Here is a 230,686-nt window from a genome sequence, read left to right on the forward strand (position 1 = left end):
GGCGAGCTGATCGCCTTCAAGGATTTCCGCCTGCTGGACGGAGTTTGGGGCAGCCCCTGGGTGGGGCTTAAGCATTTTCATACCTTGTTTGGAAGCTCAGACTTCTGGAATGTGCTGCGCAACACCCTGCTGCTGAATTTATACAATCTTGTTTTTGCCTTCCCGGCTCCGATCCTGCTGGCCCTGCTGCTGAATGAGCTGCGGGTGAACTGGTTCAAGCGGGCTGTGCAGAACATGCTGTATTTGCCTTTTTTCATCTCATGGGTAGTTCTGGCGGGGATCATTGTCTCCTTGCTGTCACCTTCCACCGGAGTAGTGAACGCGGCCCTGCGCCTGTTCGGGATTGATCCGGTTTACTTCATGACCAGCACCTTTTGGTGGCCTGTGGTGTTCATTGTCTCCACCATCTGGCAAAGCGCGGGCTGGGGTACGATTATCTATATGGCCGCCATCTCATCTATTGACCCCGGCTTATACGAAGCGGCCAAAATCGACGGAGCCACCAAGCTGCGCCAGATCTGGCATATTACGCTGCCGGGTATCCGCGGGACCATTGGTGTCCTGCTGGTTCTGCAGATGGGGAAGATGATGGATGTGGGCTTCGAGCATATCTTTAATCTGCAGAATGCCGCTGTCTTCAGTGTATCCGATGTCATCAGCACGTTCGTGTACCGCACAGGGCTGCAGAACGCGCAATACAGTCTGGCAACGGCTGTGGGATTATTTCAGGCGCTGATCGGGCTGATTCTGGTGCTGACGGTCAACAAAATTGTGAAAAAGCTGGGAGAAGGCGGATTATGGTAAACCGACTGAAAAGTATGCCGCTGTATTTGTTTCTGGCCCTGTGTGCGTTCATAACGGTATTTCCGATTCTGAATATTCTGGCGATGTCGCTGAGCAGCAGCCGGGCGATCATCTCGGGCGAAGTGGTATTGTGGCCGGTAGAAATTACCGTTCAGGCCTATAAACAGCTGTTCATCGACGGGCAGCTGCTCATCGCTCTCAAGAATACAGTGATCATCACAGCCGTAGGTACTGTACTCCAGATGATTGCAACTACGCTGGCCGCATACACGCTTTCGAAGCGGAGATTGAAAGGACGGCAGATCTTTACGTTTATGGTGATGTTCAGCATGCTGTTCGGTACCGGGCTGATCCCGCTGTTCCTGCTGGTTAAGCAGCTGCACCTGATCAATACCTTCTGGGCGATCTGGCTGCCCGGGCTGGTAAGTGCTTACAATCTGTTTGTGATGAAATCATTTTTTGAAGGCCTGCCGGCCGAGCTGGAAGAATCAGCGACGATTGACGGCGCAACGGATCTGACGGTGTTCTTCAAGCTGACGCTGCCTTTATCCAAGCCCATCTTGGCTGCGATTTCGCTGTTCTATGCGGTTGCTCTGTGGAACACCTATTCCAATGCCTTGTATTTCATCAGCAAATCGCAGCTGCTGCCTGTAACAGTCAAGCTGTACCAGATGCTGCAGACGCCGATTGATTCCCTGCTTGCAGGCGGGGATTCCTCCCAATACATCCAGCCGGAGGGGCTGAAGGCCGCGGCGATCATCATCACGGTGCTGCCAATCCTCTGCGTTTATCCTTTTTTGCAAAAGCATTTTATCAAAGGGGTTCTGCTGGGCTCGGTGAAGGGCTGAAGTGCAGAATTCCATTTCCGGAGGGAACACATGAAGGTGACTACAAACTATACACTCGGTTCATTTGCGTTTGATTTACGGAAAAGTCTGGCCCCCCCGGAACATCTATGGGTGTGCAGCGGCTATAGTACAGTTGCGCCTTCCGCGCGAACGGTCTGCGGCGTTCAAGGCTGCTATTCACCGCCTTTTGCCGCCAAGGATCTGGGCGTAAAACTTCATATAACAGCGGACGGACATCCTGTCCGGGATAACGGAGACTTAGGCAAGGGGGACTGTGGCGTACTGTATGCGAAGGGCGTATGGCAGCCCGATCAGATCAAAAGACAAGGAACATACCATCATCTGGTGGACGGAAACCTGTTATCACTGGCGGTGTCCAGTGAATTGACGCCTCTGACGGATACCCATGGCTTCCTCCTGACTCAGCGGATCAAGAACCGCAGTCTTAGAACGGTAACGGTTGCTGTTCTACCGGAGCTGGTGCCGGGAAGCCCGGCCATGGTTCCGCTGGACGATTGGGACTATGGAGCACCGCTGACCTCTGCCGGTCCTGCGCTGCAGATTGAGGAAGGAATCTGGGAGAACGAACAGGTCCGTATTACCCTGCTTCGGGAAGGGGATCGGGAGCTGAGCCTTGGAGAAGGGGAGGAGGTCGTGTTCCGGATGGCTGCGGTTCTGACTCCTGCCGGACAAGAGTTCCGTTGGGAAGAAGGGCAGACCCTGAAAGAGCTGGGGGGGCGGACAACCGTAGTCTGGGAACGCCGGCTTGAGGAAGCCTGCCGTGAATTGCCGGTGCTGCAATCGGATATTCCGGGTCTGGAAGACTATTACCGCCGCTCATTGATCAGCGGGATGGTCTGTCTGTGGGAGAACCCGGAATTCGCCATTCAGCCTTTTCCCGCCGTCTCCGGCCTGGAAGGTGCAGGGATCTGCTGTTATCCATGGGATGCGGGGGGATACGGTGCAAGAACGCTGGCGCTGATGCTGGGGAAGGACAAAGCGGCAGAGCTGGCTAGTCTGATGGCAGCCAGCGGCATTGAACGGCACTCCCGGTTTGCCCCCAGCGGACAAGGCGCCCATGTGCCCTACTCATATAGCTTATGGTCGTTTCTGAACTTTGCCTGGTCGATCTTTGTGCTGCATGGGGGAGAGGCAGAGCTGTTCCCGACCATGCGGACGCTGGCCTTATATGACGATAGCCGGTTGCCGGAGTGGAATGAGCTGCTGGATTACGGCCTTCAACCGAACCTGCTGGAAATGCGGGGTGCAGGCTATGAACATATCGTAGCCAGTCCGAATGCCGAGCGGGCATGGAGTTATGACCGCTTAGCCGATCTGGCGCAGCATCTGGATCTGGCGGCGGATCAGCCCGCACAGGAATGGCGGGACAAGGCGGAGCGTATCCGCCAGTCGATCCGCACCCATCTGTGGGATGAGGACAAAGCCTGGTTCAAGGCCATTTATCCCGAAGGCCATGCGGAATGGATCTATTCGATTCAATATTATGACGCGCTGCGCTTCGGTGCCTGCACCGAGGAGATGAAGCAGGGAATGTTCGCACAGGTTAGGGATGGGGCATTTCTCGGCAAATACGGCGTGAGCAGTATCTCGGCCGAAGATGAGCTCCATTATGAGCAGAATGATCCGGACTGGTCGGGAGGCGGGGCTTATACCGGGGATGGGCCGATGCTGGCGCTGACATTGTGGGAATCCGGACGCGATGAGCTGGCGTGGGATACACTGAAGCGCCACTTCTGGATGGGGCAGCATCTGCCGTATTATCCGCAGGAGCATTACTGTGACCGCCCGGCTGTACCCGTGCATAAGCGGGCGAATGTGGTCGCAGGCTTGGCTGGCGCGGAAGCAATACTGTTTGGCCTGGCCGGTCTCGATCCCCGCCTGGACGGCAGCTTATGGATTCATCCCCGCCCGCCCGCTGAAGGAAGGGTCTCTCTTTCCGGTTTCGTTTTCCGGGGGCATATCATTGATGTGCGGATGAGCCCGGAATGGTGCGAGATCATCTGCGATGACAAGGTAATCTACAGCGGTTTCCCCAGCCTCCGTGAGGTTGTTCAGTCCACCGGGAGCCGGAGGAATTGAAGAGAGAGAAGGGAGCGGACGCTATGAAGGGAAACTGGAATTTCGAGCTTGTGGTGGTAGGAGCAGGAGTCGGCGGGATCAGCGCAGCCCTGGCTGCTGCGAGGTTGTTCCGGCGGGTGCTGCTGATTGAGGCGGGGCCTGAAGTCGGCGGCACCGGCGTCTTCTCCAGCGTCTCGCTGATCTGCAATTTCCGCGACAGTATGGGACGACCGGTTACAAGCGGCATTCACCGCGAGCTGTTCCCGGCGGCGTATACCCATTACAACGAACAGCGGGTGCCTACCTATGATGAGCAGTCTCTGAAGTCCACCTATCAGCAGCTCCTGGAAGCTGAGCCAACGCTAACCGTGTGGACCGGGTGCTCGGTGAATGAGGTTGATGTGGAGAAGGGTCGGATTCAGCGACTTCACCTTCAGGGCAATCAGGCTGGAACGGTTGGCGCAGAGGTGTTTCTGGATGCCACAGCGGACGGTAATCTGTCCGCAATGGCAGGGATGCAGTACGAAATCGGCCGTGAAGGTGACGGCAAGCTGCAATCAGCCACCGCCACCTTTCGTGTGAGCGGCTTCGATCCCATGAAGCTGAAGAATCCGGATATCCAGACCTGGCAGGCGATCCATTCCCTGCGGCTTGAGCTGCTGCCGTATTATCAGGAGCTTAAGGACAAGGGGGAGACCGCCAATTCAAGGCAGAGCATCACCTGCTTTCCTTATCCGGACGGCAAGTCGCTGCTCTTCAACTCCACCTCTGTGCTGGGAGTGGACCCAACCCGTCCCGAATCAGTAAGCCGGGGTATGGAGGAGGGTACCCGGCAAGCCAATGAATTGTTCGGGGCCATCTGCGGGCATCCGGCATTCCGGCAGGCCAAGCTGGATTATATTGCACCGCGTCTCGGTGTCAGGGAAGGCCGGCGGATCACTGGTGAGTATGTCCTGACAGCCGAAGATTGCCTGAACAACCGGCATTTCGGGGATATGATTGCAGCATGCGCCTACTCACTGGACATTCACAGCCCGGATGGAGGAGCGACCCGGCTGGAGCGCATTCCCGGGGACGGATATTATCATATTCCTTATCGTTCACTGATCCCCTTGGGCTGCTCCAATCTCCTGCTCGCCTCCCGCTGCATCAGCGGAACCCATGAGGCGCACAGCTCTTACCGGATCATGGCGTCGGTCAGCGCCATCGGTGAAGCGGCGGGGGTTGCTGCCTCGCTGGCCGTGATTCAGGGGAAGGCGGATGTAAGGGAGGTGATGCCTGCACATATCCGTTATGTGCTGCAGCTGCGGGGGCAATTCACAGAAGGTGAAGTGGAGCGGATTCCGCTTCCGGCCAGTCCGCAGCAGGAACAGCCTGGATCATTGGAACCGAACTTCAAGTCAAGTCATGACTGACCATTCAGAAGGGAGGAATACGCAACGATGAATAGGAGAAGCAGCAAGCAAGCCGTATGGGCGTTGATCATCGTGCTGGTATTCTCCATGGCGGCAGAGGGGTTCCCCTCTGCTGTCTACGGAGAACCATTGAGAGCGATTGCATCACCTGGGGGGATCATACCGCCGGATGCTCCGGGCACTCCCGCCAGCGTAACTGAGTCCGTCTATGAAGAACCGGCTTCACCGGTCATTACAGACTGGGAAGATGATTTCCGCAGTAGCTTCGGTAAGCATACGCACGCTTTGGCTCTGGAAGCGGAGGACATCGTCATTGACGGGGTAGTGGACGAATGGGATCGCTACGCAGAGATCCGGCTTCCGGAGGCTGCCGGGCAGGTGCTGGTCGAAGGCTGGGGAGGACCTGCGGATGTATCCGCCAGCGTCTATCTCGCTTATGACCAGAGCTACTTCTACTGGACGGCGAAGGTGACGGATAATGTGCATGCTCCTGTCTCCGACAGCACCATGTGGAGAGGGGACAGCATCCAGTTCGCCTTCAGTCCCGGCGGCAGCTACGGGCCGGAATACGCCATCAATTATATGGACGGGCAAGCGCATGTCTGGCAGTTCAGCGAAGGCGGAGCCGCAGCAGGAGCGGAAGTGATCACGGCTGCAGCCAGCCGGACCGGACAGGAGACCTTCTATGAGGTACGGATGCCGTGGTCTGCTATCTCCACGGGTATGCCGGAGAACGGGGAGCTTCCGTTCACGCTGCTGTTCAACGACAATGACGGCGCGGGCCGCCGGGGCTGGCTGGAATGGACACCGGGCATCGGCAAAGCCAAAAGTCCGGCCGATCATGCAGTGATTCATCTGGTCCCTTCCGCCGACCCTTGGAGCTTCTGGGTGGAAGGTCCCCGGGAGATCAATGTGAATACGACTGTCTCTTATTCGGTGTACGCTGTGAACACGACCAGTGAACCGCATAACCTCCATCTGTCATCCAGCCTGCCGGGTGTTGAAGCGGATTTCACGCTGCCTGCCGGCTCGGCCGCCGGATGGAGCCTGCCGTTCACCACGGCGGACCCCGGAGAGCAGCTGCTTGAATTCACGCTTGCGCAGCAAGGGAGTACTGCCGGCAAACGGCAGGAGCTGAAGGTGACTGCGGTGCTCGATCCCGCAGAGATTGAGGCCATGCTGGATAGTGTGAATGCACAACTGCCCGGTCTGGAGCAGTTGCTGCTGCAATGTGAGGCACAAGGACTGTCCACAGATTATGAGCGGATTGATTATACCGTAATCAAGGACTTCATTGGTTACGGCAAGGAGGATATCGTGCAGGGGCGGCTCGGCAGAGCGCAGTATGTGGCGGCTGAGCTGGAGACGATGCTTGCAGGCAGCAAGCAGCAGCTGGAAGGGTATCTGGATGGCAGCCTGACCCCGCAGTCCGCCCCCCGGTATGTCTCCGGACGCCCGGAGATTTCCGGATATTCCTTCGTGGGTGACACCATCGTGAGGAGTACGGGCGTCACCGAAGAACGGCCAATCTTCTTCACGGGCTACGGTCACTTCAACCAGGTGAAGCGGGATATTCCGAAGCTTCAGGATCTCGGAGCGAACGTAATCCAGATTGAGCTGGGGCCAAGGGATGTCATTCTGGACAAACAAGATTTCGTAAACCGCTACACCGTCAACCGCTCCGGTGCGGTGTCTGCTACAGCAGCAATTACAGAAGGGATAAGCCATTCCGGCAATCATTCCCTGAAGATTGCCAATGCATCGCCGCGGCAGCCGAATGTATTCATCAATGTCGCCCAGACCTTAGCAGTAGAGCCGGAGACTACCTATGAATTCAAGGTATGGGTGAAGGGTGACAATGCCAGGAACGTCTGGTTCCCGGGCGGAACGGGTTGGAAGCAGCGTCAGCCGTTGCCCGGCGGAACCTATGACTGGACGGAGGTGACGTTCGAATATACCACAGCGAAGGGGGAGGTATCCTACCCGCTGGTTATTTTATCCGAGAATACAGGTACGGTCTGGGTGGATGACTTAAGTGTTGTCAAGGCCGGGAGCACGGTGAATCTGATTCAGAATCCCGGCTTTGAGGAGCTGGGCGGTTATTCCCCAGACAAGGAATACGTTGTCTCCACCCGCAAAATCCAATCGGATCTGTTACCGGCGCTGCAGCGGGCTGAGGATTATGATGTTGCGGTCAATCTCCTGATTTCCCCGCATTATTTTCCGGACTGGGTGCTCGCAAAGTGGCCGGAGCTGAAGGTGGAGAATAACGGCTCTATCAAATTCTCCCTGTTTCAGCCGATGGCCCAATCCATTATAGAGGATTATCTGCGGTCCTTGATTCCTGCCATCAAGGATTATGATTCGCTGCAGAGTCTTACGCTCACCAACGAATCGGTCTATATGGCCAATAAGGATGCCTATGCGCTGCCTGCCTGGCAGGAGTATCTTGAAGGCATCTATGACGGCGATATCGGGCAGCTGAACGGCGTCTATCAAACAGCCTATAGCTCATTTAGCGAAGTGCCTATGCCTGAGAATATTACAGCTTCTCCGGCGTCTTATGACTATGTGCTGTTCAACCAGGATTACTTCGCCAGCTGGCATGAATGGATGGCCGGAATTATCCATGAGCTTGCTCCTGAGCTGCCTGTGCAGGCGAAAATCATGGGTGATCCCCGGGGCAGCCTGTCCTGGGGCGTGGATATCGAGCGCTTCTCGGAGTTCAGCCAGATCAACGGCAATGACAACTGGAATTATATCAACGAAGGCCCGAAGGGCTTCATGGAAGAACTCAGCTTCTATGATTTGCAAGCCTCCTTCAAAGAAGCCCCGGTCTTTAATTCTGAGCATCATCTGATCGCAGATGGGGACAAAATGTATACGCCGGAACAGGCAAAGCATGTCCGCTCCGTACTGTGGCAGAGTGCGATTCACGGCAGGGGCGGCTCGGCCATCTGGGTCTGGGAGCGGACATACAATGAAACGGCAAGTACCGAGGGCAGCATTCTGCACCGGCCGGATGTTGTAGCTCAGGCGGGACGAACCAATCTGGACCTGAACCGGCTGGCCGGCCAGGTTACCGCCTTCCAGAATGAACAACCGCAGGCGGCGATTCTGTATTCTACCGCTTCTGGTGTCTTCTCGGGTGAATACTCGGCAGTCTCGCTCCGAGCTTATGAAGCATTGTCTTACAGCGGCTACAAGGCCGGATATGTATCTGAAAAGCAGGTGGATAATGGCGGGCTGGACGATTATAAGCTGCTGATTGTGCCAAACGCTTCAAGAGTCAATCCGGAGACGCTGAGCGGGATTAGACAATTTATGGAGCAGGGCGGACGGGTGCTGCTGATCGGCTCCCACGCTTTGGAGCTTACGCCGCACGGCGCGGCGCTCTCTGCCGCAGACAGAAGTTATGTGTTCGCCCATGCGGACAAAATATCCGCAACGGACTGGACCGCAGGCCAAATCAGAGATTACTTGTTACCTGTCCTGCAGACTGTAAATCCGGGACAGCTGCTGCTGCTTGATCCGGCAGACAATGCTCCCGTATACAATGTCGAGTGGAGAACCGTTGAATACGGGGGACATACACTCATGAATGTGGTTAACTATGGCCCGGAACCCGTGGCGGTCAAAGCAGTCCGCAACGGATTAACGGCAAACGGCTTCATGGATCTGATTACAGATCAAAGCACTGCGGGCCAGACTATAGAGCTTCAGCCGCTGACCCCCTATTTGTTCAGTCTGGACTTTCCGGCTGAGACGGATAACTAAGGGTAGTGAACGGCTGCGATGCAAAAACTGAAACTCAATATAAGAGCTAACTTTAGGAGGCACACGTAATTGGACAAGAAGCGTTATGTACAGGTAGGCATTGGCGGCAGGGCGCAATTTTTCTATGAAGCTATCGCGAAGGAGTACAGGGATTCTGCGGAGCTTACCGCTTTTTGCGATGTGAATCAGACACGTATGGATTACGCCAACAAGCTGTTGTCGGAGACACACGGGTATCCGCAGGTGAACACCTACCTGGCTGAGCAGTTTGACACCATGATCGAGACAGAGAAACCGGATATTGTCATTGTCACCAGTGTCGACCGGACCCATCACAGATATATTATCCGCGCGCTTGAGCTTGGCTGTGATGTGATCACAGAGAAGCCCATGACCGTTGATGTGGAGAAATGCAAGGAGATTTACGAAGCGGTGGAGCGTACCAGACGCAAGGTCAGGGTTACCTTCAATTACCGCTATGCCCCCCATCATACGAAAGCCCGCGAGCTGATTGCCTCCGGGGTAATCGGGGAAGTGCATTCCATTCATTTCGAATGGCTGCTGAATACGGAGCATGGGGCGGATTATTTCCGCCGCTGGCACCGGGACAAGCGCAACAGCGGGGGACTGCTCGTTCACAAATCCACTCATCACTTCGATCTGGTCAACTTCTGGATCGGTGCGGAGCCGGAAACGGTGTTTGCCTTCGGCGACCTGCGATTCTATGGCCGGGAGAATGCCGAGAACCGCGGCGTTACTTCATTCTATCAGCGTGCCACCGGAAATCCGGCTGCCAAGGACGATCCCTTTGCCCTGCAGCTGGATGAGAATCCCGTTCTGAAGGAGATGTACCTGGATGCGGAAGCAGAGGACGGTTATCAGCGGGATCAAAGCGTGTTCGGCGACGGAATCAGCATTGAGGACACCATGGGGGTAATGGTCCGGTACAGCAATAAGGCGATTCTTACGTATTCATTGAACGCCTACATGCCTTGGGAGGGGTACCGGATAGCTTTTAACGGCTCCAAGGGCCGAATCGAAATGAGCATCGTGGAAAAATCCTATGTCAATGCCGGCGGGGACCGTGCCCTGGAGGGAGCTGTGGAGGGTAAGCATATTGTGGTGCATCCCATGTTTGGAGCGCCTTATGAAGTCCAGGTGGATGAAGGAACGGGAGGCCACGGCGGCGGCGATCCTGTGCTGCTGAACGATCTGTTCGGAACCCCGGACGAGGATATTTACCATCGTGCGGCCGACCACCGGGACGGAGCCCGCTCCATCATGACCGGAATCGCCGCTAATCAGGCCATGCGGACCGGACTACCGGTCCGGATCAAGGATCTGATTACCATCTAATTTGTTGAAGAAGGCTGGCGTAGGCTGCTACGTTGGGAAGAGCAGGTTTTAAATACAGTTGTGTGTTTACAAGAGGCATCCCCATCAGTTAATGATGTATGGGGATGCCTCTACTTATGACAGCAGCTTCCCTAGGCAGAATATAAATTACCTTTTCCATAAAATCCTGCACATAATACAACATTCCCCTCATCCTATCGGCACAAATTCAAAATTGTTGTATAAAATGCAGGATTTCACCTTTTTCAAGCGGCTTAGCAGGTTTATTCTTGTATTTCATGCAACAATCTTCCCGAATACCAGGCTATTAATAAATCAAAGTTGCAAAACGTACAACAATGATGCCTAAAGGGCTTACTACCGATGGGGACTGCTATTCATTCTGGAAAAAGAAGCAGAAACAGTCTATCATAAAAACATAGACTTCAGAAATGACAGCCAATTAAGGAAATACAAGGAGATACGATGAATAATTCGATACATATTCTTGTAGCCGAGGATGATAGCGATATCAGCCGGCTGCTGTGCAGTATTATACGAAAAAGCGGTTATGTACCCCAGCCTGCCTTCTCCGGAACCGAAGCGTTACTCTATCTGCAACAACGGGAATGGAGTATGGTATTGCTGGATTTAATGCTGCCTGGAATGACCGGGGAGGAGCTGCTGGATTGGATCCGTTCACGGGGGGATGTGCCGGTCCTTATCATTTCGGCTAAAGGTGAACAGCATACCAAAGTATCCGCGCTGCGCGGAGGTGCAGACGACTTCATTACGAAGCCCTTTGATCTCGAGGAGGTGTCCGCACGAATCGATTTGCATCTGCGCAGGTATGCACAAATTGCGGCTCCGCCTGTATCGCGCATCATGCAGCATAAAGGACTCCTGCTTGAATCCGACTCTAGAACGGTGACTGCAGAAGGGATGAAGGTTGCACTGACCGCCAGGGAATACAACATTCTAAGCTTGCTCCTGTCGGCACCCCAAAAAGTATTCACCAAAGCAAATCTATACGAAAGCGTATGGGATGAGCCCTACCATGGTGATGACAATACGGTCAACGTACATATGAGCAATTTGCGGAACAAACTTGTGAAGGCTGCACCGGGAAGCGAATATATCGAGACCGTATGGGGCATGGGCTATCGGCTAAAGCCTTAAGACATTCTTAAGATTCGGCTTTAGACTCTCTTAAGTTATTGTTTCTATACTTGGTCTAAGACAGAAGGAGGCCAAGAGACTATGAATGAAGTTATTTTGCAAACGAATCAATTGTCCAAGAAGTTCCAAGGCGGTGTAGCACTGGATAAAGTAAATTTAACGATCCGCAAAGGTGCTATCTATGGCTTTATCGGGCAGAATGGAGCAGGAAAATCAACACTGATGCGCATCATAACCGGACTTGCTTTTCCAACCGGAGGATCAATTGAATTATTTGGCGCCGGCGACGAGAAGTCGTTAACCCGGGCACGCAAGCGAATGGGGTTGATTATTGAGAGCCCCGCATTGTTCCCGCACATGACTGCCGGAGAGAATCTGGAGGTGAACCGGCTCCTCCGGGGCATTCCCGGTAAAGATAGCGTCGTACGTATGCTGGAGCTGGTCGGGCTACAGGATACAGGCAGGAAGAAAGTAAAGAATTTCTCGCTTGGCATGAAGCAGCGGCTGGGCCTGGCAATCGCCATGCTGAGCGATCCCGAATTTCTGATTCTGGATGAGCCGACTAACGGGCTGGATCCGATGAGCGTCATCGAAATGCGCGAGCTGCTCAAGCGGCTTAACCATGAACGGGGATTAACGATTCTGATCTCCAGCCACATTCTGAGCGAACTGCATCTGCTCGCCAGCCACTATGGCATCATTCATCAGGGAAAGCTGCTGGAACAGCTCACCGCCCGGGAATTAAATGATAAATGCCAGCAATATTTGTTCATTAAATCGGATAATCCGGACAAAGCGGTAACGGTCATTCAGAACGAGCTAAATACCCATGATTTCGAAGTGATGCCGGATGGGGCCATTAAGCTGTTCGGCCGTTTCGGGCAACCCGCGGAAATATCTTCGGCGTTATTCTCTGCAGGTGTACAGATTGAGCAGTTCATGCCCATGGGAGAAGATCTGGAGAGCTATTTCATGAAGCGGATCGGAGGTGCCGGCTATGTATAATCTGATTAGATCCGAGTTGTTCAAGCTGCGCAAGGACCGATCCTTCCGCGTGCTGCTGCTTATAACCGCCGCTCTTTCACTGGCCTACCCGCTGCTCTACTATTTTGATAACAAGTCCAGTGGAGCGCCGCAGTTCACGGGAGCAGAATTCCTGATTACTTTTATTGCAAGCAATGCTTATGTGATCAAATTGGGCGTAGCAGCCCTGGCAGGATTCTTCATCGCCAATGAATATTCAACAGGTGTAATGAAGTCGATCGCATCATCAGGCCACACCAGAGGCAGGCTATTCGCTGCCAAGCTGATTGGATTCTCTATCGGAACCATGGCTATTTCTCTGGTATTCCCGGTCATAAGCACAGCAGAGGTCTCGCTGCTTGCAGGTTTCGGCCACCTGCCGGAGGGTGTAGATTCGTCCTTCATATTACGGGTTCTTGGACTAACGCTGCTGTATACTTCAGGCTACGCGGCAATCGGAGCCCTGTTCACTGCCCTATTCACCGACAGCGGCAAATCAATTGGCTTCTCGATTATTTTCTTTCTATTGATTGATTCCGTTCTGGGCGGCTTGGTTGAATACATTCCTTCCTTAACCAAGGTATATGAATATTCGATCTTCAAGCTTATGGGGGATATCGGCAAGCCCAGAATGGATAGCCATGATCTGCCGGCGCTCCTGCTTGTGCCCATACTGACGATCGCCGTATCCGGGCTGCTCGGTATTCTTGTGTACCGCAGAAAGGAAATCAAATAGATATGAAAGGGGCGGAAGAGTCTTGCTTATCCTGACGCTTATACTGGCTGCGGCGGCAGCTCTTCTGCTTGCCTATCTGCTGCTGCTCAGGCGGGAGCTAAAGCGTATGACACAGCAATTGTACCTTTACAACAAGGGAACTACCGGTAAAAAAATTGAAGTCACCTTATTCGACAACCGGCTGGAAGCGCTAGCGAGTCAAATTAACCGCCAGTCCGGACTTGTCGTCGAGGCAGAAGCACGCAGAAGACGGAGCGAGCAGGAGCTGCGGCAGGCAGTTGCGAACATTTCCCATGACATCCGTACTCCGCTGACCTCCATATCAGGTTATGTTCAACTGCTTGGAGCGGAGCCGGTTACGGATGAGGAGAAGCAGGAATACCTCTCGATCATTCATAACCGGACGAAGCGTCTGCAGGCGTTGTTGAATGATTTCTTCGAGCTGTCCCTCATTGAGTCCCCCGATTATCAGCTCAAGACGGAGCGAATCGGAATGACTGTACTCCTTTCAGAAATACTGGTTGGTTTCTACGACCGTTTCAATGAACAGAACATTATACCGGATATCCGGCTGCCAGAGGAAGACGTGGTTATCTATGCCGATGAATCAGCTATACGCAGAGTGGTTGAGAATTTGCTCATCAATACTGTCAAACATGCGAGCGGAGAGGTGAACATTTGCCTCCAAAAGAGGGACGGGTTTGCCGAGTTGAGAATCGTTAACGAGGCGAAGGCATTATCAAGTGACGAGGTAAGGTTGATATTCGACCGTTTCTACACAGTCGACCGCACACGTTCTGCCCAAGGATCCGGACTAGGACTCTCGATTGCCAAAAGTCTTATGGACAAGATGGACGGAACGCTGACAGCCGAGATGCACCAGGATTATTTGATGATGACTTGCCGTTGGAAGATCAAATAGCTCTCATGCAGTGCTTGATATACGAAGCCCCGAACCCTGTCAGTTATCTGCGGCAATGGAATTCCTTGCCTGAATGTTAACTGTAACTTTTACAGCGCTCTGATATTAAGCGAATAAAAGCTCTGTAACATAGGGGGTAGGACCAGCAGGAAGACAAGCTGGCAGCTGCAAGCTATAAGTGAAGGGAGGATGCTTACTTGAAGCATAACCCCATTATTGCTTCGATCACCGAGGAGTCACAGATTGATCAGGCGGTTGTCTGCGGTGTGAAGCGTGTGAATCTGATGACCGGGAACATCAACAACCTGGGGCAGATTGTGAAGCCGCTGCAGCATGCAGGCAAGCAGGTATTCGTCCATGTAGAGATGGTCGGCGGAATTGGCAGAGATGCGGCGGCGATTCAGTATTTGGCCGAAGCCTTCCGGATCGACGGGATCATTACCACCAAGAGCAATGCCATCGCCACAGCCAGAGCGCACGGGCTCGCCAGTATCCAGCGGTTCTTCGCCATTGATACGGCAGCGATAGAAACCGCGCTTCGGATGATCAAGACCTGTAATCCCGATGAGGTCGAGCTCATGCCCGGACTGATGCCGAGAATCATCAAAGATATGAAGCAGCGCATTAAGCAGCCGCTGATCGTAGGCGGACTGATCCGGGAAAAGCAGGAAATCAGCAGTGCGCTGGACAGCGGTGCCGATTATGTCTCCATTGGGGACGCGGCCCTGTGGCAGTGGAAGCGTGAAATAAGTGAATAACGTACCCCGGGGTGGAGACGATGAGAAAACCCAGCGGTCAGTTATTAGCATTCGATGGAGCCTTACGAGGCTGTAATCGGAGGCTTAATTTCTGGAGCTGGTTTTTTTGTGCGGAAATTCCGGCGCGGAGAACCAGTGAACCTGAATGAAAAGGAGCAAGCGCTGATGGACATCGCTTCATATGAAGCCTACTGCTTTGATTTGGATGGGACCGTGCTGATTGGCGATCAGCTGCTTGCGGGTGTGGTGGACACGGTTGCGGAGCTGCGGCGAAGAGGCCGGAAAGTTCTTTTTCTGACCAACAGCTCGGTCCATACTCCCCGGGATTGCCAGCGCAGACTGGAGCACATGGGGCTGGCCTGCGGGGAAGAGGAAATCTTGACGGCACTCTATGTCAGCGGCAGCTACTTCGCACGGGAAGAGCCGGAAGCCAGGTTGTATCTGGTTGGAGAAGCGGTAATGCGGAAGCAAATGGAGGAGTTCGGAGTGGCCGTAACCGGGAACCCTGAGGCAGCAACCCATGTGCTGGTAGGCATGGACCGCGAATTCAATTATGAGAAGCTGGTGCTCGGAATGAGAGCGGCAAGAGGGGGCGCCAGGCTGGTGGCGGTCAATCCCGATCCGGCCTGCCCGGTGCCCGGAGGTTATATCCCGGATACCTGGGCGATTGTCAAAGCGCTGGAAACTGCGGCCGGGACAGAGGCTGATGTGATTATTGGCAAGCCTTCTTCCTATTATGCGCAGGAGGCGCTTCGCCTGCTGGCCTGTCCCCCTGAGCAATGCCTGATGGTAGGCGACCGGCTGGAGACAGACATTCTAATGGGTAACGGCAGCGGCATGCAGACAGCCCTTGTCCTTACCGGAGTGAGCACAAGAGCGGATATAGCGCGGCAGCAGATTCTTCCGGGTTATGTTCTGAACTCCCTGGCCGATCTATTCAACAATCAAGCCGAACCCTAATAACAGGAGGATGAGAAACTATGCAGGATTGTAAAATACTGGCCCACCGCGGCGCAAGCGCCTATGCACCGGAGAATACACTGGAAGCCTTCAGGCTCGCGGTGCAGCAGCATGCCGACGGTCTGGAAATCGATATTCATCTGACCAAAGACGGAGAGATCGTGGTGATTCATGATGATACGATTGACCGCACCTCTAACGGCAAAGGGGATATTATGTCCTACACGCTGGCTGAGCTTAAGACCTTCCGCTTCAATACAGGCTTCGAGGAGCAATACCCGGAAGCGCAGATTCCTACCCTCCGTGAAGTGCTGGAACTGGTGAAGGGACATGACTTATACCTGAATATCGAAGTGAAGGATATCCTCTCTAAGTCGGAGCTGTACTCCGGGCTCGGGAAAGAGGCGGCGAAGCTGGTCGGGGAGTATGGGCTCAGCGGACAAGTGATCTTTTCTTCCTTCAATCATACCTCTATGGTAAGGCTCAAGGAATCTTGCCCGGAGATGCGGACAGCGCTGCTCTATATCGCGGGGCTATACGAGGGCGGGAAATATGCGCAAATGACCGGAGCCGATGCTCTGCATCCCTTGTACATCGGGGTTAACCGCGAACTGATAGAAGAAGCGCACGCAGCAGGAGTTCAGGTCAATGCTTGGACAGTGAATGATCCGGAGCATATCCGCATGATGCTGGAGGCCGGTATAGACGCGATCATCACTGACCGTCCGGATGTCTGCTATCAGCTTAGAGAGGTACGCGCATGAAGCAGACCCAGATACTGGCTCACCGTGGAGCAAGCGCCTATGCGCCGGAGAATACGATGGCCGCATTCGGGCTAGCCCTGGACATGGGGGCGCACGGCATTGAACTGGATGTGCAGCTGACCCGGGACGGGAAGCTGGTGGTGATCCACGATCTGTCCATGGACCGGACTTCGAACGGGACAGGTCTGGTCGGAGAGCTGACGCTGGAGGAGCTGCGGCAGTATGATTTCTCGTATACTTTTGCCGGGAAATACGGAACGGACGGAAGCCGCCTGCCCGAGCTTGGCGAGGTGATGGAGTTCGCCATGAAGCACGGGCTGTACATCAACATCGAGACGAAGGATTATTCCCGGCCTTACGGTGAAGTGAATATGCGGACAGCGGAGCTGGTACGCCGTTATGGCTATACAGAGAATACGCTGATCTCTTCGATCAATCACAATGCCGTGGCCCGGCTGAAGCGAGATTACCCGGAGCTCAAGACGGCGATTGCGTTCATGGAGAGCTTCTACCGGCTGGAGGCATATGCGGCGAATTGCCGGGCGGATGTTCTGCATCCGTATTATCTGGGGGTAGATAAAGCCTTCATGGAGCTGGCGGACCGCAGCCGGTTCGAGGTTAATCCCTGGACAGTGGACGATGAGGCAGAGATGATCCGCTTGCGGAATCTGGGGGTTACGCGGATTATGACCAATAAACCAGACCTTGCACGGGAGTGCCTGAAGAACTGAGAGACGAAAGGAAGCAGGCGGAAGACCACTGCTGGAGGAGGAGAATATGAGCGGCATCGTTCTGGAAAAGGTAACCAAGAAATACGGCGACAAGCTGATTATTGAGGATTTGAATCTGACGATTGAGAGCGGCAGCTTCACGGTGCTGGTCGGCCCTTCCGGGTGCGGCAAGTCTACAACGCTAAGAATGATTGCCGGACTGGAGCATTCCACGGAAGGCTCGATTCACATCGGCGGGATAAGCATGAATCAGGTAGAGCCGGGCAAACGGAATCTGGCGATGGTATTTCAGAATTATGCCTTGTACCCGACCATGACGGTCGAGAAGAACATCGAATACGGGCTGAAGAATAACAAAGTGCCGAAGGAGGAACGCAAGCGGCTGATTGCTGAAATTGCGGAGACCGTCGGACTGACCAGGCATTTGCATAAAAAGCCGGAGTTTCTCTCCGGCGGTGAACGCCAGCGGGTCGCCTTGGCGCGGGCCATGGTGAAGAAGCCTGCCGTGTTCCTGATGGACGAGCCGCTGTCCAATCTGGATGCCAAGCTGAGGCAGCAGATGCGGGCGGAGCTGATCGAGCTGCATAAGAAGCTGGGTGCGACCTTTGTCTACGTAACCCATGACCAGGTGGAGGCGATGAGCATGGGCACCCGGATCGTGCTGATGGATAGCGGGAAGGTCATGCAGGAGGATAACCCGCACAACCTGTATTACGATCCGGCCAACCTGTTCTCCAGCCGTTTCATCGGCACCCCGCCGATGAATATTCTCGCCCTTGACCGCTGCGGGGAAGACATCCATAAGCTGGCTCCGCAGCAGGCCCGGTATCTCGGCTTCCGGCCGGAGAAAGCGAAGTTTACCCTGGAGCCGGGAATGGAGCCGGACAATACCGTTAGCCTGACGGGTACGCTCAGCGGCCGGGAGCTGCTCGGGTCGGAGATTATCTACAAAGTGCAGCTGGAGAACGGGCTGATCATTTCGGTGAAATGCTTCGACCGTCCGGAACGCGAGCTGGAAGCAGTGAGACTCTATGTGAAGAAAGAGCATCTGGCATTCTTCGACGCACAGGAGCAGCGGGTCCGTGTAGCTGCACAGTCCGGAATCAGCACTGCCGGAAGCACCGGTGATTCGGCATGAAGCGGCTGCGCCCGTCCGTGAAGGTGCTTCCCTATCTGCTGGTTGCTCCGGCAGTGATCATCCTGACGGTATTTTACCTCTATCCGATTCTGTACAACATCTATTTGAGCTTCTTCACCTGGAATATGCGCGGGCCGATGAAGTTCGCCGGACTCAGCAACTATGCAGAGCTGTTCAGCGGCCGGGATTTCCTCCATACCCTGCTCAATACGCTGCTGTACATGGGGATGGACGTTGGGCTGGTGATGGTGCTGGCGATGGGGCTGGCGCTCTTTTTACAGAAAAACACACCGCTGAACCGGTTCATCCAGACACTGAGCTTCACGCCCAATATCATCTCGCTGGTATCCGTATCGCTGATTTGGATGTGGCTGATGAACACGGATACGGGGCTGTTCAATTACCTGCTGTCTGTGCTGGGAGCAGCGCCGGTGGGCTGGCTGACCGATAAGGATGTGGCGCTGTTCTCGCTGGTGCTGGTCTCGGTCTGGAAATCCGTCGGATTCAATGCGCTGATCATTTGCTCCGCCTTGGGCTCTATTCCGGGTTACCTCTATGAGGCTGCGGCTCTGGACAATGCGTCCAAGCGTTCCGTTTTCTTTCAAATTACGCTCAAGATGATCTCACCGACCTTGTTCTTCCTGATCCTGATGAATATCATCGGCTCCTTCCAGGTGTTCGAGACGATCAATATCATGACGCAGGGCGGTCCGTCCAATGCCACGAACACGCTGATCTTCAGCATTTATAAGCAGAGCTTCGAATATTACCGGGTCGGCTACGCCTCCGCAATGGCGGTCGTGCTGATAGGTATCGTGGGGCTGATTACGATTTTCTACTTCAAAGCACTGAATAAACGGGTTCATTACCGCTAAAGGGGTGAGGAAATGAAGGTTTGGGTCCGGCTGCCGGGCGCAGGACTACGGATCATTGTATCTGTTCTGCTGATCGTGATCTTCCTGATGCCATTCTATTGGATGATCCTCACCGCGTTCAAGACGCTGGGCGAGGTGCTTCGGATGCCGCCGAAATTCTGGGTGGATTCGCTGCAGTGGCAGAACTTCCGGGATGCTTTTACGAGGATTAACTTTCTGCATTATACCCGCAATTCCCTGATCATTACGCTCGGGACGATGCTCGGTCAGCTGGTCGTTGTTGTTCCGGCAGCCTATGCATTCGCAAGGTATCAATTCAAGGGTAAAAACGCGCTGTTCGGCATCGTGCTCGCCACCATGATGATTCCGGGACAGCTGATCTTCCTGCCGATCTTCGTCATGTTTGCGAAGTCCGGACTGCTGAACACTTATGTATCGCTCATCGTGCCCTTCATTGCCAGCGGTACGGCCATCTTCATGCTGCGGCAGACCTTCATGCAGGTGCCGGATTCCCAGCTGGAGGCAGCCCGTCTGGATAATGCCAGTGAGTTCAAAATCATCTGCACGATCATGATGCCTGCCGCTGTGCCCACCTTGTCCACACTCGCGCTGCTGACGTTCATCGGGACGTGGAACAGTTACTTTTTCCCGCTCGTATGGACCACAACGGATGCTGTCCGAACCTTGCCGCTTGGAATTCAGAAGCTTCAGGATGTGGAGGGGCTCAGCCCGCAGATCGTGATGGCCGGGAATATGATGCTGATCGTGCCGATTCTGCTGGTCTTCCTGATTGCACGCAAGCAGATTATCAAAGCGTTCACCTACATGGGAGTGAAGTAGCGGGAATACCCTGCGGCCTTGCATGTTGAATACCAAATACAGCAGTTCATGGAGGAGAAACGAATAATGAAGGTATGGGGAAAAAGAGTAACTCCGCTGCTCGCCACTGTTGCACTGACCACCGTTCTTGCAGGCTGTGCCACCACCGAAGCCGAATCCAGTATAGCGGCCTATGAGAAAGGGGATTCCGTTACCGAGCTGAACTTCTGGACCTCCGCCGTGGAGGATGTAAATCAGAATCTGGTGGACCAGTTCAACGAGACCAAAGGAGCCGAGCTGAATATCCATGTGAATGCTGAATATCAAGGCGATTACTGGGAAATGCAGCAGAAGATTAACGCTGCAGCCATAGCGGGTACGCTGCCGAATGTTTTTATTGATGAAGTGGCGATGACTAAGGGCTTTGCCGACAGTGACATTATTGCCAATCTCGAACCGTTCATGGAAACGGACAAGTTCGACACCTCGGATTTCAAAATCGGCGACCTCGGCAACCTGTATCTGGGCGAGGATCTGTATGCCTTTCCCCATATGCGGAGTGTTCCCGTGATGTATGTAAACAAGACGCTCGCCGCTAAAGAAGGGCTGGATCCGAACGGACCGGCGACCTTTGCCGAACTGGAGGCCTATCTGCAGACCGCATATGATGCTACCGGCCAGCCGCCGATGTACCTGTTCAACTATGACTTCTGGGTGATGGAGGCGCTGTTGCATTCGTACTCGGATACTAATGTGGTCAATGAGGATGAGACGAAATCCAATATCAACAGTGAAGGCGCAGTGAAGCTGATCTCCTTCATTGAGGATCTGGAATCCAAGGGACTAATCAAAGTACTCGGGGTCACGGACAAGGATGCCTACTATGCCTCCATTGCCAATCCGGGCACAGCGCTGATCTTCTCCAGTGTCGGCGGCTACAAAACGTTTGCCGGCATGGCCGCGGAGAGTGGAATTGATCTCGGCGTATCCATGATTCCTGCCGGAGAAGACGGCAAACGGGGCGTTCCGGTCGGCGGATCGAATACGTATCTGGCGAATACGGGAACGGATAATGAGAAAGCAGCCGCTTTTGAATTCATGAAATGGCTGTCGGATACCGAACAGGCGGCGTATGCTTCTGCCAATACGGGATATCTTCCGACCCGTCTAACCTCCCTGGACACAGACCTGATGAAAGAGACCATTGCCGCCTTCCCAGGCTACAAGGTCGCTTCCGATGAGCTGGAATTCAGCAAAATGCGTCCGATGACCGGTACGTACCATGAGATTGAAGATCTGATGGGCACACGCATCAACGATATCTGGCTGGAGAACCTGCCAATTCAGGACAGCCTGGACACGCTCGCCAAAGAGGTGGATGACATCCTGAACCGCTGATTATAGATGATGTTTAAAGCAAGCAGAGCAGTGAGTCTCCGGTAACGGGAGAATCGCTGCTCTGCTTTTTGGGTTCACTGCGGCTGGTTTCTGCGCGTGTTGGGCAAATTCACCTAAGCTATTCATTCATAGACGAATATGGGCTATACTGAAGTTTCTGTTAATCTATATCCGCAAAAATATATGTAATCGCTGAGTTCCGTAATGGAAGCGGGGAAACCAAGTTTTCTGGGGTGAATCTCGAGGAATCGAGTAGGGCTACTCTTCAAGCCCGAATCCGGCAGCTAACTCCGTAAGCGACATGAGAGGATGCACAGGTAATGCCGTATATTGACGTCAATGGAACTACCCTCTATTACGAGGTGTCGGGCAGTGGTCTGCCCATTGTTTTTATTCATGATTATTCGACTTCACATCATCTGTTCGAGCCTCAGGCGGAGTATTTCAGCAAGCGGGCGAAAGTGATCTTGTTTGACCTAAGAGGGAATGGGCAATCCGGTAAAATGGATGTGGAGATCAGCCGGATTGTAGACACGCAGTGTGAAGATCTGAAGGGATTATTGGATGGACTGTCCGTAGAACGGGCCGTCATCGTAGCTTGTTCCAGCGGTGCTGTGCTTGCCCAGAAATTCGCCTATCTGAATCCTGAACGGGTAATTAATCTGGTGTTGGTGGACAATTACATCCTAGGAGATTGTACGTCCAAAGGCAGCAAAGTGCTGGAGCTCTTTCAAATCTGCGCATGGGCCGCCCATTATCTTCCGGCTGAAATGTTCATCCGTTCTTTGCGCATTACATATAACAAATGGCTGTCTGCGTATCATATTCTGAGAAGAGAGCTTGTCCATGAACGGACAACAGAATTGATTAAACAGCGTCTGGCACTAAGACATACGGACAGCTACGGGTTTGCACTAAGGCTGCAGGTTCCCGTTCTTTGTGTATCAGGCAATCAGAATGAGCGGGTTCTGGAGCAGGTGAGACAAACAGCGGCCAAATATCCGCTCGCCACGCTGGCAATACTGGAAGATGCCATGTATCCCAGCCATTTATGTCAGCCGCAGCACTTCAACCGGCTACTGCTTGATTACCTGAAAGACCAGCAATGCTTCCAGCGGAAAATTTATTAACGGCACCTGTAGAAAATCTTTGACAAGTATAACAGGTACCGTTATAATAAATTCAACAGGTACCGTTACATTGATTGACAGGTACCGTAAATATATCCCTGGGAGGATTCATAATGAATATGAATGCTGAATTGTACGACAAGCTCGCCAAGCTGCAATGGCTGTTGCAGAGACAGCATCTGAAGAACCACGCCGCTGTTGGCCCTATGGCAGATACGTCACGGGGACAAGGCAGGATCATGGCGTTTCTCCGGATGAAGGACGGAATCAGCACGAAGGATTTATCCTATATGCTGGACATTCGTGTATCCTCGCTCAATGAATTGCTGGCCAAACTGGAGAAGGCCGAATATATTACCCGTCAGCCTTCCGAGACAGATAAACGCATCATGCTGATTTATCTGACGCCGAAAGGGCGGGAGGAAGAGGGCCAGGAGGTTGAGGGCGGCAGCATATTTTCAGTCCTGTCTCCAGAAGAACAGGCAGCCTTCGGTGAATACCTGGTCCGCGTCATTACAGCCTTAGAAGAAGAACTAGGAACAGATGCAGACCGTGATGTAATGGCTATGTGGATGGAGGCCGCTAAGGAGCGCATAGGATCAGAGGAATTCGACAAGCTGATGGCCATGCGCGGACAAATGAGCAGAATGTGGGGAAATATGGATGACGGACGCTTTAGCGGAAGATTCCCCGGATTTGGCCGGGAAGGTCAAGGCGGCGGCATGAACGGCTTCGGCTGGCCTTCCAGAGATGGTAGAGACGGCTCGAAGGACAACTCCAGTGATTCGGATGACAAGTAAGTAAAGCATTTCCTATTAGCAGCAGCGGCGCTGTCTTTCCCGAAGAACTGAAGGCAAAGGCAGCGCAATAAAGATTTTACCAAATACAGTCTGAAACTGACGATTAGTCAACACCCGCTTACGAGACCCGTATTGTCATTTGTTACGGGTTTGTTTGGTGCGGCGCAAAGTTCGCAATCAATTTATAGTTAGAATTCTAACTAATATAGAGACTAACATACAGGAAGAAAGTGGTGAACCGCATGGATACAGAAAACCTCCATTACTTTGAAAAAGCACCGGTTGCAAAAGCCGTAGCGCACTTCGCAATACCAATGATGCTTGGAACGTCAATGAGTGTCATCTATTCCATCCTGAATGCATTTTTCATTGGAACGTTAAATAACACTGCCATGTTAACCGCACTTGCCTTAACCTTACCGTTATTCGCGGTCATTATGGCGCTGGGTAACCTGATTGGTGTCGGCAGCAGTGCCTTCATTTCCCGTTTGCTGGGAGAGAAAAATACGGCTGATGTTAAGCATGTGTCTGCATTCGCCTTTTACAGCAGCCTGGTTCTCGGTCTTATCGCGATGGCCGTCGGCCTGCCGCTCATTAATTCTATCGTACATGGCCTCGGGGCAACGCCTGACTCCTTCGGATTTACCAAGGACTACGTCACCATTATGCTTATTGGCTCACCCTTCGTTGTATTATTCTTCACATTGGAGAGTATTGTCCGCTCGGAGGGAGCCGCGATAACATCTATGATTGGTATGCTGCTTAGTGTGGCCGTGAATATAATTCTCGATGCGCTGGTCATCTTCGTCTTCCACTGGGATGTAATCGGTGTTGCGTCTGCCACGGTCATTTCTAACATGGTTGCGAGTGCTTATTACGCCTATCATATAGGATTTAAGAGTCGATTCTTAACAGTCTCACTGAAACAATTCAAGGCCACTAAGGTCATTCTAAGAAATGTATTCAAAATCGGAGTTCCCGTCTTTGTGATGAGTCTCTTCATGGGTGTCATGTCGCTTATTTTTAACCGATTTCTGGTTGAGTATGGGGAGCAGGCTATAGCGGGCTTTGGAATATCCTCACGATTGCTGCAATTTCCCGAGTTAATCCTGATGGGCTTAAGTGAGGGCGTCGTGCCGCTTATTGCGTTCTCTTTTGCAGCGAACCGATTGCGCATGAAGCATACCATTCAATTCACCATTAAAACAATTCTGGCGTTAGCCATCTTGTTCGGCGTTATCGTCTACCTGGTCTCTGACCACTTAATTGGTCTATTCACCAATGATCCGCAATTAATTGAAATGGGCAGCTACATTCTGCATGTCACGTTCTTGTCCTTGTTCATTACAGGTATGACGACGTTATTCACGGGGATCTTCCAGGCAACAGCACAAGGGACCGCCGCCTTCATTATGTCAGTTATTCAAGGAATTACTCTGATTCCTGTGCTCTACATTGCCAACCGCATGAACGGATTCCATGGGGTGGTCTGGTCGCTGGTCATTTCCGATGTCGTGGCGTTCCTGGTCGGGGCCATCATGCTGTATGTTCTGCGGAACAAATTGCAGCCGGACTTGGTGAGTTTAGCACAGTAGGATCTGGATTCCGCGCTTGATAAGACAGCCAAGGATAGATACTCTAGAGGGAGCCGCAATAATACCGAAGTCTTCAATGAAGGAGTGAGATTCATGAATATGGTGGAACGTGTGCCTCCCATAGCAGCTGGTTACCGTCAAACGGTCCTGCTTAGGCCGGATGGGGCGGTAATGGCTGTGGGCGACAATAAATATGGTCAATGTGACGTAAGCGGCTGGCAGGATATGGTGGCAATTGCTGCAGCTAATGCCCATACAGGGAATTCACATACTCTCGGACTCAGATCGGACGGTACGGTGGCCGCTGTGGGCTGGAATATGCATAATCAATGTGAGGTAAGCGGCTGGCACGGTATCGTGGCGGTTGCTGCGGGTTGGCGCCGTTCGGTTGGCATTCAATCGGATGGCACGGTGGTGGCCGTTGGCCGGAATAATGAAGGTCAATGCGATGTACATAGCTGGCGTGATATTATAGCGGTTGCAGCTGGCGACTGGCATACCGCCGGACTGAAACGGGACGGCACGGTGACAATTACGGGGAATAACCGGTATGGCCAATCCAATGTTAGCAGCTGGTGCGATATCGTGGCGATAGGGGCAGGTTATCTTCATACCGCCGGTCTTAGAGCAGATGGCTTGGTGGTGGCTGCAGGCCGTAATCATGAAGGTCAATGCGAGGTAAGCGGCTGGCACGATATCGTTGCGATAGCGGCTGGCAGTCATCACACCATCGGTCTTAAAGCAGACGGTACAGTGGAAGCTCAAGGCTGGAATAAACACGGCGAATGCAATATAAGTGACTGGCGCGATATCGTGGCGGTTGCGGCAGGCTGCGCTCATAGCGTTGGCCTTAAGTCAGATGGCACGGTGATAGCTGCGGGTGATGATACATATGGTCAATGCGAGGTGAGCAGTTGGCCTTTCGGACAGCTGGAGGACTATTGAGAGCAGGATGAATACGAATAAATCATACGAATAAGGGCATTGTAATCAATGGAAAAGTTGATAAAAGATGATCGTAAATCGCGGCATTTTGAATTTCCCGGGAGGTTAAGACAATGACAAATCAGGATCCGAAGGAGCTTCTTCGTCTAAAGCACGAGCAAGATGAGCACAAAAAGCAGTTCACCAATTTTGCCCGGAGTGTCAGCGCCCATGGCGAGGCAGAAGCCGGCCAGGAATTTAGTGTTGACCGTGTGCCTGACGATCAGAACCGTATGAAATCTGTAGAGAACAAACGGGATTAACTTAAAAAGTTAAATGAAGCCGGTCCCTTTCGGGACCGGCTTACTCATTATTTGCTTTGCAGATAATAATCAATGATCACCCTGGCGGTTTCCCGGGCATGCTCCGCAGGCTTGGGATCGGTCTGCAGCATGGCTGCAGTAATCGCGCCTTCCACTAACAGAGACAGACCGCTGGATAAGGCTTCGCGATTCACAGACGGACATTCATTAAGAACAGAATCGATGTATTTTTTCATAAAAGCTTTGTAATTACGGGCTGCTTCATAGTAAGGATGGGAGTGATCCATGAATTCCGCTGCCGTCTTAATGTACACGCAGCCATTAAATTCCGGCTCCCCGAACCATTCTCCGAGCATATCGAATACAGCCAATAATTTGTCTCTGGGCGTTTTTGCGCTCTTGTTGACTGAGTCTTCGAACCGTTTTCTCCACTCGTCATCGTACTTCATGAGATAAGCAAGGACAAGCTCATCCTTGGAACGGAAATGATTGTAGAGCGTCATTTTGGCTATGTTCGATTCAGAGACAACCTGGTCTACACCGGTAGCCCGGATTCCCTGTTTATTAAATAAGTCGGAGGCGACAGTTAGGATATGTTCTTTTTTACTTTTATTAGCCACAGGATTCCCTCCGGTTCACAGTATTTCAAAAGTATACAGATCAGTCTATCTATTATAAATGGCTCACGGTTACTACGCAAATGATAAATCTAAAAAAAATAACTTGAATCAATACAGACCTGTATGTATACTATTGAGTATCGGAACAGGTAAGCTGGTTACCGGTAACAATGGGGAGGTTGGTTCAATGACTATACAATACAGCTATGCACAAGTTGAAGGTTTGAATATTTTTTACCGCGAGGCAGGGAGCAGGGAGAAGCCAACACTTCTTCTGCTGCATGGATTTCCTTCTTCATCGCATATGTACAGAAACCTTATTCGTGAACTCGAAGGCGATTACCATATCGTAGCTCCGGACTATCCCGGTTTCGGGAACAGCGACCAGCCGTCAACTTCAGAATTCACGTATACCTTCGACAATCTTGCCGTGCTGATCAATGCATTCGTTGAACAATTGAACCTGAACCAATATATCCTGTATGTTCATGATTACGGTGCTCCGGTAGGCTTCCGTTTGGCCCGTATGCATCCGGAACGCGTTCAAGCCATTATTTCACAGAACGGAAATGCTTATGAAGAAGGAATCGGAGAGTCCTGGGCACCGATGCGTGCCTTTTGGAATGATCCAGGGAATCCGGCCAGTCTTGAAGGTATGCTCAATCTGTTGACACCGGAACTGACGAAGTTTCAGTATGTGAATGGAACCCGTAATCCTGAGGCCATAAGCCCTGATAACTGGAATATGGACCAAATTGCCCTGGATCGTCCGGGGAATCAAGACATTCAACTGGCTCTCTCTTACGATTATCAGAATAATTTGAAACAATATCCGGTCTGGCAGGAATACTTCCGGAACTCTCAGCCGCCTTTACTCGCTGCGTGGGGTAAAAACGACTTTTTCTTTGGACCGGAGGGAGCCTTAGCCTTTCAAAAGGATTTAAAAGATGTGGAGGTTCATTTGTTAGATACGGGGCATTTCCCGCTCGAAGAAGATCTGGAACTCAGTGTGAGCCTCATCCGCAGTTTTCTTAAAAAAGAGTTAAAATAGCATATCGCCATACTATTTCTTGTTTTTAGCGTGGAAATTAATCCGAGTGCCTACGCTTTGGAGCTGTCTTCTTCCAAAACTACGAGGAGATTGGTAAGGAATTTCTGAAGTGTCCAAATATATTAAGGACGAAAATGTGCTCCAATATGTCGATTTGAAGCATGATATTATCAAAAACAGAAATGTTCGTTTCGATATTGATGTATCCAGCTTTTCGTTGGAGGTAAGTGTCTATGACTATCAGGTATTAGATAATAACGTAGTCATAACTTATAATACCAGCTTGATTACAGTAAAAAACCAAATGAAATCTTAGAAACTAAATTAAGCAATGAAAATAATTTTTTTGATAAGCTGGATTCTGAAGTTTCGCTCTACAAGACGGATGCAATGAATCCTAATGCTGCAACCCCTAATTCCGCCAGTCTTGCAAGTGTAAGCAGTACTGCCAGAAGCAATATTGTTACATATGCAATTGTTAACAGCAGCAAAACGGAGCCAAGCTCAGGAAATTCAAGCTACGCACCTTATTATGATTTCAGCGCCATTTCAAATGATTGTACAAATTTTATTTCCCATAGTTTGTTAGCAGGAGGAGCCAAAGAAAACCGCACTAGCTGGTATTATGATTCATTATCCGCACGTACCCCGTCATGGGCAGGTGTGAATGAATTTCACGATCCGAATCCAAACCGTTGGCCTACGCCTGCCCGCCTCAATATGTTAACTGGGAGAATGGGGATATTATTCAGATTAAGTATTCAGTTTACGGATACCCAGGGTTTGGTCATTCTACCATCGTTACTGGTTCCTATGCTCCTAGCTATAACACTCAATATCCAATAATCACATCCAGAACAGGTGATTATTCGTATAACACAAATGAAATTCTTACTAACGTATACCCAATTGATGGAGCAGACGTACTGGCTTACAGACTAATCCATCTAACTGCTGTACAATAAGTTCACTAATTGTTATATAAGCATGTTTAGCCTGGAGGCCAAATGAATAGAAAAACAGGATTACTCTCCTGTATTACTGTTGTTGCTTGCGTTGTGGTTATCATGCTTTTCTTGCATTATTATGATCGGGATAAAGCCGCTTCAACCCAGGCTGCCGCAAATCAAAATGAAGTTATTATTCCAGAGATTGACTTACAGAAAATTGATGATTTCTTTATTGGCTCTGAGCCTCCGCACCTTATTTATGCAGATAGAGATAAGGTAATATTTGAAACCACGGGCGGAGTGTATGTTTATGATATGAAGGGTAAGTCTCTTCTCAGATCCTTCGATACCGCCTCATTCGCATCAGAAAGATACTCGAACGTACTACGGAGTGCTTTTGCTACGCAAGACGGGAAGCAGCTTATTTTTAACTTTAGTAAAGGACCCGGATATGTTGCTGCCTACCGTTATTCCTTGGAAGATAAGTTTATGAGTGAATTAACCGGGAAGGAATACGCAGAGTATCTTAAAAAAAGATTTGAATACAGCTATCTCGATCCCAGTGATGAACTGTATCAAAAATCCTCAGGCCTCATAATCACAATTTCCGTCTCAGAATATGTTTATTTAACGTTTCAGGACTGGAAAGTGAGTACAATCAACGTGGTTTATGTGCAGAATGATAAGGAAACAGTCTACAGCGTGTTTACCAGCAAATAATAAGCACCATTCCTGACAAGCGAGTCCTCCGTGACTCGCTTTTTTGATGTGAAATAGATTCAGAAAAACGGTTGAATTCGTCTTAATTAGCAGGTGTGCATGAATTATCCAGCTTCGGCCAAAATAAGGGTTACGATCAGAGGGGGTGTTTGTGTTGTGGAAGAGCATTACGGGTTACATTCCCGGCTGGAGTGTGTGCATGCAGGCACTTATTATTTTTATTGTTCCGGTCATTTTGACAAGATGCATGCTGTGGCTTCGCGCTAAGGAAGGCAAGGCAAGTACCCGGGGAAGACGGGCTGAAGGGCAGAAGGGCGGAGGCGTGCCAAGCTCCGAGGATACCGGTGAAGCAGAGCAAACCAGTGAAGCTGTGAAAAATAATAAGATTGTTCCTTCAACTACTTCGCAGAATAATCAGCAGCCAACGTTAACCTATACCGGACAATTTCAGCAGGATCTACAGACCTTTAGGGAGATCAGTGCGGATATGTCGGATGTTAATGTACGGGAGCTACGTGTAGGGACCCTGAAATTGAAGGCAGCGCTGTTCTTTCTGGACGGCCTCACCGACAAGGATGGAATGGACCGCAATATCCTAAGGCCGCTGATGAATGCAGCACGTCCATTTGAAGGGCTGGACACTCCGCCTGATCCGGCGAGCCTGAAAGAAATCATTGTTCATCAGGTGGTGCTGGTCTCGGAAGTTGAATTCACCAATCAGCTGGACATGTCGCTCAAAAAGGTGTTATTCGGCTCTGCGGTGCTGCTGATCGAAGGAATGAGCGAGGTCTTCATCCTGGGGACGTCTAAAGGGAATACAAGAAGTGTAGAGGAACCGATCTCGGAAGCGCTGCTGCGCGGCCCGCGAATCGGCTTCACGGAAGCGCTGAGCGACAATACGGCCATGCTGCGCAGGCACGGACAGAACACCGATCTTGCGATGATTTCTTTTACGGTCGGAGAAAGAGTCGAGAAAGAGCTGATACTAACCTACATTAAAGGGATAGCTAATGATGAACTGATTGCAGAAGTCACCCGGAGAATTCATACGATTAATATCGATGATGTGCAGGAATCCGGTTATATCGAACAGCTGGTAGAGGACAATTATCTCAGCCCTTTCCAGCAGATTCAGAATACGGAACGGCCGGACCGGGTGATGGCCGCACTGCTGGAGGGAAGGGCTGCCATTTTGCTTGACGGCACGCCGTTTGCGTTGATCATGCCGGTGACGTTCGGGATGCTGCTGCAATCCCCCGAGGATTATTATGACCGCTGGTTCTCCGGCTCCCTGCTGCGGATGCTGCGCTTCTTCGCCGCCTCCGTATCACTGTTTGCTCCGGCGCTCTATATTTCCTTCCTCTCCTTCCATCCCGGTCTGGTTCCGACCAAGCTGGCGATTTCGATCATGAGCTCACGCCAGGGAGTTCCATTCCCGACCTTAATCGAAGCGCTCATTATGGAGATTTCGATCGAAATCCTGCGTGAGGCGGGTCTGCGTCTGCCTAAGCCGATTGGCCCGGCCATGGGTATCGTCGGCGGTCTGATCATCGGCCAAGCGGCGGTAGAAGCGGGGATTGTCAGCCCGATTCTGGTCATTGTCGTTGCCGTTACGGCGATTTCTTCCTTCTCGGTGCCGATGTACAGTGCAGGGATCACCCTGCGGTTTCTCCGCTTCTTCGCGATGTTCTTCGCCGCTACCTTCGGGCTGTACGGTGTAGTACTGTTCTTCCTCCTGCTGAGCAGTCATCTGATTAAGCTGAAGAGCTTCGGTGTGCCTTATCTGAGCATGATCACCCCTAACCGGATGAGTGACCTTCGCGACTTTATTGTCCGGGTACCGCTGCAGTTGATGAAGCGCCGTCCTTCACTTTTGGAGCCAAAGGATAAGCTGCGTAAAAGATAAGCTTAAGTGAAAGGGAGGTGAGCCAATGATCACTAAAGCCCATGACAAAATTACAACGAGTCAGGCGACCATTATTATGGTAAATTACATTCTCGTAGCCGGGATATTCAGCCTTCCCCGGACAACCGTACAGGCTGCAGGCACGCCCGATGTGTGGATTTCAGTAATACTGGGGTCGCTCTGTTCAATGGCAGCAGGTGTAATTATCGTCAGACTCAGCCAGAGGTTTCCGGGCCAGACCTTTTTTCAATACAGTACCCAAATTACCGGTAAACCGGTCGCCGTATTGCTCGGGCTGGTGATCATCGGGTATTTCCTCGCGGTGTCCGGCTACGAGCTGCGTACTATGCAGGAGGTAACTATGTTTTTCCTCCTGGAAGGTACCCCTCCATGGGCAGTAGCCGGCATGTTCCTGTGGGTCGCCCTTTATCTGTGCAGAGGGGGAATCAATGCCTTATCACGGCTAAGCAGACTCGTTGCTCCTATGGCCGGTGCCATATTCTTCGGCGTCTGCCTGCTCAGCCTGAAGGTGTTCGATCTGGACAATCTGCGGCCTGTACTTGGAGAAGGCCTCGCTCCGGTCTGGAGAGGAATTAAGCCAACGGCCCTAACCTATACAGCGGGCGAAGCACTGCTGTTTCTTGTTGCTTTTATGGACAAGCCCAAACGGGCCGGCAGAGTTCTCGTAATCGGAACCCTGATCTCAATGGTTTTTTATTTGCTGGCGGTTATACTGACGATCGGGGCATTTTCTGTAGAAGGAGTGGTTACCCGGACTTGGCCATTCATTGACCTGATCCGCAGCTTTGAAGTGAATCTTCTGTTCGAACGGTTTGAGTCGCTGCTGCTGGTAATCTGGATTATGCAGATTTTCTGTACATTCTGTATCTCTTTTTACGGCGCTGCACTGGGAGTCTCGCATATCTTCAACCTCAAACTGGATCATTGTTTATTCCTGCTGCTGCCGGTTGCTTATCTCATCACGGAAGCGCCGCACAACATTAATAATTTATTTGCCTTTGGCACAGGGCTTGGCAATGGGGCGATTGTGCTCTTCGGTCTGATCCCGCTGCCGCTGCTGCTCATTGCTTATTTCCGGAGAGCCGGTTCATGAAGCGCTGCATTCTGCTGATTGTGTCGTTTGCTCAAATAATGCTGTTAACGGCCTGCTGGAGCAGTGCACCGATTGAGAATTTGAATATGGAAGTAGCGGTAGCGCTGGACGCGGCTGATGAGACTGCCATTGAAAAGAAGTTCGAAGGTGAAGGAGGAGACTATCCTAAACGCGAACGGATATCAGCGACCTATCAATTTATTGTGCCGCAAGGCGCTGTAGGCTCCAAAAAAGAAGGGGCTGCTTCAAGAAATTTCTACAATATGACCGAGACCGGCGATTCTATCTTTGAGGCCATCCGTGAGCTCTCGCTGCGCACAAACCGCCAGCCGATCGGGCACCACTTAAAGGTAATTGTTATTGGCGAGAAGCTGGCCCGTTCCACGAAGCTGTCGGAGCTGATTGATTTCTTCAGCCGGGATAATGATATCCGCCCGAGCGTGCTGGTCCTGGTCAGCAAGGGGAAAGCCAAGGATGTACTGAACAATGTGCTGCCCGGCCAGACACCGGCCTTTGTGCTCGAAGGCATCTTCGGCAACCGTGACCGGAGCCTGCGCATCTGGGACCCGGTAACCATTACCAAGATTGTTGGACCTTTGCACAGCAAGAAGAGCTTTCTGCTGCAGAATGTTATTGCTGCGGAGAATGAAATGAAGTTTGCCGGAGCCGGAATCATTGACGGTGAGTCAGGCAAGCTCAGCGGTTTTTTGAGCGAGAAGGAGCTGGAGGGTGTAGTCTGGCTGACAGGCAAGGGTAAAGGCGGTGTACTCAAAACCCACAAGGATGACACCGGCCGGCTGATCACCTATGAGGTGAAAGCGATGAGCAGCAAGATCAAGGCGGTTGTGGAGGAGGGGCAGATTTCGTTCCATGTAAAGATCGAATCGAAAGGCCGGTACGCCGAAACCTTCTCAACAGACGGGGACCGATTGGATGCGGCTTTTATGAGACGGGATGCCATGGAGCTGGAGAAGGAGGTAAAGGAGCTGGTAAAGACCGTAATTGATAAAATGCAGCATGAGCTGCATGCCGACGTCGGCGGATTCGGTAAAACCCTGAGAATTCAGCATCCTGAGGTATGGAGGAAAGTGAAAGAGCATTGGGATCAGACGTTCACCAGTCTTCCGGTACACCTTGAGGTTAAGCTTCAAATCGAAGAGTATGGTGCTTCCGGTACAGCGACGGACTGACCTAAATACATTGGAGGATTCGGAGGCCGGGAATCTCCCAAGTCCGGAACTCAGGCAAGCCATGACACAGTATAATGAGGAATTAGTTAAGGCAGGTGTACGGGTTGCAGCAAAAGGACTTCATCCAAGCTCAAACGGGATTCGCCTTTCGTATCCGGCAGCAGGGGGAGACCCGGTAATTACAGACGGCCCCTTCACGGAATCGGAAGACTTGATTGCCGGGTTCATTCTGATTGATGTGAAATCGAGGGAAGAAGCCTCGCGTGGGCTATGCGCATGCCGGACCCGCAAGGGCATGGTGAAGGCCAGGTTGAATTACGCCAGGTATTTGATTAACAGGACAATGACCAGCTAAATAGGCTGAACTTTAGAACTTAAGATTTCAACATACAACCAAATCCTTCAACCGTGAATAATGTGGCATCCGGGCTCCGGGCGGCTGCAGTTGCCGCAGGAATTTCCCGGTTCATCTTTTTTCTGGGGCTTAAGACGAAGTTCTGTAGCTTTTCATAAAATCCTGCACATAATACAACATTCCCCTCTCCATATCGGCTCAAATCCAAAATTGTTGTAAAAAATGCAGCATTTCATCTGTTTCAAGCGGCGTAGACGGATTATTCTTGTATTTCATACAACAATCCTTACGAATACCCTGCTGTTTACGAATCAAAGTTGTAAAACGTACAACATTTATGTCTACCTCTACAGCGATTTATGCAGATGTCTCTCGAATTGTACGCACACAGATCCTATCCGGGTCTGTTTTTTGCTATATAGCCCTTTTATTGCCTTTTATATAGAATACGCTTCTCTTGGTTTGTCTTGATTAGGGTTATCAATTATGATAATCAATGGAATGAATTTCCGCAATTATATAGAAGTGTAGTTGAGAGGACGGCGAATATGCTTAGAAACTTCCGGCGATCCGCCATTTTACTTTGTTTGCTTATGATCTGGGGATGTTCCGGCAGCCAGTATCCACCGCTGCCGGATACAACCTCACCAATCTCTTCCATTCCGCCCATCTCACCAGCTTCGCCAACTGTAAATACAGATCCGGAGGATGCCGCTAATATCTACTACGTATCTATAGCTGGAGATAACACTAACCCGGGGACGATAGATTCACCCTGGAAGACACTCCAGTATGCTGCCGATCATGCCGGTCCGGGTAGTTACGTCTATATTCGCGGAGGCGTGTATCATCAGAAGCTGCGCATCTCAAGAGGAGGCTCAGCGGCGGCGGGACCTATCGTGTTCGCCGGTTATCCCAATGAGACAGCAGTCCTTGACGGGGAAGGTCTGCCAGTTAACGGGCTGGAAGGACTTATCGAGATCGGTCAGGCGGACTATGTAACCATAAGGGAACTGGAAATTCGCAATTATAAGACGTCAACCAGAGGTGAAGTGCCTGCAGGCATCTATATTCACGGCTCAGGGAAGAACATCTCGTTACTGAATAACCGCATTCATTCCATCGCCAATACCGCCATTCCTGAGGGGGACGAGCTTTCCGGCAGAGATGCCCACGGGATAGCGGTGTACGGTACTGAAACAGACGCAGCCCTGGTTGGCCTGACCATTGACGGCAATGAAGTGTATGATTTGGTCCTCGGTTCCAGTGAAGCGCTGGCTGTGAATGGCAATGTGGATGCTTTTGCGATTACGAACAATATCATTCATGACAATGACAACATCGGGATTGACCTGATCGGCTATGAAGGTACGGCCGGAGACATGGCGGTAGACCAGGCAAGGAACGGAACGGTTCGGGGCAATGTAGTCTACGGGATTTCATCCAATACTAATCCGTCATACGGCGCTTCTGTGCCGAACGGCAGCAATGCAGCGGGCGGAATATACATCGACGGGGGCAGGTCAATCCTTGTCGCGGAGAATCGCGTATACGACAATGACATTGGGATTGAGCTTGCTTCCGAGCATAAGGGACGGCTAACCAGCGGCATCACGGTACAAGACAACCTGATCTACCGCAATCGACAGACCGGCATTGCAATGGGCGGTTATGACGGAGGACGCGGCGGCACTAGCGATAGTACGGTTGTATCCAATACGCTGTACAAGAATGACCTCTTGGGCGACGGCAACGGACAATTGTATCTGCAAGCGAACTTAAGCGGCAATACGATTAGTAAGAATATTATTGTAGCTGGGGATTCCAGCGTCTTCATCAGCAACGAATACAAGAGCAACCGGAATAACACGGTGGATGGTAATCTTTATTACGCTGAGGCTGGAGCGGATGAGGCGTTCTGGGTCTGGAAAAAGAAACCTTACACCGGCTTCGCCGCTTACCAGCGCGGCTCAGGCAACGATTCCGGCTCACGATTTGCCGAGCCGCAGTTCAAAGATGCCGCCCGTGATGACTTCCGGCTGGAGCCGGGGTCTCCGGGAGCCGATGGCGGAGCTACAGAGGAAGGAGCACAGCCATGATTTATTTGCGGAGCTTTAAGCGGTCTGATGAAATCGAGCGTAATCCCAACATCTACCCTGACCATGTATTTAAACATATCGCCGGGGAGGTGCTGTTGTTTGACCGGATCACAGTGCTCTATGGCAATAATGGCAGCGGTAAATCCACGTTACTTAATGTAATTTCGGGCAAGCTGGGGATTCCGGGAGCCGAAAGAATGACCAGCTATGGGCATAGTATTTATGCTCAGCGGTTTGTGGAGAGGAGCAGCTATCAGCTCGGGCAGGATGAGCAAGAGCGTACAATCAGGCGGCTTCCAGAAGGAAGCCGGTATCTGAAATCAGAGGATATTCTATATGAGGTCAAGAAGATCCAACAAGCCTCCGTCCTGCGTGAGGGACTGTTATATGAGCAGATGAACAAAGGAATGAGCAAAGAACAGGCAGCAGAATATGAAGCAACCTATGCGTTCAAAAAAAAGCTGGACGACATTCAGTTCTCACAAGAGAAATACTCGAATGGCGAAACATCCATGCAGTTTTTCGAGGAATATCTGCTGCCCGGGCAATTGTACTTACTGGACGAGCCGGAAACATCACTGTCTCCAGCCAATCAGATAAAAATGGCCGAGCAAATCAATGAGCTGGCGCGTTATTTGGACAGCCAATTCATCATTGCTACTCATTCACCCTATGTTCTAGGCACACTGCAGGCAAAAATATACAACCTCGATGCAAAACCGCTTCAGACAGCAGAATGGTTTGAGCTGGACAATGTCCAATTCTTTTATCAGTTTTTCAATAAGCATAAGCAGTTGTTTGAATGAGAGTGGAATGTAATGACGGTCTGCTTCACCTGAACGGCTGCTCATGCGCCTTGCATCTTCAGTCCGGCCATAACAAGTGTTTGCTCCAGCCGGTCCAAATTCACCGTGAAGTCTGCAAGTCCCGGAAACCGGTCCTGTGCTGTACCGTCATCTTGTCCGTACATCATGTAGTAGTCAAGTTTGTTGTGGTTGCTGATCATCCAGTAAGTAGGCACTACATGCCGGATATGAAAAATTTCGATAACAACGGTTCCCTTCATGCAGAAAGCAAGATTGGCCAGTCCCGCACCATGCGGAGAAACTATCGCTTTGGCACAAGCAAAGAGCTGAACCTGCTGGGCCACGGTCCAATCCTCCAGACAAACGGGAACGAATCCGTACGCCTCCAAATGCCGGATGACTTCGTTCTCGTTAGTGAACCGGCGGGCAGATGCTTGGCCCCGGGAAATCAAAATACGGCTTGGTGAATGGTGGAGTGTGACGTGTCCGGGCAGCATAAACCTCCGGAGGGTAGCAGTGGTCCAAGGCGGATAATGGGAATTCATCATCAGGGAAGGAACCACCAGCCGCTCGGCCTGAATTTCCCGGTCATTGGCGGCGTGAATTACGGACGATTCCGGTACGTCAAACATGGCTAACGTCTCTTCCACGAAAGCCCCATAAGGATTCGGGTTCATAATGAGGGTATGAAACGAGAGATTTAGAGTCCTAAGCATCCCCAGCCGCGGCAGCACATCATATAACCAGTGAAAATAGTTATGGCTCCCGCAAAAAGTTAATACAGCAGCCGTTCCAGGGACCTCCTGATGCTCCAAGGCCTCCCGCCGCTGCAACGCCGGGTGTTCTTCCAGTGTCAGCATTCTGTGCAGTTGTCCATCGTATTCGGGGGATAGGTCATAGATCAGTTTGTTGTCTGATGTCAGGACCGCCCCAGATCGTCCCCATACACGCCCGCTCGGAATACATGCCACATTTCCGACTCCGGGGTGAAGAGTATAGGGTTGCAGGTACGGGTGAACTTCCGGTTCAAGTGTGTTGGGGGCCTTATATTCAGCGGCTCCACCAAAGTCAAAAGGTACAACTCTTTCCCCGGCTCCAGAGGGAACGGAAGCCTCCCATTCCCACACATCACGGTAGAACCCGGACTCTCTCAGGCTTGTGCCACCCGGCTTATCGTTTCCGCAGATTTCATCCACTGATCATCCCGCCATTCCGTTTAATCTCATGAAGTTATTTTATGCGGGCCTAGCTTAACGGGCACGAAGACAGAAAAAAAAGGCGGACATTCCCAAAGAAAAGTGTAGGGATATTTGCGTAAACGTTTTTACAAGTTCACAGCCCTGAATGCCTCCCGCTTGAATTTTATATTTCACAAAATCCGTTCAAACCCATTCATCAAAATTGAACGCTCTAAAAATATCAAATGTTATGTTATCTAACATATAAAACAGATTTTTTCCATTATAAAGAAATTAAAAACCGAATACATAACGCAATCATGTCATAAATAACAGTTGTAAGCGTTTTTATTTTTAAATTTTAAGTATTTCCTATTGTAATTCATGAATTCCTATACTAAAATAAACCTAGAAATTGCGAAAACGTTTTTGCAAATAAATCCAAACTCACTGATTATAACGTTGATATAGAAGTCTAATTCTTGCGTAAACGTTATGACAGAAAGGAAAATTATGGCGGATAAAGAGCTTACCATCAAAGATGTGGCCAGACTTGCGGGCGTCTCGGTGGCAACTGTCTCAAGAGTAATGAATGGCCGGGATCGTGTAAGTGATGCAACCCGCAAAAAAATCCTGAAGATGATCGAGGAGCTTAATTTCGTTCCGAATACGATGGCTGCGTCTATGGTCAACAAGAAAACCCATATGATTGCAGTCGTTGTTCCGGAGATTCAGAATCCATTCTATACCGCCGTCATTGGCGGAACCGTGGAAGCGGCTAAGAAAGAGGGATTCTCCACACTCGTTGTCTCTACATATAACGATGAGGCGGAGGAGGAAGAGTTCTTCGAAGGTTTTCTGGGACGCAATGTTGACGGAATTATTCTTATCGGTACGCACAAAGAGGCCGTATTCTACCGCAACATCCGCAAGCCTACAATCCTGGTGGACCGGTTTATCAACGATTGCGGGCATGACGGTGTTCTGATTGATAACTTCCGGGGGGCCTACGAGGCGGTCAGACATTTTGTGGACTATGGCCATGAACGTATCGCAATTATCGACGGAGCACATGACTTCAATGACGGCAAAGACAGATATTGGGGTTATCATCAGGCTCTGCATGAGAATGGTATTACGCCGGATTCCAATTATCATAAGCAGGGCCGGTGGCTTGAGGAAGACGGATACAGGTTTACGATAGAGCTTATGCAGGCTGAACAGCCGCCCACAGCAATTTTTGCTACCAATAATGTGATCTGTACAGGGGCTATTAAAGCCATCCGGGACTTGAATCTGCGGATAGGTGAAGATATATCTTTAATTGGTTTTGACGAGAACGAACTCGCCCAGTTTGTCCAGCCCCAAGTGACTGTTGTGGGCAGACCGATGAGAGAGATGGGGCTGCACGCGACGGAAATGCTTATTCAGAAGATCAAGGTGCCCACAAACGGGTCTTCACCAAAGCTAAAAAAAGTGATACTGGATGTGGAGCTGATCAAGCGGGGTTCCGTTAAAAAGCTAAAGTAGAGTAGCACGGGAGGAAGAGGTATGGCTAACATTCTTGTCGTAGGCAGCATGAATATGGATATTGTGACCCGGGTAGACCGGCTTCCTGTTCCCGGTGAAACGTTACATGGTCTGGGTACTGGCTTTCATGCAGGAGGGAAAGGAGGCAATCAGGCCTGTGCCGCAGCGCGATCCGGGGCCAAGGTAGCGATGGCGGGAGGAGTAGGCACCGACGCTTTTGGCATAGAGATATGCCGGAAGCTTGAAGATGAGGGGATCGATACCACAGCCATTGCCCGCAAGCCGGAAACGACCGGGATCGCACTCATTACCACTGATTCCTCAGGGGAGAACAATATTATCCTGTCGCCGGGAGCCAACTATAGTTATGGCGGAGACGATCTGGAAGCGCTGGTGCTGTCCCCGTACGATGTCATCCTCCTGCAGAATGAAATTCCAGGCTCAGTGAATCGCAGGATAATTGATAGGGCCGTAGCTGCAGGCGTCCCCGTATGCATGAACCCGGCTCCGGTGACCGGATTTGACCGTGACCAGCTCAGAGGAATACGCTTACTGATCATGAACGAAACCGAAGCGGAGGCACTGAGCGGGATGCGGATTGTAAGCTTCAAGGAGGCGTGCAGCGCGGGCCGGTTGTTATTGGAGGATGGAATTCCGCAATTGATTATTACACTGGGCAGCCAAGGGGCTGTATACATGGATGGTGACGGGAAGATCATCGAGATTCCCGCCTATCCTGTGGAAGCCGTGGACACTACAGCTGCAGGGGATACATTTATCGGAGCCTTCGCTTCAGCCTACTATGCAGGCAAGGAACTGGCAGACAGTCTGCAATATGCTTCCGCTGCAGCCGCGATAACCGTCTCCGCTCCTGGAGCTCAAAGCTCTATACCCGTGATAGAGCAGGTTAATGCTTTTCTTGAACAGGCTGGTTCCTAGCCGTAGAAATTCATAACTTACCATAGAAATATCAGTTTCCTTCGTGAAAAAGAGGTTTCTTCATCCAAACACTTTCGCAAATTAACGCTTTTAATTATTAAAGTAACTATAAAACCATGTTTCAATAGCGAATGAAAAAGGGGGTCACAGAATGACTCAACCAGTATTGACCATGGAGGGTATCCGCAAAGAATTCCCGGGTGTAAAAGCTTTGACCGATGTCGGTTTCGAGCTGTATCCGGGTGAGGTCCACGCACTAATGGGCGAGAACGGTGCCGGCAAATCAACGCTGATGAAGATCCTTTCCGGTGTGTATCCGCCAACAGGGGGAACCGTCAGGTTAAAAGGCAAGGAAGCGGTCTTCCGCAGTCCGCTGGATGCCCAGCGCCAAGGTGTGTCGATTATCCATCAGGAGTTCAACCTGTTTACGAATCTGTCCGCAGCGGAGAATATCTTCATCGACCGTCCGGAAATGGCTGGCGGGTTCGGCCGGATCAAGTGGTCCAGAATGGTTGCAGAGGCCCAAGCGCTGGTCGACTCCATCGGAGGGGGTGACATCGATGTCCGTGAAGAGGTGCGGCACCTCGGTGTGCATAGCCAGCAGGTGGTCGAGATTGCCAAGGCGCTGTCCTTCAAGGCCGATGTGCTGATTATGGACGAGCCGTCAGCGGCATTGCCCGAGAATGAAGTCAAGAAGATGTTTGAAGTCATCCGCCGGCTGCGGTCACAGGGTGTAGCCATCGTGTATGTCTCTCACCGGATGAAGGAAATCTTCGAGATTGCTGACAAGGTCACCGTTCTAAGAGACGGCCACAAGGTTGCTACTCAGCCTATTGGCGAAGTCACCGAGCAGAGCCTAATTCAGATGATGGTAGGTAAAGAGGTTCAGCAGTTGTATCCGGTCCGCAAGCAGCCGCATGGGAAAGAGGTAGTGCTTAAGGTAAGGGACCTGTCACTGGATGCCAGCCACAAGATCTCATTTGAGCTGAGAAAAGGAGAAATTGCCGGGCTGTTCGGTATTCCGGGCTCCGGATCGCATACGGTTGCCGAGCGTCTGTTCGGCCTGAAGCGGGGAAGCGGGGAGATCGAGATTAATGGACAGCCTGTCAAGATTACAAATCCCAGTGAGGCCAAAGCTAAAAAGCTGGCCTATGTCCCCCCTGACCGGCACCGCCAGGGCATCATTAAGCCGATGTCCATCAGGCAAAATATCACCTTCGCCATGCTGCCCGAGCTGTCCAAAGGACTAGTGCTGGACCGGAATGCCATTCAGCATGTGAGCGCGGAATATATGAAGAAGCTGCGGATCAAGGCGCCGGATGATGGCCAGACCGTGGATTTCTTAAGCGGAGGCAATCAGCAGAAGGTGGTCATCGGCAAATGGCTTGCAGCCCAACCCGATATTCTCATACTTGAAGAACCCACGCGTGGCGTGGATGTGGGTGCCAAAGCGGAAATTTACAGCATTATTCACGAGCTCGCCCGGGAGGGATTAAGCATACTGCTTATTTCTTCGGAAATGCCGGAGGTTATAGGACTCAGTGACCGGGTGCTGGTGATGTACCAGGGTGACATTGTACATGAATTTGCCCATGGCGAAGCTGATCAGGAGCAGCTGCTGCAGCGGGCCTCACATCCGCGCGGGAAGGGAGGCACCTTATGAAACGCATTTCAAATATACATGAAGCACCTATCATGATATTCACGATCCTAGTCATCGTACTTTTCTCCATCATCACACCGGACTTCTTCGCCCTTACTAATTTCAAGCTTATTCTGGATCAGAATACGACCATGTTTATTGTGGCAATCGGGATGACCATGGTCATTCTGCTGGGCGGCATGGATTTATCCGTAGGCTCTGTCCTGGCAGTGACGGCAACTTCAGTCGGGCTGTTTCTCAGTAAAGGAGTTTCCCCCGTCATAGCGGCTTTGCTCGGAGTCGTTATCGGTGTCCTTTGCGGAGTGGTGAACGGATATTTTATCGCTGTAAGGAAAATCCCGGATATCATCGTCACTTTAGCTACCATGTATATCTTCCGGGGGGTTGCCGTCGGGATAAGCGGCGGAACATGGATGAACAATTTCCCGGACAGCTTCCGCTTTTTCGGTCAAGGGATGGTGCTGGGGATTTCGTTTCCGCTGATCATAGCCCTGCTCCTGATTGCCGTCTTCATCTATTTGCTGAAATACACCCGGGGAGGCAGAAGAATATACTCCGTCGGAGGCAACAGCTCTGCAGCCAAGCTGGCGGGCATCAATGTGGCCAGAACCAAGTTCCTGGTATATGTGTTAACCGGAATGCTGGTAGGAATCGCCTCCGTTATCTTTGCAGCCAAGGTAGGCAGTGTTCAGGCATCGACCGCAGGCAACAGCCTGTCCTTTGAAGTCATGGCTGCGGTTCTGATCGGTGGAGGCAGCATCTTTGGCGGCGTAGGCACCATCGGCGGAACGATGCTCGGCGTACTCTTTATGGGCATCGTCAAGAACGGCCTGATTATTGCGAAGGTCTCCCCGTTCTGGGTTGATGCAACCACCGGGTTTCTGATTATCCTGGCTATCGTCATCAATACGCTCCAGCGGGCACGCCAAAATAAAGGGAAAGAAGGGGATCTGGTATGAAAGCCTGGACAAGCCGTCTGCCGCTCAAATCGAATACGCTGCTCGTTCAGCTGTCACTGCTGCTGTTCATCCTAATCCTGTTCAGCTTCCTCTCCCCCTATTTCTTATCCGTTACGAACTTTATGAATGTACTGAACCAGATGGTTGAAGTCGGGCTTATCGCAATACCCATGACGCTGATCATCATTTCCGGTGCGATGGACCTGTCAGTCGGATCAATCCTAGCTTTCTCCGCTGTATCTATGGGGGTCGCCTTTGAACGGGGCTTCAACATCTGGATTTGCGTCATTTTCGGCCTTGTGGCGGGTCTGATGTGCGGGGCCGTTAACGGTTATCTTATTGCAAGGCATAGGATGCAGGCGATTGTCGTCACCATCGGAATGCTGGTTATGCTCCGGGGCCTGGTCTATGTCATCAATGAAGGCAGACCGATCAGCGGCTACCCGGATTCCTTCTACTTCCTTGGACAGCATTACATTGCAGGAATTCCATTTAATGCAATCGTACTGGTCGTGTTGTTCCTGATTGCCAGCTTCGTCATGAAGAAAACGAAATTCGGCACCTATATTTACGGGATCGGCAATAACGAAGAGGTCGTACGTTATTCCGGCATTTCGGTAGTCCGTATTCGTTTCGCACTCTTTATGCTTAGCGGTTTGTTCTCTGCACTGGCAGGTGTATTCCTGGTGTCACGGCTGGCAAGCGCCGAAGCGACATCGGGTACCAATATAGAGCTGGATGTCATCACAGCTACTCTGATAGGCGGCACTCATATTTTTGGAGGGAGGGGAAGCCTTACCGGCACCTTTGTCGGTCTGCTGATTATTGTGTTCTTGCGTAATGGTCTGAATTTGCTGGGCGTTTCGGTGCTGTATCAGGCAGTCATTTTAGGAGCCCTGCTGCTGCTTGCGGTAGGAAATAAAAAAATTAGTGGAGAGTGAACCCTATGAAAAAAATGACATTAGCGTTACTGACTGGCGTACTTGCTTTGAGCTTGACTGCTTGTGGAAATGCGGGGAATTCTCAGGCGGACACCGGCTCCCAGACTAATAACGGGGCTGCCGCTTCCGGCACTAGAACCTACTTCATCAACCCGAAATCGATCGGGCCTGCTTACTGGGCTGCTGCGGAGAAGGGAGCCAAGCAGGCGGCCGGGGATATGGGTGTTGAGGTTGTATTCAATGCACCAACCGAGGCGGATTCATCCAAACAGATCAACATGATTCAGGACATGCTGACCCGCAAGGTAAGCGGAATCGGTGTATCTCCGAACGATGCCAAGGCGGTAGGACCTGTCTTCAAAAAAGCTGCCGACCAGGATGTGAAGATCGTCACCTGGGACAGCGATGCACCGGATACCGACCGTCAATATTATGTAGCCCCGGCCACTGACGAAGAAGTCGGAGAATTGCTGGCTAAGACAATCGGTGAAGAGATGGGCGGCAAGGGGCAGGTTGCCTTCATGGTGGCAGGTCTCGGCTCCCAGAATCAGATTGCCAAGTCTGATGCGGCCAAAGCCTATTTTGCAGCTAACTATCCTGACATCGAGCTGGTAACGACCGTATCGAGCGACGATGACCAGCAGAAGGCTTATGCCAATGCCCAGAACTTAATCCAGACTTATCCGGATCTCAAAGGGATTATCGGGTTTGCGGGCGGTGAGCCGCCGGCAGCGGCTGAGGTCGTTGAACAGGCGGTGAAGGCGGGCACGATTGAGCAGGGGCAGATCGCCATTACAGGGATTGCCGTTCCAAGCGTTGTGAAGAACTATATCGCCAACGGCACGATCAAAACGGATATTATCTGGGACCCGGGCAAGCTTGCATATACTACAGTTTACATTCTGGACCAGCTGGCCCAGGGGAATGAAATTAAAGACGGGATGGAAATTCCGACCGTGGGCGCTGTCAAGGTTGACGGACAGAACGTATTCATCGGCACTCTTGAAGTCACCAGTGAGAATGTGGACAGCTTTGACTTCTAGTCAAAGCTGGAAAGGAGGCAGCTTATATGGAACATAGAGTCATCATAGAAGATTTGACGGGAACCGCATTTGCCCCGTATGGCAAAGTCATTGATCTGCCGGCAACCGAGCCATCCAAGACAGGTGACGGCTGGGACTGCTGGAGCTATATTCAGATGCTGGATGTGTCGGAGCCCATCGGCTTCGGCTTGGTGGAAACACAGCAGCGCGCGTTCGTGGTTACTGCGATGGAACGGCATGTAAGCCGCGAGGAGCTGCTGCTCACCTTCGACCGGGAGATCATTCAGCCCGTTGCCTGCTGCAACGACATCGAAGACCCGGAGGAGCAGCCTGATCCCCTGACTGTGAAATGCTTCCGCATCAAGCCGGGACAAGCCATTGTCATCGGCCGCGGAGTCTGGCACAGCCCGTCTTATCCGGCGTCCGAAGATGCCCGGTATCTCTTTGCCATTGAGAAGAAGAAGGACAAGTTCGGAGATGAGATGATTAATCCGTGGGTGGATTTCATTGGTGGAGACACCATCCGGTTTGATTAAAGGTTAGACTACAGCGGGCGCCGTTACACCGGGATGCAAGCCCGGTGCAGACGGCCGAGAAGGAGCAGAGATGATGAATCAGGAACAGCAAGTCATGGAATGGATTGAAGATCATCAGGAGGAAATCCTGGAATTTTTGCAGCAGCTGATCCAGATTCCCAGCGTCAACCCGTGGTTCTTCGATGAACCGGGTCCTTCCAAGGAGAAGGAGGTTCAGGAATTTATCTCCCGTAAGCTTGAGGGCCTCGGCGCTGAGATCGAGATGTGGGAGCCGAATGCGGATGACCTGAAGCCGTATGAAGGAATGGCGGGTTATTACCCGGGACGAGATTTCACCGGCAGACCCAATCTGGCAGCAACCTTCGGAAAAGACGCTCCCGGTAAGTCCTTATTATTGTTCGGTCATATCGATGTTGTCATGGCGGGCTCGAAATGGACGGTTGATCCGTTCGAAGGCACGATCATGGACGGCAAAATGTACGGCCGCGGCACTGTAGATATGAAGGGCGGCGTTGCCGCAATGATTATGGCTGTGGAGGCGGTTCTGGGCAGTGGACTTAAGCTGAAGGGGCCCGTTGTAGTGGGAACCGTGGTGGATGAGGAAGCCGGAGGCATGGGGGCACTCGATTTCATTCACCACGGATACCGGGCCGATGCCTGTATATTGACCGAACCAACCTCGCTGACGATTGCTCCGCTGTGCAGAGGGATTCTGTGGGGCAAAATCAAGATTCAGGGCCGGAGCGGCCATATCGAAATGCCGCAGGCGGACTGGAAAGACGGCGGCGCAGTAGACTCCATCAAGAAAGCACGCTATATCCTGGATGCGTTCGACCGGTTGAATGAGCAGTGGGCCGTAAGCAAGACTCACCCTTATTTATCGATTCCCTGCCAGGTGCATGTGGCCCAGCTTAACGCCGGTGAATACCCGACCTCATTTGCGAATGAGGCAGAGATTGTCTTTAATGCGCAGTACCTGCCGTCCGAGCGTGATGAGAAGCTGGTCGGAGGGAACGTGAAGAAGGAATTGACAGACTTCCTGCGCCAGGCTGCTCTGCAAGATCCATGGCTAAGTGAGCATCTGCCGGAAATCGAGTGGATGGTCGACGCGGATTGTGCAGAAACCGATGTGGACCATCCATTTGTGCAGACCTGTGTCCAGTCCCTGCAGGCGATTGGCGAGGCAGGCACCATCGAAGGGCTTGGCTTCCACACGGACATGGGCTGGCCGGTTAATGTAGGCATTCCGACGATTAACTTCGGTCCCGGTGACCCGAGCCTGGCTCATCACAGCGATGAATTCACACCCGTAAATGAAGTGATCCAGGCTGTGAAAATGATCGCCAAGACGATTATCGACTGGTGCGGGACAGAGAAGGCTTAAGCTAGCGATCAACCGGCCGTGCAGGCCTTAATGACCATATATGGAATACGGAATACGGAGGGCTATGATAATATGAAAATTTTGTTTATTGGAGAATCCTGGGTAGTGCATATGATTCATACCAAGGGGTATGACAGCTTTACATCCACAAAGTATGAGGAAGGGGCCACTTACCTGCTGTCCTGTCTGCGCAAAGAGGGGATTGAGGTAACCTATATGCCTGCCCATGAGGTCCAGGTCCGGTTTCCCCAGTCGCTTGAAGAGCTTAAAGCGTATGATGCCATAGTCATCAGTGATGTAGGAGCGAATACGTTCCTGCTGCAGAACCCGACTTTCTACCAGATGCAAATCATACCCAACGCTCTGGACAATATTAAGCAGTATGTAGAGGAAGGCGGCGGTCTGCTGATGGTCGGCGGCTACCTGACGTTTATGGGAATTGAGGGTAAGGCGAATTACACGAATACGGTACTGGCCGAGGTGCTGCCGGTTATTATGCAGAACGGAGATGACCGGGTGGAGATGCCTTCAGGGTTCTCTCCTGCAATCGCCAAAGAACATCCGCTTGCAGGCTACGGCGAGTGGCCGAAGCTGCTTGGATACAACAAGCTGGCGGCCAAGACGGAGGCCGAGGAGCTGCTGAGCCATAACGGTGATGCCATTCTTACCGTTGGCACTTACGGCAAAGGCAGAACCGCAGCCTTTGCCAGCGACTGCTCACCGCACTGGGGCTCCACGGAATTCATGGAATGGGAGCACTATTCAGCATTCTGGGCTAACCTCGTCAAGTCGTTGAAGCAGGGTTGACATCAGATTTTGACGAGAGAATTCAATGTACAGCAAGAACAGCGTCTTCCGTAACCGGAGGATGCTGTTCTTTTTATATAACTTTTAGCCTTTTAAGTTATTACCAAATTCATTTAAGGGATTACATTTTCTTATTTTCCCCGGAAGCTATAATGAAGGACATGAGAGCTCCTTAATACAGCCGGAGGGATGAGAGAAATGAAAGCGGTTTTATACAATCAGCGAAATCGTGTCGGAATAAATAAGAGAAATACTTTTTGGTTCAGAATAAAAAGAGATGCCATCCTCTATGCCCTTTTGCTGGTGCCTCTGTCGTACATTGCCATTTTTAAATATGCTCCCATCTATGGCTTGATTATGGCATTCCAGGATTACAACATCTTCGCAGGAATAAGGGGGAGCGAGTGGGTTGGACTCGATGTGTTCCGGTTTATTTTCCAGCAGGACAGCTTCTATCGTGCACTGAAGAATACCCTGGTGCTGAATGTTCTGGATCTGATCGCGGGATTTCCGGCACCGATTCTGCTGGCCATTCTTCTGAATGAAGTAAGGCAGGCCAGATTCAAGAAATTAACCCAGACGGTCCTGTATCTGCCGCACTTTATGTCCTGGGTGATCATTGGGGGGATTGTATACCTGATGTTCTCGAACAGCGGGATGGTCAATCATTTCATCGCTGCCCTCGGGCTAGAGAAGATTGAGTTCCTGTCGCAGAAAGTCCCCTGGCTGATCACCTACATCTTCGTTGGCGTCTGGCAGAATATCGGCTGGGGGACGATCATTTATCTGGCGGCGATCACCGGAATCAATAAGGAATTGTATGAGGCCTCCGATATGGACGGGTGCAGCAGGCTCCGCAAAATGTGGCATATTACTCTGCCCGGCATTAAGCCGACCATCAATATTCTGCTGATCCTTCAGATTGGCCGGATGGTGTCCATCGGGTTCGACCGCCCCTTCGTGATGGGGAATTCACTGGTCAGTGAATATTCCGATGTAATCAGTACGTTCGTGTACAGAGTGGGGATTAGTTCGGGAGATTTCTCCCAGGCTACAGCAGTAGGCTTGTTCCAATCCGTGGTCGGTCTGACCCTGCTCATAGGCGCCAACTACATCGCGAAGAAATTAGGGGAGGATGGAATATGGTGAAGCTGATGAAGAACGTGCGTCCAGGGAAAAAAATGAGTGTAGCCGATATTGCGATTATTGTATTTATCGTGGCCTTATCCTTCACATGTATTGTTCCATTCCTTTATATGATAGCGCTTTCCCTCAGCTCCAATGAAGCGATCGTTTCCCAAAAAGTAGGACTGTGGCCGGTAGGCTTCACAATAGAGACTTACAAAACCATTCTGAGCGATATGGATATGCTGTACACGCTGGGATATAGTATTGTGCTTACCATTTTCTTCACCGTCGTGTGCATGTTCCTGACCATTTGCGCGGCATATCCGTTAACGAAGAAGCGGCTGTGGGGAAGAAATTTCATTCTGTCAGCCCTCGTCTTCACGATGTATTTCAGCGGCGGACTGATTCCTTCCTATATTCTGGTTAAAAACCTCGGTATGATGAACACGGTATGGAGTCTAATTCTGCCGGGCGCCATGAGTGTCTTCAACCTGATCATCCTGAAAACGTTCTTCACCTCGCTTCCTGAGAGTCTGGAGGAATCAGCGTCCATTGACGGGTGTTCGGATCTGGGCATTCTCATCCGGATTGTGCTTCCGCTCTCGCTGCCTTCCATTGCCACATTAAGCCTTTTCTATGCTGTGGACCGGTGGAATGGCTTCCAGGATGCCTTGTTCTATATTACGAAGAAGGAGCTGTACCCTATGCAGCTCAAGCTGTACCAGATCATTTCGGCCAATCAGCAGTTGGATAGCCAGCAGGGGGGAGAAGGAAGTATAGGCTCCTTCATTGTGCCTGAATCCCTGAAAGCAGCCAGTGTCATGTTTACAACGATCCCGATTCTACTGATCTATCCCAAACTGCAGAAGTATTTCGTAGACGGTGTGATGACCGGGGCGATCAAGGGCTGATAGAACAACATATTAGATCAAAGGAGGGGATTCCAGGACAGTTGAATGATAAATGTAAAGCTAAGGGTTTACAGCATGAACGATTTCAATAAACAGGGGCATGAAAGGGTGGTTTATAGTGAAGACGGACATGAAGAAAATAGCAGCAGTTCTGTGTAGTACAGCTCTTCTGGCCAGTGTTGCCGCAGGCTGTGGAGGCAATGGCAACAAGAGCGGGGAGACATCATCGTCAGAGGCATCAACGACTTCATCTGGCGCCCCTTCCGGTGCTCCGGCAACCTTGACGGTAGAAGTGTTCGACCGCGGGGTTCAGGGACAGCCGGATTTGAACAACAACAAATGGACCCAATACGTTAATGAGAAATTCGGCAAGCCCAATAACGCCATTGTAGAATTTGTTCCTGTCCCCCGCTCCCAGGAAGTCGACAAGCTGAATGTGTTAATGGCCGCGAACCAGGCTCCTGATATTTCCTTCACCTACGACGGGACCCTGGTCACCCGCTTCGCCAAAAGCAAGGGACTCTATACGCTGGACGAATTGCTTGAACAGCACGGCCAGCAATTGAAATCGTACCTGGGTGAGAAGGTGCTCTCCTACGGAAAATATGACGGCAAACAGGTCTCCATCCCGGGCAAGCGGACCCTGCTGGCCTGGAACGGAATGTTCATCCGCAAGGATTGGCTGGATAAGCTGGGCCTGCCGGTTCCGACGAACCGGGACGAATTGTATGAGACGCTGGTAGCCTTCCGTGACAAGAACCCCGGTAATGTTGACGGCGTCATCCCTTGGGCTACAGCGGCTGCCGGGATGAACTACACCTTCGGCAACCTGGTGCAATCGTTCTGGAAGTCCATGCCGGAGGAGGAATTCATCACCACGTCGAACTGGCTGAAGCCCGGTAACAAGGAGGCTTACCAATGGCTGAACAAGCTGTACAATGAGAAGCTGATCAGCCCCGATTTTGCCCTGGACAAAACAACCAAGCAGGCGGATGCTGATGTAACGAACGGCAAGGTAGGCTTCTATGCCGCCAACTGGGATTATCCGATGACACAAAAAATCCGTGTTCCGCTGAAGCAAAATTCGCCGGAGGCCAACTATGTTCCGATTGATACCTTCAAGAATGACGAAGGCAAATACCTCAAAGAGGTATATAATGAGAATGGTATATTCTCCTTCATTCCCAAGAGCAGCAAGAACGCGGAGCTGGCGATTAAATATCTGAACTGGATGGCTGATCCGGAAGTGATGTTCTTCCTGCAGTTCGGTGATGAAGGCGTTAACCACAAGATGGTAGACGGCATCCCTCACGGGATTGCACAGACCGGCGAGAAAATGCAAATGAGCAATTTGAATATGGATTATACGATGATTGTTAACGGCGCTGAGCTGGGCGATACCGAAAAGAATGTCAGAACCTATGCGGCAGCGCTGGCAGCCGGGGACAAGAGTTATGAGAAGCTGGCGATTGACTCCTATGCAATCAATACAACGGACGGCTATAGCAGCTACAACTATGGCATACCGAACGAAGCCAATATCAAGTACGGCAAAACGCTGGGCGACATGAACAAGCAAATGATTGACAGGCTGATCGTTGCCAAGCCGGCAGAGTTCGACGCCCTGTACGAGAAGCTGGTGAAAGAATATATGGACGCCGGCGGTAAAGCTGTTCAAGAGGAGAATGTGAAGAATTACAGAGAGAGCCAAGCCGCCAAAAAATAATCTCATCATATTCGGATAAGCCATTGAGAGTTCATCATCATGGTTTATCCGAATTTCGGTTGCTATTCCCGGACAATTTCACTATTATTCAGAGGAATCCAAAGGTTCAGGAGGCTACCCATGTACAAGGTCATGATTGTAGATGATGAGTCGTGGGCGATAAGAGGAATACAGAACGCCTTCGACTGGGAGAAGTATGGCTTTGAAATTGCAGGACAATATACAAGCGCTTACAAAGCGTGGGAGGCCATACGCACACAGCAGCCGGATTTGGTGTTTACGGATATCCGGATGCCGGATATCTCAGGGCTGGAACTGATGAAGCGGGCCAAAGCTCAAGGGCTGAACACCGAGTTTGTCATCGTAAGCGGATATGGGGAATTTGAATACGCCCAGGAAGCGATACGCCACGGAGCGCTCGATTATTTCCTGAAGCCTCTGGATGTCGATATGGCAGATACATTCATTGCGAAGCTGGCCGCTCACTTTTCCCGGAGAAGCGCAACGCGCAATCACCTTCTTCTGGATGCGCTGACCTCGGGGGATGAGACCGAGATCAGGCGCTTCCTGCCGCTTCCGGCCAGCACGGCTGTATGCTATTACCAAGTGTTTGCGGTCTATTTGCGGAGTGATATTAAGGGTATCAGGAAGCTGTTGTCTCCGGAGGGCAGGAACATAACTGCCGTGGAGGTTGAAGCCGGGTCCCGGAAGCTGCTGGTCGTGCGGATGGCTGAGCATCTGAGCAGCTTGGAGTGGACCCCGGATGAAGGGGTGCTGACAGAGACGGGAATCCAAAGTGTGGGCATCAGCAGCATCAGCAGCCAGCTTCAGCAGGTGAGCAAACTGATCAAAGAAGCTGACCTGTCCGCCTCGCATATTTTTCTGGAGCAGACTTCAGCAGCCGTTCACTATGAGCCGAAGCTTCATCTCATGAAACCTTGTATTGATGGACTCTATACGATCATTCACGGGAATTCGCTTGACGATATGGATGTGTACATTACAGGACTGCAGAAATACTTCAGGAACCATCATCTGGGCATGGGTGAGGTGGTCTACTTATGGAATCAGGCTGTCGGGATGCTTATAAACACGTATGCTGAGGAACTGAGGGACATGGAGCTGGAATTCCTCAATTATTCCGAGATCAAGGAACGGTTCGAAGACTTTGCGTCTCTGTGCAGCTTCTTGCATGACGTCCTTACGGTCATCCGGCAAGGCAGCAGCCGTTCCTTGCAGGAAGGGGATATCCTATCCTGCTTCAACCGGATGGTCGCCTATATCGACCGGAACTTTGAGCAGAAGTTGTATCTGAAGGATTTGTCTGTCCAGTTCTTCATTAATCAGGTGTATTGCTGCCAGTTGTTCAAGAACAATCTGGGCAGAACCTTCTCCGAATATGTGGCAGAGCTGAGGATCAGGAAAGCCCGGGAGCTGCTGAAGCATACGGACCTGTCCATTGAGCAAATTGCCGTTAAGTCGGGGTATGTGGATTATTATTATTTCAATAAAGTGTTCAAGAAGCATTGCGGGATGACGCCCACCAAATTCAGAAAAAGCTAATCGGATCGGAGCGGTAAGCCATGAAGACCAGTAAAGTGAAATTAAAACATCAGATATGGCTTATCTTTTTTTTCTCGATCGTTATATTTACCGTCATGGAGATCTATTTCTTCCATAGCTTCTCTAATTTAACCCAGAAGCGGGCTGCCACTTACGGCAACCAGATGATTGAACAGACCCGCCACAAGATTGATACGGTGTTCAATGATATCCGGGTCAGCACCGGAATTGCAGTCAACAGCAAGCTAATTCAGGAGTTCTCCGTGGAGGTTGATGACTACAAAAGAGCGTTCGACAGCGGTCCGTATGCACTGGATCTTATGGAATACATGAGATCCTTCAATTCCTATGTGAACGGCATCATCATTAACGACATCAAGGGAAGGCGGCTGCACAGTCTGGACTCGGCAAGCGGCGATATTTTTTTCATCAACCCCTATGATACTTTTATTCAGAAATATAAGGATGACCCTATGCTGCGGGAGCAGGGGATGTTCACCACGATTCTGAAAGACGAACGGACAGGTACGGAACAGTTCTTCTATATCGCGCCGATTGTGGAGAATATTGGGGGAGTCTATTTCTCCCAGATTACAGGTTACTGCACCGTGATGGTCAATATGGACAAGCTGCAGGGGCTGGTGGAAAATACAGAATTAACAGCCAATTCCACCTTGTACATACTGAATAACCGGGACGAAGTAATCGCCTCCACGAATTCTAATGCCCGCGGTACCTTGTTCAGGGATGTGCTGTCTATGGATAAGGATATCTTGCTAAATGGTGTAAAAGAAACCATCGACGGGGAGGAGATTCTCGTTCAGGTCAAGGGTCTGGAGGAGGCTGACGGATGGCGGGTTGTTAGTATGATTCCGGTGCGTGAACTGACTGCGGACATGGCCCCGATGCGGAAGGTCAGTATTATCGTCGGCATTGGCATTATTCTAACCATGCTCTTAACCGGCAGCTTCTTCATGAACAATCTGATGCGTCCGTTAATGGGACTTGTTATGGATATGAAGAGGGTCGGGCGGCGGGACATGGGCTTCCGCATTAAAGTCCGGTTCACCAATGAGGTGGGCTTGCTGGCCCGCGACATTAACCGGATGATGGATGAAATGGAGGAAATGGCCAGAGACATGTTTGGTACCCAGGCCAGACTCTATGAATCCGAGCTGAGCCAGAAGCAGGCGGAATTCTCTGCCCTGCAGAGCCAGATTAATCCTCACTTCCTCTATAATACGCTTAATTGTATCAGCAGCATCGGATTGGAATACGGAAGCAGGGAGATTGCGCAAATTACCTACTGTATGTCCAAGATTTTCCGGTACAGCATCAAGAAGGATAATCTTGTACAGATCCGGGAAGAAGTGGACTGTATTCAGGCCTATATGAAGATTATCTTAATCCGCTACGAGAATAAATTCTCCATGGAGCTTGATGTGGAGGAGAGGCTGCTATCTATGAAGACGCCCAAGATGATCCTCCAGCCTATTGTGGAGAATTCTGTCTACCACGGGCTGGAGCGGATGGACGAAGGCGGCCGGCTTCTGGTTACCGGAAGGATGGATGAGCATGGAGATGTGTGCTTCTGTATTACAGATACAGGGAAAGGAATGGAACCGGAAGTACTAGCCGCCCTCCAGGCCAAGCTGGGTATGGAGTACCCGGCGCGGGCATCAGACGGACAACCGGTACAAGGTATTGGGATCACAAATATCCATAACAGGCTCCGGCTGCTGTTCGGAGAAGGTTACGGGATCACTATAGAAAGCCGGTTCGGGCATGGAACAACAGTGACCGTGAAGATTCCGCAGCTGGCGTACGACCGCGATACGATTGAAGAGTTTAGACAATCTGAGGGAATGTGAGCTATGACGACGCCGATCCTGCGGACAGAAGAATCCTGTCCGTAATTCGTAAGATCCGGCTGGATTCCCAAGGTTCCACTGGAGCTCATCAGACAGATCTTTACCGGGAAGGGCAGATAGGCTAATCGAATGTGCAACCAGGACACTTCCTTTAATCGGGAGGTGTCTTTTTGGATTGCATAGCTTCAGAAGCTGGCAACAGTATGGACAAGGATGTGGTAGCGCCTGTCGCCGGAAATAGCAGTTGGATTAACTACACTTGCTCATGAACAGAGGTGTCCTTCACAGGGAACAGTTGGAAAAATAGCACTTAATAGGCGGCAAATCGAGCAGAGTAGAGGAAATCCATGAAATTAAATGACGTTTTTCCAACTAATTCTCTCAGACGCTGCAAAGCATTCAAATTAAGATACGTTTATCCAACTAATCATTTATTCCATATAAGAGGCACTAAAGAGATAAACAAAAAGCAAAAGAAACGGAGGGGAAATTTGGAACTGTAGGAGCGGTAGCGACCGCCTGAAAGCTTTCCGCAGGAAAGCTAGCATCGGAAGCAGCAGCAGTCACCGGATTTCCACCGCGAAGAGCCGTATTAATCAAGAAATCTGGTGACAACAGCGGCGGAAGTCCAAATGTTCACCGCAGTGACGACGAAGCTTCAAGTTCAATACTTAAGTGCCTCTTATATAACCTCAGATTCACCCTCCGGTTGATTTTATGGTTTCCTGCCACAGTGAAGGCACTTTTTCTAAAACGGTTACAAAAACCATTTAAGATAGTACATTTTTTAAAAGTTCTCCAGAAGGTAGAATGAGGACGCTAACCTGAAAAATCTAAACAAGAGGGAGATGAAAAAATGAAAGCGTTTTTATCTATCGAAGAAGGGCTACACATGCCTGGCAAAAAATCCAGAGTGCTGCTGCTGTGTCTCGCACTGCTGCTGATGCTGCCACAATGGGGCGGGGTGGCTGCTGCGGAAGAGTCAACGCCGGCTTCACCGGGGCCGGCCGCTGTACAAGGAGGGAATAACGTGTCCGATTTCTACAATGTTATTATGCAGACGGGAGCCGATCCTTGGGTATACCAGCATACGGACGGCTATTATTACAACGTATTCGTCAATGCCAGCGGGATCATGATCCGCAGGGCGAAGACCATCACCGGCATTGAAGCGGGTGAGCGGAGCCTGGCCTGGACACCGGTTAAGGGGACGCAGTATAGCTCCAATGTGTGGGCGCCGGAAATGCACTATCTCAAAGATACGGACGGAGCGTACAAATGGTACATCTACTTCGCAGCCGACAACGGAACCAACGCCAACCACCGTATGTACGTGCTGGAGAACGCCAGTGCAGATCCGCTAAGCGGAACCTGGGAGTTCAAAGGTAAAATCACCGATCCCACCGACCGCTGGGCGATCGACGGAACGGTGCTGACGGTGGGTGAGCAACACTATTTCATCTGGTCCGGCTGGGAAGATACGGACGGAAGCTTCCAGAATCTATACATCGCCCGGATGAGCGATCCGCGGACCATAAGCTCGCAGCGGGTACTGATATCTACGCCTGAACATGATTGGGAGACGTCCCCGGGCAGAATCAATGAAGGTCCGCAGATCACTATAAAGGGGGACACTATTAATCTGATCTATTCTGCCAATGGAAGCTGGACAGACAGCTACTGCCTCGGGCTGATTACCGCCAAGCTCAGTGATGATCCGCTGAATCCGGGCTCCTGGATTAAGCGCGATCAGCCGGTCTTTTCCAGTGCGAATGGCGTGTACGGCCCGGGCCACCACAGTATCGTCACCTCTCCAGACGGTACAGAGGACTGGATTATCTACCATACCGCCCGCTGGCCGGGCTCAGGCTGGACCCGCAATGTCCATGCGCAGAGGTTCACCTGGAATGCAGACCATACGCCGAACCTGGGAGAACCCGCCGATCCGAACAGTCCGCTTGCAGTGCCTTCGGGTGAGCCGGTGCGGACGCGTTATGAAGCAGAAGCGGCGATACTGGTGAAAGATCCGGCTGGTGAATCTTTCCCGGCTGTCCGGCGGGAAGCCTCCGCTTCCGGCGGGATGAAAGTCGCCAACGTCAGGAACGCCAATGATTATGCCCGGTTTACAGTTAACGTGCCGGAGGCGGGCTTTTATATGCTGTCTGTACGTAATGCCAATGGCTCACCGGATGCGGGAGAGGCCTCCCATATCTTGTCGGTCAACGGCGGTTCCGGTGCCAATCTGAACATTGTCTATTCGGGCTTGAACCGCTGGGGGGCTTCCACGGCGAAGGTCTATCTTGAACAAGGCAGCAACACCATCAGCTTCTACAAGGGGAAAAATGTTGCCGAAATCGACAGTATGGATGTGTTCCGGCTGAATACGTCAGAGCTTCTATTTGAAGCTCCAGGGTTCACGCTGGGCTTGGGGGAAACCCGCAGTTTGCCCCTGTATTCGGTAACAGGCACTACTTATTCCACTGTTAATACAGGAGTGGTCTTCAGTTCTTCTGATACGAAGGTGGCCGTTATTACAGGGAATCAGATTGAGGCTCTAAAGGCAGGCAGTGCCACCATCACCGCTGTCTACAACGGGAAAACAACTACGGCCGCGATTACCGTAACTGCGGAGCCTAAATCGGTGCAGTCTGTTGTAATGAAGGGGTTGTCCCCTATCCTGATCAGCGGGCAGACCAGCTTGCCCCTTCAGCTAACAGCACATTATAACAATTATGAAGTTCAGAAGGTGACAGGCAGTGCCCAGTATACCAGCAGTGATCCCGAGGTAGCCAGGTTGGAGTCCGGTTCGGGTGGCCATTCGGTGTATGCGGTGAAACCGGGCACAGCTCGTATAACAGCCACATATAGCGGTAAACAGGCGGAATACAACCTGACCGTCATCCCAGCTTCTGAGGTGGTTCAAGTGGTAACTGCGGTGAGGACTCCTTCTGGTGTAAGCCCCAAGCTGCCCGGCATTGTGGATGTCGTTTACAATAATAAGCCGAAGCAGGCCGCTGTCGTCAGCCGGGAGCTGACAGGACTTGATTTCAGTTCGATTGGCACAGTTCAGGTGCCTGTTACCCTGAAGCTGGCCGGACGTGAGTTCTTCTCCACCGTTTCCGTAGAAGTTGTTCCGGGTTATGGTCTGGATGAGATTGTGAACCAGCTCCGCGGCAAGCTGGTCAATTTCTCCTATCCTTTGGGAGACGGGCTAGGTAACTATAGTCAATCGAAGTATAACGCCTTCGTGGCAGAAGTGGATCACGCGGAGGAACTGGCCGGGAACGCGAATTTGACCAAAGAGCAGTTTGACAGGGAGCTTAATAAGCTTGCTGAAGCAGAGGCCGCCCTGTTAGCTTCGCTTAACACTACACAGGATGGCGTGTTCTATAACGCTTACCGGGATTTCTCCGGCGACACGGAAGGCAAATACCCTTACGGTATTGTCAGCGAAGCTCTCACTGGCGGCGCTACCACCACTGTGCAGGAGGAAGGCGGGAATAAATTCCTCCGGCTGACGACTACCGCTACAGCGGGCAAGGCCAATCTGTTCCTGCCATATACAGGTGAGGTCAAAGCTGAGGCGGATCAGCGTGTCGTCATCGAATACCGCGTCAGATTAAACAGTAGCTTCCCGTACGCCAATGGAGCCATGGTGAGAAACGACAGCGGTACCGGCAATTATTCCATGGTCACGGCGTTTGATACAGGTAAAATCATCGTGCAGAATGGAGCCTCCAATAAGGTTAAGGTTAAAGACTTCAGTCTGAGCACATGGTACAAAATCAAAATGGTCGCTAACTGGGACGCCAAGACTTATACCGTCTATATTAACGATGCTCCTGCTCCGGTGGCCACGGACTTCAGCTTCCGCCATACCGGCGGCAGCAAGCTGACCGGCCAGCTGTTCGGCATCGACGGCTACGCCAACGCCTCCATCGACTACGACGACTTTAAGGTTAGCATGATTAATATTAATACTGATGCCGATACTGCCCACCAGGAATCGAAGGATCAATCTGCAGAAGCAGAGGGGGCTATGGAGGAATAGATATGGCTACTCCCGCATACGAGAAATTTGAGCCTTTACGAAATGCGCAGCTTGTTCTGGGGTATCTGACATCCATGGTGGATGAGAAAGCGGATAACCTTCCGTATTGGCTTGTGCTCCCTCATAAGAAGCCTGCGGAAGCTGCTCATTGCCGGGTAGACGACGCGGAGCTGGTCGGCTCCTGGTACGAAGCCATTGACGCCGTCCGGAAAATGCTGAAGACCGAAGAGGGAGCTGAGGTTCAGTTATCCTTTTACCGCCATCTTATGAAGTCTTGGGGAGAGCACGGGCTGCGCTTTCATGAGCCATACTCCTGGACACATACGAATCACAGCTCCTTTCACGAAATGGGCTATATTCTTCCGGCACTGAACAGGATGGTGGAGAATAACCCTTTGGACCCGGAACCGGAAAAGAAGGCTTCCGAGCTTGTAAGAGGGCTACGCTCCCTTGTCATCGAAAGGAAGGTAAGAACCTTCTGGTCAGGTGATTATGAGGAAAAAGAGCCGGTGTATGAATTCCCCAATGACGTATATTTGAAAGACGGCGGATTCGATCTGTCCAGGCACACCGGACGGGGGGAGCAGGGAATTCGCAATGCGATTATGCTTCACTCCCTGGTGCGCAGATATGAGATCACCGGAGACGGGGTGGCGCTTGATCTGGCTGTTGGCATTGCCAACCACCTCCTGGGACCCTCGCGTTATTTTAATTACAAAATGGAGTTTTTCGGCCATATCCATTCGGCAGGCTGGGTTGCCTCCGGACTCGTCCGTCTTGGACGCATCACAGGCGCCGGGAAGTATATTACCGCGGGTAAAGGGATCTATGATTATATCCGTTCCTTGTCCTCCTCCTTCGGCTGGGTACCGGAATATGCCCAGTGGCATCCGCAGCATGAGGAGCACTGTGAAACCTGCTGCATTAAGGATATGATCGAATGCGCGAATGAGTTAATTCTGGCCGGGTACGAGGAATATTGGAACGATATGACCCTGTTTGCACGGAACCAGCTGGTGGAGAATCAGCTCAAGGTGGCATCTTATGTAGTGACAGACAATACCTTACCTGATGGGCAGGGGGTCACCTACAGGGAGATTGACAAGAGAATGATTGGCGGCTTCACCGGCGGCTCCCTCGTCAACTCCATCTCATTGTCCAAGTTCCGCTCCATTGCGGGCTGCTGCGTCGGCATGGCTCCGGTGGCCCTGGAGATCATATGGAACCGGGCGGTGGAATACCGCGGTGGAATGGTTCTCGTTAATATCCCTGTCGATAAAGAAACAGAGGAAGCCACGGTGAGCATGAATTACCCCGATACAGGCTATATTTCCATCAAGCCCAAGCAGACATATGATGTTGCAGTACGGGTGTACGACTGGATGGGGCAGAATCTCGAAGGGAGGATTAATGGAATAGCCTGTGCACCCTCAAGAGAGGGAAATCTGGTGGTATTCCGCAATGTTAAGGCAGGGGATATAGTGGAGCTGGAGCATCCTGTGGAGACGGCGGTGGTACAAGAAACGGTGCGCGGCGAACAATATTCGGTATCCTGGAGAGGTTGTGATGTCGTCGATATTGTTCCGCGCGGAGAGCACTTAAGACTGTACCAGCGGGATTTACAGGTCCCGAAATACTATCCGTCGGCGGATGATGTTCACTTCACCGGAGCCGCCAATTATGGTCCTACCCAGCAGGCACAGGGGAAAAAGTAACGGCAGATACGGATACAGACCCTTCAAATACAGACCCAAACAGAAACCATAACCTGCAAAAGTAACTTTGCGGGTTATGGTTTTTCAGCTCCTGTACATTGTTATAATAGAAGATACAGGATTGAAGCGCTCTCAGTAGCAGGGTGGCTTTTTCTTTTATATAAGATGGTTAAGATTGAGGAATCTGAAGAGATGAGGAGCGATAGAGCTTGAACAGAACAGCCATACTGGAGCGCCTTCAATCACAACTGCATGAGGGTAATCATGTCATTGGTGTCTCGACAGGTACGGGGATTACAGCCAAGGTTGCCGCCCAGAGCGGAGCGGACTTTATATTAATGCTGAACTCCGGCAAGTTCCGCCAGATGGGGAGAAGCTCTCTGGCAGGCTTTTTACCGTTCTGCAACAGCAATGATATGGTGATGGACTTCGGGTCAAGGGAAATTGTGCCGCTGGTGAGGCATACTCCCGTGCTCTTCGGGCTGAATGCGAATGATCCCACCAGAGAAATAGCCGGTTATATAATGGATATCAAGGAAAAAGGCTTTGCGGGAGTCAATAATTATCCGACAGTCGGCCTGATAGACGGATTATTCAGAGAGGCTCTGGAGGAAGACGGAATCAGCTATGACAAAGAGGTTGAGGCCATACGACTGGCCCACCGGCAGGAGCTGTTTACGGTGGCCTTCGTATTTGACGAGTCCCAGGCGGTCCAGATGCTCGAGGCGGGGGCAGATGTAATCTGTGCTCATCTCGGCCTGACCGAAGGCGGATTAGTAGGGGCGCGGAAGGTTGTCTCCTTAGAGGCAGCCAAAGCAAGGGCACTGCGCATTTTTGCTGCCTGCGGGCAACTTAAGCCAGATGTGATTAAGATGATTTACGGCGGTCCGGTGAAGACACCCGTCGACGTCCAGTACATGTACAGTAATAACACAGATATTATGGGCTACATTGGCGGCTCTGCCTTTGAACGGATTCCATCCGAGCAGTCGATTACGGCAATTACCCGCGATTTCAAGCGACTGGGCAAGCTGAATGAGGATGATTTCATGGTCAAAATGCTCAGCGGCATCACAAGGCATTATGATTATGTTGAGTTTGTTAAAGAGTATGTCGCACATAACTACAGCGATGAAGTTGTTTTTGCGGATCTGGCCAAGGTAGCTCATGTATCGCGCAGTTATTTGAGCAGCTTGTTTAAAAAAGAGGTGGGCTGCAGCTTTCAGACCTATCTGGTGAGCTTCCGCATCAATAAAGCTGCGACGCTGCTCCAGGCACCGCAGCTTCAATTATCCGAGGTGGCCGCGATGGCAGGGTATCCGGATTATGCCCAATTCAGCAAAATGTTTAAAAAGCTGAAGGGCTGCTCTCCCAAGCAGTACAGATCTAACCTAAACACAAAAACATAGTACATAAAAGCGTTTTCACTCTTAATTAAGCCCCGTATGATTAGTCTATAGCGCTCGGCTACCGGGATTGAGCACTGTTCCAGATGATCCATATGAGGAGGCAGCAGAATGAAGACCATCGCAATAGCTGGAACGTTTGATACGAAAGGTGAGGAGTATCTATACATTAAGAGGATTGCAGAGGAGCTTGGGCTGGGGACCCTGATGATCCATACAGGCGTGTTCGAGCCGGCCTTTGTTCCGGATGTGTCTAACCGGGAGGTGGCGTACGCCGCAGGCATGGACATAGAGGAGCTTGCAGCAAGGAAGGACCGGGCTTTGGCTACAGAGCTCTTATCCCAAGGATTGGAGAAGCTGGTCCCCCAGTTGTACAAGCAGGGGAAATTTGACGGTATCATATCTTTTGGGGGTACCGGCGGAACCTCACTGGTCGCGCCGGCTATGAGAGCCCTGCCAATTGGCGTTCCGAAGGTATTGGTATCAACGGTTGCATCCGGAAATACAGCTCCATACGTAGGCACAAGCGATATCATCATGATTCCCTCTGTGGTGGATGTCGCAGGCTTGAATTCGATTTCCACAGCAATATTTACAAACGCAATATTTGCGATGGCGGGAATGCTTAAATTTGAGCATACGCATATACCGGAGAAGAAGCCGCTAGTGGCAGCCACGATGTTCGGAGTAACAACGCCCTGTGTGACAGCGGCAAGAAAATATCTGGAGGAACGGGGCTACGAGGTGCTTGTGTTCCACGCCACAGGCATCGGGGGACAATCAATGGAGGCGCTGATCGAGGCAGGTTTCATTGAAGGGGTACTCGACTTGACGACGACCGAGTGGGCGGATGAGATCATCGGCGGAGTCTTGAATGCGGGGCCGCACCGCCTGGAGGCTGCAGGACGCAAGCGCATTCCGCAGGTAGTCTCCGTGGGCGCTTTGGATATGTGCAATTTTGGACCGGCAGATACCGTGCCGGAGAAATTCAAGGATCATACCTTTTATCAGCATAATCCGACCGTTACCCTGATGAGAACGACAGTGGCGGAGAATGAACAGATCGGAAGGAAACTGGCAGAGAAGCTGAACATGGCCGAAGAGAGCACCGTGCTGATGCTGCCGCTTAGGGGCATTTCCGCGATTGATGTGGAGGGGCAGCCCTTCTACGGACCGGAGAAGGACCGGATGTTATTCGATACCCTGCGCCAGCATGTTGACCGCACAAGGGTTGAAGTCATTGAGATGGATTGCGCCATCAACGATCCGGCCTTTGCAGAGGCTGCAGCACTCAAGCTGATCGAACTCATGCATGCACATCGATTTCCTGAATAACAATAAGGAGGATATACGAATGAACAAGCTAAGCAGAACAGAAATTATGGCCAAATTCAAGAATGAGGTGGATCTGGGCAAGATTCTCCTCGGTGTCGGGGCCGGCACAGGGATTACGGCCAAGAGCAGTGAAGCAGGCGGAGCGGATATGCTGATTATATATAATTCCGGCCGTTACAGAATGGCAGGCCGTGGTTCACTGGCGGGCTTGCTGTCCTATGGGGATGCCAATCAGATCGTCGTTGAGATGGGCGCAGAGGTGCTGCCCGTTGTCAAGCATACTCCTGTTCTGGCAGGGGTATGCGGCACCGACCCGTTCCGGGTCATGGAGGTATATCTGAAGCAATTGAAGGAGCAGGGCTTCAGCGGTGTCCAGAACTTCCCTACAGTAGGCTTGATTGATGGGGTATTTAGACAAAATCTGGAGGAAACCGGTATGGGGTACGACCTGGAAGTTGAAATGATCCGTATTGCCCATGACCTGGATTTACTAACCACCCCGTATGTCTTTGATCCTGTGCAGGCCAAAGCCATGGCGGAGGCGGGTGCTGATATTCTGGTTGCCCACATGGGCTTGACGACGAAGGGCACGATCGGTGCCAGAACAGCACTGACCCTGGACGACTGTGTAGAACGAATTGAAGCGATTATTGAAGCGGGGCGGGCTGTGAACCCGGACATCATGATTATTTGCCACGGCGGACCGATTGCAGAGCCGGAGGATGCCGCTTATGTCATTCAGAGAACGAAGGGCATCGATGGGTTCTTCGGCGCGTCAAGCATTGAGCGCTTTGCGGCAGAGAAGGGCATTACACAGCAGACCGAGTCTTTCAAATCGATTTCGAAATAACTACGGGAAACAGGTCATTGCCTTAAGGGGCTGTCCCAAAAACTACAAAAAGTGAGCAGAGCAGCGATTCTCCCGTTATTGGAGGAGGATCGCTGCTCTGCGTTTTTGGTCATTGGTGGCTTGCTTCAGCAGATTATGAGTAAGCGAAAGCAAACCGATCTCAAGCGTCACTTTTTCCATGCCGCAAAGCAGAAAGCGCCGGAAGCCCCAGTTATTCTTCAGTTGTCCAAATACACTTTCCGGTTCCGTCATGATGTTTCCGAATTGTCTGAATCTTATCCTTTTTCAGGTAGGCGTAGTTTTCTTAACTGCCGTAGCCTGCATCCGCAATCACCGTTCTGGGAAATTCCCCACGATCGGCCGCGCCTTTTCCATGATGGTATCGTCAAGCCGATTAACGGCTGCGTTAATGAGCGCGATCGAGGAGGTTTTCTGGAATGTCTTCTTCCAAGTCCATTGGCAAGCAAAGTTGGTCCATGGACTATTGAATGTACAAAGAAATCGCTCCTTTTGGTAAAGCGGAAGCGTTCGCCTTGGTCTCCGGATTTTCACCGCTAAGGGAAATGAAAAAAATCTGGAGAGCACAGCGATTGGAACAACGGTCCGTTCTCGGAGCATCGCACGTTGAACCTACTCAAAAAAACCAAGGCTGCCTTTTGGGACAGCCCCTTATTGAGGTGAGAAACTGCTCCTATTTATTTACTTAAGCCTTTATAGATCCGGGTCTGGTCCGTATAATAAGGATGGGAAAGGAGACCCTTGCCTATCATTAAGGGAAGTATATTTATGGATCAATAGGAGGTATAAAGACTGATGAGGCCTGAAACAAGCGCAAACCCGCCGAGCCTGTTCCGTAACCGGTTCCTGCAGACAATTCTTTTATCAAGCGTGCTGCTGCAGATTGGCATCTGGGTGCGTAATTTTGCTATTCTTCTCTATGTTGCAGACAGAACCAACAATGATCCCTACGCTATTTCCCTGATTAGCGTAGCTGAATTCGCGCCTATTTTTGTGTTTTCATTCATCGGAGGTACGTTTGCCGACCGGTGGCGGCCGAAGCGGACTATGATCTGGTGCGATTCACTATCCGCAGTATCGGTGTTCGCCGTTCTGATGAGCATTCACTTCGGTTCTTGGGAATCCGTGTACCTGGTCGCCTTCATCTCGGCTATTCTTTCCCAGTTCTCACAGCCTTCCAGCATGCGGTTATTTAAATACCATGTGCCTGAAGAACAGCTTCAGCAGGGCATGGCGCTCTTCCAATCGCTGATGGCCATCTTCATGGTGCTTGGGCCCATGCTGGGCACTTTCGTTTATAGCACCTTTGGCCTGGAAACCTCAATCGCTGTAATGGGTGTGGTTTTTCTGCTGTCTGCGCTCGTCCTTGTTCGTCTGCCCGAGGATCAGATGCAATCCCAAACGGTCAAGGTAAAAGGGCAATTCCGTAAAGATTTCATCGAAGGCTTTCGTTATGTCTGGCAGAGCCAGGTGCTGCGTATGCTCGGACTCGCATTTATTCTGGCTGGACTTTCGGTTGGAGTAGCCCAAGCGCTCAATCTGTTTATCGTAACAGAGCGGCTGGGCCGAAGTGAGGAGTTCCTGCAATATATGCTGATGGTGAATGGAGCAGCCATGCTGATCGGGGGAGGGATTGTAGCCGTCTTTGCCAAAAGAGTACCGCCCCAGCTTCTCCTGGCTATAGGCATGCTGACAGGCGCCGTTTGTACCACGATTGTCGGGTTTTCGACAAGCATTCCGCTCACTCTGACCATCCAGTTTCTGAATGGGCTTGTTTTCCCTTGCATTCATATCGGGATCAGTACGATGATTCTGAAATGGTCACATACATCCATTGTCGGCCGGGTCAACGGAGTGCTGAATCCGATGTTTGTCGGGATGATGGTCGTTTCCATGTCCTTTGCCGGCGCGCTTAAGAACGCTTTTTCACTGAGTACGATCTTTAGCGGAGCAGGGATATTATTCCTCCTCGGCGCAATGGTGATGTTGCCGATCATGAATCAAAAAGCGCCGGATCATACCTCTGCTGCACAAGAAATATAATCTCACGGATAAAGATGGTGTACTTACTTTATTCCCTTCTGATATTGTGTGCAAGATGCGAAGCAGCATTCCCCGTTATCGGAGAATCGCTGCTTCATTGACGTTTTACGGGTGCTGCATAAACAGTTCTTAATGGGCTGTAATGCCTGTCAGGGTTCAACCTACTCCTTAACGGCACCAAGCACGATACCCTTGACGAAAAAGCGCTGGAGAAAAGGATAGACCAGCAGGATGGGCAGCATGGCGATGAAAATCTGCGCGGATTTGACGCTCCGGTTGGAGAGCGTTTGCAGATCCTCGAAGCGGATACCGGTCTTGCTGAAGTCCTGCACAACGACGATGGTCTGCAGCAGCGTGGCGAGGGGCCAGCGGTCGGGCGAGGTCATGTAGAGCATGCCGTCAAACCAGGCATTCCAATGGCCCACAAGGGTGAACAGGGACAGGGTGGCGATGGCCGGGAGCGATACGGGCAGATAAATTCTGGACATAATCTGGAAGGAGGTTGCACCGTCCATAATCGCGGCTTCATCCAAGTCTCGCGGCAATGCCCGGAAGAAATTCATCATCAGGATGATATTCCAGACATTGACCAGACCCGGGAGGATGAAGATCCAGAAGGAATTGATCAGGTTGATCTTCTCCATCAGGATATAATGCGGGACCAGCCCGGCGTCAAAGATCATAATAATTAGAAAGAACCATACATAGAAGCTGCGTCCGCGGAATTCCTTGGAATTCCGCGAGAGGGGGAAGGCGGCCAGCACCGTTACGCACATGGCCAGTACCGTGCCGACAGCGCTTCGCAGCACCGAGATTCGAAGTGCCGACAGGAAATTACTATTCTCGAAGGTACGCAGATATCCATCCAAAGAGAAATCCACGGGGATCAGTCCGACTAGGTTGGAATCTGCTGCCGATTTGCCGCTGAGGGACACCGCAAAGATATGAAGCAGCGGCAGCACACAGACCATGGAAATCAAAACAAGGAAAGCGATATTGAACAGATAGAATACGCGGTAGGTGGGGTTTTTATGGTACATGAGGCCTTTCCTCCTTCAAATTGACAAGCATCTCAGAAAATCCGGTAATTTGCCCACTTGTAGGCTGAATAGTAGCCTCCTCCAATCATGATGAAGCCGATCACCGACTTGAACAGGCCGACGGCGGTGGACAGGCTGTATTGGCCTTCCTGGAAAGAACGGTAGACATACGTATCGATAATATCGCCCTTGTCCAGCACCAGGGAATTGATCAGATTATAGATCTGGTCGAAGTTGGCGTTCAGCATATTACCCAGCGACAGGGTGAAGACCACAACGATAATCGGCAGCATCGAGGGGAGCGTAATGTAGAGAGTCTGCTTCATACGGCCCGCCCCGTCAATCTCTGCCGCTTCGTAGAGCGCGGGATTGATGCCGGACAGTGAAGCCAGGAAGACGATGGCGCTGAAGCCGAATTCCTTCCACAGGTCGCTTAGAATAACGGTGAAGCGGAACCAGTTCCCTTCACTGAGGAACATCACGGGCTGCATGTGGAAGAAGCTGAGCAGCTGGTTCACAATTCCTTCCAGGGACAAGAGATCAAGAAGAATGCCGCCCAGAATCACCCATGACATGAAATGGGGCAGATAGACCAGGGTTTGAACCGAACGCTTAAGCCCCGTCTGGCGGATTTCGTTGAGCAGAAGGGCGAATATCACCGGAACTACGAGCCCGAAGGCGATTTTGAGACAGGAGATAATCAGTGTGTTGAGAATGATCTGCCGGGAATCATGCATCGAGAAAATCAGCTCGAAATTGCTCCAGCCCACCCACGAAGAGCCGGAAATGCCCTCCCAGGGCTTGAAGTCCTGAAAAGCGATGATGATGCCCGGCATAGGGGCATATTTGAATATCAGCGCGATGATGACGGCTGGCACCAGCATAAGATGCAGCCTCCATGTGGCGGCAAACTGCCTGGCTATCGTGCCGGTTCCGGGATTGGCCTTGGGAGCGGCATTGGCCGCCATATCTGTGCCTGGCTTCATACGGGTCTCCTCCTAAATGTCCGCCGCTTGCGGATTCTACCACCATATTAGGCTTGACAATCCTGAACTGTACAGATATAGATATTTAAGGTAACTGTCAATTTGTTAAGGGGGTGCTGCCATGCGGGGATACCGGCCGGTATTTGTCAAAATCACTGCCGTTATTTTTATGCTGATTTTGCCAATGGCTCTGCTCTATACGTATTTCAGTGAGAAGAGTCTTGAAGTCATCGATGGACAGATTACAGATAACAACGAAAGCCGCTTGTTTTTCCTGAAGAATCAGATTGAGTCGAACATCGACCGCTTGTCCTTATCCTCCAGTGTGCTGACGAGAGATTCCTCCATTACGGATTTGCAGCTCAATCTGCTTACCGAGGATTATTATCAGACACTATACTACCAGACACAGGTCAAGGAAAAGCTGCAGCTGCAGAGCCTTTCCAGCAACTGGCGCAACGATCTGTCCGTCTATTTGCCGGAGAGCCGGCGACGTATATCCACAAATCCGGGTGACACGTTCGACATGAAGGAGATGAAGCTGTCTCCCGCGGGTGTATGGAGGCTGCATCCGGGCACCGGTGCGGTGAATCCGTATTATCAGATGTTCGTCTGGGACCCTTATCTTTCGCAGGAGCAGAACCAGGAGCCCGTTGCTGTATTCGAGGTACGGTTCACGGTCGACAATATCCGGCGGATGCTGGGTGACTACAAGCAGGATAATCCCGGCAAAGCTTTTCTGCTCACGGCTTACGGTACAGCTTACGGCGCGGCATCCGCAGACGATGCCGCCGCAAGGGAAACCGGGCGCCGGCTGCTCAAAGACCCGATGGAGGAATCCGGACACCGGAGCCTTGAAATCGGCGGGGAGGATACTTTTATCAGCTATGCGTATCTCTCCTCCCTGGATGCCTATCTGGTGGATTATGTCCCGCTTGATGTTATTCACGCACCGATTGTGCAGAGCCGCAGAATGTTCTATCTCAGCTTTGTTGTTTTGGCCCTGCTGGCGCTTATTGCCTCTTATCTGCTGTACCAGCATGTGCAGAAGCCGGTGTCAGAGGTGGTTAAGGGCTTGCGGAGCTTTGAGCGGGGCAATTATTCCTTTCGCATAAGAAAGCGATTTAATAACGAATTTGACTACATGCGCCTGCGGTTCAATGAGATGGCCGAGCAGACCCAGCATTTGATCAATGACGTCTATGAGGAGCAGAACCGTTCAAGGCTCGCAACACTGAAGCAGCTGCAGTCCCAGATTCATCCCCACTTTCTGTACAATTGCCTCTCCTTCATCGCCGCCTGCGCCAAGGCAGGGGAAACGGAAACGATCCGGGAGATGGTCTATCATCTGGGTGATTATTACCGCTATACGACACGGGTGGAGAACCAGCGTCCGCTCCTGGAGGAAGAGGTACAACAGGCCAGGAACTATCTGCATATCTACGCCTTCAGACTGGAGCGTCTGGATTTCGGGCTGAATATTCCGATGGAAATGCTGGCTGAGCCAGTCCCCCGGTTGTTTCTGCAGCCTGTAGTGGAGAATGCCATTATCCATGGTGTGGAGCCGCAGCCGGGAGCGGGAACGATACAGGTCACAGGTGTACAAGAAGGGGAGTATAATCTGCTGCAGGTTGAGGACAGCGGGGCGGGCATGACGGAGGAGAAGATCGCCGGCTATATGAAAGAGCTGGAGCTGCCCATGAATGAGCAGACAGGCTGCGGCCTGTGGAATGTCAATCAGCGTCTGAAGCAGCAGTACGGTCCGGGGTCCGGCATCAGGCTGGACGCCTCGCCGGGTCTCGGCGGTTTACGGGTCAGCCTGCGCTGGAAAAGGGAACATGAAGGAGGACAGCCAAGTGAAAATGCAGCTGATGCTCGTCGATGACGAGCCGATGATTCTTAAGAGCATGGTCCAGAATGACTGGGCTTCCGCCGGTGTGGAGCATGTGTATCAGGCAGCATCCGGTCTGGAGGCGGCAGAGCTGCTGAAGCATCATCCGGTCGATATTGTGGTCACGGATATCCGCATGCCCGGGATGGATGGTTTGGCCTTATGCAAGCATGTGCATGAGCATTATCCAAGAACCCGCTGTGTGCTGCTGTCAGGCTTCGGCGAATTTGAATACGCCCGGCAGGCGATTGAGCACCGGACGGTAGGCTATCTGCTGAAGCCGGTCAAGGATGAAGAGCTGCTTGCTGAGGTGAAGCGGGTTGCCGCCGGCCTCCGCACGGAATGGGAGCAGATTGCTTCCCAGGAACGGGCGCGGCGGACCTTGCACCAGCATATGCCGATGCTGCGGTCGGGATTTCTGAATGATCTGCTGTCAGGCCAGCTGCCGGAGAATGGAGCGTTAGCCGAGCGGTTGAAGGAGTACCAGCTCCCCTTCCATGCGGAGGATTCGCTGCTGCTGGTGATGGTGCGGCCCGAGAAGGTATTCGGCAGCGGAGAAGAACCGGATGCCCTGCTGTTTGAATATGCGGTGCGGAATATTGCCGCAGAGATTCTGGAGCCGCACTGTAATGTCTGGCATTGCCGCGATGCCTATGGCTATCTCATCTTTGCGCTGCGCAGCCGGGAGCAACCGCATGAGATGGGTGAAATGGAGGTGAAAACTCTGCATACACAGGCACATGAACTGCAGCTGAAGGTGTCCGGCCTGCTCAAGGGGCAGGTCTCGCTTTTGCTGAGTGAACCGCTGCGATTCCCCATGGAGCTGGCGCAGGTCTACCGCAAGTCGCTGAACGAATTCCGGAAAATCCCGCGCAGTGAGCAGGAATTCCTGGCTATAGCGGGCAGCAACCGGACGGTTGAACGCACCTTGACCTCACTCTATGCGCCGCCGGCATTCCTGCGGCTGATGGAGGGAGGCCGTTGGGATGAAGTACGCAGCAAGCTGGCCGCCATTGTCCGCGAAATGGAGGAGAAGCTGCTCGATTCCGAAGAGCATCTGGCCGAGCTGTACCATACGCTGGTGAGCGCTTTCCTGGCCATTGCCCACCAGCAGGGAAAGACCCTCATGGAGGCGACATCCGGGAAGGGAGAGATTGGTGAATCAGCCCGGATTATGCGCAGTGCCGGCACCATTGCGGACTGGGCGGAAGAGATATTGTCCTGTCTTGCGCAGTCGGAGAATGCGGAATACAACGATCACAAGCGCCAGCTGCTGGCGAGAATCCACCGCTTCATTGAGGAGAATCTTGCCCGGGATGTCTCCCTGCAGAGCATTGCCGACCACGTGAAGCTCCATGCGGTATATCTGTCCTCCATGTATAAGCAGGAGACGGGCGAGAATCTGAGTGATTACATTATGCGTTACCGGATGGAGCAGGCGGCGGTGCTGCTGCGCTCTACGGAGATCCGGATTTATGAGCTGGCCGCCCGGCTGGGCTTCCAGAATCCTCCGTACTTCAGCAAGCTGTTCAAGAACTATTACGGGATCACACCGCAGGAATACCGGGAACGCCTGCTGTAACAATGCTTAAGAATTTAGCATATCACCTTAAATCTTTCTCTCTTACTCCCGTGAAAGCGTTGTAATAAGATGAATGCGTCAGAGATTACAGGAACACAGGGAGGCACTTGCATGAAGAGGACAAAAAAAAGGTTCGCGCTGCTATTGTCGGCAACGCTGCTGCTGTCGCTGCCCACAGCTTGTTCACCGAGCAGCAGCAACGGGGCTGCCGGCACAGCACCGCCGGTATCCGCCCAGCCGTCTGCGCCTGCGGAGGCGGAGGGAGACGCTGCCCGGATTGAAGGGATCAGGGATGGAACATACCGCTTCGAAACTCCGGTCACCATCACTACCGTTACAGCCACGGATTCCAGCTTCAAGTACAAAAACGGGGAGACACTGAGCGACAATGTGCATACCCGTTGGGCGAAGGAGCAGCTGGGGATTGATATCCAGCATCTGTGGGAGGTGCCCGGCGAGCAGTTCGCCACCAAGATGCGGCTGATGCTGACAGCCAAGCAGGAGCTGCCGGATGTCGTCACAACGATGGATATCGGACTGATGAATGAGCTGATCGAATCCGGAGCCTACAAGGATGTTTCAGCGGATTTCGACAAGTATGCCTCGGACCGTGTGAAGGAGATCTTCAGCTCCCACCCGCTGATCTGGAGCCAGGTTACCTTCGAGGGTAAGCATATGGGCCTGCCTTACTTCGCCAATGCCGGTAACGATAATGCTGTCATGTGGGTCCGCCAGGATTGGCTGGACGAACTGGGGATGCAGGCTCCATCAACCTTTGAGGAGCTGGAGGCCTTCATGCAGGCGCTGCTTGATAAGAAGCCGGGCAATACGGATTCCATCATTCCGCTGGGCGTGAGTCTCGGCTCGGGCGGCGGCCACCCGAATCCGCTGGCAGGCTGGCTCGGGGAGAGCACCTGGATCTTCGGGCCGTTCGGAACCGTTCCTTACCAGTGGAACCAGGGCGCGGACGGTAAGCTGGTACACGGTTCGACCGTACCGGAGATGAAGAAAGGCCTTGAGGTAATGCGGAACTGGTACCAGAAGGGCTATATCTCCAAGGAGGCCGGGCTGCACGATGAGAACAAGCTCGCCGAGCTGATTGGCCAGGGACGGGTAGGGGTTGTGGTGGCTCCATATTGGCTGGGCAGCTGGCCGGTTCCGGACCTGCAGAAGAACGTGCCGGGAGCGACAATGAAGCCGTACCCCATTCCCGTTGAGAATGGCAAGGCGGGAGCGCGGGATACCACGTTCCTGAAGGGAGGGATGCTCGTAAGGGAAGGCTTTGAGCATACCGATGCTCTGTTCCTGTATCTTAACCGTCTGTTCGCCGGAGTGGACAAAGAACCAGGCAGCGAATTCGAGCACGGCTGGGCCGAAGACTATGACTATACCCTCAAGGCGGACGGAACAGTCTCCACAGTTAGCGAGGATATCCCCGGAGGCTCGGTAGGGGTCTACAAATACTTCCTGTATGAGCCAAAGGACCCGTTCAGTGTGCTGCAGCAATCCGCAGACAAAGGGGATTTGCTGGAACAGGGAAATCTTACAGACGCTGAAGCTGCGGCTCTTGGCAATCCCGATATTCTGAAGGCGGCGCAGATCGTCGTCGATGGATGGGCCAAGGACAGCTACTGGGCGCCCAAGTTCCTGGGTGCCAGTACACCGGCGATGCAGTCCAAGGGAGGCATCACGACGAAGCTTGAAGGAGAGGCGATCATGGCGATCATCTACGGCCGCAAGCCGCTGGAGGATTTCGATACATTCGTCAAGGAATGGTACAGCATTGGCGGAGAGCAGATGACGAAGGAAGCCAATGAATGGTTTGACAGCACGAAGTGACGGCGAACCCAGCAGGAGTTATCCGGGCTAAAGCTGCCTGCTGCAGGAGTCTAGCCGGAAGGAGGAGGAGAAACGGACGGGAAGCCGGGATCATCTCCTCCTTTTTGCTTGTTTGGACAATAGGCAACTTATCTATACCTGCAAAGGAAGAAGGAAAGAGGCTATGAAGTGGACAAAAAGCAGAGCCGCCGCAGCTTCGGGTGTCCCGCTGTGTCTGGCCGTTATCCTGCTGTTAAGCGGAGGCGGAGTCCCGGAAAGGCTCGTTGGGCCTGAGGGAAAGGAGAATGCTTCCGCCAAGGCCCAGGGCATAACGGAGCGGATGGCAACGGACCCCGAGGTGGCACGGATCAACGGGTATGCAGTGACCGCGGCGGAACTGAAGTATGCGATGGGACTCCAGCGCACGCAGGTGATTGAGTACTTCCGGGATACTTACAACCAGGCTTATGAAGGGAACTTCTGGGAGCTGGAGATTGGCGGGGAGAATCCGCTGGAGATGCTCAAGCGTGAGGCGCTTACCTCCTGGACTCGAAGCCGGATTCTGCTGGAGATGGGTCATGAAGAAGGGCTTGTTGACAGCACGGACTTTGGCGGGCTGCTCTCTGAGATGGAACGCGAGAACAAACGGCGGGCTCAGGCTGCTGTTGCCGGGATAGCGGTGTTTGGTCCGGCCGAGCTGGATGAAGGCAGCTTCATTCCCTACTATTTGAGCAATCTGGAGGTTGCGCTTCGGGAGAGGATGACAGTGCCTGGGGAACACGGACGGGATGATGAACCGGCACGGGAGGATCAGGTTAGCAGCATTCCTGAGGAACAGGAGCTTACGTTTACCCGCATTTCCATAGCATACCGGAGCAAAGGGCAAGGTGTAGCGGATAACAAGCCGGGAACACAACAGCTTCTGTCTGAGGTGCGTCAGTTGCTTCTTGAGGGCAGAAGCCCGGAAGAGGCGATTTCAGAACTGAGAAATGATAACGCTTCCTTTCCTGACTTGACTCTAAGCAGTGAAAGTCTGGACAGCGCAAACGCCAGAGTGTATTTCCGCGAGCAGGGCCAGCTGTACGCCTGGCTGACCGGTGAGCGGGAGTCCGGCGAGATCAGCCCGGTCATGGATGAAGGCTTCACAGGGGAATGGGTAATGGCGGTGCTTGGCGATGTAAAACCGCAGAAGCCAGAAACAGCAGCGGAGGAGCGGAACAAGAAAGCGGCGACGGAGACAGGCTTCGGGCGGGAACTGGAGCAGCGAATCCGTTCCGCCCGGATTGAGCTAACGGAGCCGGGATATTCCGGCCTGCAAATGCAGTAGCATACCATTCATATCGGGAGGTTTAAGACAAGATGACAAGAAGACCATGGCATCAGATGAACAAGCTGATTTTGACGGCAATCCTGATTCTCGCATCTGTTCTGTCCGTATTAGTCCCGTCAGCGGTCCGCGCAGACGGTACGTCCTATTATGTCGATTCGGCTGGGGGCAGCGACAGCAACACAGGCAGCTCCGAAACCCAGGCCTGGAAGACGCTGGACAAAGTGAACACCACAGTGTTTCAGCCTGGAGACCGCATTCTGTTCAAGGCGGGCGGGGTCTGGACGGGGACACTGTCACCCCAGGGCTCGGGCAGCGAAGGCAGTCCGATTCAGATTGACCGCTACAGCGAAGGGGCTAAGCCGTTGATTGCGGGGGGAGGGGCCGCCGCTGCCGTATATTTCTACAATCAGGAGCAGTGGGAGGTCCGCAATCTCGAGATTACCAATAATGCAGCCAGTCCGGGCGAGCGCAGAGGCATTCATGTCAGCGGCAGCAGCGGAAGCTGGACCAATCCCAAGGTCTATAAACATTTCGTATTCGAGAATCTCGATATCCATCAGGTCAAAGGGACGACGGCCACCGATTATGTGCATAATGGCGGAATCATCGTCTGGGGTCCGGACTGGGATCTGCATGTGTCGGACGTGGTCATCAAGAATAACCGCATCTATTCGCTCGACAGTGTAGGAATCTATCTGAATGGAGCACAGCGCACTTACTCCACGGGGCTTAAGTTGCAGAATAATGTAATTAACGATGTTGCTGCCGATGGTGCGGTTGTACTCAATACAACGGGCGGCCTCATCGAGCATAATGTAGTGTACGATACCCATGTCCGCGCGTCCGGGTATCATGTGCCGCTGTGGGTATGGGGCACGAAGGATGCGGTCATCCAGTACAATGAAGTGTACAACACTGCCCCCGGCGGCGACGCGATGGCCTACGATGCGGATTATAACAGTGACGGCACTATTATCCAGTACAACTACAGTCACCATAACGCAGGAGGTATGGTACTGGTCGTCAATGACGGGACAGCTGCCTCCAATTACAATACCAATGCGGTCGTCCGCTATAATATCAGCGAGAATGACGGCGGGGCGGTGTTCAATCTGAACGGCCCGGTCAGCGGCGCGAAGTTCTATAATAATACGGTCTATCTGCCGCTCACTTCCAGCACTAAGGTGGTCAATTACGGCTTTTGGGATGGCTATGCTTCAAATACGGCCTTTTACAACAACCTGATCTATAATCTGGGCACCGGGGGATATCTGTTCGGCTCCAGCACCGGAAACATATTCGATAATAATCTGTTCTATGGCAACCATCCATCCAGCGAACCGGCTGACCCGCACAAAATCACCGCTGATCCGAAGCTCGCTTCTCCAGGCTCAGGCGGCATTGGACGCGGCACGCTGGCGGGCTATCAGCTGCTGAATACCTCTCCGGCCATTGGCAGCGGCAGAATCATCAGCGGCAACGGCGGAAGTGATTATTTCGGCAACCCTGTTCCGGCAGGCACTGCTCCCAATATTGGGGCATACCAGGGAGCGGGGCTGGATCCGAACAATCTGCCTCCACTGCCGCAGCCGCCTTCCCAGAATAATCTGCTGCTTAATCCGGGGTTTGAGACAGGTGATTTCAGCAACTGGCCGCTCCATTACAATGGAGCTTCTATCGTGAATACCGGAGCGCACAACGGTGCCTACGCTGCGGCACTTACCGGCAACTATGCCGGAATGGAGCAGAACATTGGCGGACTGCATCCGAACACCATGTATAAGCTGTACGCTTATGGCGCAGCCAGCGGCGGCGGCTCAGCCGTATTCGGAGTGAAGAACCACGGCAACGCCGAACAGAGTGTCTATATGACTGCAGCTGCTTATACCCGCAAGGAAATTACATTTACGACAGGGGCCTCCAGCACCAGCGCTACAATTTTTCTGTACAAAGCCGGAGGGGCGGGACAAGTGACGTTCGACGATCTGGAATTGATTCAATTCAGCGCATCTCCTGCCGGTCCCGCCGAACCGGTGTTCACCGAAGGCGGAAGTGACGAATTCGCCGGGCCGGATCTGGACGGTCAGTGGACTTGGGTACGTGAGAACAGCGCAGCCTGGTCGCTGACGGCTAATCCCGGCTCTATGCGGATTACTGCCGAGAACGGAGAAATCGCAGAGGGGTCTGCAACGGCCAAGAATCTTCTGCTCACCGGAGCGCCTGAAGGGGACTGGACCTTAGAGACTAAGCTGACGGGATTACCGGCGTCCCCATGGGCCCAGGGCGGACTGATTGTCTATGAGAGCGATGCGACCTTCGTCCGGATTACCCGGATGTACGGCACCGGCAACGAATTCCAGTTCACTGCGCAAAAAGACACCGTGCGGCAGCATGTCGAAACTGCCGATACCCTGGGATCGGCGGTATACCTTAGACTCGTAAAGACGGGCAATACGTACAGTGGCTTCTATTCCGCTGACGGTGTGAGCTACCAGCAGGCCGGAGCGGATCAGACAGTGGAAATTGCGGAGCCTAAGATCGGCCTGTTCACGGGAGGCGGTACAGGATTTACGGCGAACTATGATTATTTCCGGTTCATTCCCGTGGAGACCGAACCGGAACCGGAGCCGGTCAACCTGCTGCAGAATCCCGGATTCGAGAGCGGTGATTTCACCGGCTGGTCAGTCCATTATAATGGTGCTTCGATCTCAGACACTGCCCCGCATACAGGAGACTACGCCGCATTGCTAAGCGGGTCGGCTTCGGGCATAGAGCAGACGGTCTCCGGCCTTCTTCCGGACACGACCTACAGGCTGTCCGGCTTAGGACAAAGTGCAGACGGTGGTGTAGCGGTATTTGGGGTCAAGAATTACGGCGGCACATTCACGGATGCCTGGGGCTTCGAGCAGGGCACAGGATATGTGCACAAAGAAATTGAATTCACAACAGGAAGCGCCAACACCAGCGCCACGATTTATCTGTATAAAGGCAGCGCCGCCGGTGAAGTCCATTTCGACGATCTGGTGCTGTCGGCGGTGCAGCAGTAGAAGCCAAGGTTACACAATAGATCAATAACCGTATTGAAGCGGTGAAGTGGATTTCGATAATTCCGGTATAACCGGCAATCAAAAGGGACGGTTCTTCAAGTCACTTCAGTGACTTAAAGGACCGCTCTTTTTTTAAAAAACGAGGCTAACAAACCGAAAGTGGAGACAATCTATCATAATTTTATTTAACACCGGCTTTCAGTTTATTACTCAGTATGGATCAACTTTATATTAGGATTAATCATTGGATTGATGGAAGCGCTGCTATATACTTTCATTGTAAAATCAATGTCAGTATATTAAGGGGCTGCAGCAATGAGAGAACTGAAGGGCAAGCATGTCGTTCTTCATGATAATGATCTGAAACGCAGGGAGGAAGCAAACCGGCGGTATTTAATGAAACTGACAAATGATAATCTCCTGTTTAACTATAAAGTAGAAGCGGGAAGATACCATGGCAGAGATATTCCAGAGGATGCACATGGGGGATGGGAGACGCCAGTCTGTCAGATCCGGGGACATTTTCTTGGACATTGGCTGTCTGCGGCAGCTATGCGGTTTCATGAGACTGGCGATCTGGAACTCAAGCTCAAAGCGGATCTCATCCTGGACGAGCTTGCCGAATGCCAGAAGGACAACGGTGGACAATGGGCAGCGCCTATTCCGGAGAAATATTTACACTGGGTTGCTCAAGGTAAAGCGATATGGGCTCCGCAGTATAATATCCATAAGTTATTTATGGGACTGGTGGATATGTACCAATTCACCGGCAGTCAACAAGCGCTCGAGGTGGCCGATCGTTTTGCAGACTGGTTCGTCACATGGAGCACTACCTTCACCAGAGAGAAATTCGATGACATTCTGGACATGGAGACAGGCGGGATGCTTGAGGCTTGGGCGGACCTGCTCCATATTACAGGGAATGCTAAATACAAGACCTTGCTGGAGCGTTATTACCGCAGCAGACTTTTCCGCCCGTTACTGGAGAACAAAGACCCTTTGACCAACATGCATGCCAACACCACCATTCCTGAAGTACTCGGCTGTGCCAGAGCTTACGAGGTCACCGGCGAACAACGCTGGATGGACATTGTCACTGCCTACTGGAAATGTGCGGTTACGGAGAGAGGCACTCTGGCAACTGGCGGAAATACGGCAGGCGAAGTGTGGATGCCCAAAATGAAGATCAAAGCACGCCTCGGGGATAAGAATCAGGAGCACTGTACGGTTTATAATATGATTCGTCTGGCAGAGTTTCTTTTCCGGCATACATCAGATCCGGCATATGCGCAGTATATTGAATATAATCTGTACAACGGTATTATGGCTCAAGCCTACTACCAGGAATATCATCTGACCGGCAACCGGCACGACAATCCCGGAACAGGGCTGCTTACCTATTTTCTGCCGATGAAGGCAGGCTTACGGAAGGATTGGAGTTCGGAGACCGATAGCTTCTTCTGCTGCCACGGAACGATGGTACAAGCCAATGCAGCATTGAACAGAGGCATTTATTATCAGAATCACAACGATGTCTATGTATGCCAGTATTTCCATTCAGAGCTGACCACAGAGATCAATGGAGAGAATGTCCGCATTCATCAATCTCAGGATCATATGAGCGGAAGCATGCTGAACTCTTCGAATACCGCAGGACAGCAGGAATTGAATGAGGTTACAGCGCTTCACGAGAATCTGCCGAATTATAAAAAGTATGATTTCGTTGTCCATACCGGCTCTGCCCAAGCGTTTGCCCTCCATTTGCGCATACCGGACTGGATCATGTCTGAAGCCGTCATCTATGTGAACGATCAGCTTCACGGGAAATCTGCGGATTATTGTGCATTCTATACCCTGCTGCGGAATTGGAAGGACGGCGATCGAGTCAGTATCATTCTGCCTGTCGGGATCCGCTTCATTCCTCTGCCGGACGACGAACAGACAGGTGCGTTTCGTTTTGGTCCTGAAGTGCTGGCTGGGATTTGTGAGAATGAGAGGATTCTCTTTACACAGCTAGATGATGTTACCTCTGAGTTGATCATGGAAAATGAACGGGAGTGGGGCAGCTGGCGCTATTTCTTCAAGACGGCCAATCAGGACCCGGGAATTCAGCTGAGAAGAATTCGCGATATCGGTTATGAACCCTATCAAGTGTACTTCACGGTAAAAAAAGCTTAGTCGCTTATTGTTGGAACAACCACCTGCGTGAGTTATAGTGAATAACTACCATTATAGGTTGTATGAAAGGATGACATGATTAGTGGCATCCTTTTGTGCTGCAGATTGGCCATATGAGTAAGCATCAGCCCGTTCGTACCGCAGAATTTTGAAATCACCCTGCCCTCAAACCGCATAGAATTCTATATTTTGGAATGTTAGACTTCTTGGTAAGCACTGTAGATATAAATGGTGATCGGGAGGATTGTTGTCTGAAATACAAGAATAATCCTGCTGAGCTGCTTGAAAGGGGTGAAATACTGTTTTTGTACATAAAAAATATTTGTAGAATAGGAGAGAATAAAATGATTGATTTATTACAGTTACAAAAAAGAGTTTATCAGAATAAAGTTGCGAAAGGATTTAATGTTACAGATATTTTCCAGGAATTCTGTTTCATATATGGCGAATTATCAGAGGCTTGTGAAGCTTATCTGAAAAAGAAAGACGATTTGGGGGAAGAACTGGCTGATGTTGCACTCTACTTAATAGGACTTTCGGAGCTTCTGGGAATTAACCTGGAAGAAGAGATCATACATAAAATGGAGAAAAACGAAAAAAGAATATACGAAAATAAAGATGGTGTGCTTACAAAAGTAAAAGAATAATATATAGATTTCATGCAATATGGTTTTAAGCAGTTGATCGATCCCTTTTACACCAAACAGGCCAATGATCTTGAGGATCATTGGCCTGTTATTCTGTTCTTAGTAGACGCCTACCGCATTGTAAGCTTTGGTTACGGCAGTTACTTGAGCCGAGCCTGCTCCAAACAATTCCGTAGCCGATTGAATGATTGCTGTGCGTGCAGCAGAGAAGTTGGATGAGGTCGTAAGGTAATATACAAGTGCATTGTAATAGATTTGAACGGCATCCTCACGGCCGATACCTGTGACCGTTACACCGCTAAACGTACCGCCTTGGGCAGCCAGATAGAAAGCTTTGTTATTAATCCCGCTGTTCGTATGCACACCGCCTTCATCACCGGTACCGGTATAGCGGTCGCTGTATTTGTCAGGCTGTCCGTACAATGGGGGATTAGCCAGTGAGCGGAGTGCGTCACCCGCTACACCCGGTGTATATACTTTATCGCCGATCAGCCAGTTCGCACCTTCAATTGAATTTCCGATAATGTCGGAGAAGGACTCATTCAGTGCCCCTGGTTCTCCATAGTATTCAAGATTGGATGTTTTCTCAGTTACACCATGCGTCAGCTCGTGGCCCACAACATCCAAGTCACCGGACAGCAGTGTAAAGGTAGATCCATCTCCATCACCGAAAACAATTTGCGCACCGTTCCAAAAAGCGTTGTTATAGGAAGTATAGTAATGGACGGTGGAACGGATCTGCAGTCCGTTGTTGTCCAGGCTGTTGCGGCCGAAATGCTGGAGATAATAATCATAGGTTCTTTCAGCATACGTGTGGGCATCAACCGCGGCTTTGTCTGTCCAGACATTGTTGGTGCTGGTTAAGAGCGTCCCCGGAAGAGAGGTCTTGTTTTTAGCGGTATACGTCACAATGCCCTTGCCGCGGGTACTGTCATAGAGCTGATAGGTAGAACCCGAGAGGCGTGTCTCGAACGTTTTGGTATCTCCAAACACTCCAGTACCCGTACCCGTCAGGTTCTCTAAAATATTATATTTGAACAGTACGCTGCCATTCTCCGCAGAAATGAAGTACCGTATCCGCAAAGGCTCGGGCTCCAGAACATTCACTTCCGTTTTATAGGCTAATTTAGGTTCTCCGTCAACAATGAAATAATATAAATCCGCTGTAGGAGTAACTTGCGGCTCACCAAGCGGTCCATGTTCCAGCGTGGCATCCTGCTCGGCTGCCAGAATAGCATCTGCTCCGGAAATGGTTTGGAGCTGAATCAGCGGCTGCGGAATCGTCTGGTAAACATCTTCAACTACGCTTCCCAGCAGGGAGGTAACGTTGCCGGATTTGTCGATATGCAGAGTTTGATCAGCTCCATATACCGGTATCCCCGAGATATACTGGCTTAACCGGTAGTGCTGGCTGCCGGTCTTGCTGTTTGTATTTTGCTCTGAAATTTTGAATTTTCCCCGAATATCCTCTTTAGCCGAAAGATGCAGGTTACCTTTAACACTTTCAAGATATCCCCATACTTTGTCCTCAGAAGCGGAGCCAGCAGGAGCTTTCCAGGATTGGTCCGTAATCGAAATAGGGGACGAGCCTGAGAAGAGTTCTACAGGATTATTGCGTTCATTGTTTTCAGCAGCAGTGCCCACCGAGGCAAAGGATCCAAGTGCTACAACACCTGCAAGAAGTGAAGCCACAGTCTTTTTCATAATTAATACTCCTCCGATCAAAATGGTTGGTTTTAAGTTATGCCGGGTTCTTGTAGACAACCTTTATCTAGCCTGTGTACTCAAGCTGCGATCTGGGGTGCAAGGACTTAGGCGGCGAACAACCTTAAATGTACGGAGGGAGAGAGTGTGGAGACGGCAAAACCCCTTTCACGAAAATTTACAACTACACCCTTGTTCACAGACCTCCAAAATGGATATAAATGAAAATAATGTAATTATAGTGGTTTTATTATATTTTGGAAATTGAATATCAACTGTGATAAGAATCACAATCAATGCAATAAATTTGATAAATGATAATTATGCAATAGCGAAGTTTAATACCCATACAGGAACAGGAATCTCTACAATATGTAATCAAATTTACTAATTCAATTAAAGGGAGCTTTGGATTAATAATTTTTTAAGTTTGTTGCAGAGGTATTACTTATAGTTGATCTGCTCCATCCACACCTGATCTTTAATTCTTTACAATAAGGATGTTAAAGGCTGGAAACTGCAGTTATTAAATAAATAATGGAGGTTAAGCTATGAGAATCAGCAAAAAGGTTGTTGTAATCATTCTTACATGGGCGATGATTCTGTCGGCAGCATCAATTGGTTTGCCCGCTAATGTAAACGCTTCATCGGTTTCCGGAGGCTTTTCCAAAGGTGCAGATATCAGCTGGCTGCCGCAAATGGAGGCTTTAGGCTATAAATTCTATAATGATAATGGCCAAGAGGAGGATCTTTTACAAATACTTAAGGAGCACGGCATCGATTCCATCAGAATCAGGGCCTGGGTTAACCCGTCAGATGATCCGGCCAGTGGTCATAACAGCACACAAGAGGTTGTTGCACTGGCTTCCCGGGTAAGCGCCTACGGGTTCCGTGTGATGATCGATTTGCACTACAGCGACAGCTGGGCTGACCCTGGTCAACAGGTTACTCCTGAAGCCTGGAAGGAAGATAATATAGAACAGCTGAAGGCGCATGTCTCGCAGTACACTACGGAAGTGATGCAGGCGCTCAAAGATGCAAAAGTAACACCGGAATGGGTGCAGATCGGAAATGAGATTAATAATGGAATGCTGCATCCTTTAGGAAGCTACAGTAATACAACCAACCTCGTTCAGTTGATTCAGGCCGGTTCACATGCTGCCAAGGCGGTGTTCCCGGATATTAAGGTCATCATCCATCGGGCCAGCGGAGCTGAAGCAGGGGTTGGGCCATTTTTTGCCGGTCTGACAGCGGCCGGTCTTAAGGATACGGATTACGATATCATCGGCTTATCTTATTATCCTGATGCCATTTTCACCTCTACCATTAACGATCTCAGCAACAATATGAATGCGCTGGAAGCTAAATATGGCAAAGAAGTTATGATCGTTGAGGTTGGAGGTAATGTTTCAGAGGATGTTGATAGCGTATACAATATGCTCGTGGCCGTTCAGAATAAACTAAAGGCTGTTCCGGACAATAGGGGAACCGGAATCTTTTATTGGGAGCCTACCGGTGTATTGTTTGGCTATCCGTTATCGGCATGGAATATTGACGGCACACCGACACTCGCTATGGATGCCTTCATCGACGGTGCAGCCGAAATCAACCGCCATCCGGTTACCGCGGTGTCCTTAGATAAGCCTGTAACCGCTATTGAAGTAGGCGGGACGGATAAATTAATTGCCATTTTCGATCCGTTAAATGCAACCTATAAAGGAGTGAGCTTTACAAGCTCTAAGCCGGAGGTTGTTAAAGTAGATCCTTATAGTGGAATACTTTCCGGGGTTTCTGTCGGAAGTGCCACCGTGACCGCAGTTACCTATGACGGGGGATTCTCTGCATTCAGTGAGGTCACGGTAACTCCAAGTTCAAATTTGATACAGAATCCCGGGTTTGAAGATGAGTTGAACGCATGGGAGCTTTCAGGAGATACAAGTGCAGTCAATATTGAAAAAGATGCACATTCGGGGTCGTCCGCCCTGCATTACTATAGTACGACTCCTGCTGAATTCAGGACTTCGCAGACGATCACCGGTCTGGAGAATGGAACGTACACTTTGTCGGCCTGGGTATCCGGCGGGGGCGGTGAAGAGATTTCAGAAATTTTTGCCGGCAGCAGAACACAGCAGTTTACAAATACGGGATGGCAGAAATGGAGCAAGCCGGTTCTGGATCTTATTGAAGTTACGGATGGAACCCTCACCCTGGGCGCTCATCTTAAGCTTGCTGATGGACAGTGGGGGAATATCGACGATTTCGAGCTGATTAAGAAGGATACCAGCAAGCTGCTGGATTTGAGGGTGAACGGCGCTACGGTTAGCGGATTTGATCCAGCCGTTCAGGACTACAGTGTAGTTCTGCCGTATGGCACGACTGCATTGCCAGCGGTTGAGGCGGTTGCAGAACAAGGCATATCGGCAGAAATTACACAAACAGCTGCGCTGCCTGGAAGTGCAACCGTTGTTGTCAAAGGAGAGGTAGTGAGAACCTACACCCTCCACTTCACGGTGGATTCGAACCCTGTGGTTAACTCCGGCTTTGAGCAGGTGAATGAAGCGGGTCTGCCTGATGGCTGGACCATTCCTGACCCTGCTGCCCTGACCGCGAGTTCGGATGGCCGTACCGGTGCAAGATCACTGGGATTCTGGAAGGATTCCGCCTTTACACTGGACGCCTATCAGACGCTTACCGCCCTGGAGAATGGAATCTACACGCTGACGGCCTGGTCGCAGGGCGCCGGGGATGAGACGAAGAATCAGCTGTATGCCTTGAATGGCGAGAAGACCCTACTGAGCTCAAGCTTCGCGAACAAAGGCTGGAATGTATGGAACCAAGCGGTTGTTGGGAATATCAAGGTTACGGATGGAACACTGAAGATCGGGATTTCCCTTGAGGGGAATGCGAAGGACTGGGGCTCTTATGATGATATTGTGCTGGTTATGACTGGTGACATTCCAGTAGAACCAACACCTACGCCAACGCCTACACCTACACCTACACCTACACCTACATCATCACCAACGGCGTTACCAACGGTGACACCAATACCAACACCAAGTCCAACAGCTGCCAGTGAAGATAACGGGTTGGCGTCAACAGGGGGCGTCAGTACTGCAACCAGTACTCCGGCGGCAATTCCGGTGGCCGTGACCTCGGGCACCGCTGCTGACGGCACCACTACTTATAGTGTGAAGATCCAAGCAACGGCAGGCAAGGAGGAAGGAGCTGCCATCGTCAAGCTGGATTCCACTATAATCAGCGATCTGGTCGGCAAGGTCAAGCAAGCCGTAGCGGCCGGTCAAAAGGTTGTCATGGAGATTCAGATGGATCAGGAGGCAGGCCAATCATCTGTTGATGTAGTTATAGCTAAGGATGCTCTCAAGCAGTTAATGGAAGCCGCCGGGGCAGAGCTGAAGCTGAATACAGGCATTGCTGATATTACCTTTACGTCTAAAGCAGTAGCTGCAATTGGAAGTGCAGCAGCAGATAGCACAATCAGCATTAAGAAGCTTGCTTCATCAAGCTTGCCGGACAAAGCCCGGAGCAAGCTTGGAGACAGACCGGTTGTAGACTTCTCTGTAACAGCCGGAAATGCTGAAATTACTGCATTCAACGGTGAAATAGTTAAGATCAGTGTACCTTATACGCCAAAAGCAACTGAAAAGTCAAATGCCATTGTAGTGTATTATATCGATCAGACAGGAAACCTTCAGCTGGTTAATGGCGGCTACGATGCAGCAGCCGGAAAGGTTAATTTCCAGACCGCCCATTTTTCAAATTATGCTGTAGGGTATAACGAAATCAAATTCAATGATGTTGCACCGGGCAACTGGTATTCCAGCGCTGTCGATTACTTGGCAGCGAGAGAGGTGGTTAAGGGCGTAAGCAGCTCTGTGTTTGCACCCGAGGCCCAGGTGAAGCGGGCTGACTTTCTGATGATGGTCATGAATGCTTTCGGCATTAAGCCTGATGCAGATAGCGCCGATAACTTTTCAGATGCAGGGAACAAATACTACACAAGCTATCTCGGTACAGCCAAGAAACTGGGCTTGATTTCCGGTGTGGGCGGCAACTCCTTTATGCCGGAGGCCGTCATCAGCAGACAAGAGGCATCGGTAATTCTGTACAATATCATGAAGCAGCTGAACCGTCTGCCGGAAGGTAGCAACAATCAGAGCTACGACAGCTTTACTGATGTCAGTGCGGTAGCCGGATATGCCCAGACAGCCATGAAGCAGTTTGTGGAAGCGGGAATACTCACGGGCATGGGCAAAGAGCTGAGTCCAGGGGCTGTCGCGACCCGGGCAGAGGCAGCACAGATTATATATAATTGCATTAAATAACAAGCTGAATAACCGGCTGCCAGCAGATTTCTGGCGGCCGGTTATTTATGTCAGCGGATTAGAATGGACCCGAACGGAAAACCGATCCTTTATGAGGATGACAATTAAGAACCTTAATGGGGCAGCAATAAAAAAACAGGACAATTTTACCTGCTAAGTTATATAATATCAGAGGAAAGCACTTTGCTGTTTGCTGCCTGCAACCTATTCATGAAATGTTCTAGCAAAATTGGTAGATGCTTTACTATTAATAATTAAGCGGGGATAAGGTTATATGAAACGAAAGAGTTTGATTTATTCGTTAATGCTAGCAATTATAGTATCGGTTGTATCCGGGAGTGGTAGTATTCATGCGGCTGCACGGAACATCACCGACATTGTTAAAGTGACCAAACCTGCTGAGATTAAAGTTGGGGAGTGGAAGTCATACGAGATAGCCATAACTGACTGGACCGATGCAGACGTTACGGAACATGACTTCACTCCAATCTCTTCAGATGAGAATGTTGTCAAGGTCGTACGGAAAACGAATTGGGTTTCTGAACTCCATGCAATAAATAAAGGGATTGCCACCTTAACTGTCAATATTGGAGAAAAGTTTGAACCTTATGTATTCACTGTTCAAGTGGTGGATGAGTATACAGTCATTCCTGAACCAACTTCTGAGCCAACAAAGCCGGTAGTGATAAAGGAACCTACCCGCGAAGAAATCATGTTACAGGATTTGGAAGATTATTATGAACAGTTGCAGCCAATAGCAAGCTATGAAAATAAAGCCATAGATACGTTTATTCAAAATAGACACCTGAACGATTCAACAAGAAAGTCACTCTTTCTTACTTTAAACAATACTGTATTGCCCAATTATACTAAGTTTGTATCCGGGTTGAAAAACCTCAAAGCCAATAATGCAGAGTTGAAAGAAATACATAACTACTATCTGGCAGGAGCAAAACTCCAGCTGGAAGGGTTCACTATAATGCGGGATAGCCTGAAGACGACCAAAATAAATTATTCCAAATTCGAAACGGGTAACAAGAAGGTTATTGAAGGTGCTAAGCAATTGGACAAAGCCGGAATCCTTGTTGATAAGTATAAAAGTAAATATATCAAATAAATAATTCACTATACAGGTTGTTTTTGAAATACTGATATTGTGTGGACGGGACCGAGTAAACAAGGTCTCGTCTTTTTGTGTTATCTACACCTTTGGTAGCAGGGACAAAAAAGGCCGCCATTTCGGTAATGGTAAGTACGACCAAACCAAACCAAAATGAGGCGACCTCATAAATAAATATACCCCATTTTTAGTCGTTTTCAAACAAGTATTAACACCGGAAGAAGTCAAAATGGTGACTGGACAAACCAAGGACTACGTGGATTGAGAAACAAAATGACCGTCGGGTTGCTACTCGATTACTTTGTCCAAACCTGCTACCACAAATGACACCTGCTTTTATCTGAAAAAGAAGGACGATTTGGGTGAAGAATTGGCTGACTACTCCTGAAGCGATTCGATTCCCAGCGCCAGAGCCCCGCATAATCCCGCATTGTCGCCGAGACCGGGTGGAACAATATAGCTATCCATGGTCCCCAGAATTTCCTGTGCCGACACATAACCGTTCAGGGCCTTACGGACTTCACTGCGGATCATTGGAAACAGGTGCTCCTGGTGCATAACACCTCCGCCCAGGATTACACGCTTCGGTGATAACAGAAGGATCACGCCCGCAATGGCTTGGCCCAAATAATAGGCCTCCATTTCCCATGCGGTATGATCTGCTGGCAGCGCGGAGCCTTTCACGCCCCAACGCTTCTCGATGGCTGGTCCTGCCGCCAACCCCTCAAGACAGTCACCGTGGTATGGACACAGGCCTGCGAAATGATCCTCTGCATGCCGCCGGGTCAGCACGTGTCCGCCTTCAGGATGAACAAGCCCGTGAACCAGTTTACCCTCTGTATACACGCCCACTCCGACACCTGTTCCAATTGTATAATAGACACAGCTATCCAGTCCTTGAGCCGCGCCCCACTTCACCTCACCAAAAGCAGCAGCATTCACATCCGTATCGAATCCAATCGGCACAGGGAAATGCCGTTTCATATAACCCACAAAGTCAAAACCTGCCCAGCCCCGCTTCGGTGTAGTGGTTACATGTCCATACAAGGGGCTGGAATGATCCATATTCAACGGCCCGAACGAACCAATCCCGATTGCCAGAGCCCCCGCGTCCTCAAAATAGGCAACCGCCTGTTGTAGCGTCTTCTCCGGAGTCTCGGTCGGAAAGCTGATCCGGTCCAGGATTTCACCTGCCTCATTGCCCAAACCGCAGATGAATTTGGTGCCGCCTGCTTCAATCGCCCCAATGATCATATGATGTTCTCCTCCTGTCAGGAAAGGGTGGCCTTTCCCGTTAAATTTTTGGTAAACGTTTTACCTTAATATTATTTTCTAATTGAAACTCGAACCAATAAACTCACTATACAAACAAATGAAACCGTTGACAAGGAAAAATATTATGATAATATATGTTTGTAAAACGTTTTACTAATGGAGATGATGACAATGAAAAAGGTATTCTACAGACCTGCGAATGGCTGGGTAGGAGACGTAATTCCGTTTTATGACCAAGGGGAGTACAAGCTTTATTATCTTCACGATGAGAGAGTGGGGGGGGATTATGGCAACCATACCTCATGGAATTTGGCGGCCACTGGAAACGGGCTTGATTTTGAGGATTACGGAGAAGTTTTGCCAAATGGCAATGAGACTGAGTTAGACCGGAACGCCTATACCGGATCTGTGATCCGGGACAAGGAAGGCCTGTATCATCTATTCTACACGGGACATAATCCCAACCCTGCGTTCTGCAAGGATGGTAAGCCCTTACAAGTTGTACTGCGGGCCACTGGCACCGACGGAATTCATTGGACGAAGGATAGTGAATTCAAGCTTTACGGGGATGAAGTGATCTATGAGGCATTTGATTGGCGTGATCCCTTTGTGTTCTTCAACGAAGAGAAGCAGGAGTATTGGATGCTGGTCACTACCAGGGAAATGAACTCCTCTGAGAAAAGAGGCGGGTGCATCGCCCTTCTGACATCGGATGACCTCCTGAGCTGGGAATTCCGCGAGCCCTTTTACAGCCCGGACAAATACATTACGATGGAATGTCCCGATTATTTCCAGATGGGAGAATGGCATTACCTCGTCTACTCCACATTCAGTGAGAAGTTTGTCACCCATTATAAAAAGAGCAAAACCATCGATGGCTTATATACCTCACCGGTATTGGACACCTTCGACGGCAGAGGATTCTACGCAGCGAAGACAGCCTCCGACGGCGAGAAGCGGTACGCCTTTGGCTGGGTCCCCTCGAAGAAGGGCAGTAATGATTATGGAGATTGGGAGTGGGCAGGCACGCTGGTTGTCCATGAAGTGTACCAGAACGAACTGGGAGAACTGCTTGTGAGAATGCCGTCTTCCATCTATGGACATTTTAATAGGAACGAACAAATTATTCTGCAAGAGGCGGACAATTGCATGAAGCAGGGGGACAGGCTGCAGCTGTCTTCGCCGGATGGGCTGGCGTATAGCGTGCTTAACCCCTTGCCTTCTCAGGTCATGCTTGAGGCTTCCTTTACGGATTGGCAGCATGTCAAGGACTTTGGGATCGCGGTTCGCACGGACCAGACGCTGGACAATGGTTATTTCATCAAGTTTGATCCTTTTCACAACCGGATCACCTTTGATATGTGGCCGAGAAGGGAACCGGGATTTTTCCAATGGCAAATTGCCGGGGACAAGCCGCAGATGATTGAGCTGGAACGTCCATTGAATTTTGCCGGCCATAGCCGGATTCGTATTAAGCTAATTCTGGAAGACGATATCCTGTGTCTGTATGTCAACGATGAAGTCGCCATGACAACACGGATTTATAATTTCAAAGACGGACATTTTGGTTTTTTTGCCAATGAGGGTGCTGTGAATGTTGAGGACATTAGCATGAAGACAGCCGCTGAGCTTTAACCGGCAAGGATGGATTCACAGAATTTATACCGATTAATCTAATGGAGGGGTTATTACAATGACAAAGAAAGCATCAAAAGTGTTCACCGGACTTGCCATTTTCTCCTTGGCAGCAACAGCTCTGGCCGGCTGCGGCAGTTCCGCAGGCAACACAAGCTCAGGCCAAGCCGGCGCCTCGGATGCACCTAAGGAGCAGACGGTGACATGGCTCTCTGCCAGACCGGAGAATGGAGCGATTGTCCAGACAGTCCGTGAGCTTGCCGACCGGTTCGCCGCCGACCATCCGGGCTTTAAGCTGGACCTTCAGGTGACGGCGGACAGACCCTCTTATCTGACTAAGCTCAGAACGCTGGTTGCTTCAGGACAGATGCCGGATTTCATTGACAGCGATGCCGACCCGTTTGCCCAGGAGCTTGTAAATGCAGGCTTACTGGTGGACATGGAGAAATTTCTGAAGGACGAGGGGCTGTACGATAAATTCTATGAGCCCGCGCTGAAATACCAGGAGCTGCCGGATGGAAGCCTGTATCTTCTGCCGATGGAATATCACATGGAAATGACCTGGTATAACAAAAAAATATTTGCAGACAACAACCTTGCTGTGCCCAAAACCCTTGACGATCTGCTTGCAGTCAGCCAAGCGCTCAAAGACAAAGGGATTACGCCTATCGCTGTAGACGGCGTTGATGTATGGCCGGTATTGCGTTATGCGGCTATGTATCCGTTCCGGACCACAGGTAATCAGTTCATCCGTGATTTGAGCCAGGGCAAAGCCAAAATGTCGGATGAGGCAGGCATGCAGGCGGCTACCTTCGCTGCTAAAATCGGGAAATACTTTCAAGAGGGATTCGCAACCACAGATTATACAACAGCCAAAAATCTGTTCCTGAACGGAGAAGCTGCCATGTACAACATGGGCACTTGGGAAATCCCATCCTTCGTGGAAGAAAGCCTGCCGGAAGGACTTAAGGGCAATGTGGATTATTTCTATCTGCCAACCACCAGCAATGCGGTTACACCAGATAATGAATTCTTCGGCAATAGCGGCATTGGACTCGGGGCCTCTGCCAAAACGTTCGATGGGCTGCCGAAGGAATTCCTGAGCTATGTGCTGAAAAATTATAGCGATGTCTATGTGGCCAAACAACAAATGTCACCGCTGAAATTCACGATTGATGATGAATCCAAATTCTCCGGGCTGTTCCTGCGGATCAAAAAGGATATGGACAATTATGGTTCAGAGTTTGCCAAGCCTTGGGATACTCTGCTGGATCCGAACACCAACTCGGTGATGAGTGATCTGATTACCAAACTGACCATGGGCTTTATGACTCCAGAGGAGTTTGCCAAACAGATTGATGATGCCATTGCCAAGAACACAGCCAGCAAATAAGTAACCTTGATATTTCTTCGCCCGGGCCTCCAGTGCCGGGTGGAGCCTTTTATCAATAATAACGTAATTACAACAGCGGGGTGACCCTATAATGAATGTGCTTAAGGACAAAAAGGCATGGCTGGTTTTCATCTTGCCTGCTTTGATATTTTATCTGGGTACGGTTTTTGTTCCCATTATCCAGTCACTGAATTACAGCTTTCAGCAATGGAATGGCATTCAGGAGCCGCGTTACACCGGCTTTGATAATTATATTGCGATGTTTAGCGATAGTTACTTCTGGAATTCAGTGCAAAACAATCTGGTGTACGTAGTGATTGTGGTATTTATGCAGGTGTTCATCGGCTTGTTCTTTGCCCTGCTCCTATCCTATGTCACCAAAGGTGCAGGGATCTTCAGAACCCTGTACTATTTGCCGGCGGTTGTTGTAACTGTAGCTATTGCGCAGATGTTCCGTAATTTCTACTCGCTTCAACCTCTGGGTCTCATGAATATGTTCCTGGACTGGGTGGGAATGGGGCATCTGCAATCGGCCTGGCTCTCCAATCCCCATACGGCATTAATCGCTGTGTCCATTCCCGAGGGATGGCGGTTTATCGGGATGTATATGGTGATCTTTTATGCCGCTCTGATTGCGATCCCCAAAGAAATCGAAGAAGCGGCCAGAATTGACGGTGTAAACGGCTGGCAATTGATTCGTTATATTAAGCTTCCGAGCATCATGCATGTGCTGAGCCTGGCTTTGATTATGTGTACAACCGGGGCGCTGCGTGGCTTCGATATTCCTTACATTATTGGTGTTCCCGGATCTGCTACCGAGCTTGTCACCACCTATATGTACAAGCAGGCATTCTCCACCATCCAGTATGGATATGGAAGCTCAATTGCCGTGTTCATCGTTATCGAAAGTCTGCTTGCCGTATTAATAATCCGGGCTATTTTTAATTCGAGGAAAGGAGATGCCTGACATGTTTGCGAGAAAAAAGCTCTCCTCTTCACTGTTGTATCTTCTGGTGATTGTGATTCTTTTGATTCAAATCTACCCGGTAGTGTGGCTGATGCTGTCCAGCTTCAAGTCGAGCATCGAGCTGACGACACGGCCGTTTGCCATGCCTTCGTCCTGGTCGTTTGAGAACTATGCCAGTGTATTCCGGGAGAGCAGTCTGCTCCTGTATATCAAGAATACCGCCATTGTAACCTTTACCTGTCTGGCTCTAATTATTGTACTCAGCGCGACGGCAGGATTTGCCCTTGTCAAAATGATTAACCGGCTGAATTCGAAGCTGCTGCTGTTCTTTACAGTCGGCATCATGATTCCGATTCAGGTTACGCTGATCCCTCTGTTTATTATGTACAAGGATTACGGGCTGCTGAATTCGTATCCGGCACTGATCCTGCCGCAGGTCGGTTTTGCTCTGCCTTTGTCCATCCTGATCTTTACCAGCTTCTACAGGTATGTTCCCAATGAGCTTATCGAGGCTGCAGTCATCGACGGCTGCAACATCTATCAGGTGTTTATCCGGATTATTTCACCGCTTACGGTCAATACAACCATTACAGTAGCCTCGATAAACTTTATTTTCATCTGGAATGATTTCGTATTCTCCAACACGTTCACGAATGACAAGGCATACAAGACGATTGCTGTCGGGCTTCAGGAATTTATCGGAGCTTTTGGGGCAACGGATTGGGGCCAGACTTTTGCGGCAATCAGTATCAGCATTATTCCCATTATTATTACGTACTTGTTCCTGAACAAATATGTAATGGCCGGGGCGTCGGACGGCGCAGTCAAAGGATAAAGGATAAGGAGACGATTAACGATGCAATCGATGGACCAGCTGTTTGGCAGAATGAAGGGCAAGAGCAGAGCGATTACGGCGGAGAATCCGCAGGGCCTCAAGGGACAAGGGGGCCAGGCGGAGGGGCCTCTGGGCGTTGCCCGCAAAGGCAAGGCGTTCATCTCACTCGCTCAGGGAGAAACCGCAACGCTTGTAGATATTGAAGGTCCCGGGATCATTCAGCATATCTGGATGACCGTTACCGATAAGACCGAATCTGGCTGGTTTGTCCTGCGCGATCTGGTACTCCGGATGTATTGGGATCATGAAGAACAGCCCTCTGTTGAAGTCCCGCTGGGGGATTTCTTCTGCAATGGCTTTGGTGCACGGGCAGTTGTCAATTCACAGCCGGTAGTGGTGAATCCGGTCGGCGGCATGAACAGCTACTTTGCTATGCCGTTCCGCCAGGCTGCCAGAATAACCATTACGAATGAGCATCCGCAGGGCATAGAGGCATTCTTCTATCAATTCGACTACAGGCTGGTTGATGAGCTGGATGAGGATACCGAGTATTTTCATGCTCAGTACCGCAGAGAGAATCCCACTGTGCTGAGGCAGGATTACACTTTAATTGATGGAATTAAAGGGAGAGGCAAATTTATCGGCACATATATGTCCTGGACTTCCCTATCCCGTTATTGGTATGGTGAAGGAGAAGTGAAATTCTATATCGACGGCGACCGGGAGTGGCCGACGATCTGTGGAACCGGGGCAGAGGATTATTTCGGAGGCGCCTGGGGATTTGTGAAATATGACAACGGAAACCCGGTACAGGAGCAGACCTACTCGACCCCATATATGGGTTTCCCCTATTTTGCGACGAAGGATGACACCCGCTCCCATATTTATGACGGGGCGGCGTGCCCGATGCGGGGCTTCTACCGCTGGCATATCCTCGATCCGATTCTGTTCGAAGAGGACCTGAAGGTGACTGTACAGCAAATAGGGCATGACGGCCAAGCCTTATTTGAACGCAGTGACGATATCAGCTCAATTAGTTACTGGTATCAGACAGAGCCGCATCAGGCGTTCCCTGAATTTCCGGACGTAATGGAAAGGCGTCCACGTTAAGCGTGGGCGTAAAGTTGTGCAAGTAAATCCGCAGAGGTGCAGCAAATGGCAAAACAAAGAGTTACACTAGTACAGGTCGCCAAAGATGCAGGCGTGTCGCCAGCAACGGTCTCCCATTTCATGAACGGTAATTTCCACCGGATGGGCCCCGAGACCCGGGAGAAAATAAGCGACTCGATTACCAAACTAGGGTACCAGGTGAATCCTGTTGCCAAAAGTCTGATTACCGGCAAAATGCATACCATCGGACTCGTTCTGTCGAACAGCACTTATGACGGTTATTTCGAAGATTTATATTTCCTGCACTTCGCCAAGGTGCTGAAGCAGCATCTGAAGACCATGGGATACAAGCTGATTCTCCTGGACTTTGATGAAATCTTCATGAATATCCAGATGGTGGATGGGATTATTGTAAAGGCGACCCTGGAGACAGAGAAGTTCATGCCGAGGCTTATGGATCTCAATGTTCCGGTCATCACCATCGGGCGGCATAATTTATCGTATGGTGCTCATATCGTACGGGTGAACGACTATCAATGCGGCCAGACAGGGGTAGACCATTTAATGTCACGGGGGTATCACAAAATCATTATTCTGACCTATCCGCACGGACAGGTCCCCGGATTTGACGACCGGTTGAACGGTGCCTCCCAATCTATGCAGGAGAAGGGTAATCTTACAACGGTTATTACGGGAGATATGACGGAGAGCTTCGGGTATGAGACGGTCACGCAGCTAGCAGGGAATGGACAGCTGCCGCAGGCGTTATTCTGCCTGAACGACATTTCAGCCATAGGTGTGCTGAAGGCTTGCAAGGATCTGAAATTATCCGTACCTGAGGATCTTGCGGTACTGGGTGTGGATGACATGCCGACCGTGTCGGAACTGCTTAGTCTCTCCACCATCCGGCATCCGATTAACGAGCTGGCAATGAATGCCTCAGAGCTTATGATTCAATCCATTGAATGGAAAGGGGAGCCTGCCGAGCCTGTCGACCGGATGTTCCCCATTGAACTGATGGCAAGGCATACCAGTTGAGCAGGCAAGAAGGTACAGGCTGTCGAGAACTTTTCGGCAGCCTTTTTCTAAAGATAGACTGAAGATGAAGATTGACAGGTGCAACCGCCTACCTTACTATCTTATTGAAATTAGGCTATTCTGCGAGAGGAGAGAGAGCAATGTATAACGTGCTTGTCGCCGATGATGAACCTCGTCACCGCCGCGGCGTATCCGACATGGTTAAGCAGCTCCGCCCGGAATACCGGATTTTCATGGTGAAGGATGGATTGGAGGCTCTGCGGATTATCGAGGATAACCGGATCGATATTATCCTCACAGATATCCGGATGCCCAATATGGATGGACTGACTCTGATTGAACATATGGAGAGCCGCCGAGAACGGGTCAAAATTGTAATTCTCAGCGTGTACGGAAATTTCGAGTATGCAAGGCAGGCGGTAAAGCTCGGAGCCTTCGATTACCTGCTGAAGCCATTGGCATTAGGAGAGCTCTCCGAGATCCTTGACAAGCTTGACACGGCACTGGAGAAGGAACGGCTGAGTCTTCAGAACGGGGCAGTTCTTCAGCAGAGGCTCCATTCGGCAGCCCCGGTCTATGAGCAGCACTTGCTCAGCCGGTGGATGCGCTCCGCTGCAAGCGAGAAGGAGCTTCAGGAAATCCGCAATTTCTTCCCCGATTTAAACGGAGGTTTCGTGATGCTGGCAAGGTTTCAGCAGAAAGAAATTACCGGGTCTTATATGCTTGAAGAATTCGAGGAACTTAAGGCCACTGTGAAGAACTGGATGCGGGAAATCTATCAGACGGTCGGTCCTTCGCTGTCCTTCAACCTGGAAGGAGAGTACCCGATGATTGCTTCCGTTGTGACCCCGGGCCATTCCCTGGAGTGGCTGATGAAGCGGGATCTGGAGCAGTTCCGGCAATTCATCCGCCAGATCCGGGAGGAATATGGCCTGACTCTGACTTTGGGGGCAGGGAACTGGGTGGCCGATCTGTATAGCGGGGCTCCGGGATCCTTTGAGCAGGCGCGGAAAGCGCTCGAATACTCCTTTTATACTGGCGAAGGCCAGCTTGTCCTTTACGATGTAATCGCTTACAACCCTGACAAGCCCAGCTTGAAGATGATTCCTGCGGATACGGGCATGACGGATGCCTTGGCGCGGATGGACAGGGCTGCGGCTGCTGAGGCCTTGAAGACGCTTATTCAGAGACTGCTTGAAGGGGATTATCCGTCCCCGGCTCATCTGAAAGACTCTGTTCTGTACGCTCTGGTTAACGAGGTTAAAGGAAACGAAGTCTTGCTGCGTCAGGATGAAGCGAGCAATTTCATTTCAGAGATGGAGTTTCAAATCCCGGCCTGTGAGAGTCTGCAGGAAGTCGAGGCACGGGCGGTCTCTGTTCTAAACCGGATCATAGAGAGCATTCAGGAACGCAAAAATAACAAAAGCGGGCGGACCATCGGCCTGTGTAAGGCATTTCTGGAGGAGCATTATATGGAAGATCTGTCGCTGGAGTCTGTCGCCAGGCATTTCTTTTTCAGCTCCGCCTATTTCAGCAGTTTTTTTAAACAGCACACCTCCATGACCTTCACCGAATATTTGCTGCGCCTGCGGCTGGACAAAGCCAAAGAGCTGCTCCAGGACGGGGACCGGAAAATCGCTACCATCGCCTTAAGCGTGGGATTTCGTGATGCGGGTTACTTCACCAGGGTATTCAAAAGGGAGACTGGACTGGCACCGGAGGAGTTCCGGAAGAAAGATGTATTGTAGGTGGACTATGAGACTGAAGAATAAGCTGGTCTTATCTTATATAGTGCTGATTACGCTACCGCTCACCATCCTCGGCTTTGGTTACTATTATGCAAGCAAGGACATTATGCTGAAGCTGGCCCGAGACAACGTCAGTGAGATTGTACTTAAGAACAATCAGATCATCAACGATCGGCTGAAGATCATTCAGGACAACAGCTTATCCCTGATGGTGGAGTGTGAGCTGTACCAGATTTTTGATGAGCCAAGTCCGGCCGGGGGAGTGCAGCTGCTGGAGAACAATAAGAAGGTGACGGGGATTCTTGGCAGATACTTCTCGCAGTCGGCCGATCTGTATTCCACTGAACTGGTCACGCAAGGGTTCGTGTATGGCAGCAAAAGCAAGAATACCTATCCCCCGGACTACTTCTACACCTCCGAGCTGTACCGGCGCGCCGCTGAGGGGAAAGGGCGTATCGCCTGGGTGCCGACTTATGATTATACCCGGATGCATAATCTGCCTGAGCTCGCGGGAACAGATATTGATTACCGTTATATGTTCTCGGCAGTCCGGCAGATCAATCCCTCCTGTGTACGGAATGACGTCATTGTCCGGGCCGAAGGGGCGTCCGAGAAACCGGTGCTGGTGATGAATTTCAAGGAAGATGTGTATGCAGGTATCTTTAGGGACAGTATCCCCATTAAAGGTTCCGTATTCATGGTGGCCAGTGAGGACGGTACAATCATCTCCCATCAGGACAAGTCGCGCCTGGGGACCGTGGAATCCGCCGCCTGGCTGAAGGAGGTGCGCCGCGAGGGCAGCGGGACGGCATATGTAACTACCGGCGGGCAGCGGATGATCGCTTGCTTCGCTGTGTCCCCGGTGACTAACTGGCTGTCGGTTGTGCTGATTCCGCCCGGCGCATTGACCCATGATATTGCGGATACCATTCTGTTCTTTATTATTACACTGGGGGCTCCGCTGCTGGCTCTCTCGCTATTGTTCGCTTATCTGATCTCCGCACGTATCTCTTCTCCGGTAAGCAAGCTGCTGCTGGCCATCAAGCGGGTAGGCGGCGGTGATTTCAATGCGCAGATCAAGGTGGAGAGCAGAGATGAGCTGGGCCATGTATTGATGAAGTTCAACAGCATGAATGAGCGGGTCAGATCATTGATTGATGAGAATTATGTGGTCAAGCTGCGGGAGCGGGAGACGGAGATCCTCGCGCTGAATATTCAGCTCAATCCCCATTTTCTGTATAATACGCTGAATATTATAAATTGGATGGCTGTACACGGAGAGAAGGAGCAGGTTAGCCATATGCTGATCAGCCTGTCCCGTATGCTGCACTATACTACGGACAACCGGAGAGACCAAATGCTGCTTAGAGAGGATCTCGCCTGGCTGCAGGACTATATAGTAATTATGGCTAACCGTTTCGAACACCGGTTTCGTGTGGATTTCGATATTCAGCCTGAGCTGCTGGAGGTGAATGTACCGAAGCTGTTCCTTCAGCCCCTGCTGGAGAATGCCATCATTCACGGCTTCCGGAATATGGAGAGCGGCGGGCTGATCACCATCTACGGACAGCAACAGGGGAATACCATCCGGTTCTGTGTAGAAGATAACGGCAGCGGGATTGAGCCGGAGCGTATGGAACAGCTGCTGAAGGAGGAGAATGCCAATATAGGTCTGAAAAATGTGGATAAGCGGATTAAGCTGCTGTATGGCAATGAATATGGAATAGAGATTGAATCGGTCCCTGAATTCGGGACCCGCGTGAAGCTGGTCATACCGTATCCCGGCCCGCGTGAATAATGGCTGATATTCCAACCTTTCCCGCTGGCCAATGGCCTGCGGGGTTGTTTTTTATCATTGACCGTAAAATCGTACAGGAAACGAAAGATCGTACAATAGGCAACGGCAACAGCTACATTTACACTGTAATCAGCGACTGCAGCGCTTACATCCGAATTAAGGGGGATAAACAAAATGAGCAGGCACACTGGCAGAACCAAGCTGATGTTACTCTTCCTAATGATTGTTGCATTAATTGTAACCGCTTGCGGTAATGGCGGAAACCAAACAGATACGGCCAATTCAGGTTCAGGCAATACTCCCGCTACCGGAGAAGCAGGCACGGCCACCGGAGAGAAGGTGAAGCTGAAATTCACATTCTGGGGCAGTCCCCAGGAGAAGAAGGCGGTGGAGGACGCGATTAAGGCTTTTGAAGCCAAGAACCCTAACGTCACCATCGATTCCATCCATATCCCGGGCACAGACTTCTTACAGAAGCTGAATGCCATGATCGCCGGGAATGAAGCACCGGATCTAAGCTACTCGGCCGCCTGGAAGCTGAAGATGGGGGAAGAAGGATTGATCTATAATTTCTTCGATCTCATGAAGGATGACCCCAGCATTAAGAAGGAGGATTACCTTCAGTACGCCTGGTGGAACTGGGATACCGATAAAAGTGCGGGACCTTATCAAGCTTCGGTAGTCCCATCTCTGATGTACAATGCAGATCTGTTCAAAGAGGCGGGGGTTGAACTGCCGCCAACCAAAGCGGAAGAAGCCTGGCAATGGGATGAATTCGTGGAAACAGCCAAGAAGCTCACCCTTGACCGGAACGGCAAGCATCCGGATGATCCGGGATTTGATCCCAAGAACATCAAGCAATACGGTGTGAAGTACAGCCTCAGCTGGTTATCCTACATGCCGCTGGTTCTGTCTAACGGCGGCGACTATTTGACTGAGGACGGTGCGGAATTTGGGCTATCCAAGCCTGAAGCGACCGAAGCGATCCAGAAGATTGCTGACCTAATCAATATCCATCATGTTGCTCCTTCCCCGGTACAAGCCAGCAGCATTCCGGCACCGGCAACGGCGCTCCAATCCAGAAAGGTGGCAATGGTCATAGACGGAAGCTGGAACCATCTGGACCTGAGCAAGGCCAAGATCAACTGGGGCGTAGGTGTCCTGCCGGTGCTGAAGGACTATAAGACTTTCTTCCTTGGAGGCTCCCTGATTATATTCAAGAGTTCCAAGCATCCGAAGGAAGCCTGGGAGTTCTCCAAATTCCTGACGGATCCGCAGAATGTACTGGAGCTTCATCAGGGACTCTGGATGCCGCAGCTGAAGCAATGGTATGAAGATCCGAAGCTGGTGGACAGCTGGGCAAATGAAGAGCTTCCGGGCCGTCCGGCCGGTTTTCAGGATGCCGTTATGCGTTCCACCTACGAACATGCAGAGCCTTCAGCTGAGAATAATGTCCGAAACTTTGTAGAAATCGATGCTGCGGTAACAGCGGGGCTGGATCAGGTATGGCTCGGCACCAAAACGGCCGCAGAAGCGATGAACGAAGTGGAAGCCAAAATCAAGCCGCTTATACAAGGAACCTATTTGAAATAACGGACCTTGCCGGAAGGCGGATCTGCCGGATTCTTGGGGCACATCCGCTGCCGGCAATGCCCGAAGAGAGGAAACATGTGTATGGAACCCGTCTCTTCCCTGAGTGTAAACCGTGCAAAGACCAAGCGCAGTTCCTATAGGAATGAGCTGTATGGCATCTTGTTTGCCTTGCCGGCCATTCTTGGGCTGGTGATATTTACGCTGGGTCCCATGATCTACAGCCTGTATATGAGCTTCACCGACTATTCCGGGTCCAATTCCCCCTCCTTTATCGGACTGGATAATTACACCAGAATGTTTAGCGGGGAAGACCAGTATTTCTACAAGGCGCTCGGAGTTACCCTATATTTTGTCGTACTTAGTGTGCCCACCGGTATTATTTATTCCTTTCTCCTGGCCATTCTGCTGAACAGGAATATCAAAGGCAAAGCCATCTTCCGGACCGTCTTCTATCTGCCGTCGATCGTGCCGATCATCGCGATTTCGTTCATTTGGCTATGGCTCCTGAATCCCGATTTGGGGCTGGCCAACGAGCTGCTCCGCGCCATCGGCCTTCCCGGCAGCCAGTGGATTTTTGGAGAGAAATCTGTGGTCCCCTCACTGGCGCTAATGAACCTGTGGACAACGGGAGGGACAATGATTATTTTCCTGGCCGGATTGCAGGATATTCCCCGCTCGCTGTATGAAGCCATTGAGATAGACGGGGGCTCCAAGCTGAACAAGCTGCGGAATATTACCATCCCCATGATGACGCCGACGATCTTTTTCAACCTGATCATGGGGATCATTAACGGATTCCAGGTGTTCTCGCAAGCCTATGTCATGACTAACGGCGGACCCAACAATGCCAGCTTGTTCTATGTCTTCTATCTGTACCGGGAAGCCTTTCAGTTCTCGCGGATGGGAAGCGCAAGCGCCATTGCCTGGGTGCTGTTCATCATTATTATGCTGTTGACTTATACGGTCTTCAAGACATCAAGAAAATGGGTGTATTACGAGGGGGATGAAGCCCGATGAGGACAAAAGCATGGATGGAGAAGGGATTCGTGTATTTGGTGCTTTCAGCCGGGGGCCTCTTCAGTCTGCTGCCGCTGATCTGGCTCATCCGCAGCTCCCTGATGGATATGGGGCAAATTTTTGAGCTGCCGCCCATATGGATACCTAACCCCTTCCGGTTTAGCAATTTCAGTGAGGCGCTGACCATTCTGCCATTTGGACGTTATTTTATCAATACAACGATTATTGTCATATTCAGTATGCTGGGTGTCCTCGTGACATGCTCCATAAGCGCGTACAGCTTTGCACGGATGTCCTGGAGAGGACGCGATCTTATCTTTGGCCTGCTGTTATCCAGTATGATGCTGCCCTATGCGGTTACGCTGATTCCGACCTTCATCGGCTGGAGCAAGCTTGGATTAACCAATTCGTTCATTCCGCTGATTGCACCGGCCTGGTTCGGTGGAGGGGCGTTCAATATTTTCCTGCTGCGCCAGTTCTATCTGAGTATTCCCCGTGATCTGGACGAGGCGGCTTATGTGGACGGTGCCAGCCACGGGCGGATTTTCATCTCCATCATCATTCCTCTGACACGGCCCGCCCTGGTCGTTGTAGGACTGTTTACCTTTCTGGCTTCATGGAATGACTTTCTGGGGCCGCTGGTCTATTTGAACGATGAGTCCAAATATACACTGGCGCTTGGCCTGCAGCAATTCAAGGGCATGTACGCTGCGGAATGGCATTTGATGATGGCGGCAGCTACTGTAGTGCTGGCTCCGGCGATTATCGTCTTTTTTATCGGACAGAGGTACTTTATCGAAGGTATTACACTTACAGGCATCAAAGCCTAAACCTGCAGAAGGAGTGAGACAATAGGATGAATTCATTATATCAGCGCAAGGAAGGGCAGTCCCGCAGACTATCCAGTTGGGATCAGACCGGGGGCAACCGGGATTTCATCGTGATTGGAGCCGGCCAGACGGCAGCGATCGCAGAGATTGAAGGATCGGGCATCATTCAGCATATCTGGATGACGATCGCAGCCCGGAATAAATATGCTTTCCGCAAAGTGCTGGTGCGTATGTTTTGGGATGGAGAAGAAGAGCCTAGTGTAGATTCGCCGGTAGGCGATTTCTTCGGCGTAGGTCATGGGGTTGCCAGCCACTATGTCTCCATGCCGCTCAATATGATAACAACACAGGATGTCATTGAGGATAAGGCGGCGATGAACTGTTTTTTTGAGATGCCGTTCCGCAGCAGCGCACGCATTGAGATTATCAATGAATGCGAGGATGAGCTGGTATTGTACTTCTACGTTGACTATGTGGAGAAGCAGATTCCAGAGGACAGCTTCTACTTCCATGCTTCCTGGCGGAGGGAGAATCCTACACAGGGGACGGTCGATCTTGCGGCGTTGAAGCTGGAGCATGACGCGCAGGATAAGGCCAATTATGCCGACCAGAAAGTATATGAGCTAAAGAATCTGACGGGTGACGACAACTATGTGCTTATGGATGCGGTGGGAGAGGGGCATTATGTCGGCTGCAATCTCAGCATTGATCACCTGAATCCGATGCCGGGCTTCAGCTGGCCTGGAGAAGGGGATGACATGTTCTTCATCGACGGCGAGCCGTGGCCGCCCCGTCTGCATGGCACTGGTACGGAGGATTATTTCTGTGCAGCCTGGGGCTACCCGTCCGGTAAATACGACAGCCCGTATCACGGGATATCCCTGTATGCGCCCATCCGCGGCAACGGGGACGCATGGAGGGAGAGCAATACGATCCTGTTCAATGACTACTCCGGCAAAATTACGCAATACCGTTTCCATATTGTCGATCCGGTCATCTTCCGGGAGTCCCTTCGCTTCAGTATCGAACATGGTCACGGAAACTCCCAGTCCAATGATTATTCTTCGGTGGCCTACTGGTATCAGCGTGAGCCTCACAAAGCTTATCCGGAGATGCTGCCCGTAGCCCTTCGGCTGCCGCTGCCTGAGAAGGACAGCGCGAAGCAGTTCTTCCAGACTTTCTGATCCGGGGGATTGGCGCAGGACTGATCCGTGGTTCTCATATTCATAAAATAAGAGCATGTTTCCAGATGATGGAGATGTGCTCTTGTTTTATGTGCCCGGCGTGGCCTCGTTCTATAACACAAAAAGCCCGTACAGGCAGGATTTAAGATTCTCCTGCCTGTACGAGCACCTACATAAATCGCACTAATGCGGTTAAACCATGTAATCGAAATCCTTGCTTAGCGTAATGCGAAGGTGATTGAACATCCCGGATCAAGGAGCTGCTTGAAGAGACGTGAGTCCGGACGGGCCGGCAATTCTTCATGCACATTAAGCTCATCTTGTCCATTGCTTGCTGAAGCCATGAGTTTACCGGCATTGTCATGCCGAAGCTCGGTAATTACGGTAATCGTCACTGGGCAAAGATTCAGGATCGTTGCCTGCACGGAATCATCAGTTTTCCGGTAGGCTACACTGAAATATCCGCTGCCCAGCTTGACCTTATCCCAGGTGAAAGAGCTGCTTGGACTGAAGGGCCGGAAGGACAGCTGCCGGGAAGGGGCATCATAAGCGAGACCCAGAATGTCGGAGACAAAGAGCCCGGCATAAACGCCGGAGGCCCAGCCGCACTTCCCGCAGTTATTGTGACGGACTACATCCCCATAAGCGGCTCCGTTGTTGTAAGGCCACCACCAAAGCGAGCCGTCGGCATCGGTCAATTGGCGTATCCGGGTCAAATACCCGTCTTCACCAGACAGTGAGGCGGAGTCTGTAATCATGCCCATGCCGTTCATATACCCGGGGAAGGTACAGGCAGAATGGTCTCCCCACTGTATCCCCCTGGATTCAGGGTTATATGTTGGATTATGCGGGCTTAATGAGAACTGCATGTAATGCTTGTAGGTCTCATTGTCATATGAAGTGTACCCGTACAGCGGCATCAGAATGGTATCTGATTCCTCACCATCGTGATGCAGCAGGTTGACTTGCCCCTCTTCAACCAGATTCCAAATAAACTGCATGCCGAAATCCTTATATTTACCGTTGTATTTCTCTATGCTGTTTGTAAGCTTGTTGCCGTACCTGCTGATTCCCTCTGTATATTGACGGCCGAAGGGGCCTTGGGCAGTAGCCAGCTGTTCCAAATCTTCCCGGATTCTTCCGGCAATGGTCCGGTAGCGTTCTGCTCCCGCCGTGTCACTGAAGACCTCATCCACAATCCGGGAATAATGATAAAGAGCGGTCCAGGCAATCACATTGGAGCCTGTATGATAATCTCCCAGTGAATAGGCATCGGAGAGCCATACTGAAGGGTAGAGCCAGGGTTCATCTTCCTTACGGGTCAGCAGCAGTTCCTCCAGGAGATTACAGATCGACTCGTGAATCTCGGGATGGTCCAGAAACAGCTGTTTGTCACCTGTACTCCGGTAGTAGAGACCCGCCATGACAACAGAAGATAAGGAATTACTGAGAGAGTGGGTAATTCCCCCTTCATAACGGTTACCGGGCGGGCGAACTCCATGCTTCAGGAACCATAACATTCCCTGCCGGAATAACTCTGGCTCTGCTGTGTGAAAGGGAAGCAGGGAGTAGTACATATCCTTGTTCCAGGTGAACTGTGTTGTGGGTGACGTGCCCCAATTGGCACCAGCAAGAGTGTCCTGGCTGTCCATGGCAAGGGAGCCCATGCACTGGAGAAGGGCTCGTTCATAGAACTCCGCCGCGAACGGATCCTCGTCCATTTTCAGCTGACCGGTGATGCCCCGTAAATAGGCCCAGGTTTCATTAAGCCAGTAGAGTGTGCCTTTCTCATCGACAAGCCGTGGACAGGGATCACCAGCCGGATAGATGATAGCGGGCACCCAGCAGGTCTGACCCGGGGCCAGTACAACAGACACGATGCCATCACTGTCTGCCTGATGGCCGAGCACCTGTACACAGAAATCCGGACCGGAGAATAACTGGTCCGGCAGGGTGTCGGCGGAAGGCAGCGTAACTTCACCTGTTAGGGTCTGGCTGGATTGATTCTCCAGCAACAGCCCGTAGACCAGTCCGCGCAGCCGTTTCGAGCCGTCCGCCGACGTTGGAGCATAGACGAGAAGAGTGGCTTTGGCGGCTTCCAGCTGATATTCAGTGACCGGAAACAGATTATCGAGCAGAGAAGTGACATAAGGCAGATCATCGCTGCCCAAATTATAGTATTTCCCGCCGAGCTCCACCTTGTAGGCGTAAGGTCCGGCTTCCCTGAAATCCTTGCACATCCAAACGCCGGGAATATTATCACTGTAATAGCTGCCGCTATACACCGTGACATTTTTTATGGAGCCGTTCATGTGAACGTTCACCAGTGTTTTATTGTTCCCGGTATCAAAAGTTAACTCTGGGTCAGGCAGCTTGCGGCCGAAGAAGCTCACCGGATCATTAGCCGTATACTTGCCGTCCTGATAGACAACGCCGAAATAGAGGCTTCTGGGCTGAGAAAGGGCCTCACTGAAAGTGGTGAAGGGATGCGGCATGGGTATTCTCCTTTGCATTAGTGAAGTAGCGGCCTGCAGTGCCTTTCTTTATTATTCAAGAAGCTTGGGAAGAAAACTATAGGAGAAGCTTTGGATTTCAGGAGAATTTATAGCGCTTTCAACAGGATGAGGATTTGATAAATATGACCTCGAAATAAATACGGAAGAGATAAATCCAACAGAATGTGCCGAGTCCGGCTCATTTATGTTGACGGCAACATATTTAAATGTTACTGTAGGTGTACAGATATGTTGACGACCACATAAAAGGAGATGACTTTATTGAAGCCTAGTGACAACAGCGAAACCATTGAGGATGAAATCGGCGCAGTCACGCATTTCCCCGTGAATTTCTCGATCTTCAGTCTGGCTCGTTCCCATCACCGGATTGCGGGACAACTGCTTCGGGAAGCAGGCTTATACCCGGGCCAGGAACTGGTGCTGATGCAATTATGGCACCGGGACAGTCAATCTCAGAATGATCTCACAAAATCGTTGCGGCTTGATCACTCTACCATAGCGAAGTCCGTCCGCCGTTTGGAAGCTGCGGGTCTCGTCAGCTGCAGCCGTTCCGAAGTGGATAAACGGGTAACCATAGTATCACTCACCCAAGAAGGGCGTGATATAGAAACCAGAGTCGATCAGGCTTGGCGCAAGCTGGAGGAGATTACAACGGAACATCTGAATGCTGAAGAAAAAGTACAGTTTGCAGCTTTGGCCAAAAAAATAGCTGCAAATCTGGAAAAATAAATGAAAGTAAACCAAACCATGGATTATATAGGAGGAGAGATAAATATGTCGAAAAAATCTATGCAAGCTGTTCTGGTCAACGAATACGGGGATCCAAATGTTTTGAAGGCAGTCACCATTGATCGCCCTCAACCGCAAGCGGATGAAGTCCTGGTTCGCATCGTGTATGCTACGGTCATTCCGCTTGATTTTAAAATTCGTAAGGGTTGGCTTCAAAATGTATTTCCTGTAACCTTTCCCTACATCCCTGGTTTCTACGCTTCAGGAGTTGTCGAAGAGGTGGGGCATATGATAACGGAATTTAAGCCCGGTGACCGCGTTTTTGGCGGCATCAAAGGCGCTTATGCAGAATATGGAGTTGCGAAGGAACAAGAATTAATGGCGATGCCGGAAAGTCTCACTTTTGAGGATGCTGCAACGATCAAAGCAGGAGCAGAAAGCGCCTGGAAGGCCTTGTTCACTGAAGGTGAGCTCCAGTCAGGGCAAACCCTTCTCCTCCATGCGGCAGCAGGGGGTGTTGGACAGTTTGCAGTTCAGTTGGCTAAATGGAAAGGGGCAACCGTGATCGCTACGGCTTCTTCCTCTAACGTGGACTTCGTAAAATCGTTGGGGGCTGATCAGGTCATCGATTATACCACAACAAAATTCGAAGATATCGCAAAGGACGTAGATCTGGTGGTTGATTCCGTTGGCGGCGAGACAGAATCGAGATCCTGGACGGTTCTAAAAAAAGACGGAATCCTGGTTTCTTTAACTCAAGATCCCTCCCAAGAAAACGCTGAAAAATATGGCGTTACAGCTAAGTTCAATACCAAATTCCCTAACCGGGAAGACTTGCAGCATCTAACGAGATTAATTGCCGAAGGTATGATTAAAGCGGAGATTGATTCCATATTCCCGTTAAGCCAAGCGGATCAAGCACTGGAGAAGAGCGAAGCCAGACATGGACGTGGAAGAATTTTGCTGAAAATCAGCTCCATCTAACAAACCCCGGCCGATCCTAATTATGATGCAGATCAACACACCTTCAAGAGAATGGAACCCTGTCCAGTCGTAAGAAAGGGAGATAATCTTGGAGGTTTTTGGTTTGGATTGCGCGATTTTATGTGCTGGCTGAATAGGGGGGAGCCTTTACCTTTACCCTTATCCTTCATCTAATTCAGGCTTCTCCCCATATTCTTTACCGAATTCCTCCATCTTCTTTAGGACAGGCAACAGCTTGTTTCCTTTCTCTGTCAGCGAATATTCGACCCGTGGCGGAACTTCAGGATACACATCGCGCAGAATAATTCCGTCGTCCTCGAGCTCCTTGAGCTGCTTGGTGAGCGAGCCTTGCGACAAGCCTCCCAGGAATTTTTTGATCTCGGTAAACCGGCGTCTTTCCCCTTCCAGATACCAGATAATGAAATATTTCCATCGCCCCGAAAGTACATTTTGCGTAAAGGCTATTGCATACATATCTCTTTTTTCATCAATAAACTCTTTTTCAAATCCTTCATTACATACCCGCATGATATCGCTCCCAGTCTAAAAGTACAAAAATATGTACTACGTTCATTTAAATTGCCTTCTTCGCAAATGAAACATATGGACGTATGATATTGCCAAGGCTGCTAACGGATACAAATATTATTAGCAAGCTAATGATTATTGTAACATAACCCGTAGAGGAGACCAATTAAGCTGTACAGTATTGCGACTATAGGGTGCTAAAGAGAGGACAATATTAATGAACAATCGTGTAGCAGAGATTCTTGGAATTGAAAAACCCATCTTACAAGGACCAATGAGTTGGATTACGAATGCTGAATTTGTTGCTGCCGTGAGTAATGCGGGAGGGTTAGGGATTCTTGGTCCTAATGCCGGCCAAACGACAATAACAACCTCACCGGAGGAAACCGCGGAACGTATGCGCCGTGAGATCCGGAAGACAAAGGAACTGACGGATAAACCATTTGGTACAACTTTAATTACTGATGCTGATATGAAGTTCACTTGGCCCATTTTGGAAGTTGTCATTGAAGAAGGTGTGCAAGTTATTCTTCTTAATGGTGTTGAAGGAACGTTAACTGAAAAGATCATTACCCCATTGAAGGAAGCGGGCATTAAGATTGTTTACCGTCCTTTAACTCCAACGATCGAAGATGCAAAGACTGCTCAAGCTATGGGTGTTGATGTTTATGTTGCTACCGGTTTTGATGAGGGTGGAACATTGCCGACAAGTATTATCGGTACGTTTACAATAACGCCTATAATCGTTGATGTGCTTGATATTCCAGTAATCGCTGCTGGTGGAATTGGTGATGCTCGCGGTGTTGCAAGTGCCTTTGAATTAGGGGCAGAAGGTGTCTTTTTAGGAAGCCGTTTTATTCCTACTGTTGAAAACCCCGCAGCACAATCAGTAAAGCAAAGGATAGTGGATTCATCTGCAGCAGATTTGTTGTTGTACCGTACTTTACCTGCTTACTACCGTTCGTTGCCTACACCGTTTGCTGAAAAATTGGTGGCTATGGATAACCAGGGCGCATCTCGTGAAGAAATTGCTAAGGTAGGGGGTAGCTCTAGTGTAATCCGTATCGGTATGCTTGAAGGTATTGGCGAAGGTGGTATTATCACTGTGGGTACTGGAATTACGCCAATCACAAAGATCCAAACGGTACAAGAAGTGGTTGATGAGCTGGCAGCTGGTATCAAGTAAAATATAGGCCATCCAGGTAAAGCTCCGTTCACCGGTGGACACCTCAATTTCATCATGTTATAGTTAGTTCGCTAAAAATACTTTACAAGTTGAGGGTAAACTATGAATGATACAGTAGATTGTGATATCCGTCAGTCGCTAGACCGGATTTCTTCCCAAATGCGCCGGGATTACAGTGAATCTCTAAGAGAACTTAACCTTTATGTTGGCCAGGATAATTTGCTGTATCGCTTGTGGTTAGGCGATGGGATTACACAAATGCAAATAAGCGAACATCTGAAATGTGAGCCGCCTACGGTTACCAATATGGTTAAGTCACTGGAGCAAAACGGATTCATATACCGCAAGCGTGATGAACAAGATGCAAGGGTTATGCGCATTTTTTTAACAGATAAGGGAAAAGAGTTAGAACAACCGATTGAAGTCAAGTGGAAGCAGCAGCAAGAGAAATTACTGAAATCAATTTTACCCGAAGAGCGCTTACTGTTAAGGCGGCTTTTGAAGGAGATGGAGAGTAACTTATTCTAAGTTCTCTCTTGCTCATATTTAGCATGCTAACTAATATATAGGGAGAAATGAAAATGAGATTTGGAATTATAGGTGCAGGACCCATCGCGTCGAATATCTCCAAAAAATTAATTGAGAATGGACATGATGTCAAAATTGCAGATGCTCGCGGGATAGAACGGCTAGAAGGAAAAGAACTTGCGGGTACACCAGTGAGTGTAGATGAAGTAATAACAAACATTGCTGTTCTAGTCATATCGATCCCTTTCCACGCACTGCCAAGCATTCGCAGCATTGTAGATAAAGTTGGGGAGGAAGTAGTCGTTATTGACACTTCAAATTATTATCCGGGTAGAGACAATAAAATTGCAGAAATTGAGAATGGGTTGGTTGAAAGTGTTTGGGTATCCAATCAGTTAGGGAGACCTATCACTAAAGCTTTTAACAATTTATTAGCATATACGTTGGAATATAAAGGAGCTCCCGAAGGTACCAGTGGACGACTTGCCATAGCGATTGCCGGTGATAACCAGTCGCATAAACAAATAACCATGAACGTAGTCAATGAGCTCGGCTTCGACTCTGTAGATAGCGGATCCTTAAGTGATTCGTGGCGACAACAGCCAGGAACCCCTGCGTACTGCACAGAACTTACCAAAGAGGAACTAACCGAAGCATTAAAAAAAGCAAATAAAGAAAAAGCCCCATTCCTTCGCGATAAAGTGATAGAGAAGTTAACGGCAGCTACTGGAGGATATTCGCACCAAGAAATTGTGAACTTGAATAGAGAGATATATAACTCCTAAGTTAAATTTCGAGTATCTAATGAATATAAAAAAACAACTCCTGGTGAGTTGTTTTTTTTATGGAAGAGCAGGGGCTTTGTCGATCAATAAATTTCTTTGAACTATCTGTGGTGGTGTCGATGGACAAGAACATGGTACTATTGCCGATTAGATAATCATCTTAAACTAAGCCAAACGCGTAGAAGAGTTGATCAAAGGAGTTAGTGAGCTAGGGTAGAAGTCGAATATCTTTAGAGGAGAGATACTTTTCAGTCACTGAGTAACGGAAATCGAAAAGGGGCGGTTTCTTATGAACAGAGCATTGCCGGAAGTCCAATTTTACCGCCGTGACTGCTCTGATACTTTCAAATCCGTTAATCCAGGCAGTTATTTACAAGCATTGGGTCTATTCGGATTCAGAACGAGGAAATCACCGGGAAGCTCGGACAGCTTGGCAACCAGTTCATCCATACCTGACTCCAGTTTGAATTCCATTTCCTCCCGGTATAGCGGAACCAGGAAATAAACCTGAACCTGATTGCCATCTTTCGTATGGACTGTGCTAACCTCTTCCGGCAGAGCAAACAGGATCGCGCCGGACAGCTCAGTGTTAGGCGTATATGGCTCGTAATCCTCCGTATTGGGGATGGTATGGCCGTATCCAAGCCACGTCTGATACATATGCGGGAACCGGGCAAGCATCTTCATCAGCCGGATCGGCCAGTAGTTCTCCTCCTCTTCAAAATCCTTCTGCGTAAGCGGCCAGTCCGCCGGCAAAAACATCATCAGCTCCGCGCGTTCAAGATGCTTGTACTCTATACGGATCTCCTGTGGGAGTGTCATCGGCAGATCGCTCATCCCATTGGTGTACAGCACTCGGTATGGCTCATCAGGTGTAGCTTCCATAATGTTCACATCAATATGTACGATGTCTGAAATCAGTTCATGGAACACGCCGGTTTCTCGGTTTGGAAAGACTTTATTAAAATGTTCGTTTAATTCTTCCATGTACAAAATTTCGGAGGGAGGCGTAACCTGCCGCTCATCCGGAGCGTCATAGCCATAAATTGTGGTACCGTCTTCCGATTTGCTCATTTCATTGCCGCCAAACAGTTTTTTGAAAAAGTTCATGTCTTTGTGCTCCTCTGTGCGGGTTTTGTATTAAATGCGAAATGAAGGATGCTGCGATTAAATTCCTGATTCTAGATGGTTTGAAACCTCACTTGGAAGTATAACAAAAGGATAGCCCCGGAGCGATGGGTCTATCGATTCGAATAACCAGGGATATACATGCAAAAATGGGATATTTGCACTTGAGCAGGAGGCCGTAAATCTCGATTGCGCGTGAACGGGAGGTCTTTAGGTCCACAACTGCAGGCTTATGCGGCCGATGAATCTCCTTTGCTTGCCGGTTAGTGAAAATCTTTTTCTACTGCTTTTTGCAATAGCTTAAATTCGTTTCTATAAAAGTCAATCAAGCCGTCCCGCTTCATCCATGCAAGTTCTCTGGATAAAGCACTTCTATCTACATCTAAATACTCGGCCATCGCTTCTCTATCAAAAGGAATAGTAAAAGTTTCTGTTCCAGTTTCACGCATAACTCTTGTTAAATAAGTTAAGACCTTATCCCGAATAGTAGGCATAATCAGACAATCATTTCGGTCATGCAGTTCTAACGCTCGTTCTGCGATACTATCAAAAAGATTGCCAAGTAATTGTTCGTGTGCCATACACAACTTCGTACAACGGCTCAATATGCTTTGGATAGGAATAAACAGAACTTCAAGTGGTTCTATTGCCTGTACTGACATAGGGCATCTTCTTCCACGGCTAGCTGCTGTTAAAACTGCGGTATACCCACCCGGATAATGGAGGGATACAATAATTTTTTTTCCCGTGACGCTCAATTTCGTACTTTGAGCGCTACCCTGCAATATGATGCCGACATCATCCACTAAATCGCCCTCACAGACAACCATCTCATCTTTTGCATATTCTTTCCGTGTGGCTGAAAGACATTTAAGCATTTGGGGAATATCATTTGTGGAAATCCCTGAAAATAAACGTGATTGACATAGTGAATCTAAGTTGTTCATGAGAGGCTCCTCGTTGCATGTGCAACATATTTTTTCTTTTTACTATACTATATTAATCATAAATACAATAGAAGTTAGTCACCTTTTCTAACGTCAGAATGGAGAAAAAACAATGCAAGTGAAAGAAAATTCAATAAAAGCGAGAAATCGGCTTTTAGCCTCAAAGGTTATTAAAAATCTGCAAAGCAGAAAGTTTGAGGCTTATTACTGTGATAACGCCATAGAAGCTGTAGAAAAGGCACTATCATTTATTCCAGAACATACTTCGGTATCATGGGGTGGGTCAGTCACGCTTGAGGAAATCGGGCTTCTTAATCGAGTACGTCAAGGCAGCTATATGATTACTGATCGTGATACAGCGCAAACCATGGAGGAACGTTATGACCTCATGCGCCAAGCTCTTTTGTGCGACACCTATTTAACGAGCTTTAACGCTGTTAGCGAGGATGGCATATTGGTCAATATAGATAGTGTTGGCAATCGAACAGCGGCAATTACCTTTGGACCGAAAAGTGTTATTGCTATCGTTGGGATGAATAAGGTCTGCAAGACCGCTGAAGACGCAGTTATAAGAGCCAGAACATATGCGGCCCCCATTAATGTATACCGCTGTTCGTGTTCGTCCAGCCCATTTTTAAATTCGCCGCAAAAAACGCCCTGCCTGGTCAATGGTGCTTGCGGAGATTGTAAAACAGATGATTGTATCTGTTCTTATATCGTCCAAACAAGAATGTGTAAACCGGCGGGGAGAATAAAGGTTATCCTCGTTGGTGAATCTTTGGGATTTTGAATAAGGATTATAGTTTAATAGCTGCCAAACGGCATATAAAACCACTCCGCGCTTGATGGCTTCCTCCGCGATTTCGCTTGGGGTCCAGTGGGAGTAAGAATAGCTTCTTCAAGTTGATCGGAATGCTGGGATTCCACTGTGAGTAATTGAGATATGCAAAAGGAAGCAGACACCGTTTGGTGTCTGTTATTTTTTTGAGGTTACTAAATAGAAGACGCCTAAAATTGGCTTCCTGATATCAATGTTATAAATTACCTTCCATTATCAGTCTATACTTTCGAAGATAATTCTTATATGTTAATTCATACCGGCCGGTAAAAACTAATACAGAATTGTTGTAATGACAAACAAATCGGACAATCAATTAGAATTTCTGCGGGAATTTGCCAACTTTTCAACATCAGTCTTATAAAAATGCCGTTGCGAAAAGCACGGTGAACTTTAATGGGAGGGATCGGTTTGAGGACGGATATAAGTAATTGGATGCCATTAACTGTGTCGGAAATAAATAAACTTTTTTCTGTCATTCCGATACATTGGTGTATTGCCGGGGGCTGGGCATTAGACTTGCATCTACATAAACAAACCAGGGAACATAGTGATATTGATGTTATTATTACTCGTGAAGAGCAATTAATCGCTTATCAGTATTTAATGCGTGATTGGATGTTGTACAGGGCTGAAGATGGTAAGCTTAGTCTTTGGGAAGATGGAGAATATTTGAACTCGACAAATGATGTATGGGTTAGTAAGAGCGACGATTCGCCTTGGGCTTTTCAACTTATGATCATTGATACCGAAGAAAATTCATGGACTTATAAGAGAGATAAATCAATTAGAAGGCCAATGGCTGAAATTATTTTGAAAACTGTTGAAGGAATACCTTATTTGAGACCCGAAATCCAACTTCTCTATAAAGCAGGCGGTTCGAAAGTACGGGAGAAGGATATTAATGATTTCCAAACAATGCTGCCGACACTTCTGCCACAAGAAAAAGCATGGCTGAAATCTTCTTTAACCCGACAATTTCCGGAGGGCCATGACTGGGACAAATTTTTGTAAATTAAAATATTCATGCTTTGTTGCTCTCACGAATCGGAGGGTTGCATTAATATTAATTTCTGTTTACATGAAGCTATTGATATTTTAGAGCGCACACCAGAAACTCTGGAGCGTTTCTTATCTGGTCTGTCAGAAGCATGGGTGCAAAATAATGAAGGGGAAGGAACCTTGAATGCACACGAAGTGGTTGAACATTTCATTGAAGCAGAGAAGCATAACTGGATTCCGCGAGTGGAATCCATTGTAATGCAAGGGGAACATCATCTGTTTTCTGCATTCGATCGATTCTCACACTTGAAGGAGAAATCGAAACGAACTTTGGAAGAGGCACTTCTAGAGTTCAAAATCATTCAAAAAAATGCATACAGTGGTACTTAAAACATTCAAAATGTTCATGTTAGCATAAATCTAACAGCATGCCCTCAATAAGGACGCCGGGAAGAAGCCCGGCGTCCTTATTCTGAAATCAAGAGGGCTACCGAATTCTCATTATCAGGAAACTCAGGGTTGAATCTACTGCTTAAGCGTTGTCAGCATACTCTGAATATGGCTTTCCATTAGCTGCCGTGCTGTTTCGCTTTGCCGTTCCTCGATGGCAATGGCGATTTTCTTGTTTGAAAGCGCTATCCTGTGCTTTCAGCTACTTCATTTGAGGAGGTTTTTATTTGAAGAAGAAACGATCGTTTTCTGTTTGTATGGCAGCAATCTTACTTCTTGGCTTTTCCAGTATATCTCTTGGCACTGTCCGTTTGGCAGCTGCTGAGTCAGCCAGTGAAGAGATCACTGCCGCCGCAGCCTTTATACATCCCGGGATTTTGCAGAATGCTGCTGGCATCCAAACTATGAAGGATAAGGTAGCCAGCCATGCCGAGCCATGGTACTCAACCTATACGGCACTTCAGAGTACGGTTGCCTCCTACGGCACTATATCGGCCGGGGATTATACCCTTACGGCTATAACACACAACAACAGCGGCGGATGGAATGAAATGCGCCTAGCTGCTACCAAGGTCTATAATCTGGCCTTGATGTATACCATCACCGGTGATGCCACTTATGCCGCAGGATCACGGACGATCATGATGAAATATGCGTCGATCTTTACAGGAGTTGGCACCAGCGGTGATACCGGCTCCGTGTATGATACTAATCTTGACGTAGGGGTTGTTGCTTTTAAGTTCAGCGCTGCTGCAGAGCTGCTCAGATATGGCTATAGCGGATGGTCCGCAGCAGACACAGCTTCGTTGATCGCAATGTTTAACAAGAATACGGGCGGCACAGCCATAAGTATGTATCAGCTGTTATCCAATGCGGCGGTGCTTGCAACCTATGATATGGATAACATTACCCATGGTCACGCAGCCATTCTGCGGGAGGGTTCTATGGCTTACGCCGTATTTGCCGAGGATACGACGCTGTATAATCTGGTGAAGAGCGATTTCAAAGCAAACAGCACAGCCTACTACACCAATCAGGGAGCTGAGTCTTGGCAGAAAAAACCGGATAAGAGCCAGGGGGCGAACGGGTATAGCCTATTGTACAATTACAATGCCACTACGGGGCAGAGCAAGGAGAGCGACCGGGATCAGGCACATGCGCTGGTAAATCTGTCCGCCTTCATTAACGTGGCACAAATTGCATGGAATCAGGGCGATAACAGCCTGTATGAATTTAATAACCGTCTCTTATTAAAGGCAACAAATTTCAGCGCTCAATATAATCTGGGCTATGAAGTAGATGCTTACGTAACCGCCTATCCATGGAATCATCACAGCGATAGCGGGATAACCACCTATGACAGAGGAAAAGCTGCGGAGAATATGTATGCGTCAGCTTATAATTATTACAAATTCTCCTCTGCTGCCGCAGCCAGTGAATATACGTATTTATCCAAGTATGTGAATAACCCGGTGTATGCGGCCGACAAGAACGGTTACGACGGGGGACATTACTGGCCACGATCCCTGTCACTAATACCGGAAGCTTGACCACATACACGACTACAGCGATCTCCGGTAACATTCTCACCACTTCAGGGTCGGCAGGAGGCAATGTGACCGGAAACTATATGATCTATGTTGTTTTTAAAGGGGCCAGCTCCAGCACAAGCGTGAATCTTCTGTATTTGACTTTGCAATAAATTTGGGAAGCTTATATCTGAAACAACGGTGAGGCCATCAGCTACCATTAAGTCTGGTGGTCTCTTTTTTATGAGTTCCCGTGCTGACGCACCGGCTGCCGGTCAGCTAAAGTGTATGACAAAATATAAACATTTCAGGTGAATTTGCAGAAACTTTTAATACACGCTCGGGAATACAATTAAGCGATATAAAGAGCATCATTTAGCACAATGGGAACGGAGGTAGAACTTGATGCAGATTCTTTCAACGGAGACAACTATCCGAACGGCTTCTCGCAGGGACGAACGATGCGTGGTGCGGAAACAACATCTCTGTTCCATTATGACGGCCAGGTAGTGGAAGTGAAGTTTTCACGATCACATCCATGTACGCAGCGGCCCCCTTAAACACGGAACTCTCAGATGGCTTGCTGAAGGTGCAAATGACCGGTCCGTTCCAAGCATCCGCATTCTTCTTGAAGAAATAGCGGTCAATAGCAATATCCATTCCAATTATTGAAAGCGGGAATAACCATGACGTGGAGAGCAGATTCGTTATTGAAGCAGTTATATATCAGTAGCCTGAAGAGGATTGAGCAAGAGCGCCTACAGATGTTGCCTTCAGAACGGAAGATTTATCTGAAGGAGACCCTGGAACGGTTAATCGGAAGCTTTGAGCCTAGCGGTAAATGCGAAGCTATATTATTGAACGTGTTGTGTGTGACGGTTATGTGCGGGAGCGGGTGGAGCTGTCTGCTGTCTCTGGGTTGTCCTTTACCGCTTATGTCCTAATTCCAGATGGCTATGAACAGACTACAATTCCTGCTGTGTTAGCGGTCCATGGGCATGGTTATGGAAGCAGAGAGATTGTCGGTTTGAACTTCGATGGAACTGTCGATGAGAATCCTCCGGGAATTCATCAGCATTTCGCCTTGCAATTAGTGAAACGGGGACTGCTTGTGATTGCCCCGGATATCGTTGGTTTCGGAGAACGCTTGCTTGAAGCTGACTTGACGGAAGATGGCCTGGCTCCAAGCTCATGTTATAAGATGTCCACACAATTACTGATGTTAGGCAAAACATTGACCGGATTACGTGTAATGGAAACGAGGCTGGTATTGGACTATTTAGCCTCGCGGCCGGAGGTTGACGCGGAACGGTTGGGAATCATGGGCTTTTCCGGCGGCGGATTAATCTCCTATATCACTGCCGCGTTGGATGAGCGGTTAAAGGCTGTCGTGCTTACCGGCTTCACGAGCACGTTCAAGGAGAGCATCATTGCCGTCGATCATTGTATCTGTAACCATATTCCGGACATATTGCTCTATGCAGAATTGCCGGAATGGATCGGTCTAATTGCTCCAAGAGCCTTATTCCTGGAGTCCGGCGAACATGATCCTATTTTTCCGAAGCAAGGTTTTTTGCAAAGTGTGGAAGACATCCGGAAGATTTATGAAGCGGAGAATGCTGCCAATCAATTGTCCTCAGACCTATTCCCTGGCGTACATGAGATTAGCGGCAGATATTCCTATGATTGGCTGGCGGAGACCATGATCTGATGGTATCGCTTGTGCCAAGCACCTTCAATGCTTATGGTCCGCACCGGTATTTTGAGAGAGACCGCCATTTAACAAGTCCTTTCGATCACAACTGCCCGCAGCAAGCTGTGATAGGATCGGGAATTGGCGAATACAGCGGGGAGAAGAAGGAAGAGCTAGGCCGGTCCATGGCCAAATTGAAGGCCGAACTGAGAGGCTTCAATCAGACAAAGGACGGAGAAGCACTTATCACGAAGCTTGATTAATGATCGTTTTCATCGAGATAATTGGAGGAGCTAATAATGAAGGATAGTTTTGATCCGAAAGAATATGGCGCTGTGGCCGACGGCATTGCCGTGGATACGGCAGCAATCCAGAAAGCGATTGATGTTTGCTTTGAGGCGGGCGGCGGAACCGTGGTGCTTGCGGGCGGTACATTTGTCTCGGGAACCATTTTTCTGAAATCCAATGTGTATTTACAGGTGAACCCGTCTGCTGTGCTGCTGGCCAATCCGGATATCAGTGACTACCCGGACGGAACGCATTATAACCGTTACATCAATGAACAGGACATGGATAAATGCTTTATTTATGCCGAGAATGCGGTGAATATTGGGGTAATCGGCCAAGGTGAAATAAACGGCAATGCGGAGAGCTTCCCGAATGAGGGCAGCATTTATCGTCCGATGATGATGAGGTTTCTGCGCTGTATGAACATTCAGGTCAAGGGACTGCGGCTCTATAATTCGACGGCATGGACAACGGCTTTTTTGGACAGTGAGAATATATGGTGCGAGGATTTGGACATTCGTAATGAAAGAAGATATAACGGGGACGGCCTCGATTATGATGGTTGTAAAAATGTGTTTATCTCCAATTGCAAAATACTAGGTACCGACGACAATCTTTGTTTACAAGCCAGCAGCAAAGAGTATCCGATGAAGAATGTGCATATTGTCAATTGTCATTTCACTTCTATCTGCGCCGGAATCCGCATCGGCCTGAAATCTGTAGGCGATATCTATGGTGTCACCATCCACAACTGTACATTTGAGAATGTATGGCGTGAAGGAATCAAGCTGGAGTGCACAGAGGGCGGCAGCATTACCGACATTGTAGCCCAGGGCCTGGTCATGCGGAATGTAACCCGTCCGGTCTTTATGATCCTGAACAACCGGCTGGAAGTAATCGGTTCTTCGCTCGGTCTTGAGGTTATGCCGGAAATCGGGACCATGGAGCGGATTACGCTGGCGGATATTACGGCGACGGACGACGAGGAGATGCAGCATACCCATTACCGTTTCACTGACGATGTAATGGGCTCTCCATCCTTCAACGGAATCCGGATTGATGCCTGCGACAGTTATCCCATCCGCGATGTAACCTTAAGGAATATTACGTATACCTTTATCGGAGGCGTTGATAAAGAAGACATCCCCCCGGCTTATCCCAAGGTATGGGACATGCGGTATAACCATCCGGAACAAGTATCCGAGAACTATTATCCAACCTGGAGCCGGGCGGCGTTTATGGATATCCGCAATGTGGAGCGGCTGACACTGGAAGGGATAAAGCTTCACGCTATTAATAAAGATACAAGAGCGCCGTATATTATCGAGAACTGCACGGTCTTTAAGCAAGAAATTGTGGAGTACTAATGTTTCTGATCATTAACTACAACATCGACATGGAGGAAAAATGAATAAGACGATTGTTTATAGTGCACCGGGTGGGGCCATTAACACAGATGACTTTGCGGTGTATGTCAGGAATCCAGGACAAGCTTGGGAGCAGCTGTTTGTGTACGAGGCTAAAGTAGATATGCACCATGTGCGGCAGGCTTCTATGGCCTATTTTGATATGAGCGGAAGGGTAGAAGTACGGATCGAGAGCCTGAAGCAGAGCATTCAGGAAGCGGTTATTCGTCCGCTGTCGGCTAACCTCTCTTTTGAACATACTGAGAAGACACTTTCCTTCACCCTAGACCGGCCTCTGAAGTTATCGGTAGAGATCAACGGGGAGCGGTTCAGCAATCTTCATCTGTTCGCAAATCCAATTGAGACGGATACGCCGGACCCGGTGCAAGATCATGTTCTCCTGCTTAAGCCGGCCATCCACCGTACGGAGGATATTTACCGCCTGCTGGCAACACCTAAGGTGGACGGTGGCAACCTGCCGGATACAATCTATTTCGCTCCGGGGATGCATTATTTGGAGCAGACGCTGCTTCAGATTCCTTCGGACACGACCGTCTATATTGCCGGCGGGGCAATTGTTGTCGGTTCAATGGTCTGTGACCATGTGAAGAATGTCTCGATACGCGGCAGAGGCATTCTCTACTTGTCTGACTTTCACCGCTTCTCGGCATTCCGCGGAATCCGCATCGTCTTCTCGGAGAATATCTCGGTTGAAGGGATTATTACGCTGGATCCTCCGCATTACAGTATTTATTTGGGACAATCCCAGCATGTGCATATCCAGAATTTCAAATCATTCAGTACCCGGGGCTGGTCCGACGGCATTGATATGATGTCTTGCTCGCATATTGATATCGACGATGTGTTTCTGCGTACTTCAGATGATTGTATAGCCATATACGGCTCACGGTGGGATTACTATGGTGATACCAGCCATATTAGCGTGCGGAACTCTGTATTCTGGGCAGATGTCGCTCATCCCCTGATGATCGGAACCCACGGGAACCATCGGGAGAATGGAGACACTATTGAAGATATTCTATTTGAGAACATCGACATTCTGGAGCACCATGAACCGCAGCCGAATTATATGGGAGCGCTGGCTATCAACGCAGGTGATAATAATTCGGTCCGGAATGTGGTCTACCGCAACATCCGTGTCGAGAATATTGAGCTGGGCCGTCTCATCGACCTAAGAGTAATATGGAACAAAGACTATAATCCCGTACCAGGCTTCCGGATCGAGAATATCAGCTTTGAGGATATCACTTACAATGGCGACACCAGTCATCCAAGCCAAATCTTTGGCTATGATGAAGAACGGACGATCAACAATATCAGCTTCACCCGCCTTTCAGTCAACGGCAGACTAATCCTTCAGCCAGAGTCAGGATTTATGGAGATTAATGAGTTTACCCGCGGGGTCTCATTTGACGCTTAGGATACAACTAAAGATGCGGGAGTTGAGAATTTACAGCGTTATATTGAATCTTCCAAATTCAACGATACCGTTCAAATTTATAGTGGTTATTGCGTTCACAATCAGGGGAATCAGCCCAATCTGCCGAGACCGCAATCAGCGGCAGAACGCCGGGCAGCTACACTTATGTGGCCGAGCTTGTGAACACAGCGGAATTACCCGCAGCGCTGAAATGCTAGTCATCGTCACGAAATAGAATGTCCCAATGACAAATTATAAATATTGCAGGTCGTGGTATTATAACTCTTAATGTGCCGCTTGGCAGATCTTATACGAACGAAAGCGGCCTTTAATAGGTGCTGCCATCGAACAACTACTACGTAAACAAACCGTGGGTCCTCCGTTGCTTGTAATAATAACACTAAAAACTCCCTCACCAAGTACACGGTTAAGGAGTTTTCATTTTATAGTAAAACCGCATACTCCATCATTTAAGATAACTTCATTTTTCTTATGATTAAGTAGCTTATTTAATACTGTTAAGCCAATCCCAAGCATCACCGATCGTCTGATCCTGAGACGAATCAGCGGAGGGAGAAGCTGGGGAGAGTGTGTCCGGAGTAGCAGATCCGCTATCTGAAACAGCTTGTCCGTTAGCAGGTAATACACGGCGTGCTGTTTTATAATGTGAATCCCACCAGCCTGTATCCAGAGCAGTAATGGTCACTCCATCTTCTCCGTACGTATGAAGTATTTTACCGTTGCCCATATATACAGCTACATGGTGAATCGGAGAATAGAAAAATACAAGATCGCCAGGCTGAAGCTCATTTCTTGGCACAAATGTTCCAGTTGTAGACTGGTCTTTGGAAGAACGGGGGAGTGTGATTCCATTTTGTTCGAAAATAAACTGCGTGAATGAAGAGCAGTCAAAAGAACTCGAATCCCCTGACTCTGCACCGTATTCATAGCGGACGCCCTGATATTTCAATCCTGTTGCAATGACCTGATCGGCAACGCTCGTAGATGCGGAGTCTAAGGCAGATGTACTTGTTGCCGCATATGCTGTACTGCTGCTGCCGGTCAAGCCGGTTGCGCCAGTAAGCAAGACCACGCCTAAGCTGACTACGATACTTAAGTTGCGTAAACGTCTTGTGCCGTGAGTGGTATTCATATGTTACCTCCTGTTGTTGCAGTCTGGTTAATTGTCTGATTCAACTCTAACACAGAATTTATTAACATTAATTGTTAATGACTGCGATTTCACTTCTCCTTCAAGGCTTACAAGCCGTTTATTAAAAAAAGATTACGATTTTGTCATTATTTTTTATTGACATGCCTGGTACAGGGACCGCTTGTTGGAGATTGGGCATTCTCTCATGGAGATGAAGGACACCACCGGATACACCATTTCCTGCAGTGCTGGACAGACACGTCGTTGAGAGAGTGAGGGCTGCAGTGATCCAAGCAGCTGTTTCTTCCGGGCAAGCGAGAGTTAGCTGTTGACTTGATGGATGGAGTGTCGTAATCAACCCAACAACGGGAAAGGCTGTGTATTTCATTGTCCATTAACTGCAAAATTGTAGGTGAAGGATTCCCGGTAGTTATTTTGCATGGCTGGTCTTTGGATCGCAGCGTAATGTCTGTATGCCTTGAGCCAAGTATGATGGAAGGGGAATTAGGTAAATAAAGATACATTGGAGTGGATTCAAGAACAATGGTCATATCGATTTAGTCTGATGTTTTTTCTATTTCAAAAATGAAATCATATGTGCCGGCAAGGATATCCATGGATTATCCAAAAAATTATCAACTGATTAATTACGTAAGTTCTTATATTAAGAAGCATGATTATTAAAAACAACTCCAATTGAGTTGTTTTTTTATTGCTAGAATAGGGGCTTTCGGCAATGGGACTAAGTTCTTTCACAAGGGACTATGTTCTTGTTCACAAACATGTTGTTGTGTCGTTAATGTCGGTGGACAAGAACATAGTCCCATTGCCGATTTGATAATTATCAAATAACACATGTTCCAAAAGACAATAAAGTTCTAGACTGAGAAAATAACGTATTAGACTGACGATGCATCATTAAGCTCCCTCGAAATGATTTGGTTTTCTCACGCAGGCTCATGAATTCGCAGGATTTCACCTTTAGCTATGTGAGTGATAAGAAGGAACTAGAGGAGGTGGTGGCCTGGAACGACCGTAAGGGTACCGATGGCGGAGGCAGGTTATTATGACCAAAGCCATTTTACAAAGGCTTTCTCGAAAATTGTAGGATCAACGCCTAGGCAATATGCGATGTCGATTTAGATGAGCAATTTTTTACAAGATTGCGTCCTTCTGTGCAAGTACACTTGAAGTACTTGTAGAAGGGGGAAACGTAATATGCACTAACAATGATTGGGAACAACAAGCGGCAGACGCATTAAAGTCGGTCGCCAGACGAATGGATATCAAGGCTTATGTGGAGCAATCACCATTCCTATATGTGCTCTTGAAAAAGGCCGCTTTACAGTATGTAACAGGCGAATCCCGTATTGACGGGCTCGAAGCGGGTCAGAGGCTTTACTGCCAAGGCTATGCCATTTCGCTAGAGTACATTGGCGAGAATACGGTAAATGCCGAGGAATGCGAGGCGGCCGTTGAGGAAATAATAGCGCTAATCGATGATCTCGGTCAATAGGGGGCATCCGCCCGCGTATCCTTCGATTTGTCGCATATCGGACTGATGCTGGATACCGAGCTTGCTTATACGAACTTAGCCAAACGCTGGAAACAGAATTGGAGCTGTTCATCAGCATGGAAGAGTCCGCTAAGACAGAGCAGATCCTCGAGGTTTACAATCGGGCCGCGTCCAGGTATCAGAATATCGGCATTACGCTTCAGGAGCATTTACATCGGACGCCGAATGATTTTGCCGCGCTATCAGCTTCGCCAGGTCGGATACGTATCGTGAAAGGTGCCTATCAGGAGTTGGGTAAGGTCGCGATATCCCGATCCGAATCCGCTGAATGAGCGATATTTGCAGCTAGTGGGAAAGGCGCTCGGAGACGGACACCGGGTTTCAGTTGCTACGCATGATGAGCGCATCATAGAGGAAGCGATACAGCGAGGTCTATTGACGGTGCGTGGCGCGAAGCTGGAGATGCTGTACGGCATCCGACCGGAGCTTGGCAGCAGGCTGAAATCAGCAGGTTATCCGGTTCAGATTTATTTGACCTATGGCCATGAGTGGTACTTGTACTTATGCCAACGAATCGCCGAATATCCGCCAAATCTGTACCGGGCAGTTGCGAATATGGCCGATTCGCAGCGCGTTGATCCTGTGGAGGCATACGATTGAAAGTTCGCACGCAGCATGAAGTGATAAGAAGTGATTAAATCAAGAACAACGCTCAATCGAATCTGCAAATAATAAAAGTCGCATATTATGTAAGCGTGTTTATTTCCCAAAAAAAGGGACAAAAAAGGCCGCCATTTCGGGTAATGGTAAGTACGACCAAACCAAACCGAAATGAGGCGACCTCATGAATAATAATACCCCATTCTTGGCCGTGTTCAAACAAGTATTAACTCCGGAAGAAGTCGAAATGGTGACCGGGCAAACCGAGGACTACGAGGATACCGGCACCAAAATGACCGTCGGTGTGTTGTTCGACTACTTTGTCCAAGCCTGCTACCACCAATGGGATGGCTTTCGTCAAAGTGCCCGTGTGGGCTCGAACTACGATTTACCCAAGGTTCATTACTCCACCCTTTCTGGCAAAGCCGGTGAAGTTCCTTACGATATTTTCAAACGTTTGTTTCAAATGCTCGTCCAGAAATGTAACCGGCAAACCCGGAGGCACCTGAATCTGCCTAAAGATCTTCTGCTCATTGACTCTACGACGATTACGGCGGCAAACTCCCGCATGTCTTGGGCTCCGTATAAAAAATTCAGAGGAGGCATTAAGCTGCATGTCGCTTTTTCGCATGGACAGCATTCACCCGTGAATGTGGTCGAATCGATTGCCCGGCGCAATGACGCTCCATTTGGAGAAGTCTTGGCCGATAAGGACTACCTTTTAGTCCAGGATCGAGCGTATGGAAAAATCGGTCGATTGGATCAATATGTGCAGCAAGGTCAGTCCTTTGTGATTCGTCTGAAAGATAATCTCCATTTGGTGATGCCGCGAAAGCTTCAGCGATCGGCGGAGGGAGACACCAAAATTGTACGCGATATTACCTGTTATATCGGTCAAGGGAAACACCAATCCATCCAACGCCACCGCGTCGTTGAATTTGAAAATGACCGGGGTGAAGTCGTACGGGTCGTGACCGATTTGAGGAAAGAGTCCGCTCATGTGATTGCTGAAATTTACAAAGCACGCTGGGAGATTGAAGTCTTTTTCCGCTGGGTGAAACAGCATTTGAATGTCCCTTGTCTCTTTGGAACCACCGAAAATGCAGTATATAACCAATTGTTTGTGGCCCTTGCCGCGTATGTGCTTTTGAAGTACATTTTTGATGAAATTCATCCGAAGGTACCAGTCTTTGCTGGGCTGACTCTTTGGGAATTTATGCAGTACTGGCGTATATTTAATCTTCCGCTGGAGTGGCAAGTTCAGTTTAGTCTGCTCAGGCGTAAAGGTCATCTAGGTGTTTTTGTCATCCCATAATATGGGTAATCAACACGCCTGCATATTATGCGACTTTTATTAAAGACCTAGACTGTCGCTGTTTCATTGACTAACGCGCTTCCATTCTGCGAATCGTACGGATACATCTACGCTTTTTCGAAAATACGATATGTTACACTTGTACCCTCCACTCAGATAGTTAACTCAATCCAATTCCTACTGAAAATTATAAATGAATCGGAACTACAAGGAATAACAATAATATATAAATAATGGGTATGGTTTTCTCTTACGGACGAACGATAGTTGACGGCTGAACTACACCTGTGATATATTTAGCCTGCTAAACATTTTAATAATAAAGGTTGGGAGAGCAACATGGAGAAAGAAATTGACTGTGAGATCCGTGAGCTGTTCGATAAACTTTCGGCAAGAATGAGAAGAGATTACGGCGAAAGTCTTAGGGAGCTAAACCTGCATGTCGGACAAGATAATCTGCTCTACCGTTTATTCTTAGATGATGGAGTAACACAAATGCAGCTAAGCGAACATTTGAATTGTGAACCTCCTACCATAACTAATATGGTTAAGTCACTTGAACAAAATGGATTCATTTACCGTAAGCGTGATGAGAAAGATGCACGAGCTATGCGTATCTTTCTAACCGACAAAGGAAAGGCACTTAAGGATCCCGTTCGTATTATATGGGAAAAGCATCAAGAAAAGTTGCTAAAATCGATTTCAATGGATGAACGACTCCTCTTACGACGGCTTATGAAGCAAATGGAGAGTAATTTGTTTTAAGGACTCTCCATTTCCCGAATATTAGTTAGTAGGCTAAATATTTATTTAGCACACTAACTAAATTATCATTTAAAATTTTATATAATTAGTTAGTGGGCTAATGATCTTTGTGTTTTTCATACAAACGGATAAAGGAGATATATATTCATGACGACTTGAGCGGTCCATTAGAACTCATGTGGGCAAGGATAGCTACTGGATCGGTTGATATTTCTTTCCCCACCTTAGAAGAAGCAGCATCCCATGTGCATTCAATTCACATGCAGAAGAATGAGCCAGGGAATACAACCGTGAACGATTTGTAATCGGAAGTATTGAAAATGTGGCCAAAAGGCTAATAGATAAAGCAAATGAAGCTTGGGCGGACGAAATTATGATCGCCGATTTTCACCCCGAACAGGCTACGCGATTAAATGCCATTGAGTTATTGGCTAGTGAGTTTGATCTTTACAGAAAAGAGGAGCAAAAATGAAAAGTGAAAAACAGCTTAAGATCGGCGTTATAGTTGAAGGTGTTGGTTGGAGTTACTCGGCATGGCGCCACCCTAACATGCCTGCCAATGCAAGCGAAAGTGCAGATTTTTATGTCAAGACGGCGAAACGGGCAGAAGAAGGCAAGTTCGATATGGTTTTTTTAGCAGATGTAAGCCATATAGGGCCTGGAAATATCCCGCATTTTCTAAGTATGTTTGAAGGTGTAACGATACTATCTGCACTAAGCATGGCCACTAGCCACATCGGGCTTGCTGCGACTATAGCCACGTCTTACGCTGATCCATTTACAGTGGCTAGACAGATGGCATCTCTCGATAAAATTAGTAACGGGCGAGCGGCATGGAATGCTGTTACTTCTAATCCTGGGGGGTTGGCTAACTACAGCAGAAGGCATTTGTCTAAAGATGATTTATACCCTTTGAATAAAGAGTTTATCGAAATTGTAGAAGGCCTGTGGGATTCCTATGAAGATGATGCATTTATTCGTGATAAAGAGAGTGGCATCTTCCTCAATCCAAGAAAGATGCACCAACTGAATTACAGGGGCAAGTACTTTTCTGTTGACGGTCCGCTAAATATTAGTCGTTCCCCACAAGGAAGACCCGTCATCTTTCAAGCGGGTACGTCTGAAGCGTTTATGAATATCGCATCTAAACATGCTGAAGGTGTGTTCATAAATGGGGATGATTACAACTACGCCAAGCAATTTAGTGAGGAACTGAGAAGAAGAGCAGTCCTTGCAGGACGAGCTCCGGAAGACCTGTTGATTATGCCATCACAACACATCATCGTTGGAAGAACAGAAACTGAGGCGAATGAAAAGTTTTTGGGGTTACAAAGGTTATCGCCCCCAGGATACCGTACTCCTAAACCCACATTTTTCGGATCAGCACAGTCCGTAGCCGATAGGATTGAACATTGGCATCAAACGGGTGCAATGGACGTATTGCTTCTAAGACAAGAACTTCCTTCGGGAATTGATGATTTTATTGATTTGGTCGTACCGATCCTGCAGGAAAAAGGAATATTCCGAAGAGAATATGAATCCCGCACGTTGAGAGGTAATTTAGGTCTTCCTTTCCCGGAAAATAGGTATACAAAAGATAAAGCCTGACGACCATCATTATGCTGCAGGTAGGGCAAAAAAATAAACGATTATATTGATTTTGAAGGAGATAGTGAAATGAAGAAGCAATACAATACACGTGCCATCTTGGCATCGCTGCTTATCTGCGGTTTTGTTGGCATGTTTAGCGAGACCGCTCTTAACATAGCAATAACTAATTTAATGGAAGTGTTCCAAATTAATGCCGCTACAGCGCAATGGTTGACAACAGGTTACTTACTAACACTTGGTATTCTAATGCCGTTCACTGGTCTATTATTGCAAATGTATACAACAAGACAACTTTTTATCGTGTCAACAGCTGGTTTAACGGCAGGTACATTCTTAGCGGCTGTATCCTTAAACTTTGAAATGCTCATGTTTGCACGTGTTATACAGGCAATTGGTATGGGGTTATTATTACCGCTCATGTTTAACACATTGCTTGTGATTTTCCCTCCAGAAAAGCGAGGCGCAGCGATGGGCTATATGGGGTTAGTTTTATCGTTTGCACCAGCACTGGGGCCAGCGATTAGTGGGATGATAATCCAGTATTTATCTTGGCACTTTATTTTCTGGATCTTACTACCATTAATAGTGATTGGTATGTTGTTTGGGATGAAGTATTTAGAAAATGTAACAGAAGTAAGTAAGCAACGTATTGATGTTCTTTCAGCAGTTTTATCAACGATTGGTTTCGGAGGTATCGTATTTGGTTTTGGTCAAGCTGGTGAAGGAGGCCATGGGGGGGGGAGTTCCGTCGCTCTTACGTTGATTATTGTTGGTGTGATTGCACTTATCTTGTTTGTATTGCGACAAAATAAGGATCAGCCGTTACTAAATTTACGTGTATTCAAATATCCGATGTTCGTTATCGGGGTTTTCCTTGTGATGATGTGTATAGTAATTTTTATGACGACAATGATTGTGTTGCCAATGTTCTTGCAAACAGGGGCAGGGCTATCTGTATTTGTTACAGGCTTGATATTATTGCCGGGTAGTGCACTAAATGGTATTTTCCAGATGGTTGCAGGGCGCTTATCCGATAAGTATGGACCGAAATGGGTTATAATGCCAGGTTTAGTCATTATAATGTTGGTTTTATGGTTCTTCACAACATTAACGCCAGCTTCATCAGTTGGATTAATTATTGCATTGCATATGGTTCTAGCGGGAGGGATTGGACTCATTTGGCCAGCCTCACAAACAAATGCCTTAAACTCACTGCCACCTGAATTATATCCACACGGTTCAGCTGCCCTGAACACGTTGATGCAAGTCGTTGGGGCTATGGGAACAGCTGTAGCGATTAGTATTTTAACAGGTGGAAAGAATAAGTATTTAGCTACCTCATCTACACCAACAATGCCGAATGAAATCGCAAATGCGATAACTGCGGGGGTGCAAAACGTGTTTTGGATTTTGCTTTTAATTGCTGTTATTGGCTTTATTATTGGTTTTTTCGTGCGCCGCTCCGTTATCAACCGCGGAACAGTAGAGAGCATGAATATGCATTAAATATGAAAGTTCATTTACACGTATTCACCATGCTTTTATGACTATCTATAAAAAAGAAGAGGCACATAATAACGGATGTAGCGGACAGTTACATGCTGATTGCAAAGCGAGTATGATTGTCATGCTATAAAATGCCCAATATTAAGGAGGATATACAGAATGAAGTATAAGCAGCTTGGAAATACAGGACTTTTAGTTTCACAACTTGCATTAGGCACAATGACGTTCACGAGTGGAAAGGATAACCATAAAATTCTCGGTTTAGTTGGGCAGGAAGAAGCCGACAAGATGATAAAAAAGAGTGTCGATATCGGGATTAATTTCTTTGATACTGCTGATAATTATGCAGAAGGTGAAAGTGAAATTATTCTTGGACAATCCTTCCGCAATCTTGGTATTGCGCGGGAGGAAGTTGTAATTGCTAGCAAAGCCGCCGGACGAACAGGTATGGGACGTAACGATGTCGGTGCTTCAAGAGGACATATTATGAATGCAGTGGAAGCAAGTTTAAAGAGATTGAAGATGGATTATATCGATTTGTATCAGATTCACGCCGATGATTTCTTGACACCTGTAGAAGAAACTTTAGGTGCTTTAAATGATCTGGTAACACAGGGTAAGGTACGATATATTGGCGTATCGAACTGGCATGCTTGGAAAATTGCTGATGCTCTTGGTATTTCTGAACGCAAAAATCTGGCTCGCTTTGAAACGGTTCAGGGGTATTATTCTCTTGCCAGCCGCGATGTTGAACGAGAGTTGGCGCCTTTGATGGAAGCAAAGAAGATGGGACTTCTGGTGTGGGGTCCGCTTGCTGGCGGTCTGCTGTCAGGGCGTTACGATCGACACAATCAAAAGGCAGAGGATTCGCGCCGCTCTGCGGTTGATTTCCCGATTGTAGATAAAGAGCGAGCTTGGAATATCATTGATAAGATAAAACCGATCGCTGAAGCACATGGGACAAGTATAGCAAGTGTAGCGCTCGCTTGGCTGATGACAAGACCAGTTGTAACCTCTGTTCTTGTTGGCGCGAAACGATTGGAACAGTTGGAAGAAAATCTGGAAGCCGCAAATTTAGAACTGACGGATGATGAAATTCAGCACCTTGACGAAGTGAGTACACTGCCTCCTGAATACCCAGGTTGGATGGTTGACTATCAGAAAAGAGATCGCCTGGAACCGCTTTTTTGACAGAATATTCAGTCCAGAGTATCGTGAGCATAGGTTATAACGAAGGAATGTAAAGGCAATGAACCGTTGAGATATGGGATGGTGAACCCCAAGGGAATTAGTGGAGTATGTGCAGAAGAAGTAAACGGGGGAAATTTTTCTAGCTATTCCAGATGCCCAGCCCAGTCTTGATCGGTAATATCTGTACCTTTTCCTATGATTGATCTGATCCAAGTCGATGAAATCCTACGAATTAGTAAGTATATGTGAGATAAAACATCAGCATTATAGTTAACAAGCTAATAATCATTGTAACATAACTAGCAAAGGGGACCAATCCAATGAATTCTACGCTTAAATTGCTTCAAAGCCATACCTCCGTTCGTTCTTATACGAATCAACACCTGACAGAGGAGCAACTTGAGGCAATCTTTAAGGCAGCTAATCAAACCTCTTCCTTCAGTCATTTTCAGGCCGTTTCAATCATTAGAATCACAAATTCGGAACTTCGTAAAAAAGTGATGCAGCTCTGTGTCAATCAGCCTTATATAGAAGAAGCAGCAGAGTTTTGGATCTTCTGTTCGGATTTCAACAGAAACCATCAAATTGCCCCGGATGTTGATCTCGAATATATTGATTTTCTTCTGATCGGTTCACTTGATGCCGGGCTCATGGCGCAAAATGCATTAACTGCAGCAGAATCCATGGGACTTGGCGGTGTATTTATTGGAGGGGTGAAAGCAAATATTAACGAATTATCTGAATTATTGCATTTACCTAAATATGTAATTCCATTGGTGGGACTATGTATCGGTGTTCCGTCTGGAGAAAAGCCTGCACTGAAGCCGCGGTTGCCTCAATCCATGGTATTATTTGAAAACCAGTATCAGCCATTCGATATAGAGCAATTAGCAGTCTATGATGAAACCATGCTGAATTATTATGGAGGCCGTCCAGTTAAAGCTCCATTTACCGTGAAAAAAGTAAAAGGATGGAGTGAGCACATTCAGGAGCATCTTCCAATAACTTTTCTGCCAGAAATAGTGAAGTATTTGAACAAGCAAGGATATGCCAACAAATAAATACCCTTAAGAGATGTGGACACCTCAACTTCACAATGTTATAGTTAGTCCACTAAATATACTTTACATATTGTGGTAAATTATGAACGATAAGGTTGATTGCGATATTCGTCAGTCTTTAGATCGAATTTCTTCCCAAATGCGCCGGGATTACAGTGATTCTCTAAGGGAACTTAACCTGTATGTTGGCCAGGAGAATTCGCTTAACCGGTTGTGGTCAGGTGATGGTATTACACAAGTGCAAATATGCGAACATCTGAACTGTGAACCACCTACGGTAACAAACATGGTTAAGTCACTAGAGAAAAACGGATTTTTATCCCGTAAGCGTGATGAACAGGATGCAAGGGTTATGCGGATTTTTTTAACAGATAAGGGCAAAGAATTAGAGGAGCCAGTTGGTTTCAAATGGAGACAGGAGCAAGATAAATTACTACATTCCATTTTACCGGCAGAACGCCTGCTTTTAAGAACACTTTGAAGCAACTAGAGAGGAACTTAATATAAGTTTCTCTTGTGATAATACTTAGCAGGCTAAGCATTGAATCAATTAACAAAGTTGATAAATAGTCAGAGGAGCGGGCCAAAATAGCTGAAAAAGGAAAATTTCAAATGATATTCATCGCTGATACTCCAGCTTGATGGTTCTTAGGACCACAGTCTTCTATGTTCCCTATGGATCCTATGTTGGCACTATTGGCTGTGCAAGAGAAACGAAACATAATGGGCTTGTTGCTGCTTTCTCAAGCAGCTGTTACCTAACTACGGCTCACTTTTTCGATTAGTCCAGGTGTATCATTTGAACAATATGCTCTGCGATACTTTGTTCTGTTAGTTTAGTTTGTTCAGCAGTATGCAGAGTAACTGCTTCATTAATTATGTTGGCATAGATTTGTACGAAAAAAGTACGTTCATCAGAGGATATTTCCTGCATACAAAGATTCAAATAATGCTTAAGTGCAATGACTAATTTTGAAGAGAGTAGAGGAATGATTTTGTTATAGTTACGGCGACATTTCTTTTTGACTTGTTGATGATATTCAAATGCTGCGAATACTAATTGCATCATATTATCTTTTGTAAATGCACACACACCATTAGTATGTTGTTGAATAAGTTCTTCCGCTGATTTTTTAATTATCTCATCCAACAATTCATATTTATCTTGGAAATGAGCATAGAAAGTTGCCCGATTGATTTGGGCCCGTTCCGTTAAATTTTGTATTGTGATTTTATCAAAATCTTTTTCTTCCATCAGTTCAAAAAGTGACTCAAAAATGGATTCTCTTGTTCGAGTTGTACGAATATTTCTTACTTTAAGTCCCATGGATCTAACTCCTTTTTTTTAAACCAACAAATGGCCCGCATTGTTGGTTGTTCCTCAATGATGTTCCGGATACAATTGAACTACTAAAGCAACTATTGTTGTAATAGTATACTGCTTAGAAGGTGGTTAGTCCATTTTGAAACCTAAAAGTGCAAGATTAATAGTTAATACCGATTTCATCGAACAATGTAATACAATTTCAAAATAATTATAAACCAAATATTGGAGGAATTTAAAATGAAACTTACAGGAAACACGATCTTCATTACAGGTGGCGGTTCAGGAATTGGACGTGCATTGGCAGAAGCTCTACACAACCTTGGAAACAAAGTAATCATCTCGGGTAGAAGAAAAGAGCGTCTGGAGGAAGTGATTAGTGCTAATCCCGGAATGTCTGCAGTTGAACTGGACATACAGGATCTTTCCAGTATTGAGGCAACCGCTAAGCAACTTATTCAGGACTTTCCTGATTTGAATGTCTTATTTAATAACGCTGGCATCATGCTTTTCGATGAGGCTGCGGGTGTGATTGACGAAGAGGTTCTGGTTTCAACGGTCTCAACAAACTTGCTTGGACCAATTCGAATGACGTCTTCATTAATTGAACATTTGAAGTCTAAAGAAGAAGCTGTGATCATTAATACGACTTCTTCAATCGGGTTTATTCCGTACGCAGCGACTGCGGTGTATTCGGCGACCAAAGCAGCGCTCCATTCCTATACCTTATCACAACGTTATTTGTTTAAAGATACAACAGTAAAAGTATTAGAAATCATACCACCTGGGGTTCAAACGGAACTCATGGGAGATATTAGTAACAATCCGCATGCGATGCCACTTGAAGCATTCATTGAAGAAACAATAAGATTACTCGGTACGGATGCTGAAGAGGTTCTAGTGGAACAAGCGAAAATGATTCGTGATAATCAAGGCCCGAATGAAGGCGCTTTTGTAACCCAACTTAACGATATGTCGAGCCAAGCGCCAACAGACCATTAATTACAGCAGAATAGTTTTGAAGCTTAACTTCGTATAACACGAAGGCGGTAGGCTTAGTATAATGCAAATCGGACGTAAGTGGAGTCTCTGCTTCAGTGCCCCATTCCCGGGATATGTGCCGTTTGCTTTATACATTTGAACACTGGGAGGAATTACAATGCAAACCGTAACATTGAACAATGGTGTGAAAATGCCAATCATCGGCTTTGGTGTCTTTCAAGTGCCAGATGCTGAAGAATGCGAGAACGCCGTATATGACGCGCTGATGGCTGGTTATCGCCTGATCGACACCGCGGCCGGTTACCTCAACGAGGAAGCGGTTGGACGCGCGATCAAGCGTAGCGGCGTGCCGCGTGAGGAGCTGTTCATCACGACCAAGCTTTGGGTTCAGGATGCAGGTTACGAGAGTGCCAAGCTGGCGTTTGCTAAATCTTTGAAAAAGCTGCAGCTCGACTATCTCGATCTATACCTTATTCACCTGCCGTTCGGCGATTACTACGGCGCTTGGCGTGCGATGGAAGACCTGTACCGCGAAGGCAAGATCAAGGCGATCGGTGTCAGCAACTTCCTGCCCGACCGTCTGATGGACCTCATCGTGCATAACGAAATCGTGCCCGCAGTCAACCAGATCGAAACGCACCCGTTCTACCAGCAGACTGAGAACGCCGCTTTTATGAAAGAGCAGAGAGTGCAGCACCAGTCGTGGGCGCCGTTCGCTGAAGGACTGGGCAACATGTTCGGCAACGAAGTGCTGACCTCGATCGCAGAAAAACACAACAAGTCCGTCGCCCAGGTCGTGCTGCGCTGGCTTGTTCAGCGTGAAGTCGTTGTAATTCCAAAATCGGTGAGAAAAGAGCGGATCATCGAAAACATCGACATTTTCGATTTCGAATTGAGTGCAGACGATATCGAACAAATCTCCACCCTCGATACGCGGGAGAGTTTATTCTTATCCTTCCACGATCCGAAATCTGCCAAGATGCTGGGCACCTCGAGAGTCGAACTGTAATCTCCTTGATCGAACAGTAAACTCATCACGCGTTTATCCTCATCTATTAGAAAGGACAGGGTGCCCCTGTCCTTTCTTTACTTGAACATCGAATTCTATGCATAGCAAAACTGCTGCTATCTGCAGGTAACACATGGAACCACCGGACCTCTATCCTGCTCGTTCGTATTATGAGATCAACCAGTTCTTTTAGGTTGATCCTTTTTTTATTTGGGCGTGCCCAGAGGCACGCATTATCTAGTTGGTGCAAGTCCAACCAAGAGAGGGGCCAAGCCACTCTTGTAGCTAGGATGCTTGCACATGGCGAAATCTGTGTGTAAAAGCGGCATCGACAAAAGTACCGGTCAGAGACCGGGAGAGCGACAACCCAGGCCGTAACTTCAAGTGAATCCTGCTGCGTCGTCCAATAGGCTCTGCGAAGGGGAGAAGAGGATGCCGAGTCTCGCGTATAATGGATGAAGGCCATGAAGCTGTACAGAACTTGGAACAACGGTGAAGAATCCTCCGGCGTAGAGGGAACGGCATGGGTCAAAAGATAATGCAGTGTTACTTACGAGACCCTCCCCCGCACGGATTTTTTTTAGGAACCCCTAAAGAGGTGCTCAATAAGTCCAGAAGATGAAATGAACCGTCTGTGGGAAGGGAGTCCGAGGGGCTCATAGTGCGTGCGTGGCAGCACGATCATCAGTTGGGTTAAAGTCCCGCTGAGCACCGGACTAGGGAGCTCATATCCAAACTTGGGGGTAACGCCTCGGGGTCCGGTATTTTTTTTACTGGAGGGCAGAGCGTCTATCGCGAGGCAGAGTCTAAAGGGCTTGAGGAGAAGTACCAGGCCGTAGTGAATCGGGGCTACCCGAACTCGCGAACCGGTCGGCCAAAGATGGGGCAAGGTCGAGTCTGCACTATGGAGACGAAGGCGTTCTAGTCCACCCATCGCACCTAGGTGTGTGCGGGCGGCATGGTACGGAAGATGACGTTGTGACCCACGGAGATCTCGTCGTGTCTGAAACGAGTGCACTTCCAGGACGAGTGGATAAACAAAGTCGAAGCGGTCGGGCCGCGTCTACCGCTTCAAAGAATACGCGGCAGCTTCAGTAACGGATGCTATAAGGAAATCCCGAAGTGCATACCGGACGCACGGCGAGAAGTCGGAGTGCTGCATACTACTTACGAACGGACGAAAAAGTCACCTTGGTGTGACTGCCTTCTGTTCACCCAAAAGGTAAATCAGAAGGGGAAGGCGGCTCGCTTTATGGAGACCGGAGCTGGCATGAGTTTCGCGAGTAAGCGGCAAGGGAGGAATATTCCCTAAGTGAAAGACCCAAAACTTGCAGGCGGAGGATACGAAGCGCATGTAAGCAGAAGGCACAGGACGAAAGGTTCATTCATTAGTCAACAAGGTGTATCACCGAACAAACCTGGAAATGGCATGGGAAACGGTGAGGGCAAACGGAGGTAGTGGTGGAACTGACAAGGTCACCATCCAGGCCTTCCAAGCTGTAGCCGAAGTGGAGCTAAAGAAGCTGCACGAAGAATTGAAACAAGGGACGTACCGACCGATGCCGGTCAGACGAATTCACATTCCCAAGAAAGGGAAGCCAAACGAGAAGCGTCCGCTCGGCATCCAGGCGATAAGGGACAGAGTCTGCCAGCAAGTGTTGAAAAACAGGCTGGAACCTATCTTCTAACCCTTGTTCAGTGAATGCAGTTTCGGATACCGATCGGGTAGGTCAACGCACCAAGCCATGCGGAAGATTTACCGCGAGATGATGGACGGGTGCGAATGGATTGTGGACGCAGACCTGCGAGATTTCTTTGGAACGGTTCATCACGAACCGCTGGTCGACAGGATTGCGGAGCAAGTAACGATGGTAGAATTCTCGAATTGGTCAGACAAATGCTCGAAGCCGGGTACATGGAAGGTGGGAAGAAATACGCGACAGCGAGCGGCACGCCGCAAGGTAGCGTAGTAAGTCCGCTGTTTAGTAACATTTACCTGAATCGGTTCGACCATGAAATGACGGACAGAGGGTACCGACTGACGCGCTTCGCTGACGATTGTGCGCTACGAATGCAAGGCGCGTAAGAGCCAAACAATGCTGAACAGAAGATGAAGGCGGGCCCTTCCGAGCCGCTGTGCAGGCGGAGGCTTCAAACCACCTTAAGCTGTTGTGGTCAAAAGCCGTGGTGGTGAGCGTTAAGGAAAAGGCAGGGCAAAACTCTGTCAGGTGAGTGTATGGAGACGAACACAAGTCAATGGCTGATAAAGTGTCGAAAGCGTAGGGATGTCATCAAAACCAGGAGGGAGTCGTTGGCCTGGGAGGAGTCTGGAGGAAACCTGTTTACTGTCCAGATGATGACCGGCATGAAGGCGGGGTGAACGTAACACAGGCTTTTGTTCGGAACGTGGGAACCTAAAACTCCGATGCGAATGGAAAAATCCAAGCGGTAATCCCGCAAGGATGAAAGTACAAATGCGGAGTATAGGGGCGGAATAGCCCGTAGTAGCGATGACCCCATTGAAAAGGTGGCGGAGCCAAGGGACTGTGTTATCCCGTTTTGGAAATACGTCAACCGCGAAAGTGGGAGGAACCAATGGACAAAACAAAGTCGTATGAAATCTCAAAGCACACCGTATGGGAAGCGTATGAACGAGTCAAAGCGAATAAGGGAGCAACCGGAGTCGATGAGGAGTCGATTCAAAAGTTTGAGGAAAACCTGAAAGACAACCTCTTTAAAATTTGGAATAGAATGTCCTCAGGAAGTTACTTTCCTCCGCCAGTTAAGGCGGTAGAGATACCGAAGAAGAATGGCGGAGTAAGAATATTGGGGATTCCAACGGTCTCCGATCGAATCGCGCAAATGACAGTGAAGTTGTCTTTGAGCCGATCGTGGAACCTATATTTCACACCGACTCCTATGGATAAAGACCGGGGAAATCTGCGATTGATGCCGTTCGAGTCACAAGAACCAGATGTTGGCGATATGATTGGGTGTTGGAATTTGACATTAAAGGTCTGTTCGACAACATCAATCATGGGCTGCTTATGAAAGCAGTGAAGAAACATACGGACTGTGCGTGGATCATTCTCTACATCGAAAGATGGCCGTTATGCGTTACCACACCGAGAAAGCCGGAAATGGAAAGAACTCTACAACAAACGAACAAGTGTAGAACGATGTAACTCTCGAATGAAGTCGTACCTAACCGCAGACCAATTGCATGTTTGGGGCATTCAGAAAGTCACGACTCACCAATATTTGAATGCCATTGTTTTGCTTGCTTCTGCGCTAAGTGTAACCTTATTTTTTTCTGGAAAATGAATTATGTAAAATGCTCATATTTATAACGGAGGCTTTTTCAATTCAACGAATAAAAAGCCGGATCACCAGTGTGATCTCGGCCTCTACAGTCCGATTACACATTTTTTTCATACAACCCATTAAGGACGAGCACCGCTGATCTTAATTAGAGTATAAGTCAAGGGAATAGCCCGGAAACTTTTGAGGAATCAATATTTCTTACTGCAGCTTCATGACATACCACAAGACAAAAAAATAAATATGACATTTTAATTACGTAAAATACCATTTTGACGAATAAATATATTAAGATTATAATTTTAATATAACTTGATCTCGATCTGAGGTGTAAAATGGATAAACACGTGAAGCTTAATTATATGAAACGGATAGACGAAAAACTGTTGGAGTTACCTTGGTACGTCACTGAATACATAGACAGTCGAAAACGGAAATTATCTCACACTACACTTTTAAATTATTGTCACGATTTTATTATATTTTTTGACTGGATGGTTAGTGAAAATCTATCTGCAGATATGCGAATTAATGTAAGCCTTACTCAACTTGAAACTTTGACTGTGCGCGAAGTAGAAAATTTCTTGTCTTTTCTAGAATACAAGTTAGGTAATACCAAAATAACAATAAATCGAAAGCTCTCCTCTTTAAAATCGTTGTTTGATTATCTCCAGAACAAAGCAGAGACTTCTGATTTGAAGCCATATTTGCAGCGAAATGTGATGGCAAAAATGGAATTGAATGCTGTTAAAGAAAGTCAGGAAACGATCGCCAACCGAATCGAAGGTAAGATATTACGGGACGACGATTTCGAATCTTTCAGAAAATTCATTGCACATGATTATGGAGAAATATTCAAGTCAAATAAACGTATTTATAATTTCCACCACTTTAATCGTGAACGGGATACAGCAATTGTATCCTTAATTCTGGGTTCTGGGCTTCGGTTATCTGAAGTTGTAGGATGCAATTTAGAGGATCTTGATATTCATAAGGGTCTGGTGAGAGTAATACGGAAGGGCAACAAAGAGCAGTATGTGTATTTTAGTGAGCAGGCATTAATGGATTTAAATAATTATCTTGAAGTTAGAGATTCAAGGTATAAACCAGATAAAACAGCAGCATATTTATTTTTGGCTGCACCGGTTGGGCGTAAAGGAACTAATCGCCGCTTAAACCAAAGATCCATTGAGAAGCTCGTTGAAAAATACGCAATTGCTTTTGGCAAGCCGGCGCTAACCGTACATGCGTTAAGACACTCATTTGCAACCCGCTATCATAAAGAGAACAATGATGTACCTAAGTTAAGAATTCAAATGGGGCACTCATCGATACAGACTACGATGATATATACTCATTTAACTGACGAAGAAATGCGAATTGCAGTTAATAAAATGGATTTATAGTATTTAATATTATGATATTGAATAGGGAAACAAAAAAATGACACAAAGATGCATACTTGCTTAGAGAAGTGACACAAAGTTGCATACTTGCTAGGAGGAGTGACACAAAGATGCATACCCACTTGGAGAAATGACACAAAGTTGCATACCTGCTTGGAGGAATGACTACTTAGCTGAAATAAATTATTCTGAATTTATGAATACTACTAAGTATTTTCGCTTAAAGAGCGTAAAGTAGGGAACTTTGTGTCAAAAAGGTATGCTACTTTGTGTCAATTTACACGACAACCGACAACTGTCAGCGAAGGGCTTAATCAAACTCAAAGACATATGTACAAAATACGGGTTTTGTGAAGTAGTACTAGGTAAATAAATAAGACCAGCCTAATTCAAGCTGTTTCGATCCGTTTTTGCATCTGATTTGGCTTATTGTACTTGTGTACTTTTAATGCTGATTTAATCCTCTTATCTTTACATAGATCGTTTTCTAAATTGTTTTTGTTTTTTCTTTTATCGGCACAACACTTTTCATTTAGTTAGTATCGTCATCAAAATATTGTTAAAGTTTATGACACTCTTAATTAGGCTGTGCTTGATGATTATGTAACTCGATCGTCTGAATTATCCCGTGAAGCTTAGGTTATTCCTAATTCAGTCTTAATTATAATCCTGAAACTCAGTATCATAATTCGACCTGATTTATTTGACTCTTGTCAGACTCTTGTCATATAGTTCTAAGTTAGTCCTCTTAAATGATTAGATATTAATTTCATTTAGACAATTGCTAACAATTATCCGTTATAAGTTCTACCCTTAGTTCTATTAACTGATTACGAACAAGTTACATCTTCAATAAAATTCCCACCCCCTCTTTCATACTAATTTATTTACACATATTGTAATTAATATATCAATGCTATTTCAAAATTATTTATGGAATTCATAAGTCCACCCACAATACAAGATCCCTAACCCATTGGAGATGGCGTTGCCGTCTGATTTTCCAGAAAAATATTGTCAAATCCTTAATGATCATGTCATTATAAGTAGGTTCGTATTATAAATAACATTAAAGGGAGTGTGTATTTGAGTCGGTTTAATCTAGTTCTCATCTTTGTTTTATCCATCATGATAGCTTTTCTCCTGGGGATTTATGTGGCCCCTAGCATTGACCCGCGTCTGAGCGGGCAGACTGTGGCAAATAGTCCCATTGCGGCAGAAATCCCGCCGAGCCCTACTGAGATCCCCTCTGCTGCTGCAGTAGACGTCGCACCTGCACCTTCTCCATCCCTGGAACCCGTTGTCTTGGAAGATATGCCATCGGACAATGATACGGGTACCATCAGTGATGACTCTGCCGGCTATGACGCTGAGGAGCTACCGGCAGACGTCCCATCCGGAGAAGGCATTGGAGAGCCCATTGATTTCAAGTACAGCATGAACTCAGCCGATGCTGTTAAGCTTACCTGGGAAGCCTACAACCTAACCGGAAAGACAATCAATTATTATACAGCTCATATCAGCACGTATAATCCGGTGGGCGATCCTTCTTATGATCAGCTAAGTGGCGAAAGCAACTTTCTCGTTAAATACGTGGGGCCGGTTGAGCCTGATGAGACTTTATTTATTTACAGTGACTTTACATACCAGAATACCCTGGACCGGATTATCATTGACCAGCTTACTCTTCAATATGATGACGGTACTATAGAAACCTTCGACTATGGTTACGAAACTACCGAAGAACGCGGCTTCTAATCGGAAGACTCAATTGGCGCGCAACTTCAATGGGTTCTATCCGATTTCTCTTAGGCTCGTCCAGAAGCCTGGAGCGATTTTGATTCGATCTGTAAAATGAGCGTTCATGGTTGGCTATCTCCTAAAACAATATTCAATTGCAAATGGTCCACGGAGCCCGTGGACCATTGCTTTTTCTGATTCTAGTCTAGCCGTCGAGCAGCGTCATCTGTTCTTTCATATAACGCGTGCCGTGAACGACATTCTTGGGGCTGACCTGATCGATTCGTTCGAGGTCCTCCTTCATGAGAAGGATATCAGCCGCGGCCGCATTTTCCTCCAGGTACTTGATACGCTTCGTACCCGGGATAGGCAGCGCCCCGTTGGCAATCGTCCAAGCAATGGCCAATTGGGATGGTGTACAGTTCTTCACCATCGCGATTTCCTTAATCTTGTCGACAACCTCAATGTTCTTCCGGAAGTTGTCTCCTTGGAACCGCGGCATCCATCTGCGAAGATCGCCTGCGGCAAGATCCTCGAAAGTGCGAAGCTCTCCGGAGATAAAGCCCCTGCTCAGTGGACTGTAGGCCACATGGGTAATCCCCAGTTCTCTTACGGTAGGGAGTATCTCCTCTTCGATGTCACGGCTCCAGAGCGAATACTCACTCTCTAGCACAGAGATCGGATAGACGGCATGAGCGCGGCGAATGGTTGAAGCGGAAGCCTCAGACAGGCCGAGCGCCCGAACTTTGCCTGCCTTGACCAAATCTGCCATTGCTCCGACCGTCTCCTCTATCGGGATTTGCGGATCGACGCGGTGTTGGTAGTATAGATCGATGTAATCCGTATTCAAACGGCGAAGACTATCCTCCACTACCTTCTTAACGTAATCAGGATGGCCACTGATGCTCTCGTAATTTGGGGTGTACGAGAACTTGGTGGCGATAATGGCTTGCTCGCGGCGCCCTTGAAGAGCACGGCCGAGCAGCTTTTCGTTATGCCCGTTCCCGTACACGTCCGCGGTATCGAACATCGTGACGCCAATGTCCAAAGCGCGATGGATCGTTTGGATCGACTGTTCGTCGTTAGTCTCCCCGTATATGCCTGGAGACATTCCCATAATTCCCAGTCCGATCGAAGAGACGGGGATATTGCTATTGCCCAGAATTCTTTGCTGCATTTGTTAATCCCTCCTTCTATGTTTGTTGTCGCTCTGACTCTTCCATCTTGATTAACAGTTGGCTCTCGGAAGGGATTCTCCCTTTCTCGATGTCTTCGTATATCGACAGTTTGTTATTGACGGCGTCGAGCGCTTCGGCCAATTCGTTCTGGCGGCGAAATAAATCTTCCTTGTAATGGTTCAAGATCGCTTTGCGCTGTGGAATCGTGGAATCACCACCCAGTGCAAGATTCACCATCTCCTTCAGCAACGACAGCTTCATCCCAGTCGCCCGGAAACATGTCATCAACCGGATCCAATCTAGGTGATCTTGTTCGAACAGTCGATTCCCGTTCTTATCTCTCTTAATGTAAGGGAGCAATCCCTCCTTCTCATAAAAACGAATCGTATGAGCCGGGCAACCAAGCCGCTCTGAAGCTTCTTTGATCGTGAATGCCATGGGCCGGATCGCTCCTTATCGGTTATTTTCATACGGAATCGGCTGGTGCTTTCTCATCCTAAACCTTAAAGTACACTTTAAGGCAAGCGTTATTTTGGGAGAATAAACTGCCGATTGGTTGTTAGATTCTTAAGTTGCCGTATCATACCTTCACAGGATTAACAATCCCGTAATATACAATATCCTCATATGAATCGTTCTTGTAAATATGATCTTTCAGTGTCCCTTCATAGCTCATTCCGCACTTTTGCATGATTTTACCGGATGCCGGATTAGATGCGAAATGACGTGCGTATACCCGGTGGTAATTCTTTTCGGTGAAAACAAATTCAATAACTGCCCGGGCTGCTTCGGTTCCATAACCTTGACCCCAATGGGCTTCCCCGATCCAATAAGCGATCTCACCGTTATGATATGGCTGATGGTTGGAAATGCCGACTGCTCCATACAATTTGCCTGTGTTCCTATCTGTGATTGCGAATTCATACATCCGGTCCAGGTCAAAGTTCTGCTCATGATTGGCCATCCAGGACACAGCGCATTCTAGTGGATACGGATACGGCAAGGTCAATGTACTCCGGTAGATATTGTAATTGTTACAATAGTCTCTAACTTCCTCCGCATCCGCTGGCTTAAATAGGCGCAGAAGTAATCTGTCCGTTTCAAGGGTCCGGTCTGTACGGTTATATTTCATCTGACTTCTCCTACTCTCTATATCATATAATGAACAACTATGAAATTCTTGTATATTGAAACCCCTCAATCAACATAACTATTCTCAAAAATATCCATAAAAGCGGTCACCAGTTGCGATTGCGTTACTGTATCCGCATCTTCCGTCTCCGTCAGTTGCCATCCGTATGTACCATACTGCTGATAGTTCTCCATAGACAAAGGACGCAGCTCAAACTCTTTGCGGATAGCTTCAATACCTGCAGCATAATCAATCTTCACCCGGGCGAACGCCTGTTCCGGGTCCTTGAAAACTGCATAACCTTTGCGGTCTGCCCCAATATGATATGCCGGATCATCTCCCCACTGCGTAATGTCTACAGAACCTTTGATTCCCGGAGCACCAATCACATACTCTCTAACATACTTATTCTTGTTACCGGACTGAGAATGGTTCGAATACACCCACAGTGCGGCCAATATCACGAATGACAGCAAAGCCAAACAACCCATAACCTTAGATTTATTCATAGATTTCATGAGGCTTATCCTTTCCTTAGATGGATGCAACAAAAAAGCGGATGCACCAGGACCGTGAATCCAGCCTTTGACTGCCGCTTTTTGGAGAAACAAATCAAAAGATCCACACCATTTAAACAGGCCAAGAATCAGAGACGATTCCCAGCCTGCCTTGTTGCCAGCTATACTAAACCTTATGCCGCACGGGTCAGCTTCCGGACAACCTCCTGGCTGTACTTGCGCTTGGTGATGAAGTAAAAGCTGAGCTGGAATACGAAATAGATCGCGACCACAATCGTTGTATTCTTCATGAATTCGCCAATGATGTCGGACCCGCTCATGACGTGGGTGATTAGATAGATGAAGCAGTAGCCGAAGATGCTGCCCAGCAGCAGCGGAACAAAGAAGGTGATGAGCAGCTCTGCCGATACTACCGACCTTATCTCCTTATCACTGATCCCAATCTTATACAGCTTGCGGAAAAAGACGGTGGCGTTCCCGATTTCGGTATATTGCTTGAAATACAGCACCATTCCGCCTGCTACAAAGAACAGTACACCGATCAGTGAGGTGACGAACACGAAGAGTGAATAGTTCTTCTTCAGCTCCTTGTAGGCATCCACTTTGGAGGCTACCGCAAACATCTGCCCGCTTCCATCCTTATCCGTAGCATTTAGCGTATCCTTGAGCTTCTGGACAACCCCTTCTGTCCCTTTCCAGGCTGTAAAATCAATTCCGTAGTGGGTACCCATTGCATTCGGGCTTACCTTGGACTCCATATTCTTGTAATCCTCATTGCTTACTACAATCCCTGAGCTAGTTGGATAAGAGCTCGCTGTGGCAAACCAATCCCCGTGATAGGATGATTTCACCTTGTAATTGAAGGTTTGCGTGCCATCCGTGAATTGAATCGCCTCCCCTTCGCCAATGCCATGGGTGCCCGGCTCCCAGGCCGTAACAATATTAAGAACTTCCCCGGCGCCAACCGTTACCTTCTCCCCGGTCAGAGAGTTGTACATGTCCTGCGACACAATCGGCTTCGTCTTCAGGACATCGTATTTATCTCCTTCCAGATTCATTTTGAGATTCAGGAAGCTGGTTTCCTGGACCGACTTCAGCGGCTCGGAGGACTGCTTCAGCACCTGCTCCAATTGTCCGCTCTCCAGCACATGCACGCCGGCTACCGAGATATACTCGATATCATACTTATTTCGTTCTGCGATGCTCTCCGACAGCTGCAGCAGCGAGAATGGCGAAGCAACTAGAAAGATAGTCATCCCGCTGAGAATGCTCAGAATGAACATAATCCGCTTGTTCTGATTGAATTTGTGATTGATTTCGGTGATGGACAGGATATGCCGGTAATAGAATTTCTTATTCTTCAGGAAGCTGATCAATGTGTTCCCAAGATGGGAGATGACCATGTAGATCCCGATGAAGCTAAGCAGGATATAGGTAATAATCATAAAAGGATTCGTATTCAGGCTTTCGTGATTGGAGATTACCACCAGGAAAATGATCGAGGCCACAACCAGCCCCACACCTACCAGCCCAAGCCGGGTATCACTTGTCTTCGCCTGGTTATCCTGCTTGCGGGAATCCTTCATCAGATCTGCGATGTCCAGCTTACCGACCTTAACACTTGAAATCATCTGTGAGGCGGCAAAAATCACGGTAAATACAACCGCAGTGACGATGAAGCTCGCCGCGCTCAGTGAATAGGACACCCCTTGCAGATCCAGCAGATCAATCGCCACATTCTGGAACAGCCGTGAAAAGATCGCGCCTGTGATAATCCCGGCAATGAGCGAGGAGACACTGATAAACAGATTCTCCAGCAGGATAATCTTCTGCAGATCGTTCTTGTGCATCCCAAGCGACATAAAGATGGCAAATTCCTTGCTTCTCGACTTGATGAACGAGGAATGCGCATAGTTGATGAAGAACACCGAGAACAGGGTCAGTGCAGCCAGACTCAGCATTAGCACAATCTGGATCACATCCTCTGTCGCCCCTTCCCGGATGCTGTTATTGAACAGCAAGGCGGCATAGAGGAAAAAGATCGTAATTGCAAAGGCGCTGCAAATGAAATAGGAGAAGAAATTCCGCACATTGCGTTTGAAGTTCTTAATCGTGACATCTCTAAAGGTCATTTCGTTCCCCTCCGATGATCGCTAGGCAGTCGAGGATTTGATCAAAAAACTCCTTGCGGACCCCGCTGCTGACAATCTCCATGCTGATGGCACCGTCCTTGATGAAGATGATCTTTTTGCAGAAGCTCGCGGCGAAGGCGTCATGAGTCACCATCAGGATGGTGCTCTCCCGTTCCTGGTTCATCTTCTCGATACATTTCATCACTGCATTGGAGGACTTGGAATCCAGGTTGCCTGTAGGCTCATCGGCGAAAATAATATCCGGATCATTCACAAGCGCCCGGCTGACCGCCACCCGCTGCTGCTGGCCGCCCGATATGTTGTAGGGATACTTGCCGGCGATTTCCTCAATGCCCAGCAGCTTCATAATCTCTTCACTTTTGGCTTCCATTTGTGCTTTGTCCCGCTTGTCAAGGATCATGGGCAGCATGACGTTCTCCTTCAGTGTCAGACTGTCCATCAGATTGAATTCCTGGAAGACAAAGCCGAGATGCTGTCTGCGGAAGAGCGCCATTTCATTCTTATCCAGGGAGGTGATATTCTTGCCCCCGATAAAAACCTCGCCGTAGCTCGGCTTACCGATGCCGCTCAGGATATTCAGCAATGTGGTTTTGCCGCTGCCCGAGGGGCCCATGATGCCGATAAACTCCCCCTTCTCTACGTTAAAGCTGACGGAATCCAGTGCCACTGTGGAATTCTCACCATTCTGCACACCATAAACCTTCTTAACCTCTTTGACTTCCAGTACTACGCTCACAGTTTCATCTCCCGTTTGTCATATATTTATCCTCAATTACAGCTTATAGCTTCATTGTAGTAGACACTGGATTCCATATCCATCCATTTACATTACGTTATCTTTCATTTTTGAAAGGTAAGAAATCTGCACCTCTGTGCCTTGATTGACTTCCGAGGTAATCGTGAGACGGTGTCCCAGCTTCCGGGCTATTTCTGAGCAGACATAGAGGCCGATGCCTGTCGCCTGGTGATGGGTACGTCCGTTTTTTCCGGTGAAAAAGGGCTGGAAGACCCGCTGCAAATCGACGGGCTCAATGCCGATCCCCTCATCCCGGATGGACAACACCACCTTGTCGCCACGCTGCTCAATGCGGAAGTGGATGGATTTCGTCGCTTCGCCTGAGTCAGAGTATTTAATTGCATTGGAGATGATCTGATCCAGCATCGCCGTATTCCATTTGCTGTCCGTCATGACCATAATGCGCTCGTCCTCACATTCGATCACCGGGTAGACATTATTATAGATATATTGATTCCGTTTGCTGTTAATCAGGCTTCTGAGTGATTCCAGCAGGTTGATAGGCTCCGGATTATAGTCCCGGGTGAAATGCTCCAGGCGGAAGAACTTCAGCATCTGGTTCAGCATGCTAAGGATTTTATCCTTCTCTTCCTCGATATGCTGCAGGGCCAGGGCATGGCCGGTGGGGTTCATTTTGTAGTTCTGCAGAATGAGGTCGATGACTGACAAGGGCGTTTTGAGATTATGTATCCACTGCGAGATGAACTTATGGGTGTTGTCGGCCTGGGCTTTGACCTCATAGATCTGGTCCTGATAGCTATGGTGTATCCGGTGAATGAGCTGAATAACGGCTTGCTGCTCGTACGAATAGCCCTTCTCCTCAATCTCGATATTCTCGGATAACAGCTGTATTTCCCGGTGGGTGGAGACGTATTTGATCAAGCGGAAGCACATAAATATAATAAATACGTAAAAATAGATGCTAAGTAGGTACATGAGCTGGATATTGCTGCTGATAAAGAAATTGCAGTATACGCTCACCAGGATATGACTTAAAAAATAGACAAGGGTGAACGACAGATGATCACGCATGAAACCCCGAAACAGCTTAATGCTCACTGGCGGGTCCCTCCGATCATAGCCGAATCAAAAATGTAACCCACGCCTCTTTTGACTTTGATTACATCCTGAAAGCCGAGACTGGCCAGCTTGCTTTTGACCCGGGTGACATTGACCGTCAGCGTATTATCCACGACGAAATGCACATCATCCCACAGTTCTCCCAGCAATTCTTCCCTGGTGACAATGGTATCCATATTCTCCATCAGCTTCTTCAGCAGCTTATATTCATTCTTGCTGAGCTCTTCAACGGCTCCCTTGCAGGAAATACTGAAATTGCGGTCATCCAGATGAATCGGCAACGGCTCTTTCTCCGGCTCCGGCTTGCCCGCATATTCCCCGTAATTCCGGCGCATGATCGCCATAATCTTCGCCAGCAGCACTTGAATATTCAGCGGCTTCACGATATAATCATCCGCCCCCAGCTCCATGCTGAGCACCTGGCTGGATTCCTCATCCCTTGCAGAGATCACAATAATCGGCACCGTTGTTTTCCTTCTGAATACCCGGCAATAATAGAACCCGTCATAATAAGGCAAATTCAGGTCAAGCAGCACAAGCTGCGGCGCTTCCTGCTCGAAGATCTTCTCCACCTGCAGGAAATCCGCAACCTCCACCACTTCATAGCTGTATTTGCGCAGGATATCGGTCATCAGGGTTCTGATTTTGATATCATCCTCGACGATCATGATCTTGAACAATTGGCTCACCTCTTAGCAGCCCTGGCAGTCCTGAGACAATCGCTGTTATGAAGCCTCCGCCAGCTTGTTATCGATAAACCCGATAATTGTGGCAATGCTCGCGAAGTGTTCATGAATCAGTTCCTCGGGCAGAATAATAATCTTGAATTCCTGCTCCAATCTGGAAACCAGATCCAGGAGACCCAGGGAGGTCAGCAATCTGGACTCGAAAATATCGGTGTCCAGGTGCAGCTCCCCTGCCGGAATACGGGTCAAACCCGCTACGATCATTGTAACTTGTTCTGTGATTTTCATATACTATTTTCTCCATTCCTGGTGGATTTGTAGTAGGGATCAAAAACATGGGCAATCGCCCGGATAAAGTACGTACCGGTAGGGGTTACTGTAATTCGCGGAGAGTCCACACCCAGCAGCAGGCCATCTTTCTCCATGCCTCTAAGCACGCCCAGCTCCTCCTGAAAATAAGAGTCGAAATCGATACCAAAGCACTCCTGGAGCATTTGCTTGTCAATAGGGTTACCGCCCAGCAGCTGCTTCAGAATAATATCCTCACGAATGGCATCCTCCCCGGACAAAAGATGGGTCTTCCCGGTCTCAATAGGGAATCTGCCCAGATCAAGCGCGGAGCAGTAACGATCCATCGCCGGGACATTCTTATAATAGAGACTGCCAATCTTACTGACCGCCGACTTGCCCAGACCCAGCAGATGCTGGCTGCTTCTTTCGGAGGAGCCCATGAAATCACGAACCACATGCATTCCGGGATGCTTCTCCAGCCCGTTGTTGCGGATAAAGGTATCACTGCCCATCTCGGTGTAGTCCGTGGATAAATACTGGCGGGCCAGCTCGAACAGGCGGGATACCATATAATTGTTGGGCAGGCTGAGATGCGGGATTTTGCGCTGCAACGGATAAATGGCCGGGTAATGGGCATAGGGAAAGGCCACGATTTTATCGGGGGCGATCCGTACGATCTCCTGCAAGGTACGCTCGATTTCCCCGAGTCCCTGAAAGGGCAGGCCATAGCATAAATCCACATTGACGGTGAAGCCCATGCTCCGGGCAAGGCCGATAATCTCCCGCGTATCCTCAAGATCGCATTCCCGGTGAATCGCATTCAGTACCCGGGCATCAAAGTCCTGAATGCCAAAGCTGATATAGTTAAACCCCAGTGTCTTCAGCAGCCGGAGCTTGCCTTCGGTAACAATCTGCTTGTCCGGGTAAGCCTCCAGCTTTATTCTGGCGTTGTCTTCAAAATCCACGTACCGGGCAATAATTCCGTACAGCCGTTCGATCTGCCGTTCATTCAAATATGCCGGGGTCCCGCCGCCCCAGTGCAGATTACCGGATTTCAGCTTCCGGGAACGGCCGGAGAGCTTGAGTGCCAGCTCCTGCTCCAGCGCATCGATATATTGATCCTTGTCTTCATCCTTGCCGCTCAGCACCCGGTCACAGCAGCAGTAATAGCAGATCGACTTGCAGAACGGAACATGCACATAAACCTGTGCTTCTTCGATTTCCTTAAGCTCCTGAGCTATAGCAGATTCATCCGCAGGCTGGCGCCAGTGGCTGTCCACCGGATAGCTTAAATACATGGGAAGGTTATATTCGTTGTACTTTTGCGAAAAATAATGCAGCTGATTCTGAATGGTCTGATTCATTGCCAAGCTCCCTCCTTGCCCCAGCTTGCCGGGCGGTACATCATCTCCATGACTTCCTGCTCCTTGTGTACAATGTCTTCCAGTAAGCGGCCATGTACAGTTCTCCAAGTGTCCGGCAGCGCAATGCCTTTGCTGCACCTGATCAGGTCACTGCGGATGTCCATCCATGCACCGGTAATTTCTCCGAGCCTGACCGCTGCCGCTTGCCGTTCGGTAAGAAGACGCTCCAGCCGGTACTTTTCAGCCCGCTTGAAATCAATGATGGCGTTCAGGCCAGCAATCTGGCGGTTAACGTGCTGCTCTGTATAACTCCAGTGCTGTGAAGTATAGTGATCTTTGAAAGCAGACAACGCCAGCAGGCTCTGCGTAATGTCGTCCCGCTGTGTGCGGTACAGGCAATTAATTCTATTAACATCTGGCAGCAGTTCATAGGTGTACGTCTGCTGGGCACGCGGGAATTCCATCAGGGTGTACGTCTGCGCAGATGACATTAGATGCTGGCGGTACCCCTGATAACTGTTCAGCAGATCCTCTGCCGCAAGGGTCCGCTCCCTGTAATTCAGCGCATCCTTATGGCTGTGCTCCAGCACAATAAACTGATCCTGCGCCTCACTATAACCGTAGACCAGCAGCGTATGGGCAAGATGTTTCTTCATATAAGCGTCTCTACGGGCCGGTTCATAGAAGCTGTCCACCCATAGAATGAACAGGCTTTGCCGGGCCAGTCCAGCGGTAAGCCTCTCCTTCAGCCCGTTCCCGCCCTGCGGGGACTCATACCGGGCCGTAAGGTGCAGCTGCTTAACAATATCTTCCGGGGGTGCGGATTCCATGCAAGCCGCAGAGAGGTACGGCTCTGCCTGTTCAGATTCCAGAGTATACACAAACATATCGCTGCTCAGAAACGTGTTGATATTCCGGCCAAAGACATTCACTACAGGAAATAGTGAGTTATATAGGCAGCTTTTGTAATAGAGATCGTTAAACGGCTGCGGCTGTGTGAAGGGCCGGGGTTCCACGGGTTCCACGGGTTCCGGGAAACTTCTTGCCGGGAGGCTGGAGGCAGCTGCAACTTCCCCGCAGTGAACCTGAACCGGCGGGATACAGGCTGTACTTACCCGCGGAGTAACTCCCGCTTCCACAAGCCTGGCCTGCGCCCTAATGGTAGAGGCGCTCAGCAGCTCTTCGTAAGAAAGGAGGATGCCTCTGCGGGCAAGCTCACTCTGCAGCGTAACCGCCTCAATCGAGCTTCCGCCAATTTCGAAGAAGTCATGGTCCAGTCCGATGGGTTCAAGCTCCAGGACAGCCCCCCATGCCTGGCAAATGGACTGCTGCAACGGAGTGGTGCAGGGTGTAAATTCACTATCCGTAAGCATGTTGTGCAGAGAAACCTCAGGCAGCTGCTTTTTGTCCACCTTGCCGTTGGTATTCAGCGGGAAGTGCTCCAGCCGGACGAACACGGACGGGAGCATATAAGCAGGCAGGCGCGCAGCCAGGTACTGCTTAAGTCCAGCGCCGGAGACGGCTTGCGCGGCAGTCAGATAGGCACAGAGGAATTTATCCCCTGAACTGTGGCTCCTGGCCATAATGGCAACATCCCGGATGCCCGGATATTCCAGCAGCAGCTTCTCCACTTCCTTCGTCTCGATGCGGAAGCCGCGGATCTTGACCTGATCATCGCGGCGGCCGAGGAATTCGATAGTTCCGTCCTCCCGCATCCGGCCCAGGTCGCCTGTCCTGTACATACGGTCTGCCTCAGATTCGCGGAAGGGGTCCGGCATGAAGGCTTGTGCCGTCTTCACCGGGTCCTTGATGTAGCCGCGCGCTACCCCGATACCGCCGATATACAGCTCACCTGTCTCTCCCGCCGCAACCGGCTGCAGGTCATCGTCAAGAATGTACCAATAATTCTGTTCAACCGGTATCCCGTAGGGAATGCTTGTCCAGTCCTCCCGGACCTCCGTAACCGGATAATAGATGGACCAGACCGCAGCCTCCGTAGCACCGCCGAGAGCGGTCAGCTTCGCCCGGGGGAAGTAACGCGAGTAGTTCCGCGCCAGCTCCAGGGGAACCCAGTCTCCGCTCAGGAAGATATGCCTCAACTCCAATTGGGCGAAATCAGGGATATACTCCGCCAAGTGCCGGACCAGATAATGCAGCGTGGTCGGAACGGAATTCCAGAAGGTGATCCTCTGCTCCAGCAGCAGCCGTGTTAAGCTGTCCGGATCAGTAATCTGCGGCTCCGGACACAGGACGATCGTGCCTCCGGCGGCCAGCAGGCCGAAGATATCATACACGGACAGATCAAAGCACACCGAGGTTACGAACAAGCCCCTGTCACGACTGCCCATATCCAGCTCGCGGTTTACCCAGGAGATTAAATTCACGGCGGAACGGTGCTCGATCATTACGCCTTTGGGCGTGCCGGTAGAGCCGGAGGTGTACATGATATAGGCCAAAGCACTACCGTCAATGGAGAGATCCGGGTTGTCTGACGGATAGCCTGCTGATGAGGAAGCCGCGGTTGCGCCAGCTTCGGCAGACCCCAGGCGGATCTGAACCGGCACAGCGAGCGGTTCTTCGTCATCACAGATAGCGGCCGAGACCCCGGAATGCTGCAGAATATAGTTTTTGCGGCTGGCCGGATAGCCGGGATCCACCGGGACGTAGGCAGCGCCGCTTTTTAACACGGCAAGCAGGGCCATGACCAGATTCATATTGCGCTTCACACTTACGCCTACATGATCATTCGGTCGAACGCCCCGGGCAATCAGCTCATGTGCCAGGCAATTGGCACGCCGGTTCAGCTGCTGGTAGCTTATTGACTCTCCGGCAAAAACGATGGCCGGATGCTCCGGATGCAGCGCTGCCCGGGCTTCGAACCCTTCGTGCAGCGTGGCAGCAGCAGATATGGACAGCTTGGAATGGGAGTCGGCCAAAGCTCTCACCTCCCGGGCAGGCTGCCCTGCGGATGTTCACTGCTCAGCTCAGCGGTCAGCGCAGTCAGCTCGCCCAGCGTCTCACAGCTGAGCAACTCATCTACATGCTCTTCCAGGTTCACGCCAAGCCTGCTCTCCACCATCGCGATAATCTCCACAATCATCACCGAGGTAATGGCCAGATCACCCTCAACCGACAAGCCGGGATGCAGCTCCTCCTTGTCGAAGTAGCATACGCTGGCTATAATCTCATACAGCTTGTCCTGCATCTGCACAGTCTTCTCTCCCCTCATCTTCCTTCAGAGCCGCTTGCGGAATTCATGCTTCAATTGCTGCCGGTCAACCTTGCCGCTCCCCCCTGTAGGGAAGCTGTCAAAGATATGCACCATATCGGGAATCATATAGCGGGGCAGCAGCTTGCCGACAGCCTGCTTCAGCCCAAGGACGGTGAAGCTGCCAGCTTCATGTACAACCACGGCAGCGCAGATCAGCGGATGGCCTTCACCATCCTGGATATCCACAACCGCGGCATCCAGAATATTCTCCATGTCATGCAGCACGCGTTCAATCTCCGGCAGCTCAATGCGAAAGCCGGAACGCTTAATCAAGGCGTCTTTGCGGCCAATCAGGACGAGCACTCCGTCTTCATTAACCATAGCCATGTCCCCGGTACAGTAGAGCTTGTCTCCAAGACCCCAGTCTGGCGTTATACTGCGGAAGCTCTCCTGCGTGAGCCGGGGATTGCGGTAGTAGCCCTTCATGACAATCGAGCCTCTTACGCAGATTTCCCCCTCTTCACCCGTACCGGCAAGACGTCCGTCAGAGGTTACCACCACAACTCCGGTATTGCCGCAAGGATACCCGATTGGTACGGGAGTGTCGCGTATACCGTCTTGCTCACTCAGCGGATAATAGGTACAGACGTTGGTTTCAATCAGCCCGTACAGATTGTAGAAATCCGCCTCTGGCAGCAGCTCCATCACCTGGTGCAGCAGCTTCGGCTGCAGAACCTCTCCCGCAAACAACACGCCCCGCAGCGAAGGCAGCCCGCCTGCCGGCAACCGGCCGTATTGGACCACGGCAGCCCAGAGTGAAGGCACGGAATAGACCCAGCTAATTTCCCCCTGTTCGATGGCCTTGGTAAAACGCGCCGGATGCTGAATGACCTCAGCCGTCAGGAGGACGAGCGTTGCCCCTACGGCAACCGGCACGAAAATATCAAACACCGAAAGATCAAAATGAAAAGGTGCGATGGCCGCGAAGCGTTCATGTTCTTCCGGTTTGAAGTAACCGCAGCACCAGTCAATGAAGGTTCTGGCATTCAGGTGGGTAATCATCACGCCTTTGGGTACTCCTGTGGAGCCTGAAGTGTACAGAATATAAGCCAGATCCTCGCTGATCGGCTGTCTTCTGCCCTTGTACAAATGGCGCAGGGGCTGCTCCGGCGCAGCTTGAACGATCATGCCGAAATCTGCTTCGTCCAGTTCGGCGCCCCCCTCCACCAGCAGTATATGAAGTAACCTCAGCCGCTCCAATTGCTCTGGATTCGCACCTTGCAGCAGCTTCAGCAGGTTCGCACCATCAGTAACCAGAAACCGCGTCCCGCTCTGCTCCAGAATGGTCAACATTCTGTGTACAGGAGAGTAGCTCGTGTCCAGCGGAATGTACGCCCCTGCGGTGAACAGTACGCCGAACATGGCGCATACCGCCTGCGGGGACTTGTCCAGACAGATTGCAGCGGTCTCCCCCGGCTCCATGCCGGTATCGATCAGTGCATCTGAGATTTGAATACTGCGCCGAAGCAGCCCGCCATAGCTTAGCTCCCTGCCTTCAAAGCGCAGCGCAGTCTGGTCGGGGCAGCGCTCAGCGCTGCGGAGCAGGTAATGCTGAAGCAGGAAATCACTCATACCCTTCCCCCAGACCTTCCAGCATGATTTTCTTCTGCATCTCGCTCGTTCCCGAGTACAGCTTGGAAGCAAGGGAATCCCGCATCTGCTTCTCCGGCGGGCTCTCCTTCACATAGCCGTAAGCTCCCCAGATTTGTACCGCCGCAAGGCTGTTTTGCACCTTGGATTCGGAGGTATGCAGCTTCAGCATGGAGGCGCTGTGCATTCCGCAGCGGCCCTGGTCAAAGTCCTCGCACACCTTATACAGCATCAGCCTGCTTGTTTCCATCCGGATTCTCATCTGGACCAGCTTGTCATAGACCCCCTCGAAGGAGCGGATGGCCTTCCCGAATTGCTTCCTCTGGCCCGCATACTGATAGGTCTGTTCATACTGCTGTTCCATGGCTCCGACATGATAAGCACTGACTATAATACGCTCCCACAGCATTGCCTTGAAAAAAATGCCCATCCCCTGCCGTTCCCGTCCCAGCAGCCTGTGCGCCGGAATGCGGGTGTGGTTCAGCAGAACCTCACTCATCGGGCTGGTCCGCAGGCCCATCTTCCCGAAGACCTGTCCAATCTCGTATTCCTGCTGCCGCGCTTCCAGAATAAAGGCCGACACATCCAGCATGGGCAGGCCTCCCGCATGCTTGCCGTACACCAGCAGGATGTCGGACTCCGGGGCGAGTGTTGCAAAGGTTTTGATGCCATTCAGGATATAACCTTCCGGTTCCTTCTCGACAGAGGTGGTCATGGCGGAAGAATCAGAGCCCGCCCCAGGTTCCGTAATTACGCTGCTGCCGATGAATCTTCCATCCATGAGCGGTGCCAGATACCCGGCCTGCTGCTCCTCACTGCCGTATACCCATAGCGGCACTTGGGCCGCCGACATTTGAGCGCATACCGAGAAGACCAGGCCTTCATCCTGGCAGCGGCGCGCCAGCGAACGGATCGCCAGCGCCGTGGTCAGCATTCCCTGCTCCGCTCCTCCATACGCTGCCGGAAAGGGAAGTCCGAGCACGCCGGTACCGGCTAATCTGGACCATTTATCCCTGCGGAAGGTGCCGCTCTCGTCATCCGCATACACTCCGTCATTCAAATACCGCTCACAACATTCCTCCATTAAGCCGCAGATCTGCCGCTGCTCCACGGTATAGCTGAAATCCACAATAAGCGCCCCTCGACCTGTGATTTAATAAAATATAAGAATTTGAAGCCAAAGCCTCACTTTGCGGGGTTATCTTGTAGCTCCCCGGCCATGCCTCTGACGATCATGTCATTGAGCAAAAACTGGCTTTCCGCCGGAATACCCTCAACGGCCCATCTTCGGAGGATATTCTTCTGCACCTTCCCGGATTCCAGCACCGGCAGCTGGGAGACGAGATGCACCCGGTCCGGGACCTTATAGTTGGCGATTTTGCCGCGGCAATAGGCTTTGACCTCACCTTCGGTAAGCAGAACTCCGGGCCTTGGGATCACAAAAGCAGCCAGGGCCTCACCCAGAATCTCGTCCGGCTCCCCTACAACTGATACATCCTCAACCTTGTCCATGTTCAGCACACATTCTTCAATATCTACCGGGTAGACATTGAAGCCGCCGCGGATGACCATATCCTTGATGCGGCCGGCAATGCAAATATTGACGCCGTCCTTGTAATAGCAGGCCAAATCGCCGGTGTACAGCCAGCCTTCCTCGTCAATTACCTCACGTGTCTTGGCTTCGTTGTTGTAGTAGCCCTTCATCAGATAACCCCTGATTGCCAGCTCCCCGATCTCGCCCTTCGGCAGCTCCTTGCGGTCCCGGTCTACAATCTTGACCTCGAAGCCTTCAATCGGCCTGCCGACTGTGTTCAGCCGGACCTCCGGCGGATCATCCAGCCGGGTCATTGTGACCAGGCCCGTAGCTTCAATAATGCCGTAGGCATTGATTAGCGTGCAGCGGGTCGTTTCCTCGATGGAGCGGGCTAAATACGGGGTACAAAGGGAACCGGAGACCACGACCTTGCGCAGCTCCCTGAACAGCCCGGGCTTGCAGTAAGGCATGGCCAGGATCAGGCTCCACATCGTCGGCTGGGTGTGAAAGAGGTTGATCCCGTTTTTGGCGACATGGGTCAGAATATCATTCGGATTGAAGTTGGAGATCCATTTCATCGTGATACAGGAGACAAAGTAGACGAGCACGGCATTGAAGCCCTGCGCAGCATAGAGAGGAGCAATCGAGAAGCCGATATCATCGTGTATATCCAGCAGCTGCCCGCCATAGTAGGAGGTGGCCACCAGATTGCGGTGCGTGATCATCACGCCTTTGGGGTGGCCGGTGGTTCCGGAGGTGTAGCCGAGAATCGCAATATCCTCAGGATCAATAGCTTCGAGCTGTCTGTCCTGAAAAGGGACTGTGAGCGGCTTCAGCAGCCCGGCAAAAGACATGCTGCCCGGTGCAGGCTCATCGCCAAGCACGATATAATTCCGGATCGCCGGCAGTTCGGGACGAAGCCCGGACAAGAGAATTTCCTCATAGTTAAAAATGCCCAGCCGGTCCTGGTAAATGATCGTCTCCGCATCGGAATTATCCAGAATCCGCCGGATTTCATCCGGCTCATACCTTGTGCTGACAGGAACAATCCACGCGCCGATTTTGAACAGGGCGAAGTAGACGTACAGATATTCAAGACTGTTGGGCAGCAGCACGGCCACCTTGTCGTTCTTCTTAATCCCGAGGTCCAGCAAATTGCCGGCAATGGTGAGGGAATAGTCATACAGCTGCGCGAAGGTGACAGTCTCCTGCTCGAACACCACCGCAGGCTTGTCCGGGAAATCCCTTTGTAATGTATCCAGCACGCAGTCAATGGTCAAACGTTCATATTGGATCATCGGTGTGCCCTAGTCTCCTTTGTTAACCCAAATAGGATAAATCAAAGCCTTCGAAATGCTGCGCTGCCTCTTCCTCATTCAGAATGGCGCCGATACAGCCCGGCAGCCTGCGGGGGCGCTGCATGGCCGTCATAATATACTGGATATAATTGAAGTTGTTCGAGAACGAACGGATGCCGATGGCCTGCATGATGATCCCGATAAACGCGCCGGGAGCCAGATTGGTGTTCATCATTTTGTCCGCAAAATCCGGAAACAGTACCGCCTTCAGCTTCTCCACGCATACGAACAGAAATTTCTGCATACGGATGAAGATATAATCCTTGTCCTTCTGATAGATTTCGTCTGTATGGACCAGCTCCCCGTCCAGGTAGAACTCCGCCAGAATCGGAGATTTCAGCTTCATATAACCTTCCTGGTCGAAGGTAATATGATTGAACACATCGTACAGGACGACCGTATACTTGATGTCCTCCTTACCGCTGAACGCCTGGAGCCCGGTCAAATACAGATTACCTTCAGCAGCGTAAATGTCTACGATATCTTCCTCATAAAATAAAGCGCCGGGTCCAGTGTCCCCATGCTGCTTGTGCATGAAATAGGAGCTGTAGATCCCGCTCATAATCTCAAAAATATGAAAACATTTAAACCGGTCAAAGCGGAGCCGGGCAGCGAGTTTTTTGTCAAACCACTGACCCTCCAGCTCCTCCTTCAGCTTCTGCTCCAAGTAATCCCTCGAACAGAGCACACCCTTGCCTCCGTTAAAAAGATCATCCACCGCCGCTTCCAGAATCAGTCCGTCCGGGCTGACGGTGAGATGAACCATGAAGGACAGGGAGACATCCTGCTTGCGCATGCGGGTGATATCCCGCTGCCAGCCGATAATATGCAGATTCCCTTCATCATCCGTCTGCAGGTTGGTGCCCCGCGCCCTGATCATGGGCACGAGCTTGTCCGTGCAGGAATAGTTGCCGTAGGCGACCTTTTTGCGGATGATTGCTTTATCGAGCGGTTCTCTTACGATCAGCTTGGGAACGGGAAAATTCGTGGCCGTCATAGTCTGCGTTCCTCCCTTACCATATGAGATATGCCGCCGCATAGGTTAAGCCGCAGGCACTGCCCAGCAGCAGGATCGAGTCTCCCTTACGCAGCAGCCCCTGCTCCTCGGCGATCGCCAGACCGGCGGGAATATTGGCGCTCCCCATGTTGCCGTTCTCGGGGAAGGTATTGACGGGGAAGACTTTCTCCGTCCTGACCTCCAGCTTGTTCAGGAGCGAGTTGGTGATATTGCGGCCCAGCTGATGGGAGAAGATGTAATCAATGTTGTCTTTGCGCAGCTCATGCTCCTCCAGGAATTCATAGACAAAGCCGGGCATGTCACGGATGACCTTGGCGGCAATTCCGCGTCCGTCCGCCCAGCTCATGAAATCCATTCCCTCGAACCTTGGTGCGGGCATATGGATTTTGGGCGATACATAGAGCGACAGCTCCCAATCCGCATGGTTTCTCTGCTCCCCGTAGTACTGGATGGACTTCTCGCCATTGTCAGCACTCAGCAGCATCGCAGCGGCTCCGGCCCCGGCGAACAGCAGATTCATTTTGTAATCCGCTTCTTCAAGACTGCCGACCTTGCCTGCATAATTGGAGGCCTCCAGCAGCTCCAGCGGATTCTCACTGGTTACAACGAGGATATTGCGGTATTTGCCCGATTGAATGTAGAGGCTGGACAGCTCCATCGCTTTCAGGAACCCGTTGCAGGTGTCGTTGATGTCGTAATAATTGCCCCGGGTCATTCCCAGCTCATGCGCCAGGATAATCGCATAAGACGGTTCGCGGAAGGGATTGCACACACCCACGAACAGCAGCAGATCAATTTCGCTTGCTGTGATGCCCGCTTTGCTGATCGCTTCCCGCGAGACCTTAACGGCCATCTGCACAGAGCTTTCCTCCCGGTAGTCCGCTGAGCAGGAACGGGTCGTAATTTCCAGAAAATCGAGCTTGCGCTTGCTGCCGTACACCAGCTGCTCCAGATCATCCTCCGGCAGATGCTGAAAGTACTTCTCAGCGAACAAATCTACAATCTCCCCGTTGGTCATCCGCCCCTTGGGGATGTAATAGGATAGGGCACGTATAGACAGATTCAACATGGTCATGCTCCTCTGCATCAAGATGATTAACTGCCGGTCTGCGCGTCAAGGACCAAACTTCTATAGTTGTCAAACAGCTCATAGGCTTCGCCCAGTGTCCGGGTCATTACCCGGTCTTCGGGATTGAACATGACCTGGTACTCTCTTTCGAGCCTAAGCATCACATTGACCAAAGATAAAGAATCGACCCCCAGCTCCAGCAGCAGATTGACCTCCGGGGTCAGTCTTGAAGCCTCAATCCCCAAATATTCGGCAAAGATTCCCTGGAACTGTGCAAAGCTTATCCGTTCTTCCATATGCTCACCTGCCTACTGTTATGTTTTGTCTAACCTGTTCAATCAGGAGCGGCACCGCCTCGAACAGATCGGCAACAATACCGTGCGCAGCCAGTCCCAGAATAGGGGCTGTCCTGTCCCTGTTGATAGCAATCACGGTGTCCATTCTGCGGATGCCCACAGTATGCTGAACCGCTCCCGAGATGCCGACCGCGATATAGATTCTGCCGCTCACATTCCGGCCTGTTAAGCCAATCTGCCGGGAATAATCCAGCCAGCCCTGGTCAATCACCGGTCTTGTTGCACCCAGCTCTGCACCCAGGCATGCGGCAAGCTCTCGGACCAGCTCCATTCCTTCCTTGCTGCACACGCCCCGTCCTGCGGCGACGATAATACCGGAAGCGGCGGAGCCCGGCGCTTCTCTGCTCTTGATCACCTCAAGGATAGAGGTGCGTAGCACGGATGGAAGCTGGAGCTGCGGATGAATAATCCGTCCGGTCCGGTACGGATCGGGTACGCAAGGGGACATGGCCCCGGGCCGGACTGTCGCCATTTGCGGTCTGGCCTCCGGGCAGCAGATGGTCGCCATTAACGCCCCTTCCCGTGCTGGCCGGATCTGCAGCAGCACCCGGCTAGGCAGATCAATGTCAAGCTCTGTGCAATCCGCAGTTAAGCCGGTGTTAAGCCTTGCAGCTAATCTAGCAGCGATGGATTTGCTATGTATAGTGGAGGGAAGCAGCAGGATTTCCGGTTTAACCTCCAATACCAGCTGATGCAGCAGCTCCGTATAAACCTCTTCGCTAAGCGGACTGAGGCCGGGCTGATCGAGCGCATAGACGGTGTCCGCGCCATGGCTGACGCAAGAGGGCGCATAGGCTGAAGTACCGCTTCCGATAAGCACGACGGCAATGTCCGTCTGCAGTTTCCGGTTCAGCTCACGGGCTGAGCCCAGCAGCTCATATACAGCCGGGCTAAGCTGTCCTTCCGCGTATTCACCGGCAATCATGAGACCTTCATATTCTCTGGCCCGCAGGCTCTGATCCGGCATGGAAGCCTCCTTATCTGAATGAAAATAACAAGTGGAAACGGCTTTGCCGTCCTTTTGTAAGGACGGTACTGTTTCAGCGAGAAATAGAAGGATAAGTTATCATGTGAAACATATAAATTCTTATATTTTAGAAAAAGCATCATATACTTGGTGACATATTCTTATCTGTCAAAAGCTGCGCGATCTCCTCAATCTGCTCCCGCAGGCTCTTGCCGCTTACGGTGAAGGGCACCTGCCGGTCTGCGGCATTCCGGGTTGCCTGCACCCGGGTAGGCGATCCCGCAAGCCCGCAGGCTTGCTTGTCCAGGCTCAGGTCCTGGGCGGACAGCCTGGTGATTTCACAGCGGTTAGCCTTCAGAATTCCATTAATGGTCGCCATCCGCGGCTGATTAATGCCTTTATGCACCGTTATCAGGGCCGGGAGCATCAGCTGCACAATTTCAAAACCGGTCTCTGTCATCCGCCTGCAGGTGATGTGCCGCTCTTCCAGGGCGAGGATATCCAGCACATGCGTGGTGTGCGCAGTGCCCAGCTTCTCCGCCAGGGCCGGACCGACCTGTGCGGTCTCCCCATCTGTCGAATGGGTGCCGCAGAGAATCAGATCCGGCTTGCCTATTAGCTCAAGCCCACGGGAGAGCACAGTGGCCGTTGCGAGTGTGTCCCCACCCGCGAACAGCCTGTCGGTCAGCAGCACGCCTGCATCCGCACCCAGTGAGATGCAGCTCCGCAAGATCTGGGCTGCGGATTCTGCTCCCATGCTTACGGCGGTTACGCTCCCGCCCTGGCGCTCCCTGATCCGCAGCGCCTCTTCCAGGGCAAAGACATCCGCCGGGTTCATAACAGGCCCCATGTGAGCGGAGGGTACCTGCTTGACACATACTGCTATCTGCAATCCGCTCACTCCTTCCTGCACAAGGGTCTGCTCATGAGGTTTGGCGCAGTTCCTGAAGAATCGGCGAAATGTTTTCTTTGCGCACATCGTCGCAGTTTCTGACCATTTCTTCTGCCATTTCCTTGCCCATGAACAGCCGGGTCATTTTCTGTCCGACCTTCATCATGGTTTTATCCTTGTCGGCCAGCTGCTCAAAGTTAAACCGGCCTTCCAGCGGGAAATATTTCAGTCCGGCACGGATTTTTTCGGGAATGCTTTTGTTGTAGTTCTTGATGGAGGCTTCGCTTTGCACAGGCGTTTTGGAGACGGAAAAGAGGATGACCTTCTTATGCTGCAGCTGGTCCCAGACCTTCTTGAGATAATCGGCGATGACCAGCTTCTGAACCCGGACATAGGTACCTATAATTACGGTGTCATATTGGCCTGCCTGCTTAATGTCAAACGTGTCGATGTCCGCGAGATCGGCTCCAAGCTCCTCCGCGATCCATTCCGCATACTGCTTCGTACTTCCGTAGACGCTTGTGTAAAGGACGAGACTTTTCATAAAGCACCTCCTGAAATGGTTGATACTCTTACGTTATAATGGCAGCATCTCTTGCAGACATTGCAATAACCGGTCTTCCGAGCTGTCAGTCATGGCCTTGGCCGGAAGCACAATGGTAAAAACATATTCACGGCGCAGAACGGATATGGCCTTGAATTGCGGGAAATTCTTGAACTGGCTAATCACTCCCTGCTCACCGCGGGTGCACGCTTTGATTTCGAACAGGTCGGTGGGAACGGTGAAGCCGGTCTGAAGCACTTTGGACATCGCTTCCTTGGCCGTCCAGAGCAGGGTCAGGAAGTGCGTCGGCGCAAGCTCAGGTCCAAGGTCCTTCATCAGCGCCTCTTCCTCCTTGGAGGTAATTCTTCTTAACGCGTCCATCGCCTTCTCATCCACAAGCTCCATGTCAACACCCAGCAGAAGACGCGGGTCATAATCAACCGCCGCTCCCAGGGTGTCGCAATGGGTAATCGTAATCTTCCGGTCGCTTCCGGCTACCAGCGGCTGGCACAGAATTCCGTGATCAACCTGAATTTCGGACAGATCATCCTGCTCCCCGGCCACAGCCATCTTGGCGGCCAGCTTGCCGAGCAGGTAGCTGTTGCGGCGTCTGGGATATTTGAACCCGGAGTATTGCTCCTTCTCCGCCGCACTCAGATAATCAAGTGGCCCGTCCTCCGGCGGCAGGGAGACCACACTCAGCTTCAGCCCATAACGATCCTCCGGGCCTTCCAGCTCAAAGCTGATCCTTCTTACCGTCTGGGAGAGGAACTGTTCGTATTGCCTTGCGAAGGTTGTATATAGCATCTCTGTGCCCCTATTCTTTTTCCCAGGGAAATCTTTTGTAACGCACATAATTCTGAATGTTCTCTCTGACTTCTGCGGAAGCGGTCAGCTTGTCAATCTCGGCTACGGCGGCATGTTCCATCGTTTCGTTGATAATCCACATTTGCCGGAAATAGCCTTTGATCTCCCTTACTGTCTGCGGCGTGATCCGGCTGATTCTCCGGTATAGCCGCAGAATGCTGGCATCCGGGTCAGCAGTCACTTCATCGGCCAGTCTGCACCCTAGCGCTTCTTCCGAGGACAAGGGCAGCGTGGTCAAGGTCATCTTGTATGCCTGCCAATAGCCGGTCCGCCGGATTAGATAAGGACTGACGAGAGCGGGCACGAGGCCCCAGATCGCTTCGGGCAGGGCAAAGGTGGAACGCGGCGAAGCGACCACATAATCACAGGCAGCCATCAGCCCCACACCACCGGCAAGCACCTGCCCGTCTACCTTGGCGATCACCATCTTGGACAGCTCGCCGATCCTTTTCATCGTCTGCAAAAAATCTACGGATGGCGGGGCGGCTGAATCACCGGGTGCGTCGTCATCCCCGTCCGTAAACGCCTGAAAATTCATCCCGGTACAGAAATACCCGCCCGTACCTTCAAGGACAATCACCCGGCAGGCGCTCAGCTCCTCCAGCATCCCTAAGGCATGCTGCAGCTCTGATACCAGGGTGGCAGTGATACTGTTCTTGTGCTCCGGACGGTTCAGCCGGATGCTGTAGAGCCCTTCGTCCAGGTGACTTACGGCAATAGAATGATACTCCATGGCAGTCACTTGTCAGCTCCACGCATATTTGCGGTGAAAGTCATCGACTTCGGTCAGAACCAGATAACCTTTGCCCTTGAAAAAGTGATCATAGACGTGGCTGAATCCGGAGAAATCCACCTTCTTGTCCCGGATTCCGAACAGCCACTCCACGTTCTGGTCCAGGATGTCGTCATATTCCTCAAAGCTGAGCTCATAGCGGCTGTCCAGGCCCGCCTGAATGTTCATCGCTCTTAGCTTCTTTACGGATTCCGGTGTAATCACCCCGCTGTAAAATTCGGAAGAGCAGCCTGAGCCGTAAGAGAATAATCCGACCCTGTGGTAATCCGAGATATCCGCCTGATCAATCAGACTGCACAGACTGAGGTATAAAGCTGCGGAATAGACATTGCCCACCTGCATGCCGTAGGTCAGGGACGGGGCGACTCTTTTGTCAAAGTCCTGCTGGACTACTGCGCCTCTCAGTTTCAGCTCCTCATGGATCAGCTTGCGGTGCGCGCCTTTGACCATGCCGCCGAAGGGTGTATGGAAGGCCAGGAAATCAAAGGTCTCCTGAAAATGGACACCGTCCACCTTCTCCTTATAATTCTTATAGGCATTCTCCAGGCAGTCCAGATAAGACAGCAGTGACAAATCCGGGTTCCCGGTCTCGATCTCCGGCAGCGGCCGGCAGGTATCCATCACCTCATAGCTGTAATGTCCGGTTGCGCCGAAGTCCAGCTCCAGAATCTCCGGATTGGCACTGATAAGCATGGCTACGGCTCCAACAGCCTGAGTCGGCTCACCGTAGGTGCTCTTGGCTGCTGCTCTCGCTACATCCGTGGCGATGACCAGCGCCTTGGCTCCGGGGGAAGCACCCGAGGCGATGAAGCAGGCAGCCATGTGCAGCCCGGCCGTTCCGCCGTAACAGGCCTGCTTCAGCTCGAACAACCGGCAATGGCGGCTCAGCCCCAGATAGTCATGGATATAGGTACTGAGCGATTTGCCGAAATCCACACCGGACTCGCTGGCAGTAATCACCAGCTCGATCCGGTTCTTGTCCTCTTCGCTTAAGGCATCAATGATCGGCTTCGCCGCATTGACTCCGCCTGTTACAGCATCTTCGCAGGCTACACCCACAGATTTCCGGTCCATCATCAGATTATCGAACCGGCTGAGGTCAAGGCCTCTGCCTTCAAAGATACTGCGGGCGGAGATCACCGCCGGTCCCCCGTAAAAGTTGATACTCTCAATTCCTACTCGCATTCAGCTTGCTCCTTTTCTGATGATAATGCTGGTATTGATTCCTCCGAAGCCGTAGGAATTGCTAAGCCCATAAGTAAATCCCGCCGGTTCCGCCAGGCTGGAAGCGAAATAGTGCTCCCGGCTGATCGGGTCCTCCAGAGAGGGCAGCGGGTGAAGGAAATCCCCCTGCAGCTGGAGGATCGTCGCCACGGCTTCCACCACTCCGGCTGCATACAGGCAATGTCCGGTCAGCGCTTTGGTCGAATTCAACCGGATGTGACTTAGCTGGCCGCCAAACACCCGTGAGATTGATTTCAGCTCCGTCACATCCCCCAGCGGTGTAGAAGTGCCATGCGCATTGATGTAATCAATGACAGAGGGGGCGATTCCGGCAGTGCGGAGCGCCTGCTCCATCGTCCGCACCTGTCCATCTTCGCTCGGATCAGACAGGCTGTGTCCGTCCAGAGCAGCCGCCCCGCCGGCTATAGTCGCCAGTACCTCCACTTGCCGGGCTTGGGCACTGTCCGCCCCCTCCAGGATCAGGCAGGCGGAAGCCTGCCCGAAGATGAAGCCTTCATGCCTGCTGTCGAACGGCCGGCACGCTGAGGCGGGTGCATCATGGAAGCTGCGGCCTCCGTACGCCCCAATATTGAGGAAGCCCTGCAGCTCCAGCGGGGACAGATCGGCCAAAGGTCCGATAACCATACAGACATCGACAATCCCGAGCTGGATTAATTGCGCTGCCCTCAGCACCGCCGCATTTCCGCTGGCTGAGGCGCCGCCAACCGTCGCTCCCTCTCCCTGAATGCCGAACATTTCACTAAGTACCCCAAGCTGATGGGTATCCATGTAATTCAGCGCATATCTGGGATGCAGCAGCTCCAGCTGATGTCCGTATTCCACCATTGCTGCATAGCTGACCGCCGGAGAAATATTGCTTCCGGCAATGATCAGGCCGATCCGGTCTGCCTCCGGCCTGCTTACATTCAGCTTCGCCTGCTGCCATGCCTCGGCTCCGGCCAGTGCGGAGGCCTTAACCGATTTGCCGGAGATTCTGAACAACCGGCCGGCATTCCGCGATAAATCCCCTTCATAGCGTCGGAAGGATTCCTGCAGCCCTTCCTCGCGCAGCTCAGCGCCGATCAGCGGCTGTCCGTCCGGATAGGTTAATCCCTGAAGATAGCCAATTCCGCTGCGGCCTTCTTTCAGGGATCGCCCGAAGGCTTCTATACCGCTTGCCGCCGCGCTGAGGACCCCCATCCCGGTGACCGTCACCGGGCGGAAATCCTCAAACCGCCAGCCTGTTGCACCGTTATAGATTTTCATGCAGGAAATCTACGACCTCCCCGATATTCTTCAGGCTCCCGAACTGCAGCAGCGGGATTTTAATGTTCAGCTCATCCATGGTGTCGGAAATAATATCAAAGCGGTCAATGGAGTTCGCGCCGAGGTCCTTCATGCTTGCTTCCCTGTGAATCTGCTCTGCTGTCAAATCCGGCAGGATATCGATCATTTTACTCTTCATAATCTCCAGTACCTGGTCTTTGTTCATACAAGAACCTCTCCTTTTATGATCTGGGCAGCCCCGTTCATCATCTTGACGGCAATCTCGCCAGCCCGGCGGTGTCTCCAGGCTTCCAGCGGTGTACCCTTCACCCACTGGTTGAAGGCTCCCATGGCCGGGCCGCACATAATGCTGTAATTGACCTTATTGCCGGATTCACCGGCGATGGCGGAGGCCTTGCCTTTGGCGATATACCATTTGAAGACAGCCGCAAGCTGCTGCTTCGAATCTCCCTGGACAGCAGCCCGCTCCTCCGCAGACATTCCGCGCTTGCATGCCTCCAGAACTTCCGTCATCGGCTGGCCGAAATATTTGTCTTCGAGTTGAGACTTCGTCTTGCTGTCCAGCTGCGCGATGGAGCCGGTATTGCGGTACAGCTCATACAATTTGTTGGCTCTTGCCGAGAAGAACAGCCCCTTCTTGAGGACCTGGGCCTTGCCGCCCAGCTCGAACAGCTCCAGGGAAGGAACATAGGCCATGTCGTAGACGTTCACCTGCTCCAGAAGCTCCTTCACCTCCGGGCTTGCCCCGCTCTCCACCGTGCATTGATTAATCGATCCGGTCAAAATAAAGTCCGCGCCCATCAGGAATACACCAGCTGCAGCTTCCGGGGTTCCAATCCCTCCGGCGGCACCGATGTGCATCTCCTGCACCGGAGCGAAGGTACGGGACAATTCCTTCTTCAGACGCAAAAGCGTCGGCAACAGGCTGATAAGGTTGGCCTGATCGGTCGGACCTGCCGAATCTCCTGCTGCGCAAAGATCATCCGCCACCGGAACAAGCCGGGCCAGCTCTGCCTGCTCTGCCGTAATCTGACGGTCGGCCAGCAGCTTGTCCACGATACGGGCCGGAGCCGGCAGCATGAACAGTGTAGCGATATCCGGCCGGGATACCTTGGCAATGATCCGGTTGGCGCGGTGCACAGTTCCATCCTCCGCTCTCGTAAGTCCCAGCAAACGGTACTTTACAAGCGCCGGCGTCAGGGTGAGGTACGAGGAGGCTTCAACCAATTGAATCTTCTCTCTCAACAGAAGCTCTATCAACTCCTCTTCCCGGTTCGGATAGATCGGATGATAGGTTACGGCAACCCCAATAGATTTGCTGTTGCCCAGCTCCCGGCGGATATGGCGGATGGCATCTGCAAGCTCTGCCGGCTTCATCCCGCCTGCGCCCAGAAAAGCGAGACAGCCTGTCTTGCCAGCCTGTACAACCAGTTCTGAGGAGGAGATTCCGTCATTCATCCCTCCCAGCAAATACGCATAATCCAGTCCGTAGCGCTGCTTGAATGCCGCGCTTCCGAGCCGGGTTCCGGTGAAGGCAGTCTGTACCAGCGCCTCTTCCTGCGTCTGGACAGGCTCCGGCTCCACTGTGAAATCTGCGGCCGGAGCTTCCGCAGCTGCGAACGGTTCAAATCCTGTAGAGACCTCAGAGACCTCAACCGCATTTACTGCATTTATCGCATCTACTTCATTTGTGGCATTTGCAGCGTGAACGATTACAGTATTCTCGGAAGCATCCTCCTGTTCCGCGGCTTCAGCCGTGTTCTGTACCTCAACTGCTGCAACAGCTTCAGCTGTGACAGGGGCTTCAAATGCTACAGCAGGCTCAGCCGCTTCCGGTGCTGTGTCGGCTTCGGCAGTTGATGCCGATTCGGCAAATAACAGCCGGGCCTCGGCGGCATCATCCACGATCAGCGGCTCCGCTTCCCGTTTGATTTTGCTGACCAAGCCTGCGATGACGTGACCCGGGCCGATCTGGGTCAGCTCCATTTCGGGATGCCTGCCCATGAGGTAACGGACCGATTCGGACCATTTCACGCTGCTGACCATCTGCTCTGTCATATAATGTACGGCATCGCCTACGGAATAAGGCCGCGCCGTCAAGTTGGCGATAACCGGAATAGAGGGCGGAGCGAACTCGAACTGGCTGAGGAACTCCTGAAATTGGAGCGCCGAGCTGCGCATATACCGGGAGTGGAAGGCGCCGCTGACATTCAGCACGACATAAGCGGAAGCTCCATTCTGTTCAAAAATCTCTTTGGCGGCCTGCACATCCTCCATCAGCCCCGAAAGGGCAATCTGCGTAGGCGTATTCAGGTTGGCCACATCCAGTTTATCGAGGCGGTGGTCGGCGAGAATCCGGTGAATGGCTTCCTCGGTCAGCCCGATGACGGCGGCCATACCGCCGCCGGTCGCCGTGTTCATCAGCGCGCCTCTCTTTTGCACAATCTTAAGACCGGTCTCGAAATCGAACACGCCTGCCGCATACAGCGCACTGTACTCGCCTAAGCTGTGTCCGGCTACGAAATCGGGGGCCTCCCCGGAATCCCGCAGCTCCTTAAGATAGGACAGGACATTAACGACATAGAGCGCGGGCTGTGTATAAGCGGTAGTATCCAGCAGCCTGCTGCTGTTCTTCAGACACAGCTCTTCAATGGAGTAGCCCAACACCCGGTCGGCAATCGCGGTATATTCGGGGAACTCCTTGAACAGCGTGCCTCCCATACCCATGAACTGCGCGCCTTGCCCCGGGAATAAATATGACTTCATCTTCATCTTCGGCTCCCACGCCTCCTTCTTAAGGTTCATTTGCCCATACTCGGCCACGATCTCATTCAGCTTCTTCAGCTCGCTGCCCATTGGCGTAATCACAGACCGTACCTGCCGGACCTGAGGCTGCTCCAGAATGTATTTGCTGAAATTCTCCAGTGTACCTGACGGACCCAGGTCGAGAAACAGCCGCTCCCCGCCGGAGGACAGACTCTCCAGTGCACCGCGGAAATTCATCGGCTTCCTTAGCACATCCCACAAAAAGGACTCTCCCACAGCCTGCACGCTTCCCCCGGCCATAGCCGATACCAGACTGATTCCCCGGGCTGGAGTCTTGTAGTCAATCTTCTGCAAATATGTACGGTAAGGCTCCTCCAGTTCATCGATGGATGCGGAATGAAAGGCATAGTTCACAGGCAGCTTCAGACTGGCGATGTTACGTTCTTTGATAAACTGCTGAATTTCTTTGACATGCTCGCGTTTGCAGGCGATTGTAAAATGCTTCTCAAAGTTCACGGCAATCAGCTCCGAGCGGGTATTCAGCTCCGCATTCCCGTGATACAGCTGTTCATTGTCCAGAATGGCAATCATCGCACCGGTTTTGCAGGTCTTTTTGAGCAGCTCGACTTGCTTCACGATAAGCTCCAGCGCCTGTTCAGCCGTCAGCACCCCAGCCACCGCCAGCGCCACATATTCCCCCAGGCTTACCCCCAGCGTATAGCGGGGAGTCATTCCCTCAGCCTTCAAAGTCTCCGCCAGCGCATATTGAACCATGAAGATCGCGGGATGGGTATACAGGATATCCTCGAATCTGGAACCCTTGCGCTTGGTGTTGAGATATAGCTCTTCTATTACGCTTTTGCCGGTCAGATCATGAAAAATACGGTCCAGCTGTTCCATGGATTGTCGAAACACAGGCTGATTCTCGTACAATTCAAGACCCATTTTGTTGTATTGCGAGCCTTGCCCGGAGAACATAAACACCATTTCGCTGTGCATTACGGTACCTCCTGAATTTGAGCAGCTTATTTGAAATCAAAAACTCTGGCATTGTTCTTTCTGTTCCTGTATTTCACAAAATGATTGATGTCATCGATTTGGAAATACAGATTTCTTTTATAGAGATAGCTCATCTCTTTGCCCGGCGGATCGCCGAAGGAATGGCCCGGGAAAACCCGCACATGTGCCGGAATCAGCCGGATCAGCCGGTGGATGCTGTAATACATATCCTCTGCCGAGCCCCCCTCGCTGTCGCATAAGCCGCAGCCTTCGATAAATACCGTATCCCCGGAGAAAAGGTTGTCTTCGCCCCAGTAGCAGACACTTCCCTGCGTATGCCCTGGAGTCACCAGACAAGTAATTTGGGTGTCCCCGATACGTATCCGGTCCATGTCTTCAACGGTTCTGAGCCGGGTGCAGCGGTATCTGTAGTAGTCCGCCTCTGTTCTGGAAATATAGACCGACGGATGATAGAGCATTTCCAGTTTTTTGACCATATTGGTGTGATCGAAATGAGAATGCGTCAGCAGTACAGCCTCCAGGGATGCGCCCTGCTTCTCCAAAATCTGGATCATTTGCGATACATCCCAGGATGGATCAACAACAAAAGCTTTACGGGAGGTCTTGTCAATTCCGAGATAAGCGTAGTTAGAAAAAGTCATACACTGCGTTTTGATGGTAAACAGATCATACGTTGCTTCCATGTCCGCCTCCTCGAAAATCTGGTTTGTCATATTTCCACAATTTTCTTTATGAATCTACTAAATTATCATCTACGATTTCCTTCAATGTCAATGAATGTTTATGCTGTATAATGTTAAAATTAGTATCATATTTTTGAATTTTTACCTTTTGTGCGCTGCAACAAGAACACAGTCGGCCATAAAGCGCCGTTCATCGTCGCCAGGGAAGACCTGAATGTCCAGATAACCGGCGTCCACGAATACTTTTTGCCAGGCATACGGGTCAATAATCGGAGATTTATCGCGCAGGCTCCGGTCCTCGAACATCCACCAGCCTTCGGCCAGCCCCCAGACCATATCCACCCAGCGCAGGCGTTTGCAGGCCTCAATCAGCAGCATCAGACCATCCGGCACAAGCAGCTGCCGCAAATTGGCCAGCGTTCCGCCGATATCCTTAGTGGCATGGACCACATTCAGCCCGAGCACAACATCAAAGCTGTGCAGTGCCAGGCCCTGCTCTGCCGGATTTTTGCTGATATCAAAAGTCTTAAAGCGCAGGGAAGTGAATTCGGGCTCATCCTTCGCCTTGTTAATAAAATATTCGCCGATATCGGTGAAATAGTAGTTCACATTCGGGAGTTCTGCCAGATCCAGCAGCTGCCGGGTCAGGAGTCCGGTTCCGCCGCCGACCTCAAGAATATTGAGCGGTCTACCGCCTCCGTCCCTGGCGATCAGCATGGAGAGAATATCATGCACCACCCGGGCATAGACCCGTTCCCTGCCATGCTCCACGGTATCCCGGTTGCTCCGCTCCAGGGCGTCCGAGCTGCCCTTAGGGAACAGCACGCTGACAGGAGGGACCCGTCCGCTGAGCGCATCCTTATAATTGCCGGTGCAATAATCCAGGAACTGGAGCATCCCCCGGAACTCAGGGAAATCGTGCAGACAGGCCTCATACAGCTCCTGCGGCTGCGGAATCTCCGCTTCGGCCTTGATGAATTTGACGCGGCTGTTCAGCAGCTTCACCACGCCGTCTTCCGCCAGCATATCGATCATGCAGTCCAGCAGCTTGGTATATCCGGGAAGGATCTTCAGCCTCTTCACCCACTCAGTCCGGTCATGAATCGTACCGGGAGTGGTGTCGAGACCGCACTGCCTGATATAACGGTAGGCATAGCTCATGCACAGCTCATTCAGACGCTCTTCCAGTCCCCCGTAGCCTTCGATTCCCCGTATGTCCAGCTCTGATCTGCACAATTGCTCAGCATCCAGAATTTGCGCGTAGCTGACCCGCAGGCTGAAGGGTTCAGCCTCCGGCCGGAAGATGAACTCTTCCATCGCCCGGTGCAGCTGCTCATGATGCGTCATGAACAGGAAGTGGGCGGCGTCTTCTATTTCAACGCAGCGGGCCCCCGGAATTGCAACTGCCATTTCTTTGGATTGCCGGGTATTGATGATGGTGTCTTTTTTGCCGTATACGATCAGTACAGGCACCTGAATGCGGCCGATCAGCTGGATGGTCGAGTAGCTTTTGTGATTGCCGGGCAGATAATATTCCATGTACTTCGTGAAAATCTGCTTGTTGATGCTCTTCCCGTATTCCATTAGCTCCAGGGAATCCAGCCCCCGCTCGACTGCTTCAAGATCCTTCTTCATCGCTGCGTCGGCATTCATTTGCGGGTTCTCATTGACGATTTCATAGATGGAGCTGACCAGGATCAGGCTGGAAACCCGCTCCGGATACTCCACGCTGAACGTTTGCCCGACGAGTCCCCCCCAGGAAATGCCTACAAAATCCACCGGCCCGCTCACTCCCAGATTGTCCAGCACATCCGCAATCACCTTGACCCTGTGCTCCAGCGAGTAATTGTCGATATCCTCGCTGAGTCCGCAGCCCGGATTATGGATACTGATGACCCGGCAGCGGCTTGAGAAATAATCGAGCTGATGCAGAATCATCGGCGAAGCCATACCCACACCTCCGACAATGACCAGCGGCTTCCCCTGACCGGAGATTACTACCTCCATCTTCTGACCGGCCGAGGTATTCACCAGCAGCTGGATGTATTTGTGCGCGACTCTATCCAGCTCAGCTGTGGACAGCGGAGGATAACCCGTCCCGGGAGCATTGATGGAGGAGTCGGCAAGCTTGCTCCAGAAGTCGAGAATAAAGGTATCCGCACTGTTGACCAGCCACAGGGAATCCTGCCGGGAAGGGGTGAGTTCCCCTGGCTCAGCGTGGCTTTGAGAAAGCAGGTGACCCGTTGGCTGTACAGCAGGCTCCTCACTGAAGCTGACGTCTGCACCGGAGGTTTGGGTCAGCAGGAACCCGGTTAAGGTGTGGATTGTGCTGTATTCAAAGAAGACATCCAGGGGAAAGCTGAATCCCAGCTTCTCCGTCAGATAGCTGTGAAAGGCCGTGAAGCTGATGGAATCAAACCCAAAGCTTTTCCAGTCGGCATCCGGGTGGATTTTGCCCGCCGGTACCTTAAGCAGCGTGGCTACTCCCTCCACCAGGAGCTTGTTCAATTGCGAGCCCAAATCCTGCCGGTCCGCAGGAGCCGCGATTAGCGGCTCCTCCTGGATCGGCGGCTGCGGCTGATGCTGTGGCTGGCCTGCAGGACGCTGACTGTTCTCCCTGATAATCTTCAATGCTTCCTCCGGAGACATTTGCTGGTTCTCCACCAGCTTTAACAACTGCATTCTTGAATAGGTGCTCATTCCAAGAGATCCCCCACTAACAGATTTAAGTTCTCGGCGCTTATTTCCCCTTTGTGTACCTTGTTCAGCCACAGCAGCAGCTGATCGTCATCCAGAACAACCGGCTCTTCTTCCGCATGTGCTTCTGCTGCCGGAGCATGAGCCGGGCTTAGGGCAGATTCTGGCGCGCTTATGCGGTCCGGTCCGGGCAGCCAGTATCTTTCCTCATCAAAGGCATACTCGGGAAGCGGCGTCTTGCGCAGCGGCTGCGGGTACCAGGCCGTCCAGTCGATGGCAACGCCCTGGACCCATAGCTGGGCAATCTTGTCCAGCTTCTCTCCCAGCAGCAGCTCATTCATGAACAAGCGGCTCTCCTCGCCGTCGAACAGCTTGCTGAGCGCCGAGCGCTGGCTGCTCTGTCCTTCATATATTTCCACCTGATCCTGCTGCCCGGACAGGTACATTCCCAGCTTCCCGTGAAGCATGCTCAGGCTGTCGGCCACAATGGCCAGCCGTTCCGTCATTTCAGCGCGTCCGGCCTGCAGACTGTAAGCCAGCTGCTCCAGGGTGAGGCTGTCCGGCAGAGCAGTTCCTTCCAGGTGCACTCTACTGCGTCCCGCCGCGTAGTAACTGCTGATCCCCTCGGGATCGTGCTGCAACAGGAACATCACAAGACTATTCAGCGAAGAGAAGCCGTACACTGCGTCCTTGAATTCGAGAGTGAATTTGTCCTTCAGCAATTCCAGCAGCTGCACGTTCTTGACTGCGTCCAGTCCATATTCCTCGAGCTCCGCCGCAGGATCAATGTCCTCACCGTCAAGAACCATCACCTGCCTGAACAAGGCAATGACATCGCGCCGCAGGCTTGTTTCCAGACTGTGGGCGTTGTCCTCCGCAGGAAGGGCCGCCTCTCCCGCAAGGCTGCGGGCGACAAAATCCTGGAGTCTGCGGCTGTTCTCCTTTAGACTGCTTTGGCTTTTGGCAGACAGGATAATGATGTGCCGGGAGCGGCTGTTTGCAGACAGCTCAACCGGCGGATTGCGGTATTCTTCCAGAATGATATGCGCATTGCTTCCGCCTACACCGAAAGCGCTGATGCCCGCCCGGCGCGGAATCTCACTGCCCCGGCTTCCTGCAAGCGGCTTCCATGGGACAGTTTGCCCTGCAATGCTAAGACCGCTGCCTTCCAGCTTGATATAGGGATTCAGCTCCTTGAAGTGAATATTGCCCGGAATCTTCCCGTGCTTCATGGACAGCAGCACTTTGCTTACACCCGCTATGCCTGCCGCCGATTCCAGGTGGCCGATTGCTGTTTTGACCGAGCCGATTACGCATTGCGGCAGCTCTGATTCCGGCTTGCCCCACTCTTGATACAGAGCCTTGAATGCCTTTTTCAGTCCCTCTACTTCAATCGGATCGCCCAGGCTGGTACCTGTTCCGTGCGTCTCAATATAAGTGACCGTGGAAGGGTCTATGCCTGCCCGCTCATGTGCGCGGATAATGACTTCCGCCTGGGATTTGGCATTCGGGGAAGTAATCGAATTCGATTTCCCGCCGTGGTTGACCGCTGTTCCCCGGATCACGCCATGAATATAATCCTTGTCCCTAAGCGCGGCAGACAGCGGCTTAAGCAGCAGCGCCCCTGCCCCTTCGCCTCTCACATACCCGTCGGCGTCCTTGTCGAAGGTCTTGCATTTCCCGTCCTTGCTCAGCATCCCCAGGCTGCTGCCAGCGATGAACAGGTTCGGGCTGGCGATCAGATTGATTCCGCCTGCGACTGCATATGGACAGCCTTCATGCCAGATCGATTCCACCGCCCGGTGGATGGCTACCAGCGAGCTGGAGCAGGCCGTGTCAATCGGATCGCTCGGTCCGCTCCAGTTGAAGAAATAGGAGATCCGGTTCGTCAGCATCGTGCGGGTCAGCGTGGTGGCAATCTCATCCTTCAGCAGCAGCTCCTGATAATCCCCGTTCGATACCCCGATAAACACCGAGGTCCGGGTACCCGACAGCTCCTCCGGCTTGTAGCCCGCATTCTCAAGCGTATGCCATACGGTCTGGAGCATATGTCTTTCCTGCGGGTCCATCTTCTCCGCTTCCACCGGCGAAATGCCGAAGAAGAGAGGATCAAAGGTGTCGATGCGCTTTAGGAAAGCACCGTATTTCACATCGGTTCTGCCCGTCTCCCGGCGCGGGTCGCCGTAGCGGTTCTGCCAGCTCCAGCGGTCTTCAGGAATGGTGGTGACCATGTCCTTCTGTGCTTCCAGATTGGACCAGAACTGCTCCAGATTGTCCGCTCCGGGCATCATCCCGCTCATGCCCACGATAGCGATAGGCTCCCTGGTGTCCGGCAGGGCACCGGTGTTCCGCCCTGATCGATCCGCCAGGTCCGGGAACACGGAGGTATCGGGTTTGCGGTGCAGCAGCCTGAATGCAGTCTCGGGCTGAAGGTATGGGTGCGGTGCTTCAGCTTGCAGAGCCTGAACCGTGAAGCGTTCGCCGCCTCGTTCCGGCGGTGCAAAATGAAGGTCAATCACCGTCCGGTATTCACCGTATATCGCTTCCGCAATGGCAGCTGGAGTAGACTGCTCGAAGAACAGCGTTGGTGTAATCTCCACTCCCAAGGCCCGGTTGATGGCATTCGACAGCTCAGTGAACGAGATCGAATCAAAGCCAAGTTCACTGAGATCGGAATCCCGGCTGACCTCGCTCCGGCTGCTCTTGAGAATATCCGCCATGATGCCGATGAGCGCTTCCTCCAGCTGATGGCTTCGTCCGTTATCCCCAGGCGCAGCGGCCGCAGCGGCGAAACTGCCTTCCGGCTGCCGGCTTTGCCGGCTGGCCTGGCGAAATTGGCCGGTGAAGGTACGGATGAGCTTCTCCCTGTCTCCCGATACCGCCATCACCTGGTCCTCCCGGAAGGACAGGCTGTCTTCCAGGGCCCGCAGTCCCTGTTCATCAGACAGCGCGTTCATCCCAAACTTTGACCAGAGCAATTCCCTGGTAGCGCCGTCCACCTGCATGCCGCCATTCTCCCACAGGGACCAGTTCACTGCGGTATCGCTTCTGCCCCGCTTCTCATTCATCAGCGCTACATAATGATCCAAAAAGCTGTTGGCATAGGCATAATCGCTCTGGCCGATATTTCCGACTAACGCGGTTGAGGAGGAGAAGGGCACGAACAGCAGCTCCGGATTTTCCCGTGACAACGCCCGGTACAGATATACGGTTCCGTATACCTTGGGACTGAGCACATCGGCAATATCCGCCATGTTCTTCTTAACCAGCAGCGAATCCTTGATTACTCCGGCGCAATGAATAACTCCATCCAGCTGGTTAAACAAATTCTTAATCTCCGCTACCGTAAGCTCCACCGCTTTCGCATCGGCCAAATCCATCGAAAGATAGACCGCCTCTGCACCCAGCGACTTCAGCCGCTCAAGCTTGGCCGGGTCACCTTCCGGGCTTCTGCCGCACAGCACCAGGCGCGCCTGGTAATTCTCTGCGAGATGCTCGGCAACCCTATAGCCCAGTCCGCCGAGTCCGCCGACAATCATATAGACACCTCGGGCCTTCAGCCTGCGCGTACGGTCCCGGGGCGGCTGTGCAGGGATTAACTGGCGGGTATATCTGCAGCCCGCTTCATATTTCACCTCATGCTCAGGCTGGCTGCCTGAAAACTCCTGTTCCAGCACATGATTCAACCTGCTGTGATCCTTAATATGGATCAGGCTGCCCTGCAATTTGGGACTCTCCAGCACGGCTGAGCGGAAGAAGCCGGACAATGCACTATAGGCGGCCACCGTTTTCTCATCGCGGTATATGCAGAACAGGCGGACCGGGCTTCGGAACCCGAAGGAAGCCAGCCATTTGGACAGATGGAACACGGGATAGACGTCCTGAGCCACACACTCTCTGACCGTCCGGGCACCTGTGCCGCTAAGCAGATAAACAATCTGCAGCTTCGTATCCTCAGCAATGCCGCAGGCTTCGGCCAGTCTCGTATAACTCTCCGGATCGGCTGGATCAATCTGAAACTGATTAACGGCTAGTGACTTGTACACTGAGCCAAAGCTTACCCGAATGGCAGTGTCCGCAAGTGCATTTGTCAGACTCGCCTCCTTCTCCGCCGAAGCGCCGCCCATGAGCAGCAATTTGGCTCCCGGAGCAGACGGCAGCGCAAGTGGATCTATGGGACTCTCCACCCAGCCCGGGGTCAAATAGACCAGCTCACTTCCGGCGGACTTTGGCTGATGCACTGCTGCGGAGGTTCCCGCCAGCGGGTTCACCTGAAACGGACGGATGGCAAGCTCTTTCATTCTTGAAACCACTTGTCCTGCTTCTGCCACAAAAGCGATATCGAATTTCAGTCCCTGACCCGGCGAACGCTGAACATAGGCGTAGGCGGGCTGAACAGAAGCATCCAGAATTTCGAGCTGTCCCAGCACGAACGGCACAAACAGCACCTGCCGGTCAATCAGCCCGGTCCGGTAGGCAAAAGCCACCGCAGACTGCAAGCCTCCGTCGGTCAGGGTCGGGTGCAGCTGATAATGATCCAATGTGGTCATAAGACGGTCCGGAACAGTCAGCCTGGAGACGGCTTCGGACGGATTGCAGTACAAAGCCTGAATCCCCGAGAACCGGCTGCCCAGCTCAGCGCCCAGGCTGCCCAGCAGCTCATAATAGGCACGCGCTTCCTGCTCCCCGCCGCTGCTTCTGCCGATTATGGCGTTGATATCCAGGCTCTCCTGCCGGAAGTCCCCGGAAGAACCCAGCTCCAGCTTGCCCTGGGCATGCTCCACCCGCTGCCCGCCTTGCTCGGAGTAAATCCTGAAGTCAATCCCTTGGGGTCCGGGCTGCACAGCGGTTCTGACCAGTAACGCTTCCTTGTCCACAAGCACCGGACTCGACCAGACCACATTGCGGATTCCGGTTACAACATGCTTAGGATCGGCCAAGGCTCCGGCTGCCCGGACCATCTCCAGATAGACAACGCCCGGCAGAACATGCCCATGATCAGCCAGATAGAACTCGTCGCCCTGAAAGGTCTTCCCGAACTCCTGTTCATACAGCGTCGACAGGTTGCGGTCGATCAGGGCGTGCAAGGCTGGCTCTGAGGCCACAATCTTGACGGAAGCGGGGTCTGCCTTCTTCAGCGGCATCCAATACCGGGTCTGTGCAAATGGATAGCTCGGCAAGGAAACTCTCGCCGGACGCTGATTCCCATACAACTCGGTCCAGGAAATACTGGCTCCGGCTGTCCAGGCCTTGGCGAGGGTAACGTGATCCGCAGCCGCCAAGGCATGGGCGATAACCGCTTGTGAATAGTCCTCAGCTCCTGTCTCTGGACGGGATTTCTTAACGCTGCCCGTGTACAGGCCGGGTGCTTCGTATCCGCCGCAATAAGCGGCCAGCCTGTCCCGCAACTCCTCCGCAGTGGCTGCGACGATAGCCAGCCGTTCCTCCAGCTCTTCGCGTCCCACCTGGAGCGTGTAGGCGATCCCTCGCATATCTACAGCCTCGGCTAGAGCACCGCGGAAGAGTGCGGCGTATTCGCGCAGCCGGTCACGGTTCTTGGCCGACAGGAGGAATACCACAGGTTCATCCGCAGGTTGCGCATGCGCCGCAGACGGTACATACTCCTCGATGACGGCATGGGCGTTCGTGCCGCCGAAGCCGAAGGAGCTGACACCCGCGCAGCGTGGTAAGGACTGGCCGGACGCGTTCACCTTGGCCTCCCAGGTCTTCGTGCGTTCCAGCACGTAGAACAGGGAGCCTTCCAGTTGAATGTAAGGATTCAGCTCCTTGAAATTCAGGTTACCCGGCAGCTTGTCCCTGGAGAGGGATAGCAGAACCTTAATCACTCCGGCAATACCGGAAGCCGGCTCCAGATGCCCGATGTTCGTCTTGAGCGCGCCGAGACCGATCTGCGGACCGGGGGCCGGAGCCTGTCCCCGGCTCTGGTACAGCTCGGAGAAGGCTTTTTTCAGCCCGTTGATTTCCACCGGGTCGCCCAGCTCCGTTCCCGTTCCATGCGTTTCGATATACGATACCGCAGCCGGATCTACGCCCGCTTCGGTGAAGGCCTGCACCACCAGCTCAGCCTGTGCATCCGGATTGGGAGCGGTAAGGGAATGACCCCGGCCGCCGTGATTCTCGGCTGTGCCTTTAATCACGCCGTAAATGTGATCGCCATCCGCCACGGCCTGATCCAGCGGCTTCAGCACTACGACGCCGACGCCTTCTCCTTTGACATAGCCGTTCGCACTGCGGTCAAAGGTTTTGCACTGCCCCTCCGGTGAGAATACACCCATGACTCCAGCACCTACATAGGTATTGGGATCAAGCATCAGGCTCACCCCGCCTGCCAGCGCAAGGCTGCTCTCGCCGTGCTGAATGGATTTCACCGCCCGGTGCAAGGCTACGAGACTGCTGGAGCAGGCGGTATCAATTGATTCGCTGGGCCCTTTGAAATTAAACAGGTAAGAGACGCGGTTGCTGAGCAAGGCCGTTGCGTTGCCAATGCTGGACTGGGCCTGAATCTTCTCCATATTCGCGGACAATAACTGCTGGTAATCGGTAAATTGTACGCCGGAGAATACGCCCACCGGCTTCCCGGCAAGTGTAGACATTTTATATCCGCTGTCCTCCACCGCTTTCCAGACCGCCTGAATATATAATCTGTGCTGCGGGTCCATCAGCTCCGCTTCGCGGGGCGACAGCTGGAAGAACTTGGCGTCAAAGGTATCATGGCCGCCGATAAAGCCGCCCCAGCGGGAGTTGGTGCGGTTCTCAGCCTGCGGGTCGGTGCTGTAATAGGCCTTCCAGTCCCAGCGGTCTGCAGGAATCTCCCGGATCTGATTCTCCTGGCGCTCGAGGAAATTCCACAGCTCCTCCGCCGTGTCTGCACCCGGCAGCTTGAAGCTCACGCCAATCACCGCCACATCCCGCCGCGCCGTAGCTTCCGGCACGGCCTTTGTGCGGCTGGTCTTGCTGCGGCCGGAGAATTTCTGTGCCAGCGGCAGCAGCGCAGGCGGCTGTACTTCCCCTGCACCAGCTCTCATGGAGCGGGGCAGACCTGCGGGATTTTCCTGCGGAACGGATTGTGCCGCCGGAGCAGATAGTGCAGCAGGATTAATCTGCGGATTAGGCTGGATTGCCTCCTGTGCCGCCAGCGGTGCAATACGTATCTGCTGCTCAAGTGAATCAGTCACAGGAGTCGCCGCAGCATAATGAGCCTGAACCTCCCGGCTGAATTCCTCCAGCAGGAACGGGGTCAGCTCGCTCAGTGTGGTTTTGGCGAAAAAGACAGCCGGAGACAGTTCAATTTCATACAGCTCGCTTAACCCGTCAGCAAATTCCTTCAGTGAAATCGAATCAAAGCCGAAATCGCCCATGTTCTCCTCCGGGTTCAGCCTGCCGGGCTGTGTCTGCAAAATTTGCGCCGCCAGGTGCAGCACATCGCGCATTACCTGTTCTTCCATGGACTCGGTTGTATTCCCCGTATGCTCCTCCAACTTAGCTATTCCTCCTCTGGCCTGCTCGGCCTCCTTCGGCTTCAGCCTCAGCTGCGTTTCCAGCCTTGTTCGTTCCCCGTATACTACTGCAGCTTGCTGCTCCCGGCCTGCCAGGATGGCTTCAAAAGCGTTGATGCCCAGCGCCTCTGATAAATACCCCATTCCGGAAGTCTGCAGATAGAGCTGTTCCCCCTGATTGTCCAGATGCATTCCGCCCGCTTCCCATAGCGGCCAATTCAGGCAGAGGCTTCTGCCCTGCCGTTCGCCCTTCTCGGCCTTTTGCTGCCTGCTGCGGCAAAACCGGTCCAAAAACCGGTTCGCCACGGCGTAATCACATTGTCCGAAATCCCCAAGCAGGGATGAAGTCGAGGAGAAGGCGGCAAAGAAATCCAGCGGCTCCTGCTGTGTGGCTTCATCCAGAGCAGCAATACCCGCGATTTTCGGCTGGAGAATCTCAGTGAAGGCGGCCTTGCTTTTCTGAAAAATAAGCTGATGGCTCGCTTGGCCCGCCGCATGAATCACACCGTTAAGGACTTCGTAATGCTGCTTGGCCAGCCGGACTGCCGAATGCACTTCAGCGGGCTTCGCAATATCGCAGGTCAGATACAGCGCTTCTCCACCGCAGTTACGCAAGGCCGCCAGTTTATCCTCCACTGAGGCTGTAAGCGGACTTCTGCCCAGCAGAACCAGCTTCGCCCCGTAATTCTCCGCAAGATGAGTACTCAGGATCATGCCCAGCGCACCGGCTCCGCCGGAAATCATGTACACGCCGCCTTGCTTCAGCAGAGCAGGCCCGTCTGTCCCCAGGTTAAGCTCGCTGAACTGCTGCTCCAATCGGCAGCCACCCGTATATCTCACTTCATGTGCAAAAGCAAAGCGGGTCAGCAGGCTTTCCTCCCGGATGAGTTCCGCCAGATTCGCTTCTCCATCCTGCAGCCCGATATGAGTGAAGCGAAGACGCGGATATACCCGCTGCAGCGAGCTGCCGTAGGCTCCCAAAGCTTCGATTGCAGGCTGCTCTCCGCCGCCGCTCCGGGAGATGGACAGCCAGCGGATATTAAGCCGCAGCTTCAGGGCATGAAAGGCCTGAACCCAATGAAAAATAGTGAAAATAGCACCGGTATCCGGCGGTGGCATTGAATCATCCGGCGGCGCGGTATTCTTCCAGAGCATCGCCATATAGGCGATTTGCAGGTTGTCCCTGGCAGCTTCAGCCAGCACAGCGGTATAATCCTGTTCCACCGCAGGATTGATCGTGTAAGTATGACCGTCCTGTTTGTGGAAGGTGCTTGCCGCCAGTACGGTAATTACAGTGAAATCCCGGCTGAGTTCCCTCACTGCCGCCTGTCCTTCCCTGTCCTCTGCCTCCATAAACAGGAGCATTGCCTTAGCCTCTTCCTTAGTGGGGATCGCCGGGGCTTGCGGAACGGGGGCGGATTCCGCCCACAGCTCCTGGAAATAGATTAATTCCTTACGGTCTTCCGGTTTGTCCATGCTCATTGTGCTGACCACCAACCTATGTTTGATATGCTATATTCTGGTGCTTGCCCTGTTCAGACGGTTGCGGGTACTACCGGCCGTTCTGCGTCTAAGACTGAGGCTCCTGTGAGCTTCAGGGTCAGCTCTTCCATGGTCATCAGAACCCGCGCTTGCGGATCAAGGATCGAGATATCAACTGCCGTCAGCCCGTCACTCATCGTCCGCCACCGGGCGAGTACCTGAACATCCCGGGTCAGCGGACCGAGCACCGTACATCTCAGCAGCTTGCGGTATTCCACCCGGTCAGCCTGTGCAGCCAGCCGCACCAGGCAACCCAGCAGTTCTTCAACAGCCGAATAGTGAAGCAGCCCCCGGTTCTGCGCCGAGTCCAGAGGTTCTTTAAGGCGAACGCTGATTGCTGCCTGATGTGCGCCGGTCCGCAGCTCATGAATAGTCTCAATATGCTGAAAGGCGGTGGCATTAGGCGCAGGCCACGCAGCGGGCGATCCCAGTTCAGCCATACGGATTGGCGTTACTGCGGCTGCAGGTCTGTAAGGAGCTGCTGTGACTTTACCCTGGGCACAAATAACATAGTCACCTTGCTCGTTGTCATAGCCTGTCTCACATTCAATGTGCGCTCCAGCTTCATACAGGGAGGTCATAAGGCTGTCCGCCGCCCCAGGCTGCGGCTGCACTCCCCAAATCACATCCTCAATCACATGGCAGGGCGACTCCAATGACAGCTCTGCTGTGATGCGGAACAGCTCGATAAAGGCTGTATTCGCCAGTCCGCTGTTCCTATCAGACGCCTGAAGGATCGTCTCGTACCTCTGCTTGCTGAAGCTGGACAGGTTGCGGTCCACCAGCGGATGCAGCTTGCGTTCTTCCCCGCCCTTTGCGGAAGCCGGCGATTCGGTCCGGGTGATCCAGTAACGCTCTCTTTCAAAAGCATAGGTCGGCAGCGGTATAATCCGCACTTCCTCGCCGGAATGCAGCTTCGGCCACTCAACCTCGGCCCCCTGCACCCATTCAGCTGCCAATTCTGCAGCATCTCCGGCCGTGAGCACTGTCCCTTTCGTCCGCTTGGATACCTTGCCGGAATAGATATCTTCCAGGTTCTCACCGGCCAGATAGCTGTCCAGCTTCGCCTGTAATTCCGTGATGCTGGTACATGCAAAGGCCAGGCGGCAGGTCATTTCTTCCCGTCCTGTCTGTAAGGTGTATGCGGCATCCGCAAGCGCGGTATCCGGATTGCCTTCCAGGAATGAGCGCAGCTTCACGGCCATTTGCTTCAGGGAATACGGTGTCTTGGCTGACAGCACGATGACCTGATCATCGCTGCTGTGTCCGTTGCCGGAACCAGGCTGTGCCGAAGGCACACCCGCCTGGACTTCAGCGGTGTATTCCTCAATAAGCACATAGGCATTGGTTCCACCGGCCCCGAAGGAACTGACACCGGCCCGCCTTACGGCTGAGCCGTCCGGTCCGGCAACCGTCCAAGGTGACTGCTCATGCTGTACTCGGAAATAAGAATTGGCAAAATCAATATTGGCATTGGTCTGCTCCGCATGGATGGAAGGGGCAAGCTTCCGGTGTTTCATCTGCAGAAGCACCTTCGTAATGGAGGCAATACCTGCTGCCGCTTCCAGGTGGCCGATATTGGATTTGACCGAACCGATGGCACAGGACTGCTTGGGCGGATTTGCTTCAGCAAATACCTGATTGAGCGCATTAATCTCGATGGGATCTCCCAGCTTGGTCCCTGTGCCGTGCGCCTCGACATAAGAGAGGCTGCTTGCATCCACTCCCGCCTGCTTCAGCACCTTGGAGATCAGGCTGACCTGGGCATTCGGATTCGGAACGGTATAACCGCTGACCTTGCCGCCATGGTTGATTCCGGTCGCCTTAATCACGCCATAGATATGATCTTTATCCTTAATCGCTTCGCTCAGAGGCTTTAAGAGAACGGCCCCCACCCCTTCGCCGGGGACAAAGCCGTCAGCGGCATCGCCGAAGCTGTGGCATTTCCCCGTCGGAGACAGCATCTTGGTCTGGCACATCAGCACATATTTATAAGGATGCAGATATAAGTTCACTCCGCCCGCTACCGCGAGGCGGCATTCTTTGTTCTTCAGGCTCTCGCACGCCGCATGAATGGCGGCAAGTGACGATGAGCAGGCGGTGTCTATCGCCAGACTGGGACCGCTGAAGTTGAACATATAGGAAATCCGGTTGGCGATGGACCAGGGCGACACGTTCGGCATGGCCGAAAGATTGCCCCTTTCCCATTCCTCCGGTCCCCACAGCTGGTACGAATAGGTGGTCGCTCCGGCAAAAACGCCGATATTCGCGCCGTGTTCCTCCCCGTCCCGCTGCAGCTTCTTCTTGGTGTAGCCCGCATCCTCCAGAGCCGACCAGACCGTCTCGGCAAACATCCGTTCCTGCGGGTCCATGATCACTGCTTCCCGCGGCGCAATATTAAAGAATGCCGGATCGAATTTGTCCACATCATCGAGGAACCCGCCCCACTTGCTGTACATCTTGCCTTCCTGCACCTTCTCGAAGCTTCCGCCCAGATATTTCTTATAATCCCAGCGGTCTGCGGGAATCTCGCGGATACAGTCTCTTCCGCCAGCGATATTATCCCAGAATTCGTAAATATCTCCGGCCAGCGGATATTTCCCGCTTAGACCGATAATTGCGATCTCTTCGCCCTTCCCGGCCGCCGCATGGGCTGTACCCCTTTGCCCGCCTTGTCCCGAGAAGGAGGTCAGTTCTTTCCATACCAGCGGCTGGGCGGCAGAGATTACCGGCTGGCCTGCCAAATCAGCGGTTGAAGAAGAAACAGCCTGCTCCGGGAGCTCCCGGCCTGAACCGTGAGAGTGGAACAGCTTGTTCAAAGCACCGGTGTAGCGGCTGACCATATGTGCAGCGAGGCTCTTAAGGGTCTGGTATTCAAACAGCAGGGTCTTGGAGATCTCGCCGAGATCCTCTTCCAGCTTGCCGTTGAAATAGCCGACCATCACCGATTCAATGCCGTATTCCTCAAATTCAGCGGTAATATCAATCTCTTCCGGCTGAAGCTTAAGCAGTCCGCTGAACAGCTCCGTCAGGTAGTGCAGCGTCCGGTCCAGCAATTCAGTGCCAGAGAGGCTGCTATCTTCAAGCTCCTCCGGGTGAATCTCCGCTTCCACCGGATTAACACGGTTAATCCGTTCCAGCAGCCTGCTTACGCGCTCCGGCTGACCGTATCCGACAATCAGCGGATTGATATTGCCCTGCTGGAGCAAGTATTCAAAAGCTGCGATGCCCTGCTGCACAGGGAGCGGCGTCAGGCCGGTCTGCAGCTCCAGCATTCTCCGCTGTTCCGTGGTCAGCTGCATGCCGTCCGCTTCCCACAGCGGCCAGGCCACGGAGAAGGTGCGCCCGGACCGGGCACCTGCTTCAGCCAGCCGTTCACGGTAGACCGCGAATTCATTCATGAAGCTGTTCGCATAGGCGTAATCCGCCTGCCCGGGATTGCCTGTCTCTCCTGTAATGGAGGAGAACAGCAGGATGAAATCCAGCTTCTCCTCCTGCGCACCCTGATCCAGATTCAGTGTGCTGAGGATCTTGGAGGAGATGACCTGGTCAAAGTCTGCCTGGTCTTTGTTCAGAATAAAAGCATCCCGGTGAATCCCCGCACAGTGCAGAATGCCGTCAATCCGGCCGTATTTCTGCTTCACATAGCCGACAAGCTCCCCTGCTTCCTGCCCGTCTGCGGCGTCCGAAACGAGGTATTCGGCAGAACCCCCGTGCGCCCGGAGCGCCGCGAGCTTCTCCTCCTTCTCCCGGTCCAGCGGCGAACGGCCGGTCAGGACAAGCTGCGCCTGCGCCGTTTCGGCCAAATAAGCGGCGAACACGCGCCCCAGCCCGCCAAGCCCACCTGTAATGATGTACACACCGTTTGCTCTGACGGTTACCGGAGTGCCGGGCTTTGCTTCACTTCCGGCTTGAACGAGCCGCTTGACGAACCGGCCCGCGCTGCTGTATTGAACCTCTTGCTCCCCAGGGTCCAGCAGCAGCTCTTGTTCCAGAATGGAATGAAGCTCCTCCTGCGGCAGCGAAGCTGCCAGGGAGACGGTCTTGAAGTTGTAATTCGGGCTCTCCAGATGCAGCGTCTTGATGAATCCGCCCATTGAGGCATCCAGCAGACTGCCAGCATCCCCTGTCTTCCTGAAGGCATACAGCAGCCGGATGCCGGCCGCAGCCTTACTCTCCATCAGCGCCTGGGTCAGGAACAGCAGAGGGTATACGCTGTGATTCAGCTTGTCCTGTGGCTTCATTGCAGCCGAAGCTGCCAAATATATAATCTGCGTCAGGCTTACACGCCGCGCCTGCAGAGATTCCAGCAGCGTATGAATATGCTGCTTGTCATCAAAGCGCAAGCTGTAGAGATTGTCGCCGAGCTGGGCATATTGCTCCCCGGCGGTGACGAAGATCAGCCTTGCGCCTGCTGCGAAGCTGCGCTTGAAGTGCGGCAGCTCCTGCATATCATCCAGGAACAGCACCACATCACCCGTCAGATTTCCGGCCGACTCCTGCGGACTTGGGGTCCACGCGGTGGTGTAATACTGGACGGTTTCCCGTTCCTGTACCTCCTGTGCCTGAAGACCGGCAAGCCGAACGCCTTGCATTATCCAGACCACTGCCCCATCTCCGGTTAATACAGCCAGTGTGTATTCATCCCCGGCAATGCGCTCGGCACGAATCACGAATTGCTGCAACGGCTTGTGCCGGAATGACATTTGGCGGATGGAATGCAGCACCGCCGGATGCTGCGGCTGCTCCAGCGCAGCGAGAGCCAGCAGAGTGTGGCAGGCTGAATTCACGGCCTCTGCGGAGAGGGAATCCGCTGCCGGAGCTTCTCCCAGATCAACAAAGGCCAGCAAGATGTTCTTGTCTTGCCGCAAGCCGGTGACATGCTTCAGTCCGGACTCAATGCCATAGAGTAAGCGTAGTGCCTGCCGGGCCTGCTTCAGGACCGGCTCCCCTTGTCCTGCTTCCGGAATATCTTTGGTGGCATAGGCTGCATCTACAGTCAGGTCCGCTCCTATAGCGGCCTCACATTGAAAGACGACCTGCTCCCCGATCCGGATCTCGGCCGCTCCGGTTCCTCTGTCCGGGAAGATGTGAATGTCCAGTGCCGGTGGAAGCTGCTGCCGGTCCATCAGACCCGACCATGCCATATTCTCCAGCAGCAGCCCTTCCTGCTTGTAACCGGCCAGCTCCAGTGCTTCCCGCGCAAACGCCAGCAGCCCGAAGCCGTTCATGTATTCTTGTCCCTGCCAGGTGTAGGGCTCATAGAAGCTGCTGATCACCGCAGACCGGGAAGAGAAACGGTAGCCGTCGATGGTGGACAGATTATGCTCGACCAGCTCTCCCATACCAGCAGTCTCCGGGACCAGAGCCGGGACGCGGATTTCCCGCCGCTTCACCTCGCTGACCCAATAACGGTTCCGGGCAAAGGGGTAAGTCGGCAGCGGAACTCTTGTACAGCTGTCTGATTCATACAGCTTCCGCCAGTCCACATCCAGTCCCATGGACCAGAGCTGGGCTATTTTACCGGTATTTCCGCCGTCCAGCAGCAGGTCTACATAAGAGATTCCCGCCTGACCCGCGTTGAACAGCTCGATATAATCCTTGAAGCCTTTGACATTGCCACGGTATACCTTGCCGCCCGGCAATCGGCCCTGATTGAATTCGTCCAGCAGCGCTTTGAGATCGGAGACCGAACCGGCAATGATCGCCAGCCTCTCTGCAAAAGACTCCCGTCCCACCTGCAGCGTATAGGCAATGTCCTTAAGACTGGCCGCTTCCGCTTCTGGCAACTCCAGATACTGTGCCAGCTTCAGCGCGTAAGCCTTCAGCCGGTCCTCCGCTCTGGCGGATAAGACAATGATGTGCGGCTCTCCGCTGCCTTTGCTGTCTTGACTGCTGCTCTGCGGGGCCGGGATATATTCCTCCAGAATAATATGCGCGTTGGCTCCGCCTGCCCCAAAGGAGCTGACCCCTGCCCGGCGCGGATATTCCTTCTGACCTCCGCCTTCCGGCAGCGACACACGATCCCACGGCCCCGTCTGCCGCTGCACATAAAAAGGCGTTTCCTCAAAGTTAATGTGGCCGTTCAGCTCCTCGGAATGAAGCGAGGGAACAAGCACGCCGTACTTCATTTGCAGCAGCACCTTGGTGATGGCCGCGATCCCGGCTGCAGATTCGCAGTGTCCGATGTTGGACTTCACTGAGCCGATGGCACAAAACTGCTTGTCACCTGTCCCCTCCTTGAATGCTTTGACCAGTCCGCTGACTTCAATCGGATCACCGAGCGAGGTTCCTGTGCCATGGGCTTCAATATAATTGACCGTACGCGGATGAATTCCCGCAGCCTGCAAGGTCTCCTGGATCACCGCACCCTGCATGGTCGGATTCGGCACGGTATAGCCTGTGGTTTTGCCGCCATGGTTGATGGAGCTGGCTTTGATTACGGCGTAGATATGATCGCCATCCTGTACTGCCCGGTCCACCGTTTTCAGTAGAACAGCGCCAACGCCTTCCCCGGGAACATATCCGTCTCCGCCTTCACCGAAGCTTCTGCACCGCCCATCACTGGCCGCGAACTTCTGCTGGCTTAGGAATATGTATTTATCGGGATGAATGGAGACATTCACACCCCCCGCGATGGCAAAATCGCTCTCGCCCCTGCGGATGCTGTCACAGGCAAGATGGATCGAAGTGAGCGACGAGGAACACATCGTATCCAGTGCGATACTCGGTCCATTCAGGTTGAGATGATAGGACACCCGGTTGGCAATCGACGCATAGACGGAGGATAAGGCGATTTTATTGCCGTCAATCTCGGCATCCAGGAGCTGATACTGGCCATACATCACACCGGCAAAAACACCGACCTTGCGGCTGCCCAGCGTATCACGTGTATATCCGGCATCCTCAATGGCACTGTAGGCGCACTCCAGGAACAGCCGCTCCTGCGGGTCCATAATCTCCGCTTCCCGGGGCGATATATTGAAGAACAAAGCGTCAAAGCGGTCCACATCGTCAAGGAATCCGCCCCATTTGCAGTACATTTTGCCGAGCTGATTCTTATCGGTAGTGTAATATTCGTCAATGCTCCAGCGGTCTGCTGGAATCTCGGTAATGCAGTCCTGCGCCTGAAGCAGGTTATTCCAGAAGACCTGCAGATCCGGGGACATCGGGAATTTTCCGCTGACGCCGACGATCGCAATATCCTCATTCACCCGGCTGCGGTCCCGCTGCCTGGCAGCTTGCCCGGCGTTTGCGGAAGGCTGAATCCGCTTAGGCGGAATAGGCGTTTTGCCTGGGAGCTGCGGACGCACATCTGAACGAAGTCCTTGCGGCGGCACAGCAGCCTTCTTGGCGGCAGGAGGCTCAATCAGACCGGCGAGTGCCTCCCTGTGCTGCTCAGTGAAATATTCGCTCAATTCCCGCAGCGTCTGGTATTCGAACAACAGCGTTTTGGAAAGCTCGCCGAAGCTGGCCTCCAGCTCCTCGTTGATGCTCATCGCCATAATGGAATCAAAGCCGATCTTCTCGAACGAATCATCCAGGCCCAGCGCATGCGGCGGGATTTTGGTGACTTTGATGAAAATATTTTTCAAATATTGCTCCGCGCCTTGCTTCAGCGCCTCCGTATCTATAGATATAGCGGGTGATGCTTCAGGCAATAATATAGCTCCGCCACCGGAAACCGCCGTGTCAGCCCTTGGCTTGTCCCCCTGCTGCGGATAATTGATTGCCTCTACCGCTTGCTCTATCCGTGCAGCATCGCCGTAGAGTACTAAGGCATTCTCCGCCATTTGGCAGCTGAGCTTATCGAATGCATCCAGTCCTTCGGCCGTAGGCAGGACCGATATCCCAAGGTTCCTCCGCATAATGTCCAGGCTGTCCGCTGTCGTCATCATCCCGCCCTCCTGCCACAGCGGCCAGTTGACCGAGAGTATCTTTACACCGGCAGCGGCTCTTTTTTCATTGGCAAAATGGTCCATGAAGCTGTTGGCGTAAGCATAATCGCATTGCCCCACATTGCCGGTCACGGCGGAGATGGAGGAGAACAGCAGCATGAACTCCAGCGGCTCTTGCCCAAATGCCTCATACAGGTTCTGCGTACCGGCAACTTTCGCGGCCAGCACCCGTTCAAGCTCTTCCCGCTCCTTATGCAGGATGAAGGAATCACTGGTCATTCCGGCACAGTGCAGGATGCCATGAAGCCGGGGGAAGCTGGCTTTGACTTCGGAGAGCAGCGCCCGGGTATCGGCTGGACTTGCCACGTCAGCACAGACATACCTCACCTGATTACCGTTTCTGTGCAGCGCCTGCAGCTTCTCTTCCAGCGCACGGTTCAGCGGCGTTCTTCCGGTTAGAATAAGGCTGGCTGAACAGGTATCCGCCAAATGGCGGGCCAACGTGTAGCCGAGCGCACCCAGACCGCCTGTGATGAGGTAGACCGGATGAGCTGCGGGACTTTGCTGCTGTACAGAGAGGTGATCTGCCGGAGCAGTATACCGTTCAAAAACCGGCACATACCGCCGGGAACCCCGGTAATGAATTTCCCGGTGGCCGTTCTGCATGGAGCCAAGCTCCAGCAGCAGCTGCTCCAGCAGTTGCGGGTCAAAAGCTTCGCGGCCCAGATCGGTGGATACCGTCTTGTACAGCAGGCCGGGGTTCTCGATCATGACACTTTTCACAAAACCGTCCAGTGCAGCATGCACCGCGTGATTCTCCGCTTGTTTATATTGGAACAGGATATTAACCTTTGCGCGTTTTTTGAAGGACAGAAGGGCTTTGGTCAGCGCAAACATTGTATATACGCCGCTCTCCATGGCAGCATCCGCCTCTCCATCGGCCACTTCCTCCTGGGACAGGAGATGAAGAATGCTGCCGGGAAAACATCCCTGCCGCTCCAGGCCGGACAGCAGCCGTGTATAATCCTCCTGATCCTGCAAAGGAAGCCTGTCCTGACCTGTTTCCGCCCCGGTGCCGGCTTCATCCGCCGTCACAAACGTAAGCGACTGGAACAAGGAGGCAAACTGGCCGCGCAGCTTGGGCTCAAGCCCCCTATCGGCTGCCAGAACGAGCACATGTCCGAGAGAATCCCCTTTAAGGTCTGTAAGCGGCTGTTCCGCCAAAGTCTTGGTGAAGGTTAGGAGCACTTGCTTATCCGAGCGCTTAAGCGCCGCAATCTGCCGGAGGCCTTCCTCCTTGGAGATGGCTCCGCTGGCGATCCTTTCAATAATTGATCTCACTTAGATTCCCCCCAGCATTCTCTCAACTTCATCTACCCCGGCTTCTCCGTTCAGCAGCTTGGTCAGCATCTCATCCAGCAGCGCAGTTCCCGCCAAAGCGGCCGACTCTGCTTCCGCCGCCCTCGTGTTCTGCGCAGAAGACGTCAAATCTCTTCCTGAAAGACAGGAGAAACGCACCGCCGGAAGGCCTGAGCTGTCAAGCAGCAGCAAATCGAACTGCATATCCTGCTCCTTCGCATAAGCGGCAGGCGCAACCAGACAATAGCTCACAGGTGTCAACGGTCTGTAGACCTCTACAGACTGCAGGGCAAACGGGACAAAGGTTCCATTCTGCCGCTGGCCGCTGAGCACCGAATACAATGCTGTCTGCATCGCTCCGTCAGCAAATCCGGGATGAAGGATATATTCCTGAAGCGGCATTTGCGTGTGTACCGGCAGTGTCAGCTTGGACAAGGTGCCGTGATCTCCGGTATATACCGCTTCAATGGTCCGCAGATTGGGGCCGTACTTCATTCCGTGAGCCGAGAACAGCTCATAACAGTCTTCGCGGTAAATGGTGCGGCTGGCTGTTTGGAGGATATGCGGAATATCCACAGCATCCGCATCTGCGGCTTCGGTTTCACCGTCCGTATAATTCACCGTACAGGTGCAGTGCAGTACTCTTTGACCGTTCCCGTTCAGGGAATAGATACTGGCTCCGATCCCGTCTTCCTGGGCAACCAGCCCCACAAAGATGTCCTGGACATCCTTGTCTGCCGGCAGCTCCAGCGTTCTGCGCCATTTCACATCGGTAACCGACTGCACCTTCCACTCCCGGCTGGAGAGCGCCCCTGCCCGCCAGGCCATTTCGAGATAGACCACTCCCGGCAGCACCATCCGGCCTTGGACCACATGATCGCGCAGGTAGGCATCGGCTGCACTTAAGCTTTTTTTGTAGCATTGCTCCTCAAATACAGATTCATTGGAATCGATGACCGCCGCCAGGGCTGCGGGTTTGCTGCTGTATACTGCTGCAGCGGCTTCCGTAGAGTTATACCAGTAGCGTGTCCGGTCGAACGGATAAGTCGGTAAAGAGATTCTGCCCGGCTTGCTCTGTGCATTCAGCAGCTGCCAGTTGAAGCTCACCCCGCTAACCCACAGTCTGCAGAGCTGGCTCAGCTTGCCGGACTGCACCAGGGACAGCAGGAAGGCTTCCCCTTCCTCACTTTCCGTGAAAACATCGCGGATCTCGCTGCCGGAGCTGATATTTCCCGCATAGACCTCGGAGACTTTGCGGCTGCCGGCCAGAAACTGGCTCAGCTTCTCCCTCAGCTCCTGCGTGCCGGATACCACGATCGCCAGTCTTTCTTCCATGGGCTCCCGGCCAACATGAAGCGTATAGATCAGCTCTTCCAGGCGGAAATCATAGGCGGCTGTACGGTTCGCATCTATTGCGCTTTCCACATCTTCCGTTGATTCTGCCGTTCCCGCTCCAAGTCCATGTCTGGCCGCAATGGCTGCAGAACCCAGCTGCTCCAGCAGATGACCGGCAATGCCTTCAATCGTGGCGCTGCCCGTCAGGAGGCCCATAGGCAGCCGGACCGGATAAGCTTCATAAAGAGCGTCCGCAGCAGCCATCAGTTCTTCTTTGGACAGGCCGTATTCCTCAATGGCCTCCTGGGCGCTGATGTATGCAGGCAGGAGGGCCGATTGCAGGAAGCAGGCGGTGATGTCGGCGATCACATATTTTCTAAGTGCAGTGCTGCTGATCTCTTCCGGCGCATTTCCCTGCCAAACCGTGTGCAGATCAATGTAATCAAGGACATGCTTGGCATAAGCGTTCAGCCGGTCCTTGTTTTTGGCGGATAAAATAAAGATGTACGGCCCGCAGCCGCGGTCAATGTGCGTTGCGGACAAGACACTTTCCGGCTTCCCCATGTATTCCTCCAGGATGACATGCACGTTCGTGCCGCCTGCGCCGAATGAGCTTACCGCCGCATAACGCGGGCATTCTCTGGACACGCCTCCCTCTTCAATAACGGCAGGCTTCCACTCTTCCAGGCGGCGCTGAACATAGAAAGGGGTCTCTGCAAAGTTAATATTCGGATTCAGCACCTCGGAATGGAGCGAGGGTACAAGCTGCCTATGCTTCATTTGCAGCAGCACCTTAATGATGGAGACCACCCCGGCCGCCGATTCCAGATGACCGACATTGCTTTTGACCGAGCCGATCGCGCAGTACTGGTTATCTGCCGTCCGGGTCCTGAAGGCTTTGGTCAAGCCGCTGATCTCTATCGGATCACCGAGCGCGGTTCCCGTTCCATGTGCCTCCATATAGCTGATATGCCGTGGATGGACGCCCGATTTGCGCAGCGCCTCCGCGATAATATTCGACTGCGCATTCGGATTGGGAACGGTGTAGCCGTTCGTCTTGCCGCCATGGTTAATCGAGGTTCCCCGGATCACCCCATAGATGTTGTCTCCGTCCTCCATTGCTTTGGCGAGCGGCTTCAGCAGCAGTGCACCCACCCCTTCGCCGGGCACATACCCGTCTCCGCCGCTGCCGAAGGCGCGGCATTTGCCTTCACTCGAGGCGAACCGCTGATTGCAGAGGAACAGATACTTATCCGGGTGAATGGTGACATTCACTCCCCCCGCGATCGCAATCTCGCTGTCTCCCCGGTAAATGCTCTCGCAGGCGAGATGCAGCGCGGTAAGCGACGAGGAACACATCGTATCCAGCGCAATGCTGGGCCCGTTCCAATTAAAGAAATAGGACACCCGGTTGGCGATGGAGGCATACGACGAGCTGAGTGTCAGAGTATTTCCCTTGGCGGTCTCCTCCGCTCCGTACAATTGGTAGTGGCCGTACATGACGCCGACGAACACACCTGTCTTACTGTTCCACAGGGATTGCCGGGTATAGCCGCCATCCTCAATAGCGCTGTGTGCACTCTCCAGGAATAGGCGCTCCTGCGGGTCTAGCTGCTCCGCATCCCTTGGCGTCAGCTGAAAAAACAGCGGATCAAAGCAGTTATATTCGTCGATAAAACCGCCCCACTTGCTGTACACTTTGCCTTTCTTGCCTTTCTCCGGATCGTAGAATCGGCTGTGATCCCACCGCTGCGGCGGAATCTCGGAAATGCAGTCCACACCGTTCTTCAGATTATTCCAGAATTCATCCAGATTGCGGGCACCCGGAAAAGCGCCGCTGATGCCAATGATCGCAATCCCCCCGTCCTTTGCCGGATGAGCCTGCTCCACTGCCTGGTCCCGGCTCTTGCCGGGCGTTACGAAGGTCCTGTATTTCTTCGAAGGTTCTTCACTCTTCTTCTGAATCGGTGCAAGGTCTGCCGCCGGTACGGCGGGCTTGGCCGCCTGGTGATTCTCGCGGGTCTGCCGGTACCCGGCCTGCCCTTCCAGCAGCTCCCGCTGATTCTGTACAAAATACCCGGCAAGCTCAGCCAAGTTACCATATTCGAACATCAGCGTCTTCGGAAGATTCGGAAAATCCTTGTCCAGCAGCGAGTTGATCTCCATAATCGCCACCGAATCCACCCCGTACTCCTCCAGGCTCTGCCCCGCATTGATCCGGTCTGTCTCCAGACCGATGACCTGCGAGAGCAGCCCCTTCAAATACTGGACAGCATAGTCATGCAGCCCTTGGCCTCCCTGTGCATCTGCATTTGATCCGGTTGTCCGCTTGGTGTCTGCTGGCACTGCGGGCTGGCTTTTCAGCTGCCGGATCAGCGTATAGCCCTGCTCGGGGTCTATCTCTCCCCGCTTGATCTGCTCCAGAATTCTGCCCATTTCCAGGTTTGCGTCACTCATCGTAGGCCCCCCATCCACTGTTCCACTTCCGCTTCGCTCATCTCTCCGGCCTGCAGCCGGGTCAGCAGGTCAACAATGGCCCCCTTATCCTCTAGCGGAACTTCTTGCACCGGTGTGTTTTTTTCCAGCTTGAACGCATGATCAATCTTGGGCTTGTTCCCTGCAGCAACTATGATATTACCGCTGCCCGCCTGGCAGATGGCTTCAAAAGCCCGGATGCCCGTATCCTCATCCATCATGCTCATGCCCAGGTAGCTGGAATAGAACGCCGACTCACTCTCGGGAATTTCAAATCCCCCGTCCTTCCACAGCGGCCAATTGACCGAAATCGTCTGGCCCTTGCGCTTCCCTTGTGACACTGATTCATTTCTAAGTTGTGCATAACGGTCCATGAAGCTGTTGGCCATGGCATAATAACCAACGCCCAGATCACCCAGCTCCACCGAAATGGAGGAAAAGAGGATCAGAAAACCGAGATCAAAATCCGTACTGAACAGGTCCAGGTGGATCAAGCCTTGTACCTTGGAATTCATGATCTCCCGGCCTGCCGCGCGGTCCGCTTCCGTTACTGGTACTGATCCGCCCTGGCCTGCACAGTGGATGATACCGTCAAGCACGCCGAACTCGTTCTTGATGCTGCCCATGATCTTCTTCACATCCCCGGCGCTTGCGATATCGCCCTGAAGATAACGGCCCTCTCCTCCAATCCGCTCCAGCTCCGCCATGAAGACATCCGTCCGTTCACTTGCCGGCTGTCTGCCGGTGCAAATAACGGCGGCCCGGTAAGTGCGGGCAAGATATCTGGCAAAAATCATGCCCAGCGCGCCTGTACCGCCTGGAATCAGATACACACCGTTCTCTTTAAAAGTCACGGGGGATGCAGCAGCCGTCTTCCTGCCGCCATGCTCCAGCGGTCTGATCTTCCGCACCTGCCGCTGTCCTCCGGTATAACGGATATCCGCATGACCTGTGTTCTCTGAAGAGAACAGCTCCTGATAAAGTCTTTCCTGGAAGCCCGCACCGTTGATTGTATGGTCATCCGCCGATACGCTGGCAATCTGAAACTTATGGTGCAGCGTTACAATCGACTTCGCGAAGCTGGCAAGCAGTTCATGAGGAGCCGAGAAAGCTCCCTGGTCTGTCCGGTAGATGAACAGCAGCTTCAGCGGCTGCTGTCCGTACACCTGGACGAAGGCTTTGAACAGTGAGACAACGGAAAATACGCCGTTCTCCAGCATCTGTGTCAGCACAGGCTGGATCATGTCATCACTTAGCGCAGTCAGCGGCAGCGGCGCTGCCGTTCCTGCCCACTGATGCAGGACATGGGTGGCGTCAAAGCCGCTCTCCCGCAGCTCCTGCAGCAGTCTCACATAATCCGCTTCCCTCTGCGGGTTAATCGCTATATGATTTCCCTGACGTGCCCGGTATTCCGTATGCGGTGTAATCCAGACGCAGCCGTCTGCTCCGCTTGGCAACATATGGAGCGGAGGATGAGTGGCATCCTTATTACCGTTGCCCCCGCCGCCTGCCGGTTCGCCAAAGATCAGAACATTCCGCCGCTCTGCACCCATTACCGGGACAAGCGCTTCATTCTCATAGACCGGAGTATAGTAGAATATCTCCTCCTCCGGGCGACGGCCTTCCGGCTTCCCGGCAAACGGCCGGACGATGAAATCCTCGATTCTGACCACTTCATGGCCGTCCAGGTCGAGAATGGCAATATCAAAAATGTTCAATCCCTGATTGTTCTCTCCCGGCTGCTCCTTCACCCGGGTGTACACATAGCAGTCGGCAGGAATCGGTGCGAATATCCCGATGTTCCCCATCGAGAACGGAATGTGCGTGGCTCTGCCTGCTTCATCCCTGCCTGCGGCCACCGAGCGTACCGCCCCGTCGAATAACGCCGGGTGAAGTACAAATTCAGGCAATGCGGCTCTGTAGGCCTCATTCAGGGACAAGCGGGCCAGCGTCTCTTCCTTCCCGCTCAGCACCTCTTCCGTCACCTGGAAGGAAGGACCGTAATCGAAGCCAATTCCTTTGAATACATGCTGGTAGCATTCGTATTTATCCTTGCGGCCCGGGCAGCGGCCCTTGATTCCATCCAGGTCCAGGCTCCGGCTTCTCCGGGATGCAGGCACCTCAGCGAATTCCAGAACGCCTCTGGAATGCACAACCTTGCCGCTCCGGGCATTACTGAAGATTTCATAATGCACGGCCTCCCCTTCAGGCTCCAGAACGATATCCAGGTCCATGGAATCCTCTGTCATCACCACCGGCTTCAGCCAGACAATGTCCCGGACCGCGCTGACCGTGGCTTCGGCAGCAATTTCACCTGCAGCTCTGGCCATCTCAATGTAAGCGACCCCGGGCAGCAGCATCTGCTCCGCAACGATATGATCCCGCAGGTAGAACTGCTCGACAGAGAGCCGCTTGCGGAACCGCTGCTCGCGCAGTGTGGAGATATTGACATCCACCAGCGGATGCAGCGGGTGCAGGGAGAGCAGCCCTTCAGGCATTAGCCCGTTCCCCGCTTGTCCGTTCGCTGCTGTTACAGCTGTTCCCGTGCTGCCGCTGCCCGTGTTCTCCAGCCAATATCGTTCTCTGGCAAAAGGATACAGCGGCAGGGAAACCTTCTGCGGCTTATAGCCTGCAAAGAGCAGACTCCAGTCAATCGGCGTGCCGAGGACCCATAGCTTCGCAATCCGTTCCAGCTGATTCTTGCGGGCCAGCGCGGCGATATAAGCGATATCCTCGGGGTCATTCCCGAGAATGGCGGCTCCGTTCGTTAGCGCTGCCGCCGAATTTCCTTGGTGTACACCTTCGTGGACAACACCTGCCGCAATAGCTTGCAGGGCTGACTTCAGTTCGTCCAGTGTGGAGGCGGCAAAAGCCAGCCGTTCCTCCATTTCCTCCCGGCCTGTGCTCAGCGTGTATGCGATATTTGCCAGTGTGTATTCTCCAGGAAGCGGTGCCTCCAGGAAGCGGTGCAGCTCATGAATCTTCTCCATGAGACGTTCCCGGTTCTTGGCGGACAATACGATCAGCTTGCTTCCGGCGATTTCTGCAGCAGCCTGTGCCGGTACGTATTCTTCGGCAATCAGGTGCACGTTCGCTCCGCCTGCCCCGAAGGAGCTGATGCCGGCTCTGCGCATCTCTCCGCTGCCCGGAGCTTGCTCCCAGCGGTCCAGGCTTCGCTGCACATAGAACGGCGTATCCTCGAAATGGATGCCGCTGTTCAGTTCCTCCGTATGAATCGACGGTGCGAGCATCCGGTGCTTCATCTGCAGCATGACCTTGGCTACTGAGGCAATCCCGGCGGCAGATTCCAGGTGTCCGATATTCGATTTGACCGAGCTGATCGAGCAGAACTGCTTCTCGTCCGTGTACTGGCCGAACGCCTTGGACAGTCCGGCAATTTCAATCGGGTCGCCCAGAGAGGTCCCGGTGCCATGCGCTTCGAGACTGGTGATTGTTCTGGGATGTACGCCCGACTTGCGGAGAGCCTCGGCAATAGCCGCAGCCTGAGCACCCGGATTCGGCACAGTGTAGCCGCTGGTTTTGCCGCCGGAATTCACTGCCGTGCCCTTGATGACTCCGTAGATATGGTCTCCGTCTTCTATGGCTTTGCTGAGCGGCTTGAGCAGAACTGCCCCCACGCCTTCACTGGCTACATAACCGTCTCCGCCCTCGCCGAAGGCCCGGCATTTGCCTTCACTGGAGGCGAAGCGCTGGCTGCACAGGAACACGTATTTGTTGCGGTGGATCGTCACATTGACGCCCCCGGCAAGCGCAGCCTCGCTCTCACCGCTGCGGATACTCTCGCAGGCCAGATGAATCGCGGTCAGCGAGGAGGAGCACATGGTATCAACCGCCATGCTCGGCCCCTGGAAGTTGAACAAGTACGACACCCTGTTGGCGATGGATGCGAAGGACGAGTTAGGCGCTACCAGATTGCCTGAGGCGTAGCCTTCCGTGCCGATTAGCTGATAATGGCCATACATGACGCCGACAAAAACTCCGACCTTGGAGCGGGCGAGCTTCTCCCTGGTGTATCCGGCATCCTCGACGGTGTGGTAGGCGCATTCCAGAAACAACCGTTCCTGCGGGTCCGTCAACTGGGCATCCCGCGGTGTCATCTGGAAGAATAACGGATCGAATTTGTCCACATCGTCGATAAAACCGCCGTATTTGGTGTAAATTTTGCCCTTCTTGCCCTTCTCCGCATCGTAGTCCAGTGTGTAGTCCCAGCGGTCAGCGGGAATTTCAGTAATGCAGTCCCGGCCTTCCCTCAGGTTGTCCCACAGCTCGGAGATATTGCCCGCCATCGGGAATCTGCCATCCATGCCGATGACCGCAATATCCATACCGCCGTTGTTCACCGCGTTTCTTACCGGCGGTGCAGCTTCCCCTGCCTTCGGCAGGAAGCGTCCGCCCTGCGGATTTACCGGCAATCTTACCGGCGTCTTCACCGCCTCCGGGTTCTGCGGCTGCTCAAGCTTCAATAGGGAAGCAAGCTGGGCTCCGTAATGCCCGGTGAAGTAACCGGCAAGCGATTCTACCGTGTTATATTCGTAAAATAATGTGGTCGGCAGTCCGCTGAAATCGCGCTGCAGCGACTCATTCAGCTCCAGAATCATGATTGAATCCAGACCAAAGGCATCCAGCGGCGAAGCCTGGCCGATCCGGTCCCTGGAGATGCCCAGAGTCTTGGCAAGCAGGCTGACAAGATAAGCCTGCGTCCGTACCAGCAGTTCCCCGCTGTCAACGCTGCTGCTTGCTGACTGCGCCGCTGTGGCCGCCTGACTAGCTTGACCAGTTTGAAATGCTCCGCTTATACCGAGCGCCCGGGCGATTTTGTGCGGATCGCCGTAGCCGACGAAGGCCTGCACGACATCCTCTTTTAACACAGCCTCCAGAATATCCAGGCCTGTTCTGCTATCCAGCAGGTGCATGCCGTAATAATCGGCCAGCACCTGCTGCTGTGCTGCCGCAACCTGATATCTTCCACCCTGCCAGAGCGGCCAGTTGATGGATACGGTCTTGCCCTGCCGCTGATGCTGTGCGGCAAGACGGTCACGATAGACGGCAAAGCGGTCCATGAAGCTATTGGCAGCCGCATAGCTGCCTGCTCCCATATCCCCGATCTGTGCAGAGGTGGACGAGAACAGGATGAACAAATCCAGCGCTTCATCCTTGCTGGCCAGATCCAGATTCAGGGTCCCGCTGACTTTGGGGCCGAGAATACGGGCAAAGCCTGCTTTGCTGCTCTCCGCCGCCTTCACCGTCTCCCCGATTCCAGCGCAATGAAGGATGCCGTTAATCACACCGAAGCGAGCTTTGGCTTGTCCGATTAACCGGACTGCGCCACCCATGTCGGCAACCTCTGCCTGAAGGTAGACCGCTTCTGCGCCAAGTCCCGCCAAATGCTCCAGCTTCGCCTGAATGGCCGCATCCACCGGCTGCCTTCCGGCCAGCACCAGCCTGGCTTGAACCGTAGCGGCCAGTTCAGCCGCCATCAGCATGCCGAGTGCTCCGGTGCCGCCGGTAATAATATAGACACCGCCTCTGATGAACCTGGATTCCCCGGCCTGGTGAAGCATGGGCTGCGGAAGGAGCTTCCGCAGATACCGTGCTCCGCCGTCGTATCTGATTTCTGTCCCGCTGGCAAGCTGCGGCGGCAGTAATTCTCGGACCAACCGCTCTGCGGCTTCTGCCGGGGCCGCTGCATTTAGCTGAACAAGACTCAATTGGAACAACGGATGATCGGCAGAGATCGAATGGGCCAATCCGGCAGCCATTTCATTCAGCGGCGTCAGCACATGTTCTGCACTGTCATAGGCATATAAGCATCTGATTCTGGACATCGGCTTCGATGCTGCCGCCGCCTGCAAGAGATGCAGCAGTGAATACAGCCCTTGATCCATTTGCGCCTCCAGAAATTCCGCCAGCCCAACTTGCAGACTTCCCGTATCTTCCAGCGCATCCCCAGCCCCGGCAACGGCATTCACATTCCAGCCATGCACAATATGCTGTAGCTCCACGCCCTGAGTGTTCAAAGCTTCCAGTAACCGGAGGTAATCCGCTGCCTGTCCCGGGTTGATCACATACTCTGTGCTGCTCAGCCGGGCATATTCGGCCCCTGCCTGAACCTGAATACAGCGGTCTGGCGCCAAGCCTTGCTGCGTAGCCTGCTCACGGATAGAAACGGCCAAAGCCGCTGAGCCGAACACTATAATAGAGGACAGCGCAGCGGATTCCTGCGGCAGACCAGCCTCTATCCATTCCGGCGCATACAGCGATAAACCGGCAGCTTGCACGGGTGCAACTCCTTTGGCTGATGCGTAATGCTTAATTGAGAATCCGAACAGCCGCACAACCTCTTGGCCTTCCATGTCGGTAATCCGGATATCATACTTCCGCGTTCCCTCATCATCCGTACCGGTTGCCCCCTCTGCAGGCTTCGCATAGGCGTAGCACTGCCGGGGAACCTCACCGACCAGCTCCATACGGTCCAGGGCGAACGGCACCCGGAGCGTCAAGTCCTCATCGCTGCGTCTTCCTGCCCATGAGAGCGACCGCACCGCACCGTCGATGATCGACGGATGCAGCACATAGTCGGCGTAATCCGCCTCAAGATGCTGTGGCAGAGAAATTTCGGACAAGCCTTCCTGTACAGAGCTGTAAGCAGTCTTCGTCACCCGGAAAGCAGGGCCATAATCGAAGCCGACGCCCTTGAAGATATGGTCATAACACTGTGCATGATCGAAGGTGGATGTACTTCTCTCCTTGATCTTCGCAATCTCCAGCGTTTGGGCGGAAGGCGTTGTCTCCTGCAAAATTATCCCCGAGGAGTGCAGAACGCGCTGATCCCCGGCTTCACTGAACACCCGGTATTCCAGCTCTCCTGATTCAACAAGCCGGAAAGAGGTGTAAATTTCCTTCCGGTCTTCCTCCAGCTCCACAGCCTTAATCCATCTGACATCCTTCAGCCCCGTTACCGGGGTGATTCCCGCCAAATCGGCAGCAGCTCTTACCATCTCCAGATAGGCTACCCCAGGCATCAGAACCTTGCCGCCGACCACGTGATCCTTCACAAAAAACTGATCCAGCCGAAGTACCGTTCGGAATTTCTCCTCTTCCATAGTGGAGACATTGCTGTCAACCATCGGATGGAGTACGGCGGCAGCCGTTTCTGCGGAAGACAGCTTGGGAGCGATACGGCGTGTATTTTTACGGACCCAGCAGATTTCTCTGGCAAAAGGATACACCGGCAGCGGAATGCGTCTGCCCTTCCGGTTCACATACAGGCGGCTCCAGTCAACCGCCTCTCCGGAGGTCCAGTGTTCCGGTAACTCCGAAAGCTCCAAGGCTGTAACCGGCTGCGCCGATAACCGGTCTCCGGCTTTGGCGGACAGCGATGGTGCAGCCGCAGGCTGTGCGGATACCTGACCGTAGCACACTGCATAGGCTTGTTCCGGCCCGGAGAGGCAGCTGTGCAGAATGTTCACCAGCTCCTCCTTGCCGGCGGCGGCAAAAGCCATCCGCTCCGCCATTTCCTCTCTTCCTGTCTGCAGCGTGAAGGCGATGTTATGCAGCGTAAGCTCTTCCTTATCACCATGAAGCGTCAGGTAACTTAGAAGCTGCTGCACCTTTTGCTGAAGCTGGGGCTTGGTCTTTGCGGATAGAATGATCACGTTACCCTGCCCCGACTCCCCGGATTGCCCGGAACCGGAACCAGAACCGGAAGAATCCATGGCGGCTGCAGGCGTATAATCCTCCAATACCACATGGGCGTTCACTCCGCCGAAGCCGAAGGAGCTGACCCCTGCCCGTCTTGGCGCATCTTCAAGCGTTGTCCATTCCTGCGTCTTCTCCACGATATAAAAAGGCGAATGCTCAAGCTCGATATACGGATTCAGCTGGTTAAAGTGAACGTTGCCCGGTAAAGTCTTATGCTTCATCGCCAGCACAACCTTCAGGATTCCGGCAATGCCTGCGGCGGCCTCCAGGTGGCCGATATTGGTCTTGACCGCGCCCAGTCCGCAATACCGCTCCCGGGTCGCCTGGATTCCGCGTCTGTGATACAGCTCTTTAAAAGCACTTTTCAGTGCATTGATCTCCACCGGATCACCCAGGCTGGTGCCGGTGCCATGCGCTTCGATATAACCGATGGTATCCGGGGAAATTCCCGCTTTATCGTAGGCTTCCACCAGCACCTCAGCCTGCGCCTTCGGATTCGGCACCGTCAGCGAGCTGACCTTGCCGCCATGGTTGACCGCCGTTCCTTTGATAACCGCGTAAATATAATCCCCGTCCGCTTCGGCCTGGCTTAACGGCTTGAGAAGAACAGCTCCTGTACCTTCTCCGCGCACATAGCCGTTTGCGCTTTGATCGAAGGTTTTGCAGCGTCCGTCCGGTGACAGCATGCCTGCCCGGCTGAAGGATATGTGCAGGGTTGGGGCGGCAATCACGTTCACACCGCCGGCAATCGCCTGTTCGCAGTCGCCGTTCTGAATACTCTCCACCGCCCGGTGCACGGCCACCAGGGAACTGGAGCAGGCCGTATCAATCGGCTCGCTTGGGCCGCGGAAATTGAGCAGGTAAGAAATCCGGTTGGCGAGTACGCAGTGAGAGCTGCCTGTGGAAGAATAAGCCTCTATCTCGATATCGTTGTCCTGCAGTAGAGTGCTGTAATCATTCGTAGAGACCCCGACGAACAGCCCCACCTTCTTGCCTGACAATGCCGAAGCTTTATATCCGGCATCCTCAAGGGTAGACCACACGGTTTCCAGGAATATCCGCTGCTGCGGGTCCATCAGATCGGCTTCACGCGGGTTAATGCCGAAGAAGCCCGGGTCAAACTTGTCGATGTCCTTCATGAAGCCGCCCCAGCCGGAGATCGGCTTATCCGGGCCGCGGCCCTTCAGCCGGTTCAGTTCCTGAGTATCCCAGCGGTCGCCGGGAATCTCCGAGATCATATCCTTCTGCTGCCGCAGCTGCTCCCAGAATGTCTCCAGATCCCTCGACTCAGGCATGGCTCCACTGATCCCGATAATGGCAACAGGTTCGCGTTTGACGGCTCCGGCTGACTCCGGCTGAATCACCTTCCACCCTTGTCTGGCCTTCGTGCCGGAGGTCCCCGCCTTAACCGGCCCATAATCAACAGAGGCTACAGCTGCCTGAATGGCTCCGTGACTGAAATATTCAACCAATTCGTCCGGATAGCTCTCCGCCAGATGGGCAGATAATGCACGGACCGTCGGATATTCAAAAAAGACCGCCGGCGTCATCCGCACCTGGAACGTATCATTGACCGCACCCGCTGCATCCGTGAACGTAATGGAACTCATACCGTATTCGCCCAAATCCTGATCCGGATGGATCACAGCTTCATCCAGCTTCATCAAGCGGCTGATGACTCCGGTGATGGCTTGCTGAGTCTGCTCCAGTAAATCGGCCGCCAGATTCGCCCGGAGAACGGCTCCTTCTCCGGTTATAGCTGCACCGGAAGCCGCTGATTCAAGGCCCAGAATGCCGCTGATTTTCTTGCGGTTTGCCTGAAGCGGCAATATTTGTGGTACATTTCCGTTCAGGATTACCTCGAAATAGCCCAGTCCCGCCGCAGTCTCCAGCGGTTTCAGACCCACGGTATTCCGGAAGAACAAGAGCGTCTGTTCCTCTACCTGCATCCCCCCTTCTTTCCAGAGCGGCCAGTTGATGGAGATGGACTTTCCGTATCTGTGACCCGATCGCACCAAGGCATGTCGGGACAGCATATATTCGTCCATAAAAGCATTGGCATACGCGTAATCGCTCTGCCCGGTATTTCCCGTGACCGCAGCTATTGAGGAGAATGCCGCTATGAAATCCAGCTTATCCTCCTGCGTTGCCTGATCGAGATAGATCAGCCCCTGGACCTTTGCCCCCAGCACTTCGCCGGCCTGCTCCGCGTCCTTCACCTGGATAAGTGCATCGCGGGTGACTCCCGCCGCATGAATGATGCCATGCAGGCTGCCGAACCGGCTCCTTGCTTCGGCAACAGCCGCTGCTGCTGCCTGTTCCTGCGAAATATCCGCCTGCACGTACAGCACTTCTGCCCCGAGCTTCTGCAAACGGGCGATTTGCTGTTCCTGCCCCGGCTGAAGTGCGGATCGGCCGATCAGCACAAGCTTGGCCTGAACCTGCCCGGCAAGATGCTCCGCCACAATCAGCCCCAGCTTGCCCAGTCCGCCAGTAATGAGGTACACGCCCTGAGGACGGAGGATATCCTGCACGCTTTCCTTCTCAGGCAGTGCAATCTCCTTCAGTGCATGAACATACCTTCTGTCCTGCTTGTACAGCACTTCATCGTCAGCCGATTGGACCTCGGCGGCAACCATCCGGTATATCTCCTCCGTGCTGGCCTGTCCGGTGAACAGCGTGCTGAAATGCAGCTTGGAATGCTCCAGCTTGAGCGTTTTGTTGAATCCTCTCAGTGCTCCAAGCTCCGGTGGTACAGCCTCTTTCTCCCCGCCCCGGCATAACTGGATCACCCGGGTATGCCGGTTTTCCTGGTCAGCCATCAGAGCCTGGGCCAGATACAGCTGGTGCAGGTAAGCTCCGGCGGCAGCTGCCCCGGCAGAAGCAGCAGCGACCTCCGGCTGTTCATACACGATGGTCTCCAGTGTACAGCCTCTGTTCTTCAATTCACGAATCAAGCGGGTATAATCGGCCGGCTGCTCCGGGTTAATCCGGTAATGCGCTTCTCCGTCCTGATGATACTCGGCACCGGCTTCTACAATAGTTAACTGCCCTGAATCAGGATGATTATTGGCCTTGGCAAATTCCTTATATAGCTCAGACTGCCCCGTGAATAAGAGCACATCGCCTTGAATATTTCCTTGTGGCGGAAGAGCCGTACCGTTTTCCTTCCATTCGTAAGCGAAGCTCATCTCCTCCATGCTCTGCTGTCTTCCCTGATGGAAGACCTTCAGTACAAAGCGGGTGAACTTCAGCAGGACCCGGCCCTGCCCGTCGGCCAGCACGACATCGAACTCCTGGTCACCGCCGCTATTGGCGGACTCCAGCTTTTTCACATAGGATACACAGCTCGCCGGCAGGCTCCCGAAGATTTCCAGCTTGTCAAAAGAATACGGCAGTGCCACCGCATCCTCCAGTTCTTCCTGAGAGCTGACCAGCCCGATGACCGCTTCCAGTACTCCGTCAACCACGGTGGGATGCAGCGTATATTCCTTGAAGCCTTCGCGCAAATGTGCAGGCAGTTCGATGAAAGCTAACGCTTCTGTCTCCCCGGCAAACATTTCGGTTATCGACTGAAAGGACGGGCCGAGCAGCAACTGATGTTGTCTGAACTTGTCATAGATTTGGGTTCCGCTGACGCGCGTCTTCCCTTGGCTTAGCGCGGTAATATCCAAGGTGTCCAGCAGATTACCAGACGGTTCTTCCGCTGTGTAACTGATACTGCCCTGGCTATGAACGACCGTATTTCCTTCGGACAGGCTTGTAATCTCATAATCTAGTTCAGCTTCCGCTTCCCCCGGATATAGGCACACCTGCACAGTCTTAGCGGCTTCGCCGTCTTCCAGTTGGATCGGGTAAGCCCAGACAACACCGGTTATCCTGCGGACCGTTGTACCCGGCAGTGAAGCGGCCGCAGCGGACAAGGCCATCTCCAGCTGGACCACACCCGGAAGCAGCTTATGGCCGGATACGATATGATCGTTCAGGTAGAACTCTGCGCCGGTCAGCTTTTTCGCAAAACACTGCTCATGCACCGTAGACTGGTTGTTATCCAGTACCGGGCCTATCGCTTGTACCGCAGCGCCTCCTGTTGCGGCTAAAGGCGCTGCCGTGTTCAGCTCCAGCCAATACTTGTGTTTCTGAAACGGATAGGTAGGCAGCGGTATTTTGTTATATTGGCGGTCGCTGTACAAGACGTTCCAGCTGCAAATGCAGCCTTCCATATACAGTCCTGCGGCCTCATCCAGCGCTTGCCGGGAGACTGAAGCCCCGCTTGTTTTTTTTACCATAATCCCGTCCAGCCTGCGCTGATCCTCACGCCCGTTCTGGTTTCGCCGCAGCACGCGGGAGGCACTGCCCGTATCCGCAGCAAGCGCCTCCAGGGTGCGCAGCAGCTCCGTTTCCAGCTCCTGCAGATCGCCGGCAATCACGGCCGCCCGCTCGGGAAAGTGGCTTCTGCCGACGGATAACGTGTAGGCGATATTTCCGACATCCGTACTGGCGTCCGCCTCTTCCTTGATCCACTCTTTTAGATCCGCAAGTCTCCGAATCAGGCCCTCCCGGGTCTTGGCTGAAAAGAGAAACAGATAAAAAGGGCGTTCGCCGCTATGTATGCCATTATTGCTCATCTGTTTAGCCTCCACTTCTCTTCCTAATGAATGTATGAATTCCGGCCGCTCTTACAGCTTCTAGCTTCCCCTGCGGTATTCTTCGATGACGATATGGCAGTTCGTACCACTGAAGCCAAACCCGCTGATTGCAGCCATTCTGGAGCCCCGTTTGTTCTCCGGCCAATCTACCAGCTCGGTGTTGATGTAGAAGGGGCTTCCGTCCAGCCTGATCTTCTCATTAAGCCGGTTATAGTGGATCAGCGGCGGGATTTGTCTGTTTTTCAGAGACAGCAGGATTTTGATCATTCCGGCGACACCGGCGGCCATTGTGGCATGTCCGATATTGGCTTTGACGGACCCAAGCGCGCAATACTGGCTGTCCTGCGTAAATTCGCGGAACGCTTCGGTCAGGGCCTTTACTTCGATCGGATCACCCAAAGCGGTGCCCGTTCCATGCGCTTCGACATAGTTGATCTCGGCCGGATCGATGCGGAACTTCTCGTACACCCGTTTCTCCAATTGAATCTGCGAGTTCACGCTTGGTGCGGTAATGCCATTGGTCCGGCCGTCCTGATTCACACCTGAGCCGCGGATTACACCATAGATATGATCCCTGTTCTCCAGCGCCTGCTTCAGCGGCTTCAGCACCACGACCCCTACGCCCTCGCTCAGCAGGGTCCCGTCTGCTTCCTGATCGAAGGGCCTGCATACACCCTGCGCTGACAAAATCTCCATCTGGCTGCTCTGCACCATGCTGTCCGGGGTAATCATCAGCCGGATACCTCCGGCCAGCGCCATGTCACACTCCTCATTCCAGAGGCTGACACATGCCTGGTGTACGGCAACCAGCGACGAGGAACAGGCGGTATCTATTGAAATGCTCGGGCCTTTCAGATTGAGAAAATACGAGATTCGCGCAGCCAGAATCGACGAAGAAGTCCCGGTAAACGCATCTGCGGTATTGCTTAGACGGTTCGCTTCCAGATGCTTGGTATAATCGCTTGGCGCACAGCCGACAAATACGCCGCAGCGGGTATCCTGCACCGCCTGGTCGGAATATCCGGCATCCTCCAGCGCCTTCCAGGCCTCCTCCAGAAAAATCCGCTGCTGCGGGTCCATAATCTCCCCTTCCTTAGGAGAAATATTGAAGAATAACGGATCGAATTCATCCACATGGTCAAGCAGTCCGGCAACCGTACAATAAGTCTTCTGATCCGCTTTCCGGTCTTCGTCATACCATGCCCGAATATCGAACCGGCTGGCGGGAATTTCACCCGTGCTGGCTACACCGTCACGGAGATTACGCCACAGCTCTCTTGCCGAAGCGGCGCCGGGAAATCTGCCTGATAACCCGACAATCGCAACGCCTTCTGCCGCGGCGGCTGTGGCTTGGTCAGCGGAAACTCCTGGAGGAGCTTCCGGCGTGACCTTTACCGGTTCTTCCGCAGGGCGGGAGGCGGCAAAGCCCAGTTTGATCTTGCCCGTAGCCTCTGTACTTGAAGCTGCGGGAGCTATGGGAGCCGGGCCGGTTTTCAGTGTCAGCTTGGGCGCTCCAGAGGCCGGTTGTCCAGCGGATAAGGGAGCCTGCGCCGCAGGTGCTTGTTCCTCCTTGGCCTGACGCCCGGTTAGTGGCTTCAGGGATCGTGCGGCGTGCGGCGAGACTGTGGCTGGTTCAGAAGCTTTTACCGGCTCCTTAAAGTCGTTCACTGGCTCCTTCATTGGCGCTTTCGGTTTGGACGGCGCTGCTGCCGGTTTGTTTGTCGAGAATTGATCGATTAGATCATTCATATATTCATATCTGTGGTTTAAGCGTTGGGACTGCACAGGTTCGTGTATCTGCTCTTGCGGGTTTGCATTCGCAGCACTGGCATTGATTCCCTTCCCCGGCATTGCGCCGCTGTTCTTCTGAATCTCATCTACCATATACCGGGCCAGCTCGGGAATGGTCGGATAATCATAGAGCACGATGCCGTCAAGCTGGATATGCAGCGCTTCATTCAGATCGCGGACAATTTCCACACTGCTGATCGAATCAATGCCCATTTCCTTAAAAGAAAGCTCATGGCTCAGCTCCTCCGGCTGAAGCTTCACTACCCGGCACAGCACATCCTTGACCTGCTGCTCCACGGCTTCCGGAGAGAGGGTCTGCTCTGCACCGGAAACCGCATCTCCCCGCTGCTTCAGCTCATGGATACGTCTCAGACCTTCGCGTGCCTCCAGCTTATGGTCCTTGATCTGCTGCAATATGTCCTTGATCGTCTCGCCGTTACTCATAGTACACCTCCAAAAACTGGGCTACTTCGTCCACATCCAGCTCATCCTCGTTCAGCCTGGACAACAGCTCCAGCAGATCACGGTCCTCCTGGTTAACCGATGGGGGAGTATAGTTGGCAGAACCCCCGGATACTCCTGAACCGGCATGTCCTCCTGAAGCTCCGGCTTCTTCTGCTCCCCTACTCGTACCTGAAGATGTTCCTGAGACTGCGGGTACTGCCTTTAATCCCGGTATTCCCGGTACTTCCGCTTCCTTAACCTGTAAAAACGACTCCAGCTTGCGCCCGATATGCGCGGCAAGAAGATTAATAGAGTAGTAGTCATAGATATCGATGGTGTCGAGCTGCAGGCTGAAGCTCTCATTGAGATCGCGCACAATTTCAACGCCGCTGATGGAATCCACACCCATATCCTTGAAATTCATATCCTCGTCCAGTTCTGCTTCATCCAGTTGTATCCGGTTAGCGATGATCCGGGTCAGTTCGTCCTTGAAGTTCCGCTCAATGTTCCGATCGGCTTCTGAAGCATATATGGAAGGAATGGAGTCAGCAGGGTCTGTTGAACTGGCAAGACCTGCTGAACCGTCATGGTCCGTTAAACCGGAATGTATACCCCCGGTCGGCAGGCTTGCCTTGTTTCCTTTATCTTCAGGTGCAGATAGGGTTGCTGCCGTTACAGCTTCCCGCTCATTCCCCCCTGATTCCGCGGCCCGGTATAAGTGGCGGATCTTTGCTTTGACCTCTGAGGTGGTGAAGGTAATCCGGTGCATTTCATTCTCACGTTCCACACATTGCAGTAATGAATCCAGCACCCGGCTGGACAGCTCCTGCTTCAGCACACTGACCGTGGTCCTCGGCTTCTCGGCAATCAGCCGGGCAACCGACACCGCCTCCTGCAGCACCTTGTCCTTTGCCCGGAAGATGACGGAGGCTGATCTGCTTTTGAGCTGTTCGCCGGAATACATTTTGGCTGTGAACATCATCTCAACAGCGAGATTCTTTCCCAGCTTGTCCTCCAGAATGAAGGTTGCGCCCATCCCCGGAGTGAAGCCGTATTTGGCAAAAGCAGCGGAATACAAGCTCTCCTCAGCCATAACCACAACATCCGCATACAATCCGAACAGCAGGCCGCCGCCGGAAGCGTGGCCTTCCATTGCAGAGATCACAGGGATAGGGCACTCCAGCATCCCCCTGTACAAAATCGGCGCATCCGTGAAGCTCAGCCTGGAGTCGGAAATATCCAGCAGCTGCTCCTGGGTTCCGCCCATGGAGAAGATCCGGTCGTTCCCGGCAACCACAATCGCCTTGATCTGCTCATCCTGCTGTGCGGCCTGGAAGCAATGGGTGAGCCCCTGTATAACCTCATGGGTAAAAGTATTGTTATGCTTGGCATCCTGAATGCGGATAATAGCGACGCCGCCCTCCACATGCTCCAGCATAACTTCATTTCCCGCATACGCCGGAATTGCTTCAGGCGCTGCGAATCCGGCAGTTGGAGCGGGTTCTGCATACTCTTGTATAGTTGTAATTAGTTGTGAAGGGTTAATCGGCTCGATCCAATAGCTTTTACGGGCAAACGGATAATGCGGCAGCGAAAGAAGCTCAGGTACGTCATTCCCGTATAATATCCGCCAGTCTATAGCTGCGCCTTCCGCCCATGCCTGGGCCAGGCGTTCAGCATCGCCCGGCGTATACGGATTAGCCTGGATTTGTACATGTCTCTGCATTTGCGCCTTACTTGCCTGCCCTTGTGCAGCCAAGCCTGCCTCTGACGTGAACAGTTGAGCGGATGCCCGCTGCTCCAAATAATCCCCGATCGTCACCAGCAGCTCACTGAGTGTACGGTACACGACAGCCAGCCGGTGCTTCATGGGTTCCCGGGCTACCTGAAGTGTATAGCTGAGCCCCGGCAACGACAGTTCCTGCACCGCCCCGGCCCTGACTTCAGCAGCCTCATAACCTTCCATACCTGCCACTCCGTGTACAAGCTGACTGCTGAGCTCTTCCACTGTTAAGTCACCGCTAACGGCAGAAGCGTTTGCCTGGATGCCAAAGCTCGCCAGGAGCCTGTCACACAGCTGGATGAATTCAACAGGCCCGAGACCCAGCTCCTCCAGGGAGTGATCCTGTCCGATCCCGGTGACCGGAAGGTCCAGCATTTGAGCAATGACCTCCTGCAGGGCAGCTGTCATGTCCTTATGACTACCGTGGCCCTCTGTTGTTCTTTGTTCCATAAAAGCTTTCATCCGCCGGGCATAAGCCTGCAGCCGTTCAGGGGTCTGCGCGGATAATATGAAGATATACGGATCATTATCAACATTCTGCTGATCCTGATTCCCGCTGCTTCTGTTGCCGGTATATTGCTCCAGAATGACATGGGCGTTAGAACCTCCCGCACCAAAAGCACTGATGCCGGCGCGTCTCGGGTACACCGTTGTCCTCCCGTTTGCGGTACGGGTGACCGGCTTCCACGGCTCCAGCTTCTGCTGAATGTAAAAGCCCGAATCGCCAAGCCGGATATGCGGGTTAATTCGTTCAGAATGAATTGATGGTACAAGCTGCCCGTGCTGCATCTGCAGAAGCACCTTGGCGATGGAGGATATGCCCGCAGCCGCTTCGGCATGGCCGATATTGGACTTGACTGAACCGATGGCACAGCTGAAGTCTTCGTCCTTATGGGGAGCAAAAGCATTCATCAGCGCTTTGATCTCAATCGGATCGCCCAGCGAGGTCCCCGTGCCATGCGCTTCGATATAATTGATGGTGCCTGCATCGATGCCGCTTCTGCGGATCGCTTCGGACACGGCTTCCTCCTGCGCACGCTGATTGGGAACCGTGAACCCGCTCGCCTCCCCGCCATGATTAATGGCGCTGCCCTTGATGACTGCATAGATCCGGTCATGGTCCCGCTCCGCCTGCTTCAGCGGCTTGATCAGAATTGCGCCCGCTGCCTCGGCGGGCACGTAACCATCTCCGCCTTCCCCGAAGCTGCGGCATCGGCCATCCGAGGAAGCGAAATTACCCTGGGATAACAGAAGGTACTTATCCGGGTGCACGGAGAGATTCACCCCTCCAACCAGGGCCATGGCACAATCCTGATTCTTCACGCTTTGACAGGCCATGTGCAGTGCCGTCATCGAGGAGGAACACATGGTATCAATGCCCAGCGAAGGTCCGGTCAGTCCAAAATAATATGAGACCCGGTTGGCAATCGACGAGAGGGTGGAAGTGGAGACCTGCCGGCTGGTGTTGTAGAGCTGGTACTGCATCCACATGGCTCCGGCGAATACGCCTACCTTTTGACCTTTGAGCGCAGACCGGATATACCCGCCATCCTCGAATGCTTCCCAGGCCAGCTCCAGAAACACCCGCTCATGCGGGTCCATCAGCACGGCTTGATAAGGTGCCACATTGAACAGCAGTGAATCGAACTTGTCCACATCGCGGAGGAAGCCGCCCCACCTGGAGCTGTCCTTGCCCCAGCTCTCCCGGGCAATCTGCTGCTGCTCCTCATGACTCCACCTCTGCGGATCGATCTCCGATACGGCGTCCCGTCCTGCCTTGAGCAGCTCCCAATACTCGGACAGATTGTCCGCACCAGGAAATCTCCCGCTGATACCGATAATCGCGAGGTCATCCTCTTCTGTACCTCCGGCAGAACGGATAATCGGATTCGGAGCCATCTCAGGCTGCGTAGCCGCCTTTTCCTTATGTAACTCCTCATTCCATTCCCCGTCCCGGACCAAGACAGCGTCAATCCTGCTTTCTTCCCCCGGAACCATGAGCAATAGGGTTTCTTCCCGCTGCAGCGCCCATTCCAGCGCCTCTATCCCTGCGGAAGTCTCCAGGAGCAAGATGCCAAATCTGTGTTTTAGCGCAAGCTCCGTATGTTCGTCGCCCTTCATGCCGCCCTCGCGCCAGAGAGGCCAGTTGACGGACAGGGATTTGCCGCTTCTCAGCCCCTGCGCTCTCCAGAGTTCTCTTTGCTGTACATAGGCGTCCATATATAGATTGGCAAACGCATAATCGCTTTGGCTTGGATTGCCCAGAATTCCCGCCACGGAGGAAAAAGCAGCAAAAAACGTGAGCGGCTCCCCCTTGAACACTTCATCGAGATTGGCCGTCCCCTCCGCCTTCACCCGCAGCACCTGACGCAGCTCATCACTGTCCTTATGCACCAGTAACGAATCACGTGTAAGTCCCGCGCAATGAAAGATTCCGTCCAATTCCCCATATTTCTCCTTCACAAAAGCATGCAGGCGCTCGACCGATGTCCGGTCCGTTACATCACAAGCTACATAATCCAGACGCTGATGCGCGCCTAACCCTGCTGCAGCCTCTTCCGGCAGCTTGGCAGCTCTGCCGCAGAGAATGGCTGTCCCGCCTTGCTGCAGAACATGGGCTGCCAGCTTCTGTCCAATGCCTCCGGCTCCGCCTGTAATCAAGTAGACCTGATTGCTGCGAATGGCCGTTTTACCTCCGCCAGCTACGTGTCCTGCCTTACGGTAGGTCTGTATTCTCCGTATGTCCCGCTCATACACCACACGGCGCCCGCTGTCCCAGCCCCTGTAGAGTTCATTATGGAAAATTGTCCGGAGCTGCCTGCGGTTCTCCGCATCCAGGCCGATACATTTATAAGCCACCTTATCCGTTTCGGATTGGATGCAGTGCAGGAATCCCTCCATCGCTGCATCGCCCGGATGAGCGGCAGCCCCCTCTTGATCGAAGAAATACAGAACCTTTACTGCCGATTTAATTCTGCTTCTCAGCAGCTCCCGCAGGATATAGAACATGGGAATCACCTGCTGCTCGGACTCCGGCAGACCGCCCTGCTTCCGCCCGCCGCAATTCAGGCTGTTGACCAGAACTGTGGGCATGCGGTCCGCCAGCTGTAATTCATCTGCCAATTGCTTGTAATCATCCCCGCAGTTAAAGTTCATGCGGTAAATGCCGGCTTCTGCTGCGGCAAATTGCTCTCCCGGAAGCACGAAGGTGTAGCGATTGCCTGCCTCCATTCCAGCCAGAGACAGCAGTTCATCCTGCTGCCCGCACAAGACCAGTACCTGCTCCTGCTGCCCCGGGTATCCTGACTCGCTAAGCTCTGTTAGCGGGCTGTTGATCCAAGCGGAGGTATAGGCGTGAATGGCCGCAGCGGACGGTTCCGGCTTGGCCGATTGGTGCACATCGCCAGCCGCTGTATCGGAGCTAAAAAACGAATCGCTATGCTCCTGGAGAATATACTGGCTTAACTCCTCCATCGTGGCGTATTCAAACAGCAATGTTGGGTAAAGGGGGCTTCCCAGCTTCTCTTCCAGCCGCTTGACGATGTCCAGCAAATGCTGTGAGTTCAGCCCTTGATTGTAAAAGCCCTCATCGGTCCGCAGCTCAGCTTCATCTCTTCCGGACAGACCGCTTACCAGCCGCTTCAGATAAGCGGTGACGGCAGCCTTGCGCATACCTTCTTCCGCCGGATCTCCTTTACGGGACAGCGGAGCTTGGGCTTTGACTTGGACCGGCTCCAGCTTAGCAGATGCGGATGAAGCCAGTGGGGAAGCAGCTGCATATTGAACCTTCTGAGGCCCGCTGATCAGTTCCCTGGACCTGATCTTCTTCAGGCCCCAGCGTCTGAAGCTGGCAATCTCCTGTCCTTGCCCGTTATACACCTCGATATCGAAATACATCAGATCCTTGATGTCTCCATCCGGATACCCCTCATCCTTGATATAGACATAGATCTGCTCCTTCATCGGTTCATAGGAACGGAAGGATTCGATGAACATCGGTATGGAAGCCTGAATCTCCCTGGAGAAATCCAGCTCCTGCAATACGACGAATCCCTGAACCAGCGTTGCCGCATCCAGATAACAAGGGTGCATGTAGAACTGGTCCATATATTCCCTCGCCAGCTCGCCCAGGGTAATCTCAGCCAGGATACGCTGATCGCCGTAATACAGCTTACCCAGACCCTTCATAAATTCCAGATGGCGGATATCAATTCTCCGTACATAGCTGTAGGCATGGTCCATATCTTCCACGCGATGACTCAGACTTTTAATCTGCTGAATGTCGATTGATTTCCGCTCGCCGGTGCGCGCAGGTGACAAATGCAGCTCACAGCGCAGGTTTTCATCCCAGGTACTGTCCAGGAGCTCGTGCTCCTTAATCTTCCGGCTCTGCGCCACGACCTCGTATCCGTCCGCTTTTTTGGTGAACGAGATTTGGATTTTTTTATCATATTGTCCGCTGGTGGAGACCGGCTCGCTGAACAGAACCTTGCGCAGCTCGATATCCCGCAGGTTGATGCCCTTGGTCTGCAGGAACCGGTAGATCATGTCAAGCAGCGTCACACCCGGCATGATCCGTACTCCGTGAACCCGATGATCTCTGACGATATAATTGCTGTTTTTAATTACTGTACTGAACTTCACACCATTTAAAGCGTCCATGCGTGCACACCTCTCCGCTCTCCCGTATTCATGCCTACTCTTCCACGAATTGCAGAAAGGACAGCTGATCCTGTTCATCCTGTGTCTGCCTGCCCTCTTCCTTCCCGCGGTTTACCCAGGCCTGCTGCCTGTTATACAGCGGTGCAGGCAACGGATATCTGCGCTGGGTATAACCGTTGAGTGTATCCTCCCCGCACTCCCCGATGATCATATGAACATTGGTGCCGCCGAATCCGAAGGAGCTGACGGCTGCCCGCCGGGCCTCCCCGTGGCTGTCCCAGGCTGCGGCCTCAAGCACCGGATAAAAAGGCGAGTGCCCGAAGTCGAAGCGCGGATTGGGCCGGCTGCAATTCAGCGTGGGAACAAGCATCTTGTGGTGGACGCACAGCGCCGCCTTAATGAAGCTGGCAATGCCTGCCGCGCTGAGGCAATGGCCGATATTGGTCTTCACGCTGCCCACACCGCAAAAGCCTGTGGCACCGGTATATCTTTTGTAAACCGAGGTCAGGGCCTTCAGCTCAATGGGATCGCCGATCATCGTACCTGTGCCGTGGGTCTCCACGTAACCAATCGTCTCCGGGTTAATACCGGAACGGCGTATCGCTTCAGCGATAACCTCTTCCTGGGCCTGCATGCTTGGGGTGGTAACCCCCATCGTACGGCCGTCATTATTGGTTGCCGAGGCTTCAATAACCGTGTAGATTCTGTTCCCGTCGGCGAGGGCCTTGGCCAGCGGCTTGAGCAGCACCGCCCCGCAGCCTTCTCCCGGCACGATGCCGTTCGCCTCCTCATCAAAGGTATGGCATTTGCCGTCCGGCGACATGGCCTTGGAGGCGCTGAATACGAGATGGGGACGCTCATCCAGAAGCAGATCCACCCCGCCCGCTATAGCCATCTCCGACTCGCCGGAGCGGATGCTCTGGCAGGCCAGATGCAGACTGAGGAGCGAGGAAGAACAGGCGCTGTCCACCGTTAGGCTGGGACCCTTGAGATTGAAGAAATGGGAGGCATAAGCCGCGATGAAATTTTGCCCGATGCCGATGATCGTATTCTTATTGATATCCTGCACCCAGCCCGGATAAGAGCCTGGATGGGCGCCGATGAACACACCGACCTTCTTCCCGCTGATGTCCTCCATCTCATAGCCCGCATCCAGAATAGTCTCCGCTGTAACCTCAAGGGACTGCCGCATAAGCGGACTGATCTGCTCCACATTCTCCTTAAGGCCGAAATACCCGCCGTCGAAGCGCTCGATATCGTCCAGGAACCCGCCCCATTTGCTGATGCTTTTGCCTTCTGCATAGACAGGAGCGTACCATTCATCCTTATCCCAGCGGCTGGCCGGAACCTCTGTAATATTGTCCAGTCCCTGCCGCAGATTGTTCCAGAAGGCATCCTTGTCTCCAGCCCCCGGAAAATGGCAGCCCATGCCGATAACGGCAATCCGTCCGCCATGCCTGCCTTCAGGGCTTTGCGTTTCGTCCTGTACGTTGTGTACCGCTTGCATTCTTGCTTCCCTGCCACGGCCGTAATTAAATTCCGGCACCCGGTTATACGGTTCAGCGAATCTGATTCTATTGCCTGTCAGCAAAGGCGGGTCATCCTGCTCCAGCTCCGGCTGACTCTTATATTCTGCGCCGTTTGAGCAGAGATGCTCTGCCAGCGCGCGCATGTCTCTAAGCTCGAAGAACAGCGCCGGATCCATACGGGTCTGAAAAGCGGTGTCCAGCTTCTTAATGACCTCGATCAGCAGAATGGAATCCACGCCGATTTCGGCAAACGGAACATCCTCACGTACGCGGTCCCCCGGCAGCTTCAGCTCTGCACAGAAGATATCCAGAATCAGGGCGGACGCTTTTTGCAGCTCACTTGGGGTACTCAGTGTATTCTGTACATCCCCCCTGGCTGCCGCAGCGTCAGGACTGCCTTGACTCTTCACAACGGCCTTCGCCCCAGGTAAACCCTTCCCCCGTTCAGCGCTTGCCTTGATCAATAATTCCGGGCGGTAAAGATCCATGTCCAGGATAGCCGGAATCACACTTGGCGAATCACTGCCAATGATGATGTCCTCCAGCATGAAGAGGCCATCGGCAAGGCTGTGTGCGGTAAGTCCTGACTGTGTATAGAGCGGGCTAAGCTGAAATCCGGAATCCGCCAGCATCCCGACCTCTGACCAGCTAGGCCAGATGATCGACTGATAATAACTGTTTCCGAGGGTGTGCTGATGCTGTGCATACAGGTCCAGATAATAGTTGGCTGCGCTGTAATCGCTAAGCCCGGCAGACAACAGCGGCGCCAGAGCTGAAATGGAGGAGAATAGAACAAAGAATTCCAGCTTATCCTGGGCAAAAATGTGCTGGAGTGCCGCCACCCCTTCAACCTTAGGTTCAAAGACCTGCCGGATATCGGCGATTTTTTTGTTCACAAAGGCCGGGTGCTGATTCAGATTGGAGCCTGCGCAGTGCACAACACCGCCAATTTCGCCCCACTGCTGCCGGATGCTCTCAACAAAAGGCATAAGCTGCCCGGCATCGGTCAGCGAACCGGAATACACCTCAACCTGGGCACCGGAGGCTTCCAGCTCCACTACCCGCTTGATTCGTGCCAGACTTCCCGGATCATGGATAGTGCCGGACAAGATGTCCGGCCAATCCTCCCGGACAGGAAAAGCCTGAACCCCCATCAGCACCAGCTTCCGTGCGCCTCTTCGGACCAGCAGACGGGCCACCTCGGCCCCGATCCCCCGCGTGCCTCCGGTAATGACGTAGACCTTCTTGGGGTCTACCTTCAACCGGTTATGCCGTTCGCGGCCGATCCATTTATTCTGCTGCTTCAACGTGGTGATAACCGGCTCATACCGCAATCCGTCCGCATAGCACGCTTCAGCGGTATCGGATTCCAGGCTTAATTCGCCTAGAACAATCCGGAGCTGCCGGTTAATATCCGAAGCATCCAGGCCGATATCCACGGTGCGGGCGGTGACTTGTCTATATTCTGCGCCAAGCGTGCGGATGATCCCGGCGATATCCGCTCCGGCCAGAGTAACCGTGCGGTTCTCCGGATTCTGAACCCCGCCGGTCAAATGGACAATCCGAAAATCCTTGCCCGCCTGCTTAACCAGCGCTTGCAGAAGCATGATTTTACCGTAGCTCTGCTTGGACATGGGCTTCGGCTGTGCATGGAGATCGGAGAAATCAACGATTCCCTTGAGTTTCAGCTTCATCCCGAGTACGGCTTCAATCGTCTGCTCACTATCCTCTGTAAGCGTGAAGTCAACGGGTAACACGGAGTCACGGGCTTGCTGCGCCTTTCCGTCACACAGGATTAGCGGTTCTTCAAAGCTTGCTCTGACCGCTGCAAGTGCGTCATCATCCATCTCTTCATTTACGATGATAAGATACTGCCCTTCAACCCGTTTGCGCTCACGAGGCCGCTCCGATTTCATCCATTCCTTCTTAAGCAGAGCGTATTGCTCCCCGGTAACAATCTCACGGGTGCTGACGGGGACCATCTGGATGTTCTTAAAGGACAGCACCGCTTCACCCGTCTCATTCAGCACATGAACGTCATAATGAAGCTCACCGCCGGCAGTCTCCAGACCACCCGACTGAAAATGAACATATTTCGCCGATGAGGCTTGGCGGATAAGCTGTATTTCACCGATCTCATAAGCTGCAGACGCCGTGCCGCCATTGCTGATAATGTCCATGTTCAGCCCCTGCAGGACGGCTTCAGTTAGCATAGCTGCCAGGACATCGTCCGCCGAATGGAACGGGCCTGGTGAGATTACCGCCAAGTGGTCTGTCAGGCTGCTGTACAAGCCTGTTATGATCTGTGCCTGTGCCTCATAAGCTATACCTTGATTCTCAAGTACCCGGTAGACTTCATCCCCAGTCCGAACCTGCGCTGCTTCCTGCTTGAGCTTGCCTATATCCAGCGCTGCCGGTTCGTGAGACGGATAAGCCAGGCCTGTTCTGGCCGTACCTGCTGCAAGGATATCCTGCTGCGATCCTTCGTGCAGGATAGCGAACCGGAGGGAATCCCCCTCACCCTCACCTTGAAGTTGAATATTCAGTTTCACTTGCTGCTTGTCAGAAGCAGGATGGCAGAATTGAATCTGCTCCAGTGAGGCAATACCCGGAGCACCACTTCCCAGCAGTGCAGCCTGCGCGCCTATAGCCAGCAGAATAGCTTCGCTGAATACCGCTGCCCCATAAATAGACTTGCCGAACACGGCCTTTCCGGCAGCCTCCGGTTCACTTATGAAGCCGATTCCCTGCACCGTTGACACATTGCGGTGAACCAGCGGATGTAGCTGCCCCTCTGCCGCTGCTCCAGCACTTCCGACAGCTCCGGCAGCTGAGCTGCTTCTGGATACTTGGTCAGCTCCTGTGGCAGCTCCGCCACTTCCGGATACTCCGCGAGCCCCTCCGGCAGCTGCGGTACTTCCGGCAGCTCCGCCATTCTCCGCGCTTCCCTTCTCATCCGCTGCCTCAATCCAGCAGCGCATATAATCGAAGGGATAGCCTGGAAGCGGCACTCTGCGGAAGCTCCCGGCAGCGGACAGGCTTTTGAAATCGGCTGCATAGCCTTTGATGTAATAATTGGCAATCAACTGCGCCGCCTTTGCCCGTTCCTGCGGAGTAAGCCGGTCCTGATGAAACTGGACCAGCAATTGCTCCATCTTGGATTTCAGCGCAGGTTTCACCCGCTCATTGCCGCCCGATCCGCCGCCGCTATACCAGCCTGAGCTTGGCTGCTTATGAAGAAAAGCCTCCAGCTCCCGGACCAGCTCTTCCTTGCTTGCGGCAATGAACATGCTGCGGTAGGCGTAATGATCTCTTCCGGTCAGCAGTGTATACGATATATTGGCCAGTCTGCCCAAGCTTGTGCGCTCCTGCAGATAATCCCGCAGATGCTGTACCTTGGCCTCGAGTGCCGTATCGCTTTTCGCTGACAAAGCGAACAGCAGCACTTTCCCGTCATTGTCCCCGGCTGTGCCGGTGACGGCTTCTTCTTCCTGCTCTATATGCTCCGCAACCACCACATGGCAATTGGTTCCGCTCATTCCAAACGAGCTGACCGCTGCCATTCTTGGCCGTCCGGCTTCCCTGCGCCATTCCTCGGTCTCTTTTCCCACATAGAATGGGCTGTTCTTAAAATCGATTAGCTTGTTCCCCTCACCAGAGTGAAGCGTAGCGGGAATTCTGGCGTGCTGCAGGCTAAGGAGAACCTTGATCAGACCCGCCATGCCCGAGGCGGACAGGGTGTGTCCTATGTTGCCTTTGACTGAGCCGAGATGGCAATATTGCTTCTTGTCCGTGAATGCGCCGAAGGTCTCCGTGAGGGCAGCGACCTCGATCGGATCCCCCAGCCGGGTGCCCGTGCCATGTGCCTCCACATAGCTGATGTGCTCAGGGTTAATCCCGGATTTCTCATAGACTTCACGTTCCAGCGCTGCCTGTGAGAGACCATTCGGGGCGGTAATGCCATTGGTTTTACCGTCCTGATTGACCCCGATGCCTGCGATGACTCCGTAGATATGGTCCCCGTCCCGCTTCGCGGCAGCATACTTCTTGAGGAGCACAGCGCCCACGCCTTCGCCCAGGCCTATGCCGTCGGCCTCCTCGGCGAACGGCTTGCAGATTCCGTCGGTGTTCAGCATCCCCAGCTTGCCCAGCGACATATAAATCCATGGCGTGAGCATAAGCTGGACACCTCCGGCGATCGCCATCTCGCTGCTGCCGTTATGCAGGCTGTCACAAGCGAGTGACAAAGCTACCAGTGACGATGAGCAGGCCGTATCCAGGGCGATGCTCGGCCCCTTTAAATTGAGCAGATAGGAGATTCTCGCCGGAATGACCGACAAGCTGTTCCCCGTAGGGACATGCTCGTTCGTTTCACCCAGGAACCGCTCCAGATACTCCCCTTGCTGAAGGCCTACAAAAATGCCGCATTTGCTGCCTGACATATCCTGCAGCGAATATCCCGCATCTTCTATGGCCTTCCAGGATTCTTCCAGAAACAGCCGTTGTCTGGGGTCCATATGCTCCGCTTCTTTGGGAGAGATGTGGAAGAACAAAGGATCGAATTGATCCGCGCCCGGGAGAAAGCCCCCATAACGGATATGTGCCCTCTGCGCCGGGGTCAGCTTGGTCAGCTCCGTGCGTTCAGCAGGCGCTTCCTGAAGACTGCTCACTTCCTGTACAAGGTTGTCCCAATACTGCTGCACATTGCGGGCGCCGGAGAATCTGCCGGAGAGGCCGATAATGGCGATATCATCGCTGCGCACATTCCCATTATTTTGCGTAAATTCCGGTGTATGTGTTCTGCCCTGCATAGGCATTAGCTCCCCTCCAGTAAGAGTTCAAGTTCATTCAGATCTATAGGGCTATCCACCGCCAGCCCGGAGTTCCCGGAGGCCACAGATCCCGTTCCTGCTGTCTCCAGAATATGGGCGGTCAGCAGCCGTACCGTGTTGTAATTGAACAGATCATTGGAATGCAGTGCAAGGCCGAGCCGGTCGTTCAGCTTGTCTATCAGTTCCAGCGTCAACACAGAATTCACGCCCAGTTCCGAGAAGGGAAGATCGGCGTTAACCTCTCCGGCCTCCAAATAAATGACCTCCTCCAGCGTGCGGTTCAGACATTGCTCCACCGAGTCTGCAAACGTGTCTACATATCCGATCGCTTCTGCCGGAGTCACGGTTTGCGGAGTCTGTGAAGTTTGTGGCCGAAGGCTCTTGTTCTGCTCATCACAGGCTGGTTCCTGTTCCCAATCCTTCTCTGCTTCAAGCGTGTAGCGATTGGCCTCAGCGGCAGGCGCCGAGAAGCCATTGCCGATCCAATATCTCTTCTTGTCAAAAATATAATTCGGCAGCGTGATCACCCGTGCACGGCTGCGTTCATTATGCAGTAGCTTCCAGTCTATCTTCGCCTTCAGCAGCCAGAGCTGGGCAATCTGCGGCCATTGTCTGTTACGAACCGCGTTGGCAATAAACTGATGTCCGGATTCGTTCTGGAATAGAATGGCGGCAACATCATTCTGCGGGTCCAGGCTGCCTGTGTAGACATCCGGCAAATTCGGTTCTCCGGCGGCAAAGCGGATTAACACTTCCCTAAGCTCCCCGATATTCCGGGTGACAATGGCCACTCTCTCGGCAAAAGCTTCCCGCCCAACCTGCAGCGTATAAGCGACATCCTCTAGACGCAATGTATATCCGTCTGTATCGGCGGCATCCATCTCCGCCGCACTAGACGCAGCAGTCTCGGCGTAAGCCTGGGTATCAAATCCGATTCCGGCATTCCTCCGGCTAAGCTCAGCCGCTTCCAGATGACTCATCAGCTCACGCAGCGACCGGTTAGCCCCTAATGTGCTGTCGGCAGCATGTTCCTGAACCAGCTCATTGATGGCATCGGCCAGCCTAACCTGGTGTACAGCATCCGCGCACAGCTCAGTCAGAATTTCGTCATAGTCAATCTGCCCGGGGTTCACGCCAAGCACTTCCGCGACAACGTCCAGACAGCGGTTACGGACAGCCTGTAATCGGGCGGCTATTAGATCACTTGTGTCCACAACCCGTCCACCCGTCCGGTGGCGGGCGATAAATGCCGCGAGCTGCCGAGCCTGCGCCTGCAGCTTGTCCCTGCTCTTGGCGGACAGCACGATGAGCTGCTCCTCACCCTGCGCTGCAGGAGGTACGTCCGGCTCATATTGCTCAATCACAATATGGGCGTTGGTGCCTCCTGCCCCGAAGGAGCTGATGCCCGCCCTGAGCGGCTGAACCTTCAGCCCATCCGGCGTCTCCTCCATAAGCGGCTTCCACGGCTGGAGCGAACGCTGTACATAGAACGGCGTTTTGGCAAAATCTATATTCTCGTTGAGCTGCTCCGCGAGAATTGAAGGCACCAGCTGCTTGTGCTTCATCTGCAGCAGCACCTTGGTCAAGGAAGCCATTCCTGCTGCCGATTCGAGATGTCCGATATTGCTCTTGACCGAGCCAATGGCGCAAAACTGCGTTTTGGCGGTGAATTTCTTGAACGCCTTCGTTAACCCGGCCACCTCGATCGGGTCTCCCAGCGCAGTGCCGGTACCATGGGCCTCAATGTAACTGATCTGCTCGGGATGCACGCCAGACCTCCGCAGCGCCTCCTCAATCAGCTCGGACTGGGCATTCGGATTAGGCACAGTATAAGAACTAACCTTGCCGCCGTGATTGACCGCCGTTCCTTTGATTAAGCCATAGACTGAATCCCCGTCGCGGAGCGCCGCCTCCAGCGGTTTCAGCAGAACCGCGCCAACGCCTTCACCGGGAACATAGCCGTCCCCGCCCTGGCCGAAGGCCCGGCACTTGCCTTCCGTGGAGCCGAACCGCTGATCGGTCAGGAAGATATATTTTGCCGGATGCACTAGGGTGTTGACACTACCGGCCACCGCCATTTCACTCTCACCATGCCGGATGCTCTCGCAGGCCATATGGATAGCCACCAGCGCTGACGAGCACATCGTATCAATAGCCAGGCTCGGTCCCTTGAAGTTGAAATGATATGAAATCCGGTTGGCGATGGACGCAAACGAAGAACGGACATCCATGAGCCGGCCGTTATTGTATTGCTCGACACCTAGCAGCTGATAATGGGAATTCATAACGCCGATGAATACGCCAACCTTCTTGCCGGAGAGAGTATCCGCGGCAGCTCCCGCATCCTCCAGCGTGTGGTAGGTGGTCTGGAGCATGAGCCGCTCCTGCGGGTCCATCAGCTCCGCTTCCCGCGGGGAGATATGGAAGAATCCGGCATCGAACTTCTCGACATCCTTCATGAACGCTCCCCACTTGGTGTACACTTTGCCCGGCTTGCCTTTCTCAGGATGGTAATCCTTGTGGTAATCCCAGCGCTCCGGCGGAATCTCCGTAACGCAGTCCTGCCCCCCGCTTAGCACATCCCAGAATTCCTCCAGCGTATCCGCCATCGGGTACTGTCCGCTTAAGCCGACAATCGCAATATCCCCGCTTACTGCTTCTGCTCCCTGATGCCGGGACATGGCGGGGGCAGCTTCCTCTTTTACAGCCGCTTCCTGTACAGTTCCCGTTTCTGCTGACACCGCTTCTGGCATCACTTGTTCCGCCGTTTCTTCCACTACTGCTTCTTGTTGCTCCGTTCCCCCGCTCTGACCGGGCTCCCCGGCGGACTGCTGAAAGAATTCCGCATGATTATCCATAAAGAATGCCGCCAGAAGGGCAATCGTGCTGTATTCAAAGAAAAGCGTGCTTGGTAAATCGGAGAAGTCCTTGCCCAGTATTCCATTCAGCTCCATGATCATGATGGAGTCGATGCCGTATTTGGAGAAGTCGGCTGAGGCTTCAAGCTGCACTGCCGGAACCCCGGTCGCCTGCGACACGACTCCCTTCAAGTACTGCTGAATAGCTTCCTCCACCTTAACGTTGGGGACAAGACCGCTATGAAGCGGCTGCTGCTGGATTGGCGGAACCGGAAGCTTCAGTGGAGCTGTTGCCCCGCCCGTTACCATTACCGCTGCTGCCCGCTGCCGCTCATGAACACTCTGCGCGGAAGCATTCAGCACCCTCTCCTGCTGCGGCTTCTCTTCTGTAACTGCCGCAAGTACCCGGCTCAGCTGCTGCCGTTCTCCGCAGGCTACAATAATACGGGATTCACCCGTGCGGACCAGCTGCTCCAGCAGTTCAAGACCGGCCTGTGTATCCAACTGCTCCATCCCGGCCTGCTGGCGGTATTGTACGGCTTCCTCTCCGGACAACTGCATCGCGCCGTCATTCCACACCGGCCAGTTGATCGACAGCGAGGCACCTGAACGCATCCCCTCCTTAACCTGCTCAGCCCGGAGTAAGGCAAAGCGGTCGAGATAGCTGTTAGCCGCCGCATAAGTACCTCTGGCGAAATCTCCAATGATTGCGGAAACGGACGAGAAAAGCACGAAGAAATCCAGCTTCTCCTGCTGCGTAGCTTCATCCAGGTTGACCGCTCCCTGGATCTTGGGCAACAGCACTTCTGCCATCTGTTCAGGACTGGCTTCCATCAGTGGGTGCTCACCGAGCACTCCGGCACAATGAATGATGCCGTGAATGGAATGAAAAGCCTCTTGGGCCTGCACCACAATCTCGGCGGCAGTCTGCCGCTCCGCGATATCACCAGGCAAGTAAATAACCTGCCCGGGATAACTCTGCAGCCGCTCAAGCTCACGGCTTCTCGGTTCATCCAGTGCGGATCTTCCGGTCAGCACCACATTGGCTTCATAATTCCGCAGGGCAAATTCGGCCACGGCAAGTCCCAGCTTACCCATTCCGCCGGTAATCAGGTAGGTACCCTGTTTGCGGAAACCGCTGAACTCTGCTTCGGGTAGTGACTCCAGCGGAAGGATTACACGGCTGGCTCTCGCTCCGCCTGAATAACTAATTTCCACAAATGACGCCTGCTTGCGGTACAGCAGCTCTTGCGCCGCGTAGAACGGAATTTCTTCTGCACGCTCGCAATACATCACGGACGGGATGAAGCTGCGGTTGGTGGCCTGAAGGGCCTTGGACAGCCCCCGCAGCATTCCCGCTCCCGGCTCGCTGCCGCTCTGGACTGCGCCAAGCAAGAAGCGGACCTGATGCTGGGAATAGAGCTGAGTAACCGCCTTGAACAGATACAGAACCGGATAAAAGGCGTTCAGGATCTCTGCCTGTTCCCCATCCCACTCATACAGAATAGCGTCAATCCTTATCCCCTTAGCCAGCAGCTCCGTGAGCAGCCTGCCATAATCCGCTTCCTGTTCAGGCCGGATGCTGTATTCCTTACTTCCTGCAGCTGCGCTGTAGTCCGCTCCCGGATTCACAATAATGACGTTGTCCGGCACCGTATGCTCCCGGGCGAATGCTTCTGCCAGCCGGTGAGCCTTCCCTTTGTCCCGGACCATATACAGCATATTCTTCACTTCGGCCTTGCTGA

Annotated in this window: 148 protein-coding genes, 5 pseudogenes and 1 riboswitch (2 of these 154 cut by a window edge); of the genes and pseudogenes, 103 read left to right on the forward strand and 50 right to left on the reverse strand. The window is 51.6% G+C overall.

What is annotated here, in order from left to right; translation table 11 throughout:
* From P40081_RS18210 to P40081_RS18325, 23 genes are all read left to right on the forward strand, one after another.
* Positions 1 to 804, forward strand: the 3' portion of a protein-coding gene (locus P40081_RS18210) for an ABC transporter permease (protein WP_042137421.1). 168 nt of this gene lie to the left of the window's left edge; 804 of the gene's 972 nt are visible here — the last part of the coding sequence; the start codon falls outside the window, past its left edge; its stop codon occupies positions 802 to 804.
* Positions 798 to 1,652: a carbohydrate ABC transporter permease gene (locus tag P40081_RS18215; RefSeq protein ID WP_039292182.1), complete on the forward strand. Its 855-nt coding sequence runs from the start codon at positions 798 to 800 to the stop codon at positions 1,650 to 1,652. Before P40081_RS18210 ends, P40081_RS18215 begins: the two co-directional genes overlap by 7 nt.
* A 30-nt stretch (positions 1,653 to 1,682) precedes the next feature.
* Complete coding sequence (locus tag P40081_RS18220; protein ID WP_042137424.1) at positions 1,683 to 3,752, forward strand: MGH1-like glycoside hydrolase domain-containing protein; 2,070 nt, start codon at positions 1,683 to 1,685, stop codon at positions 3,750 to 3,752.
* Positions 3,749 to 5,146 carry an FAD-dependent oxidoreductase gene (locus P40081_RS18225; RefSeq protein WP_042137426.1) on the forward strand — a complete coding sequence of 466 codons (1,398 nt, stop codon included), beginning with the start codon at positions 3,749 to 3,751 and terminating at the stop codon, positions 5,144 to 5,146. Before P40081_RS18220 ends, P40081_RS18225 begins: the two co-directional genes overlap by 4 nt.
* Before the next feature lie 27 nt (positions 5,147 to 5,173).
* Complete coding sequence (locus P40081_RS18230; protein ID WP_042137428.1) at positions 5,174 to 8,923, forward strand: sugar-binding protein; 3,750 nt, start codon at positions 5,174 to 5,176, stop codon at positions 8,921 to 8,923.
* A 69-nt stretch (positions 8,924 to 8,992) separates the two neighbouring features.
* Positions 8,993 to 10,279, forward strand: coding sequence for a Gfo/Idh/MocA family oxidoreductase (locus P40081_RS18235; RefSeq protein ID WP_042137430.1), 1,287 nt, complete (start codon positions 8,993 to 8,995; stop codon positions 10,277 to 10,279).
* Between the two features lie 465 nt (positions 10,280 to 10,744).
* On the forward strand, positions 10,745 to 11,437 hold the full coding sequence (locus P40081_RS18245; RefSeq protein ID WP_042137434.1) for a response regulator transcription factor: 693 nt from the start codon (positions 10,745 to 10,747) through the stop codon (positions 11,435 to 11,437).
* Positions 11,438 to 11,518: 81 nt separating this feature from the next.
* A complete protein-coding gene (locus tag P40081_RS18250; protein WP_042137436.1) occupies positions 11,519 to 12,442 on the forward strand; it encodes an ATP-binding cassette domain-containing protein in 924 nt (307 codons plus the stop codon).
* Positions 12,435 to 13,196 carry an ABC transporter permease gene (locus tag P40081_RS18255; RefSeq protein ID WP_042137438.1) on the forward strand — a complete coding sequence of 254 codons (762 nt, stop codon included), beginning with the start codon at positions 12,435 to 12,437 and terminating at the stop codon, positions 13,194 to 13,196. Before P40081_RS18250 ends, P40081_RS18255 begins: the two co-directional genes overlap by 8 nt.
* A 22-nt stretch (positions 13,197 to 13,218) precedes the next feature.
* A complete protein-coding gene (locus tag P40081_RS18260; RefSeq protein ID WP_042137440.1) occupies positions 13,219 to 14,118 on the forward strand; it encodes a sensor histidine kinase in 900 nt (299 codons plus the stop codon).
* A 197-nt stretch (positions 14,119 to 14,315) separates the two neighbouring features.
* Entirely contained in the window at positions 14,316 to 14,876 is a 561-nt protein-coding gene (locus P40081_RS18265; RefSeq protein WP_042137442.1) for a glycerol-3-phosphate responsive antiterminator, read from the forward strand.
* Positions 14,877 to 15,041: 165 nt separating this feature from the next.
* Complete coding sequence (locus P40081_RS18270) at positions 15,042 to 15,836, forward strand: HAD-IIA family hydrolase (protein WP_052422189.1); 795 nt, start codon at positions 15,042 to 15,044, stop codon at positions 15,834 to 15,836.
* A gap of 20 nt (positions 15,837 to 15,856) precedes the next feature.
* The gene (locus tag P40081_RS18275; RefSeq protein WP_042137444.1) at positions 15,857 to 16,600 is read left to right on the forward strand and encodes a glycerophosphodiester phosphodiesterase; all 744 of its coding nucleotides are present in this window, start codon (positions 15,857 to 15,859) and stop codon (positions 16,598 to 16,600) included.
* Complete coding sequence (locus P40081_RS18280; RefSeq protein ID WP_042137446.1) at positions 16,597 to 17,331, forward strand: glycerophosphodiester phosphodiesterase; 735 nt, start codon at positions 16,597 to 16,599, stop codon at positions 17,329 to 17,331. Before P40081_RS18275 ends, P40081_RS18280 begins: the two co-directional genes overlap by 4 nt.
* Positions 17,332 to 17,377: 46 nt before the next feature.
* Positions 17,378 to 18,469, forward strand: a complete 1,092-nt coding sequence (locus P40081_RS18285; RefSeq protein WP_042137448.1) for an ABC transporter ATP-binding protein — start codon at positions 17,378 to 17,380, stop codon at positions 18,467 to 18,469.
* A complete protein-coding gene (locus P40081_RS18290) occupies positions 18,466 to 19,344 on the forward strand; it encodes a carbohydrate ABC transporter permease (RefSeq protein ID WP_042137450.1) in 879 nt (292 codons plus the stop codon). Before P40081_RS18285 ends, P40081_RS18290 begins: the two co-directional genes overlap by 4 nt.
* Positions 19,345 to 19,356: 12 nt before the next feature.
* Positions 19,357 to 20,184 carry a carbohydrate ABC transporter permease gene (locus P40081_RS18295; protein WP_042137452.1) on the forward strand — a complete coding sequence of 276 codons (828 nt, stop codon included), beginning with the start codon at positions 19,357 to 19,359 and terminating at the stop codon, positions 20,182 to 20,184.
* Positions 20,185 to 20,250: 66 nt separating this feature from the next.
* Positions 20,251 to 21,561, forward strand: coding sequence for an ABC transporter substrate-binding protein (locus P40081_RS18300; protein ID WP_042137454.1), 1,311 nt, complete (start codon positions 20,251 to 20,253; stop codon positions 21,559 to 21,561).
* Between the two features lie 180 nt (positions 21,562 to 21,741).
* Positions 21,742 to 21,874: riboswitch (cyclic di-AMP (ydaO/yuaA leader) on the forward strand.
* Between the two features lie 7 nt (positions 21,875 to 21,881).
* The gene (locus P40081_RS18305) at positions 21,882 to 22,691 is read left to right on the forward strand and encodes an alpha/beta fold hydrolase (protein ID WP_042137456.1); all 810 of its coding nucleotides are present in this window, start codon (positions 21,882 to 21,884) and stop codon (positions 22,689 to 22,691) included.
* Between the two features lie 113 nt (positions 22,692 to 22,804).
* A complete protein-coding gene (locus P40081_RS18310) occupies positions 22,805 to 23,491 on the forward strand; it encodes a MarR family winged helix-turn-helix transcriptional regulator (protein ID WP_052421882.1) in 687 nt (228 codons plus the stop codon).
* Between the two features lie 242 nt (positions 23,492 to 23,733).
* A complete protein-coding gene (locus tag P40081_RS18315) occupies positions 23,734 to 25,086 on the forward strand; it encodes an MATE family efflux transporter (protein ID WP_042141204.1) in 1,353 nt (450 codons plus the stop codon).
* Positions 25,087 to 25,179: 93 nt separating this feature from the next.
* Positions 25,180 to 26,031, forward strand: a complete 852-nt coding sequence (locus P40081_RS18320) for an RCC1 domain-containing protein (RefSeq protein ID WP_042137458.1) — start codon at positions 25,180 to 25,182, stop codon at positions 26,029 to 26,031.
* A 113-nt stretch (positions 26,032 to 26,144) separates the two neighbouring features.
* The gene (locus P40081_RS18325) at positions 26,145 to 26,333 is read left to right on the forward strand and encodes a hypothetical protein (protein ID WP_052421883.1); all 189 of its coding nucleotides are present in this window, start codon (positions 26,145 to 26,147) and stop codon (positions 26,331 to 26,333) included.
* A gap of 47 nt (positions 26,334 to 26,380) precedes the next feature.
* Here P40081_RS18325 and P40081_RS18330 read toward each other — a convergent pair whose 3' ends face one another.
* The gene (locus P40081_RS18330) at positions 26,381 to 26,953 is read right to left on the reverse strand and encodes a TetR/AcrR family transcriptional regulator (RefSeq protein ID WP_042137462.1); all 573 of its coding nucleotides are present in this window, start codon (positions 26,951 to 26,953) and stop codon (positions 26,381 to 26,383) included.
* A gap of 187 nt (positions 26,954 to 27,140) precedes the next feature.
* Here P40081_RS18330 and P40081_RS18335 point away from each other — a divergent pair, with 187 nt between their 5' ends.
* The 9 genes and pseudogenes from P40081_RS18335 to P40081_RS18375 all read left to right on the forward strand — a co-directional run bounded on the left by P40081_RS18335 (position 27,141) and on the right by P40081_RS18375 (position 37,144).
* The gene (locus P40081_RS18335; RefSeq protein ID WP_042137464.1) at positions 27,141 to 28,004 is read left to right on the forward strand and encodes an alpha/beta fold hydrolase; all 864 of its coding nucleotides are present in this window, start codon (positions 27,141 to 27,143) and stop codon (positions 28,002 to 28,004) included.
* A 390-nt stretch (positions 28,005 to 28,394) separates the two neighbouring features.
* On the forward strand, positions 28,395 to 28,850 hold the full coding sequence (locus tag P40081_RS37605; protein ID WP_081970009.1) for an amidase domain-containing protein: 456 nt from the start codon (positions 28,395 to 28,397) through the stop codon (positions 28,848 to 28,850).
* A gap of 161 nt (positions 28,851 to 29,011) precedes the next feature.
* The gene (locus P40081_RS18345; protein ID WP_042137468.1) at positions 29,012 to 29,674 is read left to right on the forward strand and encodes a hypothetical protein; all 663 of its coding nucleotides are present in this window, start codon (positions 29,012 to 29,014) and stop codon (positions 29,672 to 29,674) included.
* Between the two features lie 154 nt (positions 29,675 to 29,828).
* Entirely contained in the window at positions 29,829 to 31,580 is a 1,752-nt protein-coding gene (locus P40081_RS18350; protein WP_042137470.1) for a spore germination protein, read from the forward strand.
* Between the two features lie 25 nt (positions 31,581 to 31,605).
* Positions 31,606 to 32,694 (forward strand): GerAB/ArcD/ProY family transporter, encoded by a 1,089-nt coding sequence (locus tag P40081_RS18355; RefSeq protein ID WP_042137471.1) that lies wholly within the window; start codon positions 31,606 to 31,608, stop codon positions 32,692 to 32,694.
* Positions 32,691 to 33,884, forward strand: coding sequence for a Ger(x)C family spore germination protein (locus tag P40081_RS18360; RefSeq protein WP_042137473.1), 1,194 nt, complete (start codon positions 32,691 to 32,693; stop codon positions 33,882 to 33,884). The genes P40081_RS18355 and P40081_RS18360 overlap by 4 nt, the downstream gene beginning before the upstream one ends.
* Positions 33,856 to 34,220 (forward strand): annotated as a pseudogene (locus P40081_RS18365) (YciI family protein). Before P40081_RS18360 ends, P40081_RS18365 begins: the two are co-directional and overlap by 29 nt.
* A 567-nt stretch (positions 34,221 to 34,787) precedes the next feature.
* Positions 34,788 to 36,338, forward strand: coding sequence for a right-handed parallel beta-helix repeat-containing protein (locus P40081_RS18370; protein ID WP_197074244.1), 1,551 nt, complete (start codon positions 34,788 to 34,790; stop codon positions 36,336 to 36,338).
* A complete protein-coding gene (locus P40081_RS18375; RefSeq protein ID WP_042137475.1) occupies positions 36,335 to 37,144 on the forward strand; it encodes an AAA family ATPase in 810 nt (269 codons plus the stop codon). The genes P40081_RS18370 and P40081_RS18375 overlap by 4 nt, the downstream gene beginning before the upstream one ends.
* A gap of 41 nt (positions 37,145 to 37,185) precedes the next feature.
* Here P40081_RS18375 and P40081_RS18380 read toward each other — a convergent pair whose 3' ends face one another.
* Positions 37,186 to 38,340 (reverse strand): glycosyltransferase family 61 protein, encoded by a 1,155-nt coding sequence (locus P40081_RS18380; RefSeq protein WP_042137477.1) that lies wholly within the window; start codon positions 38,338 to 38,340, stop codon positions 37,186 to 37,188.
* Positions 38,341 to 38,835: 495 nt separating this feature from the next.
* Here P40081_RS18380 and P40081_RS18385 point away from each other — a divergent pair, with 495 nt between their 5' ends.
* The 19 genes from P40081_RS18385 (at position 38,836) to P40081_RS18475 (ending at position 64,680) form a co-directional block, all read left to right on the forward strand.
* Complete coding sequence (locus P40081_RS18385; RefSeq protein WP_042137479.1) at positions 38,836 to 39,852, forward strand: LacI family DNA-binding transcriptional regulator; 1,017 nt, start codon at positions 38,836 to 38,838, stop codon at positions 39,850 to 39,852.
* Between the two features lie 21 nt (positions 39,853 to 39,873).
* Entirely contained in the window at positions 39,874 to 40,791 is a 918-nt protein-coding gene (gene rbsK / locus P40081_RS18390; protein ID WP_042137481.1) for a ribokinase, read from the forward strand.
* Between the two features lie 151 nt (positions 40,792 to 40,942).
* A complete protein-coding gene (locus tag P40081_RS18395) occupies positions 40,943 to 42,454 on the forward strand; it encodes a sugar ABC transporter ATP-binding protein (protein WP_042137483.1) in 1,512 nt (503 codons plus the stop codon).
* Positions 42,451 to 43,413 (forward strand): ABC transporter permease, encoded by a 963-nt coding sequence (locus P40081_RS18400; protein ID WP_042137484.1) that lies wholly within the window; start codon positions 42,451 to 42,453, stop codon positions 43,411 to 43,413. Before P40081_RS18395 ends, P40081_RS18400 begins: the two co-directional genes overlap by 4 nt.
* Positions 43,410 to 44,354 carry an ABC transporter permease gene (locus P40081_RS18405; RefSeq protein WP_042137486.1) on the forward strand — a complete coding sequence of 315 codons (945 nt, stop codon included), beginning with the start codon at positions 43,410 to 43,412 and terminating at the stop codon, positions 44,352 to 44,354. The genes P40081_RS18400 and P40081_RS18405 overlap by 4 nt, the downstream gene beginning before the upstream one ends.
* Before the next feature lie 5 nt (positions 44,355 to 44,359).
* A complete protein-coding gene (locus tag P40081_RS18410) occupies positions 44,360 to 45,397 on the forward strand; it encodes an autoinducer 2 ABC transporter substrate-binding protein (protein WP_042137488.1) in 1,038 nt (345 codons plus the stop codon).
* 26 nt (positions 45,398 to 45,423) lie between these two features.
* Complete coding sequence (locus P40081_RS18415; RefSeq protein ID WP_042137490.1) at positions 45,424 to 45,933, forward strand: ureidoglycolate lyase; 510 nt, start codon at positions 45,424 to 45,426, stop codon at positions 45,931 to 45,933.
* 70 nt (positions 45,934 to 46,003) lie between these two features.
* Positions 46,004 to 47,317: an ArgE/DapE family deacylase gene (locus P40081_RS18420; RefSeq protein ID WP_231575146.1), complete on the forward strand. Its 1,314-nt coding sequence runs from the start codon at positions 46,004 to 46,006 to the stop codon at positions 47,315 to 47,317.
* A 72-nt stretch (positions 47,318 to 47,389) separates the two neighbouring features.
* Entirely contained in the window at positions 47,390 to 48,124 is a 735-nt protein-coding gene (locus tag P40081_RS18425; protein WP_042137493.1) for a glutamine amidotransferase, read from the forward strand.
* Positions 48,125 to 48,322: 198 nt separating this feature from the next.
* Positions 48,323 to 49,273, forward strand: coding sequence for an ABC transporter permease (locus P40081_RS18430; protein ID WP_042137495.1), 951 nt, complete (start codon positions 48,323 to 48,325; stop codon positions 49,271 to 49,273).
* Positions 49,267 to 50,163, forward strand: a complete 897-nt coding sequence (locus tag P40081_RS18435; RefSeq protein ID WP_081970010.1) for a carbohydrate ABC transporter permease — start codon at positions 49,267 to 49,269, stop codon at positions 50,161 to 50,163. Before P40081_RS18430 ends, P40081_RS18435 begins: the two co-directional genes overlap by 7 nt.
* Positions 50,164 to 50,281: 118 nt before the next feature.
* Positions 50,282 to 51,889 carry an extracellular solute-binding protein gene (locus P40081_RS18440; RefSeq protein WP_156118786.1) on the forward strand — a complete coding sequence of 536 codons (1,608 nt, stop codon included), beginning with the start codon at positions 50,282 to 50,284 and terminating at the stop codon, positions 51,887 to 51,889.
* 120 nt (positions 51,890 to 52,009) lie between these two features.
* Positions 52,010 to 53,452 (forward strand): response regulator, encoded by a 1,443-nt coding sequence (locus tag P40081_RS18445; RefSeq protein WP_042137497.1) that lies wholly within the window; start codon positions 52,010 to 52,012, stop codon positions 53,450 to 53,452.
* A 20-nt stretch (positions 53,453 to 53,472) separates the two neighbouring features.
* A complete protein-coding gene (locus tag P40081_RS18450; protein WP_042137499.1) occupies positions 53,473 to 55,323 on the forward strand; it encodes a sensor histidine kinase in 1,851 nt (616 codons plus the stop codon).
* An 892-nt stretch (positions 55,324 to 56,215) separates the two neighbouring features.
* Positions 56,216 to 59,374, forward strand: a complete 3,159-nt coding sequence (locus P40081_RS36465; protein WP_081970011.1) for a family 43 glycosylhydrolase — start codon at positions 56,216 to 56,218, stop codon at positions 59,372 to 59,374.
* Positions 59,375 to 59,376: 2 nt separating this feature from the next.
* On the forward strand, positions 59,377 to 61,089 hold the full coding sequence (locus P40081_RS18460) for a glycoside hydrolase family protein (RefSeq protein WP_042137501.1): 1,713 nt from the start codon (positions 59,377 to 59,379) through the stop codon (positions 61,087 to 61,089).
* Positions 61,090 to 61,298: 209 nt separating this feature from the next.
* On the forward strand, positions 61,299 to 62,498 hold the full coding sequence (locus P40081_RS18465) for a phosphoenolpyruvate hydrolase family protein (RefSeq protein WP_042137503.1): 1,200 nt from the start codon (positions 61,299 to 61,301) through the stop codon (positions 62,496 to 62,498).
* A gap of 108 nt (positions 62,499 to 62,606) precedes the next feature.
* Positions 62,607 to 63,830, forward strand: coding sequence for a Tm-1-like ATP-binding domain-containing protein (locus P40081_RS18470; RefSeq protein WP_042137505.1), 1,224 nt, complete (start codon positions 62,607 to 62,609; stop codon positions 63,828 to 63,830).
* Positions 63,831 to 63,876: 46 nt separating this feature from the next.
* Complete coding sequence (locus P40081_RS18475) at positions 63,877 to 64,680, forward strand: phosphoenolpyruvate hydrolase family protein (RefSeq protein WP_442950228.1); 804 nt, start codon at positions 63,877 to 63,879, stop codon at positions 64,678 to 64,680.
* Positions 64,681 to 64,755: 75 nt separating this feature from the next.
* On the opposite strand, the pseudogene P40081_RS37610 reads toward P40081_RS18475, so the two are convergent.
* A pseudogene (locus P40081_RS37610) lies at positions 64,756 to 64,932 on the reverse strand (transposase); the annotation flags it as partial.
* 561 nt (positions 64,933 to 65,493) lie between these two features.
* Here P40081_RS37610 and P40081_RS18485 point away from each other — a divergent pair.
* Positions 65,494 to 66,741 carry an MFS transporter gene (locus P40081_RS18485; RefSeq protein ID WP_042137510.1) on the forward strand — a complete coding sequence of 416 codons (1,248 nt, stop codon included), beginning with the start codon at positions 65,494 to 65,496 and terminating at the stop codon, positions 66,739 to 66,741.
* Between the two features lie 161 nt (positions 66,742 to 66,902).
* Here the strand turns inward: P40081_RS18485 and P40081_RS18490 are convergent, their stop codons facing one another.
* Together P40081_RS18490 and P40081_RS18495 are read right to left on the reverse strand one after the other, a co-directional pair.
* A complete protein-coding gene (locus tag P40081_RS18490; RefSeq protein WP_042137512.1) occupies positions 66,903 to 67,781 on the reverse strand; it encodes a carbohydrate ABC transporter permease in 879 nt (292 codons plus the stop codon).
* Positions 67,782 to 67,813: 32 nt separating this feature from the next.
* A complete protein-coding gene (locus tag P40081_RS18495; RefSeq protein WP_081970514.1) occupies positions 67,814 to 68,749 on the reverse strand; it encodes an ABC transporter permease in 936 nt (311 codons plus the stop codon).
* Between the two features lie 139 nt (positions 68,750 to 68,888).
* On the opposite strand from P40081_RS18495, the gene P40081_RS18500 reads away from it, so the two are divergent.
* The 7 genes from P40081_RS18500 to P40081_RS18530 all read left to right on the forward strand — a co-directional run bounded on the left by P40081_RS18500 (position 68,889) and on the right by P40081_RS18530 (position 81,260).
* Positions 68,889 to 70,652, forward strand: a complete 1,764-nt coding sequence (locus P40081_RS18500; protein ID WP_042137514.1) for a cache domain-containing sensor histidine kinase — start codon at positions 68,889 to 68,891, stop codon at positions 70,650 to 70,652.
* Positions 70,630 to 72,240 carry a response regulator transcription factor gene (locus P40081_RS18505; protein ID WP_042141211.1) on the forward strand — a complete coding sequence of 537 codons (1,611 nt, stop codon included), beginning with the start codon at positions 70,630 to 70,632 and terminating at the stop codon, positions 72,238 to 72,240. The genes P40081_RS18500 and P40081_RS18505 overlap by 23 nt, the downstream gene beginning before the upstream one ends.
* Before the next feature lie 111 nt (positions 72,241 to 72,351).
* The gene (locus P40081_RS18510; protein ID WP_042137515.1) at positions 72,352 to 74,079 is read left to right on the forward strand and encodes an extracellular solute-binding protein; all 1,728 of its coding nucleotides are present in this window, start codon (positions 72,352 to 72,354) and stop codon (positions 74,077 to 74,079) included.
* 163 nt (positions 74,080 to 74,242) lie between these two features.
* The gene (locus tag P40081_RS18515; RefSeq protein ID WP_042137517.1) at positions 74,243 to 75,385 is read left to right on the forward strand and encodes a hypothetical protein; all 1,143 of its coding nucleotides are present in this window, start codon (positions 74,243 to 74,245) and stop codon (positions 75,383 to 75,385) included.
* Positions 75,386 to 75,417: 32 nt separating this feature from the next.
* Positions 75,418 to 78,435: a beta-xylosidase family glycoside hydrolase gene (locus P40081_RS18520; protein WP_042137519.1), complete on the forward strand. Its 3,018-nt coding sequence runs from the start codon at positions 75,418 to 75,420 to the stop codon at positions 78,433 to 78,435.
* A gap of 315 nt (positions 78,436 to 78,750) precedes the next feature.
* A complete protein-coding gene (locus P40081_RS18525) occupies positions 78,751 to 80,613 on the forward strand; it encodes a beta-L-arabinofuranosidase domain-containing protein (RefSeq protein WP_042137521.1) in 1,863 nt (620 codons plus the stop codon).
* Positions 80,614 to 80,957: 344 nt separating this feature from the next.
* The gene (locus P40081_RS18530; RefSeq protein WP_197074245.1) at positions 80,958 to 81,260 is read left to right on the forward strand and encodes a MazG-like family protein; all 303 of its coding nucleotides are present in this window, start codon (positions 80,958 to 80,960) and stop codon (positions 81,258 to 81,260) included.
* A gap of 99 nt (positions 81,261 to 81,359) precedes the next feature.
* Here P40081_RS18530 and P40081_RS18535 read toward each other — a convergent pair whose 3' ends face one another.
* Positions 81,360 to 82,964 carry a M4 family metallopeptidase gene (locus tag P40081_RS18535; protein WP_042137523.1) on the reverse strand — a complete coding sequence of 535 codons (1,605 nt, stop codon included), beginning with the start codon at positions 82,962 to 82,964 and terminating at the stop codon, positions 81,360 to 81,362.
* Positions 82,965 to 83,515: 551 nt separating this feature from the next.
* Here P40081_RS18535 and P40081_RS38565 point away from each other — a divergent pair.
* Entirely contained in the window at positions 83,516 to 87,310 is a 3,795-nt protein-coding gene (locus P40081_RS38565) for a glycosyl hydrolase 53 family protein (RefSeq protein WP_063779801.1), read from the forward strand.
* Positions 87,311 to 87,584: 274 nt separating this feature from the next.
* Positions 87,585 to 88,427, forward strand: a complete 843-nt coding sequence (locus P40081_RS18545) for a hypothetical protein (protein ID WP_042137525.1) — start codon at positions 87,585 to 87,587, stop codon at positions 88,425 to 88,427.
* Between the two features lie 381 nt (positions 88,428 to 88,808).
* Here the strand turns inward: P40081_RS18545 and P40081_RS18550 are convergent, their stop codons facing one another.
* Positions 88,809 to 89,684, reverse strand: coding sequence for an ROK family protein (locus tag P40081_RS18550; protein WP_042137527.1), 876 nt, complete (start codon positions 89,682 to 89,684; stop codon positions 88,809 to 88,811).
* Between the two features lie 192 nt (positions 89,685 to 89,876).
* Between P40081_RS18550 and P40081_RS18555 the strand changes: the two genes are divergently transcribed.
* The 12 genes from P40081_RS18555 (at position 89,877) to P40081_RS18610 (ending at position 104,853) form a co-directional block, all read left to right on the forward strand.
* The gene (locus tag P40081_RS18555; protein ID WP_042137529.1) at positions 89,877 to 91,340 is read left to right on the forward strand and encodes a glycoside hydrolase family 32 protein; all 1,464 of its coding nucleotides are present in this window, start codon (positions 89,877 to 89,879) and stop codon (positions 91,338 to 91,340) included.
* A 58-nt stretch (positions 91,341 to 91,398) separates the two neighbouring features.
* Positions 91,399 to 92,733, forward strand: coding sequence for an ABC transporter substrate-binding protein (locus P40081_RS18560; RefSeq protein ID WP_042137531.1), 1,335 nt, complete (start codon positions 91,399 to 91,401; stop codon positions 92,731 to 92,733).
* 91 nt (positions 92,734 to 92,824) lie between these two features.
* Complete coding sequence (locus tag P40081_RS18565) at positions 92,825 to 93,700, forward strand: carbohydrate ABC transporter permease (RefSeq protein ID WP_042137533.1); 876 nt, start codon at positions 92,825 to 92,827, stop codon at positions 93,698 to 93,700.
* A 1-nt stretch (position 93,701) separates the two neighbouring features.
* A complete protein-coding gene (locus P40081_RS18570; protein ID WP_042137535.1) occupies positions 93,702 to 94,535 on the forward strand; it encodes a carbohydrate ABC transporter permease in 834 nt (277 codons plus the stop codon).
* 21 nt (positions 94,536 to 94,556) lie between these two features.
* Positions 94,557 to 95,645, forward strand: a complete 1,089-nt coding sequence (locus P40081_RS18575) for a glycoside hydrolase family 172 protein (RefSeq protein ID WP_042137538.1) — start codon at positions 94,557 to 94,559, stop codon at positions 95,643 to 95,645.
* Between the two features lie 45 nt (positions 95,646 to 95,690).
* Complete coding sequence (locus P40081_RS18580; protein ID WP_042137540.1) at positions 95,691 to 96,683, forward strand: LacI family DNA-binding transcriptional regulator; 993 nt, start codon at positions 95,691 to 95,693, stop codon at positions 96,681 to 96,683.
* 140 nt (positions 96,684 to 96,823) lie between these two features.
* On the forward strand, positions 96,824 to 98,431 hold the full coding sequence (locus P40081_RS18585; RefSeq protein WP_042137542.1) for a response regulator transcription factor: 1,608 nt from the start codon (positions 96,824 to 96,826) through the stop codon (positions 98,429 to 98,431).
* Between the two features lie 7 nt (positions 98,432 to 98,438).
* A complete protein-coding gene (locus P40081_RS18590) occupies positions 98,439 to 100,229 on the forward strand; it encodes a sensor histidine kinase (RefSeq protein ID WP_042137543.1) in 1,791 nt (596 codons plus the stop codon).
* Positions 100,230 to 100,403: 174 nt separating this feature from the next.
* Positions 100,404 to 101,822: an ABC transporter substrate-binding protein gene (locus tag P40081_RS18595; RefSeq protein ID WP_042137544.1), complete on the forward strand. Its 1,419-nt coding sequence runs from the start codon at positions 100,404 to 100,406 to the stop codon at positions 101,820 to 101,822.
* An 81-nt stretch (positions 101,823 to 101,903) separates the two neighbouring features.
* The gene (locus tag P40081_RS18600) at positions 101,904 to 102,839 is read left to right on the forward strand and encodes a carbohydrate ABC transporter permease (protein ID WP_042137545.1); all 936 of its coding nucleotides are present in this window, start codon (positions 101,904 to 101,906) and stop codon (positions 102,837 to 102,839) included.
* Complete coding sequence (locus tag P40081_RS18605; RefSeq protein ID WP_042137546.1) at positions 102,836 to 103,669, forward strand: carbohydrate ABC transporter permease; 834 nt, start codon at positions 102,836 to 102,838, stop codon at positions 103,667 to 103,669. Before P40081_RS18600 ends, P40081_RS18605 begins: the two co-directional genes overlap by 4 nt.
* A 26-nt stretch (positions 103,670 to 103,695) precedes the next feature.
* Positions 103,696 to 104,853, forward strand: coding sequence for a glycoside hydrolase family 172 protein (locus P40081_RS18610; protein ID WP_042137548.1), 1,158 nt, complete (start codon positions 103,696 to 103,698; stop codon positions 104,851 to 104,853).
* A gap of 218 nt (positions 104,854 to 105,071) precedes the next feature.
* Here the strand turns inward: P40081_RS18610 and P40081_RS18615 are convergent, their stop codons facing one another.
* Positions 105,072 to 107,348: a hypothetical protein gene (locus tag P40081_RS18615; RefSeq protein WP_052421887.1), complete on the reverse strand. Its 2,277-nt coding sequence runs from the start codon at positions 107,346 to 107,348 to the stop codon at positions 105,072 to 105,074.
* A 282-nt stretch (positions 107,349 to 107,630) separates the two neighbouring features.
* Between P40081_RS18615 and P40081_RS18620 the strand changes: the two genes are divergently transcribed.
* Both P40081_RS18620 and P40081_RS18625 read left to right on the forward strand, forming a co-directional pair.
* On the forward strand, positions 107,631 to 108,098 hold the full coding sequence (locus P40081_RS18620) for a MarR family winged helix-turn-helix transcriptional regulator (RefSeq protein WP_042137550.1): 468 nt from the start codon (positions 107,631 to 107,633) through the stop codon (positions 108,096 to 108,098).
* Positions 108,099 to 108,143: 45 nt separating this feature from the next.
* Positions 108,144 to 109,082 (forward strand): NADP-dependent oxidoreductase, encoded by a 939-nt coding sequence (locus P40081_RS18625; protein ID WP_052421888.1) that lies wholly within the window; start codon positions 108,144 to 108,146, stop codon positions 109,080 to 109,082.
* Between the two features lie 159 nt (positions 109,083 to 109,241).
* Here P40081_RS18625 and P40081_RS18630 read toward each other — a convergent pair whose 3' ends face one another.
* Complete coding sequence (locus tag P40081_RS18630; protein WP_081970015.1) at positions 109,242 to 109,610, reverse strand: winged helix-turn-helix transcriptional regulator; 369 nt, start codon at positions 109,608 to 109,610, stop codon at positions 109,242 to 109,244.
* 217 nt (positions 109,611 to 109,827) lie between these two features.
* Here P40081_RS18630 and P40081_RS18635 point away from each other — a divergent pair, with 217 nt between their 5' ends.
* From P40081_RS18635 to P40081_RS18645, 3 genes are all read left to right on the forward strand, one after another.
* Entirely contained in the window at positions 109,828 to 110,796 is a 969-nt protein-coding gene (locus P40081_RS18635; protein WP_042137553.1) for an NAD(P)H-dependent flavin oxidoreductase, read from the forward strand.
* 102 nt (positions 110,797 to 110,898) lie between these two features.
* Positions 110,899 to 111,324 carry a MarR family winged helix-turn-helix transcriptional regulator gene (locus tag P40081_RS18640; RefSeq protein ID WP_042137556.1) on the forward strand — a complete coding sequence of 142 codons (426 nt, stop codon included), beginning with the start codon at positions 110,899 to 110,901 and terminating at the stop codon, positions 111,322 to 111,324.
* Between the two features lie 53 nt (positions 111,325 to 111,377).
* Entirely contained in the window at positions 111,378 to 112,109 is a 732-nt protein-coding gene (locus P40081_RS18645; RefSeq protein ID WP_042137558.1) for an NADPH-dependent F420 reductase, read from the forward strand.
* Positions 112,110 to 112,475: 366 nt separating this feature from the next.
* On the opposite strand, the gene P40081_RS18650 is transcribed toward P40081_RS18645, so the two are convergent.
* Both P40081_RS18650 and P40081_RS18655 read right to left on the reverse strand, forming a co-directional pair.
* Positions 112,476 to 113,219: a suppressor of fused domain protein gene (locus P40081_RS18650; protein WP_042137560.1), complete on the reverse strand. Its 744-nt coding sequence runs from the start codon at positions 113,217 to 113,219 to the stop codon at positions 112,476 to 112,478.
* A 281-nt stretch (positions 113,220 to 113,500) separates the two neighbouring features.
* Positions 113,501 to 114,184, reverse strand: coding sequence for a Crp/Fnr family transcriptional regulator (locus P40081_RS18655; protein WP_042137562.1), 684 nt, complete (start codon positions 114,182 to 114,184; stop codon positions 113,501 to 113,503).
* Between the two features lie 112 nt (positions 114,185 to 114,296).
* Here P40081_RS18655 and P40081_RS18660 point away from each other — a divergent pair, with 112 nt between their 5' ends.
* From P40081_RS18660 to P40081_RS18695, 8 genes are all read left to right on the forward strand, one after another.
* On the forward strand, positions 114,297 to 114,974 hold the full coding sequence (locus tag P40081_RS18660; RefSeq protein WP_042137564.1) for a lactate utilization protein: 678 nt from the start codon (positions 114,297 to 114,299) through the stop codon (positions 114,972 to 114,974).
* A gap of 459 nt (positions 114,975 to 115,433) precedes the next feature.
* Positions 115,434 to 116,036: a nucleotidyltransferase domain-containing protein gene (locus P40081_RS18665; RefSeq protein ID WP_042137565.1), complete on the forward strand. Its 603-nt coding sequence runs from the start codon at positions 115,434 to 115,436 to the stop codon at positions 116,034 to 116,036.
* Positions 116,037 to 116,204: 168 nt separating this feature from the next.
* Positions 116,205 to 116,414 carry a hypothetical protein gene (locus tag P40081_RS36475; protein WP_052421889.1) on the forward strand — a complete coding sequence of 70 codons (210 nt, stop codon included), beginning with the start codon at positions 116,205 to 116,207 and terminating at the stop codon, positions 116,412 to 116,414.
* A 287-nt stretch (positions 116,415 to 116,701) separates the two neighbouring features.
* Complete coding sequence (locus P40081_RS18675; RefSeq protein ID WP_042137567.1) at positions 116,702 to 118,024, forward strand: alginate lyase family protein; 1,323 nt, start codon at positions 116,702 to 116,704, stop codon at positions 118,022 to 118,024.
* An 820-nt stretch (positions 118,025 to 118,844) separates the two neighbouring features.
* Positions 118,845 to 119,714, forward strand: a complete 870-nt coding sequence (locus tag P40081_RS18680) for an alpha/beta hydrolase family protein (RefSeq protein ID WP_231575147.1) — start codon at positions 118,845 to 118,847, stop codon at positions 119,712 to 119,714.
* Positions 119,714 to 119,959 carry a hypothetical protein gene (locus P40081_RS18685; protein WP_042137569.1) on the forward strand — a complete coding sequence of 82 codons (246 nt, stop codon included), beginning with the start codon at positions 119,714 to 119,716 and terminating at the stop codon, positions 119,957 to 119,959. The genes P40081_RS18680 and P40081_RS18685 overlap by 1 nt, the downstream gene beginning before the upstream one ends.
* A 36-nt stretch (positions 119,960 to 119,995) precedes the next feature.
* Positions 119,996 to 121,351 (forward strand): glycoside hydrolase family 28 protein, encoded by a 1,356-nt coding sequence (locus P40081_RS18690; RefSeq protein ID WP_042137571.1) that lies wholly within the window; start codon positions 119,996 to 119,998, stop codon positions 121,349 to 121,351.
* 40 nt (positions 121,352 to 121,391) lie between these two features.
* Positions 121,392 to 122,831 (forward strand): glycosyl hydrolase family 28 protein, encoded by a 1,440-nt coding sequence (locus P40081_RS18695; RefSeq protein ID WP_042137573.1) that lies wholly within the window; start codon positions 121,392 to 121,394, stop codon positions 122,829 to 122,831.
* Positions 122,832 to 123,471: 640 nt separating this feature from the next.
* Here P40081_RS18695 and P40081_RS18700 read toward each other — a convergent pair.
* Positions 123,472 to 123,984, reverse strand: a pseudogene (locus tag P40081_RS18700) (C40 family peptidase); the annotation flags it as partial.
* A 1,047-nt stretch (positions 123,985 to 125,031) separates the two neighbouring features.
* On the opposite strand from P40081_RS18700, the gene P40081_RS37635 reads away from it, so the two are divergent.
* The 10 genes from P40081_RS37635 (at position 125,032) to P40081_RS18740 (ending at position 134,090) form a co-directional block, all read left to right on the forward strand.
* Entirely contained in the window at positions 125,032 to 125,127 is a 96-nt protein-coding gene (locus tag P40081_RS37635) for an AraC family transcriptional regulator (RefSeq protein WP_081970017.1), read from the forward strand.
* Positions 125,128 to 125,263: 136 nt separating this feature from the next.
* On the forward strand, positions 125,264 to 125,500 hold the full coding sequence (locus tag P40081_RS40060) for a hypothetical protein (RefSeq protein WP_442950213.1): 237 nt from the start codon (positions 125,264 to 125,266) through the stop codon (positions 125,498 to 125,500).
* Between the two features lie 339 nt (positions 125,501 to 125,839).
* Positions 125,840 to 126,160 (forward strand): hypothetical protein, encoded by a 321-nt coding sequence (locus P40081_RS40065; RefSeq protein WP_442950214.1) that lies wholly within the window; start codon positions 125,840 to 125,842, stop codon positions 126,158 to 126,160.
* 184 nt (positions 126,161 to 126,344) lie between these two features.
* Complete coding sequence (locus tag P40081_RS18710) at positions 126,345 to 127,475, forward strand: IS4 family transposase (protein ID WP_042137574.1); 1,131 nt, start codon at positions 126,345 to 126,347, stop codon at positions 127,473 to 127,475.
* A gap of 339 nt (positions 127,476 to 127,814) precedes the next feature.
* Positions 127,815 to 128,240: a MarR family winged helix-turn-helix transcriptional regulator gene (locus tag P40081_RS18715; RefSeq protein ID WP_042137576.1), complete on the forward strand. Its 426-nt coding sequence runs from the start codon at positions 127,815 to 127,817 to the stop codon at positions 128,238 to 128,240.
* Between the two features lie 468 nt (positions 128,241 to 128,708).
* The gene (locus P40081_RS18720) at positions 128,709 to 129,848 is read left to right on the forward strand and encodes an NtaA/DmoA family FMN-dependent monooxygenase (protein WP_042137578.1); all 1,140 of its coding nucleotides are present in this window, start codon (positions 128,709 to 128,711) and stop codon (positions 129,846 to 129,848) included.
* Between the two features lie 45 nt (positions 129,849 to 129,893).
* Complete coding sequence (locus tag P40081_RS18725) at positions 129,894 to 131,357, forward strand: DHA2 family efflux MFS transporter permease subunit (protein ID WP_442950229.1); 1,464 nt, start codon at positions 129,894 to 129,896, stop codon at positions 131,355 to 131,357.
* A 159-nt stretch (positions 131,358 to 131,516) separates the two neighbouring features.
* Positions 131,517 to 132,548 carry an aldo/keto reductase gene (locus P40081_RS18730; protein WP_042137582.1) on the forward strand — a complete coding sequence of 344 codons (1,032 nt, stop codon included), beginning with the start codon at positions 131,517 to 131,519 and terminating at the stop codon, positions 132,546 to 132,548.
* Positions 132,549 to 132,868: 320 nt separating this feature from the next.
* Positions 132,869 to 133,609 carry an oxygen-insensitive NADPH nitroreductase gene (nfsA, locus tag P40081_RS18735; protein WP_042137584.1) on the forward strand — a complete coding sequence of 247 codons (741 nt, stop codon included), beginning with the start codon at positions 132,869 to 132,871 and terminating at the stop codon, positions 133,607 to 133,609.
* An 82-nt stretch (positions 133,610 to 133,691) separates the two neighbouring features.
* The gene (locus P40081_RS18740) at positions 133,692 to 134,090 is read left to right on the forward strand and encodes a MarR family winged helix-turn-helix transcriptional regulator (protein ID WP_042137585.1); all 399 of its coding nucleotides are present in this window, start codon (positions 133,692 to 133,694) and stop codon (positions 134,088 to 134,090) included.
* Positions 134,091 to 134,390: 300 nt separating this feature from the next.
* Here P40081_RS18740 and P40081_RS18745 read toward each other — a convergent pair whose 3' ends face one another.
* On the reverse strand, positions 134,391 to 134,936 hold the full coding sequence (locus P40081_RS18745; protein ID WP_042137588.1) for a TetR/AcrR family transcriptional regulator: 546 nt from the start codon (positions 134,934 to 134,936) through the stop codon (positions 134,391 to 134,393).
* A 237-nt stretch (positions 134,937 to 135,173) separates the two neighbouring features.
* Here P40081_RS18745 and P40081_RS18750 point away from each other — a divergent pair, with 237 nt between their 5' ends.
* The 7 genes and pseudogenes from P40081_RS18750 (at position 135,174) to P40081_RS18780 (ending at position 143,429) form a co-directional block, all read left to right on the forward strand.
* Positions 135,174 to 135,935, forward strand: coding sequence for an SDR family oxidoreductase (locus tag P40081_RS18750; protein ID WP_042137589.1), 762 nt, complete (start codon positions 135,174 to 135,176; stop codon positions 135,933 to 135,935).
* Positions 135,936 to 136,092: 157 nt separating this feature from the next.
* Positions 136,093 to 136,944 (forward strand): aldo/keto reductase, encoded by an 852-nt coding sequence (locus tag P40081_RS18755; protein WP_042137591.1) that lies wholly within the window; start codon positions 136,093 to 136,095, stop codon positions 136,942 to 136,944.
* Between the two features lie 1,745 nt (positions 136,945 to 138,689).
* Positions 138,690 to 139,030, forward strand: a pseudogene (locus tag P40081_RS39400) (reverse transcriptase domain-containing protein).
* A 509-nt stretch (positions 139,031 to 139,539) separates the two neighbouring features.
* Entirely contained in the window at positions 139,540 to 139,995 is a 456-nt protein-coding gene (locus P40081_RS18770) for an RNA-dependent RNA polymerase family protein (RefSeq protein WP_231575148.1), read from the forward strand.
* Positions 139,996 to 140,052: 57 nt separating this feature from the next.
* A pseudogene (locus P40081_RS37640) lies at positions 140,053 to 140,268 on the forward strand (transposase); the annotation flags it as partial.
* Positions 140,269 to 140,600: 332 nt separating this feature from the next.
* On the forward strand, positions 140,601 to 141,671 hold the full coding sequence (xerS, locus tag P40081_RS18775; RefSeq protein WP_042137595.1) for a tyrosine recombinase XerS: 1,071 nt from the start codon (positions 140,601 to 140,603) through the stop codon (positions 141,669 to 141,671).
* 1,155 nt (positions 141,672 to 142,826) lie between these two features.
* Entirely contained in the window at positions 142,827 to 143,429 is a 603-nt protein-coding gene (locus tag P40081_RS18780; protein ID WP_197074246.1) for a hypothetical protein, read from the forward strand.
* 187 nt (positions 143,430 to 143,616) lie between these two features.
* Here P40081_RS18780 and P40081_RS18785 read toward each other — a convergent pair whose 3' ends face one another.
* The 37 genes from P40081_RS18785 to P40081_RS36495 all read right to left on the reverse strand — a co-directional run.
* Complete coding sequence (locus P40081_RS18785) at positions 143,617 to 144,588, reverse strand: aldo/keto reductase (RefSeq protein ID WP_042137597.1); 972 nt, start codon at positions 144,586 to 144,588, stop codon at positions 143,617 to 143,619.
* Positions 144,589 to 144,604: 16 nt separating this feature from the next.
* A complete protein-coding gene (locus tag P40081_RS18790; RefSeq protein ID WP_042137599.1) occupies positions 144,605 to 145,027 on the reverse strand; it encodes a MerR family transcriptional regulator in 423 nt (140 codons plus the stop codon).
* A gap of 142 nt (positions 145,028 to 145,169) precedes the next feature.
* Positions 145,170 to 145,721, reverse strand: coding sequence for a GNAT family N-acetyltransferase (locus P40081_RS18795; RefSeq protein ID WP_042137601.1), 552 nt, complete (start codon positions 145,719 to 145,721; stop codon positions 145,170 to 145,172).
* Between the two features lie 65 nt (positions 145,722 to 145,786).
* Positions 145,787 to 146,239 (reverse strand): hypothetical protein, encoded by a 453-nt coding sequence (locus P40081_RS18800; protein ID WP_052421891.1) that lies wholly within the window; start codon positions 146,237 to 146,239, stop codon positions 145,787 to 145,789.
* 173 nt (positions 146,240 to 146,412) lie between these two features.
* Positions 146,413 to 148,371, reverse strand: coding sequence for an ABC transporter permease (locus P40081_RS18805; protein WP_042137603.1), 1,959 nt, complete (start codon positions 148,369 to 148,371; stop codon positions 146,413 to 146,415).
* Positions 148,361 to 149,128, reverse strand: coding sequence for an ABC transporter ATP-binding protein (locus tag P40081_RS18810; RefSeq protein WP_039291976.1), 768 nt, complete (start codon positions 149,126 to 149,128; stop codon positions 148,361 to 148,363). Before P40081_RS18810 ends, P40081_RS18805 begins: the two co-directional genes overlap by 11 nt.
* An 87-nt stretch (positions 149,129 to 149,215) precedes the next feature.
* Positions 149,216 to 150,247, reverse strand: coding sequence for a sensor histidine kinase (locus P40081_RS18815; RefSeq protein WP_052421892.1), 1,032 nt, complete (start codon positions 150,245 to 150,247; stop codon positions 149,216 to 149,218).
* A complete protein-coding gene (locus P40081_RS18820) occupies positions 150,244 to 150,948 on the reverse strand; it encodes a response regulator transcription factor (RefSeq protein WP_042137605.1) in 705 nt (234 codons plus the stop codon). The genes P40081_RS18815 and P40081_RS18820 overlap by 4 nt, the downstream gene beginning before the upstream one ends.
* Positions 150,949 to 150,993: 45 nt before the next feature.
* On the reverse strand, positions 150,994 to 151,242 hold the full coding sequence (locus P40081_RS18825) for a phosphopantetheine-binding protein (RefSeq protein WP_042137607.1): 249 nt from the start codon (positions 151,240 to 151,242) through the stop codon (positions 150,994 to 150,996).
* Positions 151,239 to 152,609, reverse strand: coding sequence for a radical SAM protein (locus P40081_RS18830; protein ID WP_042137609.1), 1,371 nt, complete (start codon positions 152,607 to 152,609; stop codon positions 151,239 to 151,241). Before P40081_RS18830 ends, P40081_RS18825 begins: the two co-directional genes overlap by 4 nt.
* Positions 152,606 to 155,545, reverse strand: a complete 2,940-nt coding sequence (locus P40081_RS36480) for an amino acid adenylation domain-containing protein (protein WP_052421893.1) — start codon at positions 155,543 to 155,545, stop codon at positions 152,606 to 152,608. Before P40081_RS36480 ends, P40081_RS18830 begins: the two co-directional genes overlap by 4 nt.
* A gap of 5 nt (positions 155,546 to 155,550) precedes the next feature.
* A complete protein-coding gene (locus tag P40081_RS18840) occupies positions 155,551 to 155,814 on the reverse strand; it encodes an acyl carrier protein (RefSeq protein WP_231575425.1) in 264 nt (87 codons plus the stop codon).
* Positions 155,815 to 155,844: 30 nt separating this feature from the next.
* Positions 155,845 to 157,452, reverse strand: coding sequence for an amino acid adenylation domain-containing protein (locus P40081_RS18845; RefSeq protein WP_042137613.1), 1,608 nt, complete (start codon positions 157,450 to 157,452; stop codon positions 155,845 to 155,847).
* Positions 157,445 to 158,599, reverse strand: a complete 1,155-nt coding sequence (locus tag P40081_RS18850) for an acyl-CoA dehydrogenase family protein (RefSeq protein WP_052421894.1) — start codon at positions 158,597 to 158,599, stop codon at positions 157,445 to 157,447. Before P40081_RS18850 ends, P40081_RS18845 begins: the two co-directional genes overlap by 8 nt.
* 56 nt (positions 158,600 to 158,655) lie before the next feature.
* Positions 158,656 to 160,302, reverse strand: a complete 1,647-nt coding sequence (locus P40081_RS18855; protein WP_042137615.1) for a class I adenylate-forming enzyme family protein — start codon at positions 160,300 to 160,302, stop codon at positions 158,656 to 158,658.
* A 22-nt stretch (positions 160,303 to 160,324) separates the two neighbouring features.
* On the reverse strand, positions 160,325 to 161,359 hold the full coding sequence (locus tag P40081_RS18860; protein WP_039291955.1) for a hypothetical protein: 1,035 nt from the start codon (positions 161,357 to 161,359) through the stop codon (positions 160,325 to 160,327).
* 16 nt (positions 161,360 to 161,375) lie between these two features.
* Positions 161,376 to 162,449, reverse strand: coding sequence for a 3-oxoacyl-ACP synthase III family protein (locus P40081_RS18865; RefSeq protein WP_042137617.1), 1,074 nt, complete (start codon positions 162,447 to 162,449; stop codon positions 161,376 to 161,378).
* A 26-nt stretch (positions 162,450 to 162,475) separates the two neighbouring features.
* On the reverse strand, positions 162,476 to 162,745 hold the full coding sequence (locus P40081_RS18870) for an acyl carrier protein (protein ID WP_042137619.1): 270 nt from the start codon (positions 162,743 to 162,745) through the stop codon (positions 162,476 to 162,478).
* 4 nt (positions 162,746 to 162,749) lie between these two features.
* Positions 162,750 to 163,772, reverse strand: coding sequence for an electron transfer flavoprotein subunit alpha/FixB family protein (locus P40081_RS18875; RefSeq protein WP_042137621.1), 1,023 nt, complete (start codon positions 163,770 to 163,772; stop codon positions 162,750 to 162,752).
* Positions 163,773 to 163,911: 139 nt separating this feature from the next.
* Entirely contained in the window at positions 163,912 to 164,664 is a 753-nt protein-coding gene (locus tag P40081_RS18880) for an electron transfer flavoprotein subunit beta/FixA family protein (protein ID WP_042137622.1), read from the reverse strand.
* 31 nt (positions 164,665 to 164,695) lie between these two features.
* Positions 164,696 to 165,208 (reverse strand): flavodoxin domain-containing protein, encoded by a 513-nt coding sequence (locus P40081_RS18885; RefSeq protein ID WP_042137623.1) that lies wholly within the window; start codon positions 165,206 to 165,208, stop codon positions 164,696 to 164,698.
* 33 nt (positions 165,209 to 165,241) lie between these two features.
* Entirely contained in the window at positions 165,242 to 166,015 is a 774-nt protein-coding gene (locus tag P40081_RS18890; protein WP_042137624.1) for a 4'-phosphopantetheinyl transferase family protein, read from the reverse strand.
* Between the two features lie 10 nt (positions 166,016 to 166,025).
* Positions 166,026 to 166,808: an enoyl-CoA hydratase-related protein gene (locus tag P40081_RS18895; protein ID WP_042141224.1), complete on the reverse strand. Its 783-nt coding sequence runs from the start codon at positions 166,806 to 166,808 to the stop codon at positions 166,026 to 166,028.
* Between the two features lie 12 nt (positions 166,809 to 166,820).
* Positions 166,821 to 168,053 (reverse strand): hydroxymethylglutaryl-CoA synthase family protein, encoded by a 1,233-nt coding sequence (locus P40081_RS18900; RefSeq protein WP_042137626.1) that lies wholly within the window; start codon positions 168,051 to 168,053, stop codon positions 166,821 to 166,823.
* Positions 168,054 to 169,358 carry a beta-ketoacyl synthase N-terminal-like domain-containing protein gene (locus P40081_RS18905; protein WP_042137628.1) on the reverse strand — a complete coding sequence of 435 codons (1,305 nt, stop codon included), beginning with the start codon at positions 169,356 to 169,358 and terminating at the stop codon, positions 168,054 to 168,056.
* A complete protein-coding gene (locus tag P40081_RS18910; protein WP_039291935.1) occupies positions 169,345 to 169,584 on the reverse strand; it encodes an acyl carrier protein in 240 nt (79 codons plus the stop codon). The genes P40081_RS18905 and P40081_RS18910 overlap by 14 nt, the downstream gene beginning before the upstream one ends.
* Complete coding sequence (gene fabD / locus P40081_RS18915) at positions 169,581 to 173,144, reverse strand: ACP S-malonyltransferase (protein ID WP_042137630.1); 3,564 nt, start codon at positions 173,142 to 173,144, stop codon at positions 169,581 to 169,583. The genes P40081_RS18910 and fabD overlap by 4 nt, the downstream gene beginning before the upstream one ends.
* 26 nt (positions 173,145 to 173,170) lie before the next feature.
* Complete coding sequence (locus tag P40081_RS18920; protein WP_039291928.1) at positions 173,171 to 173,848, reverse strand: MBL fold metallo-hydrolase; 678 nt, start codon at positions 173,846 to 173,848, stop codon at positions 173,171 to 173,173.
* A gap of 141 nt (positions 173,849 to 173,989) precedes the next feature.
* Entirely contained in the window at positions 173,990 to 176,548 is a 2,559-nt protein-coding gene (locus P40081_RS18925; RefSeq protein WP_042137632.1) for an alpha/beta fold hydrolase, read from the reverse strand.
* The gene (locus tag P40081_RS18930; RefSeq protein ID WP_042137634.1) at positions 176,545 to 185,544 is read right to left on the reverse strand and encodes an SDR family NAD(P)-dependent oxidoreductase; all 9,000 of its coding nucleotides are present in this window, start codon (positions 185,542 to 185,544) and stop codon (positions 176,545 to 176,547) included. The genes P40081_RS18925 and P40081_RS18930 overlap by 4 nt, the downstream gene beginning before the upstream one ends.
* A gap of 53 nt (positions 185,545 to 185,597) precedes the next feature.
* Positions 185,598 to 194,843, reverse strand: a complete 9,246-nt coding sequence (locus tag P40081_RS36485; protein ID WP_052421896.1) for an SDR family NAD(P)-dependent oxidoreductase — start codon at positions 194,841 to 194,843, stop codon at positions 185,598 to 185,600.
* Complete coding sequence (locus tag P40081_RS18945) at positions 194,844 to 198,653, reverse strand: beta-ketoacyl synthase N-terminal-like domain-containing protein (protein WP_052421897.1); 3,810 nt, start codon at positions 198,651 to 198,653, stop codon at positions 194,844 to 194,846.
* Positions 198,650 to 211,021 (reverse strand): SDR family NAD(P)-dependent oxidoreductase, encoded by a 12,372-nt coding sequence (locus P40081_RS18950; RefSeq protein WP_042137636.1) that lies wholly within the window; start codon positions 211,019 to 211,021, stop codon positions 198,650 to 198,652. Before P40081_RS18950 ends, P40081_RS18945 begins: the two co-directional genes overlap by 4 nt.
* Positions 211,022 to 211,081: 60 nt before the next feature.
* Positions 211,082 to 213,277, reverse strand: a complete 2,196-nt coding sequence (locus P40081_RS18955) for a type I polyketide synthase (RefSeq protein ID WP_042137638.1) — start codon at positions 213,275 to 213,277, stop codon at positions 211,082 to 211,084.
* Complete coding sequence (locus P40081_RS18960; protein ID WP_042137640.1) at positions 213,270 to 219,722, reverse strand: SDR family NAD(P)-dependent oxidoreductase; 6,453 nt, start codon at positions 219,720 to 219,722, stop codon at positions 213,270 to 213,272. The genes P40081_RS18955 and P40081_RS18960 overlap by 8 nt, the downstream gene beginning before the upstream one ends.
* Before the next feature lie 34 nt (positions 219,723 to 219,756).
* Entirely contained in the window at positions 219,757 to 226,062 is a 6,306-nt protein-coding gene (locus P40081_RS36490; protein ID WP_197074247.1) for a beta-ketoacyl synthase N-terminal-like domain-containing protein, read from the reverse strand.
* Positions 226,063 to 226,067: 5 nt separating this feature from the next.
* Positions 226,068 to 230,686: the 3' portion of an SDR family NAD(P)-dependent oxidoreductase gene (locus tag P40081_RS36495; protein ID WP_052421899.1), read on the reverse strand. The gene runs 3,841 nt beyond the window's last position; the window shows 4,619 of its 8,460 coding nt (coding positions 3,842–8,460); its start codon lies beyond the right edge, outside the window — the gene reads right to left on this strand; the stop codon is at positions 226,068 to 226,070.

This window comes from Paenibacillus sp. FSL P4-0081 (assembly GCF_000758565.1).
GTDB classification, from domain to species: Bacteria; Bacillota; Bacilli; order Paenibacillales; family Paenibacillaceae; genus Paenibacillus_AQ; species Paenibacillus_AQ phytohabitans.

What these genes read in the sequence shown, in the direction of transcription:
- P40081_RS18560 (WP_042137531.1), top strand. Translation starts at nt 91,399, where the DNA reads ATGACAAAGAAAGCATCAAAAGTGTTCACCGGACTTGCCATTTTCTCC.
- P40081_RS18300 (WP_042137454.1), top strand. Translation starts at nt 20,251, where the DNA reads ATGAAGGTATGGGGAAAAAGAGTAACTCCGCTGCTCGCCACTGTTGCA.
- P40081_RS18885 (WP_042137623.1), bottom strand. Translation starts at nt 165,208, where the DNA reads ATGAAAAGTCTCGTCCTTTACACAAGCGTCTACGGAAGTACGAAGCAG.
- P40081_RS18875 (WP_042137621.1), bottom strand. Translation starts at nt 163,772, where the DNA reads ATGCCGGATCAGAGCCTGCGGGCCAGAGAATATGAAGGTCTCATGATT.
- P40081_RS18530 (WP_197074245.1), top strand. Translation starts at nt 80,958, where the DNA reads ATGATTGATTTATTACAGTTACAAAAAAGAGTTTATCAGAATAAAGTT.
- P40081_RS18450 (WP_042137499.1), top strand. Translation starts at nt 53,473, where the DNA reads ATGAAGACCAGTAAAGTGAAATTAAAACATCAGATATGGCTTATCTTT.
- P40081_RS18280 (WP_042137446.1), top strand. Translation starts at nt 16,597, where the DNA reads ATGAAGCAGACCCAGATACTGGCTCACCGTGGAGCAAGCGCCTATGCG.
- P40081_RS18925 (WP_042137632.1), bottom strand. Translation starts at nt 176,548, where the DNA reads ATGAGCACCTATTCAAGAATGCAGTTGTTAAAGCTGGTGGAGAACCAG.
- P40081_RS18625 (WP_052421888.1), top strand. Translation starts at nt 108,144, where the DNA reads ATGTCGAAAAAATCTATGCAAGCTGTTCTGGTCAACGAATACGGGGAT.
- P40081_RS18900 (WP_042137626.1), bottom strand. Translation starts at nt 168,053, where the DNA reads ATGCGAGTAGGAATTGAGAGTATCAACTTTTACGGGGGACCGGCGGTG.
- P40081_RS18310 (WP_052421882.1), top strand. Translation starts at nt 22,805, where the DNA reads ATGAATATGAATGCTGAATTGTACGACAAGCTCGCCAAGCTGCAATGG.
- P40081_RS18600 (WP_042137545.1), top strand. Translation starts at nt 101,904, where the DNA reads ATGGAACCCGTCTCTTCCCTGAGTGTAAACCGTGCAAAGACCAAGCGC.
- P40081_RS18420 (WP_231575146.1), top strand. Translation starts at nt 46,004, where the DNA reads ATGATGAATCAGGAACAGCAAGTCATGGAATGGATTGAAGATCATCAG.
- P40081_RS18315 (WP_042141204.1), top strand. Translation starts at nt 23,734, where the DNA reads ATGGATACAGAAAACCTCCATTACTTTGAAAAAGCACCGGTTGCAAAA.
- P40081_RS18960 (WP_042137640.1), bottom strand. Translation starts at nt 219,722, where the DNA reads ATGGACGCTTTAAATGGTGTGAAGTTCAGTACAGTAATTAAAAACAGC.
- P40081_RS18755 (WP_042137591.1), top strand. Translation starts at nt 136,093, where the DNA reads ATGCAAACCGTAACATTGAACAATGGTGTGAAAATGCCAATCATCGGC.
- P40081_RS18460 (WP_042137501.1), top strand. Translation starts at nt 59,377, where the DNA reads ATGGCTACTCCCGCATACGAGAAATTTGAGCCTTTACGAAATGCGCAG.
- P40081_RS18750 (WP_042137589.1), top strand. Translation starts at nt 135,174, where the DNA reads ATGAAACTTACAGGAAACACGATCTTCATTACAGGTGGCGGTTCAGGA.
- P40081_RS18305 (WP_042137456.1), top strand. Translation starts at nt 21,882, where the DNA reads ATGCCGTATATTGACGTCAATGGAACTACCCTCTATTACGAGGTGTCG.
- P40081_RS18580 (WP_042137540.1), top strand. Translation starts at nt 95,691, where the DNA reads ATGGCAAAACAAAGAGTTACACTAGTACAGGTCGCCAAAGATGCAGGC.
- P40081_RS18510 (WP_042137515.1), top strand. Translation starts at nt 72,352, where the DNA reads ATGAAGAGGACAAAAAAAAGGTTCGCGCTGCTATTGTCGGCAACGCTG.
- P40081_RS36490 (WP_197074247.1), bottom strand. Translation starts at nt 226,062, where the DNA reads ATGCAGGGCAGAACACATACACCGGAATTTACGCAAAATAATGGGAAT.
- P40081_RS18245 (WP_042137434.1), top strand. Translation starts at nt 10,745, where the DNA reads ATGAATAATTCGATACATATTCTTGTAGCCGAGGATGATAGCGATATC.
- P40081_RS18405 (WP_042137486.1), top strand. Translation starts at nt 43,410, where the DNA reads ATGAAAGCCTGGACAAGCCGTCTGCCGCTCAAATCGAATACGCTGCTC.
- P40081_RS18890 (WP_042137624.1), bottom strand. Translation starts at nt 166,015, where the DNA reads ATGCTATATACAACCTTCGCAAGGCAATACGAACAGTTCCTCTCCCAG.
- P40081_RS18905 (WP_042137628.1), bottom strand. Translation starts at nt 169,358, where the DNA reads ATGAAAATCTATAACGGTGCAACAGGCTGGCGGTTTGAGGATTTCCGC.
- P40081_RS18435 (WP_081970010.1), top strand. Translation starts at nt 49,267, where the DNA reads ATGGTGAAGCTGATGAAGAACGTGCGTCCAGGGAAAAAAATGAGTGTA.
- xerS (WP_042137595.1), top strand. Translation starts at nt 140,601, where the DNA reads ATGGATAAACACGTGAAGCTTAATTATATGAAACGGATAGACGAAAAA.
- P40081_RS18610 (WP_042137548.1), top strand. Translation starts at nt 103,696, where the DNA reads ATGAATTCATTATATCAGCGCAAGGAAGGGCAGTCCCGCAGACTATCC.
- P40081_RS18645 (WP_042137558.1), top strand. Translation starts at nt 111,378, where the DNA reads ATGAGATTTGGAATTATAGGTGCAGGACCCATCGCGTCGAATATCTCC.
- P40081_RS18495 (WP_081970514.1), bottom strand. Translation starts at nt 68,749, where the DNA reads ATGGCGGCCAATGCCGCTCCCAAGGCCAATCCCGGAACCGGCACGATA.
- P40081_RS18590 (WP_042137543.1), top strand. Translation starts at nt 98,439, where the DNA reads ATGAGACTGAAGAATAAGCTGGTCTTATCTTATATAGTGCTGATTACG.
- P40081_RS18255 (WP_042137438.1), top strand. Translation starts at nt 12,435, where the DNA reads ATGTATAATCTGATTAGATCCGAGTTGTTCAAGCTGCGCAAGGACCGA.
- P40081_RS18550 (WP_042137527.1), bottom strand. Translation starts at nt 89,684, where the DNA reads ATGATCATTGGGGCGATTGAAGCAGGCGGCACCAAATTCATCTGCGGT.
- P40081_RS18855 (WP_042137615.1), bottom strand. Translation starts at nt 160,302, where the DNA reads ATGATCCAATATGAACGTTTGACCATTGACTGCGTGCTGGATACATTA.
- P40081_RS18400 (WP_042137484.1), top strand. Translation starts at nt 42,451, where the DNA reads ATGAAACGCATTTCAAATATACATGAAGCACCTATCATGATATTCACG.
- P40081_RS18345 (WP_042137468.1), top strand. Translation starts at nt 29,012, where the DNA reads ATGAATAGAAAAACAGGATTACTCTCCTGTATTACTGTTGTTGCTTGC.
- P40081_RS18595 (WP_042137544.1), top strand. Translation starts at nt 100,404, where the DNA reads ATGAGCAGGCACACTGGCAGAACCAAGCTGATGTTACTCTTCCTAATG.
- P40081_RS18790 (WP_042137599.1), bottom strand. Translation starts at nt 145,027, where the DNA reads ATGGCATTCACGATCAAAGAAGCTTCAGAGCGGCTTGGTTGCCCGGCT.
- P40081_RS18475 (WP_442950228.1), top strand. Translation starts at nt 63,877, where the DNA reads ATGGCCAAATTCAAGAATGAGGTGGATCTGGGCAAGATTCTCCTCGGT.
- P40081_RS18585 (WP_042137542.1), top strand. Translation starts at nt 96,824, where the DNA reads ATGTATAACGTGCTTGTCGCCGATGATGAACCTCGTCACCGCCGCGGC.
- P40081_RS18830 (WP_042137609.1), bottom strand. Translation starts at nt 152,609, where the DNA reads ATGAATCAGACCATTCAGAATCAGCTGCATTATTTTTCGCAAAAGTAC.
- P40081_RS18615 (WP_052421887.1), bottom strand. Translation starts at nt 107,348, where the DNA reads ATGCCGCATCCCTTCACCACTTTCAGTGAGGCCCTTTCTCAGCCCAGA.
- P40081_RS18685 (WP_042137569.1), top strand. Translation starts at nt 119,714, where the DNA reads ATGGTATCGCTTGTGCCAAGCACCTTCAATGCTTATGGTCCGCACCGG.
- P40081_RS18575 (WP_042137538.1), top strand. Translation starts at nt 94,557, where the DNA reads ATGCAATCGATGGACCAGCTGTTTGGCAGAATGAAGGGCAAGAGCAGA.
- P40081_RS18325 (WP_052421883.1), top strand. Translation starts at nt 26,145, where the DNA reads ATGACAAATCAGGATCCGAAGGAGCTTCTTCGTCTAAAGCACGAGCAA.
- P40081_RS18545 (WP_042137525.1), top strand. Translation starts at nt 87,585, where the DNA reads ATGAAACGAAAGAGTTTGATTTATTCGTTAATGCTAGCAATTATAGTA.
- P40081_RS18355 (WP_042137471.1), top strand. Translation starts at nt 31,606, where the DNA reads ATGATCACTAAAGCCCATGACAAAATTACAACGAGTCAGGCGACCATT.
- P40081_RS18655 (WP_042137562.1), bottom strand. Translation starts at nt 114,184, where the DNA reads ATGAACAACTTAGATTCACTATGTCAATCACGTTTATTTTCAGGGATT.
- P40081_RS18500 (WP_042137514.1), top strand. Translation starts at nt 68,889, where the DNA reads ATGCGGGGATACCGGCCGGTATTTGTCAAAATCACTGCCGTTATTTTT.
- P40081_RS18505 (WP_042141211.1), top strand. Translation starts at nt 70,630, where the DNA reads ATGCAGCTGATGCTCGTCGATGACGAGCCGATGATTCTTAAGAGCATG.
- P40081_RS18895 (WP_042141224.1), bottom strand. Translation starts at nt 166,808, where the DNA reads ATGGAGTATCATTCTATTGCCGTAAGTCACCTGGACGAAGGGCTCTAC.
- P40081_RS36465 (WP_081970011.1), top strand. Translation starts at nt 56,216, where the DNA reads ATGCCTGGCAAAAAATCCAGAGTGCTGCTGCTGTGTCTCGCACTGCTG.
- P40081_RS18715 (WP_042137576.1), top strand. Translation starts at nt 127,815, where the DNA reads ATGGAGAAAGAAATTGACTGTGAGATCCGTGAGCTGTTCGATAAACTT.
- fabD (WP_042137630.1), bottom strand. Translation starts at nt 173,144, where the DNA reads ATGCACAGCGAAATGGTGTTTATGTTCTCCGGGCAAGGCTCGCAATAC.
- P40081_RS18845 (WP_042137613.1), bottom strand. Translation starts at nt 157,452, where the DNA reads ATGAGTGATTTCCTGCTTCAGCATTACCTGCTCCGCAGCGCTGAGCGC.
- P40081_RS38565 (WP_063779801.1), top strand. Translation starts at nt 83,516, where the DNA reads ATGAGAATCAGCAAAAAGGTTGTTGTAATCATTCTTACATGGGCGATG.
- P40081_RS18635 (WP_042137553.1), top strand. Translation starts at nt 109,828, where the DNA reads ATGAACAATCGTGTAGCAGAGATTCTTGGAATTGAAAAACCCATCTTA.
- P40081_RS18555 (WP_042137529.1), top strand. Translation starts at nt 89,877, where the DNA reads ATGAAAAAGGTATTCTACAGACCTGCGAATGGCTGGGTAGGAGACGTA.
- P40081_RS18220 (WP_042137424.1), top strand. Translation starts at nt 1,683, where the DNA reads ATGAAGGTGACTACAAACTATACACTCGGTTCATTTGCGTTTGATTTA.
- P40081_RS18740 (WP_042137585.1), top strand. Translation starts at nt 133,692, where the DNA reads ATGAACGATAAGGTTGATTGCGATATTCGTCAGTCTTTAGATCGAATT.
- P40081_RS18485 (WP_042137510.1), top strand. Translation starts at nt 65,494, where the DNA reads ATGAGGCCTGAAACAAGCGCAAACCCGCCGAGCCTGTTCCGTAACCGG.
- P40081_RS18290 (WP_042137450.1), top strand. Translation starts at nt 18,466, where the DNA reads ATGAAGCGGCTGCGCCCGTCCGTGAAGGTGCTTCCCTATCTGCTGGTT.
- nfsA (WP_042137584.1), top strand. Translation starts at nt 132,869, where the DNA reads ATGAATTCTACGCTTAAATTGCTTCAAAGCCATACCTCCGTTCGTTCT.
- P40081_RS37605 (WP_081970009.1), top strand. Translation starts at nt 28,395, where the DNA reads ATGAATCCTAATGCTGCAACCCCTAATTCCGCCAGTCTTGCAAGTGTA.
- P40081_RS18525 (WP_042137521.1), top strand. Translation starts at nt 78,751, where the DNA reads ATGAGAGAACTGAAGGGCAAGCATGTCGTTCTTCATGATAATGATCTG.
- P40081_RS18800 (WP_052421891.1), bottom strand. Translation starts at nt 146,239, where the DNA reads ATGAAATCTATGAATAAATCTAAGGTTATGGGTTGTTTGGCTTTGCTG.
- P40081_RS18630 (WP_081970015.1), bottom strand. Translation starts at nt 109,610, where the DNA reads ATGCGGGTATGTAATGAAGGATTTGAAAAAGAGTTTATTGATGAAAAA.
- P40081_RS18335 (WP_042137464.1), top strand. Translation starts at nt 27,141, where the DNA reads ATGACTATACAATACAGCTATGCACAAGTTGAAGGTTTGAATATTTTT.
- P40081_RS18825 (WP_042137607.1), bottom strand. Translation starts at nt 151,242, where the DNA reads ATGAAAATCACAGAACAAGTTACAATGATCGTAGCGGGTTTGACCCGT.
- P40081_RS18470 (WP_042137505.1), top strand. Translation starts at nt 62,607, where the DNA reads ATGAAGACCATCGCAATAGCTGGAACGTTTGATACGAAAGGTGAGGAG.
- P40081_RS18870 (WP_042137619.1), bottom strand. Translation starts at nt 162,745, where the DNA reads ATGGAAGAACGGATAAGCTTTGCACAGTTCCAGGGAATCTTTGCCGAA.
- P40081_RS18270 (WP_052422189.1), top strand. Translation starts at nt 15,042, where the DNA reads ATGGACATCGCTTCATATGAAGCCTACTGCTTTGATTTGGATGGGACC.
- P40081_RS40060 (WP_442950213.1), top strand. Translation starts at nt 125,264, where the DNA reads ATGGATATCAAGGCTTATGTGGAGCAATCACCATTCCTATATGTGCTC.
- P40081_RS18385 (WP_042137479.1), top strand. Translation starts at nt 38,836, where the DNA reads ATGGCGGATAAAGAGCTTACCATCAAAGATGTGGCCAGACTTGCGGGC.
- P40081_RS18285 (WP_042137448.1), top strand. Translation starts at nt 17,378, where the DNA reads ATGAGCGGCATCGTTCTGGAAAAGGTAACCAAGAAATACGGCGACAAG.
- P40081_RS18565 (WP_042137533.1), top strand. Translation starts at nt 92,825, where the DNA reads ATGAATGTGCTTAAGGACAAAAAGGCATGGCTGGTTTTCATCTTGCCT.
- P40081_RS18805 (WP_042137603.1), bottom strand. Translation starts at nt 148,371, where the DNA reads ATGACCTTTAGAGATGTCACGATTAAGAACTTCAAACGCAATGTGCGG.
- P40081_RS18535 (WP_042137523.1), bottom strand. Translation starts at nt 82,964, where the DNA reads ATGAAAAAGACTGTGGCTTCACTTCTTGCAGGTGTTGTAGCACTTGGA.
- P40081_RS18430 (WP_042137495.1), top strand. Translation starts at nt 48,323, where the DNA reads ATGAAAGCGGTTTTATACAATCAGCGAAATCGTGTCGGAATAAATAAG.
- P40081_RS18520 (WP_042137519.1), top strand. Translation starts at nt 75,418, where the DNA reads ATGACAAGAAGACCATGGCATCAGATGAACAAGCTGATTTTGACGGCA.
- P40081_RS18910 (WP_039291935.1), bottom strand. Translation starts at nt 169,584, where the DNA reads ATGAACAAAGACCAGGTACTGGAGATTATGAAGAGTAAAATGATCGAT.
- P40081_RS18860 (WP_039291955.1), bottom strand. Translation starts at nt 161,359, where the DNA reads ATGACGGCCACGAATTTTCCCGTTCCCAAGCTGATCGTAAGAGAACCG.
- P40081_RS18950 (WP_042137636.1), bottom strand. Translation starts at nt 211,021, where the DNA reads ATGAGCAATAATGGCATACATAGCGGCGAACGCCCTTTTTATCTGTTT.
- P40081_RS18415 (WP_042137490.1), top strand. Translation starts at nt 45,424, where the DNA reads ATGGAACATAGAGTCATCATAGAAGATTTGACGGGAACCGCATTTGCC.
- P40081_RS18770 (WP_231575148.1), top strand. Translation starts at nt 139,540, where the DNA reads ATGGACAAAACAAAGTCGTATGAAATCTCAAAGCACACCGTATGGGAA.
- P40081_RS18515 (WP_042137517.1), top strand. Translation starts at nt 74,243, where the DNA reads ATGAAGTGGACAAAAAGCAGAGCCGCCGCAGCTTCGGGTGTCCCGCTG.
- P40081_RS37635 (WP_081970017.1), top strand. Translation starts at nt 125,032, where the DNA reads ATGGCGGAGGCAGGTTATTATGACCAAAGCCATTTTACAAAGGCTTTC.
- P40081_RS18395 (WP_042137483.1), top strand. Translation starts at nt 40,943, where the DNA reads ATGACTCAACCAGTATTGACCATGGAGGGTATCCGCAAAGAATTCCCG.
- P40081_RS18660 (WP_042137564.1), top strand. Translation starts at nt 114,297, where the DNA reads ATGCAAGTGAAAGAAAATTCAATAAAAGCGAGAAATCGGCTTTTAGCC.
- P40081_RS18275 (WP_042137444.1), top strand. Translation starts at nt 15,857, where the DNA reads ATGCAGGATTGTAAAATACTGGCCCACCGCGGCGCAAGCGCCTATGCA.
- P40081_RS18795 (WP_042137601.1), bottom strand. Translation starts at nt 145,721, where the DNA reads ATGAAATATAACCGTACAGACCGGACCCTTGAAACGGACAGATTACTT.
- P40081_RS18370 (WP_197074244.1), top strand. Translation starts at nt 34,788, where the DNA reads ATGCTTAGAAACTTCCGGCGATCCGCCATTTTACTTTGTTTGCTTATG.
- P40081_RS18695 (WP_042137573.1), top strand. Translation starts at nt 121,392, where the DNA reads ATGAATAAGACGATTGTTTATAGTGCACCGGGTGGGGCCATTAACACA.
- P40081_RS18745 (WP_042137588.1), bottom strand. Translation starts at nt 134,936, where the DNA reads ATGGGACTTAAAGTAAGAAATATTCGTACAACTCGAACAAGAGAATCC.
- P40081_RS18865 (WP_042137617.1), bottom strand. Translation starts at nt 162,449, where the DNA reads ATGTTGAATCTGTCTATACGTGCCCTATCCTATTACATCCCCAAGGGG.
- P40081_RS18920 (WP_039291928.1), bottom strand. Translation starts at nt 173,848, where the DNA reads ATGGAAGCAACGTATGATCTGTTTACCATCAAAACGCAGTGTATGACT.
- P40081_RS18955 (WP_042137638.1), bottom strand. Translation starts at nt 213,277, where the DNA reads ATGAGTAACGGCGAGACGATCAAGGACATATTGCAGCAGATCAAGGAC.
- P40081_RS18605 (WP_042137546.1), top strand. Translation starts at nt 102,836, where the DNA reads ATGAGGACAAAAGCATGGATGGAGAAGGGATTCGTGTATTTGGTGCTT.
- P40081_RS18680 (WP_231575147.1), top strand. Translation starts at nt 118,845, where the DNA reads ATGCGAAGCTATATTATTGAACGTGTTGTGTGTGACGGTTATGTGCGG.
- P40081_RS18425 (WP_042137493.1), top strand. Translation starts at nt 47,390, where the DNA reads ATGAAAATTTTGTTTATTGGAGAATCCTGGGTAGTGCATATGATTCAT.
- P40081_RS18295 (WP_042137452.1), top strand. Translation starts at nt 19,357, where the DNA reads ATGAAGGTTTGGGTCCGGCTGCCGGGCGCAGGACTACGGATCATTGTA.
- P40081_RS18375 (WP_042137475.1), top strand. Translation starts at nt 36,335, where the DNA reads ATGATTTATTTGCGGAGCTTTAAGCGGTCTGATGAAATCGAGCGTAAT.
- P40081_RS18320 (WP_042137458.1), top strand. Translation starts at nt 25,180, where the DNA reads ATGAATATGGTGGAACGTGTGCCTCCCATAGCAGCTGGTTACCGTCAA.
- P40081_RS18360 (WP_042137473.1), top strand. Translation starts at nt 32,691, where the DNA reads ATGAAGCGCTGCATTCTGCTGATTGTGTCGTTTGCTCAAATAATGCTG.
- P40081_RS18720 (WP_042137578.1), top strand. Translation starts at nt 128,709, where the DNA reads ATGAAAAGTGAAAAACAGCTTAAGATCGGCGTTATAGTTGAAGGTGTT.
- P40081_RS18690 (WP_042137571.1), top strand. Translation starts at nt 119,996, where the DNA reads ATGAAGGATAGTTTTGATCCGAAAGAATATGGCGCTGTGGCCGACGGC.
- P40081_RS18710 (WP_042137574.1), top strand. Translation starts at nt 126,345, where the DNA reads ATGAATAATAATACCCCATTCTTGGCCGTGTTCAAACAAGTATTAACT.
- P40081_RS18945 (WP_052421897.1), bottom strand. Translation starts at nt 198,653, where the DNA reads ATGAGTGACGCAAACCTGGAAATGGGCAGAATTCTGGAGCAGATCAAG.
- P40081_RS18840 (WP_231575425.1), bottom strand. Translation starts at nt 155,814, where the DNA reads ATGCAGGACAAGCTGTATGAGATTATAGCCAGCGTATGCTACTTCGAC.
- rbsK (WP_042137481.1), top strand. Translation starts at nt 39,874, where the DNA reads ATGGCTAACATTCTTGTCGTAGGCAGCATGAATATGGATATTGTGACC.
- P40081_RS18410 (WP_042137488.1), top strand. Translation starts at nt 44,360, where the DNA reads ATGAAAAAAATGACATTAGCGTTACTGACTGGCGTACTTGCTTTGAGC.
- P40081_RS18230 (WP_042137428.1), top strand. Translation starts at nt 5,174, where the DNA reads ATGAATAGGAGAAGCAGCAAGCAAGCCGTATGGGCGTTGATCATCGTG.
- P40081_RS18215 (WP_039292182.1), top strand. Translation starts at nt 798, where the DNA reads ATGGTAAACCGACTGAAAAGTATGCCGCTGTATTTGTTTCTGGCCCTG.
- P40081_RS18250 (WP_042137436.1), top strand. Translation starts at nt 11,519, where the DNA reads ATGAATGAAGTTATTTTGCAAACGAATCAATTGTCCAAGAAGTTCCAA.
- P40081_RS18640 (WP_042137556.1), top strand. Translation starts at nt 110,899, where the DNA reads ATGAATGATACAGTAGATTGTGATATCCGTCAGTCGCTAGACCGGATT.
- P40081_RS18570 (WP_042137535.1), top strand. Translation starts at nt 93,702, where the DNA reads ATGTTTGCGAGAAAAAAGCTCTCCTCTTCACTGTTGTATCTTCTGGTG.
- P40081_RS18445 (WP_042137497.1), top strand. Translation starts at nt 52,010, where the DNA reads ATGTACAAGGTCATGATTGTAGATGATGAGTCGTGGGCGATAAGAGGA.
- P40081_RS18930 (WP_042137634.1), bottom strand. Translation starts at nt 185,544, where the DNA reads ATGAGCATGGACAAACCGGAAGACCGTAAGGAATTAATCTATTTCCAG.
- P40081_RS18730 (WP_042137582.1), top strand. Translation starts at nt 131,517, where the DNA reads ATGAAGTATAAGCAGCTTGGAAATACAGGACTTTTAGTTTCACAACTT.
- P40081_RS18785 (WP_042137597.1), bottom strand. Translation starts at nt 144,588, where the DNA reads ATGCAGCAAAGAATTCTGGGCAATAGCAATATCCCCGTCTCTTCGATC.
- P40081_RS18650 (WP_042137560.1), bottom strand. Translation starts at nt 113,219, where the DNA reads ATGAACTTTTTCAAAAAACTGTTTGGCGGCAATGAAATGAGCAAATCG.
- P40081_RS18490 (WP_042137512.1), bottom strand. Translation starts at nt 67,781, where the DNA reads ATGTACCATAAAAACCCCACCTACCGCGTATTCTATCTGTTCAATATC.